This is a genomic window from Rhodococcus sp. USK10 (genome assembly GCF_019378875.1).
Lineage (GTDB): Bacteria > Actinomycetota > Actinomycetes > Mycobacteriales > Mycobacteriaceae > Rhodococcus_F > Rhodococcus_F pseudokoreensis.
This window is the reverse complement of record NZ_CP076048.1, coordinates 6,322,051-6,552,736: the sequence shown is the minus strand read 5'-3', so window position 1 is coordinate 6,552,736 and position 230,686 is coordinate 6,322,051. Positions and strand designations below refer to the sequence as shown.

The 230,686-nt window shown below is 67.6% G+C and carries 210 protein-coding genes, 1 tRNA gene and 3 pseudogenes (2 of these 214 running past the window's edge); 102 read left to right on the top strand and 112 right to left on the bottom strand.

The window, feature by feature from the left end; translation table 11 throughout:
• Positions 1-1,091, top strand: the 3' portion of a protein-coding gene (locus tag I1A62_RS37125) for a wax ester/triacylglycerol synthase family O-acyltransferase (protein WP_219457237.1). It extends 301 nt beyond the left edge of the window; the window shows 1,091 of its 1,392 coding nt (coding positions 302-1,392); its start codon lies beyond the left edge, outside the window; the stop codon is at positions 1,089-1,091.
• Between the two features lie 2 nt (positions 1,092-1,093).
• On the opposite strand, the gene I1A62_RS37120 is transcribed toward I1A62_RS37125, so the two are convergent.
• Positions 1,094-1,390, bottom strand: coding sequence for a SelT/SelW/SelH family protein (locus tag I1A62_RS37120; protein ID WP_072937524.1), 297 nt, complete (start codon positions 1,388-1,390; stop codon positions 1,094-1,096).
• 138 nt (positions 1,391-1,528) lie between these two features.
• On the opposite strand from I1A62_RS37120, the gene I1A62_RS46690 reads away from it, so the two are divergent.
• On the top strand, positions 1,529-1,654 hold the full coding sequence (locus I1A62_RS46690) for a hypothetical protein (protein WP_256974091.1): 126 nt from the start codon (positions 1,529-1,531) through the stop codon (positions 1,652-1,654).
• Between the two features lie 39 nt (positions 1,655-1,693).
• On the opposite strand, the gene I1A62_RS37115 is transcribed toward I1A62_RS46690, so the two are convergent.
• Positions 1,694-2,467 carry a S9 family peptidase gene (locus tag I1A62_RS37115; RefSeq protein ID WP_219457235.1) on the bottom strand — a complete coding sequence of 258 codons (774 nt, stop codon included), beginning with the start codon at positions 2,465-2,467 and terminating at the stop codon, positions 1,694-1,696.
• A gap of 80 nt (positions 2,468-2,547) precedes the next feature.
• Here I1A62_RS37115 and I1A62_RS37110 point away from each other — a divergent pair, with 80 nt between their 5' ends.
• Genes I1A62_RS37110 through I1A62_RS37090 form a run of 5 tightly spaced genes read left to right on the top strand, consistent with a single transcriptional unit; the run spans position 2,548 to position 8,672 of the window.
• On the top strand, positions 2,548-3,525 hold the full coding sequence (locus tag I1A62_RS37110) for an ABC transporter permease (RefSeq protein ID WP_219457233.1): 978 nt from the start codon (positions 2,548-2,550) through the stop codon (positions 3,523-3,525).
• Complete coding sequence (locus I1A62_RS37105) at positions 3,522-4,448, top strand: ABC transporter permease (RefSeq protein ID WP_219457232.1); 927 nt, start codon at positions 3,522-3,524, stop codon at positions 4,446-4,448. Before I1A62_RS37110 ends, I1A62_RS37105 begins: the two co-directional genes overlap by 4 nt.
• On the top strand, positions 4,445-6,301 hold the full coding sequence (locus I1A62_RS37100; RefSeq protein ID WP_219457230.1) for an ABC transporter ATP-binding protein: 1,857 nt from the start codon (positions 4,445-4,447) through the stop codon (positions 6,299-6,301). Before I1A62_RS37105 ends, I1A62_RS37100 begins: the two co-directional genes overlap by 4 nt.
• Before the next feature lie 30 nt (positions 6,302-6,331).
• Positions 6,332-8,017 (top strand): ABC transporter family substrate-binding protein, encoded by a 1,686-nt coding sequence (locus tag I1A62_RS37095; RefSeq protein WP_219457228.1) that lies wholly within the window; start codon positions 6,332-6,334, stop codon positions 8,015-8,017.
• 49 nt (positions 8,018-8,066) lie between these two features.
• Positions 8,067-8,672 carry a hypothetical protein gene (locus I1A62_RS37090; RefSeq protein WP_219461629.1) on the top strand — a complete coding sequence of 202 codons (606 nt, stop codon included), beginning with the start codon at positions 8,067-8,069 and terminating at the stop codon, positions 8,670-8,672.
• A gap of 6 nt (positions 8,673-8,678) precedes the next feature.
• On the opposite strand, the gene I1A62_RS37085 is transcribed toward I1A62_RS37090, so the two are convergent.
• From I1A62_RS37085 to I1A62_RS37055, 7 genes are all read right to left on the bottom strand, one after another.
• Positions 8,679-9,047 carry a hypothetical protein gene (locus I1A62_RS37085; protein ID WP_219457226.1) on the bottom strand — a complete coding sequence of 123 codons (369 nt, stop codon included), beginning with the start codon at positions 9,045-9,047 and terminating at the stop codon, positions 8,679-8,681.
• Between the two features lie 54 nt (positions 9,048-9,101).
• Positions 9,102-10,421: a zinc metalloprotease gene (locus I1A62_RS37080; protein WP_219457224.1), complete on the bottom strand. Its 1,320-nt coding sequence runs from the start codon at positions 10,419-10,421 to the stop codon at positions 9,102-9,104.
• 22 nt (positions 10,422-10,443) lie between these two features.
• Positions 10,444-12,330 (bottom strand): DNA/RNA non-specific endonuclease, encoded by a 1,887-nt coding sequence (locus I1A62_RS37075; protein WP_219457222.1) that lies wholly within the window; start codon positions 12,328-12,330, stop codon positions 10,444-10,446.
• 79 nt (positions 12,331-12,409) lie between these two features.
• On the bottom strand, positions 12,410-15,367 hold the full coding sequence (locus I1A62_RS37070) for a CHAT domain-containing protein (protein ID WP_219457220.1): 2,958 nt from the start codon (positions 15,365-15,367) through the stop codon (positions 12,410-12,412).
• A gap of 12 nt (positions 15,368-15,379) precedes the next feature.
• A complete protein-coding gene (locus I1A62_RS37065; RefSeq protein ID WP_219457219.1) occupies positions 15,380-16,780 on the bottom strand; it encodes a hypothetical protein in 1,401 nt (466 codons plus the stop codon).
• Positions 16,781-16,903: 123 nt separating this feature from the next.
• Positions 16,904-17,473, bottom strand: a complete 570-nt coding sequence (gene dcd, locus I1A62_RS37060; protein WP_072937534.1) for a dCTP deaminase — start codon at positions 17,471-17,473, stop codon at positions 16,904-16,906.
• 9 nt (positions 17,474-17,482) lie between these two features.
• Positions 17,483-18,106 (bottom strand): TetR/AcrR family transcriptional regulator, encoded by a 624-nt coding sequence (locus I1A62_RS37055; RefSeq protein ID WP_124390427.1) that lies wholly within the window; start codon positions 18,104-18,106, stop codon positions 17,483-17,485.
• A 94-nt stretch (positions 18,107-18,200) separates the two neighbouring features.
• Here I1A62_RS37055 and I1A62_RS37050 point away from each other — a divergent pair, with 94 nt between their 5' ends.
• The 4 genes from I1A62_RS37050 to I1A62_RS37035 all read left to right on the top strand — a co-directional run bounded on the left by I1A62_RS37050 (position 18,201) and on the right by I1A62_RS37035 (position 20,825).
• Complete coding sequence (locus tag I1A62_RS37050) at positions 18,201-19,025, top strand: oxygenase MpaB family protein (protein WP_124390426.1); 825 nt, start codon at positions 18,201-18,203, stop codon at positions 19,023-19,025.
• Positions 19,026-19,121: 96 nt separating this feature from the next.
• Positions 19,122-19,195, top strand: a tRNA-Gly gene (locus I1A62_RS37045).
• 203 nt (positions 19,196-19,398) lie between these two features.
• On the top strand, positions 19,399-19,671 hold the full coding sequence (locus I1A62_RS37040; RefSeq protein ID WP_219457218.1) for a hypothetical protein: 273 nt from the start codon (positions 19,399-19,401) through the stop codon (positions 19,669-19,671).
• A complete protein-coding gene (locus I1A62_RS37035) occupies positions 19,668-20,825 on the top strand; it encodes an LPO_1073/Vpar_1526 family protein (RefSeq protein ID WP_219457216.1) in 1,158 nt (385 codons plus the stop codon). Before I1A62_RS37040 ends, I1A62_RS37035 begins: the two co-directional genes overlap by 4 nt.
• A gap of 43 nt (positions 20,826-20,868) precedes the next feature.
• Here I1A62_RS37035 and I1A62_RS37030 read toward each other — a convergent pair whose 3' ends face one another.
• Positions 20,869-21,078 carry a hypothetical protein gene (locus tag I1A62_RS37030; RefSeq protein ID WP_219457214.1) on the bottom strand — a complete coding sequence of 70 codons (210 nt, stop codon included), beginning with the start codon at positions 21,076-21,078 and terminating at the stop codon, positions 20,869-20,871.
• Between the two features lie 528 nt (positions 21,079-21,606).
• Between I1A62_RS37030 and I1A62_RS37025 the strand changes: the two genes are divergently transcribed.
• Together I1A62_RS37025 and I1A62_RS37020 are read left to right on the top strand one after the other, a co-directional pair.
• A complete protein-coding gene (locus I1A62_RS37025; RefSeq protein ID WP_219457212.1) occupies positions 21,607-21,888 on the top strand; it encodes a hypothetical protein in 282 nt (93 codons plus the stop codon).
• A 97-nt stretch (positions 21,889-21,985) separates the two neighbouring features.
• Entirely contained in the window at positions 21,986-22,360 is a 375-nt protein-coding gene (locus I1A62_RS37020; RefSeq protein WP_219457210.1) for a hypothetical protein, read from the top strand.
• Between the two features lie 8 nt (positions 22,361-22,368).
• Here the strand turns inward: I1A62_RS37020 and I1A62_RS37015 are convergent, their stop codons facing one another.
• Both I1A62_RS37015 and I1A62_RS47340 read right to left on the bottom strand, forming a co-directional pair.
• Positions 22,369-23,751, bottom strand: a complete 1,383-nt coding sequence (locus I1A62_RS37015; RefSeq protein ID WP_219457209.1) for a tyrosine-type recombinase/integrase — start codon at positions 23,749-23,751, stop codon at positions 22,369-22,371.
• The gene (locus tag I1A62_RS47340; RefSeq protein ID WP_374710719.1) at positions 23,751-24,062 is read right to left on the bottom strand and encodes a recombinase family protein; all 312 of its coding nucleotides are present in this window, start codon (positions 24,060-24,062) and stop codon (positions 23,751-23,753) included. The genes I1A62_RS37015 and I1A62_RS47340 overlap by 1 nt, the downstream gene beginning before the upstream one ends.
• On the opposite strand from I1A62_RS47340, the gene I1A62_RS37010 reads away from it, so the two are divergent.
• Positions 23,982-25,082 (top strand): IS630 family transposase, encoded by a 1,101-nt coding sequence (locus I1A62_RS37010; RefSeq protein ID WP_219455113.1) that lies wholly within the window; start codon positions 23,982-23,984, stop codon positions 25,080-25,082. The genes I1A62_RS47340 and I1A62_RS37010 overlap by 81 nt on opposite strands.
• Here I1A62_RS37010 and I1A62_RS37005 read toward each other — a convergent pair.
• The 5 genes from I1A62_RS37005 to I1A62_RS36985 form a co-directional block, all read right to left on the bottom strand.
• Positions 25,060-25,557, bottom strand: a complete 498-nt coding sequence (locus tag I1A62_RS37005; RefSeq protein WP_257890626.1) for a recombinase family protein — start codon at positions 25,555-25,557, stop codon at positions 25,060-25,062. The genes I1A62_RS37010 and I1A62_RS37005 overlap by 23 nt on opposite strands.
• 87 nt (positions 25,558-25,644) lie before the next feature.
• Entirely contained in the window at positions 25,645-26,388 is a 744-nt protein-coding gene (locus tag I1A62_RS37000; protein WP_219457207.1) for a hypothetical protein, read from the bottom strand.
• Between the two features lie 406 nt (positions 26,389-26,794).
• Positions 26,795-28,963: an AAA family ATPase gene (locus I1A62_RS36995; protein ID WP_219457205.1), complete on the bottom strand. Its 2,169-nt coding sequence runs from the start codon at positions 28,961-28,963 to the stop codon at positions 26,795-26,797.
• A 157-nt stretch (positions 28,964-29,120) separates the two neighbouring features.
• A complete protein-coding gene (locus I1A62_RS36990; protein ID WP_219457203.1) occupies positions 29,121-29,783 on the bottom strand; it encodes a hypothetical protein in 663 nt (220 codons plus the stop codon).
• Positions 29,780-30,046 carry a hypothetical protein gene (locus I1A62_RS36985; protein ID WP_219457202.1) on the bottom strand — a complete coding sequence of 89 codons (267 nt, stop codon included), beginning with the start codon at positions 30,044-30,046 and terminating at the stop codon, positions 29,780-29,782. Before I1A62_RS36985 ends, I1A62_RS36990 begins: the two co-directional genes overlap by 4 nt.
• Before the next feature lie 329 nt (positions 30,047-30,375).
• Between I1A62_RS36985 and I1A62_RS36980 the strand changes: the two genes are divergently transcribed.
• Positions 30,376-31,524: a hypothetical protein gene (locus tag I1A62_RS36980; RefSeq protein ID WP_219461626.1), complete on the top strand. Its 1,149-nt coding sequence runs from the start codon at positions 30,376-30,378 to the stop codon at positions 31,522-31,524.
• Positions 31,525-31,731: 207 nt separating this feature from the next.
• Positions 31,732-32,043: a hypothetical protein gene (locus I1A62_RS36975; RefSeq protein ID WP_219457200.1), complete on the top strand. Its 312-nt coding sequence runs from the start codon at positions 31,732-31,734 to the stop codon at positions 32,041-32,043.
• Between the two features lie 9 nt (positions 32,044-32,052).
• Here I1A62_RS36975 and I1A62_RS36970 read toward each other — a convergent pair whose 3' ends face one another.
• Complete coding sequence (locus I1A62_RS36970) at positions 32,053-32,523, bottom strand: hypothetical protein (RefSeq protein WP_219457199.1); 471 nt, start codon at positions 32,521-32,523, stop codon at positions 32,053-32,055.
• Positions 32,524-32,738: 215 nt separating this feature from the next.
• On the opposite strand from I1A62_RS36970, the gene I1A62_RS36965 reads away from it, so the two are divergent.
• Entirely contained in the window at positions 32,739-33,017 is a 279-nt protein-coding gene (locus I1A62_RS36965; protein WP_219457197.1) for a hypothetical protein, read from the top strand.
• Between the two features lie 15 nt (positions 33,018-33,032).
• On the opposite strand, the gene I1A62_RS36960 is transcribed toward I1A62_RS36965, so the two are convergent.
• The 8 genes from I1A62_RS36960 to I1A62_RS36925 all read right to left on the bottom strand — a co-directional run bounded on the left by I1A62_RS36960 (position 33,033) and on the right by I1A62_RS36925 (position 39,691).
• Positions 33,033-33,833 (bottom strand): GvpL/GvpF family gas vesicle protein, encoded by an 801-nt coding sequence (locus I1A62_RS36960; protein ID WP_124390425.1) that lies wholly within the window; start codon positions 33,831-33,833, stop codon positions 33,033-33,035.
• The gene (gvpJ, locus tag I1A62_RS36955; protein WP_124390424.1) at positions 33,830-34,192 is read right to left on the bottom strand and encodes a gas vesicle protein GvpJ; all 363 of its coding nucleotides are present in this window, start codon (positions 34,190-34,192) and stop codon (positions 33,830-33,832) included. Before gvpJ (I1A62_RS36955) ends, I1A62_RS36960 begins: the two co-directional genes overlap by 4 nt.
• 260 nt (positions 34,193-34,452) lie before the next feature.
• A complete protein-coding gene (locus tag I1A62_RS36950; protein ID WP_219457195.1) occupies positions 34,453-35,238 on the bottom strand; it encodes a GvpL/GvpF family gas vesicle protein in 786 nt (261 codons plus the stop codon).
• A complete protein-coding gene (gene gvpJ, locus I1A62_RS36945) occupies positions 35,238-35,663 on the bottom strand; it encodes a gas vesicle protein GvpJ (RefSeq protein WP_219457194.1) in 426 nt (141 codons plus the stop codon). The genes I1A62_RS36950 and gvpJ (I1A62_RS36945) overlap by 1 nt, the downstream gene beginning before the upstream one ends.
• 72 nt (positions 35,664-35,735) lie before the next feature.
• Positions 35,736-36,551: an IS5 family transposase gene (locus I1A62_RS36940; protein WP_219461289.1), complete on the bottom strand. Its 816-nt coding sequence runs from the start codon at positions 36,549-36,551 to the stop codon at positions 35,736-35,738.
• 134 nt (positions 36,552-36,685) lie between these two features.
• Complete coding sequence (locus tag I1A62_RS36935; RefSeq protein WP_219457192.1) at positions 36,686-37,816, bottom strand: SRPBCC family protein; 1,131 nt, start codon at positions 37,814-37,816, stop codon at positions 36,686-36,688.
• Positions 37,817-37,822: 6 nt separating this feature from the next.
• A complete protein-coding gene (locus I1A62_RS36930) occupies positions 37,823-38,419 on the bottom strand; it encodes a hypothetical protein (RefSeq protein WP_219457190.1) in 597 nt (198 codons plus the stop codon).
• 912 nt (positions 38,420-39,331) lie between these two features.
• Positions 39,332-39,691, bottom strand: a complete 360-nt coding sequence (locus I1A62_RS36925; RefSeq protein WP_219457189.1) for an Rv2640c family ArsR-like transcriptional regulator — start codon at positions 39,689-39,691, stop codon at positions 39,332-39,334.
• Positions 39,692-39,787: 96 nt separating this feature from the next.
• Between I1A62_RS36925 and I1A62_RS36920 the strand changes: the two genes are divergently transcribed.
• The gene (locus I1A62_RS36920; RefSeq protein WP_219457187.1) at positions 39,788-40,276 is read left to right on the top strand and encodes an ArsI/CadI family heavy metal resistance metalloenzyme; all 489 of its coding nucleotides are present in this window, start codon (positions 39,788-39,790) and stop codon (positions 40,274-40,276) included.
• A 79-nt stretch (positions 40,277-40,355) separates the two neighbouring features.
• On the opposite strand, the gene I1A62_RS36915 is transcribed toward I1A62_RS36920, so the two are convergent.
• From I1A62_RS36915 to I1A62_RS36900, 4 genes are all read right to left on the bottom strand, one after another.
• Positions 40,356-40,769, bottom strand: coding sequence for an arsenate reductase ArsC (locus tag I1A62_RS36915; protein ID WP_219457185.1), 414 nt, complete (start codon positions 40,767-40,769; stop codon positions 40,356-40,358).
• Positions 40,766-41,854, bottom strand: coding sequence for an ACR3 family arsenite efflux transporter (gene arsB, locus I1A62_RS36910; protein ID WP_219457184.1), 1,089 nt, complete (start codon positions 41,852-41,854; stop codon positions 40,766-40,768). The genes I1A62_RS36915 and arsB overlap by 4 nt, the downstream gene beginning before the upstream one ends.
• Positions 41,851-42,246: a helix-turn-helix transcriptional regulator gene (locus tag I1A62_RS36905; protein ID WP_219457182.1), complete on the bottom strand. Its 396-nt coding sequence runs from the start codon at positions 42,244-42,246 to the stop codon at positions 41,851-41,853. Before I1A62_RS36905 ends, arsB begins: the two co-directional genes overlap by 4 nt.
• Before the next feature lie 859 nt (positions 42,247-43,105).
• Positions 43,106-44,659, bottom strand: a complete 1,554-nt coding sequence (locus I1A62_RS36900; RefSeq protein ID WP_219457180.1) for an AMP-binding protein — start codon at positions 44,657-44,659, stop codon at positions 43,106-43,108.
• Between the two features lie 639 nt (positions 44,660-45,298).
• On the opposite strand from I1A62_RS36900, the gene I1A62_RS36895 reads away from it, so the two are divergent.
• The 12 genes and pseudogenes from I1A62_RS36895 (at position 45,299) to I1A62_RS36840 (ending at position 57,494) form a co-directional block, all read left to right on the top strand.
• Positions 45,299-46,729 (top strand): aldehyde dehydrogenase family protein, encoded by a 1,431-nt coding sequence (locus I1A62_RS36895; RefSeq protein ID WP_219457178.1) that lies wholly within the window; start codon positions 45,299-45,301, stop codon positions 46,727-46,729.
• Between the two features lie 46 nt (positions 46,730-46,775).
• The gene (gene iolD, locus I1A62_RS36890) at positions 46,776-48,728 is read left to right on the top strand and encodes a 3D-(3,5/4)-trihydroxycyclohexane-1,2-dione acylhydrolase (decyclizing) (RefSeq protein WP_219457176.1); all 1,953 of its coding nucleotides are present in this window, start codon (positions 46,776-46,778) and stop codon (positions 48,726-48,728) included.
• Positions 48,725-49,528 (top strand): HpcH/HpaI aldolase/citrate lyase family protein, encoded by an 804-nt coding sequence (locus I1A62_RS36885; protein ID WP_219457174.1) that lies wholly within the window; start codon positions 48,725-48,727, stop codon positions 49,526-49,528. Before iolD ends, I1A62_RS36885 begins: the two co-directional genes overlap by 4 nt.
• Positions 49,525-50,736 (top strand): Gfo/Idh/MocA family protein, encoded by a 1,212-nt coding sequence (locus I1A62_RS36880; protein ID WP_219457173.1) that lies wholly within the window; start codon positions 49,525-49,527, stop codon positions 50,734-50,736. The genes I1A62_RS36885 and I1A62_RS36880 overlap by 4 nt, the downstream gene beginning before the upstream one ends.
• A gap of 56 nt (positions 50,737-50,792) precedes the next feature.
• The gene (locus tag I1A62_RS36875) at positions 50,793-51,722 is read left to right on the top strand and encodes an NAD(P)-dependent oxidoreductase (protein WP_219457171.1); all 930 of its coding nucleotides are present in this window, start codon (positions 50,793-50,795) and stop codon (positions 51,720-51,722) included.
• Positions 51,719-52,711 carry a Gfo/Idh/MocA family protein gene (locus I1A62_RS36870; protein WP_219457169.1) on the top strand — a complete coding sequence of 331 codons (993 nt, stop codon included), beginning with the start codon at positions 51,719-51,721 and terminating at the stop codon, positions 52,709-52,711. Before I1A62_RS36875 ends, I1A62_RS36870 begins: the two co-directional genes overlap by 4 nt.
• Before the next feature lie 127 nt (positions 52,712-52,838).
• Complete coding sequence (locus tag I1A62_RS36865; RefSeq protein WP_225858126.1) at positions 52,839-53,678, top strand: sugar phosphate isomerase/epimerase; 840 nt, start codon at positions 52,839-52,841, stop codon at positions 53,676-53,678.
• Positions 53,679-53,881: 203 nt separating this feature from the next.
• On the top strand, positions 53,882-54,661 hold the full coding sequence (locus tag I1A62_RS36860) for an SDR family oxidoreductase (RefSeq protein WP_219457167.1): 780 nt from the start codon (positions 53,882-53,884) through the stop codon (positions 54,659-54,661).
• Positions 54,661-55,668 carry a Gfo/Idh/MocA family oxidoreductase gene (locus I1A62_RS36855; RefSeq protein WP_219457165.1) on the top strand — a complete coding sequence of 336 codons (1,008 nt, stop codon included), beginning with the start codon at positions 54,661-54,663 and terminating at the stop codon, positions 55,666-55,668. Before I1A62_RS36860 ends, I1A62_RS36855 begins: the two co-directional genes overlap by 1 nt.
• Entirely contained in the window at positions 55,665-56,528 is an 864-nt protein-coding gene (locus I1A62_RS36850) for a sugar phosphate isomerase/epimerase (RefSeq protein WP_124392439.1), read from the top strand. The genes I1A62_RS36855 and I1A62_RS36850 overlap by 4 nt, the downstream gene beginning before the upstream one ends.
• Positions 56,525-56,908: pseudogene (locus I1A62_RS36845) on the top strand (Gfo/Idh/MocA family protein); the annotation flags it as partial. The gene I1A62_RS36850 and the pseudogene I1A62_RS36845, both read left to right, overlap by 4 nt.
• 232 nt (positions 56,909-57,140) lie before the next feature.
• On the top strand, positions 57,141-57,494 hold the full coding sequence (locus I1A62_RS36840) for a hypothetical protein (RefSeq protein WP_124392440.1): 354 nt from the start codon (positions 57,141-57,143) through the stop codon (positions 57,492-57,494).
• A gap of 77 nt (positions 57,495-57,571) precedes the next feature.
• Here the strand turns inward: I1A62_RS36840 and I1A62_RS36835 are convergent, their stop codons facing one another.
• Positions 57,572-58,207, bottom strand: a complete 636-nt coding sequence (locus I1A62_RS36835; RefSeq protein ID WP_124392441.1) for a TetR/AcrR family transcriptional regulator — start codon at positions 58,205-58,207, stop codon at positions 57,572-57,574.
• A 640-nt stretch (positions 58,208-58,847) separates the two neighbouring features.
• A complete protein-coding gene (locus I1A62_RS36830) occupies positions 58,848-59,225 on the bottom strand; it encodes an Ig-like domain-containing protein (RefSeq protein WP_225858127.1) in 378 nt (125 codons plus the stop codon).
• A 759-nt stretch (positions 59,226-59,984) separates the two neighbouring features.
• Between I1A62_RS36830 and I1A62_RS36825 the strand changes: the two genes are divergently transcribed.
• On the top strand, positions 59,985-60,887 hold the full coding sequence (locus I1A62_RS36825; RefSeq protein ID WP_219457164.1) for an aldehyde dehydrogenase: 903 nt from the start codon (positions 59,985-59,987) through the stop codon (positions 60,885-60,887).
• A 28-nt stretch (positions 60,888-60,915) separates the two neighbouring features.
• On the opposite strand, the gene I1A62_RS36820 is transcribed toward I1A62_RS36825, so the two are convergent.
• Complete coding sequence (locus tag I1A62_RS36820; protein ID WP_219457162.1) at positions 60,916-61,437, bottom strand: IclR family transcriptional regulator C-terminal domain-containing protein; 522 nt, start codon at positions 61,435-61,437, stop codon at positions 60,916-60,918.
• Positions 61,438-61,744: 307 nt separating this feature from the next.
• Between I1A62_RS36820 and I1A62_RS36815 the strand changes: the two genes are divergently transcribed.
• On the top strand, positions 61,745-63,181 hold the full coding sequence (locus I1A62_RS36815) for an amino acid permease (protein WP_124392445.1): 1,437 nt from the start codon (positions 61,745-61,747) through the stop codon (positions 63,179-63,181).
• 83 nt (positions 63,182-63,264) lie between these two features.
• Here the strand turns inward: I1A62_RS36815 and I1A62_RS36810 are convergent, their stop codons facing one another.
• On the bottom strand, positions 63,265-64,737 hold the full coding sequence (locus I1A62_RS36810) for a PucR family transcriptional regulator (protein WP_219457160.1): 1,473 nt from the start codon (positions 64,735-64,737) through the stop codon (positions 63,265-63,267).
• 131 nt (positions 64,738-64,868) lie between these two features.
• On the opposite strand from I1A62_RS36810, the gene I1A62_RS36805 reads away from it, so the two are divergent.
• The 7 genes from I1A62_RS36805 to I1A62_RS36775 all read left to right on the top strand — a co-directional run bounded on the left by I1A62_RS36805 (position 64,869) and on the right by I1A62_RS36775 (position 70,627).
• On the top strand, positions 64,869-66,278 hold the full coding sequence (locus tag I1A62_RS36805; protein ID WP_219457159.1) for an FAD-binding oxidoreductase: 1,410 nt from the start codon (positions 64,869-64,871) through the stop codon (positions 66,276-66,278).
• Between the two features lie 32 nt (positions 66,279-66,310).
• Positions 66,311-66,658, top strand: coding sequence for a cupin domain-containing protein (locus I1A62_RS36800; protein WP_219457157.1), 348 nt, complete (start codon positions 66,311-66,313; stop codon positions 66,656-66,658).
• 52 nt (positions 66,659-66,710) lie between these two features.
• The gene (locus I1A62_RS36795) at positions 66,711-68,204 is read left to right on the top strand and encodes a CoA-acylating methylmalonate-semialdehyde dehydrogenase (RefSeq protein ID WP_219457155.1); all 1,494 of its coding nucleotides are present in this window, start codon (positions 66,711-66,713) and stop codon (positions 68,202-68,204) included.
• An 85-nt stretch (positions 68,205-68,289) separates the two neighbouring features.
• Complete coding sequence (locus I1A62_RS36790; RefSeq protein ID WP_219457152.1) at positions 68,290-68,682, top strand: tautomerase family protein; 393 nt, start codon at positions 68,290-68,292, stop codon at positions 68,680-68,682.
• A 229-nt stretch (positions 68,683-68,911) separates the two neighbouring features.
• The gene (locus I1A62_RS36785; protein ID WP_219457150.1) at positions 68,912-69,289 is read left to right on the top strand and encodes a hypothetical protein; all 378 of its coding nucleotides are present in this window, start codon (positions 68,912-68,914) and stop codon (positions 69,287-69,289) included.
• Between the two features lie 10 nt (positions 69,290-69,299).
• Positions 69,300-69,884 carry a hypothetical protein gene (locus tag I1A62_RS36780; protein WP_225858128.1) on the top strand — a complete coding sequence of 195 codons (585 nt, stop codon included), beginning with the start codon at positions 69,300-69,302 and terminating at the stop codon, positions 69,882-69,884.
• Between the two features lie 68 nt (positions 69,885-69,952).
• Entirely contained in the window at positions 69,953-70,627 is a 675-nt protein-coding gene (locus I1A62_RS36775; protein ID WP_124392451.1) for a response regulator transcription factor, read from the top strand.
• Here the strand turns inward: I1A62_RS36775 and I1A62_RS36770 are convergent.
• From I1A62_RS36770 to I1A62_RS36755, 4 genes are all read right to left on the bottom strand, one after another.
• The gene (locus tag I1A62_RS36770) at positions 70,603-72,021 is read right to left on the bottom strand and encodes a cell wall metabolism sensor histidine kinase WalK (RefSeq protein WP_124392452.1); all 1,419 of its coding nucleotides are present in this window, start codon (positions 72,019-72,021) and stop codon (positions 70,603-70,605) included. The two genes, I1A62_RS36775 and I1A62_RS36770, sit on opposite strands and share 25 nt — an antisense overlap.
• A gap of 37 nt (positions 72,022-72,058) precedes the next feature.
• On the bottom strand, positions 72,059-76,468 hold the full coding sequence (locus tag I1A62_RS36765; protein ID WP_219457149.1) for a non-ribosomal peptide synthetase: 4,410 nt from the start codon (positions 76,466-76,468) through the stop codon (positions 72,059-72,061).
• A gap of 52 nt (positions 76,469-76,520) precedes the next feature.
• Positions 76,521-77,168, bottom strand: coding sequence for a HemK2/MTQ2 family protein methyltransferase (locus tag I1A62_RS36760; protein WP_124392454.1), 648 nt, complete (start codon positions 77,166-77,168; stop codon positions 76,521-76,523).
• A 266-nt stretch (positions 77,169-77,434) separates the two neighbouring features.
• On the bottom strand, positions 77,435-78,607 hold the full coding sequence (locus I1A62_RS36755; protein ID WP_219457147.1) for an epoxide hydrolase family protein: 1,173 nt from the start codon (positions 78,605-78,607) through the stop codon (positions 77,435-77,437).
• A 102-nt stretch (positions 78,608-78,709) separates the two neighbouring features.
• Here I1A62_RS36755 and I1A62_RS36750 point away from each other — a divergent pair, with 102 nt between their 5' ends.
• The 4 genes from I1A62_RS36750 to I1A62_RS36735 all read left to right on the top strand — a co-directional run bounded on the left by I1A62_RS36750 (position 78,710) and on the right by I1A62_RS36735 (position 81,674).
• Positions 78,710-79,285: an ABATE domain-containing protein gene (locus I1A62_RS36750; protein ID WP_219457146.1), complete on the top strand. Its 576-nt coding sequence runs from the start codon at positions 78,710-78,712 to the stop codon at positions 79,283-79,285.
• A gap of 159 nt (positions 79,286-79,444) precedes the next feature.
• A complete protein-coding gene (locus tag I1A62_RS36745; protein WP_219457144.1) occupies positions 79,445-80,065 on the top strand; it encodes a dihydrofolate reductase family protein in 621 nt (206 codons plus the stop codon).
• Positions 80,066-80,118: 53 nt separating this feature from the next.
• Complete coding sequence (locus I1A62_RS36740; protein WP_124392458.1) at positions 80,119-80,442, top strand: YciI family protein; 324 nt, start codon at positions 80,119-80,121, stop codon at positions 80,440-80,442.
• Positions 80,439-81,674 carry an RNA polymerase sigma factor gene (locus I1A62_RS36735; RefSeq protein ID WP_219457142.1) on the top strand — a complete coding sequence of 412 codons (1,236 nt, stop codon included), beginning with the start codon at positions 80,439-80,441 and terminating at the stop codon, positions 81,672-81,674. Before I1A62_RS36740 ends, I1A62_RS36735 begins: the two co-directional genes overlap by 4 nt.
• Before the next feature lie 25 nt (positions 81,675-81,699).
• On the opposite strand, the gene I1A62_RS36730 is transcribed toward I1A62_RS36735, so the two are convergent.
• Positions 81,700-82,518: an alpha/beta fold hydrolase gene (locus tag I1A62_RS36730; protein WP_219457141.1), complete on the bottom strand. Its 819-nt coding sequence runs from the start codon at positions 82,516-82,518 to the stop codon at positions 81,700-81,702.
• A gap of 63 nt (positions 82,519-82,581) precedes the next feature.
• Between I1A62_RS36730 and I1A62_RS36725 the strand changes: the two genes are divergently transcribed.
• Positions 82,582-83,244, top strand: coding sequence for a TetR/AcrR family transcriptional regulator (locus tag I1A62_RS36725; RefSeq protein ID WP_257890625.1), 663 nt, complete (start codon positions 82,582-82,584; stop codon positions 83,242-83,244).
• A gap of 13 nt (positions 83,245-83,257) precedes the next feature.
• On the opposite strand, the gene I1A62_RS36720 is transcribed toward I1A62_RS36725, so the two are convergent.
• Positions 83,258-84,544 carry a glutamate dehydrogenase gene (locus I1A62_RS36720; RefSeq protein WP_219457137.1) on the bottom strand — a complete coding sequence of 429 codons (1,287 nt, stop codon included), beginning with the start codon at positions 84,542-84,544 and terminating at the stop codon, positions 83,258-83,260.
• Positions 84,545-84,730: 186 nt separating this feature from the next.
• On the opposite strand from I1A62_RS36720, the gene I1A62_RS36715 reads away from it, so the two are divergent.
• Positions 84,731-85,654, top strand: a complete 924-nt coding sequence (locus I1A62_RS36715) for a LysR family transcriptional regulator (protein WP_087555106.1) — start codon at positions 84,731-84,733, stop codon at positions 85,652-85,654.
• 33 nt (positions 85,655-85,687) lie between these two features.
• On the opposite strand, the gene I1A62_RS36710 is transcribed toward I1A62_RS36715, so the two are convergent.
• Positions 85,688-86,161, bottom strand: coding sequence for a GbsR/MarR family transcriptional regulator (locus tag I1A62_RS36710; RefSeq protein WP_241032214.1), 474 nt, complete (start codon positions 86,159-86,161; stop codon positions 85,688-85,690).
• A 131-nt stretch (positions 86,162-86,292) separates the two neighbouring features.
• On the opposite strand from I1A62_RS36710, the gene I1A62_RS36705 reads away from it, so the two are divergent.
• Genes I1A62_RS36705 through I1A62_RS36690 form a run of 4 tightly spaced genes read left to right on the top strand, consistent with a single transcriptional unit; the run spans position 86,293 to position 91,584 of the window.
• A complete protein-coding gene (locus tag I1A62_RS36705) occupies positions 86,293-87,855 on the top strand; it encodes a GMC family oxidoreductase (protein ID WP_219457136.1) in 1,563 nt (520 codons plus the stop codon).
• A gap of 32 nt (positions 87,856-87,887) precedes the next feature.
• Positions 87,888-89,321: an aldehyde dehydrogenase gene (locus tag I1A62_RS36700; RefSeq protein ID WP_219457133.1), complete on the top strand. Its 1,434-nt coding sequence runs from the start codon at positions 87,888-87,890 to the stop codon at positions 89,319-89,321.
• Positions 89,318-90,472, top strand: a complete 1,155-nt coding sequence (locus I1A62_RS36695; protein ID WP_219457132.1) for a M20 family metallopeptidase — start codon at positions 89,318-89,320, stop codon at positions 90,470-90,472. The genes I1A62_RS36700 and I1A62_RS36695 overlap by 4 nt, the downstream gene beginning before the upstream one ends.
• A complete protein-coding gene (locus tag I1A62_RS36690) occupies positions 90,469-91,584 on the top strand; it encodes a Glu/Leu/Phe/Val dehydrogenase family protein (RefSeq protein WP_257890624.1) in 1,116 nt (371 codons plus the stop codon). Before I1A62_RS36695 ends, I1A62_RS36690 begins: the two co-directional genes overlap by 4 nt.
• Here I1A62_RS36690 and I1A62_RS36685 read toward each other — a convergent pair.
• Genes I1A62_RS36685 through I1A62_RS36650 form a run of 8 tightly spaced genes read right to left on the bottom strand, consistent with a single transcriptional unit; the run spans position 91,520 to position 100,120 of the window.
• Positions 91,520-92,890, bottom strand: coding sequence for an MFS transporter (locus I1A62_RS36685; protein ID WP_219457130.1), 1,371 nt, complete (start codon positions 92,888-92,890; stop codon positions 91,520-91,522). The genes I1A62_RS36690 and I1A62_RS36685 overlap by 65 nt on opposite strands.
• 45 nt (positions 92,891-92,935) lie before the next feature.
• Entirely contained in the window at positions 92,936-93,301 is a 366-nt protein-coding gene (locus I1A62_RS36680; protein ID WP_219457128.1) for an HNH endonuclease, read from the bottom strand.
• Between the two features lie 58 nt (positions 93,302-93,359).
• The gene (locus I1A62_RS36675; protein WP_219457126.1) at positions 93,360-95,093 is read right to left on the bottom strand and encodes a CocE/NonD family hydrolase; all 1,734 of its coding nucleotides are present in this window, start codon (positions 95,091-95,093) and stop codon (positions 93,360-93,362) included.
• Positions 95,094-95,116: 23 nt separating this feature from the next.
• Complete coding sequence (locus I1A62_RS36670; RefSeq protein ID WP_219457124.1) at positions 95,117-96,058, bottom strand: MBL fold metallo-hydrolase; 942 nt, start codon at positions 96,056-96,058, stop codon at positions 95,117-95,119.
• A gap of 1 nt (position 96,059) precedes the next feature.
• The gene (locus I1A62_RS36665; RefSeq protein ID WP_219457123.1) at positions 96,060-96,986 is read right to left on the bottom strand and encodes an alpha/beta hydrolase; all 927 of its coding nucleotides are present in this window, start codon (positions 96,984-96,986) and stop codon (positions 96,060-96,062) included.
• A gap of 4 nt (positions 96,987-96,990) precedes the next feature.
• Positions 96,991-98,112: an NAD(P)/FAD-dependent oxidoreductase gene (locus tag I1A62_RS36660; protein ID WP_219457121.1), complete on the bottom strand. Its 1,122-nt coding sequence runs from the start codon at positions 98,110-98,112 to the stop codon at positions 96,991-96,993.
• Positions 98,113-98,126: 14 nt separating this feature from the next.
• Positions 98,127-99,080, bottom strand: a complete 954-nt coding sequence (locus I1A62_RS36655; RefSeq protein ID WP_219457119.1) for a phosphotriesterase — start codon at positions 99,078-99,080, stop codon at positions 98,127-98,129.
• A gap of 53 nt (positions 99,081-99,133) precedes the next feature.
• Entirely contained in the window at positions 99,134-100,120 is a 987-nt protein-coding gene (locus I1A62_RS36650) for a phosphotriesterase (protein ID WP_219457117.1), read from the bottom strand.
• Positions 100,121-100,268: 148 nt separating this feature from the next.
• Between I1A62_RS36650 and I1A62_RS36645 the strand changes: the two genes are divergently transcribed.
• Positions 100,269-100,856: a TetR/AcrR family transcriptional regulator gene (locus tag I1A62_RS36645; RefSeq protein WP_219457115.1), complete on the top strand. Its 588-nt coding sequence runs from the start codon at positions 100,269-100,271 to the stop codon at positions 100,854-100,856.
• Here I1A62_RS36645 and I1A62_RS36640 read toward each other — a convergent pair.
• The 6 genes from I1A62_RS36640 to I1A62_RS36615 form a co-directional block, all read right to left on the bottom strand.
• Positions 100,853-101,779, bottom strand: a complete 927-nt coding sequence (locus I1A62_RS36640; RefSeq protein WP_257890623.1) for a LysR family transcriptional regulator — start codon at positions 101,777-101,779, stop codon at positions 100,853-100,855. The genes I1A62_RS36645 and I1A62_RS36640 overlap by 4 nt on opposite strands.
• A 39-nt stretch (positions 101,780-101,818) precedes the next feature.
• The gene (locus I1A62_RS36635; RefSeq protein ID WP_219457112.1) at positions 101,819-102,949 is read right to left on the bottom strand and encodes an NAD(P)/FAD-dependent oxidoreductase; all 1,131 of its coding nucleotides are present in this window, start codon (positions 102,947-102,949) and stop codon (positions 101,819-101,821) included.
• Complete coding sequence (locus I1A62_RS36630) at positions 102,946-103,143, bottom strand: ferredoxin (protein WP_095863534.1); 198 nt, start codon at positions 103,141-103,143, stop codon at positions 102,946-102,948. Before I1A62_RS36630 ends, I1A62_RS36635 begins: the two co-directional genes overlap by 4 nt.
• Complete coding sequence (locus I1A62_RS36625) at positions 103,140-104,318, bottom strand: cytochrome P450 (protein ID WP_219457110.1); 1,179 nt, start codon at positions 104,316-104,318, stop codon at positions 103,140-103,142. The genes I1A62_RS36630 and I1A62_RS36625 overlap by 4 nt, the downstream gene beginning before the upstream one ends.
• Positions 104,319-104,542: 224 nt before the next feature.
• Positions 104,543-105,328, bottom strand: coding sequence for a CoA ester lyase (locus I1A62_RS36620; protein ID WP_219457109.1), 786 nt, complete (start codon positions 105,326-105,328; stop codon positions 104,543-104,545).
• A complete protein-coding gene (locus I1A62_RS36615) occupies positions 105,328-106,569 on the bottom strand; it encodes a CaiB/BaiF CoA-transferase family protein (RefSeq protein ID WP_124392465.1) in 1,242 nt (413 codons plus the stop codon). The genes I1A62_RS36620 and I1A62_RS36615 overlap by 1 nt, the downstream gene beginning before the upstream one ends.
• Positions 106,570-106,748: 179 nt before the next feature.
• Between I1A62_RS36615 and I1A62_RS36610 the strand changes: the two genes are divergently transcribed.
• On the top strand, positions 106,749-107,669 hold the full coding sequence (locus I1A62_RS36610; protein ID WP_124392466.1) for a LysR family transcriptional regulator: 921 nt from the start codon (positions 106,749-106,751) through the stop codon (positions 107,667-107,669).
• A 91-nt stretch (positions 107,670-107,760) separates the two neighbouring features.
• Here the strand turns inward: I1A62_RS36610 and I1A62_RS36605 are convergent, their stop codons facing one another.
• On the bottom strand, positions 107,761-108,870 hold the full coding sequence (locus I1A62_RS36605) for a PrpF domain-containing protein (RefSeq protein ID WP_219457107.1): 1,110 nt from the start codon (positions 108,868-108,870) through the stop codon (positions 107,761-107,763).
• A gap of 427 nt (positions 108,871-109,297) precedes the next feature.
• Here I1A62_RS36605 and I1A62_RS36600 point away from each other — a divergent pair, with 427 nt between their 5' ends.
• The 5 genes from I1A62_RS36600 to I1A62_RS36580 all read left to right on the top strand — a co-directional run bounded on the left by I1A62_RS36600 (position 109,298) and on the right by I1A62_RS36580 (position 118,831).
• On the top strand, positions 109,298-109,570 hold the full coding sequence (locus I1A62_RS36600) for a hypothetical protein (protein ID WP_219457106.1): 273 nt from the start codon (positions 109,298-109,300) through the stop codon (positions 109,568-109,570).
• Positions 109,567-110,952, top strand: coding sequence for an SLC13 family permease (locus I1A62_RS36595; RefSeq protein WP_219457104.1), 1,386 nt, complete (start codon positions 109,567-109,569; stop codon positions 110,950-110,952). The genes I1A62_RS36600 and I1A62_RS36595 overlap by 4 nt, the downstream gene beginning before the upstream one ends.
• A gap of 315 nt (positions 110,953-111,267) precedes the next feature.
• Positions 111,268-113,868 carry a protein kinase gene (locus tag I1A62_RS46915; protein WP_219457103.1) on the top strand — a complete coding sequence of 867 codons (2,601 nt, stop codon included), beginning with the start codon at positions 111,268-111,270 and terminating at the stop codon, positions 113,866-113,868.
• Between the two features lie 130 nt (positions 113,869-113,998).
• Positions 113,999-117,904, top strand: coding sequence for an Ig-like domain-containing protein (locus I1A62_RS36585; RefSeq protein ID WP_257890622.1), 3,906 nt, complete (start codon positions 113,999-114,001; stop codon positions 117,902-117,904).
• 420 nt (positions 117,905-118,324) lie between these two features.
• Positions 118,325-118,831, top strand: a complete 507-nt coding sequence (locus tag I1A62_RS36580) for a hypothetical protein (protein ID WP_225858130.1) — start codon at positions 118,325-118,327, stop codon at positions 118,829-118,831.
• Between the two features lie 50 nt (positions 118,832-118,881).
• Here I1A62_RS36580 and I1A62_RS36575 read toward each other — a convergent pair whose 3' ends face one another.
• Positions 118,882-119,409 carry an ester cyclase gene (locus I1A62_RS36575; RefSeq protein ID WP_219457100.1) on the bottom strand — a complete coding sequence of 176 codons (528 nt, stop codon included), beginning with the start codon at positions 119,407-119,409 and terminating at the stop codon, positions 118,882-118,884.
• A gap of 320 nt (positions 119,410-119,729) precedes the next feature.
• On the opposite strand from I1A62_RS36575, the pseudogene I1A62_RS36570 reads away from it, so the two are divergent.
• From I1A62_RS36570 to I1A62_RS36555, 4 genes and pseudogenes are all read left to right on the top strand, one after another.
• Positions 119,730-120,544 (top strand): annotated as a pseudogene (locus tag I1A62_RS36570) (IS5 family transposase).
• Positions 120,545-120,780: 236 nt separating this feature from the next.
• On the top strand, positions 120,781-121,128 hold the full coding sequence (locus I1A62_RS36565; RefSeq protein WP_257890621.1) for a hypothetical protein: 348 nt from the start codon (positions 120,781-120,783) through the stop codon (positions 121,126-121,128).
• A gap of 275 nt (positions 121,129-121,403) precedes the next feature.
• Positions 121,404-122,183, top strand: a complete 780-nt coding sequence (locus I1A62_RS36560) for an acetoin reductase (RefSeq protein ID WP_219457098.1) — start codon at positions 121,404-121,406, stop codon at positions 122,181-122,183.
• A 90-nt stretch (positions 122,184-122,273) separates the two neighbouring features.
• A complete protein-coding gene (locus I1A62_RS36555) occupies positions 122,274-122,507 on the top strand; it encodes a hypothetical protein (RefSeq protein WP_124392474.1) in 234 nt (77 codons plus the stop codon).
• Between the two features lie 84 nt (positions 122,508-122,591).
• Here I1A62_RS36555 and katG read toward each other — a convergent pair whose 3' ends face one another.
• The 5 genes from katG to I1A62_RS36530 form a co-directional block, all read right to left on the bottom strand.
• Entirely contained in the window at positions 122,592-124,820 is a 2,229-nt protein-coding gene (katG, locus tag I1A62_RS36550; RefSeq protein WP_219457096.1) for a catalase/peroxidase HPI, read from the bottom strand.
• Positions 124,821-124,857: 37 nt separating this feature from the next.
• Positions 124,858-125,301 carry a Fur family transcriptional regulator gene (locus I1A62_RS36545; RefSeq protein ID WP_087555081.1) on the bottom strand — a complete coding sequence of 148 codons (444 nt, stop codon included), beginning with the start codon at positions 125,299-125,301 and terminating at the stop codon, positions 124,858-124,860.
• Positions 125,302-125,663: 362 nt separating this feature from the next.
• Entirely contained in the window at positions 125,664-125,819 is a 156-nt protein-coding gene (locus I1A62_RS36540) for a hypothetical protein (RefSeq protein ID WP_179220070.1), read from the bottom strand.
• Positions 125,820-125,906: 87 nt separating this feature from the next.
• Positions 125,907-126,569, bottom strand: coding sequence for a response regulator transcription factor (locus I1A62_RS36535; RefSeq protein ID WP_124392568.1), 663 nt, complete (start codon positions 126,567-126,569; stop codon positions 125,907-125,909).
• A gap of 17 nt (positions 126,570-126,586) precedes the next feature.
• On the bottom strand, positions 126,587-127,927 hold the full coding sequence (locus tag I1A62_RS36530) for a sensor histidine kinase (protein WP_219457095.1): 1,341 nt from the start codon (positions 127,925-127,927) through the stop codon (positions 126,587-126,589).
• Between the two features lie 17 nt (positions 127,928-127,944).
• On the opposite strand from I1A62_RS36530, the gene I1A62_RS36525 reads away from it, so the two are divergent.
• A complete protein-coding gene (locus tag I1A62_RS36525) occupies positions 127,945-128,367 on the top strand; it encodes a hypothetical protein (protein ID WP_219457093.1) in 423 nt (140 codons plus the stop codon).
• Here I1A62_RS36525 and I1A62_RS36520 read toward each other — a convergent pair.
• The 6 genes from I1A62_RS36520 to I1A62_RS36495 all read right to left on the bottom strand — a co-directional run bounded on the left by I1A62_RS36520 (position 128,359) and on the right by I1A62_RS36495 (position 135,402).
• Complete coding sequence (locus tag I1A62_RS36520) at positions 128,359-129,864, bottom strand: hypothetical protein (protein WP_219457091.1); 1,506 nt, start codon at positions 129,862-129,864, stop codon at positions 128,359-128,361. The two genes, I1A62_RS36525 and I1A62_RS36520, sit on opposite strands and share 9 nt — an antisense overlap.
• A 1-nt stretch (position 129,865) precedes the next feature.
• Positions 129,866-131,191, bottom strand: a complete 1,326-nt coding sequence (locus I1A62_RS36515) for a TIGR03118 family protein (protein ID WP_219457089.1) — start codon at positions 131,189-131,191, stop codon at positions 129,866-129,868.
• Between the two features lie 32 nt (positions 131,192-131,223).
• The gene (locus tag I1A62_RS36510; RefSeq protein ID WP_124392479.1) at positions 131,224-131,925 is read right to left on the bottom strand and encodes a hypothetical protein; all 702 of its coding nucleotides are present in this window, start codon (positions 131,923-131,925) and stop codon (positions 131,224-131,226) included.
• A 515-nt stretch (positions 131,926-132,440) separates the two neighbouring features.
• Complete coding sequence (locus I1A62_RS36505) at positions 132,441-133,481, bottom strand: YncE family protein (protein ID WP_219457087.1); 1,041 nt, start codon at positions 133,479-133,481, stop codon at positions 132,441-132,443.
• Positions 133,482-133,561: 80 nt separating this feature from the next.
• Positions 133,562-134,341, bottom strand: a complete 780-nt coding sequence (locus tag I1A62_RS36500) for a TIM barrel protein (protein ID WP_219457085.1) — start codon at positions 134,339-134,341, stop codon at positions 133,562-133,564.
• 5 nt (positions 134,342-134,346) lie between these two features.
• Positions 134,347-135,402, bottom strand: coding sequence for a Gfo/Idh/MocA family oxidoreductase (locus tag I1A62_RS36495; protein WP_219457083.1), 1,056 nt, complete (start codon positions 135,400-135,402; stop codon positions 134,347-134,349).
• Positions 135,403-135,534: 132 nt separating this feature from the next.
• Here I1A62_RS36495 and I1A62_RS36490 point away from each other — a divergent pair, with 132 nt between their 5' ends.
• A complete protein-coding gene (locus I1A62_RS36490) occupies positions 135,535-136,560 on the top strand; it encodes a LacI family DNA-binding transcriptional regulator (RefSeq protein WP_124392483.1) in 1,026 nt (341 codons plus the stop codon).
• On the opposite strand, the gene I1A62_RS36485 is transcribed toward I1A62_RS36490, so the two are convergent.
• On the bottom strand, positions 136,557-137,453 hold the full coding sequence (locus I1A62_RS36485; RefSeq protein ID WP_219457081.1) for a LysR family transcriptional regulator: 897 nt from the start codon (positions 137,451-137,453) through the stop codon (positions 136,557-136,559). The genes I1A62_RS36490 and I1A62_RS36485 overlap by 4 nt on opposite strands.
• Positions 137,454-137,607: 154 nt before the next feature.
• On the opposite strand from I1A62_RS36485, the gene I1A62_RS36480 reads away from it, so the two are divergent.
• Genes I1A62_RS36480 through I1A62_RS36470 form a run of 3 tightly spaced genes read left to right on the top strand, consistent with a single transcriptional unit; the run spans position 137,608 to position 140,668 of the window.
• Positions 137,608-138,918, top strand: a complete 1,311-nt coding sequence (locus I1A62_RS36480) for a CitMHS family transporter (RefSeq protein ID WP_219457079.1) — start codon at positions 137,608-137,610, stop codon at positions 138,916-138,918.
• Between the two features lie 50 nt (positions 138,919-138,968).
• Positions 138,969-140,342 carry an acyclic terpene utilization AtuA family protein gene (locus tag I1A62_RS36475; RefSeq protein ID WP_219457078.1) on the top strand — a complete coding sequence of 458 codons (1,374 nt, stop codon included), beginning with the start codon at positions 138,969-138,971 and terminating at the stop codon, positions 140,340-140,342.
• Complete coding sequence (locus tag I1A62_RS36470; RefSeq protein ID WP_124392486.1) at positions 140,339-140,668, top strand: hypothetical protein; 330 nt, start codon at positions 140,339-140,341, stop codon at positions 140,666-140,668. The genes I1A62_RS36475 and I1A62_RS36470 overlap by 4 nt, the downstream gene beginning before the upstream one ends.
• On the opposite strand, the gene I1A62_RS36465 is transcribed toward I1A62_RS36470, so the two are convergent.
• The 7 genes from I1A62_RS36465 to I1A62_RS36435 are packed head-to-tail and all read right to left on the bottom strand — an operon-like array spanning position 140,665 to position 147,074.
• A complete protein-coding gene (locus tag I1A62_RS36465; RefSeq protein ID WP_219457076.1) occupies positions 140,665-142,059 on the bottom strand; it encodes an AMP-binding protein in 1,395 nt (464 codons plus the stop codon). The two genes, I1A62_RS36470 and I1A62_RS36465, sit on opposite strands and share 4 nt — an antisense overlap.
• Positions 142,052-142,654: an energy-coupling factor transporter transmembrane protein EcfT gene (locus I1A62_RS36460; protein WP_124392488.1), complete on the bottom strand. Its 603-nt coding sequence runs from the start codon at positions 142,652-142,654 to the stop codon at positions 142,052-142,054. Before I1A62_RS36460 ends, I1A62_RS36465 begins: the two co-directional genes overlap by 8 nt.
• On the bottom strand, positions 142,651-143,331 hold the full coding sequence (locus tag I1A62_RS36455; RefSeq protein WP_219457074.1) for an energy-coupling factor ABC transporter ATP-binding protein: 681 nt from the start codon (positions 143,329-143,331) through the stop codon (positions 142,651-142,653). The genes I1A62_RS36460 and I1A62_RS36455 overlap by 4 nt, the downstream gene beginning before the upstream one ends.
• Positions 143,328-144,455 carry a thiolase family protein gene (locus tag I1A62_RS36450; protein WP_219457073.1) on the bottom strand — a complete coding sequence of 376 codons (1,128 nt, stop codon included), beginning with the start codon at positions 144,453-144,455 and terminating at the stop codon, positions 143,328-143,330. The genes I1A62_RS36455 and I1A62_RS36450 overlap by 4 nt, the downstream gene beginning before the upstream one ends.
• Entirely contained in the window at positions 144,452-145,561 is a 1,110-nt protein-coding gene (locus I1A62_RS36445; protein ID WP_219457071.1) for an AMP-binding protein, read from the bottom strand. The genes I1A62_RS36450 and I1A62_RS36445 overlap by 4 nt, the downstream gene beginning before the upstream one ends.
• Positions 145,558-146,142 (bottom strand): biotin transporter BioY, encoded by a 585-nt coding sequence (locus tag I1A62_RS36440; RefSeq protein ID WP_083395608.1) that lies wholly within the window; start codon positions 146,140-146,142, stop codon positions 145,558-145,560. The genes I1A62_RS36445 and I1A62_RS36440 overlap by 4 nt, the downstream gene beginning before the upstream one ends.
• Positions 146,139-147,074 carry a DMT family transporter gene (locus tag I1A62_RS36435; RefSeq protein ID WP_219457070.1) on the bottom strand — a complete coding sequence of 312 codons (936 nt, stop codon included), beginning with the start codon at positions 147,072-147,074 and terminating at the stop codon, positions 146,139-146,141. The genes I1A62_RS36440 and I1A62_RS36435 overlap by 4 nt, the downstream gene beginning before the upstream one ends.
• An 84-nt stretch (positions 147,075-147,158) precedes the next feature.
• Here I1A62_RS36435 and I1A62_RS36430 point away from each other — a divergent pair, with 84 nt between their 5' ends.
• A complete protein-coding gene (locus tag I1A62_RS36430; protein ID WP_206006495.1) occupies positions 147,159-148,076 on the top strand; it encodes a LysR family transcriptional regulator in 918 nt (305 codons plus the stop codon).
• On the opposite strand, the gene I1A62_RS36425 is transcribed toward I1A62_RS36430, so the two are convergent.
• The 5 genes from I1A62_RS36425 to I1A62_RS36405 all read right to left on the bottom strand — a co-directional run bounded on the left by I1A62_RS36425 (position 148,073) and on the right by I1A62_RS36405 (position 153,584).
• Positions 148,073-149,074 (bottom strand): sugar phosphate isomerase/epimerase, encoded by a 1,002-nt coding sequence (locus tag I1A62_RS36425; RefSeq protein WP_219457068.1) that lies wholly within the window; start codon positions 149,072-149,074, stop codon positions 148,073-148,075. The genes I1A62_RS36430 and I1A62_RS36425 overlap by 4 nt on opposite strands.
• Before the next feature lie 49 nt (positions 149,075-149,123).
• On the bottom strand, positions 149,124-150,302 hold the full coding sequence (locus tag I1A62_RS36420; protein ID WP_219457066.1) for a Gfo/Idh/MocA family protein: 1,179 nt from the start codon (positions 150,300-150,302) through the stop codon (positions 149,124-149,126).
• A 229-nt stretch (positions 150,303-150,531) separates the two neighbouring features.
• Positions 150,532-151,599: a LacI family DNA-binding transcriptional regulator gene (locus I1A62_RS36415; protein WP_219457065.1), complete on the bottom strand. Its 1,068-nt coding sequence runs from the start codon at positions 151,597-151,599 to the stop codon at positions 150,532-150,534.
• A 141-nt stretch (positions 151,600-151,740) separates the two neighbouring features.
• Positions 151,741-152,922: a DUF2254 family protein gene (locus I1A62_RS36410; RefSeq protein ID WP_219457063.1), complete on the bottom strand. Its 1,182-nt coding sequence runs from the start codon at positions 152,920-152,922 to the stop codon at positions 151,741-151,743.
• A complete protein-coding gene (locus I1A62_RS36405; RefSeq protein ID WP_219457061.1) occupies positions 152,919-153,584 on the bottom strand; it encodes a hypothetical protein in 666 nt (221 codons plus the stop codon). The genes I1A62_RS36410 and I1A62_RS36405 overlap by 4 nt, the downstream gene beginning before the upstream one ends.
• Positions 153,585-153,798: 214 nt before the next feature.
• On the opposite strand from I1A62_RS36405, the gene I1A62_RS36400 reads away from it, so the two are divergent.
• The 6 genes from I1A62_RS36400 to I1A62_RS36375 all read left to right on the top strand — a co-directional run bounded on the left by I1A62_RS36400 (position 153,799) and on the right by I1A62_RS36375 (position 162,469).
• Positions 153,799-156,153, top strand: coding sequence for an arylsulfatase (locus tag I1A62_RS36400; RefSeq protein ID WP_219457059.1), 2,355 nt, complete (start codon positions 153,799-153,801; stop codon positions 156,151-156,153).
• Positions 156,154-156,284: 131 nt separating this feature from the next.
• A complete protein-coding gene (locus tag I1A62_RS36395; RefSeq protein ID WP_219457057.1) occupies positions 156,285-158,189 on the top strand; it encodes a GAF domain-containing protein in 1,905 nt (634 codons plus the stop codon).
• A gap of 147 nt (positions 158,190-158,336) precedes the next feature.
• Positions 158,337-159,611, top strand: coding sequence for a hydroxymethylglutaryl-CoA reductase, degradative (locus tag I1A62_RS36390; protein WP_219457056.1), 1,275 nt, complete (start codon positions 158,337-158,339; stop codon positions 159,609-159,611).
• A gap of 127 nt (positions 159,612-159,738) precedes the next feature.
• On the top strand, positions 159,739-160,581 hold the full coding sequence (locus I1A62_RS36385) for a hydroxymethylglutaryl-CoA lyase (RefSeq protein WP_374710849.1): 843 nt from the start codon (positions 159,739-159,741) through the stop codon (positions 160,579-160,581).
• 32 nt (positions 160,582-160,613) lie between these two features.
• Entirely contained in the window at positions 160,614-161,093 is a 480-nt protein-coding gene (locus tag I1A62_RS36380) for a hypothetical protein (RefSeq protein ID WP_219457054.1), read from the top strand.
• Positions 161,090-162,469, top strand: coding sequence for a tripartite tricarboxylate transporter permease (locus I1A62_RS36375; RefSeq protein WP_219457053.1), 1,380 nt, complete (start codon positions 161,090-161,092; stop codon positions 162,467-162,469). Before I1A62_RS36380 ends, I1A62_RS36375 begins: the two co-directional genes overlap by 4 nt.
• A 9-nt stretch (positions 162,470-162,478) precedes the next feature.
• Here I1A62_RS36375 and I1A62_RS36370 read toward each other — a convergent pair whose 3' ends face one another.
• Positions 162,479-163,177: a GntR family transcriptional regulator gene (locus I1A62_RS36370; protein WP_219457051.1), complete on the bottom strand. Its 699-nt coding sequence runs from the start codon at positions 163,175-163,177 to the stop codon at positions 162,479-162,481.
• 90 nt (positions 163,178-163,267) lie between these two features.
• Here I1A62_RS36370 and I1A62_RS36365 point away from each other — a divergent pair, with 90 nt between their 5' ends.
• Complete coding sequence (locus I1A62_RS36365; protein WP_124392501.1) at positions 163,268-164,386, top strand: AbrB family transcriptional regulator; 1,119 nt, start codon at positions 163,268-163,270, stop codon at positions 164,384-164,386.
• A 201-nt stretch (positions 164,387-164,587) separates the two neighbouring features.
• On the opposite strand, the gene I1A62_RS36360 is transcribed toward I1A62_RS36365, so the two are convergent.
• Positions 164,588-165,076, bottom strand: coding sequence for an FBP domain-containing protein (locus I1A62_RS36360; protein WP_219457049.1), 489 nt, complete (start codon positions 165,074-165,076; stop codon positions 164,588-164,590).
• 142 nt (positions 165,077-165,218) lie between these two features.
• Between I1A62_RS36360 and I1A62_RS36355 the strand changes: the two genes are divergently transcribed.
• The 3 genes from I1A62_RS36355 (at position 165,219) to ligD (ending at position 168,449) form a co-directional block, all read left to right on the top strand.
• On the top strand, positions 165,219-166,835 hold the full coding sequence (locus I1A62_RS36355) for a serine/threonine-protein kinase (protein WP_219457047.1): 1,617 nt from the start codon (positions 165,219-165,221) through the stop codon (positions 166,833-166,835).
• 70 nt (positions 166,836-166,905) lie between these two features.
• The gene (locus I1A62_RS36350; RefSeq protein WP_124392504.1) at positions 166,906-167,340 is read left to right on the top strand and encodes a PAS domain-containing protein; all 435 of its coding nucleotides are present in this window, start codon (positions 166,906-166,908) and stop codon (positions 167,338-167,340) included.
• 137 nt (positions 167,341-167,477) lie between these two features.
• Positions 167,478-168,449 carry a non-homologous end-joining DNA ligase gene (ligD, locus tag I1A62_RS36345; protein WP_219457045.1) on the top strand — a complete coding sequence of 324 codons (972 nt, stop codon included), beginning with the start codon at positions 167,478-167,480 and terminating at the stop codon, positions 168,447-168,449.
• A 23-nt stretch (positions 168,450-168,472) separates the two neighbouring features.
• On the opposite strand, the gene I1A62_RS36340 is transcribed toward ligD, so the two are convergent.
• The 11 genes from I1A62_RS36340 to I1A62_RS36290 all read right to left on the bottom strand — a co-directional run bounded on the left by I1A62_RS36340 (position 168,473) and on the right by I1A62_RS36290 (position 182,249).
• A complete protein-coding gene (locus I1A62_RS36340; RefSeq protein ID WP_219457044.1) occupies positions 168,473-170,233 on the bottom strand; it encodes an MOSC domain-containing protein in 1,761 nt (586 codons plus the stop codon).
• Positions 170,234-170,714: 481 nt separating this feature from the next.
• Positions 170,715-171,932, bottom strand: a complete 1,218-nt coding sequence (locus I1A62_RS36335; RefSeq protein ID WP_219457041.1) for a VWA domain-containing protein — start codon at positions 171,930-171,932, stop codon at positions 170,715-170,717.
• Positions 171,929-172,591: an SRPBCC family protein gene (locus I1A62_RS36330; RefSeq protein ID WP_219457040.1), complete on the bottom strand. Its 663-nt coding sequence runs from the start codon at positions 172,589-172,591 to the stop codon at positions 171,929-171,931. Before I1A62_RS36330 ends, I1A62_RS36335 begins: the two co-directional genes overlap by 4 nt.
• 12 nt (positions 172,592-172,603) lie before the next feature.
• The gene (locus I1A62_RS36325) at positions 172,604-173,491 is read right to left on the bottom strand and encodes a MoxR family ATPase (protein WP_072946900.1); all 888 of its coding nucleotides are present in this window, start codon (positions 173,489-173,491) and stop codon (positions 172,604-172,606) included.
• Complete coding sequence (locus tag I1A62_RS36320) at positions 173,488-174,372, bottom strand: XdhC family protein (protein ID WP_219457037.1); 885 nt, start codon at positions 174,370-174,372, stop codon at positions 173,488-173,490. Before I1A62_RS36320 ends, I1A62_RS36325 begins: the two co-directional genes overlap by 4 nt.
• A 30-nt stretch (positions 174,373-174,402) precedes the next feature.
• Positions 174,403-176,805, bottom strand: a complete 2,403-nt coding sequence (locus I1A62_RS36315) for an aerobic carbon-monoxide dehydrogenase large subunit (protein WP_124392510.1) — start codon at positions 176,803-176,805, stop codon at positions 174,403-174,405.
• Positions 176,802-177,380, bottom strand: coding sequence for a (2Fe-2S)-binding protein (locus I1A62_RS36310; protein WP_095863487.1), 579 nt, complete (start codon positions 177,378-177,380; stop codon positions 176,802-176,804). The genes I1A62_RS36315 and I1A62_RS36310 overlap by 4 nt, the downstream gene beginning before the upstream one ends.
• Before the next feature lie 2 nt (positions 177,381-177,382).
• Positions 177,383-178,288 carry a xanthine dehydrogenase family protein subunit M gene (locus tag I1A62_RS36305; RefSeq protein ID WP_124392512.1) on the bottom strand — a complete coding sequence of 302 codons (906 nt, stop codon included), beginning with the start codon at positions 178,286-178,288 and terminating at the stop codon, positions 177,383-177,385.
• Between the two features lie 75 nt (positions 178,289-178,363).
• Positions 178,364-179,506, bottom strand: coding sequence for an XdhC/CoxI family protein (locus tag I1A62_RS36300; protein WP_219457035.1), 1,143 nt, complete (start codon positions 179,504-179,506; stop codon positions 178,364-178,366).
• A gap of 38 nt (positions 179,507-179,544) precedes the next feature.
• Positions 179,545-181,356 (bottom strand): DUF4873 domain-containing protein, encoded by a 1,812-nt coding sequence (locus I1A62_RS36295; RefSeq protein WP_219457033.1) that lies wholly within the window; start codon positions 181,354-181,356, stop codon positions 179,545-179,547.
• Positions 181,353-182,249 (bottom strand): diiron oxygenase, encoded by an 897-nt coding sequence (locus I1A62_RS36290; RefSeq protein WP_219457032.1) that lies wholly within the window; start codon positions 182,247-182,249, stop codon positions 181,353-181,355. The genes I1A62_RS36295 and I1A62_RS36290 overlap by 4 nt, the downstream gene beginning before the upstream one ends.
• Before the next feature lie 156 nt (positions 182,250-182,405).
• Here I1A62_RS36290 and I1A62_RS36285 point away from each other — a divergent pair, with 156 nt between their 5' ends.
• The 4 genes from I1A62_RS36285 to I1A62_RS36270 are packed head-to-tail and all read left to right on the top strand — an operon-like array spanning position 182,406 to position 184,325.
• Positions 182,406-183,023, top strand: a complete 618-nt coding sequence (locus I1A62_RS36285) for a TetR/AcrR family transcriptional regulator (protein ID WP_219457030.1) — start codon at positions 182,406-182,408, stop codon at positions 183,021-183,023.
• Positions 183,024-183,056: 33 nt separating this feature from the next.
• On the top strand, positions 183,057-183,374 hold the full coding sequence (locus tag I1A62_RS36280) for a helix-turn-helix transcriptional regulator (protein ID WP_124392517.1): 318 nt from the start codon (positions 183,057-183,059) through the stop codon (positions 183,372-183,374).
• Positions 183,371-183,934 carry an SRPBCC family protein gene (locus tag I1A62_RS36275; RefSeq protein ID WP_219457029.1) on the top strand — a complete coding sequence of 188 codons (564 nt, stop codon included), beginning with the start codon at positions 183,371-183,373 and terminating at the stop codon, positions 183,932-183,934. The genes I1A62_RS36280 and I1A62_RS36275 overlap by 4 nt, the downstream gene beginning before the upstream one ends.
• A 40-nt stretch (positions 183,935-183,974) precedes the next feature.
• Entirely contained in the window at positions 183,975-184,325 is a 351-nt protein-coding gene (locus tag I1A62_RS36270; protein WP_124392519.1) for a VOC family protein, read from the top strand.
• A 5-nt stretch (positions 184,326-184,330) separates the two neighbouring features.
• On the opposite strand, the gene I1A62_RS36265 is transcribed toward I1A62_RS36270, so the two are convergent.
• The 3 genes from I1A62_RS36265 to I1A62_RS36255 form a co-directional block, all read right to left on the bottom strand.
• Positions 184,331-184,810, bottom strand: coding sequence for a sigma factor-like helix-turn-helix DNA-binding protein (locus tag I1A62_RS36265; RefSeq protein WP_219457027.1), 480 nt, complete (start codon positions 184,808-184,810; stop codon positions 184,331-184,333).
• Between the two features lie 125 nt (positions 184,811-184,935).
• Positions 184,936-185,397 carry an alternative ribosome rescue aminoacyl-tRNA hydrolase ArfB gene (gene arfB, locus I1A62_RS36260; RefSeq protein ID WP_072947492.1) on the bottom strand — a complete coding sequence of 154 codons (462 nt, stop codon included), beginning with the start codon at positions 185,395-185,397 and terminating at the stop codon, positions 184,936-184,938.
• A complete protein-coding gene (locus tag I1A62_RS36255; protein WP_124392521.1) occupies positions 185,394-186,383 on the bottom strand; it encodes an alpha/beta hydrolase family protein in 990 nt (329 codons plus the stop codon). Before I1A62_RS36255 ends, arfB begins: the two co-directional genes overlap by 4 nt.
• Before the next feature lie 173 nt (positions 186,384-186,556).
• Between I1A62_RS36255 and I1A62_RS36250 the strand changes: the two genes are divergently transcribed.
• Both I1A62_RS36250 and I1A62_RS36245 read left to right on the top strand, forming a co-directional pair.
• On the top strand, positions 186,557-187,633 hold the full coding sequence (locus I1A62_RS36250; protein WP_219457025.1) for a DUF1524 domain-containing protein: 1,077 nt from the start codon (positions 186,557-186,559) through the stop codon (positions 187,631-187,633).
• 108 nt (positions 187,634-187,741) lie between these two features.
• Entirely contained in the window at positions 187,742-188,038 is a 297-nt protein-coding gene (locus I1A62_RS36245; RefSeq protein WP_179220067.1) for a response regulator transcription factor, read from the top strand.
• A gap of 4 nt (positions 188,039-188,042) precedes the next feature.
• Here I1A62_RS36245 and I1A62_RS36240 read toward each other — a convergent pair whose 3' ends face one another.
• Entirely contained in the window at positions 188,043-189,329 is a 1,287-nt protein-coding gene (locus I1A62_RS36240) for a lactate 2-monooxygenase (RefSeq protein ID WP_219457023.1), read from the bottom strand.
• A gap of 117 nt (positions 189,330-189,446) precedes the next feature.
• Here I1A62_RS36240 and I1A62_RS36235 point away from each other — a divergent pair, with 117 nt between their 5' ends.
• Positions 189,447-190,220 (top strand): VOC family protein, encoded by a 774-nt coding sequence (locus I1A62_RS36235; RefSeq protein ID WP_124392524.1) that lies wholly within the window; start codon positions 189,447-189,449, stop codon positions 190,218-190,220.
• Between the two features lie 31 nt (positions 190,221-190,251).
• On the opposite strand, the gene I1A62_RS36230 is transcribed toward I1A62_RS36235, so the two are convergent.
• Positions 190,252-191,181 (bottom strand): alpha/beta fold hydrolase, encoded by a 930-nt coding sequence (locus I1A62_RS36230; protein ID WP_124392525.1) that lies wholly within the window; start codon positions 191,179-191,181, stop codon positions 190,252-190,254.
• A gap of 48 nt (positions 191,182-191,229) precedes the next feature.
• Complete coding sequence (locus I1A62_RS36225) at positions 191,230-191,847, bottom strand: TetR/AcrR family transcriptional regulator (protein ID WP_072947499.1); 618 nt, start codon at positions 191,845-191,847, stop codon at positions 191,230-191,232.
• Positions 191,848-191,934: 87 nt separating this feature from the next.
• On the opposite strand from I1A62_RS36225, the gene I1A62_RS36220 reads away from it, so the two are divergent.
• From I1A62_RS36220 to I1A62_RS36210, 3 genes are all read left to right on the top strand, one after another.
• Positions 191,935-193,281 carry a cytochrome P450 gene (locus I1A62_RS36220; RefSeq protein WP_219457021.1) on the top strand — a complete coding sequence of 449 codons (1,347 nt, stop codon included), beginning with the start codon at positions 191,935-191,937 and terminating at the stop codon, positions 193,279-193,281.
• A 46-nt stretch (positions 193,282-193,327) separates the two neighbouring features.
• Complete coding sequence (locus I1A62_RS36215; RefSeq protein WP_124392527.1) at positions 193,328-194,488, top strand: alkaline phosphatase family protein; 1,161 nt, start codon at positions 193,328-193,330, stop codon at positions 194,486-194,488.
• A gap of 74 nt (positions 194,489-194,562) precedes the next feature.
• The gene (locus I1A62_RS36210; RefSeq protein ID WP_219457020.1) at positions 194,563-195,324 is read left to right on the top strand and encodes an HNH endonuclease family protein; all 762 of its coding nucleotides are present in this window, start codon (positions 194,563-194,565) and stop codon (positions 195,322-195,324) included.
• Here the strand turns inward: I1A62_RS36210 and I1A62_RS36205 are convergent, their stop codons facing one another.
• A complete protein-coding gene (locus tag I1A62_RS36205) occupies positions 195,325-195,948 on the bottom strand; it encodes a DUF3060 domain-containing protein (RefSeq protein ID WP_219457018.1) in 624 nt (207 codons plus the stop codon).
• A 34-nt stretch (positions 195,949-195,982) separates the two neighbouring features.
• Positions 195,983-197,002 (bottom strand): beta-ketoacyl-ACP synthase III, encoded by a 1,020-nt coding sequence (locus I1A62_RS36200; protein ID WP_219457016.1) that lies wholly within the window; start codon positions 197,000-197,002, stop codon positions 195,983-195,985.
• Between the two features lie 285 nt (positions 197,003-197,287).
• On the opposite strand from I1A62_RS36200, the gene I1A62_RS36195 reads away from it, so the two are divergent.
• The 3 genes from I1A62_RS36195 to I1A62_RS36185 all read left to right on the top strand — a co-directional run bounded on the left by I1A62_RS36195 (position 197,288) and on the right by I1A62_RS36185 (position 200,984).
• The gene (locus I1A62_RS36195; protein WP_124392531.1) at positions 197,288-198,403 is read left to right on the top strand and encodes a DUF4185 domain-containing protein; all 1,116 of its coding nucleotides are present in this window, start codon (positions 197,288-197,290) and stop codon (positions 198,401-198,403) included.
• A 39-nt stretch (positions 198,404-198,442) separates the two neighbouring features.
• The gene (locus I1A62_RS36190; protein ID WP_124392532.1) at positions 198,443-199,066 is read left to right on the top strand and encodes a bifunctional 2-polyprenyl-6-hydroxyphenol methylase/3-demethylubiquinol 3-O-methyltransferase UbiG; all 624 of its coding nucleotides are present in this window, start codon (positions 198,443-198,445) and stop codon (positions 199,064-199,066) included.
• Between the two features lie 82 nt (positions 199,067-199,148).
• Positions 199,149-200,984 carry an acyl-CoA dehydrogenase gene (locus tag I1A62_RS36185; protein ID WP_219457015.1) on the top strand — a complete coding sequence of 612 codons (1,836 nt, stop codon included), beginning with the start codon at positions 199,149-199,151 and terminating at the stop codon, positions 200,982-200,984.
• 112 nt (positions 200,985-201,096) lie between these two features.
• Here the strand turns inward: I1A62_RS36185 and I1A62_RS36180 are convergent, their stop codons facing one another.
• The 3 genes from I1A62_RS36180 to I1A62_RS36170 form a co-directional block, all read right to left on the bottom strand.
• The gene (locus I1A62_RS36180; RefSeq protein WP_124392534.1) at positions 201,097-202,092 is read right to left on the bottom strand and encodes a hypothetical protein; all 996 of its coding nucleotides are present in this window, start codon (positions 202,090-202,092) and stop codon (positions 201,097-201,099) included.
• 144 nt (positions 202,093-202,236) lie between these two features.
• Positions 202,237-204,441 (bottom strand): VanW family protein, encoded by a 2,205-nt coding sequence (locus tag I1A62_RS36175; protein WP_219457012.1) that lies wholly within the window; start codon positions 204,439-204,441, stop codon positions 202,237-202,239.
• A 330-nt stretch (positions 204,442-204,771) separates the two neighbouring features.
• Positions 204,772-206,106: an acetyl-CoA C-acetyltransferase gene (locus I1A62_RS36170; protein ID WP_219457010.1), complete on the bottom strand. Its 1,335-nt coding sequence runs from the start codon at positions 206,104-206,106 to the stop codon at positions 204,772-204,774.
• A gap of 130 nt (positions 206,107-206,236) precedes the next feature.
• On the opposite strand from I1A62_RS36170, the gene I1A62_RS36165 reads away from it, so the two are divergent.
• Positions 206,237-207,583, top strand: a complete 1,347-nt coding sequence (locus I1A62_RS36165) for a 3-oxoacyl-ACP reductase (protein WP_219457008.1) — start codon at positions 206,237-206,239, stop codon at positions 207,581-207,583.
• Entirely contained in the window at positions 207,583-208,446 is an 864-nt protein-coding gene (locus I1A62_RS36160; protein WP_219457006.1) for a MaoC/PaaZ C-terminal domain-containing protein, read from the top strand. The genes I1A62_RS36165 and I1A62_RS36160 overlap by 1 nt, the downstream gene beginning before the upstream one ends.
• 48 nt (positions 208,447-208,494) lie before the next feature.
• Here I1A62_RS36160 and I1A62_RS36155 read toward each other — a convergent pair whose 3' ends face one another.
• Complete coding sequence (locus I1A62_RS36155; RefSeq protein WP_219457004.1) at positions 208,495-209,094, bottom strand: TetR/AcrR family transcriptional regulator; 600 nt, start codon at positions 209,092-209,094, stop codon at positions 208,495-208,497.
• Positions 209,095-209,197: 103 nt separating this feature from the next.
• On the bottom strand, positions 209,198-210,373 hold the full coding sequence (locus I1A62_RS36150) for a glycoside hydrolase family 3 N-terminal domain-containing protein (RefSeq protein WP_219457002.1): 1,176 nt from the start codon (positions 210,371-210,373) through the stop codon (positions 209,198-209,200).
• Positions 210,374-210,491: 118 nt separating this feature from the next.
• Here I1A62_RS36150 and I1A62_RS36145 point away from each other — a divergent pair, with 118 nt between their 5' ends.
• The 4 genes from I1A62_RS36145 (at position 210,492) to I1A62_RS46910 (ending at position 216,742) form a co-directional block, all read left to right on the top strand.
• The gene (locus I1A62_RS36145; RefSeq protein WP_072947517.1) at positions 210,492-210,959 is read left to right on the top strand and encodes a universal stress protein; all 468 of its coding nucleotides are present in this window, start codon (positions 210,492-210,494) and stop codon (positions 210,957-210,959) included.
• A 30-nt stretch (positions 210,960-210,989) separates the two neighbouring features.
• The gene (locus I1A62_RS36140; RefSeq protein ID WP_219457000.1) at positions 210,990-212,081 is read left to right on the top strand and encodes an isochorismate synthase MenF; all 1,092 of its coding nucleotides are present in this window, start codon (positions 210,990-210,992) and stop codon (positions 212,079-212,081) included.
• Between the two features lie 127 nt (positions 212,082-212,208).
• Positions 212,209-212,382, top strand: a complete 174-nt coding sequence (locus tag I1A62_RS36135) for a DUF2613 domain-containing protein (RefSeq protein WP_072947516.1) — start codon at positions 212,209-212,211, stop codon at positions 212,380-212,382.
• Between the two features lie 46 nt (positions 212,383-212,428).
• A complete protein-coding gene (locus I1A62_RS46910) occupies positions 212,429-216,742 on the top strand; it encodes an alpha-(1->3)-arabinofuranosyltransferase (protein WP_219456999.1) in 4,314 nt (1,437 codons plus the stop codon).
• Between the two features lie 23 nt (positions 216,743-216,765).
• Here I1A62_RS46910 and I1A62_RS36125 read toward each other — a convergent pair.
• Positions 216,766-217,821 (bottom strand): annotated as a pseudogene (locus I1A62_RS36125) (acyltransferase family protein); the annotation flags it as partial.
• 220 nt (positions 217,822-218,041) lie between these two features.
• Between I1A62_RS36125 and I1A62_RS36120 the strand changes: the two are divergent.
• Positions 218,042-219,205 (top strand): DUF3068 domain-containing protein, encoded by a 1,164-nt coding sequence (locus I1A62_RS36120; RefSeq protein WP_087555017.1) that lies wholly within the window; start codon positions 218,042-218,044, stop codon positions 219,203-219,205.
• 75 nt (positions 219,206-219,280) lie between these two features.
• Here I1A62_RS36120 and I1A62_RS36115 read toward each other — a convergent pair whose 3' ends face one another.
• Entirely contained in the window at positions 219,281-220,477 is a 1,197-nt protein-coding gene (locus I1A62_RS36115) for a polysaccharide biosynthesis protein (RefSeq protein WP_124392542.1), read from the bottom strand.
• A gap of 62 nt (positions 220,478-220,539) precedes the next feature.
• Between I1A62_RS36115 and I1A62_RS36110 the strand changes: the two genes are divergently transcribed.
• On the top strand, positions 220,540-222,261 hold the full coding sequence (locus tag I1A62_RS36110; RefSeq protein ID WP_219456998.1) for a hypothetical protein: 1,722 nt from the start codon (positions 220,540-220,542) through the stop codon (positions 222,259-222,261).
• On the opposite strand, the gene I1A62_RS36105 is transcribed toward I1A62_RS36110, so the two are convergent.
• A complete protein-coding gene (locus tag I1A62_RS36105) occupies positions 222,202-223,422 on the bottom strand; it encodes a glycosyltransferase family 4 protein (RefSeq protein ID WP_219461620.1) in 1,221 nt (406 codons plus the stop codon). The two genes, I1A62_RS36110 and I1A62_RS36105, sit on opposite strands and share 60 nt — an antisense overlap.
• Positions 223,423-223,596: 174 nt before the next feature.
• Between I1A62_RS36105 and I1A62_RS36100 the strand changes: the two genes are divergently transcribed.
• The 5 genes from I1A62_RS36100 to I1A62_RS36080 all read left to right on the top strand — a co-directional run bounded on the left by I1A62_RS36100 (position 223,597) and on the right by I1A62_RS36080 (position 229,113).
• Positions 223,597-224,352 carry a class I SAM-dependent methyltransferase gene (locus I1A62_RS36100; RefSeq protein WP_124392572.1) on the top strand — a complete coding sequence of 252 codons (756 nt, stop codon included), beginning with the start codon at positions 223,597-223,599 and terminating at the stop codon, positions 224,350-224,352.
• Between the two features lie 2 nt (positions 224,353-224,354).
• On the top strand, positions 224,355-225,242 hold the full coding sequence (locus tag I1A62_RS36095) for an ROK family protein (protein ID WP_219456996.1): 888 nt from the start codon (positions 224,355-224,357) through the stop codon (positions 225,240-225,242).
• An 80-nt stretch (positions 225,243-225,322) separates the two neighbouring features.
• Positions 225,323-226,492, top strand: coding sequence for a phosphotransferase family protein (locus tag I1A62_RS36090; protein WP_124392545.1), 1,170 nt, complete (start codon positions 225,323-225,325; stop codon positions 226,490-226,492).
• A complete protein-coding gene (locus I1A62_RS36085) occupies positions 226,489-227,634 on the top strand; it encodes a hypothetical protein (RefSeq protein ID WP_219456994.1) in 1,146 nt (381 codons plus the stop codon). Before I1A62_RS36090 ends, I1A62_RS36085 begins: the two co-directional genes overlap by 4 nt.
• Before the next feature lie 30 nt (positions 227,635-227,664).
• Entirely contained in the window at positions 227,665-229,113 is a 1,449-nt protein-coding gene (locus tag I1A62_RS36080) for an aldehyde dehydrogenase (protein ID WP_124392547.1), read from the top strand.
• Positions 229,114-229,181: 68 nt separating this feature from the next.
• Here the strand turns inward: I1A62_RS36080 and I1A62_RS36075 are convergent, their stop codons facing one another.
• Together I1A62_RS36075 and I1A62_RS36070 are read right to left on the bottom strand one after the other, a co-directional pair.
• The gene (locus tag I1A62_RS36075; RefSeq protein ID WP_225858137.1) at positions 229,182-229,682 is read right to left on the bottom strand and encodes a hypothetical protein; all 501 of its coding nucleotides are present in this window, start codon (positions 229,680-229,682) and stop codon (positions 229,182-229,184) included.
• 151 nt (positions 229,683-229,833) lie between these two features.
• On the bottom strand, positions 229,834-230,686 hold the 3' portion of the coding sequence (locus tag I1A62_RS36070; RefSeq protein ID WP_087555009.1) for a phosphoenolpyruvate carboxykinase (GTP). It continues 977 nt past the right edge of the window; only the last 853 of its 1,830 coding nucleotides appear in the window; its start codon lies off the right edge, out of view; its stop codon occupies positions 229,834-229,836.

Below are 230,686 nucleotides of genomic sequence, written 5' to 3'. Positions count from 1 at the left end.
AGCTGATGGCCCTGTGCTCACGGCTGCACGGATCGCTGCTCGACCGCAGCCGCCCGTTGTGGGAGATGCACCTGATCGAGGGATTGAGCGACGGACGGTTCGCGGTCTACACCAAGATCCACCACGCGGTCGCCGACGGCGTCACCGCCATGAAGATGCTGCGCAACGCGCTCAGCGAGAACTCGGACGACCGGGACGTGCCCGCCCCGTGGCAGCCGCGCGGCCCGCGCCCGCAGCGGACGCCGTCGAAGGGCTTCAGCCTGTCGGGCCTCGCCGGTTCCACCATCCGCACCGCCCGTGAGACGGTCGGTGAGGTCGCCGGCCTCGTGCCCGCGCTCGCCGGCACCGTGTCCCGCGCCTTCCGTGACCAGGGTGGCCCGCTCGCCCTGTCCGCGCCGAAGACCCCGTTCAACGTCCCGATCACCGGCGCCCGCCAGTTCGCGGCGCAGTCGTGGCCGCTCGAACGTCTCCGCCTCGTCGCCAAGCTGTCCGACAGCACCATCAACGACGTCGTGCTCGCGATGTCCTCGGGAGCGCTCCGCAGCTACCTCGAGGATCAGAACGCCCTGCCCGCCGAGCCGTTGATCGCGATGGTGCCGGTGTCGCTGAAGAGTCAGCGCGAGGCGGCGACCGGCAACAACATCGGGGTGCTCATGTGCAACCTCGGCACCCACCTGTGCGAACCGGCGGACCGGCTCGAGACCATCCGGACCTCCATGCGCGAGGGCAAGGAAGCCTACGGCTCGATGACCGCCACGCAGATCCTCGCGATGAGCGCGCTCGGGGCGGCACCGATCGGCGCGAGCATGCTGTTCGGGCACAACTCGCGGGTGCGCCCGCCGTTCAACCTGATCATCTCCAACGTTCCGGGCCCCAGCTCACCGCTGTACTGGAACGGTGCGCGGCTCGACGCCATCTACCCGCTGTCGGTGCCCGTCGACGGCCAGGGCCTGAACATCACGTGCACCAGCAACGACGACATCATCTCGTTCGGTGTCACCGGCTGCCGCAGCGCCGTGCCGGACCTGAAGTCGATCCCGGCCCGGCTCGGACACGAACTGCGCGCACTGGAGCGTGCCGTCGGGATCTGACGTCAGGGGGTCTTCCGGTCGCTGTGCCCGAGATCGCGGTCGGGCGCTACCCGGTCGCGGACCAGCTGCTTGAGTACGGTGATGTCGGGGAAGCCGCCCTGCTCTTTGCGGTCCCAGATCAGGTCGTCGTCGACGGTGATGCGGAAGATCCCTCCGGTGCCGGGGACGAGTGCGACCTCGCCGAGTTCCTGCCCGAACGTGCCGAGTAGTTCCTGCGCCATCCACGCTGCACGCAACAACCATTGGCACTGAGTGCAGTAGGTGATCGCGACCCGGCCGTCTGCGCTGCTCGTCGTCATCGTGCCAGGTTAACCGAACACGCTCCCCCGCTTGCTGTTCGAGTTGCACGCGCGACACCTGTTCGTCATGCGGGCGTCAGCATGGTGGGGCAGACTGTCGATCGCCATGCTGTGCCCCCTCGACGAAAGGAAGCCGCCATGCCCACCGCGCTCGAAGAATCGCGTCGCCACGCCCTCGACCTGACCAACGAGAAGATCCAGGCCGTCAAGGACTTCTTCACCAACATCTTCCGTCTCGACACCACGCACCGCACCGAGGCGTGAACGGCCGGGGAGGCCTTCGCCGCGAAGGCCTCCCCGCGTTCACCGGATCGTCCCGAAGAACTCCACGATCTCCGCGGCCCGGAAGTGGTCTTCCGACACGTGCGGGCCGCTCACCTCGACGAATTCGACGGAGTCCGAGCCGCGGCGGATCATCTCGACCCACGGCCCCGTGACGCCGGCGATGTTCGCGACCTCGTCCTCCCGCGACGCGTACACCCGAATGGGTACTCCCACATAATCTCCCGGCCGGTGCCGGACGGCGTCCCAGTTCTCGGTCTTCGGTTCGAGGTCGTGCCCGTCCGCGGACAGGTCGAACGCGTCCCGCACGGTGTCGCGTCCGTGCTCGCCTCGTTCCCACACCGCGCGCAGCGACAGGGACGGGGCGATGAACACCGCACCGTCCCACGGCACCTCACGCAGGCGCACGGCGTTGGCGGCGGCGTGACCGCCCATCGACTCGCCGATCAGGAACCGCCGCGTCACCGGCCACCGCCGGGACACCCACTCGTCCAGCGCGACCACCGCGTCCTGCGCCGACCGGTTTCCCCACCGGTCGCCGTACAGGTACGGGCTCGCGACCACGTAGCCGGCGTCGAGCAGACCGTCCCGCATCCCGGCGCGGTCGTCGATCGACCTCTCGTCCCCCGTCCGCCCGTGCAGGTAGTACGCGACCGCCGACGGCGTCGCCCCGCGCGGCACCGCGATCAGCGCACGATCGCCGGACCGCGGGACCGTCACCGCGTGCTCGTCGTACCCGGTGTGGTGTGCCGTGCGCCGCGTCACCGGTTCGACGGCGCCGGCACGAATTGTCACACCGCCACGCTAACAAGCGACGACGCGACGCGCGCGCTCCTATACTTCGTAGCGTTGAGCCCTAGTTGTGAGGGGGATCGATGACCGGATTCCTGCTACGACGTGCGCTCAACTACGTGGTGCTGTTGCTGCTGGCGTCGTTCCTGACGTTCAGCCTCACCTCGCTCACCTTCCGCCCACTCGACAGCCTGGAACAGCGCAACCCCCGGCCGCCGCAATCGGTGATCGACGCGAAGGCCGCCGAACTGCACCTGGACGACCCGATCCCAGTGCGGTACGTGAACTGGCTGGGCGGTGTGGTGCACGGCGACTTCGGCACCACCATCACGGGTCAGCCGGTGTCGGACGAGTTGGGCCGCCGGATCCTGGTGAGCATGCGATTGCTGATCCTCGGTTCCGTCATCGGGGCGGTGCTGGGGGTGCTGATCGGCGCTGCGGGTGCGATCCGGCAGTACAAGTTCAGCGACTACTTCAGCACCGTCGTGTCGCTGCTGATTCTCAGTGCGCCCGTGTTCCTCGTGGCGACCCTGCTGAAATACGGTGCTCTCCAGATCAACTCGGCCACCGGCAACCAGATCTTCCTGTACACGGGGGAATCCTCGGCCAGCACGATCACCGGGTTCTGGCCGCAGTTCGTCGACCGGGTGCAGCATCTCGCGCTGCCGACCATCGCGCTGGCGCTGGGCAGCATCGCCGGCTACAGCCGGTATCAACGCAACGCGATGCTCGACGTTCTGGGCAGCGACTTCATCCGGACCGCGCGGGCGAAGGGGCTGACCCGGCGGGCGGCGCTGCTCAAGCACGGACTGCGGACGGCGCTGATCCCAATGGCGACCCTGTTCGCGTACGGGTTCGGGGCGCTGGTCGTCGGGGCCACGTTCACCGAGAAGATCTTCGGCTGGCACGGCATCGGCGAGTGGATCGTGATCGGTATCGACAATCAGGACACCAACATCGTCGTCGCGATCACGTCGTTCACCGGGTTGATCGTGCTGTTGTCGGGGCTGCTCTCGGACGTGGTGTACGCGGCGCTGGACCCGAGGGTGCGTGTCGGGTGACCGAGATCCAGATCGCGTCCACCGACGCGGCGGTGTCGGCAGTCGGTCGCCGGACCCTGCTGTTCCGGCGGTTTCTCCGGAACAAACCCGCCATCGCCGGGGTGTGCGTCCTGCTGTTGCTGTTCGTCGCCAGTTTCGTCGGACCGTACCTGCTCCCCTACGACTATCAGCAACTCGACTACACGGCGCTGCTGCAACCGCCGAGCGCCGAACATCCGTTCGGCACCAACCAGATCGGGCAGGACGTGCTCGCGCAGACGCTGCGCGGGCTGCAGAAGTCGCTGATCATCGGCATCTGCGTCGCGCTGTTCTCCACCGCCATCGCCGCCCTCGTCGGTGCGCTGGCCGGGTATGTCGGCGGCTGGCCGGATCGGGTGATCATGTGGCTGGTCGATCTGCTGCTCGTCGTTCCCAGCTTCATCATCATCGCCGTGTTCACTCCCCGGCTGAAGTCGTCGAGTTCGATCGTCCTGCTGATCCTGCTGCTGGCGGTGTTCGGCTGGATGATCACCGCCCGGATGGTCCGCGGGATGACGCTGAGCCTGCGCGAGCGGGAATTCGTGCAGGCCGCCCGGTACATGGGGGCACCGACGCACAAGATCATCACCAGTCACATCGTCCCGAACATCGCGTCGATCCTGATCATCGACGCGACCCTGAACGTCGGCGCCGCGATCCTCGCCGAGACCGGGCTCAGCTTCCTCGGGTTCGGCGTGCAGAAACCGGACATCTCACTCGGGTCGCTGATCGCCGATGGCACCGAATCCGCCCTCACCTACCCGTGGCTGTTCATGTTCGCGGGCGGACTGCTGGTGATCACCGTGCTGTCGGCGAACCTGGTGGGCGACGGTCTCCGCGACGCGGTCGACCCCACCTCCAAGCGGGCCCGGTCCCGCAAGAAAAGGAAAAAGGCGAAGCGGTGACCGGGCAACCGCTGCTCGACATCGAGAACCTGCGGGTCAGCTTTCCCAGCGAGGAGGGCCGGATCGAGGCGGTCCGCGACATCAGCTATACCGTCTCCGACGGCGAGGTGCTCGCCATCGTCGGTGAGTCGGGTTCGGGCAAGTCAGTGGCGTCCCTCGCGGTGATGGGTCTGCTGCCCGAGCACGCGCGCGTCACCGGATCCATCCGGTTGCAGGGCCGCGAGTTGCTGGGCATGGGTGACAAGGAACTGTCGGCGCTGCGTGGGAAGTCGGTCAGCATGGTGTTCCAGGACCCGCTGTCCGCGTTGACGCCGGTGTACCGGGTCGGCGACCAGATCGCCGAGGCGCTGCTCGTCCACGGCCGGGCGAGCGGCAAGAAGGACGCCGAGCAGCGCGCCGTCGACCTGCTCGATCTGGTCGGGATCCCCGATCCGGCGCTGCGCGCCAAGGCCTTTCCGCACGAGTTCTCCGGCGGCATGCGCCAGCGCGTGGTGATCGCCATCGCGATCGCGAACGATCCCGCGCTGATCATCTGCGACGAACCGACCACCGCCCTCGACGTGACCGTGCAGGCGCAGATCCTGAACCTGCTGCGCAAGGCGCGTGATCTCACCGGCGCCGGTGTCGTGATGATCACCCACGACATGGGCATCGCGGCGACCCTCGCCGACCGCGTGGTGGTGATGTACGCGGGCCGGGTGGTGGAGTCGGCGCCGGTGCGGGAACTGTTCGCCGAACCCCGAATGCCCTACACCGCAGGACTACTCGTGTCCGTCCCGCGGATGGACGCGCCGATCCGGAGCCGCCTGGTCTCGATCGCCGGCGCCCCGCCCGCGCTGCATTCGCTGCCGCCCGGTTGCACGTTCGCGCCGCGCTGCCCGCTCGCCGTGGACGCCTGCCTGCTCGCCGAACCGGAACTCGTCGCGACCGGGCCGGCCCACCGGGCGGCGTGCATCCGCGTCGACGAGAGCGGCACCCGCGACCTCTTCACGGCGTATCGGCGGGATCAGCCGGCCCCCGCCCCCACCACGAGGACACAACCCGAGCACCGGGTGGTGCTGCAGGTGACCGATCTGGTGAAGACGTATCCGATCACCAGCGGTCTGGTGTTCCGCCGCAAGCACGGCGAGATCCGGGCGGTCGACGGCATCACGTTCGACATCCGTGCGGGTCGCACACTGGCGTTGGTGGGCGAATCCGGCTCCGGCAAATCGACGACGTTGACGCAGGTCCTCGACCTGTCCGCGCCGGAATCCGGGTCGATCGAGGTGCTGGGTGCCGACGTCGCGGCGCTGAGCGCCCATCGCAGGCGCGCCCTCCGGCGGAAGATGGCCGTCGTCTTCCAGGATCCGACGGCGTCCCTGGACCCCCGGCTGCCGGTGTTCGACGTGCTCGCCGAGCCGCTGCGACTGGACGGGCGCGGGCGCGAGGAGATCGGCCGCCGGGTACCGGAACTGCTCGACCTGGTGGGGTTGCGACGCGAGCACGCCGACCGGTATCCGGCCGACTTCTCGGGCGGCCAGAAGCAGCGGATCAGCATCGCCCGGGCACTCGCCCTCGATCCGGAACTGCTGTTCCTGGACGAACCGGTGTCTTCGCTCGACGTCTCCATCCAGGCCGGGGTGCTCAACCTGCTGCGCGACCTGCAGGAGCAGCGGGGCATGTCGTACCTGTTCGTCTCCCACGACCTGTCGGTGGTCCGCAACATCGCGCACGACGTCGCGGTGATGTACCGGGGCAGGATCGTCGAGTCGGGGGCCGCGCAGACGATTTTCGAGGATCCGCAGCACGAGTACACCCGGGCACTGCTCGCGGCAATCCCCGTTCCGGATCCGACCGATTTGGCACACTAGGGTCAGCGAACTTCGAGGAAGGGCACATCCATGAGGATTCGTTCGGCGCGCACCCGCCTCGCGGTATCGTTCCTGGCCGTCGGCCTCGTTCTCGCCGGCTGCGGGGGTTCGGACACCGGCGGCTCCGGGACGGGGTCGGGGTCGCTCGGCACCACCAACGACATCAATCCGCACGACCCCAGCGAATTGCGCGACGGCGGAAACCTGCGGCTGGCGTTGTCGGGTTTCCCCCCGAATTTCAACACGCTGTCCAACGACGGCAACGACTCCGAGATCGGCGGCATGCTGAAGCCGATGATGCCCCGCGCGTTCGGCACCGACGCCGCGGGGGCCCTGTCGGTGAATCACGACTACTTCGTCGACGTCGCGCTCACCGGCACCGATCCCCAGCAGGTCACGTACACGATCGACCCGAAGGCGGTGTGGTCCGACGGCACCCCGATCACGTGGGAGGACATCCAGTCTCAGGCCGCGGCGCTCAGCGGGAAGAACAAGGAATTCCTGATCGCGAACACGTCCGGGTTCGAGCGGGTGGACCGGGTCGAGCGCGGCGTCGACGACCGTCAGGCGGTGATCACGTTCGCCGAGCCGTACGCCGAATGGCGGGGCCAGTTCGCGGGCAATTCGATGCTCTACCCGAAATCGGCCACCGCCACCCCCGAGGCGTTCAACACGAGCCTGCGCGACGGGATTACGGTGACGTCGGGACCGTTCCAGATCGCGTCGATCGACCGGGCGCAGAACCGGATCACGTTGGGCCGCAACCCCGCGTGGTGGGGTAACACCCCGAAACTCGACACCATCACGTACAGCGTGCTCGACGACTCCGCGCGCATTCCCGCGCTGCAGAACAACGAGATCGACGCGTCCGGGCTGGCCACGATCGACGAGGTGAAGACGGCGGAGGGATCGGACGGCATCGCGATCCGCCGGGCGCCGGGAACCCAGTTCTCGCACATCACGTTCAACGGCGCGGACGGATCGATCCTCGCCGATCCGGAATTGCGGGTGGCGCTGTCCAAGGGCATCGACCGGCAGGGCATCGCGACCGCGATCCAGAACGGTCTGGTCGACGACCCGAAGCCGCTGAACAACCACGTCTACCTCAGCGGTCAGCAGGGCTACCAGGACAACAGCGCGGCCGTCGCCTACGACCCCGAGGAGGCCGCACGGCGGCTCGACGAACTCGGCTGGAAACTCAACGGCGAGTTCCGGGAGAAGGACGGACGCAGGCTCGAGATCCGCGACGTGATGTACCAGTCGACCACCTGGGTCCAGATCGCGCAGATCGTCCAGCAGAACCTCGCGCAGATCGGCGCCAAACTGAACATCGACACCCGCGGCGGCACCGGGTTCTTCACCGACGTCATCCAGCCCGGCGACTTCGACCTCGCCCAATTCTCCTGGGTAGGTGATCCGTTCCCGCTCAGCGGCCTCCCGCAGATCTACGCGTACAACCCCGACGACCTGCAGGGCAATTACGGCCGGATCGGTTCGCCCGAACTGAACGCGCTGATCGAGCGGACCATCTCGGAACTCGACCCGCAGAAGGCGATCGAACTGGCCAACGAGGTCGACACCGAAGTGTTCGAGGAGGGGTTCTCGCTGCCGCTGATGCAGGCGCCGGGCAACGTCGCGGTGCGCGACAACCTGGCGAACTTCGGCGCCGCCGGTCTCGCGTCCTACGACTACACCAAGATCGGCTTCCTGAATTAGCGGGTTCGCGGCCGTGCGCTACCCGGTGGCCGTCGCCGTGGGTGCACTGCTGGTGTGCGGCGTGTTCGCCATGGTTGCCGACGCCGATCAGCTCAGCGCAGTGGTCGTCGTGGCGGCGGCGGTGCTCGGGGTCACCGGCTACACGTGGTTCGCAGCCACCCGGCCGACGTCGGGTCCGGGACGGCCGGCCACGGTGCACCGGGTTCGCCAGCAGCATCGGCTGACCAGCAGGTCCTGGATCGAGGTCCGCGAGGAACCGGGTTCACTGTGGATTCCGGTGTTCTTCGATCCCGCCCTGATCACCCTGCCGACCCCGACCGCGGCGACCGTGCACGACGCCGGCCGTCGCACCGTGGTGGCGTGGGAGGGCCGTCGCCTGCTCCCGGCCGGGCGGGCGCGTCGTTCGGAGCCGCCCGGCCGGTTGATCGACAACCCGTCGCGCCCGGATCCGGACGGTCCGGTGCGCGCCCGGGGCGCCGTCCGGCCCGCCCGCAGACTCCTTCTCGACGCCCAGTTCGCGGTGGCGGCGCCGTTCGCCGGGGCACTGTGGGTATACGTCGCGGGCGGCGGACTTCCCGCGTTCGCCGGCGCGACGTGCGTGGCCGCGGCCGTCGCCGTGTGGCTGGCGGCCATCCGGGGCTCCGACCCCAGCTGAGGCGGTCTACGACATCGTGACGCCCGAGCTGACGAAGCACGGCAGCAGCCCGGCGACCTCACTCAGCACCGGCCCGAATCCCACCGCTGCCGGTACCGGGTCGTTGACGAACGCGACACCCCGGAACCCGGTGGTGAGGTTCGTGAACTGGACGACGGCGCCGTTCCACTGCGCGAACGGCGCGGCGGTGGTGTACCGGATCCGGTCGGGTCCGACCCGTTCGGCATTGAACGTGAGCCACGCTCCGGGGGCGCACGTCGACATCGAGCCGGGGACGAAGGGCGCGGCGGAGGCGGCACCGGGCACCGCGAACGACAGTGCGCCCGCGACGGCGAGCACTGCCCCCAACCGACCCAGCACTTTTCGAGTAGACATCGGAATTCCTTTCGGGGCGCGCCAATCCGTCTCCCCGAGTACGGCGGAACCGCGTCACTGAGTGTGAATACCAGGTCCGAGAATTATATCTCCGCAGGTACCTCCGGCCGCTACGTCACCGATGTCCAATTCGAGGCGGTCCTCGTCGAACCGGACCACTCGAACAGTGCGCGTGCCGCCCGCCACCGTGGTCACCTCGAGCCGCCCGTCGTCGTCCGCGGGCACCCACGTTCCTTCCCGTGGTTCGTCGGCGTCGCCCCGGCCGATCGCCCAGTCGACGAACGATCCGTCCGGCCGGAATTCGATCCCGCCACGCCCTCTCGCCCGCGGGAAGTCGAATCCTGCGGGCCGGTACACGCGGACTCCGTCGTGATCCTCCTCGAAGGAATGCCGCCAGCGTCCCGCCGCGGCCGGTGCGACCAGCGCGGAGACGGCCGGACTCGCGGCCCGACCGGTCCACAACTGCTTCCGGACGCCGTCCAGGCACGCACCCATCCGGGCGCCCTGCCCCTTGGTGAACATCACCATCCCCGCGTCGTCCGTGTAGTCCATGTAATCCATGAACAAGTCGCCGTGGGGGCCGTTCCCACAACTGACGTGCGGGAATCGCGGCATCCCGACGTTCTGCCCGCCCTGATTGGGGGTGTCGGCGACCTCGTCGGAGCCCCGGCACCCGGTGCCGTCGTCGCCCCAGATGTGGAAGAGGTTGAGGTAGTGCCCGATCTCGTGGGTCGTGGTGCGCCCGAGGTCGAACGGGGCCCGCGCGGTGCCCGTCGTCCCGAACGCGGTGTACGTGATCACGACACCGTCGGTGGAGACGGGGCCGCCGGGGAACTGCGCGTAGCCGAGCAGACCACCGCCGAGCGCGCAGACCCAGATGTTGAGGTACCTCTGCGTCGGCCACGGATCGGCGCCGCCGGTCTCCGCGGACTTCACGCCGTCGTTCTGGTCGAACGAGTCGACTTCGGTTGCGGTGCGGGTGATTCCGTTCGCCGGCCGTCCGTCCGGGTCGGTGTCGGCGAGGAAGAATTCGATGCCGGCGTCGCCGATCAGGTGCTCGAACACGGGCGGAACGGTGTCGATGTCGTCGTTGGTGGCGCGGAAGTCCTTGTTGAGCACCGCGATCTGGCTGTCGATCTGCGCGTCGGAGATGTTCTGCGCCGCGGTCTTCGACACCACGTGCACGACCACCGGAATCCGTACGGGCCCGCGGGCGGCGATCGACTGCAACGGCTCCAGTTCGATGCTCTGGTTCTCGATCTCCGAGCGGGCGATGCGATACGACTCCGACTCGGTCAGCAGCCGGCGGTGCACGTCCATCGCCCCGCACGTGCGGCGGGTCGGCAGTTCGACCGCTGGTTCGTTGGTGCTCATGATGTCGGGTTCCCTTCCGGTTTCAGAGGATCAGGTCCTGGGGACGGATCAGTTCGCGGGGCAGGCTGCTCGCCTCGATCCGTTCGAGCGGGTCGGCCGCGATGTAGGGGTCCAGGCCCAGGCCGGTCAATCGGGCGATCCGCCGGACGGGTACCTGGAACGTTCGGTACGCACCGTAGGAGAACGCCTCCTCCCCCTCGGCGAACTCGTCGAGCAGGGCTGCCTGGCTGAGCAGGTATCCGGTGACCGAGAGGCTGCCGTCCGGCTTCACCATGGCCACCGTCTTCCAGAATTGCCGTGGCAGCGCCACACCGCGATACTTCGGGTCGTCCGGAGCGAGGACGGGCCCGGTCACGACGGTGACGGACAGATCGGCGTTGTCCGCGTTCTTCAGGACATAGTCCTCGAGTCCCAGCCACAACGTCTGCCCCGCATTGAAACTGTGGTGTTGCGGAGTGCAATTGGTGAAGTGGAACGTGTCGTCGTTCGCCGCCTTCGCCAGCGGGCCCCAGGCCGGGTCGAGACGCCGCACGAGGTGCCCCCGGTCGAGCGGATTGTCGCGGTACACGTCCTCCCCCGTCTGCTGATCGGCGGGAAGCCGGGGGTCGAGGATCCATCGGTCGCTGTCGCGCCGGAGGCTCTGCGACTGCCGCCCGTCGATGTTCACGGCGGTGAACAGCGCCAGCGCCCGCTCGCGGTGCATCACGACGCTGAAGTGGTGATACTTCAACTCCGGCGACGCCACCGCAGGCACCTCGGGCCGCGGCAGTGGTAGCGGCACCCGCAGGAAGTTCTCGTCGTACCCACCCCGGGTGCCGTAGTTCGGATCGATCGAGATCGCTTCCGGCGCGGCGGCCGGTGACTCGACGGATCCGAGGCGCACCGTGATCTCGAGGGGAACCCGGACGGTCACTTCCCGTTCGTGGTCGAGCACCGGGCGCACCACCTGTGCCGTCCGCTCGGCGCCGACAACCTCGTCGACGAGGTCCCGCGACTGCGGGGACAGGTTCTGCGCACGCACGTATTCGAGTATGCGGCTGATTCGCACCCCCTCGTTGAGGACTCCGCCGAACTCGGTGTGCTGCGGCGCCCGCACACTCGCGTGGTGCAGGGCGACCACCTCCCACTGGTCGTTGAACACCGGTGATCCCGAGGATCCGGGTTCGGTGTCGGCGGAGTAGTGCAGGAACCGTTCGGGAATGTCGACGATGCGGTTCTCCCGCAGCGCGATCTGTTTCTTCTCGCCGCGGGGATGCTGCACGATGGTCACGAACTCACCGATGACGGCCTTGCCCTCCGCCTGGATCAGCGGGCTGAAACCGAACTGCGCGAGTGTCCCGGGCTCGGCCCCGACCGCGACCAGCGCGAAATCGCGGTCCCGGTCGGCGAGGTAGAACCGTCCCGGATCCAGCGGAAACATCTGCACAGGACGCGGTTTGCCGTCGACGCCGTCCTGGTAGTCGAACTCGATCACGCTGCTGCGGGCGGTGTCGGCGTCCGGCAGCACGTGGTGGTTGGTGAGCAACAGGGCAGGTGAGACGAGGAAGCCGGTGCCGTAGCCCTGCAGGGTTCCCCGTGCGTCGCGGATGTTCACCCGTCCGATGGACCGGGCGGCGGCGACGCCGGCATCGAGGTAGCGGGCGCCGACGAAATCGGCTGTGCCCAGGATCTTCTCGAGAACCCTGGTGTCCGACTCCCCGTCACTCTCGCCGTAGTAGCGACCGAGCCGGTCCACCCGCTTCGCGATCCGTTCGGGCGTATCCGCCACGGCGACACCGCCGGGACCGTTGAGTGCGTCCACGTGCTCGCCACGCTGGGGTGCCCGTTCCCGTGCACGTAGTTCTGCCGCATCGTGTTGTCGTTGCCGTTCCGCCTCGAACGTTCCCGTGGGCGTATCGATGGTGGTCATGGCTCGGTCCTCACGTAGGCGGCGGCTCGGTGTGCTTGCCAGCCTTCTCGCCGCGGCCCGACCGGTCATGCGTAGCCGACTACTCGTTTCTCGGTCCGGCCGCGGCGCCTGCGGGTTCGTATTGTTCGACGCCGTTCCGGACGACCCGCCGAATGCGGGTGCCGTCGGCCACCAGGGCGTCGAGCAACGGAACCGCCAGTTCCGGGCGGATCGGGATTTCCGCGAGCAACTGCCCGAGTTCGAGTGCGTCCGATCCGAGCGCGCCGACGATGACCTCCCGCCGCGCGCTGTCCAGTGCCGCCTCGACGTCGAGTTGCTTCGCGGTGTCACCCCGCGCCGTCGGTATCGGTGTCGCCGTGTCGACCAGCAGCGCCCGGACGTCCCGCGCGGCCAGGTCGCGGTCGGTCGCCCACACCAGCATCGCCGCGACGGCCACATACAGCGCGGCGAAGGTCGTGCCCTCCATCTCCGGTCGGTCGACGAGTCGCTCGCACGTCGTCCCGGTGATCGTCCGCGGCGCGTAGACGTCGGGTTTGCCCGCGTCGGGGAAGTACGGGGTTTCGTGGGTGAGGGTGCCGTCGTCCTCGACGGCACCGACGGCGACCGCGTCCGCACTCCACGCGGGATACGCCGACTCGTCCGAGTGGTCACCCGAGACGATCACGAGTTTTCCGTCGCCGACCAGGCGCGCGATGACGGCGTTCTGCGCGTCCGACGGGACCGCGTTGCCGTAGTCGAACACCAGGATGTCCGCGTCGGCGCGGGCCGCGTCCTCCATCCACCGGCAGACGTCGCGCTCGGACGGGACGCCGTGCGCGAACGCCAGCTCCTGAGGCAGGAGTTCGGCCAGCGCCGATTCGCCCTGCCCCGTCTCGCCGGCCACCACCCGGCCCGGAACGTCGTGCCGGATGGCGCACTGCGTGACGGCCACCGCGATCTCCTCACGGCGCCCGGCGGTGAACGGGCCTGCCACCGCCAACCGCAGTGCGTGCCGCACCGGCGCCGCAGCGGCCGCCTCTGCCTCGGGTGCCCCGGAGCCGGCGCCGAAGAAGTCGGACCCATTCGTCACCGGCGGTGCCGGCTTCGCGGCGCCGACACCGAGTTGCCGGACGAGCAACGGCAGGTCCCGCGGTTCGAACGTGCCGTTCTGGGCGGCGAGATCCGCCAGTTGCTCCCACAGTTCCAGGTGCCGCACGTCGGTGTAGAGCCGGGAGAGGTCCTGCTCCGGGTAGCGCGTCAGCGTGGGCAGGTTGCGCCGGATCCATTGCCACACTTCGGGCCAGGACAGGGCGTCGAGGCGGATCGTGCGCACTTCGGCGGCGCGGAGCGAGTCGGTCAGTCCGGCGAGTTCCCCGGTGGTCGCCACGGCGAGCCGCGCGTCGCCACGACGTTGGGTCAGCAGAACCAGGGCGGCGAGGAGGTCCGGGGCGCCGGGGGCGTCGCCGACAAGCAGGTCTCCGTCGTCGACGACGATCGCCGTGGGGACTTCGGTGAGGTCGTCGAGTAGTCGCTCCCACCAGTCACCGGCGCTGAGCCTGCCCTGCCGGGCGGTGCGCACCCCGGCGTCGTCCAACAGCTCGGCGACGAGCCGGGACAGTTCGTGGAGCGGGTCGGGTTTCGCGAGCAGCCGTTTCGTGCTGACGAACAGGTGCGCGATCTGCGGTTCGAGCTCTTCGAGCACGCGGTCCAGGAGGGCGGTCTTTCCGGTGGAGGGCATCCCGACCACGTGCAGCAATCGGGCGGACGTCCGCCCGGACAGCACGTCCACTCCCTCCCGCAACTCCGCGAGGCGGGAGATGAAGCGGAGTTCGCCCTGGCGGATCCCGATCCGCCGCGAGATCCGGCGGGGCGACGGTTCCGGCCGGGCCTTCGCGTCCGGGTCGATGATCGCGCCGGGCTCGCTCCCACCGACGAACAGGCAGGGCACCGCCCAGTCGAGCAAAGGGTCGCCGCTGTTCTCGTCGCCGTTGATGGCGAGCCGCGCCAGCCGCAACGCCTCGGCGACGGGCTGGCCGGCGGTCAGTGCCTCGTAGAAGAAGCGTGTCAGCAGTCGCTCCGTCCGGAACGGCAGCACCGCCTGCATGCCGATCACCATCGGGCACGCATCACGCACGCAGATGTCGGCCGACGACAGCGGCCCCGGCCACGGGTCGTCGTCGGTGGCCCCGTCCGGCGCGCGGGCGGTCTCGCAGCCCGCGAACACCGCAAGCCGGAGGTCTGGCAGTTGCTGCAACAGCAGCGCGAACTCCTGGCTCGGCAGGAGCATCCCGCGCCCGTTGCGCCGCTCCACCTTCAGACCGTCCGGATTGGCGTGACCGAGATAGTGGAAGAGGTGAAAGCCTCGTCTCTGCATGCCCATTCGACTGCGGAGACGTTCGACGGACGGGCGGTCCTCGACCACCACCCGGAGCAGACCACGATCGACCAGGGGCCGCAGTTCCGCCAGCAGGCTGCGTTTCTCGGCATACAGGTCGAACGGGGCCTCGGAATCCTCGGGGCCCTCCCGCAGCGGACTCGACATCACCAGCAGGAGATTGAGCGGCGGCACGATCGGCGTCTGCCGGATCGGGTACGTGCGCGACCGTCCGGACCGCACCACGTGGACGTCGCGCGCCATGGCAAGGAACTGGTCGGGGCGTTGCGGATCCAGCAGCAACTCCCACGGCCAGGCGCACACTTCCTGTGGCGCAGCGAGGATCCGCACGAGCAGCTGAGTTCCCGCCCGCCCGGCGAGTCCCCGGCTCTGCTGCAGCAGCGTTTCGATCTCGGAGATCCCGAACACCAGATCCGTCAGCACTTTCCCGACGTCGAGCGCGTGGGCCGCGGCGTCGGTGCGCGCGTGCCGGACGGTGTCGGTCAGCCATCCGGACGGCGCGTCGATCGTCTTTCCCGTGACGTCGTTCGGCAGTTTCCATTCCGGGATCTCTCGCCGCACCGCGAACACCGAGCCCATCCAGGACTGTGCCGACAGCCAGACGTGGTCGCCCGCCCGGAGAACGCTGATCTCCAGTTCCTCGAAACCGGTTGCGGGTCTCATGTTTCCGCGCTCCTAGACGTCCACGGACCGGGCGATCTCGTCGAGGTCGACCACACTCGCGACGTCGGTGACCGGGTGCACCCCGGGCGCGCGCACGGTGATCCGGTAATCCTGGGCGGATAATCCGTCGAGGACTGCCTGCTGCCAGCCGTCGACGGCCGGCGACAACGGGTGCTGCCTGCTCGGGCCGCCCGCGACGGGCTCGACTGACGCGACCAGTCGAGCGCCCCCGGCACCGGTTCGTGCGCGGATCACCAGCGGCTCGGCGGTCGTCACGTCGTCGACTTCCAGCGCCACCGATTCGTTCACCGCCGGAAACACGTTCGGGGGCGCGAGAACTGCGGTGGTCAGGATCCCGCCAACATGGTCGAGCACCGGGTCGTCGTTCTGCAGGGACCCGTGCCGCTGGCTGAAGAACGCCGCGTTCTTCCATCCCGTCATGAGTTCGTGCGGGGTGGCCGACAGCTTCGGCACGGTGCCGTCCCCGCCGCTCTCGCCGGGCCCGCGGACGGTCATCGGCTCGACCTTCGTCCCGGCGAGCCGGGCGGCCCACTTGGTGGGCTGGAAGTCGCCGATCACCGGACGGATGTCGTAGCCCTGGGGTTCCGACTTCAGCCGCGCGTCGACGGCGTCGCGCAGGCCCCGGTGCAGGCGCACCGCCGCACCCATCCGGCCGGCGTCGAGTCCCGTGCCCGACCAGTCGAGCGCCGTGTCGTCGAGTGCGCGCCACGACCCGTCGTCACCCGCCATGCACCGATACGACGGCAGCAACTGGTAGGCGGACGTGAACGACCCGATCAGCGCACCGAGGTCCACGGTGAACGGACCCCAGCCCTTGCGGAATCCGTTGACGAGGAAGTCGAGCGCGTTGACCGAACCCGAGTACGGGGTGCCGAACGTGACCAGGGTGCGGGTGTCGCGCCACCCGTCCAGCAGTTCGAGGAACAGTCGGGCGACGATTCCGCCCATGGAGTGGCACACCAGCACGAGCTTGGCGTCCGTGTTGCCCGACTTCTCGCGCCACCGCGCCAGCCAGTCGTGGGATCGCCGGGCCAGCGTGCGGGCCGCCACCCGGTTGTCGCGCCGCCAGTCGTAGGGCAGTTCGAAATAGTTGTCGCCGGGAACGGCCCCGAATCGGCGGACCAGGTCGTCGCGGAACTTCGTATAGCCGTCGATCTTCCAGTCCAGCCCGGGCACGAAGTGGAAGTCCGGTACCAGCCGGGTGGCCACGACGCCGTCGCCGAGGTCGTCGACGTCCGGGTCGTCGCCGTCGAGTTTCAGTGTTTTGATATTTCTGCCCAGCGACAGCACGCTCGCCAGCGCAACGCCCGGTGTCGGTGCCCACACGTCCTTGCCGTCACGCGCGAGGACCGACCCGCCGATGCCGGGCAACAACACGACGACGTCTTTCATGGCGGCCTCCGGGATCGAACGCCCAGGAGAGGGCGGCTTCGAATCCCAGTCTTCTCTTCCTCGCCGCAATACACACGAGTAGCGGACCACTCGGTTTGCAGCTTTTCGGCGGGCCGCCGACGCTCAGCGTTGCGCGAAGTTGAGGTAGGCCTTCGACGGCGTCGGGCCGCGCTGGCCCTGGTACTTGGAGCCGACGGCCGAGCTGCCGTACGGGTGCTCCGCCGCGCTCGACAGCCGCAGCAGGCACAGCTGGCCGATCTTCATCCCCGGCCAGAGGGTGATGGGCAGGTTCGCGACATTGGAGAGTTCCAGCGTGATGTGCCCGTTGAAACCCGGGTCGATGAACCCGGCGGTCGAGTGCGTGAGCAGTCCGAGGCGGCCGAGCGAGGACTTGCCCTCGAGGCGTCCCGCCAGGTCGTCGGGCAGCGAGCACACTTCCAGCGTGGAACCGAGGACGAACTCGCCGGGGTGCAGAACGAACGGCTCCCCCTCCGCCGGCTCGACCAGCGTGGTCAGCTCGTCCTGCCGCTGAGCTGGGTCGATGTGCGTGTAGCGGGTGTTGTTGAACACCCGGAACAGGCTGTCGAGGCGCACATCCACGCTCGAGGGCTGGACCATCGAATCGTCGAACGGGTCGATGCCCAGACGTCCAGTGGAAATTGCGGTACGGAGATCGCGATCGGAGAGGAGCACAGGTAGAGGTTAACGGGTGTGGATGGCCATCGAGAGCAGCAGTTCGGTGCAGGTATCCACCAGCTCCTCCTCGGGGAGGGTCACGGTGCCGTTCAACCACGCCGTCAGGGTCTGTGCCAGGCCCCCGACCATGAAGTGCGCGGCCAGGTCGAGGCGCGGGCTCTCGGCCACCTCGTAGTACCCGACCGTCTGCTTCGTGACCAGGCCCGCGAACAGCCGCGAACTGTCGAGGCGGCGCTGTGCCAGCACCGCGCTCGACTGCGCCACCGAGAACATCAGCCGGCCGTGCCGCGGATCCTCGGCAACCTCCCGCACGATGTTGCGGACCCCGGCGCGGACGATCTCCCGCTCCCCCGGCCCGGCGTGCGTCACGGCATCCAGGGTGCTGGTCGCGATGCGTTCCACGACGTGGTCGTAGACGGCGACGGTCAGCGCGTCGCGGTCGGGGAAGCTCTCGTAGAAGTAACGGGTGGCGAGCCCGGCCTGCTTGCAGACTCCGCGCACGGTCAGGGCGTGGTCGCCGTCCGCGCTGCCGAGCAGGTCGAGTCCGGCCTCGATGAGCTGGCTGCGTCGATCCGATCGACGCTGGTCACCCTCTTGGCCGCCGTACACCCTGTCCGACGCGATTGCCATGGAAACATCTTCGCACTTGCCTCTGGACTCGCCACATATATGTGAGTACGGTCGTATTCAGATAGGTAATTCACCGCTTGCGACAGGAGTGCACATGTCGACATCTCTCGAGGTGCCGGACCGACTCGAACTGGTCATGGACGGCGCCGGCCTGCTCGCAGGCGCAGCAAACGTGATCATGCAGCTCTCCCACCCCGCCGTCGGATACGGCGTCGTGGAAAGCCGCGTCGAAAGCGGACAGATCTTCCGGCACCCGATCAAACGAACGCGGACCACCCTCACCTACCTCGTCGTGGCGGCCCGCGGCACCGACGAGGAGAAAGAAGCGTTTCGCAACGGCGTCAACCGCGTCCACGCCAAGGTGCAGTCGGGGCCAGACAGCCCCGTGCAGTACGACGCGTTCGACCCCGAACTGCAGCTGTGGGTCGCCGCCTGCATCTACCGCGGATTCGAGGACGTCCACCGCTCCATGCACGGCGAACTCACCGCGACCGAGAGCGAATACTTCTACCAGCAGGGAGCCACCTTCGGCACCACCCTGCAGGTGCCGAAGGAGATGTGGCCCGACACCCGGGCCGCGTTCGACGACTACTGGGAGAAAGCGCTCGCCAACGTGTCGATCGACGACACCATCCGCGAATACCTCGTCTCCCTCGCCAAGGTCGAATTCATGCCCGCCGTCGTGTCCCGACTCTTCGGCCGGCTCAACCTGTTCTTCACCACCGGCTTCCTGCCACCACTCTTCCGCGACCAGATGCACCTCACCTGGACGCCCAAGGATCAGCGACGCTTCGACCGGACCATGAGCACCATCGGCGCCATCAGCCGACGCATCCCCGTCACCATCCGCGAACTCCCCTACATCCTGCTCATGCGCGACCTCCGACGCAGAATGCGGACCGGCAAACCCCTCGTATGACACTCCGCGCGTGTGCCCGCGTAGTCCGGATCACCATCTGATAATGTTGCCGCCGCAAGGTGTTGGGCCTGCCTACGGGCGCCCAATATCGTGCGCGCCGATGTAGTTCAATGGCAGAACATCAGCTTCCCAAGCTGAATACGCGGGTTCGATTCCCGTCATCGGCTCCACCATTACCGCAGGTAGAGCGATTTTCCGGTCCGGTCACTGTACCCGCAACTGTAGCCAGTACCTCCTCGGTACCTCCGGCTCGAACCTGCACCCAAACGCCCTTCACGCAAAGTGTCGGCATCGGATGGGATACTCCAAAGACAAAATCTTTGGGAGGTTACGGGTGCGTACTGAGCGGTTCGCGTGGGCGGGGAACTTGATCTTGGCCGCGATTGCCATATATGTGGCAGTCGCACCTATCGCGTCAACGGTTGGCAAGTCGATAATCATCGGGTTAGCGGCGCTCTTCATCCTGGCCGCGGTGCTGCTCTTCCCATACAAATCGGGCAGTGGGGCGGGCGGCGTCGCCGGACGCCTGGCAAACCACTTGCGAGTGAACGGCGACAAGAACCAGGTACAGATTGCCGGTGACGAAGCACAGCTGAACCAGGCTGGCCGCGACATTCGAGACGGCAGGCAGTCAAGCGCACGATGAAGGATCAGAGCCAATCCGGCGGCGATGGCGCAAGCCTGAGCCAAGCTGGCCGCGACATCGTGGACAATTCCTCAACAAGTATCGTTATCTTTGAGGACCGTGGATCCGTCGATCGTCTCGAAGCGTACAAAATCGCAGAGGAACTGTATGAAAAGCGCTTGCCTGCACTAACCGCTTCCGCTCGGGCTCAATTCGAAGAACGAGCAGAAGATTTGACCAGGGATGTAATTGAGCGCGTGTTATCAGTCGACCCAGAAATGCTGGACCGACTGAGAGAAGTCCGGGTGCAAATCGCGCTCGGCACAGCCCAACGCGGGTACGCGGAGACCGGCGACGATGATCTGAAGAAGATTCTTTCAGAATTGGTTGTTGGAGCCATTCGAGAAAAGGCCCGGACCCATCGGGATCTAATACTACGACAGTCCATCGACATAGCCGCGAAGCTCACCACCCAGCAATTGAACGCACTAGCCGCATTGGTACAGTTGTCGAACACACACTTCCCCGACTGCATCGGCGCACGTAACTTGCTTCGCTCCGTTCGAGCGTCATACTCGCACTATATTGACGCTCTACCGACTAGCACGGGAGAATACAGCTACCTCGCTTCGATTGGATGCGGAACTGAAGCGCAGTTGACGCCCGAGCTATTCGGAGGCGTCACCGATACACCTTTGAACATCCTGTACAAGAACCATCGATACCTGTTGCACAACAGCTTTTACTCCGATGAGTTGAGCAATAATGTGTCCATAGGAGAAATAGGCCACCTCGTCAGACCAATTATTTTCACACAGAGCATTTCCGCCGAAATGACAGTGCCCCACCTGCGGTACAGAGCAACCAAAGAATTTGCAGTACGAGCGTTCGAGAATGACGGAAAGGAAGTGACCGCACCGAGCGCCGACGCTAATTTCGCACGTTACCTTCGTGAACACACACTCTCCGAAGAGGGATTTATAACGCTCGCGAAAGATGAGTTTCCAGAAATCGCATCAATGTTTGACCAGATTGCATCCACTCGCGGAATATACTTTCAGCTCAATGCAGTCGGGAGAATACTGGGTTGCCAAACAGCCATTAGCCACGCGCCCCATAAACGAGCCGTTTTCGAATCAATACTTCTCGATGAATCGGAGCAGTACCGCCACTGACGCCGGGATGTCGGCGGCCCCTGGGACACTTCCACCCATGAATCTAGTGGTGTATTCGCTCTACACGTTGGCGCTGCTGTTTCAGCTGTCGGGTGCGTTGTTGGTGGTGATGGACGTCGTACAGGCCCAGCGCAACATGGATGCTTTCAAGGACGAGCTTGACGATGCGCAGGAGGATAAGGAAGAACACCTGCGCGAAATGGAGAGACAGAGCGGGCGCACCTACCCCGGCATCGGTGGCGGCGTGATTCACAGTCCGACGATTCCCATCGAAGCGCGGGAACAGATTGGAGATTGCCGATCAGCTGGGTCCGAGTTCCCGCATGGAGAGACAGGCGCTTATGCATTTTGTGAGTGCGCAGTACTCCATCAGCAAACGGCGTCGGTGGATCGGTGTGGGGCTCCTTTTCCTCGGCGTCGTTGCCGGATACGCCGGGAGCATGCTCTCGGTCGTCTAACCCGTGCGACCTCGGCCTGCAGAACAATGCCGCACGCCCGGTTGGGCAGGCGAAGTTCCTAACCTACGGATGCCGTCGAACGAACCTCACCGGGCAGCTCGCTGGAGGGGCACCACGTTGTCGCTCTGCCAGGCGGTGTCCTCCGCTCGTTCGACAGACATGGGCGCGAATGTCCCCATAGAATCCTGTGACGGCGGCCCCTGAGCGCGGGGCACACTACGCGAGAGGCGAATTGATGGCGAAAGAATGCAACGAGTGCGGCGGCGAGGTCACTGAGGACGGACGCTGCCAGAACGACGACTGCGGTGCGAAGAGCTAACGCGATGACAGAAAACGACAGCCCGGACTTCTCTGCCAAGAAGGTCACCAGCTACTCCCAAGACGAACTCGCTGACCACTACGCCAGGCTAGGTGACCGCGCGGCAAAGCTCATGCGCCTCGAGACGAATTACCGAGACCAAGGAGAAGCCGCCGAGCGGAGCGGAGATATATCGGCAGCACTCGATTTCCGCGGCCTCCGAGCAGAAGCTAGGAGCATGCTCGAGTCCGTCGCAAAGAACCGAGCAGCGGTACAGGTTGAGCACGATCTGCGCAACCTCGACTAGCACAGACAAGCGCCCTAGACGATCACCAATGGCAGGCGGCCTAACCAGCCTGGGGCATTATCGATAAACACCCCCACGACTCCTAAAGGACAAACGTGTGGCAAACATCTACCTGAAAATTCTCAGCGATGCAAAGCAGTTGCCCGCCGCTTATCGGGCGATGGGCACAGGGATGTCAACGCTGATCGACACTCGTCGGGGCACGACGTTCTCCGGATGGGGCATCTGCCAGTTCCTCTACAAGATGAACGAAGATGGCGACGAGTGGTGGTCTAACGACTTCCGATTGCTGGTCGACACTTCTGGCTCACTCTGGGAAGCGGTTCTCGCAGAGCAGTACGAGCCGCATGCGACTCCCTCTAGAACTAGCAGCGTGAGCCTCGACAAAGTGGACGGCGAGAAGCTGCGGATGTGGCACACGAATGGGTGGGATTTCGCAAAGATGAAGCGTTCGATCGAAGCGATGCTCTGAGAGCCCGGCTAGCCCACGTCACCCCGGCGGATCGGCACCACGTTGTCAGTCGGCCGGGGCGGCGTGCCCATCGCCCCCAACGCAACCATCGCGTCGGCGTGGTCGTCCTCGAACAGGTGCGCGTACACGCTGAGCGTGGTGGTGACCTTGGCGTGACCCATGAACCGGGCGAGCTCCAACGGCGGGATGCCCGCCGCCACACACAACGACGCATACGTGTGCCGCAGCGCATGGAACTTGAGCGCGGGAGGCAATGTGGCACCGAGGCGGTTCGCCCGCAGCACCGCAGGGCGGTACACCGCCTTGTAGAACGTAGGGTGCCGCAGCACCGAACCCCAATCCAGTGTCAGCCGCGCCTTGGCCTCTTCTACCGAGAGCGCAGCCAGGGCGTCTTCTGCCTTCGGGACGATGCGCTTGCCGTCGGCGTCTGTCGCCCGCAAGCCCGTGGGCTTAGCGGCGACCAACCGCATCGCCGGGAACAACGGGGCCATCGGTTCGGCGCCGCGCGGGTGCACGACCAGGTAGTCCCGCAGTACCGCCACTGACGCCGGGGTCAGCGGCACTCTCCGCCGGCTCCCCTTGGTCTTGGGGGTGTCGTAGGTGGGCTTGCCGTCTATCGCAATCACGGTCCGCTCCACCCGCAGCGTGCCGGGCTTGGGCCGTGCGTTGGGATTGATCGCCGCAGCGGGCAGCTCTACATCGCCCACCTGCAACCCGGCCAGCTCGGCCGCCCGCAGTCCAGACCACGCCGCCAAATGGACGAGCACGTTGTACGGCCAGGGCGTTGCGTCCACCAGCGCGGTCACTTGCTCGGCCGTGAGGAACATGTCCGGGTCGTCCACTACGCCGGGGGTGCCTCCGGCTGCGCTGCGCTCGCTCGGCAGCTTCACGTAGTCGGCGGGGTTCGTCGTCAGCCGGCCGTCCACCACAGCCTGCGCCAGCACCATCCGCACCACGAAGTAGGCGTGCCGCACCGTGGAGGGCTTCTTCCCCGCAGCGGTGAGCGCCTGCACCCACTCGCTGATCTGCTTCCGCGTGATGGCGTTCAACGGGTACCCTCCGAACGTGGCATCGATGCTCAGCACTCGCGTTGCAAGTTGTCCAGTAGTCTTGGGCCGCAACAGGTTCGCATATTCAGCGTGAGTGCGCGGCTTCAGGTCGTGCCGGGAGGCCAGCCATTCCCCCGCCGCCTGCCGGAACGCGACCCCGCCCGCCTTCGGGTCGAAGGTGGTGCCCCGGGTGGCGTTGTACTCCACGGTCGTGGCGTAGTCCTCGGCGGACTTCTTCGTGGGGAATCCGCCCTTGCTGCGCCCCTTGCCGTCGGGAGTCCGCCACTTGACCACGTACCGCACGGCTCCGCTCTGGGTGGTCCTCTTCTGCACGTGTGCCATCACGCACCTGCCTTGGCCAGCTCGACCGATTTGCAAAACCTGCGCACGGTGGAGGCCTGCCAGGTGGGCCGACCCGCCGGGCTGAGTACTTGCTCGTCCGTGAGAGCGCGGGCGATCGCTCCATACGACTGACCGGACTCCTGCATCGCAACGATGCGGCGTGCAACTGGCGTGGGGATCTGGCTAGTGGTCCGTCTGCGAATTAGTGGAGCGTTTTGTATAGTCGCTGCATGGTTGCAGCGGCGTTGTCTGTCAGTGACGAACAGCGGGCGGAGTTGAGGCGGATGGCGGTCTCGACGACACTGCCGCACCGGAAGGTGGTCCAGGCGCGGGCCTTGCTGTGGGCAGGCGACGGAGTCGCCAATGCCGAGATAGCCAGACGTTGCCAGGTGACTCCGGAGGCGGTGCGGCGCTGGCGCTCTCGCTTCGCAGAAGAGGGAACTTCCGGGGTCGGGACGGTCGCGAAGGGGCGAGGCCGCAAACCGAGCTTGCCGGCGGGCACAGTCGAAGAGGTGCTGCGGTTGACCCATCAGGAGCATCCGGCGGACGGCTCGACACACTGGAGCACCCGGACGATGGCCGCCCGCGTCGGGATCGGTAAGGACTCCGTTGCCAAGATCTGGGCTGATCACAATCTCAAGCCCTGGCGGGTCGCGACGTTCAAGATCAGCAACGATCCGCGATTCGAGGAGAAACTCGTCGATGTCGTTGGGCTGTACCTGAACCCGCCCGCGCGGGCGGTGGTGTTCTCGTTCGACGAGAAGACGCAATGCCAGGCGTTGGACCGCACCCAGCCGTCGCTGCCCATGAAGCCAGGACGCGCCGGGACGATGACCCACGACTACAAGCGCAACGGCACCATCGATCTGTTCGCGGCGATGAACGTCGGCACCGGGGAGGTCCTCACAGACCTCCGCAAGGGCCACGCCGGAGCCGATGTGCTGCGGTTCTTCAAGCAGATCGACGCCAGCGTCCCGCGCTCGCTCGACGTTCACGTCGTGCTCGACAACCTGTCCGCGCACTCGACCCCGGAAATCAAAGCGTGGTTGGCGCACAAGAACCGTCGCCGGTGGCACCTGCATTACACCCCAACGTCGAGTTCCTGGCTGAACCTGATCGAACGCTGGTTCAAAGAACTGACCGACAAGCGGCTGCGCCGCGGCGTCTTCACCAGCGTCAACGACCTTGCCGACGCGATCACCACGTGGGCACAACACTGGAACGAGGACCCCAAACCCTTCGTGTGGAAAGCGACCGCGGAAGACATCATCGCCAAAGTTCAACGCGGCCGCACCGCCCTCCACAAGATCAAATCGCAGACAGACCACTAGGACGCCCGAGCTTCGCGCCTCTGGCCTTCGCTGCGGCTGCGGCTGCACGGGTGCGCTCGCGAATCAGCTCCCGCTCGAACTCGGCGAAGACCGCCATCGTCCCAGCCAGGGCGCGGCCTGCGGGAGTGGTCAGGTCAACGCCCAGGTCCAATACGACCAGCGCCCACCCCTGCGACTTGGCGGTGTCCAGAATCTCGACGGCGTGCAACAGCGACCTGCTAATGCGATCCATCTTCGCCACGACCAGACCATCTGCAAGTCCGGAAGCCAACTGGCCGAGCGCATTCCGCAGACCAGGATTTACCTGCTTCCCACTTGCGCCTTCGTCTCGCAGGATGGTCAGCTCCCAGCCTCGGCGTTCCGCTTCCGCAACGAGCGCGGCCTCCTGCGCCTCCAAACCGAGTCCACTGCGTGCCTGTTCGTCGGTGGAGACTCGTAGGTACCCCAGCATGTGCTTTTTCTCGACCTTGCTCATTCGCTCTGTCCCTCTTGAAGTTTGGGGCGTATTGCTACGCCAACGCCTTACGCCCCAACACTACGCGCACGCCCAGCAGTTCAAAACTCACTTGCGTTGTCGCCGTAACTTTTTCGCCTTCTTACCTCGGTGGAGCTGACCCAATGCCTCTTCCATTGTGACGAGTCCATTACCGCTCAGATCGGCTGTAGGCCATTGACCGTTGCGCTTGGGGTGGCTGCTGCCAACTACCCCCGTACGCCCGCCGTGCGCGCTACTGGCCGGGTTTGATAGGCCTTGCGGCACTGCGCCCACCGGGTAGCTGCGCCCATCTCGGCCAGGGTCGGGCAGGCCGCGCTCCTCTCGACACGGTCGGCATAGTTGCGGGTACGCATCCAGCCAGTCGGGCAGTTCCGCTGGGAACTGTTCCCCGCAGGCTTGACATGCTGGCGGCGTCTCGTTTTCACCCTCGTCGACCACTTCGGCGTCCACAATCTCGGCTGCGGCAATCTCGTCGGTCAGCCACTTGGGCGGCTCGCGGTCCTGGACGCCCCGCTGCGCGCGGCTCTCGGCACGGCTACCACCCAGCATCGACTCGAACAGCACCTCCCAAGGCTTGTCGGTACCGCCGAGTCCTGGGATCGCCAGCACGTGCGCAGCCACGTTTCCACCGCGGTCCAGCAAGTCTGCTGCGGCCATCCGCTGCACTCCTGGCGGCACCTTGGGGTCGTTCATGAGCTCCACGAGCTTCGCAGCGGCCAGATCCTGCGCCAGCAGAATGCGCTCTGCCGCTTTACGTCTCGCCTGCGGAGCAGCCCCACCGTGATTCTTGCAAATGTTCTGCCCTTTCATAGGTCGATTCGAACACTGCGATCCGTTCGTCCGTCGAGCAATGCACGTCACCTTCTCGACAATCCCCGCCGTCCGCTCACTCTTCGTTGTCATTACTAAACCCGTTCTTCTCGAGTACTTTTGGCGGTCAACGTGGCCGCCGGGCAACACGTACCAAAACAACACGTACCTAAAGGGCGGGGTACGGGGTACGGGTTGGCACCCGTACACCCCGTAGACCCCTTCCGGAACCCTGGCCGTACCAACTCGTACCGGGCAGTGGTACGAGTTGGTTTATGCCATTTACCTGCGCTTTTACACCTGCCTGAGAGCAACTCGTACCAACTCGTACCATCACCCCGGTACGTGTTTCCCTCCCGAAAACCAACTCGTACCGGCGCTAACCCGGCCAAAAGCCCAGAAACTCTCATCCCTTCCCCTCGAATTTGTACTTCTGAGGGCCATCAACGAGACCGAGGCGGTCTCGCGGAACCATACGAACGCCCTCCTTCTGCTCCACGCGGCGTTCCTCAATGTGCCCGGACGACAAAAGATTGTCGATGACGCGAAGGGTAGCCCTGCGATTACCGCCGACAGCTTCGGCAAGTTTTGAACGGGTCATCTCAAATGGGCGGCCGCGCAGGGCAGCGAAGACACGGCCTTCAACACGATCCGCGCAGGCTGCCTTTTCGCCGGCGGATTCAGCGCGGCGAACGCTCCAGTCCAGATCCGCTGCTTCCGCTTCAACGGTTGGGATCGTCCAGTCAATATGCCATCGAGAACCACCCCACTGCCGCGAGCCGAACTCAACGTCCAGCTGGAACTCGCCAGTCGCCAGATCGGGCGGCTTACGGTGCCTCTGCAGCATCCAACTGTCCGCCCACTGGGCCATGCCGGACTGCCCGATGGAGTCCAAGTCCAATTCGTGCCCGGACTTCTTGAAGTGGTCCGCCACCACGAGAGCGGCCTCCCCAGCCACCGCCGCAGACAACTCAGCGAGCATGCGCCCGCGCTCATACAGATTCTGCGCTTCAATCCCCGGCGGGTGGTACGCATACAGCGGATCGATGATGACGAGTTCGGGCTGTAGCTCATCAAGGTTGCGGTGCAACGCATCTACGAACTCCTGCTCCGACAACGACCCCAAATCGAACACTGCGTCAATCGGGAGGTCAGCCAGGTCCACCCCGTAAGCGCGGGCTATCGCTTGAAGTCGTCTTTGGAAGGGCTCCAGGCCACCTTCCCCGACGTAGTACAGCACCGGACCCGGCGAGGCCACCTCAAACTCGCCGAACATCGGCTCGCCGCTGGCAACGGCCACGCCCATCGACAGCAGGTTGTACGTTTTAAGGGTCTTCTTCTCGCCGCCAGCAGGCCCGAACGAATTTCGCGGCCACACCCCCTGCACAAGCCACTTCATCGGCGGCACAGGCCGCGCTAACTCCTTGGCGGACACACGACAAAACCGAGGCTTCTGGACGGCGTTGCCCTCCTCGTCGATCAAACCGAGTTCGCGCGCTTGCTTGCGGTTCCGTCCGCGATAGGGCGTGTCCTTGTGCCAGGTGCCGCCGGGCTGGAACGCCCCGTAGATTTCAGCTCCGCAATTGATCGTCGCGGCCATCATGGAGCCGTCCGTCACCGACGCAGTAAACTCACGGTGCGCGGTGGCCTCGCTACCACGCACATTCGCAACCGCACGCACGTACTCGTTACGCAAGATGCGGAGCGCATCAGGCACTCCGGGCCACCCCATCTTTCCCAGCTTCACCAGCTGAACCACGCAAGTGTTCATTGCCTGATGTCGTGAGCCCACCCGCGTAAACTCGTTCCGGCACTTCACGAAGATCTCGCCAACCGAGTCCTCCATTGCACCCAGCGGCAGAGCGTCCAGCACCGCCTGTCCTTGCTCGGGGGTGCCGCGTTCGGCTCGGGTGCGCCCGTCACAGGCAAGTCCGGCAATCCAGGCTGTCGGCAGCATCGGCAATGTGTCAGGCGGGGGTAGCGCATCGCACTCGTTGCCGTCGGGGTCAATCACCCGATATTGCGATCCGGTGTGATGAATGGACGGAGGCAACGCGCCCACACGGTGATGTCGCTGCACGATTTCTGCTCCGCCGCCGGACAGTTCCCCCAACGCGCGCCACTGGGACGAGTCCGCGCACTCCTCGGGGATGCGGAACCACCGGATGCCCGAACCGTCGTCTCTTGCCGTCGTCATCCACGTCTTCGGGAGCGGCCCCCAGCGGTCTTCGGCGTCCGCGAGAGTTTGTCGGCCCGGTTTGCCGTCGTAAAAATCGCCGTCTATACCGATAGTGCCAAGGGGCGCTCGGGTTCCGAGATTGAGGCCGTGCTTGCGATCGCAGAATCGCGTTGCCCACGCTTTAAACTCGTCAGGGTCATCCACATCGATACCGGCGTACCCGGACACCCCTCCGACCAAAGGTTGCTTGCCGCTCGCACCACCGATGGGGACAGGGTGCCAGCCGCTTTCAACGAGCGCCTCCGCTGCGTCGACGAAGTCTTCAGGATGTAATCGCTTATACTGCTTAGGTTTCCGGGTTGCAGACCGTACGTTTGTACTGGTAGGCTTGTTCATGTTCAGGCCCCTCTTCGGCGGTTCTTCGTCTTCCCGCTGGCGGCTACGAACCCGAGTGGCGAGCTCGGTACCTTCCTTGGGGTAATGCGCCCAGCCCAACTATTTTACCCAGTTAGGCTGGGCGAATTACGGTGCAGCCCTGTTGTTCTTACAGATCTCAGATTCCCTGGTACGGGTCGAAGCCGCCGGTCGACGGCTCATTGTCCATGCGAACCGGCCACCAGTGCAGACCTCCGCCGTAGTCACAGTCCATCTTTTCGCGACATCCTGCGCACACCAACAGCAAAACCAGAAACTGCCCTCTGGTGAGAACTAGCAACGATCGCTCCCAGCTGCTCTGATGATCGGGACGGCAACACCCGTTGTGCCAGTTGCATTCGTACGGCGAAGGGACGGTGAACCCGTTCAGGAGGTCCTCAATTGTGTACGGCGAGCGCACTATCCATTCGTGGTCCGGCTCCCACGCCAGGACTATCAGCGGCGTGTTGCGCTGCCCTGGATCGTCCGGATCGTACTCCGGCAGAAAGTCACTGCCGCGCGGCGCTAGATACTTGGCGTTGGGATTGCCGCACGTCGCCGTGCCATCCAACCCCCCGAGCACGCCGTCCACGATCACCGGGCACACCGCCATCCGCGAGCGGTGGTCCTTCAGTATCCACGCAAGTTTTATCCGCAGCCGATCATTCTGGGGGCACAACATTTGCGCCGGACTGGTGAAACGCTGCACGTCACGGAGAGCGGCGTCCAGTTGCTCGGCACGGGCATCCATTGCCGCGATCTCTTCGGAGGTCCAGACCCATCGCTCGTCCCACTCGTTCATGCTGCGTCACCACCGTTGTCGTATGCGGTGCTGTCGGTTTGCATCCAGCGGATCGCTTCGTGCTTACTGAAGAGGTACTTGCGGCCCTTACGCACTCCGTGGAGTTCTTTGCGCGCGATCGCCATTCGCACACTCCGTGGGGTGATATGGCGATTCAGGCTGTGTAGGAACTCGTAGACTTCGGTCTCGGACATGTCTGGAATTGACAGCGGGTCGTACCCCAACTGCCGCGTCCGCTCTTCGCGGTCATCGGTTCGACTCATTCTTCCCTCTCCCGTCTTCGGCGTCGGGAGGTGAACAACGAAAAAAGCCCGTGTCCACCACACGACAAATGTCGTTCATTGGTGGGCCACGAGCCCGTGAAGCCTGCGGCGCTCTGCGCCTTCACGTTGTTGCAATATTAAGCCTTGCACAACGCGGGGGCACCACGCAAGCACCAGCGCAGGACTGCCGCGGAATGCCAGTGATTCGCCTGCAGCACAACGGTATATACTGTTCGGACAAGTGCTGGGCACCGGTACGAAACGTTCGGCCAGAGGCCACCGACACCGCGCAGCGCGCGAAGTTCCCACGGAGTCCCCACGGAGTCCCCATGACCATCCTTGATCCCTACCTCGTCCCACTGTGCGGTTCCGATTCCGGTTACAGCACCGCCGGAGATGTCCTCGTCCATCAGACCGCCGACGACGTCGACCTGAACACTATCTGGGCCGAGGTAGCCCAGATACTCCAGATTTTCAACAATGAACGCTCCCGGCTGACGGCGCTCCTCAGTTACGCCACAACCGCGATTGCTGATGCGGTGCCACAGTCGGTCAGCTCGGACAGCTTCGAGCTCGCTTCCGAATTTGGCGAGCCGCACGCTATCCGCGAGGCACCCGAGGCCCTGCTGATAGGTTACGACTTCAAGGACTTCGATCTGGCGAGCCGCATGACCTGGCAGTTCCTCCGCGACGCCAGCGCCGAGCAGGTGCGCAGCGTCATCACCCGCGCCCTGGAGGCCGACAACAAGAACACCACCACGACCATCCTGGACCGGCTGTTCAATCCGGAGGAGCGCCTGAGCCCCGAGAACCATCGAGTGTTCGGTCTGTGGACGGGGACGGACGGTATCACGCCGCCGCCGTACCTCGGGAAAGAGTTCGCGCCAGAGACCAGCCACTATCTTGCGTCCAACGCCGCCGTGATCGACTCGGGCGACATCGAGGAGCTGATCAATTCGGTCACGTCCAAGGGGTACGGACGGCAAGCCGGAAGCCAGCTCCTCATCCTGGCGAACCCGGTCGAGGGCGAGATGATTCAGGGGTTCCGGAAGGGCGTGGACTCCCGTACCGGCGGACCGGTCGCCAAGTACGACTTCGTCCTCAGCGCCACCGCCCCGGCCTACCTCACCGAGGACAACATCGTCGGGCAGATCGCACCCGGCGAGTTCGGAAGCCTCCCGGTGACCGGCTCGTACGGCGCGGCATGGCTGATTGAGAGCGAGTTCGTCCCGGTCGGTTACGTGGCCGTGGTCGCCACCGGCGGGCCGAACAGCGCGATCAACCCGGTGGCGTTCCGCCAGCACAAGAATCCGGCCTATCAGGGCCTACGCGCGATACCCGGACGCGACCAACGCTACCCACTCCAGGACAGCTTCTTCGCGCGCGGCTTCGGTACAGGAGTCCGCCATCGCGGCGCGGCAGCCGTGCTCCAGGTGACCACCGGCTCCACCTACACCCCGCCGACGCTTAGGTGGTGACAGCGATGCCAAACGAGGATCAGCGAGTCACCAGCCCCTTCGAGCCTGCGGGCCGGTCGGAGTTCTCGTGGGGGCAAGGGCTCACACCACCCGACCGTGCCGACGCGCCACCCAACCAGGGCGGGCGGTATCGGCCGATCTGCCCGCCGACCGACGATGAAGCGACGTAGCTACAAGCGGAACGCTCGCGGGCGTTTTGCTCGCGCGGTGGGGGCTCACCGTCCCCGGTACGTCCGCGGCTCGTTCGAGAAGCACCTGGAAGTAGGGCGCGGAGGCGACTACAAACGCGTCAAGGTCGGTGCCGAGTTCCGCACCCCGGCAGGTCGGGGCGTCCTGGTGAAGGGCGTCGCCGGGTATCACGGCAGGCCCAACCGCCCCTTGGACATCACCCCGACGCTCGACAAGCCGAACCGACGGCTCGTCGTTACCGCCAAACCGAACGCCTCGGCCGGAACCCGCGCAAGCACCGCCCGCAAACACCCATCCAATGCTTCTGCAGGCCGCAAGGTTGCTCGTTAGGGCGGAGCCTTACCGCTCGTTCTGAGTTACTTGCTCCGTGTTGCCCCCGAGGACCGAGAACGCATCCCGCGCACTGTAGTTAGGCCATTCGCGGAGATCATCCTCCGACTGGATTACGGGAGCAAGGTTGCTGAAGAACAACTGATATGCCGTCTCACCCGCCTTTACATCTTCAAAGGCGAAGTTGAAAGTACACACGCCGGACCCATTAGAGTTGGCGCTGATGTGATCCAGAGTCAATTCGGTCTTACCCAGAATGCTGTTGTCAGCGCCCTTGAGAAGGACGGGAAGCCCAGCCCTGAACCAGCCGTCGTAGAATTTGCACGTTCCCGCACTCTGGTTGACGGCCTGCGCGTTAGCACTGAATGTGCCATTAATCGCAAAGGTATCTTCTCCGGTTTCGGCATCACTGCCGCATCCAGCGAGCACCAGCGTGGCACCGAGACCTACCGCAAGAACGAACTTGTTACCGACCGACATTCTGACTCCGAGGACATTGCGGCATCGCCGCTGGTTAAGACTGCGGAATGATGCCACAGCCGCCCGAGCCCAACCAACGTGGTACAGCCGTACGGCTTTCCCTGCTGTACCTCCGTGGTACCTCCACTTGAACCGCGTACGCACCGTTGCAGCCTGCCCCCGAACCGCCTGCGAAGCGTGCACAAACTGTCGAGAAAACGCCCTCACCTGCAGGAATGATCACCGTACCTGAGGCCGCCACCTGGCGCTTCAGCAACGGCTCGAACACGCGTTCTAGCCCCGAAACACTTTCCCAAGCTGAATACGCGGGTTCGATTCCCGTCATCGGCTCCACCATCCATCCATTCCTGCCCGCGGGGCGGGCCTCTTCGAGTTCCTCGAGCGCACGCGGAACCGCCGCCGGATCGTGCATCGCCTGCGCGACCCGGATGCTGGATCAATTCCGCCAGCGAGATCACACCGTTTACCGACTGAGAAGCGTGACAGAGGAATGACAGCACATCCCTCGGTCAGCCCTCCGGCTTCGGTGTCACCACGAAGTCGTAGGGCGCCATCGGGCCGACGAGGCGCATAGTGATCCGGTCGTCCCAGCGTGCGGCCAGGTCTCCGACCGTCTGTTCGAGTTCGTCCTGTCGGTCCACCTCGACCAGCACCGCGATCTGGACCGCGTCCTCGTCGTGGGTGGGTTCGCGCACGGTGACGATGTCGGTCAGCGGTGACAGCGCGTCGAGAGTCGTGCCGGTGTCCGTTTCCCGCTTGGCCTCGAGGGCGTGGCCGATGATCTCCCCCAGGGCGGTTCGGGCATCCCGGGTCAGTTCCTCGGGTTGGTCGCGGATCGACTCCAACAGGGTGGAGGCCTTCGGGTTCTCGTCGACGATCTCCCGGATGATGGTCTCCTCGACGTAGCGGCCCTTCACCAGGTATTGGGCGCAGCCCTCGAGTTCGTTCAGGGCGGAGGTGAACGCGTCGTCGTGATCGGCGAGCAGTTCGTTGATCACCGCGTCGCGGTCGGACAGGACGGCACCGAACCGCAGCGGCAGCACCGGCGCGACGTGCGAGGTGCCGTCCAGGATGTGGGCGTGGGCCTGCAGGTCTGCGGGGGTGCCGAGTCGTTGGTCCGGGTCGATCTCGCTGACCAGTGCCGCGATGTCGCCGTGGGTGACGATCTCGATCGGGGCGTCGTGGATGCCGGTGGCGTCGTCTTCGGGTTGCACGTCGGCGGGCACGATGCCGTACACGTAGATCCCGGATGCTTCCGCCGTGGCCCCGTCGTCGTCGGTGTCTGTCTCGGTGTCCTCTGGGGAGGTCATTTGTGGCTCCGGCGGGGTGCGGGTTCGCGTTCGCTGCTCGATCCGCCGAGCAGATCACCAAGCTTCTCTCCCGCCGATTCGAGTGCACCCTTCGTCTTCGACTTCGCGATCTTCTCCGTCCCGCCCGACACCAGATCGGACAGCCCCTTCGGTTCACTGCCGATCGCGAGCCGGTTCGCCGCTTCCGCGAACCGCAGGTAGGTGTCGACACTGGCGACCACGACGCGGGCGTCGATGGTCAGCAGTTCGATCCCGACCAGCGAGACCCGCACGTACGCATCGATCACCAGGCCCTTGTCCAGGATGGTGTCGATGACGTCGGCGAGGCTGCTCGAACTCGGCCCACCCGCTGTGGTCATCCTCGTGCTCCTCCTTGCCCCGCTAGCGCCTTCTCGCGGGACCGGTCGTTCCTCGGCCCGCTCTGTGCTCTCACCGAGACGTCAGTGCGGACTACCGGACTACCCCGAACGACGATTGTTCAATCGATCAAAGACCGAGAGGGACTGAGTAATTCGGCGGATGCACCCCGCGTGAAACAGTCCGACCGGTCGGCTCCTCGGACGCCGCCCACCCGGGTATTGGGTCGTTCCTCGTCGACTGGTCGTTCAAGCAAGCAGCTTCAGTCCGGCTTCTGTGTCACCACGAAGTCGTAGGCGGCCATCGGCCCGAGCAGACGCATATCGACCCGGCCGTCCCACTCCTCCGCCAGTGCTTCCACCGCCTCCTCGAGTTCCTCCTGCCGGGCGACCTCGACCAGGACGGCTACCTGCGCAGTCTCCTCCTCATGCGTGGGTTCCCGCACGTTGACCGAACCCGCGAGCGGTGTGAGCGTTTCGACCACCTTCGCGGTGTCCTCGTCCCGCTTGGCCACGATGGCGTTGCTCACGATCTCGCCGAGCGCCATCCGCGCATCGCGGGTGGTTTCCTCGGGCTGATCGCGGATGGTGTCTCGCAGTTCGCCTGCCTGTGCGTTCTCGTCGATCACCTCACGCAGGATCGCCTTCTCGACGTAGCGCCCCTTCACGACGTACTGAGCCCGACCCTCCAGTTCCTTCAGCGCCGCAGCGAACTCCTCAGCGTGCGCCGCGAGTAGTTCCGCCTCGACGGCGTCTCCATCGGTCATGACTGCCCCGAAACGAAGCGGGAGGACGGGTGCGACACCCGACGTACCGTCCAGAAGATGCGCGTGGGCCCGGAGGTCCTCGGGTGTGCCGAGCGGCCTGTCCACCGAAATTTCGCTGACGAGTGCCGCGATGTCGCCGCGGGTGACGATGCTGACCGACCCGTCACACACACCGACCGCGTCCTCGTCGGTCTCCACGTCGGCCGGCGCGATGCCGTACACGTAGACACCACTGGTGCGTGGCTCCTCGGGTGCGTCGTTGGCCTGTTCCGACGTAGACATCACTTGTCCTCTCGCGTGGACTTGCGTGAAACCCGTTCGCGCTCAGGTTCTTCCTTCCCGCCACCGAGGATGTCGCCGAGTTTCTCACCGACGGCCCCGAGTGCGCCCTGGGTTTTCGACTCGGCGCCGTCCTCGGCGCCGCCCTCGCTGCCGCCCCCAGCCAGGTCCGTCAGGCCCTTGGGCTCGCTGCCGATCTCGAGCCGGTTCACCGCCTCCGCGAACCGCAGGTAGGTATCCACGCTCGCGACGACGACGCGGGCGTCGATGGTCAGCAGTTCGATGCCGACCAGCGAGACCCGCACGTACGCGTCGATCACAAGGCCCTTGTCGAGGATGGTGTCGATGACGTCGGCGAGGCTACTCGAGCTGGGCCCGCCGCTGACTCCGCCGCCACCGCCACGACCTGCCGGTTGTATTGACGTCATCGCCGCGCTCCTTGCTTCGAGCCGGCAGACTTCGCCGCCGTCTTAGAGCGCGTCTGAAAACTCTGGTTCGTGTCACGCAGTGCGGGCGAGTCGGCGTGACATGGTCGCGATCATGGCGATGTAGACGACGGCTTCGTGGTGGTCGAGTCTGGTCTCGTAGTCGCGGACGCAGCGGCGATGTTTGCAGATCCAGGCGAAGGTCCGCTCGACCACCCACCGCCGGGGCAGAACCTTGAATCCTTTGACATCGTCGGTGCGTTTGACAACCTGAACCGTGAGGGACAGAACATGTTTCGCCCAATCGATTAGCCTGCCCGCATAGCCGCCGTCGGCCCAGACCAAAGAAATCGCCGAGCACTGGGCGCGCATCGCAGCCAGCAGCCGGACCGCGCCGTCCCGGTCCTGGATCCCGGCCATCGTCACCACGACCGCCAACAACAGCCCGCTCGAATCCACAGCGATGTGCCGTTTACGGCCGTTCGTCTTCTTCCCCGCATCGTATCCACGACTCGACCCGGGCACGGTGTCGGAACCCTGCACCGATTGGGAGTCGACGATCGCCGCGGACGGCAGCGGGTGGCGGCCGCCCTGGACCCGCACCCGATCGCGTAGCGCGTCGTGAATCCGCTGCCACACTCCTGCCCGGACCCAGCGGACGAAGATCGCGTACACCGTGGTCGCGGGCGGGAACTCCGTCGGCAACTGCCGCCAGGCGATCCCACCTCGAACGACATAGAAGATCGCATCAAGTACCAGACGGCGGCAGTGCTTTTCGGGACGACCACCACTGCCCGTGGTGTTGCCGGGTGGAGGCAGCAGTGGTTCAAGAATCGCCCATTGAGCGTCGGTCACCGAGGATGACGAGTAGACCGCGCACCGATGCCCGATCCCCGGATCCGGGGTAGGGCATGACGGACACAGTGCGATGAGCGATGATGGCAAGTGAACTCCTGGTCGGGTCGTGGCGTAAGCACCTACTGACCTACCAGGAGTTCACCCATTCCTCACCAGTCACACGCCGATCACCCCGAGTTTTCAGATGCGCTCTTACGCGGGCGGCCACGGCGAGCCGGCGGCTTGTCCTCACTCGCGGCCGCCGTCTTACGCGGGCGGCCACGGCGAGCCGGCGGCTTGTCCTCAGCCTCCTCCTCCGGCTCCTCGTCCTCGTCTGTTTCCTCCGGCTCCGCGGACTCGTCCTCGTCTGTTTCGGCCGAGTCGTCGGTCTCGTCCTCGTCGCCCTCGTCCAGCGGCGCTTCGTCCTGCTCGTCCTCGTCGGGCTGCGCTTCGTTCTCCTCCGGCTCGACCACCTTGCCGTCCCGGATCTCCCCGCGCCAGCCCTCGAGTTCGTCAGGATGGAGAATGGACTGCGTCATGACATGACGCCCAAAATGCTTCAACTCCAGCCGTGCTCGTCGTCCTTGCGCGCGCCACAGGTTTCCCGTCCTCTCGAACAAGCCCTTCGGGTGATACTCCAGTATCAGCAGGATGCGGGTGAGATCGGGAGTCACCTCGTGGAACGTCACCGCACCATCGATGAAACCCTTGGCCCCCTTCGACCGCCACACGATCCGCTCATCGGGAACCTGCTCGAGAATCGACGCTTCCCACGTTCGATGCGAGAGGAAAATCTGGGCCTTCCACTCGAGCTTCTCGTCCGATTCCTGTTCCACCCGCTCGACCTTCTTCATGAAGGAGGGAAAGTCGGCGAATTGAGTCCACTGGTTGTAGGCCACCTGCACCGGGACACCGACATCGATCGTTTCGACGATGTTGGTCAACTTGAGCTTCTTGCCCTTACCGCCACCGCCGCCAGTGACCGCGTCCTTCAGATTCGACGCGGTGTCCTTCACCTTGTCGGTCAGCCCGGAGAACAGTGACTTGCCGTCGCCCTTCCCGTCACCGTCGCCGTTGCCCTGGTGTTCTTTGCCGGTGACTGCGGACAGCAGGCTTCCGCCGCCGCCCTCGGCGTAGTCGGTGAGTCGGTCGGTGGCGCCCGCCACCTTGCCGGAGACGGCGGAAACCGCTTTGTCGGTCACGGTGCCGAGCAGGCCCTGTGCCGCCTTCTGCAGGGGTGAGACCGATGCGGCCTTGCCGGAGGCACCGGAGACGTTCTTACGCAGCTTCTTCGCCGCACTGTCGAGATTCGAGGTCATCGCTGATCACTTCCGGGCGCGTCGTATGGGGATAACATCGGTCGTCGCCTTGGCGCGCGCCTTCCGGGCGCCGGTGGCGGTTTCGTCCTCGTCGTCGGCGTTCTTCGTCGACGACCGGGACCGTGATCGGGGCCTGGAACTACCACTGCTCGAAGTGCGGCGGCGCGGGGCCGGACGCTTGCGGGCGCGGGGCGCCTCGTCTTCGGCTTCGTCGTCCTCGGCGGTCTTATCCTCCGCGTATTCGTCGTCGTAGTCGTCCTCGGGCTCCTCACGACGCCTGCGCTTGGACCCCTTCCCGGCCGAGGCCTCGTCACCGCCCGATTGCAACCGGGAGTTGAGCGAATCGATCCGGTGACTGGCTGCGGTCACTGCGGCCGTCTTCGCCGCGTTCATCAACTCCTTGCGGACCGCCGCTCCGAGCTTGGCGACCTCGGGTGAATCCGCGAGCAGCTTGCCGGCCTGACCGAGCACACCGAGCGATCCGGAGGGAAACCGGCTGGATGCTCCGGCGCCCGCGAGCATCAGCGCCAGCTTCATCTTGTGCGTGCGGCCCAGCATGTATCCCGCGCCCACGGCCAACGCCATCTGACCTTTGCCTGTCATCGCCCAACCCCTTTGTCGAGTAGATGTGGTGCACCTCGGCGCCGGCGTCGGCGAAAAGGGTGGGGGCCGTGGTCGGTGGGTGGTGCGTTCGTTCCCGCCGACTACCCACGGGCGGCGACGCTCAATCCGCCGCGGAACCTTCCCGGACCCGGACAGTCACCGACGAAGCGAGCCAGGACCGAAGCGGCTCGAGAGCCTGTTCCGGCTCCACCACCTGGCCGCGCGTATGCGCCTGCCGGTGAGAACCTGCCGATACCAACGCCATCCGGGCATCCCGGGTCTGATTTCTCGGGTTGGTCGCGGATCGACTCCAGTAGGCGCCGCTATACGGTCCGGACAGGAGGGCACCAACCGACCGCCAGGTCTGAGGTTTTCAGGGAAACCCGCGTAGCGCAGGTGCATGCGGGTACCCGCTGAGTACGCTGCCCCGCGCCGCAAATGCCGGACCGGGCGGCCAGCCCCGCTCCGGCCGCCGAACCCCTCGGCCCGTGGGGTGCCCCGGCCGCGCGCGGACCGAGATCGAGTGCTCGCCCACCCCGCCTCGGCCGCGCGCGCCACCACAATGCCAAAGAAGTGCGTACTCGCTGTTAGAACCAGGAAACCCTTTCCCACCGTCACCGATGCGACCACAATTTCTGCCATGGACGTCACCGAACGGCCGCACATCGACGTGGTGCGCGCACATCTGATTCAGCGATACCAAATTGACGCCATAACCTCCGACGCACCCTGTGAACGGCCACCGGGTCCTGGCTTCTGGGGATTCGGGCCCGCTTCCGCTCGCAGAGCTTCGCGAAGACCACATCGCCTCCCGGCGCGCGCACGTCGAGGACGTCGATGATCCCCTCGGAGTGCGCCCACGATCGGCAGCACGACGCGGTGGGGATCGGAGACCGACCTCATGGGCTAGGGCTAGGTGCAGCAGTTCGGGTCGAGCACCTGCCGCAGCGCATTGAGGGCATCGCCGCGGGCGCGGTAGTAGACGTTCATGCCGCGGCGGGTCGCCTCGACCATGCCCGCCTTCTTCAGCTGGCCGAGGTGGTGGCTGACGGTCGATTCGGACAGCCCGACACCGGTAGCGAGATCGCAGGTGCAGACCTCGCCGTCGTCGGCGGTGAACAGGATCGACATCAGCTTGATCCGCACCGGATCGGCCAGCGCCTTCAGCCGCAACGCGACCTGCAGGGCGGCCTCGTCGTCCATCGGTGCGGCCGACACCGGTGCGCAGCAGATCGGGGCACTGACATCGACCACGGGCAGTGTCTTCGGCATACGGAAAGTCTACCCAGCTTCTTGACTTATGTTGAAAAGGTGGGATTCTGAAGTTGCCCACTAATTCGACATAAGTCACACAGGTTGGAGAGTGTCATGTCCCGCACCCAGCTCGCCCTCAACGTCGACAACCTCGAGGAAGCGGTCACGTTCTACTCGAAGCTGTTCAATGCCCAACCGGCCAAGGTCAAGCCGGGCTACGCGAACTTCGCGATCGCCGAGCCCCCGCTGAAGTTGGTGTTGATCGAGAACCCCGGTTCCGGCGGCACCGTCAATCACCTCGGGGTGGAGGTGGAGTCCTCGGAGAAGGTGCACGCGGAGATCGCCCGCCTGAGCGGCGAGGGTCTGTTCACCGAGGAGGAGATCGGCACCACGTGTTGTTTCGCCACCCAGGACAAGGTGTGGGTGACCGGCCCGGCCGGGGAGAAATGGGAGGTCTACACCGTGCTGGCCGATTCCGAGAGCTTCGGCCGCAGCCCGCGACACGAGGACGGAAATTCGGAGAGCGGCATGTGCTGCGGCACCACCGCGGCCGCCGAGAGCGACGCATCGACCGAGAACGCGGGCACTGCGTCCTGCTGCTGAATGCCGGGCCTGACGAACATGGGACGGCGGGGACGGCCTTGCCGCGGACCCCATCGACCCATGCACGGGTGGTTCAGGTTCAGGAAGGCTCGACAGGCAGGAGTTCGGCGATCAGGTCCTCGACCCTGGTGCGGATCTGGTCGCGGATCGGCCGGACCGCGTCGACGCCTTTGCCGGCCGGGTCGTCGAGGACCCAGTCCCGGTAACTCTTTCCAGGGAACACCGGGCAGGTGTCTCCGCAGCCCATGGTGATCACCACGTCCGAGTCCTGCACCGCGTCCACGGTGAGGATCTTCGGGAACGCGGTGGAAATGTCGATACCCAGTTCGGCCATCGCCGCCTCGGCGGCCGGGTTCACCCGATCTGCCGGGGCGGACCCGGCGGAGCGGACCTCGATCCGATCACCGGCGAGGTGAGTGAGGAAGCCGGCGGCCATCTGGGAACGGCCGGCGTTGTGGATGCAGACGAACAACACACTGGGCTTGCCGATCACGGGGTAGGCACCTTTCCCGCGGTCGGGGCGAATCGGTTGCGCAGGGCGAGGGAAACGTAGACCAGCCCGACCAGGACCGGGACCTCGATCAGTGGTCCGACGACACCGGCCAGGGCTTGGCCGGAGGTGGCGCCGTAGGTGGCGATCGCGACCGCGATGGCGAGTTCGAAGTTGTTGCCCGCGGCGGTGAACGCCAGGGTGGTGGTGCGTTCGTAGCCGAAGCCCATGACGGCGCCGAGGAGGTAGCCGCCGCCCCACATGATCGCGAAGTACGCAAGCAACGGGATTGCGATGCGCACGACGTCGAGCGGTCGGGAGGTGATCTGGTCACCCTGCAGGGCGAAGAGGATCACGATGGTGAACAGCAGCCCGTACAGCGCCCACGGCCCGATCCGCGGGATCAGTTTGGTCTCGTACCAGGTGCGGCCCTTGGCATTTTCGCCGAAGCGGCGGGTGAGGTATCCGGCGAGCAGCGGGATGCCCAGGAAGATCAGCACCGATTTCGCGATCTGGGCCGGGGAGGTGTCGATGGTGGTCTGCTCGAGCCCGAGCCAGCCGGGCAGCACGTCGAGGTAGAACCAGCCCAGGACGGCGAACATCAGCACCTGGAAGATCGAGTTGATCGCGACCAGGACGGCGGCGGCCTCCCGGTCACCGCAGGCGAGGTCGTTCCAGATGATCACCATCGCGATGCAGCGGGCGAGACCGACGATGATCAGGCCGGTGCGGTACTCCGGCAGGTCCGGCAGCAACAGCCAGGCCAGGGCGAACATCAGCGCCGGGCCGAGAACCCAATTCAACACCAGGGAACCGATCAGCAAGCGGCGGTCGCCGGTGACGGTATCGAGGCGGTCGTAGCGGACCTTCGCGAGCACCGGGTACATCATGATCAGCAGGCCGAGTGCAATCGGCAGCGAGATGCCGTCGACCTCCACCGCGGACAGGGCACCGCCGAGGCCCGGAATCATCCGGCCCAGCAGCAACCCGGCGACCATCGCGACGCCGATCCACACCGGCAGGAACCGATCGAGGGTGGAGAGTTTTCCGACGACGGCAGGGTGATGCTCGGTGGTGGCCTCAGTCACGCCGGGACCTCCGTCGCGGTGCAGGCCTCGGACGGCACCGCGGGGGCACTCTCGGTCAGCAGCACCGCCGAAAGCTGTTGCAGCGCCGACGGGATCACCCAGTAATACACCCAGGTGCCCCGGCGCTCGCAGTCCAGCAGTCCGGCCGAGCGCAGCACCTTCAGGTGATGGGAGATCGTCGGCTGCGACAGATCGAACGTCTCGGAGATGTCGCAGACACACGCCTCGCCGCCCGCATGGGAGGCGACCAGGGACAGTAGCCGCAACCGGACCGGGTCCCCCAGCGCCTTGAACATCCGGGCCAGATCGCCGGCCCAGTCCTCGGTCAACGGTTCCCGGACCAGCGGGGAGCAGCACGGCTCGGCATCAGCCACCAACCTCTGTTTCGACATGTGTCAATATTGACAGATGTCGAATCCATTCGCGAATCCATGACGCCCGCGAAAGCCGCCTGCCGGCCACCGGACGGCTGCGAATCGGCGAGATGACTTGGGTTACTTCCCTGGATCACCCGTGTCACTCACGTCGGACACGTGAGCGCTGATGTGGTCGGCAAGCGTGGGTGGTTTTCCGAGAGATGCCCTTCGCGGCAACTCGAAATATCGTCGGTGCCCCGCCTCGTGTTCGGCCGCGACCTGCTCTTGCCAGTACATGCCCGATCGACTGTGCGGAAACCCCGGGATACTCATTGCGACTCGTGGTGCCTCTGCGGCGACGAGCCCTGACCTTCATTCCGTTCGAGCGGATCAGGCCACAGGTGTCACGGACCGACCAGTCCTTGTGAAACTGCGATCCAGCTGATGATCGAGAATCCCGGAACCTCCAGCGGTATCCCAAGCACTGACACCAATCAGACCTCCGATCGGCGAACACGAGCATGAAGGGTAGATAACCCATGGGCACCGGTGCGAGGCTCGCAGTTGGCGCCAGCACGTCCGGGCGTAGACCGGAACGGAAGACACCCGCGCCACACCTGCTCGACCAATAATCCGTCGGATCAACGAAAGACGTTGCACCCTTTGCTTATCGGGTTCGCGGTAGGTCGTCCGGTAGAGGGGCAGGCCCACAGGCTCCGTCAATTTCCGGCCGTGTGTTGGTGTCGACGACGTACGCACAGGTCGGAGCCGACGAATCCGGTGCCGTGCTGGGCGACGTGTTCTGTCGCCCGCCGCAAATTTTGTCCGCGGGTTCTTCGAGGTGTGGGACGTACCGACGTGCACTGTCGGTACGTCCCACACTGAAAACTCGATGTCAGTTGACCTGACGTCCGTGTCCGTCCCAGTACGGGCTACGTAGCTTGAACTTCTGCAGCTTCCCGGTCGCGGTGCGGGCCAACTCATCTCGGAACTCCACCGAGGTCGGTGCCTTGAACCCGGCCAGATGCTGCTTGCACCAGCCGATCAACTCCGCCTCCGTGCCGCTGTCGGACGGTGTGCCCGGGGTCAGGACCACCAGGGCCTTGATCGTCTCTCCCCACTTCTCGCTCGGCACCGCGATCACGGCCACCTCGGACACGGCCGGGTGGGAAAACAGGCAGTCCTCGACCTCGATCGAAGACACGTTCTCACCGCCGGTGATGATCACGTCCTTCTTCCGGTCGGCGATGGTCAGATACCCGTCCTCGCCAACGACGCCACCGTCACCGGTGTGGAACCAGCCACCGGCCAGCGCCTTCTCGGTCTCCTCCGGTTTGTTCCAGTAGCCCTCCATCACCACGTTGGAGCGGGCCAGCACCTCCCCCGCACCCTCCTCGCCCTCCTCGATCTGCAGCCGGACACCGAGCGCCGGGGCGCCGGCCCGGATCAGTTTCGCCGCCCGGGTCTCCGGGTCGAGGTCGTCCCATTCGGCGCGGGCGCGGTTGACGGTCAGCAGCGGGGAGGTCTCGGTGAGACCGTAGATCTGGATGAACTCCCAACCAAGTTCCTCCTCGACCCGCACGACGGTCGTCGTCGGCGGCGGCGCAGCGGCCATGATGATCCGCACCCGGTCCCGGCCGGGAATCTCGCCCTCCCAGGTCTGTGCGGCCTCGAGGACCGCGGACGCGACCGCCGGCGCCCCACAGAGCACCGTGACCCCGTGGTCGCGGACCCGCCTCAGGATCTCGGCGCCGTCGACCTTGCGCAGGACGATGTGCCGGCCGCCGACGCCGGTCAGCGCGAACGGTTGACCCCAGCCGTTGCAATGGAACATCGGCAGCGTGTGCAGGTACACGTCCCGGTCACCGATCCCGGCGTGCAGCCCGAACGTGACCGCGTTGACCCAGATGTTGCGGTGGGTGATCTGCACACCCTTCGGGCGGGCGGTGGTCCCGGAGGTGTAGTTGAGGGTGGCGACGGCCGACTCGTCCGGCTCCCACGGCTGCGACACCGCCCCGGGAGCGGCGTAGAGGTCGGTGTCCGAGCCCAGGACGAACTTGTGCTCGCAGTCGACCTCCTCGAGCGCCTCCTCGAGTTCGGGATCGACGTAGAGGACGCGGGCACCGGAGTCCTCGACGATGTAGCGGACCTCGTCGGGGCGCAGCCGGAAATTGACCGGCACCAGCACCCTCCCCGAACCGCTGACCCCGAAGAACGAGGTCATCAGCCGGCTCGAGTTGTGGCTGACGATCGCGACCCGCTCACCGGCGCCGATGCCGAGTTCGTCGAGCTTGGCGGCTTGGCGGCGGGCCAGGTCGGCGATCTCGGCGTAGCTCAGCGACCCCTGGGACGCGGCGGGTTGGTCAGGTTCGTCGACCACACCGATCCGATCCCCGTACACGGTCTCCGCGCGGTCGAGAAAATCGTTGACACTGAACGGGACAAACACAACTCCTCCTACGTCGACTCGGACTCGGTGAGGGCGCTGCCGCGGGAGTCGGGCACGCCGACCACGCCGCGGCCTTCACGTCTTCTACATGCGTCCTCCTCACATGAGGTCATTACATCTTGGCCTGTGCCGAGGTGTGCGTCGAGATGCGACTGTGTCCGCGGTCGGTTCCGTCGAACGGTGCTCGACGCGTGGAAATGGGCAAGCCTGGTCGTTGTCGTGAATTCGGACCTCTACACGTCTTCGAGAGCAATATGATGTGAATTTGAGGTGATTCCTACCTTGATTGAGGTGCGAGTCACAGCAAGACTAACTGCATGAGCACGAGCAGTCCCCCACCGAGGCGGCACGACCGACCCCGGCCCCCCGGGCCAGGCGATACGGGCCGCGCTTCCGCGCGATCAGTCGACCGCCCCGGCGATCGATAGTCCGACCACGCACGCCCTCCCCGCAGTTATCTCGTCCCGGACGGTCCCACCGTCCCGAGTGCGAGCCCCCTTTCCGATTCGACACAAAGCCGTCGCCGAACGCGACGCATGTATTCGATTCGACACCAAGGTTTTTCACCCGTTTGTTCTGTCGTGTCGTCTTGCCGCTGCGGCGGTGTGACGGCGAACGAGTCCCGATATGGAGTCCGACATGGATATGTTGCTTGCCGGTCAGTGGCGGGGCGCCGCTGACAACGTCACCGAGAACGTCCGGTCCCCGTTCGACGGTCACGCGGTCGATTCGGTACCGGTGGCCACCGTCGCCGACGCCGCCGTCGCCCTCGACCGGGCCGAGGTCGGTGCCCGAATCCAGCGCGCCACCCCGGCGCACGAGCGGGTGGCGATTCTGATGCGCGCCGCCGATCTGGCCGACGAACGCGCGGAAGACATCGCACAGACCATCAGCGCCGAGACCGGGAAGCCGATCAGCGAGGCGCGCGGCGAGGCAAGCCGGTCCGGCAGCATCATCCGGTTGGCAGCGTTCGAGGGCAGCCAGCTGTACGGCTCGACGCTGCCGCTGGACGCAAACCCCGGAACCGGGCTCGAGAAGGTCGGGTTCACGCTGCGCCAGCCGTGCGGGATCGTCGTGGCGATCACCCCGTTCAACTACCCGGCACTGTTGGTGTTGCACAAGATCGCGCCCGCGCTGGCGGCGGGTAATGCGGTGGTACTCAAGCCTGCCCGCGCCACCCCGCTGACCGCGCTGAAGCTGGCCGAGTGCTTCGTCGACGCCGGCCTTGCACCCGAGTCCCTGTCGGTGCTGACCGGACCGGGCTCCGTGCTGGGCGACGTCCTGGTCACCGACCCACGGGTGCGGAAGGTGTCGTTCACCGGCTCCACCCAGACCGGAACGCGGCTGGCGTCCATCGCCGGTATCAAGAAGCTGTCGCTGGAGTTGGGTGCCTCCTGCCCGGTCATCGTCCTCCCCGACGCCGACATCGAACTCGCCGCCTCCGCGGTCGCGGCCGGCGGCTACATCAACGCCGGTCAGGTCTGCATCAGCGTGCAGCGGGTCATCGTGGATCAGTCCGTCGAGGCCGATTTCCTCGACGCCCTGGTCCCGAAGGTCGAGAACATCGTCGTCGGCGACCCCTCCCACAAAGACACCAAGCTCGGCTCGTTGATCTCCGAAGCCGAAGCGAACCGGGTGCATTCGGCGATCGCCGAGGCCGCGCTGGCCGGTGCGAAGGTCCTCACCGGCGGTGACCGGGACGGCGCCGTCGTCACCCCGACCGTCGTCGCCGGCGTCGACCCGACCTCCCCGTTCAGCCGCGACGAACTGTTCGGCCCCGCGGTCGCCGTCTCATCGGCCGCCGACATCGAGTCGGCGATCGCCCTCGCCAACGACAACGACTACGGCCTCGGCGCAGGGCTGTTCACCTCCGACGTCAGCGCCACGACGCGGGCGATGCGGCAGATCGACGCCGGCAACATCCACATCAACTGGACCCCGCTCTGGCGCGCCGACCTCATGCCGTACGGCGGCCTCAAGGGCAGCGGCATCGGCAAGGAGGGCGTCCGGTCCGCGGTCGAGGAAATGACCGAGGAGAAGACCGTCATCCTGCACGGCCGACCCTGGTAACCGACTCCCCCTCAACCACTTTCGTGCCACTCACAGAAACGACGACATGACACCACTGAGCACCCACAAGACAATCCGGCTGACCACCGCCCAGGCGGTCGTGAAGTACCTCGCTGCGCAGTACTCCGTCGCCGACGGCGACCGGCGCCGCCTCATCCCGGCCGCACTGGGCATCTTCGGACACGGCAACGTCGCCGGCCTCGGACAGGCCCTCGACGAACTGTCCGACGACCTGCCGTTCATCCAGGGCCGGCACGAGCAGTACCTTGCGCACATCGCCACCGCGTACGCCAAGGCCAGCCGACGCCGCGCCACCCTCGCTGTGACCGCCTCCATCGGACCGGGCGCACTGAATCTGGTCACCGCCGCCGGGCTGGCGACGATCAACCGGCTCCCGTTGCTGCTGCTGCCCGGTGACACCTACGCCACCCGGCACCAGGGTCCGGTGCTCCAGCAACTCGAGCACGCCAGCGAAGCGGACGCCACGGTCAACGACACGTTCCGTCCGGTGGCGAAATTCTTCGACCGCATCACCCGCCCCGAGCAACTGCTGACCGCGCTCCCGCAGGCGATGCGGGTGCTGACCAGCCCCACCGACACCGGTGCCGTGGTGCTGTCGCTGCCGCAGGACATCCAGTCCCACGCCTTCGACTTCCCCGTCGAGTTCTTCGAACCCCGCGACTGGAAGATCCGCCGCCCGCTCCCCGACCCCACCGAGGTCGACGACGTCGCCACCCAGATCCGGGAGGCGGAGCGTCCGGTGATCATCGCCGGTGGCGGCGTGCACTATTCGGATGCCACCGCCGCCCTCGAGGAGCTCGCCGAGCAGGTCGGGATTCCGGTGGTCGAGTCGTTCGGCGGCAAGGGCGCGGTCGGCCGCGACGAGTGGTGGCAGGTCGGCGGCGTCGGCCTCGAGGGCAACTTCGCCTCGAACAAGCTGGTCAAGCAGGCCGACCTGGTGATCAGTGTCGGCACCCGGCTGACCGACTTCGTCACCGGTTCGCAGTCGATCTTCGAGAACGACACCGTCCGCTTCGCATCGCTGAACGTGGTCGACGCCGACACCCGCAAGCAGGGTGCCACCGGCATCCTCGCCGACGCCCGCCTCGGCCTCGCCGCACTGACCGCCGCGCTGGCCGGACACACCACCAGCACGGCGTGGCAGGAGACGGTGCGGACGGCGAAAGCGGGCTGGGCCCCGATCCGCGCCGCCGCCCTCGACCCCGACACCGCGTTCGACCCCGCCGAGCACCCGGACGCACCGGTCACCGGTGCGGTGCTCACCCAGCCGCAACTGATCGGGCTCCTGCAGGAGCACGCCCGCGGCGGCGACACCATCATCGCTGCGGCCGGCGGCGCGCCCGGCGACCTGCAGAAGGTGTGGGACGCCACCGGGAATCGGCACTGCCACCTCGAATTCGGGTTCTCCTGCATGGGTTACGAGATCCCGGCCGCGATGGGCGTGCGCCTGGCCGAGGGCAACCAGGGCCAGCGGATCGTCACCTTCATCGGCGACGGCACGTTCCTGATGGCCCCGACCGAACTGGTCACCGCCGCCCAGGAGGGCCTCGACGTCACCGTCGTCGTCTCCGAGAACCACGGCTACCAGGTCATCCACCGCCTGCAGATGAACCGCAACGGAAGGGAATTCGGCAACGAGTTCCGCTACCGCACCGACGGCGACATCATCGCCGACAGCGGGGACAAGGCGCGCCTCGAGGGCGACTACCTGAAGGTCGACCTGCGGAAGATCGCCGAAGGCCTCGGCGCCACCGCGATCCGCGCCACCACCACAGCCGAGGTCCGTACCGCACTGGAGCAGACCCGCGAGGAGTCCGGGCCGGTGGTCATCGTGGTTCCGACGGTGCCGCACGTGGATCTGCCCGGCGGCGACGTCTGGTGGGATGTGGCCCCCGCCGAAGTCTCGAACCAGGAATGGGTGCAGAGCCTGCGCGCCGATTACGAGAACGCCATGGGACGGCAGAGGTGGTTCGGATGAGCAACAACAGTCCTCTCGACGCGGGAACCCTGCGTCAGCGTCTGGCGCAGGGTGAGACGACCGTCGGCACGTTCGTCGGCATGGCCTCCTCGACCGCGGCCGAGGTGTGCGCGGCGGCGGGTGCCGACTGGATCCTGCTCGACCTCGAACACGGTGCCGGATCGGAAGACGCCCTGCGCGATTCGATCCTCGCCGCCGGCGCCTACGGGGTGCCGACGGTGGTGCGGGTCGAATCCGGGGAACGCATCCGAATCGGACGGGTCCTCGATCAGGGCGCCGCCGGGGTGATGGTGCCGCGCCTGGACAAGCCCGATCAGGTGGTCGACGCGATCACCCACCTCGCGTATCCGCCGCGCGGCGACCGCGGGGTCGCCACCTACAACCGCTCCTGCCGGTGGGGCATGGATCGCTCCGTGCTGCTCGCCGAAGAACAGGCCTCGCTCGGGGTCATCCAGATCGAAACCCTCGCCGCCCTCGACGCGGTCGACGAGATCGCCGCCCAGGACGGTGTCGACGTGCTGTTCGTCGGCCCGCTGGATCTGTCTTTCGCACTGGGGGTGCCGCTGCAGTTCGACAGCCCGGTGTTCACCACCGCCCTCGGGCGGGTGCTCGAAGCCGCCCACCAGCACGGCAAGACGGCGGGCATTCTCACCGCCAACGCCGCCCTGGCCGCCGGCTCCGTCGAACTCGGATTCCGATTCGTGGCCATCGGCTCCGACTCGACCCTGCTCGCCGCGGCCCTGACCGAGGCCTTCGCCACCGCCCGCCCCGAACAAGACCAGCAAAGGAAGTCATCGTGAACACAACCCGCACCGTCGGAGTCGGACTGATCAGCGTCGGCTGGATGGGCCAGCTTCATGCCCGCGCCTACCGCGACGTCCCGATCGTCTATCCCGAACTCGGGGTCACCCCGAAGCTGGTGATCGCCGCCGACACCGCCGACAGCCGCGTCGAGTTTGCCAAGAATGTCCTCGGTTTCGCCGAGGGGACCACCGACTACCGCGAGGTGCTCGCGCACCCGGACGTCGACGTCGTCTCCATCTGCGCACCCAACTTCCTGCACGCCGAAATCGGCATCGCCGCGGCGAAGGCGGGCAAGCACTTCTGGATCGAAAAGCCCGTCGGACGCAGCTACACCGAGACCGCCGCGATCGAGGCGGCAGCCACCGACGCCGGGGTGATCACCTCGATCGGCTACAACTACCGGCACGCCCCCGCCGTCGAGCACGCCCGGACGCTGATCGCCGAGGGCAGCCTCGGGCGGATCACCAACGTGCGGGCCTCGTTCTTCTCCGGATACGCCAACGAACCCAACGGCGCACTGTCCTGGCGGTTCGACCGCGAACTCGCCGGGTCCGGTGTGCTGGCAGACCTGTTCAGCCACGCCAGCGACCTGTGCCAGTACGTGGTCGGGCCGATCGCCGAGATCAACGCGCTCACCAGCACCGTCTACACCGAACGCCCGAAGCAGGCGATGGGTAGCGGAACCCACTTCGCTGTCATCGAGAACGGTGAGATGGGCCCGGTGGAGAACGAGGACTACGCCGCCGCGCTGGTGCGATTCGGCTCCGAGGGACCGGGATCGGGTGCGGTGGGCACCATCGAGGCCTCCCGGGTCATCGTCGGACCCGAGTGCGGCTACCAGATCGAGATCTACGGCACCGAGGGATCCCTGAAGTGGGACTTCGAGCGGATGAACGAGCTGAAGGTCTGCCTGGGACGCACCAACGCCGAACAGGGCTACCTCACCGTCAACGCCAGCCCGAAGCACGGCGACTACTCCCGCTTCCAGCCCGGCCCCGGCAACGCCCTCGGCTTCGACGACCTCAAGACGATCGAGGCGAAGAAGTTCCTGCTCGCCGTCACCGGTGGGCCGCAGGAGAACTCGAACGTGCACGACGCCGCGTCGGCGGCGGCGATCGTCACCGCCGCCGAGACCTCCGCCGCCACCGGGCAGTGGCAGAAACTCGACGTCGTCGCCGGCACCACCGCCTCCCGCACCGCCTGACGACCCCCGCGCCGTCCATCCCGCCCCGCACCATTTCGACATCTGCAAGGATTCCGATGACTACGACCACCTCGACACAGCTGTTCGTCGGCCTGGGCCCACTCGACCGGGAACTCGTCGACCCGTACCTGGCCTCCCATCACCAACTGGTCCTCGACCCCACCGAGGAACAGCTGGCGGTCGCCGAGGCGGCGATCGTGCGGGCGGCGTTCACCGTCGACGCCGCGATGCTCGACCGGATGCCTGCGCTGAAAGTCCTCGCCCGCACCGGTGTCGGCACCGACCTCGTCGACGTCGCCGAGGCGCGGCGGCGCGGGATCCCGGTGGTCATCACCCCGGGCACCAACACCGTCTCGGTCGCCGAAGGCGTGTACACGCACCTGCTCTCGTTGGTGAAGCAGCTGCCCACCCTGACCGGCCTGGTGCGGGGCGGCCGCTGGGCCGAACGCGGAAAGGTGACCGTCGGGGATCTCGAGGGGGCAACGTTGGGCATCGTCGGGTTCGGGCGGATCGGCCGCAAGGTCGCGCAGATCGCCGAGGCATTCGACCTGAACGTCCGCGCCTACGACCCGTTCGCGGAGATCCCGCAGGCGTACCGGTGCGCCGAGGTCGACGAGGTACTCGCCGCGAGTGACTTCGTCACCCTGCACACGCCGCTGACCGCGGAGAACCACCACCTGATCAACGAAACCCGGCTGGCTGCAATGCGACCGGGAGCGATCCTGGTCAACTGCAGCCGGGGCGCGTTGATCGACCTCGACGCCGCGCACGCGGCGCTGGCATCCGGACAGCTGGCCGGCCTCGGCCTCGACGTCTTCGAGCCCGAACCACCCGCCTACCACCCGGTGTTCGACCACGCCAACACAACGCTCAGCCCGCACCTGATGGGGTTCACGGACCGGGCGACGGCCCTGACGATCCGCGCCGCGGTCGAGGGCGCCGTCGCGGTTCTCGACGGCCGCGAACCGGCCGCGGTGGCGTCATGACCGTCCGGGTGGGTGTGATCGGCGTCGGGGTGATGGGCGCCGATCACGTCCGGACACTGCACGCGGTGGTCTCCGGGGCAACGGTCACCGTGATCACCGACTTCGACGCCTCCCGCGCCGCCACGATCGCAGAAGAGGTCGGCGCCCGCACCGTCGCAACCGCGGCAGAGTTGATCGCCGCCCCCGACGTCGATGCGGTGATCATCGCGTCCCACGACTCCGCCCACGCCGAGCAGGTGAGTCTGTGCCTCGATCACCTCAAGCCGGTGCTGTGCGAGAAGCCCCTGGCCCCGACTGTCGACGAATGCCGAGACCTGGTCGCGAAGGAAGATGCGCTCGCTCTCGCGAAACCACTCGTCTCGGTGGGATTCATGCGCAGATTCCACCACCCCTACGTGGCCCTGGCCGACGAGGTACGATCCGGGTCCATCGGCATCCCATTGCTGGTGCGCAGCTCGCACCGCAATGTCTCCGCGTATCCGGGCGGAGACTCGGCAAGCACGATCACAAACTCCGCCATCCACGAAATCGATATCACCAGTTGGCTTCTGGGATCGCCGATCGTCGAGGTCAGCTGGTATGCACCGCGCTCAACTTCCTATGACACCTCGCGGCAGGACCCGCAGGTTCTGCTACTGAGGACCTCTGACGGCGCATTGACCACCGTCGACGTGTTCGTCAACGCACGGTACGGCTACGACGTGCGCTGCGAGGTGGTCGGCGAAACCGGTGCGGTCAGCCTGGCGCCGAGTCACGTCCTGACGGTCGACTCGTCGCTGCGTTCGGCGGCCACGTACCCGGAGGACTGGCGGCCGCTGTTCGCCGACGCCTACCGACGCCAGTTGCAGGCCTGGGTCGAATCGCTCGCCGCAGACACACCCACCCCCTCGGCGACCGCCCGCGACGGATTGCGGGCCACCGAAGTCGCCGCCGCCTTGATCGACTCGATGAACAACGCGGGCGCCGTCACCCCGGTGAGGAATTCATGACCGTCGCTCTACGACTTACTCGCCATCCGCGTTCTACGATCGAGACGACCACCGAAGGGTACGGGGCATGACCAACTCACCACGTCCGGAGCTATTAGCCGCCTGTTGGACCTCCGCCGGAAATGTGATGCCGGCGCGCGGCTCGGATCTGAGTCCGATCCCGATCCGCGAGCGCATCGAGGCCGTCGCCCGAACCGGCTACACCGGGTTCGGATTGACCCGCCCCGATCTGGTCGCCGCCCGGGAAACGGTAGGGCTCGGTGAGGTCGCGAAGATGCTGGCAGACAACGGCATCACCCATGTGCAGCTCGAATGGATCACCAACTGGTGGACCACCGGCGACGCCCGCGCGGCCTCCGACGAGGTTCGCCGGGACCTGTTCGAGGCGGCCCCCGTCCTCGGTGTCGACAACATAAAGGTCGGCGCGGACGACGACGGTGTCCCGGTCTCCCGCGACCTGCTCTGTGAGCAGTTCGACGCCCTGGCGACCGACGGTGCGGCTGCGGGCGTCAAGATCGCGTTCGAGAACACCCCGTTCTCCCACCACGTCAAGACCACCGAGCAGGCGGCGCAGTTCGTCCAGGACGTCGACAACCCCAACGGCGGACTCATCCTCGACATCTGGCACGCCTTCCGCGGCGGCACCGACTACGACACTCTGCCGCGGCTCGTTCCATCGCGGTTCGTGTTCGGGGTCGAACTCGACGACGGCTGGTCCACTGTCCGGGGAACCGACCTCGAGGACACCTTCGACAACCGAGTTCCCTGCGGTGAGGGCGAATTCGACGTCCCGAAATTCATCCACGCGGTCCGCCGGATCGGCTTCGGCGGACCGTGGGGAGTCGAGCACATGTCGCAGGAGTTCCGGCAGCTGCCCGTCGTCGACGCGCTCACCCGGGCACGCGACGGCGCCCTGCAGTGCTTCGCGCGCGCCGACGGGGTGGCCGCGCATCGGGACAACACCTGATCTCATCGGATCTCCCGTCGCCACCCGCCCGCGACGATGAGGCGAAAATGATGGAAATGCCGTCTTGATTGAGGCCTACGTCACAACAAGACTGACAAGGGCACACAGACAGCAACCGCCGACGCTGTCGATACGCGGACCGGACGTGTGCATGACCGACCCACCGGCACTGATGTCGGTAGGGACAGATCGAAAGGAATCCAGTGGCCACCCTGTTGGACGGGAAAGTAGTTCTGATCAGCGGAGGGACGCAAGGTGTCGGCGCAGGCGTCGTACGAGCCGCGGCCCGCGAAGGCGCGAAGGTCGTGTTCACCGGCCGCCGGGCCGAGGCCGGTAAGACCCTGGCCGCCGAACTCGAATCCGAGGGCGCGCAGGTCCGGTTCGTGCAAGCCGACCTCGCCGACCCGGCCGAGGCCAAAAACTCGGTGACGCGGACCATCGAGGAGTTCGGCCGCATCGACGCACTCTGCAACGCGGCCGGCCTGACCACCCGCGGCACCCTCCTCGACACCACGCCGGAGTTGTTCGACCAGCACATGGCCGTCAACCTGCGGGCCCCGTTCTTCACCATGCAGGCCGCCGTCACGGACATGGTGGCACGGAAGGCGCCGGGAACGATCGTCAACATCATCTCCATCGCGCAGCACGGCGGGCAGTCCTACCTGGCCCCGTACGTGTCGGCGAAGGCCGGGCTGGCGGGGTTGACCCGCAACGCCGCCTACGCGCACCGCTTCGACCGGATCCGGATCAACGGCCTCAACATCGGCTGGACCGAGACCGAGGGCGAGACCGCGATCCAGCAGCGCTTCCACGGCGCCGACGACAACTGGGCCGCCGAGGCCGCGGCGAAGGTGCCGATGGGCAAGCTCGGGCAGGTCGACGAGATCGCCGACATGGTGGTGTTCCTGCTCTCGGATCGCAGCGGCGTCGTCACCGGCTCGGTCATCGACTGGGACCAGACCATTATCGGAGGGCAGGACTGATGGGATCGACACTCGGCGTGATCGGCCTCGGCCGGATCGGCGCATTCCACACCGACACCCTGGCTCAGTTGCCGGGGGTGGACGGCCTCGTCGTCACCGACGAGCGTCCGGACGTCACCGCGGCCGTGGCCGCGAAGTTCGGGGCGCGCGCAGTCGAGGACGCCGCTGCGGTCTTCGCCTCGGGCGTGGACGGGGTCGTGATCGCGGCCGCCACCCCGGCGCATGCGCCGCTGATCCTGGCCGCCGTCGATGCCGGGATTCCGGTGTTCTGCGAGAAGCCGGTCGCGTTCACCGCCGACGAGAGCTACCAGGTCGTCGAGCGACTGAAGTCCTCGGCGGTGCCGGTGCAGATCGGGTACAACCGCCGGTTCGATCCCGCGTTCGTCGCGGCCCGCAACGCCGTCGTCGGCGGGGAACTCGGCTGGTTGCACACGGTGCGCTCGACCACCCTCGACCCGGCGCCGCCGCCGGCGGAGTACGTGGCCGCATCCGGCGGGATCTTCCGCGACTGCAGCGTCCACGACTTCGACATCGTCCGCTGGGTCGTCGGACACGAGGTGACCGAGGTCTATGCCGCCGGCACCAACCAGGGCGACTCGATCTTCGCCGACCACGGCGACGTCGACACCGCCACCACCACCCTGACCTTCGAGAACGGCACCCTCGGGGTCGTCTCCAACACCCGCTACAACGCCCGCGGCTACGACTGCCGCCTCGAGATCCACGGCTCCGAGGACAGCGTCGTCGCCGGCTGGGACGCGAACGCCCCGGTGCGCAACCTCGAACCCGGCATCGCCTTCCCCGACGGCCCGCCGCACCAGTTCTTCATGGACCGCTTCACCTCCGCCTACCGCGCCGAACTCGGCGCGTTCCTCGAGGTGATCGCCGGCACCGCACCCTCGCCGTGCACCGCCGCCGACGCCCTCGAGGTGGCGTGGATCGCCGAGGCGGCCACGCTGTCCCTCTCCCACCACCGACCCGTCCAGATGAGTGAGGTTCGACGATGATTCGTATTGCAGGAGCACCTATTTCGTGGGGTGTCTGTGAAGTTCCCGGCTGGGGGCACCAGCTCGGCCCCGAACGGGTGCTCTCGGAGATGCGCGACGCCGGCCTCGAAGCCGCCGAGATCGGCCCCGACGGATTCCTGCCCGCCGACCCGCAGGAACTGGCCGCCACCCTCGCCTCCTACGACCTGAAGGCGGTCGGCGGTTTCACCCCGGTCCTGCTGCACGACGCCGGCCACGACCCGGTCCCCGACATCACCGGCACCCTGGCCGCGTTCACCGCCGCCGGCGCCGAGGTGCTGGTGCTGGCCGCGATCACCGGCACCGACGGCTACGATTCGCGGCCCGATCTCGACGACGCCGGCTGGAAGACCTTGCTGTCGAACCTGGACCGGCTGCACGACGTCGCCGCCGAGCAGGGCATCCGCGCGGTCCTGCACCCGCACGTGGGCACCATGATCGAGCAGAACATCGAGGTCCAGCGGGTCCTCGACGGCTCCTCGATTCCGCTGTGCCTGGACACCGGGCACCTGCTGATCGGCGGCACCGACCCGCTCGAGCTGGCCCGGGCCGCCGCCGACCGGATCACCCACACGCACCTCAAGGACGTCGACGCCGAGTTCGCCGCCCGCGTGCAGGCCGGTGAGCTGAGCTACACCGAGGCCGTCGCCCAGGGGATGTACACCCCGCTCGGCACCGGTGACGTCGATATCGAAGGCGTGGTCCGGCACCTCGTCGACTCCGGCTTCGACGGCTGGTTCACCCTCGAGCAGGACACCATCCTCGCCGGCGAACCCGAGGGTGAGGGACCGGTCGCGGACGTCAAGACCAGCGCCGCATTCCTGCGGAGCCTGCAGCTGTGACCGAGCTGCGGATCGGCGTCCTCGGCGCCTCCCGGATCGCGGAGCAGGCGATCGTGAAGCCGGCCCAGATTCTGGGTCACCGGCTGGTCGCGGTCGCCGCCCGCGACCGTGGCCGCGCCGAGACGTTCGCGAAGACGCACGGCGTCGAGCGGGTCGTCGACTCGTACGCCGAGCTGATCGCCGACCCCGAAGTCGACGTGATCTACAACCCCCTCGCCAACGCCTTCCACGCCGAATGGAATCTGAAGGCGATCGAGGCCGGCAAGGCGGTGCTGACCGAGAAACCGTTCGCCCGCAACGCCACCGAAGCCGATCAGGTCCGCCGCGCCGCCCGCGAGCGGGGTGTGCCGATCATGGAAGGGTTCCACTACTTCTTCCACTAGCCGCCGACGCCATCTGCGCAACACCCGGACTCGACGAAATCCTGATCGGCGGCGCAGACTCACGCTTTCCATGGCCGGACTGGGTCGTCGCGCCTTCCCTCGGGGTGCACTCCCCGCGACTTGCCGCCGGTGGGGGGCTCATCGGTCACGCCTCACGCGAACTCCGATTCGACTGTGAGGCAGCAAAATTGATACCATTCGCTCGACGTACGGTGTATCATCCATCGTCATGGGAGTCGCAGGCGCAGCACGAGCGATCGGCCGCCTCCACTATCGACTCACGTGTGCACCCTTTCACCTATTCGACGACGTAGTGATGCCGGCGCTCTTCGACGACGGCGCCCCCGCCCGACTGGCATACGAGTGGGTGCTGATCGAGTGCGACACGGCCGCAGCGATTCTGTTCAACGATGACGTGGCGGCCGCACACGCACAGAAGTTGCGACAGCGAAGTGCCGCCCTGCGATACGCCATCGCCCGCGGGCAACGGCAGATCCTTTGCGATACCGAGGCCGTCGCCCTCGAGCGGCACCGCGCTCGTTTCCGCGAGCGGCACCGCCGGCACGCCGGAAACACCGATTAGCCTCTGCGCGCAGCCTATTGCCGCAGGATCCGACGACCAGGAGCGCGCTGGCCGGATCGCGCGCGGACAACTGAGGGTCAGCTGGCTTTGGTGGTGAGGATCTGCACGATGTCGTCGAGGGCGATGAGAGCGGCATCGCTGTCCCGGTCGACGAGCCAGCGCAGCACCACCCCGTTCATGCACGTCAGCGCGAATCGAGCAACCTGATCGACCGGAGTGGTCCAGTTGACGTTCGCTCGCCTCGCGCACAGGGTCAGGAACGCGACGGCCTGGGCGTCCATGGTGCGGTACTGCCGTTCGGCGATCGCCCCGGCCGACACGTTGCCGGCGCTGCGTTGGCGGAGCGCGTGGGCGGTGATCTCATAGGTCAGCAGTTGATGGTTGGGGGTGGATTCGATGATCGGCCACAGTCCCCGCATTCCGGCGCGCAGCAGGTCCTCGAGGGCCGGGGTCCCGGTCAGCCCGGCGGAGTCGGTGTAATGCCCGAATGCCAGCTGCATCGCTTCGTTGACCTGCAGAATTTGGGTCTCGGCAAGCTGAGTGAGGAGTGTGTCCTTGTCGTGGAAGTGATAATGCACAATCCCGAGGGAAGTCCCCGCTGCTGCGGCGAGTGGACGCATGGTCAGCGCGTCGACGCCCTGCTCGGCCGCGATTGCCAGCGCCGCCTCGAGAAGTTGGGCGCGACGCTCATCGGCGGGGAGCTTCTTCGCCATGTGCCGAGCGTAAATGCTCGGACGCTCGGGCCGGGGGCTTATCCCACAATGATCAGCGGCGACCACGACTGACGAGGCGATGCACAGATCGCCGGCGCCCGTATCGCAACCCGGCGCCAACCCGATCGCGACCACCGTATCGCCGAGAGGGCTCACTCTGTTGCGCCAGTCGATCTACGAAATCTTTCAATTCTGATCAGTCGTCCAATTTTTATTTTGATCACACGTCCAACAATAAATGGGCTTGCGTTCAATTGGAGAGAAAAATTGTTCGGCATTCCATGAAACGCTTGGGGCGCCCACGGCCGATATAGGAGTAAGCGGGTTCGGTGCCCGTCGATAACAAAAAGCAAGAGGAGTGAAGGGTTCATGGGTTCTGCAGGTGTTGACATCGCCGTCGCCTTCGGGGCGTTCCTGAAGTGGTTGAGTATCACGTTCGGAGGCGGTATCGGAATTGGCTGACCAGCGATACGGCCTGGACGGCGGTGGCTCGACTCGCCAGGTGGGAGCCGAGCCACTCCGCCTCGGCAGCGAGCGACTCGTTCGTCCCACTCACCGGATCCGACTGCACCAGCGCGGCTTTCGAGGGTTCGAAACTGGCCACGCGGGAAACGAATTCGACGATACGTAACAGGGTCGATCAGCCCACCGGAAGGCAAATCGAGCCCAGATTGAGTCCCGTCGCGACGGTGACGGTCGTGCTGCCCGCCGAGCCTGTGAAGTCTCCCGTCCCCTTGAACTTTGCGTCGATGACGTGCACGCCTGTCGCGTTGAAGGTGTGGTTGGCTGTCGCGGTGCCGTTCGTGACGACAACTGCGGCAGCGATCACGGTACTGCCTTCCTTGAAATCAACTGTGCCAGTGGCATTTACAGGCGTGATCTTCGCGGTCAGCGCGACCGGACAGGTGGTCGCGACGGTACCCTGCACGGACACCGTTGTCGTGGTACCGACCTCAACCGCTGCTGCGGGTGTGGCCATCAGGACCATCGCACTGGCCGCGGCGCCGAGTGCGAACATTGGACTCCTGAGCCGTCGCATCTGCCGACGCCGAACAAGCATGCCCTGGCCTACCGATCCCGAACCGGTAGTTGGACTTGCGAAGGTGATCATGACCGCACTCCTTTGATTCGCGCCTGAGATGAAACGCGAAGCGGACGACCACACGCATCCGATAGTCCCGACGGCCGCCCGGCCGCTGATTATTACGCTACTCGTGGCAGGCATTCGTCATCAATACCCCAACACAGACCGTTCGGGCGCCCGGGAATTTGCACACATTTTGATCAGTCGTCCATTTTCCATTTTGATCACTCGTCCAACAGAATTGGTTTTTCGTTCAGTTGCATAGATGTCGGTTCTCTGGTTTCCGTGAAACGCCACGGGCACCTCCCTGCGAATACTCGCTAGAGGTGAACACCCCTCCAACCATTCGGGAATTCGGGCCCGTTTCCACTTCCTCGGTCGCCGCCGTCTCGATCCGCAGCCAGAAGCGATGGAGATCGGACACGGAACCCGCGAGCCAGGGCTTTGTGCAGCAGTTCGGGGAGCGCCCGCCGCAAAGCATTGAGAGCGTCGCTGCGGGGCGGTGGAAGACGTTCATGCCGCGACGGGTGATCGGATCACGATTCCCGAGCGGCAGCTGTGTCGAGAAGGGCAGACCTGAGTCTGGCCGACAGGCCAAGTTTGCTCGGCGGGGAGAAGGGCAAGACGGTGCTCACCGGACTTCGGACCGGCCGAGGTCCGATCCCCCACCATCCTCGCCGACGTCTGCAACGGATGTCAGCCTACGAGGCCGGGGTTCCCCGGGCGGCGCTCTGCGTCATCACCGGATACGGCAAGGAAGTGGGCGAGCCAGTGGCCGCCTCCACCGACGTGGACATGCTCTCGTTCACCGGATCCACCGCCACCGGCAACCGACTGGCTCAAACACCGCGGCCCTTCCCGCAGCGACTCTCCCTCGAACTGGGCGGAAAGGGCGCCACGATCGTCTTCGCCGACGCCGACCTCGACGACGCCGTCGACGGTGCGCTCGCCGGCTTCTGCATCAACCAGGGACAGGTCTGCACCGCAGGTACGCGGCTGCTGTTGGAGTCCTCCATCGCGGACACCTTCCTGGACAGGCTGGGCACGAAGGTCGCCGCACTGTCCGTCGGCGACCCCCGGTCCGGCGCCGACCTCGGCCCGCTGATCAGCCCGGAACATGCAGACCACGTGCGCAGTTTCATCGACCAGGCACGTCACGCCGGTGCCCGCATCATTCCGGAAGCAGATCCCACCGACGGGCTTCCCAGCGCGTATGTCGCCCCCGCGGTGATCACGGGCCTGGACCACACCCACGCGGTCTTCCAGCAGGAAATCTTCGGCCCCGTGCTGGCGGTGACCACCTTCGACACCGCCGACGAGGCGATTGCCCTCGCCAACGGAACCACCTACGGGCTCGCCAACGGTGTGTGGACCGCCGATATCAAACGTGCCCTCACGGTGTCACGCCGCCTGAAGTCCGGCATCGTCTGGGTCAACTCTGTACTCTCGTCACCATTCCCACTGCCGTTCGGCGGCAGCAGGGCGAGCGGCTTCGGGCGCGAGAAGGGCGCGGAAGGCGTCAGCGAGTTCACTCAACTGAAGATGATCACCGTCGAACTCGCCGACCGAGAGCGGAGCTTCCCGGGACTCGGGTGACCCGGACTCCTGTTGCCGTGACGACGAACTACCCGCTCGTCACGGCAGCAGGAAGGTCCAGCTCGGACAGTTGGGCGGCAACTTCGAGCAACGGCTGAGCCAGCTTCGCACGACGTTCGGCGTCGAGGAGCGCGGTCGGCCCGGCAATACTGACAACACCCACGACGTCACCTCGGCCGTTCTGAATAGCGGAGGCTATCGCCGAGGTACCGATCTCGTACGAGTCCTCGACCTCCGCGTATCCCCGTTCGGTCGTCCGCCTCAACAGCTCCCGCAACGCGTCACCCGAGCGAGGTGCCTCCGGGCCATGCTCGCCCGGGCCGCCGAACCCCTGGGCAAAGACCAGCGACAGCGCCCGGTCGATATCGAGGCGGGACAGCCAGGCGTGGCCGGACGCAGAGGACGCCAGATGCGGGCATCCCCCGTGGTCAGGGTCGTACCTGAGTCCAGTGGTGGCGCCCTGGAATCGACTGACGAACACCAGCTCGTCGCCATCGACCATGGACAGCCGCACCAGCGCGCCGGACTCCGTGGCCAGCGCTTCCAACATCGGTGCTGGTTCGACAGGATCAGTCGCACGGCCGGTACGCGTTGACGCTGAAGTTCGTGTCGGTGGGCCGAGGCCAGAAGAATTCAGTAGTTTTCCCTCCACCTACTCACGAGGCGGAGCCTGGAAAACCTGGTCAGATACATCTTCGGCTCGAGCGTTCATCAGTTTGTATGAACCGGCACCCCCACCGTTAGCGCGTTTGCGCATGGTGAACGGACGCCCCGACAAGCAAAGTGATTGCCATCACACGCTCGATCCCGCCCGCGATTACGACGGACGCGGGCACGCACCTGATGAAGGGAATGCCATGGGTACGACTCCGGACGGAGGCCATCAACTCAAGCCCGGCCTCAAACAGCGTCACCTGACCATGCTCTCGCTCGGTGGAGTCATCGGTGCGGGGTTGTTCGTCGGCTCGAGCGCAATCATCAACCAGGCCGGGCCGCTCGCGTTCATCACGTACGCCATCACGGGACTGATCGTGCTGCTGGTCATGCGCATGCTCGGCGAAATGGCCGCCGCCAAACCGTGTTCCGGTTCGTTCACCGACTACGCACGGATGGCGTGGGGCGAATGGGCGGGGTTCTCGACGGGGTGGCTCTACTGGTACTTCTGGGTCATCGTCGTCGGATTCGAGGCCGTCGTCGGCGGTCAGATGATCAACAAATGGATCCCGTCGATACCGGTGTGGGCCATCGCTCTCACCCTGATGATGGTCATGACCGCCGTGAACTTGCTCTCGGTCGGCGCATTCGGTGAAGCCGAATACTGGTTCGCCAGCATCAAAGTCGTCGCCATCGTCGCCTTCATCACCGTCGCCGCCCTCTTCGTGTTCGGGCTCTGGCCCGGCGCACGCGTCGACTTCGGCAACCTCACCGACCACGGCGGACTCCTCCCCAACGGCCTCGCCACCCTGTTCGTCGGCGTGGTGGTGGTCATCTTCTCGATGACCGGCGTCGAGGTCGTCACGATCGCGGCCGCCGAATCGGCGGAGCCGGCGAAATCGATTCGCAAGGCCGTCAATTCGGTGGTGTTCCGGATCCTCGCCTTCTTCGTCATCTCGACGTTCCTGATCGCCGTGATCGTGCCGTGGGACTCGGTGGTTCCGGGGGAATCGCCATTCGTCGCGGCCCTGGATCGGATCGGCATTCCGGGTACGGCGGACCTGCTCAACCTCGTCATCCTGGTTGCGGTGCTCTCGGTCCTGAACTCCGGCCTCTACACGTCCTCGCGGCTGCTGTTCGTCATGGGCGGACGCGGCGACGCTCCGGCGTGGATGACCTCGACCAACAAGCGGGGTGTCCCAGTGAAGGGGATCCTCTCGTGCACGGTGGTCGGCTACGGATGCGTGGTGCTCGCCGCCCTGTTCCCGGACACGGTGTTCCTGTTTCTGATCAACGCCTCCGGTGCGGTGTTCCTGTTCGTGTACTTCATGATCTGCATCTCCGAGCTCCGGCTGCGTCGCCGGTGGGAGAAGGAAAACCCGGGTGGCCTCGAGTTCCGGATGTGGCTGTACCCGGGCCTGCCGATCCTGGTCACCGTCGCGATCGTTGCGGTGCTGGTCAGCATGGGCCTGCGCGACGCCAACCGGATCGAGCTGATGCAGGGCGTCGCCGTGTGGGTGGTGCTGACGGTCATCTACCTGGTGGAGAAGAGGGCCCGCACCGCCCGCGGATCCCGTGCCCTCGATACCGCCCGCTCAGCCGACGTCGAGACTCCGCCTTCCCCCGTCCATCCCTCCTAGCGAATCACCCGACCGGGAAACACATCGACGGCGCCTTGCCGTCGATGTGTTTCTCGTCGTCCGGCCCACCGGACCGCCCCCGGTTACTCGAGAAGGTCGTCGAGCGAGAGCTTGGCACGTTCGGCCCCGGACAGCGTGAGCCAGAGCATCGCCGACCCTTCGGTGGAGGTGGGTTTGACACCGGTGAGTTGCTCGACGCGACGCAGCCGGTAGACGAGGGTCTGCCGGTGAATGTTCAGTTCGTCGGCGCTCTTCTGCCACGCACCGTCGTTGCGGAGGAACACCCGCACCGACTCCAGCAGGCTTCCTTCGTTGTCCTTGTCGTGGGTGATGAGCGGGCCGAGGACCCGGCGCACGAGGGTACGGGTGTCCTCGATGCTGCGCGGGAGGAAGCTGACGTCGTCCCTGTCGTCCCCGTAGACGTTGACCGTCTGCCCCTGCTCGTGCGCGCGGGCCACTGCGAGCTGAGCCTGGCGTGCCGCTTCGGCGACACTGGAATTCGCGGTCAAGGCGGTGCTGACACCGACGGCGCAGTCCGGGCCGAGTTTGGCACTGATCGTGGCCAGCAACTCGAGGTCGCGCGGCACCAGCCCCATCAGCATCGTCCCGGACGGCAACAGCAGCGGCGCATACTGCTGCAGGCACACCTGCCGATGTATCGACTCATGATGCAGCACAGCGCTTTCTCCAGGACTCCAGCACGCGATCGCCGTGGCATCGGGCATGCCCCGGTGCCGCAGTTCGGGCCACACCGCGGCGAGCGTGATGGTCTCGTCGAGCAGTCCGAGCAGTAGGTCCTGCCCGGAGGCGCGGAGTCGGTCGCGTTCGGCGGCATGGTGCTCGAGTTCGAGGGCGATCAAACCGCCGACATGCTGGAGAAGTGGCCGGTCGTTGACTGGATTACGGCCGGCACGGGCGGTCAGCACGACGTCCCCGGCGCCCGGGATGGGAATGTTGACGCGCTCGGGCAACGAGTCCTGATCGACGGTGCGCTGGTGCAGGGCCAGTCGTCCGCTGACCACGACTTCTCCCCCGGCGTCGTGGTCCCGCACTTCGAGCGCCCACCCGGTGGTGCCTTCGAGCGTGGAGATCCGGTCACCGAAGCTGCCGCGGGCGTGGAGGGACTGCCAGTACACGTCGTAGAGGCGGGTGATGGTTGCCAGACGTTGGCGTTCGGATTCGACGGCGCTTTCGATGACGGTCCGTGCCAACGTGACGAACTGCAGGTCGAAGCTCGCGGACAGCACTGGGAACCTGCGCTCACGCGCGACGTCCAGCAGAGCGGGCGCGACTTCCGGGGTGCCGGGCCCTCGTGCGATCACCAGGGCACTGACCTGGCTGTCGATGAGGTGGGCCATCCACTCGGACTGCTCCGCGGGAGTGTCCGGCAGCCCGCCGCCGGTCGTCATGACCAGGTCGCCGCTTTCGAACCACAGCCACGGATCGGGGAGGTCGCACGCGTGCGCCCAGGTCACCAGGCGGGTACCGCCGCTCTCGCCGGCGAGATACCGCAACCCGAGCGACGGGATCGCGACCAGTTGATCGACGGAGATCACCGCCCTCACCTCCTCATACAAACGTACAGCGCGCCGGGTCGAAGTCTGTGAATCCGGAGTATGTCGGGGCTCACATGCTGACACGACACTGGAGTCCGACGCACGAAACGAATGAGGGCTGGAGGCTCTAGATGGTAGTCAGTAACACCCAACCCGGGCGCGACGTGTCAGGTGCCGCACACGGTACACCCCTGTGGCGCGAGGATCGAGAGTTCACTGTCCGACGGCCGGCGTTGCCGGGGAACGTCACCGCCGATGTCGCCATCGTCGGCGCCGGGTTCACCGGACTGTGGGCGGCCTACTACCTGCTGCAGGCGGACCCGTCGCTGAAAGTCGTTCTGCTCGAACGCGAATTCGCCGGATTCGGGGCCTCCGGGCGCAACGGCGGGTGGGCGTCGTCGATCTTCCCGGTCTCCCTCGCCCGCGTCGAACAGCTGTATTCGCACCGCGCCGCCCTGGATCTGCAGGCCGCGATGAACGACACGGTGTCCGAGATCGGCCGGGTCGTCGACGCCGAGGGCATCGACTGCGAATACGCCCGCGACGGGTTCGTCTCCCTCGCGCGGAGCGAGGCGCAGTGGGCGCGGGCGAAGGCGACCGTGGCCGGTGCCGAGAAGTTCGGCACCCGCGGCCAGTGGCAACTGCTCGATTCCGCTGCGGCGCAGGAGAAGATCAACGCCACCGACGTCCTCGGCGGCATCTACACCGAGCACTGCGCGCTGCTACACCCGGACAAACTCGTGCGCGGACTCGCCGGCTGGGTCGAGGAACACGGCGGTGTCATCTACGAGGACACCGCGGTCGACGAGATCGGCAAGGGCATCGTCTGGACCGAACACGGCTCGGTCACCGCCTCCGTCGTCATCCGCGCCACCGAGGCGTTCACCCCCGAATTTCCGGCGTACCGGCGCAACGTAGCGCCGCTGTACTCACTCGTCGTCGCCACCGCGCCCCTGCCCCACGGGCTTCGCGAGGACCTCGGTCTCGACGGACGCACCGCGTTCAACGACATGCGCAACCTCCGGATCTATGCGCACCCGACCAGCGACGGCCGCCTGCTGTTCGGCGGCCGGGGAGCGCCGTACCACTTCGGATCCAAGGTCGACTCGTCCTTCGACGTCGACGAGAAGATCCACGACAAGATCATCGACACGATGCACGAGTTCTTCCCGGCCCTGCGGGACGTACCGATCACGCACCGATGGGGCGGCCCCCTCGGTGTTCCCCGCGACTGGTTCCCCTCGGTCGGCTACGACCAGAACAACAAGACGGCCTGGGCCGGACCGTACGTCGGTGACGGTGTCGCCACCAGCAACCTCGCCGGACGCATCCTGCGCAACCTCATCCTCGACAAGCGCGACAACCTGAATTCGCTCCCCGTGGTCAACCACCGCTCACCGAAGTGGGAGATCGAGCCGTTCCGATGGATCGGCGTGAACGCGGGCCTGCGCGCCGCCGCGACCGCCGACCTCGAAGAGCGCGTGACCAACAAACCGTCGAAAGTCTCCGCGCTGCTCGAAAAGCTGACCGGCGCCCACTGACCGTCACCCACACACCATTCGGGAGAAACACCATGGCATCACTGATCCACCTGCCCACCAGCGCAGTTCAGGGCGAGCTGACCCCCGCGGGGCAGCGGCCCGGAGCAGACAGCGGCGACCCGCAACTCAGCACGCTGCCCCTCGACGGCGGCACCGACGCCCAGATCGGAATCTGGGAATGCCGGCCGGGCGGCTGGCCCGTCGTCGACCGGCCCAACACGGAAGCCTGCTACATCATCTCCGGTAGGGCGACACTGACCGACGACGAGACCGGCACCAAGACCGAAATCTCGGCAGGCGATTTCGTCGTCCTGCCCCCAGGCTGGTCCGGCCGTTGGGACGTCACCGACACCGTGCGCAAGGCCTACGCCATCTTCTGACGCACTCACCGCAACAAACTTCGCACTCCGCCACTCCTTCGAAAGGATTCACGTGGTCGCCACGATCTCCCACTGGTTCGACAACAAGACCTTCCCCGGCACCAGCGGCAACACCGCCCCCGTCACCAACCCCGCGACCGGTGCCGTCACCGGTCAGGTCGCCCTCGCCAGTGTCGAGGACGCCCGCGCCGTCATCGACGCCGCCGCCGCCGCCTTCCCCGCCTGGCGCGACACCTCCCTCGCCAAGCGCACCCAGATCATCTTCACATTCCGCGAACTGCTCAACCAGCGCAAGGGCGAACTCGCCGAGATCATCACCTCCGAACACGGCAAGGTCGTCTCCGACGCCCTCGGCGAAGTCTCCCGCGGCCAGGAAGTCGTCGAATTCGCCTGCGGCATCGCCCACCTGCTCAAGGGCGGCATGACCGAAAACGCCTCCACCAACGTCGACGTCTCCTCCCTCCGCCAACCCGTCGGCCCCGTCGGCATCATCTCCCCCTTCAACTTCCCCGCCATGGTCCCGATGTGGTTCTTCCCCATCGCCATCGCCACCGGCAACACCGTGGTGCTCAAGCCGTCCGAGAAGGACCCCACCGCCGCCATCTGGATGGCCGAACTCTGGGCCGAAGCCGGACTCCCGGCAGGCGTGTTCAACGTCCTCCAAGGCGACAAGACCTCCGTCGACGAACTCCTCACCAACCCCGCCATCAAGGCCATCAGCTTCGTCGGCTCCACCCCCATCGCCCAGTACGTCTACGCCACCGGCACCGCCCACGGCAAACGCGTCCAAGCCCTCGGCGGCGCGAAGAACCACGCCATCGTCCTGCCCGACGCCGACCTCGACCTCGCCGCCGACGCCATGGTCAACGCCGGCTTCGGATCCGCGGGCGAACGCTGCATGGCCATCAGTGCTTTGGTTGCGGTCGGGGACATCGCCGACGAGTTGGTCGCCAAAATCACCGAACGCACCAACACGTTGAAGATCGGCGACGGCACCAAAGACTCCGACATGGGCCCGCTGGTGACCAAGGTGCACCGCGACAAGGTCGCCTCCTACATCGACGCCGGCGAGGCCGCCGGGGCCACCATCGTCGTCGACGGCCGGCGGGTGCAGGCCAACGGCGGCAAGGACGGATTCTGGCTCGGCCCGACCCTCATCGACCACGTCACCACCGACATGTCCGTCTACACCGACGAAATCTTCGGACCCGTCCTCTCCGTCATCCGCGTCGACTCCTACGACGACGCCCTCGACCTGGTGAACTCCAGCCCGTTCGGCAACGGCACCGCCATCTTCACCAACGACGGCGGCGCCGCCCGCCGATTCCAGAACGAGGTCGAGGTCGGCATGGTCGGCATCAACGTCCCCATCCCCGTCCCCATGGCCTACTACTCCTTCGGCGGCTGGAAGAACTCCCTGTTCGGCGACACCCACGCCCACGGCGCCGAAGGCGTCCACTTCTTCACCCGCGGCAAGGTCGTCACCACCCGCTGGCTCGACCCCAGCCACGGCGGCCTCAACCTCGGATTCCCCCAGAACGACTAGACCCCACCAATCACCTGTGCGGGGCGCGGATCTCGGACCGCGCCCCGCGCAGGCCCCCACTCACCGCACACGCGAGGAACACGTCATGCCACTCGTCCACATCCATGTCATCGAAAACAAGCGCACTCCCGAGCAGCTTCGCCGCCTTGCGGACGTGGTGCAGGATGTGATGCTCGAACACTTCGCCGCACCCGATCGAGACCGCTACCAACTCATCACCGAACACAAGCCAGGCCAGATCATCGCCGAGGACACCGGGCTGGGATTCGAGCGCACCGACGACATCGTCGTCGTGCAGATCGCTCAACAGGGCAGAAGCGTGGACCAGAAGACAGCGATGAACCGGGCGCTGGCCGACCAACTGCACACCGAGACCGGTATGGCGCCAACCGATGTGATCGTCTCGGTCGTCGAGAACACGCGCGATGACTGGTCTTTCGGCAACGGCATCGCGCAGTTCGTCGAAGGCCACCTCTGACATCGACATGATCGGCTACCAGACAGAGATCCTCGCATTCGCCGTGAAATGGGCTCCCTACACCGGCGGCGACGAGCAGGTACAACCCACTCGGTAGAGGGTGTGGACGCCGGCCGCTGACTTTCAGCGCTCTTTCAGCTGCCACCGCGCATGATGGCGGTGCGTTCTGCCAGCTAGTTCCCAGCCGGCAGCCAGGTTGCTGCCGGACAGCGAAAGTAGGTTGACCGCCATGACGAAAAGGATCGTCCAGTTCGGTATTCCGGTCTTGCTCGCCGCCGGCCTGCTCGCGGGGTGCGGCTCCAACGATGGTGACACCGCGCAGTCGGCGAGCCCGACAACGTCGGTGGTCGTGTCCTCCACCGTGGCCCCGGGCGGCAGTGCCGCGGAGGTCGCTCAGGTCGATCCGAACACGGCAAGCCAGAGTCAGATCCAGGCGGCGTTCGAGGCGGCCGGCGTCAGCAACGCGGGAAAGTGGGCGAAAGAGGTCACGGAGTACGGCCCCTACAGTCCCGACACGATCTCCGACACCCTGACGAAGGAATTGGGCAAATACGGCATCGACGAACAGACGCTGAACACCATTCTCAGCGTTTTGGCCCCACAGTAGGAGTGACGAGGTGGCTGTGCACCATGGGATTGCCCCGGACCGCGGCGATGCACGTCACGCGCGGCTCGTCGCGCGATTCCAGGCGGCACTACTCGCGCTGTCCGCGCTGTCATGCGCATTCGTCGCGGTCGAACTGGCCTCGTTGAGGCATTGGAAGAGCACCGAGCAGATCGTGCCGTGGATTGTGCTGGGTGTGCTGTTCTGCTCGGTGTCGATCGTCGTGTTCACCCGCTCGCGGATGTCCATCGCGCAGGCCCGACTGGTTGCGCTGTGCGCCATCCCCGCGGCTGTGTTCGGTGTCTATGAGCATGTGAGCGCGAATCTCGAGACCGGGATCCTCAACCACCGATACAACTGGGCGCAGCTGCCCGGCTGGGAGCATCTCTGGCTGGCGTCGACCGGGGCGGTCGGTGGTACCCCCGCGACCGCTCCGCTGGTGCTCGCGCTGGCCGCGGTGCTGCTGGGTTTGGCCACTGCCGGAATGACACCCTCTGCAGCCCGGACGAAACGCGCAGACGAGACCGGGGACATCAGGCGTAAGTGGCCGCGGTCGACTGACGAGCCCACGGCGCAGTTCGGTGGTCACAGGCGGTAGGGCGGCGACGGCGACGTCCGTCGTACCGTTGGTCCACTGGTTGCGAGCATGGGATGGAGGAGGCTGCGGTGCGGGTGTTGCTGGTCGAGGACGAAACACGACTGGCCGAGACGGTGCGCCGCGGCCTGACGGCCGACGGATTCACCGTGCAGGTCGAACACGATGGCGTCGCCGGATTGGCGGCCGCGGCAGGTGGCGGTTTCGATGTGGTTGTCCTCGACATCATGTTGCCCGGCAAACACGGGTACGACGTGGTCCGGGAGATGCGCCGGCAGCAGGTGTGGACGCCGGTGCTGATGCTGTCGGCCAAGGACGGCGAATACGACCTCGCCGACGCCTTCGACCTCGGTGCCGACGACTATCTGGTCAAACCGTTCTCGTTCGTGGTGCTGGTAGCGCGGTTGCGGGCGCTGGTGCGGCGCGGTGCCCCGCCGCGGCCGGCTGTCTTGAGTGTCGCCGGGCTCGAGTTGGACCCGGCCATGCGGCGGGTCACCCGCGGAGACACCCGCCTTCAGCTCACTCCGCGCGAGTACAGCGTGCTCGAGTTCCTGATGCGCCACTCCGGGGCGGTCGTCACCAAACACGATATTCTGCAATCGGTTTGGGACTCCAATTACGAGGGTGACGACAACATCGTGGAGGTCTACATCGGCTATCTCCGGCGGAAGATCGATGCCCCGTTCGGCACGACGAGCATCGATACGGTGCGAGGTGTCGGTTATTCGATGCGGTCGGAAGCATAGGGTTCGTCGACGATCGGCAGTGTGACCACGAACTGTGCACCGCCACCCTTCCGGTCGCCGATGTCGATCGATCCGTGGTGGGCGACGGCGATTTCCGCGGCGATGGCGAGGCCGAGTCCGGAACCACCGGAAGCGCGGGTGCGGGGGGTGTCGAGGCGGACGAATCGTTCGAAGATCCGGGCCCGGTCCGCCGGGGCGATGCCCGGGCCGTCGTCGGTCACCTCCACGACGGCGTTGCTCTCGCATCGTCGGCACCCGAGGGTGATGCGGGTATGTGCGTGGCGGACGGCGTTGTCGACGAGATTGCGGACCAGTCGCGCCAGCTGCTGCGGATCACCCGACACCCGCACCGGTTCGACGGTGGCGGTGACCACGACGCCGGGAACACCCCGGAGTCGGGCGCGTTCGGCGAGGATCAGATCGTCGATGTCGACATCGACACGGTTCTCGGACAGGGAGTGTTCGTCGGCTCGCGCGAGCAGGAGAAGATCTTCGAGCAGCGCACTCATCCGCCGGGCTTCGGGAAGCAACGACTCGTCGACCAATGCGGTGTCGATCAGGTCTGGGCGGGATTGTGCGAGTTCGAGCGCGGCGGTGATGGTGGCCAGCGGGCTGCGCAGTTCGTGGGAGGCGTCGCTGACGAAGCGCCGCTGGGCGAGGTGCCCGGCCTCGAGCCGCGCGAGCATGCTGTTCATGGTGACGGCGAGATCGGCGATCTCGTCCCGGGCCGCGGGCACGGGCACCCGTTCCGCGAGTTGATCGGGCGAGATCGCCGAAACACGGGCCCGGATCCGCTCCACCGGGCGCAGGGCCGCGCCGATGAGCCGGTAGGTGGCGACCGCGACGAAACCGATCACGATGGGGGCACCGATCGCGAGGAGCACCGCGACGGTGGCCAGGACACCTTCGACCGGTTCGCGGTCGGCGCCGGTGACGACGGTGACGGGACCGTTCGGGAAGGTGGTGCCATGGGCGGCCACCCAGTAGTCGCGGTCGTGCCCGAAGTGGAGGTTTCCGAGGTAGGCGGTGTCGCCGGGTGGGAGCGGGGAGGCGAGGACGGGTGACGACGGGATACCGGCCGAGGTGGCGACCACGTTTCCCCGGTGGTCCAGGATTTGGATGGCCCCGACTTGGCCGTCGGTGGCCAGCAGCGATGAGTCGAGTTCCTGGGGTGTCTGGGTGTGGAGTTGCTCGATGATCTGGCGGGCCCGTGAGTCGGCGGCGTCGCGGGCGGAGTGTTCGAGCGTGCGGTACAGCACGAGGAGGAGTGCCCCGCCGGCGAGGATCAGGCACAGCGTGACGGCGAGGACCGCGGCCGCGGTGGACCGCACCCGCACGTTCCAGCTTCCGGGGTGCAGGCTGCGACGGTCCATGGTGTTCAGTGTGACCGACACCGCCACCGCTGCCCTGGCGTCGGTGCGGTGTCGGACTTCATGCGAGGGCTTCGGCGAGGATCGCGCGCAGCGCGGGGAGGAATCCGGCGACGGTGTCGTGGTCGAACAGATCGGCCGCGTACACCAGTTCGCCGCTGATGCCGGCCGGGTCGCCAGTTGCGTTGTGATGGTCGGTGAAATGGAAATGCAGATCGCATTTGGCGATGTCGAGCGGTTGCGGCGCGATCGCGAATTCGAGTCCGTCGCAGTCGAGTGTGGCGGCGGTGAAGTTGTTCAAGGACAACGCCACCTGGAAGAACGGGTGCAGCGACTCCGACCGGGGCGGGTCGAGCACGTCGACGAGGCGCTCGAATTGGACGTCGGCGTGCGCGAACGCGTTGAGCTCTGTCGTACGCGACTGGTCGAGAAGCTCGGCAAGGGTGGTGGTCGGGTCGATCGTCGAGCGGAGAACGAGAGTGTTGACGAACATGCCGACGACTTCGTCGAGGTCGGGGTGGCTGCGGCCGGCGGTCGGTGTGCCGATCACGATCGTGGGTTGGGAGGACAGGCGCGCAAGGAGCAGGGCCAGCGCGGAGTGCAGCACCGTGAACAGGGTCGCGTGCCGGGCGTGGGCGATGGTCAGCAGTGCCCGGTGCGTGTGTTCGTCGACCTCGAAGTCGATGCGGCCGGCCGCATACGTCCAGCGCCCCGGGCGGGGTCGGTCCGCCGGCAGCGTCAGTTCCCCGGGTAGCCCTGCCAGTTCTGCTGTCCAGAAGTCGATTTGACGGGCCGCGAGGCTGTCGGGGTCGGCGTCGTCGCCGAGACGGTCGTGCCGCCAGAGGCTGTAGTGCGCGTAGTGCACCGGCAGCGGGGCCCAGTTCGGTGCCGTGCCGGCCGCGCGGGCCGCGTACGCCGCCAGCAGGTCCCGGGCGAGAATCGCCAGCGACCATCCGTCGGCGGAGATGTGGTGGATCACGCAGGCGAGCAGGTGCTCCTCGGGCCCGGTGGTGAACAGTGCGGCCCGCAGCGGTGGTTCGGTGCGGACGTCGAAGCCACTGTGCAGCAGAGGACGGATGTGGGTCGAGGCGGCGGATGCGCTCACGCGTATCGGCGTGAGGTCCGGGACGGTGTCGGTGGCGTCGAGGAGCTGCTGGGAGGGGCCGTCGGCCGAATCGGGGTAGATCGTGCGCAGCGGGTGGTGTCGGTCGAGCACGTCGGTGGTGGCGCGTCGCAGCGCCTCGGTGTCGAGGGTGCCGCGGATCGTGACGGTGAAGGGCAGGTTGTACAGGGCAGGGCGGGTGGCGGTGCGGTCGAGGAACTGCTGGGCCGGGGCCAGCGGGATCCGCGCGGGCAGCGCCTGTGTTGCGAACTCGTCCAGCGACGAGAGATCACTCGACTCCGCGGGTCCGTCGGCGAGACGCTGGGCAAGGGCGGCGACGGTGGGGACCTCGAACAGGTCGCGCACACCGAGCCGGGCGCCGAAATCGGTGTTGAGCGCCGCGACCGCCCGGGTGGCGGACAGTGAATCGCCACCGAGGTCGAAGAAGGACGCCTCCGCGTCCACCACGTCGGTGGACAAAACGCGGGCGAGCACCCGGGCCACCGCCTTTTCCTCCGGTGTGCGCAGGGGTCTCGTCGAGTCGGTGGCGGAGCCGAAATCTGGAGCCGGCAACGCCGCCCGGTCCAGTTTCTTCGTCGGTGTCAGCGGCACATCGTCCAGGACGGTGATCACGGCGGGCACCATGTAGTCCGGCAGGAGCTGGGCCACCGCCGTCCGCAGACTCGCCGGGGTCACCGTCGAGGACGCCCGCAGCAGCACATACGAGGCCAGCAGGGCGTCCCCCGACCTGTCGTGGACCACGGTCGTCGCGAACTCCACATCGGGATGGTCGCGTAGCGCGGTGTCGATCTCGCCGAGTTCGATCCGGAACCCGCGGACCTTCACCTGGTCGTCGCTGCGGCCGAGATACTCGAGGGTCATCTCCGGTGTCCATCGGACCAGATCGCCGGTGCGGAACAGGCGCGAGCCGGGTTTCCCGAACGGATTCGCGACGAACCGGCCGGTGGTCATACCGGCTCGGCGCACGTACCCGCGGGCCAATCCTGGGGTGTCGAGGTACAACTCGCCGACCGTCCCGGGTGGAACCGGCCGCAGGCGCCGGTCCAGCACCACCGCGTCGACGCCGCGCATCAACGCCCCGATCGTCACCGGCCGATCCGGTGCCATCGGCGAACTGAGTGTGACACTGCACGTGGTTTCGGTCGGCCCGTAGGCATTGCGCATCGTCCGCCCGCTCGCCCAGCGCGTCACCAACTCCGGAGGGCACGCCTCGCCGCCGACCAGGACCAATTCCACGTCGTCGAGACCTGTGGGGTCCAGCGTCGCCAGGGCCGACGGCGTCGACAGCACGTGGGTGACGCGTTCGGTGCGCAGGAGGTCGGCCAGTTCGTGACCGCCGACGACATCCGGTGGGGTCACCACCAGGGTGGCGCCGGCCAGGGCCGCGGCGAGGACTTCGACCACAGCGGTGTCGAAGCTCGGCGAGGCGAAATGCAGGACGCGGGAGGCGGCGGACAGGGCGTAGCTGTCGCGGATCTCCTGCGCGAGATTGGCCAGTCCCTGGTGGGTGACGGCCACGCCCTTGGGCGCACCGGTCGACCCGGACGTGTAGATCACGTACGCCGGGTTTTCCGTGTACACGGGGCGCACCGGGCTCGGGGGCGGCACGTCGAGGGTGTCCAGGTCGACGGTGAGCCATCGCAGGGTGTCCGGGAGACCGTCGGTGCCCGCAGCGGTCAGGCCGACCGCCGGCGCGCAGTCGTCGAGCATGTACTGAATGCGTGCGCGTGGATGCGTCGGATCGATGGGCACAGAAGCAGCGCCGGTGGCCGCGACCGCCCACACGGCGACCACCGACTCGTACGAGCGTGGGACGGCGACCGCGACGAGATCTTCCGGACCGATGCCGGCGCCGAACAGCCTGCCCGCCAACGCGGTCGCATGACGGTCGAGATCCCGGTACGAGAAGGATCGCTGACCGTCACGGACCGCGACGTGGTCACCGCAGTCACCGAGAGTGATGGTGAGCAATTGTGCGAGGGTCGCCGGTTCGACATCGACCGGGCCACACGCCGGTACCAGGACCTCGCGTTCACCGGGCAGGAACATCTCGAGGTCCGCCACCGCGCAGCCCTGGCCGATCTCGGCCAGGAACATCTGCAGAAACTGGGTGAACCGGCGGTGATGGGTGCTCAGTTCCCTCTCGCTGTAAAGGGCGGGATTGCCCTCGAAGTCGATGCGCGGCATCAGCTCCGTGCTGCCCGGGTAGATGTTCACCGCCAGATCCGCGGTCGGACCGGTCGTGAGAACGTGTACGCGACCGGTGACCGAACCGAGGCGGATGTCCGGTTCGAACAGCATCAGATTCAGCACCGGCCCGAACGAGGTCAGCTCGCCGGTCACCGTGCCGCCGTCGCGGCCGATGTCCTCACGCCGATACCGTTGGCGGCGTAGTGCCGCGATCACCGCCGACCGGGCGACGTCGATGCCCGCGTCGACCGTGCCGGCCCCGATCCCCGGCAGTGCCACGGGCACCACATTCGAGACCGAGCCCGCCGCAGCACGCAACAGTCCGGTGGTGCGCGCCGTCACCGGAAGAGACACCACGACGTCGTCGACATCTCGCATCCGCGCCAGATACGCGGCGAACGCCGCCACGAGGACTGCGGTGCGGTCGAGCACCGACCGACCCGTGAGTATCGGTGCGCAGGGAACCCGCATCGGCGGACCGGTGACCCGGACACCCGGACCTGGCAGGGCGGCCCGGCCGGCGAGGCTGAGCGCGGGTGGCAGATCGTGCGCGACGCGGGTCCAGTGCTCCCGATCGGTATCGAACCGACGAGACGATCGATAGTCCCGATCCTCGCGTTCGACCTGCTCCGGCCCCACCTCGCGGTGCGGGTCCGCCTCCCCGCCGCCGAGTGCTGCGGTGTACCACTGGGCGGTCCGCTGCATCAGCAGCATCGCCGCGTATCCGTCCAATGCGATGTGGTGCGCACGGGAATACCAGAACACACGATCGTCATCGACCCGCAGCACGCACGAGAAGATCAGCGACTGCCCGTCCATCTCGAGCGGGACCGTGCAGTCCCGGCGCATCCACGCGCGGGCGGACTCGGCGGGGTCGTGTTCGGCGCGGAAGTCCAGAACACGGACCCGGCCGGCCGGTGGAGGTTCCGCGAGTTGATGCGGTAGTCCGTCGACGTCGACCAGGACGACCTCCGCGGCGAGTTCGTCTCTCGCCCGCCCATGCGCCTGCACCAGTGCCTCCACCTGGACGGGCCCACTCAGGTCCACGTATTGGGCGATGACGTAGGGCACGTCGGGAGTCAGCTTCTGGGCGAACCAGATCGCCCGCTGCGCCGCGGTCAGGGGAACCACGCGGTCGGGCGGACCTGGGCGTGTCATCGGACGCCTCGGTCTCGCTCGGCGAGCACGCCCGACCACATCTGCCGGGTGCTCATTTGACCGCCCGGAACACCACGAGCTCCTCGGTGCTCTGCTGTGGCGAGATCACACCGCGTGCAACGAGAAGGCTTCGGCGCTGCTGCAGTACCGGCCCGAACGGGACACGCATGCGGCGTGCTATCTCGACGCGTAAGCCGCGTTCCCCCAGCATTGCTCGCGTCTTTTCCAGCCCGCTCAGCGTCGATTGCACGACCACCAGCCGCCCCCCGTTCTCGAGGAGGTCCGGGGCATCAGCGCAAATCCGGTCCAACAACGCCCGCCCCTCATGTCCGGCGTCCCAGCACCGCGCACGACCCCTTGCCGGCAGCTCGTCGTGCTCGGCAGGAACATACGGTGGGTTCGCTACGATCAAGTCGAATCGCCGATGACGTACTCGGGACACCAGATCGCCGCGAACAACGCGCACACGGTGCCCACGAACTGCCGTGTTGAGCCAGGTACTGGCCAACGCTCGGCGCGAGATATCGACCGCGGTCACACGGCGAACACCGGACTGCGTTGCCCACACACTGACGACCCCGGAACCCGCGCACAGATCCAGAACCCGCGTACCCGGATGCACCCGCTCGACGGCGAGTGATTCCACGAGAATCTGCGAATCATGCTGGGGTCGATAGACGCCCGGAAAACGAATGATCACCCACGCCCCCTTCTTCTCAGCCTCTCGTCGGCGCGGCGACCGAACCCTGATCACACAGACGAATTCTGCTGTCACAGTTCTGATCGCCATGCCGGACGGGAGCAGTGCATGGCGCGCGAGACGATCCCGCAGTCGCTGTTCGGTTGTCGATGGTCACTTTGCCAGATCGTCACACACGCAAGCTGAAAGAACACTGAAAGCCCAGGTGACTGGCCCTCCCCGCCACCACGGATCCGATCAGCACCGAGACCGGCCGGAGCCCGCGTTCACCGACCAACGGCCAGCACTGCCGCGAGGCCTTCCTGCAGGTCCTTGACGAAATACTCGGGAACCTCCAGCGACGGGAAGTGTCCCCCGGTTTCGGGCGACCGCCATCGGACGATGTGCCGGTACCGTTCCTGCGCCCAGGGGCGCGGACACTTCTCGATGTCGCGGGGATACATGGTGATTGCCGACGGGACGTCGACCCGGAGGTCGGGATCGAGCGAGTTGTGGCTTTCGTAGTAGATGCGGGCCGCCGACGCGCCGGTCCGCGTCAGCCAGTACAGGGTGACGTCGTCGAGAATTCTGTCTCGGGACATCGTCTCGAACGGGCTGTCTTCGGTGTCCGACCACTCGGCGAATTTGTCGAGGATCCAGGCGAGAAGCCCGACCGGTGAGTCGACGAGCGAGTAGCCGATGGTCTGAGGTCGGGTCGCCTGCTGCTTCGCGTACGCCGCGCGGTGGTGCCAGAAATCGCGGGTCTCCTCGGTCGACCTGCGCTCGACCTCCGTCAGACCGTCCGTCGTCAACCCGGGTGGTGCCTCCGCGAACAATGTGTGGATGCCGAGAACGTGCGCGGGGAACCGGCCGCCGAGGACCGTGGTGATGTTGCCTCCCCAGTCGCCGCCGTGGGCTACGAACGTGCCGTAGCCGAGCCGTCCCATCAGTTCCACCCATGCGGCCGCGACCTTTTCGGTCCCCCACCCGGTGGTGGCCGGCTTGTCGCTGTAACCGAAGCCCGGTAGCGACGGGACCACGACGTGGAACGCCGGCGCCTCTGCGTCTGTCGGATCTGCCAGTTCGTCCACCACATCCACGAACTCGGCAATGCTGCCCGGCCAGCCGTGCGTCAGGATCAGCGGAGTGGCATCGGCGCGCGCGGATCGGCGGTGCAGGAAGTGGATTCCCAGATCGTCGATGGTCGTGCGGAACTGGCCGATCCGGTTGAGGCGCTCCTCGAACGACCGCCAGTTGTATCCGGTGCGCCAGTAGTCCACGACCTCGACGAGGTCGGCGAGAGGAACTCCCTGTTCCCATCGGTGAGGGCCGGGCGCGGCGCGATAGACCGTCTCGGCCTCCGGTAGCCGCGCCGCGGCTAATCGCGCGCGCAGATCGTCGAGGTCGGCGTCAGGTGCGTGGGCTTCGAATGCGTGCACGTCGCTGGTCAGGCGGGGCATGAGACCTCCTGGTCACCGTGAACCGGCTAGGAACTAGTGCGAACCGTCTAAGACGGTTCTAACATGCCTTCCTGCCGGCATGCAACCAGCTAAGGTGGTTCCATGCGTGCCGAGTTCCCCGACTTCCGCCTCGGTAGCGTGCTGGCGACCAGCTTCACGGCGACTCTGACGGAGCGTCGCGGCGACGCTGTGGAGCGCATTCCCACGCCGCAGCGACTCGTCGACTGGCTGGCAGTGAACGGCCTCGCGGTCGACTCCTGCACCACTGCCCAGCTCGACCTCGCCCGGGAACTACGGGAGTCGATTCACGCCACCGCGACAGCGGCCGCGATCGGGGACGCCCTCCCCGCGTCTGCTGTCCACGTCATCAACGACCGCAGCGCTCGGGGTCGGGCGGCGGCGATCCTGACGCCCGAGGGCAAGCGTCAATGGCGGCTCAGCTCGGCTTCCCGCGTGGAAGATGCCCTCGGCGTGATCGCCGCCGACGCGATCAGCATCATCGCAGGCGAACGAGACGGAAAATTGGCGCTGTGCGCATCGCCGACCTGCCAGGCCGCCTTCTTCGACACCAGCCAGAGTCGCACCCGCAAATGGTGTGACATGAACACGTGCGGGAATCGTCAGAAGAAGGCGCGCTTCACTGCCAACCAGCGCAAAAACCCCAGATCAGCGGGGTGATCGCCACCTGGTCTGAGCGGCCCGGCCGCACCGCGTGGCAGAGGAACGGAAAAGTTCTTCGAAGAAACTTGGGAGGCGGTGTCCGATCGGGGCGGTGGCGTTCGTAGAAGGGGTGAGGCCGCCCACGAGGGGCGGCGCCGAGGCAAAGGAACCGCGACCATGAAGCTCACCACCATCACCCAGGTAACCCTCGACGGAGTGATACAGGGAAACGGCGGCGCGTCGGCCGAGGACCGCAGAAACGGATTCGACCGCGGCGGATGGGCCCGGGGCAAGGGCGACAACGACACCCATGCGTTCATCAACCAGACCTACCAACGCGCCGACGCGTTCCTGCTCGGCCGCCGGACCTACGAGCTGTTCGCCGGCTCCTGGGGGTCCTTGACGGAGCAGGACGTCCCCGGCTGGGAGCCCGTCCTGCGGGCACTGAACACACAGCCCAAGTACGTGGCATCGACCACGCTCGCCGATCCCGAATGGTCGGGCACCACCGTCCTGTCCGACGACCTCGCCACCGCCATCGCGGACCTGGAGGCCACACCGGGAGGTGAGCTGCAGGTACACGGCAGCGGCGCCCTGACCCGGTGGTTGCTGCAGAACGATCTGGTCGACGAGATGACCCTGATCGTCGTCCCCGTGGTCCTCGGCCAGGGCGCTCGGTTGTTCCCCGGCGCCGGACCGGACCTTGCGCTCGACCTGATCGAGTCGCGAGTCGACTCGAAGGGCGTGACGATTCAGGTCTACCGGCCGGCCGGGCGCCCGCAGTACGCACCAGCGTGAAATCTCCAACCGATACACCCCACAGTCCGAAGCCACAGGAGAGGATCTTCAAGATGCAGTATCTGGTTTCCGTGATCGATGACAAGAGCAATCCCGGCAGCACCGACCGGCAGCCCGACATCAGCGCGTTCAACGAACGACTGATCGCCGACGGCTACTGGGTTTTCGCGGGCGGACTCGCAGACACCACCACGGCCACGGTCATCGACAACCGGGGCGAGCAACCGGTGTTCAGCGACGGGCCGTTCGTGGAGTCGAAGGAGTACCTTGCCGGCGTCTGGGTGTGGGAGGCCCCCGACCTGGATGTCGCGCTCGAACTCGCCACCGAGGCGTCGAGGATCTGCGACCGCAAGATCGAGGTGCGGCCATTCCAGTGAGCGAGGTCCGCGAGGCGATCACCCGGGCCCACCACGACGAGTGGGCCCGGGTCGTCGCCGCCCTGACCCGACGGTTCGGCGACCTCGGCATCGCCGAAGATTCGGCCGCCGAGGCGTTCGCGACCGCCGTGGAGCGGTGGCCGGCCGACGGCATACCCCCCAACCCCGGCGCCTGGCTCACCACCACCGCCAACCACAAGGCCATCGACCGGATCCGGCGCGAGAACAAGCGCGACGACAAACACAGGGAGGCTCGGATGGTGCACGACGACGACCCGCCCGAGCCCCTCGGCGCCATCGACGACGACCGGCTACGGCTGATCTTCACCTGCTGTCACCCGGCGCTGGCGATGGAAACCCGCGCGGCACTGACGCTACGGATGGTCGGCGGTCTGACCGTGCCCGAAATCGCCCGCGCGTTCCTGGTCACCGAGAGTGCCATGGGGCGGCGGATCACCCGCGCGAAGGACAAGATCAAGGCGGCACGTATCCCCTATCGAGTGCCGTCCGCCGACGATCTCCCCGCACGGGTGTCCGGCGTCCTCGCCGTCCTGTTCCTCGTGTTCAACGAGGGCTACCTGGCCACCGGCCCCGACACCGATCCGGTACGTCACGACCTCACCGCCGAGGCCATCCGGCTCACCCGCCTGATCCGGGACCTGCTCCCCGACGATGGGGAGGTGGCCGGGCTGCTGGCGCTGATGCTGCTCACCGAATCCCGCCGCACCGCCCGGGTTTCGGCCGGCGGCGAACTGGTCGCCCTCGACGAGCAGGACCGTGGGTCCTGGGACGCGGCACTGATCGCCGAGGGCCATCGACTGGTCCGCGAGCGCCTCGCCGCTGCCGCCGCCGGGATCGCGCCGGGTCGCTACCAGATCCTCGCCGCGATCAACGCCGTCCACACCTCCGCCCGCGACATGCGCGACACCGACTGGTCGCAGATCCTCGCCCTCTACGACCAACTCGTCCGCATCGACCCCTCGCCGATCATCGCCCTCAACCGGGCCGTCGCGGTCGCCGAACTCGACGGCCCCGAGGTGGCACTGGCAACCGTCGACCGTCTCGAACCCACGTTGTCCGGCTATCACGCCTACCACGCCACCCGCGCCGACCTGCTCCGCCGACTGGGCCGCAGTCAGCAGTCGCGCGCCGCCTACGACAAAGCAATCGACCTGGCGGGCAACACCGCCGAGACCGCCTACCTCACACACCGCCGCGACCAACTGCGGTAGCGCTCTCGACACGACGCGCGCGTGTTCAGCGTTGACCGTGCGCCGTAGGTCCGAAGAAGTCCGCGAACGTCCGGATCAGCTGGGCCGAGGCGCGGTTGATGCCGTCATGGCCCCCGCGGACCGCTGCCACACGGCCGTGGGGCAGTGCGGCAGCAAGGGCATCGCTCAGTTGTTCGTAGTAGGGCGGTCCGTCCGCGCCCCTCACCAACAGAACCTCCGCAGTCACCCCCGCCCAGCGACTCGCCGGACCGTCGGCGCGTGCGATTGCCTGCGACTCGTCCAACGTCATGGGCAACAAGGCACCCATGGTGCGCCCGACGGGAGTGCGCATCAACAGTCGGCTCATGGCGATCTGCACACCCAGTGGCAGGGTGCTCGCCCGCGACTGGGTGTTGATGCCGGCCCCGGTGATCGCCATCGCGCGTGCAACGTCGCCGTCCCGGGCCGCTGCTCTGGCGCCTTCCAGCCACTGCGCGGGGAAGAGACCGTTCACGGACACTGCTGCGTCGTAGAGAGCGAGACGCGCGATGGGCAGTTGCAGGGCAGCCGTCAGGGCTATGAACCCACCGCTGCTGTGGCCGATAACGTCAGTTGCGCCGGTGTTTTCGAGCACCGTCCGCAGGTCGTCGACGTCCTGCTGAACGTCGTAGGGCTCCGAACGGGGTGGCGCATCTCCGCGCCCGCGTCGGTTGTAGAGATGCACGGTGAACCTGTCCGACAGTTTGCGCGCCAGTCGGCGATAGGAATCGATCGTCACCCCGCCGCCGTGAACGACCACCAGAGCGGGGCCGTCACCAACTGTGTGCAGGACGACGTCGCCCGCTCGTTCAACCCGCTCTCGCATCGCATGCCTCCCTGAGTGCACGCACAACAATAGCAAACAGTGTTCGCAGTTTAGGATTGTGAGGTGAGCGACGACCCACATCGACCCCACGAACACAGAGCCTCTGCCAAAGCGGCACCGCGCCGACGAGGCCCGGTCCCCGCGCACAGTCGAGACGACATCGCTGCCGCCGCAATAACACTCACGGATCGAGAAGGCTTGGCCGGCCTGTCCATGCGGGCCGTGGCCGCGGCGCTGGGCACCGGTGCAGCGTCGCTGTACCGGTACGTGGCGTCACGGGACGAACTACTCGCGCTCATGACCGATCACGTCATGCGCGAACTCCGCCCGTACCCAGCTGGCCATGATCAATGGCTGGACGCCATGGTCGAGATGTCCCGCCGACAGTTGCAGCTGTATCGGCGTCACTCCTGGCTCGTCGACGTCACCCAGCAATCGCCCGCCTTCGGCCCCGAAGCCCTGGCGTGGCTGGACCACTGCCTGCAGGTACTCGAACCGGTCACGGCCTCCGGTCGGGCAAAATTCGAAGCGATCGCGATGGCAACGGGAGTCACGACGCTGTTCGCTCGCAGCGAGCTCGCTTCACAGCCCGCACTTCCCCCGATCGACAGCCATGCGTACCCACACGTGGCCAGGGCGATCTCCGCGGACGCGACTCCTGCGCCCACGGATCGGGACCTCTTCGAGGATGCCTTGCACAGCCTCCTACGCGGTCTGCTGTCCTGAGAACGGAGTCCGTTTACGGAATGGTGAGCGGCGCTGCCAGAGGATCGCCCGGTGCCGGTGTGCGGCGGTTGGCCGCGACGAGGTCCAACGCGGTGTGCCGCGGCGTCACGCCGTCCAGCATCCATTGCCCGAGCAGCAACGCGATCTTGGCCAGCATTTCGGTCCGCAACCGCTGGAACGAGTCCTCCGGGTCGGCGCCGACGTGACCGAGCAGTACCCACCAGGCCCAGGCGACTGCTCCGGCATTGGCGACGAAGTCCGGGACCACCGGAATGCCCCGGCCGGTGAGCACCGCCTCGGCCTGCGGGGTCGTCGCGGCATTTGCCGCCTCGATCACGACCTTCGCGGCGACGTGGTCGACGTTGTCCGTCGTGATCGCATAGGAGATCGCGGCCGGGACGAGGATGTCTGCCGCAGTGGCGATCACAGCCGCGCGCGGCAACCGCTGAACATCCGAGGGGACGCGGGAGCGGTCGATCTCGCCGTAGCCGTTCCGCAGGTCGAGCAGCGCGGGAACATCCAGGCCGTCGGGACAGTACAGCGTGCCGACGGCGTCGGCGACGGCAACCACGCGCATTCCGGCCTCGTGCAGGTACCAGGCCGCGCCGCCCCCCATGGTGCCGATGCCCTGGATTGCCACCGTGGTGTCGGCCGGAACCCATCCACAGGCATTGACCGTACCGATGCAGGCCTGCGCGACTCCGTAGCCGCCGATCACGTCGCCCAGCAGAAAACCACCGGGCACCGGGGCGTTCAACGCGGCGTGCACCCGGCGCAGAGTCCTCTGCGGATCTTCCGCCCGCCTGATCGCCGCATGGTAGGACTGCTGAAGGCCCAGCCGCGCGAAGACGTCGTCGATCAGATGCTGCGGCACCCCCAGATCCTCCGCCGTCACCCAGTGCGCGTCCAGCCACGGGCGCATCGCCTGACAGAACCGCTCCAGCACACCGACGGCGCGGGGGTCCTTCGGGTCGAAGTCGATGCCGCCTTTCGCACCGCCGACGGGCAGGTCGAAAACCGCGGTCTTGGCGGCCATGCCGGTGGCCAGGTCCTCCACCTCCGACATCGTGCAGCCTGCCCGCATGCGCGTGCCCCCGGTGGCCAGGCCGGACACCAACGTGTGCACGACGAGGTAGCCCCGAGCACCGGTGACCGGATCGTTCCACGTCATACGTAGCAGGGGCTCACCGCTGTGCGCGGTCGCCACGTCGATCCGACGCTGCGTCGCTGTGTTCTCACAGTGGTCGTACTCACGGTGCTCGGGAATGCGCCCGAACTCGGATTCCGTCGTCGTCGTCACCTCGAGTTACCCCAATCGCCCTCGGAAAAACTTCGCCGTTTTCGACCATTCAGCCGATGACGTCAGAGTGCGCGCCCCGGTAACCAGGCGTCCAGTTAAGAATCTTGAATGATTGCGTTCACGCTTTCTACACAGCGCACCGCGTGGTCCGATTGACGGTTCGGACCGGATGCATAGGGTGGGGGCATGGAGCTGTCTCTGCGCCGGTTGCGGATGCTTCGGGAGTTGCATCGCCGAGGCACCGTGACAGCCGCCGCGCAGGCCCTGCACTACACCACGTCCGCGGTATCCCAACAGCTCACCCAGCTCGAACGTGACGTAGGCGCAAAGCTATTCGAGCGGCGTGGTCGACGGGTACAGCTCACCGAGATCGGCCTGCTCCTCGCCGAGCACGCCGAGGAGATCATGCGGTCGGTGGACCGCGCGACCTCCGCCCTCGAACAGACGCAGGAGGGCGTCACCGCCCGATTGACCGTCGGCGTGTGGGCGTCCGTCGCGTCGGGCCTGCTGCCGAGTGCGCTGTCGTTGCTGGCCGCCGAACATCCCGGCATCGAGGTGCGGACGAAGGAACTCGCGCCGGAGGACACCGCAGTCGCAGTGCGGGACGGCTCGCTGGACTTCTCGTTCGTGATCAACTACTCCGACTATCCGATGCCGTGGGATCCGGAGTTGACCCGCGTGGTGATCGCGGTGGAGCGACTGCACGCAGCGCTGCCTCCGGGAACCGTGTCCGCCAGAACCATGGCGCTGGCGGACCTCGCCGAGCATCCCTGGATCCTCGCCGGACCCACTTCGCATTTCGGCCGCGCGGTGCGCTCAGCCTGTCAGCGTTGCGGATTCGAACCGAAGATCAACCACGAGGTCGGCGAGCAGGCGACGGCACTCGCGATGGTGTCCGCGGGTCTGGGCGTCACCCTCGTCTCCGATCTCGGACTGACACTGCGCCCGCCCGGCATGGACGTCGTCGCGCTCACCGAACCGGTCATGCGGACGATCTCCATCGCCCATCGGGGGACGGAAGCGCACCGGCAGCCGCTGCAACTGGTGATCGACGCCGTGCGTGCCGCGGCGGCTGCGCAGGGGCTCGCCGCGGGGTCGCCGTACCCGTAGCCGAGAACGCCCCGTCGACGCCTGCCCGCCAGGTCAGGGTTGCGCAGCCTCGAACGCGGCCGTGTACTCCTCGAGGAGCGACTCGAGTCGGCTGACCATGAAGCTGTAGTACTCGTGCATCGCGTGGAAGCGGGCGCGCTGTTCGGGCGGGAGGTCCTGTCCCCGGGTTCGGGCACTCTCCGCCAGCGCCAGCAGTTCGGTGGTCTGCTCGAGCTGGTGCTGCAAGCACCCGATCCAGGCGTCGTCGCGCCAACGGTAGACGAACTGGCGACTTCCCGGCTCCTTGAATCGTTCGACGGTGCCGGTGGTCATGAGCAACCGGGTCGTCTCCGACACCGATCCTTTGCTCGCATCGAGCGCATCCTGCAGTTGCGCCATGGTCATCGGCGCTTCGCTGAGGATCAGCACTCCCGCGGCTCGACCCGCCATGGGAGGCCAGCCCATCGCACCGCCGATATGCACACCGAAGTCCTCGATGAGGGAAGCCCTCTTGTCGCTGTCGGACACCGCCACCTCCATTCGATCAATTTAGAATGAACATTCACTCTTGACTGAACTCTCCTTCTACGGAATCCTACTCGGCAGGACCCGGGCGCTTCCGGAGACCTCATTCGCGCAACTCGTTACGGAGGTTTGCTGTGACCGAAACAGGCTGGGACGTCATCGTGGTGGGTGCAGGTTCGGCGGGGGCCGCGCTCGCGGTCCGATCCGCCGAGAAAGGCAAGCGGGTTCTGCTCCTGGAGGCAGGACCGGACTACCGCTCGGCGAACATGCACGAGGCGTGGCGGTCACCCAACCCGATCAGGGCACTGCTCGACCCGACGGCAACCGCAGATCTGGTCTGGCCGGGGCTCGACGCGGCGCGGACCGAGAAGCAGGCGCCTGCACCCTACTGGCGAGGTAGAGGGGTCGGCGGCAGCTCGTCGATCAACGGACAGATCGCGATTCGACCCCCGATGGAGGACTTCGACGATTGGGTCGGCTGGGGTTGCGCGGGCTGGGGCCCCGAGGACGTTCTCCCGTACTTCGTCAAACTCGAGGACGACGAGAACTACGGCGACGAGGCCTATCACGGCCGGGGCGGTCCGACTCCTATTTTCCGTACGCCACAGGAGAACTGGGGATCTGTCGATACCGCACTGAGCGCGGCCGCCCTCGCCGCCGGTCATGCGTGGGCCGCGGACGTCAATGCACCCCACGCGATCGGAGTCTCGCCGTATCCGATCAACTCACGATCCGGGCACCGAGTGTCCGTCAATGATGCCTACCTCGAGGCCGCCCGCGAATCCTCGACCCTGACGATCCGTGGTAACGCCCTGGTCGACCAGGTGCTCTTCTCCGGAAGCCGCGCGATCGGCGTCCGGATCATCGTCGACGGCGCGGTGGTGACCGAGCACGCCGACGACGTGGTGCTCAGCGCCGGCGCGGTCCACTCCCCGGCGATTCTCATGCGCTCCGGAATCGGTCCGTCCGGACATCTGCGCTCGCTGGGAATCGAGGTGCGCCAAGATCTTCCGGTCGGGCGAGGCCTGCAGGACCATCCGATGGCGGTGGTGTCGATTCCTCTGATCGACGAGGCAGGGATCCAAAGCCCGGACGACCGACACACCAACGTCTGCGTCCGCTACACGAGCGAGCCCGGCGCTCCCACCGGCGACATGATGTTCGTGTCGCAGAATCAGAATGTCGTTGCCATGGCCAATCCCGATATGCGAGCGCTGGCAGGCGCGTTCGGTGTCTGGGTGAACCAGGCGTATTCCCGCGGTGTGTTGACGTTGACGTCGGCCGACCCGGCGGATCAACCCCAGATTCACACCCGGATGCTCTCCGACGAGCGGGATCTGGTCCGTTTGCGCGACGGGATTCGCGACCTGGTCGAACTCGCCCGTGACCCGGCGGTCGCCGCTATCACGCACGGCCCGCTCGTGACCGAGAACAGGGCCCTGTTCTCGGTGCTCGACAGTGACAGCGAACTCGACGACTACCTGCTCGCGACCGTGAGCGATGTTCAGCACGCCACCAGTACGTGCCGGATGGGTGCAACCGGAAGCACGGACACCGTGGTCGACCCGTCCTGCCGCGTCCTCGGAACCGACGGGCTGCGGGTGGTCGACGCCTCGATTTTCCCGTCCGTCCCGCGAGCAAACACCAACCTGACGGCGATCATGGTCGGCGAGCTCATGGCCGACCGCATCCGCTAACTCCTAATCGCAGGGAAGGCAGTACCTTTCACATGAAGACCTTGCAGAACTTGATCGGTGGAAAATGGGTGGACTCCCACAGCGTGTCGCTCCACGATCTGGTGAACCCCGCCACCGAAGACGTGATCGCACGCTACCCCGGAGGATCGGCCGACGACGTCGACCGCGCCGTCGATGCGGCAGTCGAGGCGCAGCCCGGGTGGGCGGAGTTGCCGGTCGCCGAACGTGTGGAATATCTGACCCGGTGGGCCGCGGAGATCGCCGACCACGCGGAGGAACTGGCGGAGCTCGAATGTCGGGAAATGGGGAAGCCGGTCGCCCTCGGCAGAACCTTCATCGAAGGTGGTGTCCACGGGTTTCGCGCCGCGGCCGAAGAGGCCCTGACCTATCCGTTCGTCGAAACCCTCCCCGGCGCAGACGGCAGCGGAACGACGATCCTGCGTCACCCACTCGGCGCCACCGCCGTCATCACCCCGTGGAACTTCCCCGTGCCGATGGTGCTGGGTGCGCTCGGGCCGCTGCTCGCCTCGGGCAACACCGTCGTGGTCAAGCCGTCCGAACGGTCACCACTGTCCACCGCCCGGCTGTTCGAGTTGTCGACGTTGCCTCCCGGCGTGGTCAACCTCGTCCTCGGCGACGCCCGGGCCGGGGCACCGCTCGTCGAGCACGGACAGATCCGGCTGGTCCACTTCACGGGTTCCGTCGAGGCCGGACGCCGGATCGGCGCCGGAACCGGTGGGCGACTGTGCCGATCGATCCTCGAACTCGGCGGCAAGGACCCGGTCATCGTCGACTCCGGGGTCGATCCTGTCGCAACCGCCGCCGCGGTCGCCTTCGGCGCGTTCGTCAACACCGGACAGATCTGCACATCCATGGAACGCATCTACGTCCACCAGGACATCGCCGAGGCATTCGTCGACGCCCTGGTCCACATTGCGTCCACCTACACCCTCGGCGACGGCCACGACGCCGACACCGTGCTGGGGCCGTTGGTCGATGCACGCCAACGCGACATCGTCCACGGGCACGTCACCGATGCCGTCGAGCGTGGCGCGCGAGTCCACACCGGCGGCGCGATCCCGCAGCGGAAGGGGTTCTTCTACCCGGCCACGGTGCTCACAGACGTCGACGACTCCATGCTGGTGATGACCGAGGAAACGTTCGGCCCGATCGCCCCGATCGTTGTCGTCTCCTCGTTCGAGGAGGCGCTCGAGCGCGCCGGTTCGTCGCGCTTTGCGCTCGGGGCCACCGTCTACACGCACAACCCCGACCACGCCGCCGCAGCCGCCCGGATCCCTGCCGGGGTGACCTGGATCAACCAGTGGCAGGGCGGTGGCCCGGAGAGGCTCTACGAACCCGCAGGCGACAGCGGCATGGGCGCAACCGGCGCCCGGGCTGCATACGACGCCGCGACCCGGCCCGCAACGATTCACACCGCCCCCGCAACTGCGTCCACGCTCTCATGACACCGGCTGCCGTCGGAGCGAAGGCTGCTGTCGAGGACAGAATTCGACGGTACGAACGGACGCTCCTGAAGCTGTCTCACCGCATCCACGCGAACCCCGAATCGGGATTCGACGAGTACCGAGCCAGCGAGTGGGTCGCCGACGAACTCCGCAGCGGGGGATTCGAGGTGCAGCGTGGCTGCTACGACCTACCGACGGCGGTGCGCGCCACCATCGGATCGGGTCCGGTGCATGTCGGAATCTGCGCCGAGTACGACGCCCTCCCCGAGATCGGGCACGCATGCGGCCACAACATCATCGCCGCAGCGGGCGTCGGTGCCGCCCTGGGCCTGGCCGAATTCGTCGACGACTTGGGGTTGACCGTCACCCTCCTCGGCACCCCCGCCGAAGAGGGCGGCGGCGGGAAGATCCTCATGCTCGAACGCGGTGCCTTCGACGGTCTGCACGCGGCGATGATGGTCCACCCCGCCGCCGTCGAAATGGCGGCGATGCCCGGCACCGCCATTTCCCAGTTCGACGTTGCGTACAAGGGAAAGCCCGCCCATGCCGGGGCGTATCCCGAACTGGGGGTCAATGCCGCCGACGCGATGCTCATCGCGCAGGTGGCGATAGGTCAACTGCGCCAACAAACTCGGGGAACCGACCGCATTCAGGGCATCGTCACCGATGCCGGCACCGCCGTCAACGTGATCCCTGACAGTGCGGCCGGACGCTGGATCGTCCGTTCCGATACCGCGGAGGAACTCGCCACGCTCACTTCGCGCGTGAAGCGCTGCTTCGAGGCCGGGGCGCTGGCCACCGGATGTGCACTGTCGATCACTCCCAGCGGACCCGACTACGCGGACCTGCGGCCGAACGCCAGGCTGCTTGCCCTGTACCGCGCGAATGCAGAAGCCCTCGGTCGCACCTTTCCCGATCTGCCGGACGGAGTGTCGGGTGCAGCGACCGACATGGGTAACGTCTCTCACGCCGTGCCCACCATTCACCCCATGCTCGGCCTGGACTGTCACCCCGCGGTCAACCACCAGCCTGAATTCACCGCCGCCTGCGTCGGCCCGGCAGCCGACAGAGCCGTTCTCGAGGGGGCCATCGCAATGGCCTGGACAGCAGTGGATTTCGCGAAGCAGCCTTCGAAGGGCGTGACACCATGAGACTCGACGAGACATTGTGCTGGGACGGCGAACTGACGGTGACGCGGCACGACCGGGAAACCGGGGCGTCCTTCGTCATCCGCCTGGACTCGACCCGACTCGGACCCGCCGCCGGTGGCACCCGTGCGGCGCAGTACGCCTCCTTCGGTGAGGCGCTCGACGATGCCGGCAGACTCGCGGGTGCAATGACGTTGAAGATGGCCGTCAGCAACCTCCCGATGGGCGGTGGCAAGTCGGTCATTGCTCTCCCGGCTCCACGCAATGAGATCGACCCGGGCACATGGAAACGAATCCTGACCGTGCACGCCGAGAACGTCGACAAACTCGGGGGCAATTACTGGACAGGGCCCGACGTCAATACCAACTCCTCGGACATGGACATTCTCAACGACACCACCGAGTTCGTCTTCGGCCGCTCCACCGCGCGGGGCGGTGCCGGTTCCAGTGCACTCAACACGTCGTCGGGCGTCTTCGAGGCAATGAAGGCGACTGCCGTGCACCGAGGACTCGGGACGCTCGACGGTCTCACCGTGCTTGTTCAGGGCCTCGGCGCGGTCGGCAGCGGACTCGCCGTCCTCGCGTCGCAGGCCGGGGCGCGCCTCCTCGTCTCCGATACCGACTCCGAGCGCGTGGCCTGGGCGCGGCAAGCCGGTCACACCGTGGTCGGGATCGATGCCGTCCTGTCCACGCCGTGCGACATCTTCGCGCCCTGCGCGATGGGCGGGGTAATCGACAGCGCGGTCGCCGGTGAACTGCCCGCGTCCGCAGTGGTCGGCGCCGCGAACAATGTCCTTGCCGACGTCGAGGCGGGAACGATCCTCCACCAGCGCGGTGTCTTGTACGCGCCCGACTTCGTCGCCAACGCCGGCGGCGCGTTTCACTTGGTCGGCCGAGAAGTCCTCGGCTGGAGCGAGGAGACAGTCGGAGCACGCACCCGACGCATCGGAGACACGCTTGCCGAGGTCTACTCGCTCGCCGAGAGCGAGGGCATCGACACCGATCGTGCGGCGCGAATCCTGGCTCGTCACCGGATCGAGACAGCCGGGATCAGCGTGGACTCGAAGATGCGGGCACGCCCCACGCGCTCCCTTGTTCGCGATCGAGCACGGTGACCGCCTTGTTCTTCAGCCCGAAGATGTAGACCAGCAGGCTGATCCCGATCACGACCGTCACGTAGACGATGAACCAGGTGACGTGGCCGGCCGACTTGGACGCCTGGTACAGGAGCGGCGCCGTACCGCCGAAGACGGAGTTCGCGAGCGCGTAGCCCAGCCCCACACCCAGGGCACGGATGTCGGCGGGGAACAGCTCCGCCTTCACGATCGCGTTGATCGAGGTGTACCCGGTGAGGATGATGTAGCCGACCGCGACCAGCGCGAACGCCGACAGCGGCGAGGTGGTCTTCGGAAGGTAGGTGAGCAGGACATACGTGTAGAGGACGCCACCCACACCGAAGAAGATCAACAGCGGCTTGCGCCCGACGTGGTCGCTGATGATGCCGCCGACCGGCTGCAGCAACAACAGCAAGATCAGTCCGATCAGGTTGATCCACGTTGCCGTCAGCGCCCGATCGTCGCCGAAGGTGGACTTGACGATCGCCGGCGCGTTGACACTGTAGGTGTAGAACGCGACCGTGCCACCCGCGGTAATGAGGAACACCAGCAGCAGCGGACGCCAGTGTTGGGTGAACAACGCCTTCAACGAACCCGCCGTCCGGTCCTCACCGGCACGGATGGCCTTCAGATGCGACTCGCTGAGCGACTCGTCCATCGAACGCCGAATCCACAGCACGACCAGGGCGGCGACGCCGCCGATGAAGAAGCCGATCCGCCATCCCCAATCGTGCAACGCGTCGACGTCGAGAACGCTGAGCGCGATCAGGAGCGTGAACTGCGCGAGGACGTGACCGCCCACGAGGGTCACGTACTGGAACGACGACAGGAAGCCACGCCGATTCGCGGTCGCCGCTTCGGACATGTACGTCGCCGAGGTGCCGTACTCGCCACCCGTGGCGAATCCCTGCACAAGCCGGGCAACAACCAAAATGACTGCCGCCCAATACCCGATGGTTTCGCGAGTCGGCATGACCGCCACCAGGAAGGAACACGAAGACATGATGGTGATGCTGAGCATCAGGGCAGCCTTGCGGCCACGACGGTCGGCGAACCGGCCGAAGAACCAGGACCCCACTGGTCGCATGACGAAGGTGACCGCGAAGATCGCATAGATGTACACCGTGGAGTTGGAGTCGTTCTCGTCGAAGAATTGCGCCTCGAAGTACGTCGCGAAGACCGTGTAGATGTACACGTCGTACCACTCGACGAGGTTTCCTGCCGAACCCTTCATCGTGTTGAGCACCGCCCGCCGGGTGCTCGTCGGAGCGCGGGTTGGACCGGACGGAGTCGCGTCATCGATCATCCGTCGACGATAACGGATCCACCGACCACACTCGGGCGAGTCACATCAGTGACTGCTCCGGCAGCGTCGTAATTGGCTGGACAGGTACCGCCTGGCACGGCGATGACCACCCACGTTCCCGAGTTCGATGTCCAACGCGTTCAGCAGCGTCGCGAGCAAGGTTGCCTGTGGAGCCCATCCATGGCGGCGCCGGCACTGCGCGAGCCAGTCGACCGGACCGGTGTGGCCACGGTCCGCGTTGCACCGCCGGCACGCGGCGGCCTCATTGGCCACGATGCTGGGCCCGCCTTTGAGCCGCGGCACGAGATGATCGGTGGTCGGCGGAATCAACGGTCCGAAAAGCCGCCCACACCACAGGCATCGCCCACCCTGCCGGTCGACGGCGAGGGCGAGTCTGGCGGTGCGGTCCACCAGTCGATCGTGACCGAATGACTCGGCGAGCGCCAGTGCTCCGCCGACACCGCTGTTGCTACACCTTCTCCTCCGGCGTGCGCGTCGTGAACGGCAACACGAGGCGAGACGGGTGGGCGGCGTCGCGGTAGATCTTGTGGATCACGGGGCGGCCGACCGGCAGATGGAACGCATCGGGCGGCAGCAGCGCGTTGTGTTCGTCCGCCAGCGGCTCGGTGTTCGACAGCTCCACCACCACGCGATGCCCCGGCTGGAACGTCGCGGCGAAGGGGTAGAGGCGCAGCACGTACTCCTCGATCGTCCCCGGCTCAACCGGCACCGCGCGGGTGTGTGGGTGGTGCGGGTTGCCTTCGGTAGTGCGCTCGTCGAGTTCGCGGTGCGAGGCCTTGAGGTACCCGGAGGTGATCAGCTGGCGGCTGCCGTTCGGAGCGTAATCCCAGAGGCGCAGAATGAAATTGGAGTCAGTCTGGTCGATCTCCGCGAAGAGGTGCGCGGCACCCGTGCCGATCAGCTCCGTGGGTTCCTCGAACGGCGCTGTCTCCCATTTCAGGATCTCGACCTTGTCGGTGACGGTCAGCGGCGCCTGGTAGAAGCCGTCCGGGGCGGCGTACCGGGCGGCCATCGGTTCGGGGTCGGTGGACAGCTTGCCGCGCGGTCGCAGGTACAGCGACCGGTACTCCACGTCCTTCGGCGGCCACTGGTCACCGGTGACCCATTCGCGTGCGCCCTCGACGTGGACGGTGACCGCCGGCTCGTCCATCACACCGTTGTCGATGCCCTTGATCCAGTAGTCGTACCAGCGGAACATCTTGTCGTGTTCCTCGACGAACGGCCGCGACTGCATGGGTGGATACGGGCCGATATCGAGTTTCTTCGGTCCCTGCAGGGCGTCGAACAGCTCGATCGTGCCGTCCATCGTCCAGCCGCGACCTTGATCGATCTGCAGGTAGACGGGGATGTCGATGTTCGGGGCCAGTGTGATGGGGTTGCGTTCCTCGTACCACTCGCCGTCCAGGTCGTTCATCACGATGTCGAACCAGGCCTCGTGGTGCTTCGGGTAGTTCAGCACGTGGACCAGGTTCGGCCAGGCGGCCACATCCGGATCCTCGAGGCGCGCGGCGACGCGCTTCGCGAGTTCCTCCGGGGAGTACGTCGCGAGCATGCGGGACTTGACGTTGTCGGTGAAGGCCCAGCCGGAGTCGCCGCCGCGGCCCTCGCGGGCGGCACGCGGCATGAACCACATGATGCCGCCGTGATAGGTGGTTTCGTAGAAGTCGAAGTGACCGCCGCTGACGAAGATCGCCTTCAGATGTGGTGGCCGCTCCGCGGCGGCGAGCACCTGCATCGACCCGAAGTAGGAGATGCCGATCATGCCGACGTTGCCGTCGCACCACGGCTGTTCGGCGACCCACTCGATGAAGTCGTACGCGTCCTGGCCCAGGGAGACGCCGCCGGCGTTGTAGTTGCCGATGTGCTCGCCCTCGGAGGCGCCGGAGCCGCGCAGATCGCCGATGACGTGGACGTAGTCCTCTTCGACGACGCGGGCGATGTCGCCGGCTTCGATGCAGCCGTCCCACATCGGACTGGGGCGACGCTGCGGCGGTGTGGTGAGGGCGAGGGCCTGCAACTCCTTGCCGTACGGGCTCAGGGCCACCAGCGCCGGTCGTGGTTTGTCGTCTACGCCGTGGTAAGTGTCTGCCGCCAACTCGATGCCGTCTCGCATCGGGACGCGGAGATCCTTGCGGATGTGGATGGTCTGTCCACCCGCGTCGAATGTCTGGAACTCGGCCATGGGGGCGCGACTCCTTCTCTCTGTCAGGGTGTCTCGGTGTACTGCGTGCGGTATCCGTGCAGCGTTGTGAAGAACGGGGACGGTTCGAGGGTGGGGTCGCCGTCGTAGCCGAGGTCCGCAGCCACCGGGGTGAACGGCGAATACGGCGAGTCGATGTCCCGCAGGCCCCCGCACAGGCACCGATGGGCTGCGCCGCGGACGTCGCCTTCGATGTCGAGGCTTTCGCGAAGCGCTTCGGCGGCCTGGCCCCGGTCGAGTTCGACGCCGTAGGCGACCCCGTCCGCCCGCCGGTAGGGATGCCCGAGGTACAGGTGGTTCGGGCGGATCTCGTCCCGCAGGTACTCCAGGCTCGACCGGTAGGCATCCGAATTCTCGTAGCCGGGGAATCCGTTGGCCGCTCCGTGGACCTGGACGGCGTCGCCGACGAACACGGAGTTCCGACCGTCCACGACGTAGGCCACCGATCCCGGTGTGTGGCCGGGGACGGAATGCACCGAGACGGTGACACCTCCTCCGAGCGACAGGGTCTCGCCGCCGCGGACCAGCATCGTCGGTTCCATCTCACCGGAGATCACCGCTTGCGTCGCCGCGATCTGTTTCGCCTCACCGTAGGGATCGTGCAGGTACTGCCCGCGCACCGACAGGTACTCGTCGACGTGCGCCTGCCGTGAGCGCAGCAGGTGCGCGTCGGCCTCGTGGATGACGACCTGGGTACGCCTTCCGGTGAGTTCCCACAGTGCGTGCGCCCCGCCGATGTGGTCGATGTGGCCGTGGGTCAACAGGATCCATCGGACGTCCTCGATCCGGCGCCCGAGGGCCTCGAGGGCAGGCGCCATGCCCTCGGTGGGCGACGTCGCGATGCCGGTGTCGACGATCGCCGGCTCCGGAGCGTCGATGTAGAAGCTGTACAGCCCGAACCGGCCCCAGGGTGAAACGAGCGGGTGGATGGTCCCGTCCTTCGCCACGTCACTCCCCCGGCCGCGTCAGGAACTCGGCCGTCTCCTCGAACGCCCGGTGGAACTCGGAGATCCACGAGAAGTTCTGGACGAAGCCGTGATTGGCGCCGGCGTAGCGACTGACCGTGGCCTTCACCCCGGCCTCGTTCAGACGCGCGCCGTAGAGCTCGCCCTCGTCGCGCATCGGGTCGAACTCGGCGGTGACGATCAGGGCCGGCGGCAGACCGGTGAAGTCGTCGCGTTTGATGGGCGAGACGCGCGGGTCGGCTGGGTCGGCGCCGCTGTCGAAATAGAATGCGTTGAATGGTCTCAGCCCGGCCGTCTCCACGCCGTAGCCTTCGGCATTCTCCCGCAGCGAGTCGTAGCGGTCGACGTCGAAGTCCAGGTCCAAGGACGGATAGAACAGCACCTGATGTGTGATGCGGTCGAACCCCTCGTCGTGGGCCGTTGCGGCGACGGCCGCGACGAACGTGCCGCCGGAGCTGTCGCCCGCGATCGCAAGGGTGTCGCCGTCCCAGCCGAGGCGCTCGCCCTGCTCCACGACCCAGCGGACCACCCCGTCGCAGTCGTCCAGTCCGGCCGGGAATTTCGCCTCGGGTGCGCGCCGGTAGCCGACGGAGATGACCTTCAGTCCGGTTTCGCCGGCCAGGTTCCGGGCGATGTGGTCGTGGGTGTCGAGGCTTCCGAGGAAGAATGCGCCGCCGTGGAAGTAGACGAGCAACCCGAACGAGTCGGCCTCGACCGGGGTGTAGATGCGGATCGGCACCTCACCCACGCGCGTGTGCGCAGTCGTGTCCTCGACGGTGTGGAGGGGCAGGCGCTCGTCGATCGGAGCGACCTGTGACTCTTCGATCGCGCGCAGGACGGCCGGGTCGAGCAAGTCCGGCGGAGCCGGCAGTGCGCCGAGGACCTTGGCGATTTCGGGGTGAACGGTCATGGTGTCACGCCTCTGCCCGAGCGGTGGGCTTCTGCCCCGGGAAGACGTCGTCGACCTCGTCCTCGGTCCAGCCCTGACGGGAGATGCGCTGCAGTTCGTCGGTGACCGGTTTGCGGGTGGCCTGGTAGAGCGCCAACGCCCCGGCGACGGTGTCGGCGTCCCGCAGGGCGTCGGCGAGTGCGCCGGCGTCGAGGATCGCCGAGTTCGCACCCTGACCCTGGTGGTGCAGCATCGAGTGGGCGGCGTCGCCGACGAGGACCGCCGAATCGGAATGCCACGTGTCGACCGGGTCGATGTCGTACACGCCGCGGGTGTTGACGATGCTCATGTCGAGGTCGCGAGTGATGTCGACGATCCTCGGGTCGAAGCCGTCGACGGTGGCGAGCATGTCGTCCCTGGATACCTGTGGCGCCCAATTGCTGTCGGGGCACAGGGCGGTGATGTCGAAGGAGACCTGGCTGCGGTGGCGCAGGGGCAGCAGATACACCTTGGTGCCCTTGCCGATGTACATGCGTAGGTTGTCGTCGACGACCATGCCGTGGGCGTCGGCGATGTCGATGACGGCGCGGTAGGCCCGCTCGCCGGAGAACACCGGTTCGTTGTCGCCGAAGAGTTGTCGGCGCACGACGGATTTGATGCCGTCGGCACCGACTACCAGATCTGCTTCGGCGGTCGTGCCGTTCGTGAAGGTGAGCAGGGAACGCTCGCCGCGGTCATCGACGGTGGCGAGTTTGTGGCCGAGTTCGACCATGCCGTCGGGCAGGACACTCACGAGGGCCTCGATGAAGTCACCGCGGTGGATCAGGTGAGTGTGGGTTTCGACGGTGTACTCGTCCATACCCGGCCAGGATTCCTTCATGATCGGTTCGCCCGTGGCGGTGAGGATCTCGAAGTAGTCGCTCGGTGAGCTGACCTTCGCAATCGCGTCGAAGATGCCCCACTGACGGAAGCGGTCCATGGTGGAGGGGCGCAGGCCGATGCCGGCGCCGACCTCACGGATTTCGGTGGCCTGCTCGTACACGGTGACGTCGGCGCCGAGCAGGCTGAGGGCCTTGGCGGATGCGGCGCCGGCGTACCCGGCGCCGATGACGGCGACGGTCAGATTCTTCAGGTCCGAAGATTGCATGATTCTCGTCCTAGTCAGTTCTGGATGGTCAGGAAGTCGGCCGGGTTCTCGACGAAGAGCGTGGTGATGGTCGCTTCGTCCAGGCCTGCTTCGCGCAGATCCGGGATGAGGTCCTCGAACAGGTAGTTGCAGGTGTGACCCTTGACTCCGGGCCAACCGAGTGGGCTGCAGTTGGCGTCGACGCCGGCGAGCGCCTGATCGAGGTGACCGGCGGCGAGGAACCCGAGGAAGTGGTCGAGGCGTTCCTTGCGCGGGCGGGCCCAGAACGGTGGGTCCTCGAGTTCGGTTTCGTAGCCGAAGGTGTCGAAGCCGACGCGGCCGCCCTGTTCGGCGATCCACCGGTCGCGTGTCTTCGACGCGTTGACTCCGTCGTCGGCATGCCCGAACAGCACGCGGTGCAGCGGGAGTCCTTCGTCGGTGAAGATCGCGATAGCATTCTCGGCGTCGATCGCGAGGTGGGTCAGGATCGGTACGCCGGTCTCGAGCGCGGCGCGAGCCGCGGCCCGGTAGATGCGCTTGTCGAGGTCGGTCATCTTGCCGCCGCGGCTGACGCCGACCTTGATGACTCCGGCGCGGCTGCCGGTGGTGCCGATGCCGACGGTGATCTCGTGGAGGAACTGCTTGGTCAGGTAGTCGACGCTCGCGCGTTCGAAGAACGGTAGGGCGGTGTCGCCGCCGACGAAGCCGGTGCAGGCCACGATGTGGACGCCCGTCTTGGCGGACAGCGATTTGTAGTAGTCGATGTCACGGCCGTTGCAGATTCCGGTGACGTCGACGAAGGTTCCGCCGCCGTACTCGTGGAACTTGCGCAGTTTCGGCACGGTCTCCTGGTACCGCTCCTCGGGGGTCTTCCACCACCTCGTGTCCAGCTCGGAGCCGGGCATGCCGTATCCGATGTGCTCGTGGACGGCCACGATGCCCAACTCTTCGGTCGGGATCGACCCTAGGACGGTGTTCACTCTTGACACAGGCAGCTCCCCTTCGGGAATGACGAATCTTCGATGATGTGGGGTCGGGGTGCTCAGCGCACCGACAGCAGGTCGCGCGGGTTGTCGGCGAGGATGCGCCGGATGTCGGTGACGCCGAGTCCCTGCACGGTGAGGAGGGGCACGAAAGTCGACAGGATGTAGCTGAACGGTAGGTCGCGACCCGGCTCCCCCACCGACACGCCGGTGGCGTTGCTCGACAGGAGGATTCGGTCGCCGTGACCGGCGTCGACCAGTTCGCGGACCAGGGTGGCGCGCTCGTCGTCGGTGGCGTGTACGCCGTCGTCCGCACCCACGTGGTCGAGGGCGACGTAGGCTCCGCGGCGGGCGATCTCTAGCGGCGCACCTGTGGCGATCGCATCCCTGCGGTCGAGCCCGCCGACGACGACGCGGTCTGCCGGCAGGTCCTCGTCCGCGACGATCTCGAGGTCGTGCACCGCGTCCTTCCCGTAGCGGAGGGAGAGCGGGACACCGGTGTCGCGGGCGGTTCGGGCCGCGCCGCGGACGAGGCTCTCCTCGGTGGCGGTCATGCCGTCGGGATTCGCGGCGGTGGCCACCAGGCCTGCGGCACCCCGTCGTTCCACCCGGGGAACCACCATGCCCTCGGTGATCTCCTGGGTGAAGAGGTCGGCGAATTTGTCCGCCGGCCACGGCGTCGGCGGATTGGTTTGCGGCGTCAGGAAGTATCCTCCGAGCACCTCCTCGGGTCCCATGCCGGTCGACGCGACGATGTGTACGCCGGTCGTGCGTGAAAGTGCCTCGTAGAGTGTGACATCGCGGCCGTGGAACATGCCGGTGCTGTCGACGATCGTCCGCCCGCCGTGGTCCCGGAACTCCGTCAGCTTCCCCACCAGCGCCTCGAAGATCTCGGCGCGGTCCAGGGTGATGTCGAATGCGTGCTCCGCACCCGGGACCACGGACAGCAGCGCCTCGTGAACCGAGACGACCCCCAACTCGTCAGCGGGAACTGGGCCGAGAACGGTGTGGACGGTGTTGCTCTCGGCGGTCTGGGAGCCCTTCATCGGCACTTCCTTTCGTCAACGTCATGTCAGCACGACGTGGTGCACACCACCGTAGCCACTCACATTACAAAGCGTCAAGTGAGTTGCTTAATAGTTTGGTTAATGGTCTATCTGATTCGTGGGTGGACTGCGGCTACAATCTGAGGTCATGTCGCTCCGCGCCGCACAGAAGCAAATGACCTACGACCTTTTCCTCGCCAAAGGGCTCGAGCTGTTCGGCACCAAGGGCTATGCCGCAACCACGATCGATGACATAGCCAGCGCCGCGGGATCGACCCGGACGACCTTCTACCTGCACTTCTCGTCCAAGGCCGACGTGATGAGCGCGCTGCTGACGAAGGTCGACGCAATACTCACCGCTGCCGACGACCCCACGCTCACCGCAGTGGTGGCCTCGGGCTCGCGTGACCAGATCCAGGAGTGGCTGGACCGCAAGTTCTCACAGTGGGACGAGATCAAGCCCTATCTCACCGCGTCCTACCAGGCAGCCCAGGAGCCGGACGTCGCAGCCAAGACCGAGCAGTGGTTCGAGTCCGCCGTCGGCGACATGACGGCGGGTCTGGACCAGGCCAAGCGGTTCCCTCCCGATCGGCGCCGGATTCGCTGCGTGCTCGCATTCGGTCAGCTCGAGTACCTCTCGCGCCGCTACTTCGCGGTCGGCTGGCAGACTCCCCGCGAGGCGTGCCTCGACGAACTCACCGACTCCTGGTGCCACCTACTTGCGTCGGACGACTAGAACTCGAAAGCCGTCGCCTCGACGAGGATCTCCCGCAACCAGGCGATGAACGCCGCATCCCCGAGACGCGGATTCCACACCATGTCGATCCCCAACGGCGAGACCGGCAGCGGGAACTCCTCGATACGGAGGTCCACCCGTTCCCGCATCGCGACAGCAACCCGGAATGTGTGCACCGCCACGCCGCCTGCCGACGCGACCAAGTGCGGGATGAGCAGGTGGTCGGAGATCAATTGCCCGATCCGGTAGTGCACGCCGTGCGCGTCCATCGCGGCGTACGGCGCCACCCGGTGCCGGGAGTCGTAGGTGACATGGGGCAGAGACGTCAGCAGATCCAGTGCAGATGCCTCGGGATCGCTGTCCGGGTGGGCGATCACCACCCAGCGATTCTCGTAAAGGCGTTCGCGTGGGTACGGCGATGTGAACGCCTCGGACAGGAGTACGACGTCCACGCCGTCGTCGGTGAAGTCGCTCGGTTGAGGCTGAACAAAATTGCGCACCCGCAGAGTCGCATTCGGTGCCCGCTCGGCGACCAGCCGCGCCAAACCCGGCCCGACCACGAATGCGGTACTGGTGGTCATCGCAACAGTGATGGTGCGACTGTCTCGAGCGGGGTCGAAGCCCGGGAAATTCACAACCTGTGCGGTCTGCCGGAGCACTTCACGCAGTGGTGCGATGAGTTCCAGGGCACGCGGGGTGAGCACCAGGCCGCTCCCCTGCCGCGTCACCAGATCGTCACCGATCAGTCGGCGCATCCGCCCCAGGGCATGACTCATCGCGGGTTGGGACATGCCGACCCGGGCCGCGGCGCGGGTGACCGATCCTTCCTCGAGTAGGGCCAGCAACGGCACCAGCAAGTTGAGGTTGACCGAGGCAAGCCGCTCCAGGCCGAGATCACTCGAGTGATCACCGGGTTGGTTCATCCACACGAAGTTACGCGTCCTCCTCCCGAGGGGGCGACGTCATCGGGCCGCAGCGGCCATGCGGCGCAGTTTCGGGATCGGGATCCGGTGGTTGACGGCGACCGCGACACCGTCACCGCCGACGTGGGTCCAGCGCATCACCGACGGTCCGTGCGGGCTGTCGCCGAGCAGGAACTCGGGTTCACCGGCGGCCGGTAGGTGGCCGGTGGCCTTGAGGTTCAGCCCGAACTGCTCGGTCCAGAAGTAGGGTTCGAGGTCGAGTTCCGGCGCATCGTCGCCCGCCAGGAGCGCGTGGGCAGCGACCTTGGCCTGCTCGATAGCGCTGCTCCACAGCGGAATTCGACGTATTCCCGTAGGCGTGGGAACGGCGGCGGCGTCCCCGGCCGCGACGATGTCGGGCCGGACCCGGCCGCGCGAGTCCACCTCGAGACGGCCGCCGCTCAACAGTCCGCTCGTGGCCAGCCAGTCCGTGTCGGGTATGTCGCCGATCGCACTGACGATCAGGTCGGCGTCGATTCGTGATCCATCACGCAGGACCACCCCACGCGCATCGTCGATCCCGGCGGCCGAGCCGACGACGACCGTGAGCCCTCGGGCTACCGCGGCCGCGGTGAACGCCTCGGACAGGCAGTGCCCCAGATGCGACAACATCGGCGGGCCGTCGGCTACCAGCGTGGCCCGGCATCCCGCCGACAGGGCCGCGGATGCGATCTCCATGCCCAGCGGACCGGCGCCGACAACCACGACCGTGGGCCGGGCCGCCAGCCGTTCCCGGAGGACCAGGGCGTCGTCCACGGTGCGCAAGGACAGCTCAACGCTGCGGTCGCCGCCCAGGCGCCGTGCTCTGGAACCGGTGGCGATCACGAGTCCGTCGTAGGTCAGGTCCGAACCGTCGTCGAGACGCACCCGGCGAGACTCGACCTCGAGGTCGACGGCCGCCACCCCGAGCACCTCGGTCGCCTCGTGCGTGGGCGGTGCCAGTTCGTGGGAACCTCCGTCGACGAGGAGCGCCTTGGAGAGCGCGGGCCGCGAGTACGCCGCCCGGGGTTCGGCCCCCACAATGGTCAGATCGCCGTCGAAACCCGCGGCTCGGAGGCTGTCACACGCGGTCTGGCCGGCGATCCCGTTGCCGATGACCAGGATTCGTTCGGGAACTTCGATGAGTGTCATGCGAGCCTGAGTGCGGCCACCGGGCAGACCCGGACCGCGGCACCGGCGTCCGTGAGTTCCGGGCTTCCCTCGGGGATGTCCTCGACGTCGAGGATCAGTTCGCCCGCGTCATCGAGGTGCATCAGGTCGGGAGCGATCTCTTCGCACAGTCCGTGGCCTTCACAGCGAGGCCGGTCGATCACGATTTTCTTCATGCCGGGACCACCTTCAGGATCTCGAGTGCGTCGATGGAGCGGGTGATGTTGCTGGGCAACCGAACCGGCTCGGCGGCCACCAGCCGCTGCGCGTGGACGGCGAGTGCCCCGATGACGGCGTGGGCTTCCAAACGGGCCAGGCCCTGGCCGGCGCAGCCGTGCGGTCCGTACCCGAAGGAGAGGTGGTCAACGGGGTTTCGCTGGACCAGGAAGGCGTCCGGGTTCTCGTAGTGCCTCGGGTCGCGGTTGCCTGCGCCGAACAGGATCGCCACCTGGGATCCGGCCGGCACGAGGGTGCCGTCGATGTTCACGTCCCGGGTCACCGAGCGGCCCCAGGCATGGACCGGCGCCCAGAATCGGAGAATCTCGTTGAAGGCAGCCGGCACCAGCGCGGAATCTCCGCGGACCAGGTCGAACTGATCGGGGAAAGCCGAGAAGAGCGCGACGATGTTGCCGAGCGCGGCGATAGTGGTGTCGACACCCGCGCCCAGGTACTGGTGGATGATATGGCCGGCGGTGCCGGGAGGAATGGCGCCGCGGTCCTCGGCGTCGAAGATGCCGCGACCGACCGACCCCGGCGCCAGATCACCGGCCCGGACCCCGGTGCACCAACCGTAGAGTTCGCCGGCGATCGGGAAGTTCTCCGCGGTCCGCTGATTCATCGGACCGATGACTTCCATCGCGGCCTGCCCCCAGCGCAACATGTTGTCGCGCACCTCACCGGTGAAACCGATCAGGTCCGCGACGACCTCGAGCGGGAAGGCGCGCGCCAACGCATCGATGGCCTCGAACGATCCTCTGGCGACCAGGTCCACGACCAGCGCATCGGCCTTGGTGTGGATCTGATCCCGGAGTCCCCGCAGCGCCCGTGGAGAGAGGTTCTCGGAAAGAGTCGCGCGCAATTCTGTGTGGATCGGCGGGTCCGAGGCCAGCGATGTGCCCTGAAGCGCCTCGTTGACCACGGAATTGAAGCCGATCGTCCGGGACGAGAAGGTGCCCGGGTCGGCCAACGCGTCGCGGATGACGTCGTAGCGGGTCAGGGCATAGACGTCGTTGGCGGGCAGATGTACCACCGCGCCGAGATCGCGGAGTTCGGCGTACGTCGGATAGGGGTCGATCACGACCTCGTCGGCGAATAGGTCCGTATCGCTACTCGCCGGAGTGCTTCTGTTCATGCCTCCAGTGAAGTGACTCCACTCACATAAATCCAACTCATATTAAGCATGTACAGACATGAACAAGATTGATGCCGTCCGCCCTGTGGTGCTCTCATCCGTGGTCGCGGCACACCGCGGACGCGGGATCCGGTTCGCACATTTGCTGCCACGTGTAGAAGCCGGGATGCCTTCGCCGTCGACTCACTCTGGCTCGACCACCGGCACGCGCTGACGAACCATGGCTACTGGAACTGGAGGATTCTGCGAGCCCGCTCAGCGACGGGCAGGTCCACGAACTCGCCGTCCGGCAGCTGAACGGCGGCCCCGCCGGACTCCTCGAAGACGTCCACAACCCTTCGTGCCCAGGCGAGTTCGTCCTCGCTCGGGCTGAAGGCGGTGTGAATGATCGGCAGTTGGGAGGGGTGTATCGCAGATTTGCCGCCGAAGCCGAGAGAGCGGGCGTGTGCGGCTTCCCTGGCGAGTCCGTCGGTGTCCCGCAGGTGGGGGTAGACGCTGTCGATCGGGGGTGCGATTCCCGCGGCCCGGGAGGCGATGACCAGGTGCGATCGCACGTACTGGAGCGGGGTGTCCCCGTCGCCGATGTCGAGGTCTTTCCGGAGGTCGATGCCGCCGAGGGCGAGATGTTCGACGCCGGGTTCGGCGGCGATCGCCAGGGCGTTGGTGACGCCCCTCCCGGTTTCGATCGCGCAGATCAGCGGCGTCCCCGGCGCCCGATCCCGCACCCACCGCACGTCGTCGACCGAGTCGACCTTCGGGATCCGGATGCCGTGAGCACGGTCGGCGACCGCGGCCAGGTCGTCGGCGGCCGGCGCGGTGCCGACGGCGTTGATGCGCACCCACGCGGGGTGGGTGGTCAGAGCGTCGGCGACGCAAACGCGGGCGGCGTCCTTGGACTCCGGCGGGACCGCATCCTCGAGGTCGAGGATCACCGCGTCCGCGCCGGCATCGAAGACCTTGCCGAGGAGTTTCTCTTTGTGCCCGGGCACGAAGAGGTAGCTGCGGGCCATCAGATGACTCCCCTGTCCTGCAGAGCCTCGATGTTCAATCCGAGTGCGTCGCGGTATATCTGCGTGTTGTCCTGTCCGAGTCGCCGTCCGGGAAACCGGATGGCACCGGGGGTGCCGAGCATGCGCACCATGAGGTTCTGCATGGCGATGGGCCCGAGGTCCTCGTCGTCGACAGTGGTGATCACGTCGCGGGCGCGGACGTGCGGGTCGTTCATCAGTTGCTCGACGTCGTAGATGGGTGCGAGAGCGGCGCCGACGCGCTCGAACTCGGTGACGACCTCGTCGAACGGGCGGGCGGCGATCCATTTCCCGACCGATTCGTCGAGGAGGTCGCCGTTGCGGCTGCGCTCCCCGGCGGAGGCGAACCACGGCTGTTCGACGAGGTCAGCTCGTCCGACCAGACGCATGACCCGTTCCGCGACGGAGGTGGCGCTGGCCGAGATCGCTACCCATCGGTCGTCCTTGGTGAGGTACGTGTTGCGGGGAGCGTTGTTGGGCGAGCGGTTGCCTTGACGGCCGGCGATCGCGCCGAGCTGGTCGAAGGCGGTGGGGCCCGGGCCGAGGATACCGACCAGGGGTTCGAGCAGCGAGAGGTCGATGACCTGCCCTTGCCCGTTTCCTTCGGGGCTGTTGCGGTGCAGCAGTGCCGTGACCACGCCGAAGGCGCCGGTGATGCCGGCGACACCGTCGGCGAGACCGAACGGGGGCAGCGTCGGCGGTCCGTCCTCCTCACCGGTCTGGTGTGCGAATCCGCTCATCGCCTCGGCGAGGGTACCGAAGGCGCGACGTTGGGCGTAGGGCCCGTCCTGTCCGAAGCCGGTGACCCGCAACGTGATCAATCCTGGATTGAGCACCATCAGCCGGTCGGGTCCGAGCCCCCACTTCTCCAGCACTCCGGGTCGGAAGTTCTCCACGAGCACATCGACGTCGACGACCAGATCCCGCAGGATCTGCTGGCCCTCGGGGGTGCCGAGGTCGAGGGTGATGCACTTCTTGTTGCGCGCAATGACTTTCCACCACAGTCCGTGGCCGTCCTTGTTCGCCCCATGAGATCGCGCGGGGTCGCCCGTCGGGTGCTCGACCTTGATCACCTCGGCGCCGAAGTCGCCGAGCAGCATCGCGGTAATTGGTGCGGCGTACACGGTGCTGATGTCGAGAACTCGAACTCCGTGCAGCGGGCCGCGGTTCGCTTCCCCCGACGAGCTCGAGGTCGGGGTGTCATCGTGTGGGTTCACGCTCATGGGCAGTCCTCGGCGTTGTCGAGAGGGCGATTGAGGCGGGAGGGTGGTAATGGCGCCTGCGTGGAGGTCGGGCGGCACGTTTCCCGCGTGTGCGGACTCCAATCTGTCACCCACACGAGTGAAGTACAATCGCAAGTATCTTGACTCCCTTTAAATTTTTCTAAAGGCAGGTGGCCGACGTGCTCGACACGACACGGATGTTCACGCTGTGCGAGGTCGCGAAGCACGGCTCCATCACCGCGGCTGCCGCGGCGCTCGGATACACCACGTCCGCGGTCTCGCAGCAGATCGCCAAGCTCGAGAAGGAGGCCGGGCAACCGCTGCTGGAACGGCACGCCCGCGGCATCATGCTCACCGACGCCGGCCGCTCCATCGTCAAACACACCGAACGGATCCTCATCGAACTCGAGGCCGCGGACGCCGAACTCGCGGAGATCCACGGACTACGTGCGGGAGAACTGGCGATCGGAACCTTCCCCACGGCCGGATCCTCGCTGCTGCCACTGGTGATCAAGGAATTCAAGACCCACCACCCCGGCATCGACCTGCGCGTCCTCAGTGGACGATTCGCCCAGCTCGTCGATTCGCTTCGCCGCCGGGAGACGGAGCTGTCCCTGTTGTGGGACTACGAGTGGAACCGGATCGACGACCCACTGCTGACGTACCACCACCTGATGAACGATCCGACCCTGCTCCTGGTGTCGGAAAAGCACCGCCTCGCCGACCGGGAGTCGATCAGGATCACCGAACTCCGCGACGAGTCGTGGGTGGTGCGCGCCGACGATCACCCGGTTGCCCACACCCTCGAACGGCTCTGTCAGCAAGGCGGATTCAGCCCTCGGACAAGTTTCCTCGCCCACGACTACGGGGAGGTGCAGGCCATGGTGGGCGTCGAGTTGGGGGTGTCGATCGCGCCGCGGCTGGCCGTCCTCAATCCCCGCCCCGACGTCCGGTCCATCCCGCTCGCCACCCGATCGCCGCAGCGCCGGATCCTCGTCGCACACCTGACCGAGCGTCGGCTGAGTCCGGCGGCTCAAGCGGCCATCACACTGTGCATGGCGGCAGCGCGGCGCCTCGAGGAAGGTTTCGCCGACACGTAGGCGCAGGGCGGCACGGTGATCGTCGGCTACGAGGTGCAGATGGCGACGGCGTCGGCGAGTTGTGCGATCCCCGCGACGTGCTGTGGCCGGGTCACCGTGCGGTTCCCGCCAGGACGGCAGCCGGGGACGCGACGAACAGTTCGGCGGCCGCGATCCGCCGTGCGGCGCGGTGCAGGGCGACCGCCTCGATCACCCCGTCGGGGGAGGTGGTGAAGTCGATGTCGAGGACGCCCGCGGCCGTTCCCAGTCGCAGCGATCCGGGCCACCGCACCCGGGCGTTGTCGGCCACCACTCCGCCTCTCACCGTGGCGGCCGCGGCGACGGCGACGGCCGACGTCAAACCGATCGCCGGATGCGGGGCGAGCATGGACAGCATGCGGACCGAGACGTCGTAGTCCTCACCGGCGATGTCGATGCCCGCGCTGGTGCGATAGTCCCGCGGTGGGCCGATCACACCGACCTTCGGAATGGCATGCGAGATGGGATCACCAGGATTGCTCAGTCCCATCCGCAGCGACGATTCGCGCCGCAGGGCCACGAGAACGGAGAGGTGGTCGGCGATCACCGAATTGTCCTCCGCCCCGCTCAAGCCCAGATCGGCGGCGTCGAACAACGCAGCCGGCGCACCGGCAGCCACCATCGTGCCCCGGTAGCTGCAATCACCGAGCGTGATCGAATCGGACGCCGAGCCGGTGGGCAGCATCGCCGTGCCGGAGGCCAGGCCGGTGAAGGTCAGGGCGACCGGAACGCCGAGCGCACTGGTCCCCGGCACGGCGGCATCTCCCTCGGCGGGGATCACCCCGCCCGGGGTGGCGATCTCGGCGGTGAGGATCGCACCGGTGTTGGTGTTGCGCATCCGCACGATCGTCATCGCACTGTCGACCGCGACGAGTCCGGACTGCAGCGCATACAACCCGATCCCGGTGGCGCAGTTTCCGCAGTTGCTGCCCCACTCGACCCGGCGATCACCGATCGCGACCTGTGCGAACAGGTACTCGACGTCGATGCCCGGCTCGGCGGATCGGCGCACGATCGCGGCCTTGGACGTTGTCGAGCTGCCACCGCCCACGCCGTCGAGCTGACGGGGATCACCCGACCCGAAGGCCGAGGTGAGTATGGCGTCGAGCCCGCCCGCCTGCTCGACCAGAGGGTCGACATCGACCGCGTTGAAGAGCCAGCACTTGCTGGTGCCCCCTCGCATCCAGGTTCCACGGAGTGTGAACACCGCCCGGCCGCCTTTCATTCGTGACGAAGTCTGAGGCACCGCCGAAGGCTCCGATCGGGGTAAGGGAACTGAATCTCCAGCGGTGACACCATCAACCCTGCGCCCAACCTGGGTGGAGCACAATTTCGAATATGAGGACGACCCTTAAGAGTGGCTTACATCGTCGGGTCGAGCGCCTGCGGAGGACCGCGCACACGGCGGCCGGCGGCCGGGCGCGACCTGGGACGTCGCCGTTCGTCGAGGTCGACGGCCCATAGCGGCGCCATCAGCACGACGATCACCTGGGCACGAAGCCGCCGGAATGACTTAAGCAGAACTGAACCCCCGGGTAGAAACGTGACATTGTTCTGAACATCTGTCGTCTCTAACGTGATGTAGGACATGATCGACGAGAGGATGTGACATGCGAACCACGAGCCCGCTACCCCCAAGCGAAGACGTTCCCGCCGACCGGGACCGGGCCGAGGAGCTGTCCACCGAACTGGTCGATTCCACCGCGCCCGTTCCGACCCCGCACCGTGACCCCGTCACAAGTCGGGAGACGCCGCGCACGCGCACCCTGGCACCGCCATTCAGTGCCCTCGGACGCGTCGAGGCCCCCTCTGTTCACGCAACCGGAACAGCCGACGACCGGGCAGGCGACCCTGCCGGACAGCAAGCGAAAGAACGACCATGACCTCCATCGAAATACTCCCCCTGATCGCCTTGGTCGCGATGTTCGTGCTCGCCACCATCTTCCCCATCAACATCGGCATCCTGGGCTTCATCGGGGCCTTCCTCGTCGGAGCCTTCGCCCTCGGATACGACGACAAGGAAATCCTCGCCGCATTCCCGAGTTCGATCGTCCTGACGATCATCGGCGTCACCTACTTCTTCGGCATGGCCAAGAGGAACGGCACCATCGACCTCCTCGTCAACGCCTGCATCCGCGCAGTCGGCGGCCGGACGGTGATCGTTCCCTGGGTGTTCTTCTTCTCCGCCTCCGTGCTGACGGCACTGGGCACCTTCAGCCCCGCAGCGGTCGCGCTGATCTCGCCCGCGGCGATGTCCTTCGCCGCGCGTACCCGGATGAGTCCGCTCGTGATGGGCATCATGACGATCAACGGCGCCCACGCCGGCGCGTTCTCGCCGATCTCGGTCTCCGGTGTCCTCGTCACCGACATCGTCAACTCCAGCGGCCTGACCATCGCGCCCTGGACGCTGTTCTTCGCCAGCTATGGCATCAACCTCCTGCTGTCGGTGCTGACCGTGGTCGGCTACTCGGTCCTCGCCCGAGTCCGCAACCTCGAGTACACCGCCACCGGGACAAGCGACGAAACCGGCAGCGGTACAACGCGTCCCACCACCGTTGCGGCACCGGATCGGACGCCGACCACCGGCGGTGCAGGCTCGTCGGGCGGGACGCAGGTACTCACCCGCAGGCCCACGGCGACCAGCATCGTGCCCGACGCGCACCCCGTGACCCGGGTCCAGAAGCTCACCCTGTTCCTCATCGCGACCGTGCTCGTACTCGTGCTCGTGCTGCATCTGCCGATCAGCTTCGTCGCCATCGCCGCAGGCGCGGTCCTCGCCTTCACCGATCTGTCGAAGCAGAACGAAGCCATCGCCGGCATCAGCTGGTCCACCGTCCTACTCGTCGCCGGCATGGTCACCTACATCTCGATCATGGAGGAAATGGGCACCATCGACCACCTCGCCGAAATGGCCATCACCGTCGGCGCACCACTGCTCGTCGCGTTCGTCCTCTGCTACGTCATCGGCGTCACGTCAGCGTTCGCATCCTCGACCGCACTGCTCACCGCGATCATCCCGCTCGCCCTGCCCCTGCTGCAGACCGGCGCACTCCCCGTCGTCGGAGTCGTAGCGGCCCTGGCCATCTCGGCGACCGTCGTCGACGTGTCCCCGTTCTCCACGAACGGCGCCCTCGTCCTCGCCAACGCCCAGAACATCGAGCGCCCCGCGTTCTACCGCCAGCTTCTCCTCAACGCAGGCATCGTCGTCGCAGTCGCACCGGCGCTGTGCTGGTTCATCCTGGTAGCCGTTCCCGCAATGGCCTGAGCACCACGGACAACAGCCGCGACCGCCACCTCACCCGAGGTGGCGGTCGTGTTCGCATGGGAAATGGCGGGCAGACGGTCGACCAGGCCGCGGCGGTATCCACAGATTGGACCTGCGCCAATGTATATCTGGGCCTACCTGCCAATGGGACCGGGAATTAGGGTTGAAATGAAACAACCATGCGGTCTGTAAATCCGAGGAGGGCGCGGTGACCTGTCGTGGTGCTGCTCGTATGACTTGTTGCGGTGACCGGCACAGGCCGAAGAGACTCCTCCGTCACTGTTGATGCCACACGTCGAGAAATTGAGACAGCCCATGTCCGAGGACGACCCGCCGGAAATCCGGCGTGATCCCGTTTCGGCGGTCACGGCGGAGTTGGCTGCGGACGGTTTCGACGATGCAATCGAGATCGGACGGGGTGGCTTCGGCATCGTGTATCGCTGCCTGCAGCCTTCCCTGGACCGCATGGTCGCGATCAAGGTGTTCACCGCCGACGTGGATCAGGACGAGCGCGAAAGGTTTATCCGCGAGCAGCAGGCGATGGGCAGACTGTCGGGGCATCCGAACATCGTCGACGTCCATCAAGTCGGGGTCACCCGGAGTGGCCGACCCTACATCGTGATGCAGTACCACCCTGGCGGTTCGGTGGAGGAAAAGATCCGCCGGGTCGGCCCGTTCGACTTGGGTGATGCGATGGGTCTCGGGGTCAAACTGGCTGGTGCGCTCGAGGCTGCGCATCGGAACGGAATACTGCACCGCGACGTCAAGCCCGCAAACATCCTGATCACCAACTACGACGAGCCGCAGTTGACCGATTTCGGTATCGCGCGCATCGCCGGAGGCGTCGAGACATCCGCCCGCACGGTGACGGGTTCGTCGGCCTTCACCGCTCCCGAGGTGCTCGAGGGTGAGCCGTCCACTCCGGCGACGGACGTCTACGGCCTGGGCGCGACGTTGTTCTGCGCAATCACAGGTCACGCCGTCTTCGAACGCAGGAGCGACGAGCAGTTGATCGCCCAGTTCCTGCGAATCACCACGCAGCCGATTCCCGACATACGTGGGGCGGGTCTTCCGCCGAAGGCGTGTGCTGCCATCGAACGGGCCGTGGCCACCAGTCCCGCCGATCGTCCTGCCACTGCCGCTGAGTTCGGGTCCGAACTCCAAGAGATCCAGCGTGGGTGCGGGATCATTGTGGACAAGATGATCGTGCCCGACGCTGCTGTTACCGCTTTGCCCCGAGGTGAACGCCGACGGGCGACGCCCTCACGCGACACGCGGTGCCGTCGCGCGGTCGACGATCTCGAGCGCGGTCGGGCAGCCTACCGAGCACAGGTGTGGGACGAGGCGTATACCCGGCTCAGCCGCGCAGACGAATCGGCAGCCCTCGATCCGGACGATCTCGAGGCCCTCGCCGAGTCCGCCCACCTCACCGGCCGGCCCGAGCGCAGCGTCGAGGTACGCAGCCGGATCTACACCTACCGCGTGGACAACGGTGACAACCCCGACGCCGCCATGTGCGCGATCAGAATCCACCTGGTATCGATGATGCACGGCGACATCTCCCCGGCCATGGGATGGCTCTCGCGTGCACAACGCCGTCTGCAGCAGGAGCCGGAGTGCGCGGTGCACGGCTACCTGTTCCTAGCTCAGGCCGAGGGCGCGTTCCATACGGGCAGCCCGGACGGTTCACTCGAACTGGCACGCCGCGCAACGAGCATAGGCACACAGTTCACCGATCCCGATCTGGTCAACGTCGGCCTGCACCAGGCAGGCCGCGCCCTTGTCGCGCTTGGTGACATCTCCGGCGGCACTGCATTACTCGACGAGGCCATGATCGCCGTGGCCGCCCGCGAGGTGAAGCCGGTGAGCTCCTGGTGGATCTACTGCAGCTCGATCAACACCTGCGAATACATGTCGGACTTCGGTCGCGCCGGCACCTGGACATCCGCATTCGAGAAATGGCTGGGCACCCAGCACGGCGCCACGGCCGTCTCCGGCTCGTGCCGGATGCACCGATCCCGAATCCTGCGCCTGCACGGATCCTGGGCCGACGCCGAACACGAAGCACGGCAAGCCTGCGCGGAGCAGAACGGAACCATCGCCATGGACGCCGGCCAGGCCTGGTACCAGATCGGGGAGATCCGGCGGCTGGTCGGCGACCTCGCCGCAGCGGAGGAAGCGTTCGGGCACGCCGGCACCTATGCCTGGGACGTGCAGCCCGGCATGGCACTGCTGCGGACGGCGCAAGGCCGCACCGACGCAGCCACCGCCGGTCTCGCCCGTGCGTTGGTCGAACATCCCTCGGACCGACTCGCGAGGGCGAAACTTCTCCCCGCACAGGCAGAGATCGCGCTAGCTGTGGGGAACCTGGAACTTGCACGGGCGGCCGCCAAGGAACTTACCGCCATGGTCGGCGCCCCGCTGGCCGTTCGAGCCGCGGCAGTACAGGTTGACGGTGCGGTGCGGCTCGCGGACGGCGACCCCGCGGGTGCGCTGCCGGGTCTGCGAGCCGCCGCACAGATCTGGACGGACCTCGAGGTGCCGTACGAGGCCGCACGCAGCCACCGGCTGATCGGACTGGCCTGCTGTGCGATTGGCGACGAGGACACCGCGCGATTCGAATGGGACACCTGTCGTGCGGTGTTCAGTCGACTCGGCGCGATGCCGGATCTGCAGCGTACCGACGAACTCCTCGGGTCGGCGCCGCCACCGGCACAACTCCCCGACGGTCTCAGCACGCGGGAGGTCGAGGTGCTACGACTCGTCGCGTCCGGAATGACCAATCAGGATGTGGCAGAACACCTGTCGCTGAGCAAGAAGACCGTCGCGCGGCACTTGAGCAACATCTTCGCCAAGATCGGCGTCACCTCACGCGCCGCCGCGACCGCGTACGCTTACCAACACGGCCTGAACTAACCAGTCGCGATTCATGGGTCGAAATACCCATTGGGCCTGATTGTCACGACGCCGAATACAGCGAACGTCCGATGCGGTAGTGGCGACGCACGAACTAGCCTCAAACCAGTTGCCTGACAGGGAGGCAACGGTGACGGACAAGGGCACCGCCATGGCCGAACTCGGCCTCGCGCCGCGAGACATTTCCATCACGAGCCGCGTCTCCGGATGGTGCGTCCGGACTGCAGGTCGAAGCGTCCTCGTGGAGGAGGAACTCATGTATAACGACAAGCACCTCAAGCACCTCACCGAGCTGGCGGTGGCAGTGGGCATCGGGCTTGCGGTCGGGGCGCCGGCCGGCACGGCGGTGGCAGCACCGTCTGTCGGCGACTCGTCCACGTCGTCGAGTTCCGACTCGTCCGGCCAGACATCGTCCGACCGGGGATCCACGGACCGATCCACCGACAGGACTTCGACGGACCGGACGTCCTCCGACGCATCGGGTACCGACTCGGACTCGTCGAGTGACAGCTCCGGGTCGACGAGCGGCGACTCGAACACGGATTCGCCATCAACGTCCGGCACGGATTCGGAATCCACCTCCGGCACCGACACCCGATCCACTACAGGCACCGAATCCACGCCCTCGGACGACGACGTGAACGGGTCCGACGCGACGACTCCCGACACCGCCGCGGCACCCGACCCCACGGCACCCGACAGTTCGTCGACTGCGAGCGGCGGTGGCATGCCGGATTCGGGCACGACAGCAGACGAGACCGGTGCCGCGAGCGCGCCGGCCGATCGGCCTCCGGAAAGAACTGTCACCGAGCGATCGGATTCGGCCGCCGCGACATCCTCGCAGGGTGACGACAGCGCACCTGTCGGCGACGCCAATGTGCCGAACCTGTCGACCACCCCGGTGACGGACGGATCCGGCGCGGCTCTGGATCCTGCCGTCGTGGCCGAGGCCCCGGCAGTGCGCGGACTCGTCCCCGTCGAGCCGGCAGCAGTTCCGGAAGCAGTACCGGCGACGGTTCCCGCGATCCCTGCGATCGACGCGACGACAGCGCTGACGCGCGCAGGATCGGACACCCGTGCCGATGCGCAGCAGGTCGGGACGCTGGCATTGGGACCGTCCCTCCCCGCCCCGGCGGTGGAAGTTGCATCCAGCGTCGTGTCGAAGGTGCTCGGCGCCCTCGGGCTACGTCCATTCCTGTCGAATGACCCACAGGTACCGATCGAGTCGCCGACGTTCTGGGCGCTGGCCGCGGCATGGTGCCGTCGACAGGAGAAGACGGTCATCTCCGACGCGAGCCGATCGCTGGCTGCCGCGCCCGTCACGACCAGCGAGCCGATCGAATCGTTCGCCGGAACACGAACATCCTCCGTCGGGACCGGCGAGTCGATCGCATCGTTCGCCGTCGCGAGCACCGCATCCGCCGACACGAGCTCTGCCTCCACTGCCGGGCCGATCGTCGGTGTGCCCGACCGCCGCACCGGTGCGGTACTCGGCTCGATCAATGCGTCCGGAAATCAACTTCGTTACGAGGTCACCCAGCCGAGCGGCGGAACGGTCACCGTCGACGCGACCGGCGGCTTCATCTACACCCCCACCCAGGCAGCGCGCCAGGCGGCCTCTGCGGACGCGCTGAACCCGGCCGCGCTGGACCCGAGCGCCAATTACGACTCGTTCACGGTCACCGTCACAGACGTCCAGTCCGGCAACCGGGTGGACGTGCAGGTGCGGGTGCCGATCTCCGCGGCACAGATGAAGGTCGTGCAGTCCACCACCGTCGGGTCCAACCCGTCCGGTGTGGTGTTCGCCGGCACCAAAACCTATGTGGCAAACCAGGGTTCGAAGAGCGTCTCCGTGCTCGACGCAACCAACGTCGTCGTCGGCTCGGTGACCGTCGGCACCTCGCCGACCGGCGTCGCGGCCAACCCGACCGGCACCCGGGTGTACGTCACCAACAGCGGCAGCGGCAATGTGTCGGTGATCGACACCGCCACCAACAAGGTCGTCGCCACCATCACGACCGGCACCACACCCAACGCCGTCGCCGTCAACCCCACCGGCACCCGCGCGTACGTCACCAACGGCGGCAGCAACACCGTCTCGGTCATCGACACCACCACCAACAAGGTCGTCGCCACCATCACGACCGGCACCACACCCAACGCCGTCACCGTCGCCAACACCCCTACCGGCACCCGCGCGTACGTCACGAACGCGGGCAGCCTCTTCTCCCCGGGCACGGTCTCCGTCATCGACACCGCCACGAACAAGGTCGTCGCAACCGTCGGGGTCGGCACCACACCCAACGCCGTCGCCGTCAACCCCACTGGCACCCGGGTCTACGTGACCAACCGCGGCAGCAACACCGTCTCGGTCATCGACACCACCACAAACAAGGTCGTGGGCACCGTCGCCGTCGGGTCGCGGCCGACCGCCGTGCGCGTCACCCCCGACGGCAGCGCAGCCTATGTCGTGACCGACTCGGATCGGTTGTGGGTGATCGACACCGCGACCGCCAAGGTGGTGTCGATTGTCGGTATCGACGAGACGTCCCCCGAGGCCGGCGCGCACAGCATCGCCATGAGCGCCGACGGTTCCCGGATGCTCGTCACCGACGCCGTCGACGGGCGGGTGCGGGTGCTCTCGCTCACCTTCGTAAACTCCGCGCCATCCGCGGCATCGACGGTCGGCGCTCCCAGCACGTCCGACGGCGCGGTCACGATCACGCTCCCGCCCGACCCCGACGGCGACCCCGTGACCTTCACCTACACCACACCACCGTCCGGTTCCGTCGTCGCCGACGGGGACGGGGCGTTCGTCTTCACCCCGACCGCCGCTGCCCGCGACCTCGCCCGACAGTCGGAGGGACCGGACACCGACACGGTCACCTTCACAGTCAGAGACGGCCAGTACGTGACCAACGTCGACGTCACCGTGCCCGTCTCGCCGGCGCCTCCCCCCGCCGTCCTCGACGTCGAGTCGACGGAGATCACGGTTGGGCACCCGACCGACGCGGCCCTCGTCGACGACCGGCTCTACGTCCTCAGCGAGGACGGCTACGTACGGGTCATCGACGCAGACGGGACAGTCGGGACACCGATCGCGGTCGACTGGGGTTCGTCGACGATCGCGGCCGCCCCGGACGGCAGCCGGGTGTATGTCAGCAACCCGGGACAGTTCACCATCTCGGTGATCGACACCAGCACTGACACCGTCGTCGCGACCATCTGGCCGTATTACTCCGAGGAGTACCAGGGGTGGACCCTGAACGAAGAGATGATCGTCAGCCCCGACGGCACCCGGCTCTACACCTCCGGCGAGGACGGCACGGTGTCGGTGATCGACACCGCCACCAACACCGTCGTGGCAGCGCAACCGCTCGGCGCGTTCACCGCTCTCGGCATCGGCGCGGACGGCCGCCACCTGTACGGCGCGAATCGGTCGACGGTCAGCGTGATCGACACCGCCTCCCTGACCGAGACGGCGGAGTTCGCCATCGGTCCCGAGTGGGACCTCAACAGCATGAGCGGCGCATTCACTGACGTCCCGCACAGCGTCACCGTCGTGGACGGGAACCGGCTGTACGTCACCCAGCACGTCACCACCGTGGAGCGTGCCTTCGGCGGCTACTCCAACGGAGAGTTCATCACCGACCAAACAGGACAGACCTGGCGCGTGACGGGCGGATACGGACTTGTCACCGTGATCGACATCGATCCGGCGAGTGCCACATACGGCAGCGAGATCGCGACCGTGCGACTGACCGGCGACGCACAGGATCTCGCGCTGAGCGCCGACGGCAACCGGGCCTTCGTCACCGTCGGGGACGGACGCACCGTCGCGGTGATCGACACCACCACCAACACCGTCGTCGGAACGTTCGTGACCGACGAGGACGGCTCGATCACTTCGCGCTACGGTCCGCTGCGGCACGTGCTGATCGCGGACGACACGCTGTACGTCACCGATTACCACGACGGCGCGGTGTACGCGGTCCCCGGCCTGCCGATCGGCGCGCCCGCGGCCCTGACCGTCTGAATACCCGGCGGCTTAACGCCTGGACCGAAGTCTCCCGTTCCATTCTCCACGCATGATCGCGCACGAAACTCACACGAGCGGTGCCGATTTGGAACAGATGACCTCGCCCAATACTCCCTCGGGCCCGTGCACGGTGAGCACCCGCAGCGGCGATACTCCCAATAGAAACTCAAGCCCTGCAGAAAATAGCGATTCAATGTCGGGCGCTGGGCGCGTAATCTACTACATGAGGCTTCTTGGCGCTTCCTAGCGCTTCTTGGTGCTACCTGTCGCCCGGTGCCGCGCCATACAAACCCGAAGATTGGAGCAGAGATGCGTATCTTGCGTGCGTTTGTAGGAGGGATTGCTGGGGCGATCATTCTGGTTCTGGGACTGTCTCTTCACGCGCCCGTGCCGACTGCTCAGGCCGAGTGTCTGAGAATGCCGTACTTCACGCCGTTCGGATATGCCAACTTCGATTTTCCCCCGCGAATGGTTGCGCTGGTGAACGACAACGAGATCGCGGTCGAAGGCATCACGCCGTTCGAGGCCAAGCCCGGGAAGACCGGCCTCTATCTGCCAATCGGCTCGCACACCAACTATATCGACGCATGCCAGGGCGTGTACTATCCCGGCGGCCCGAGATTGATCAGCAAGACCGGGAATTCTGTTGCAGTCGAGAACATCTGGCTGCGAATGGACGGCGCCTACGGGCTTGTGACGATCAACGGGGTTCCACAAGGCGAGAGGATGGTCGCCACCTACAACGTGGGCGAAATGATGCCGACGCTCATGACGCCCCACGGTGGCGGGATCGGCCCCACATATTGGCCGTTCCGCTTCACCCCCTACTTCGCGCAGGTTTTCAACGACACCGCCGGCGCCAACCTCGTCCAGCCTGGCGAGGTGTTCGCGAACCTCGACGCCGTCGGGAAGTTTGCACCCTGATCTGACACGAATCAGGTTCGAGTTCGACTTCGAGATCCCGTGTTCGCGAGCTAACGCCGACGAGCCATACCCACGACACGGGTCTTGGCGTTGAAGGCCGCCTTCAACGCACGATCCGCAATCGAACCGTCGGGCGGCAACAGCTTGATCTGGCGGTCGAACTCCATCTGGTCGTAGCGCACGGTGTTGGCGACGACCTTTCCGCCGGCGATGACGAAGTGGTCGAATCCCTCGAATTCGATTCGCCGACCGGTGGCGGCGACGCCGACGAACGCGCCGACGTGCCGCCCGGTCACGCGCCAGTGGGCGAGGACGTCGTTGCCGGCCTCGGCCATCGAGACGATCTCGAAGACGAGGTCGGAGACGGCGGCGAAGACCTGCTCGAAGTAGACGGCGATCTCGTCGCTCCCGCGACATGTCCCGGTCGGGAAGTGCACGGTGGAGTCGGAGGTCCAGAAATTTCGCAGGCTGGCGACGTCCTTGGCGTTGATCCGCTCGAAAGCCCATCGGACGAGTAGCGCATTGGAGACGTCGTTCGGCGGAGGGGTTGTTGTCGAGGTCGGGCTGTGTTCAGACATCTCAACTCCATGCTGATTGACGCGAGGCACGCTGGCATGCAGCCTCGGACCGTGCGGAACGAGACTCTGACACAACACGACCGCGGCCGACTCCAGTGCCGGGGCCGGTCCGTTTCTAATTGTCCTCCGCGCCGCGAGCGATATCGCCGATGATTCGCTTAGAGCGCATCTGAAAACTCGGGGTGATCGGCGTGTGACTGGTGAGGAATGGGTGAACTCCTGGTAGGTCAGTAGGTGCTTACGCCACGACCCGACCAGGAGTTCACTTGCCATCATCGCTCATCGCACTGTGTCCGTCATGCCCTACCCCGGATCCGGGGATCGGGCATCGGTGCGCGGTCTACTCGTCATCCTCGGTGACCGACGCTCAATGGGCGATTCTTGAACCACTGCTGCCTCCACCCGGCAACACCACGGGCAGTGGTGGTCGTCCCGAAAAGCACTGCCGCCGTCTGGTACTTGATGCGATCTTCTATGTCGTTCGAGGTGGGATCGCCTGGCGGCAGTTGCCGACGGAGTTCCCGCCCGCGACCACGGTGTACGCGATCTTCGTCCGCTGGGTCCGGGCAGGAGTGTGGCAGCGGATTCACGACGCTACGCGATCGGGTGCGGGTCCAGGGCGGCCGCCACCCGCTGCCGTCCGCGGCAGATCGTCGACTCCCAATCGGTGCAGGGTTCCGACACCGTGCCCGGGTCGAGTCGTGGATACGATGCGGGGAAGAAGACGAACGGCCGTAAACGGCACATCGCTGTGGATTCGAGCGGGCTGTTGTTGGCGGTCGTGGTGACGATGGCCGGGATCCAGGACCGGGACGGCGCGGTCCGGCTGCTGGCTGCGATGCGCGCCCAGTGCTCGGCGATTTCTTTGGTCTGGGCCGACGGCGGCTATGCGGGCAGGCTAATCGATTGGGCGAAACATGTTCTGTCCCTCACGGTTCAGGTTGTCAAACGCACCGACGATGTCAAAGGATTCAAGGTTCTGCCCCGGCGGTGGGTGGTCGAGCGGACCTTCGCCTGGATCTGCAAACATCGCCGCTGCGTCCGCGACTACGAGACCAGACTCGACCACCACGAAGCCGTCGTCTACATCGCCATGATCGCGACCATGTCACGCCGACTCGCCCGCACTGCGTGACACGAACCAGAGTTTTCAGACGCGCTCTTAGGGAAAGAGGCGCTCCGGCCTCCGGGGAATCGAAAGCTCGTTCCGCGCCCAGGGTGCAGCAGAGGTGCCAAGAAATCGACGAATATGCGCCACTCACATTGGAATAGCTGGATGCGGCGTAACGCAATCAGACCGCGCGCGATAGTCGAGTGAGAGCATCGACTCGGCCATGGACGGCATTCGTCCCGAAAGCGAATGGAGTGCAAGTGAAGCGGGTTATCGCGGCAACCATCCTGTCATTGATCCCCTTCGGCATCAATGTGTCGGTGGCATCCGCCGATCCAGTCGACCCCGACCCATTTGGGTACAAGGATCAGACCTCCTATTTCGTCACGCCCCTCGACCCAGGAGCATTCGGCGTGAATGCCGACAAGTCGATCATCCTGAGCCCGTACGGCACGAACCGAACGATCGAGTGTGCGTCCTTCCATGGGCAGGGTTGGTGTCGCCAGTTCGATCACCTCGGGAACGAGCACAACCTCTATCAAATGAAGATTCCGACCGGGTCGAGCGAGTGGGACTACCGCGGGGTGTGGATCTACAACCCCTTCTGACACCGACCACGTGTGGAGCGAGGAATGGGCCCATGTCCCCACTCCCCCGCCTACGCGTCGTCTTGTGATCAAAAATGTTGTCTCTGAATATCTTTCGTCGAACATCGATCGTGCGGTCGGGTCACATCCACCGATCGAACCATTCCGCAGGGTGGGAGGACGACGTCCGGCCCATTCGTGTGGGCGCGCATGCAATCGACTGCAACCCTCGCACCGCCTCGGCCGGCGATGCTTGGCTCTCATATGAGCACGATCACATGGGAGAGGAGCTAGGGATGAGCATCGAGGGCAAGGTCGCGTTGATCACCGGCGCGGGCCAGGGCATCGGACGAGCGATCGCGTTGCGGCTGGCGTCGGACGGCGCCGACATCTCGCTCGTCGACGTCAACGCCGACCGGGTCGGTGCGGTGGCCGACGAGGTCAGGGCGGCGGGTTCGAAGGCGATCTCTTTGATCGCCGACGTGACGGACCGCGATCAGGTCCGGTCCGCCGTCGACCGGACGGAGCGCGAACTGGGCGGCTTCGACATCATCGTCAACAATGCGGGCATCGCGCAGGTCGACCCGATCGCCGACGCGACACCCGAGGACGTGTCACGGATCCTGGCCGTGAACGTCGAAGGTGTGCTGTGGGGAATCCAGGCCGCGGCCGACAAGTTCCGGGCGCGGGGGCACGGCGGGAAGATAATCAACGCGTCGTCGATCGCCGGTCACGAGGGGTTCGCGATGCTCGGTGTGTACTCGGCGACCAAGTTCGCGGTGCGCGCACTCACCCAGGCCGCGGCGAAGGAGTACGCATCCGAGGGCATCACGGTCAACGCCTACTGCCCCGGCGTCGTCGGCACCGACATGTGGGTCACCATCGACGAGCGTTTCGCGGACCTCACCGGGGCGCCGAAGGGTGCCACGTTCGAGAAGTTCGTCGGCGGCATCGCCCTCGGCCGCGCACAGACACCCGAGGACGTCGCCGCGTACGTGTCGTATCTCGCCGGACCGGACTCCGACTACATGACCGGGCAGGCCGGACTGATCGACGGCGGCCTCGTGTACCGGTAGGTCTCGCCCTCAGGTAGTGGTTTCGCGGCCGCAACCGCGGGTAGACGAGGTGGTGACGCGTCAGTGAGTTCGGGATGAAAGGGGGCAGCCATGGACGCCGGCGACCTCGTCGAACGCACCGCCCGGTTGCGGGCCGATCTGCAGGAACTCGAACACCGCATCAAGGAGTTGACCGACGCGTTCGACCTTCTCCACAGCACAGCCGACGGCGCTTCGCGGGAAGGGGTGATCGACAGCCTCAGCGACGCCCGGCTGGATCTGAGCACCGCGGACAGGCACCTCGAGACCGCGGTACGCAACGCCGAGAAACTGTCGATGGCCTGAACACCGGCATCCCGCGAGCAGATGCTCGCGGGGCGCCGGGTCCGGTGACGGTCGACCGGCCCGAGGGCCGGCCGACCACCGTGATCAGTCGAGGTCGAACCGGTCGAGGTTCATCACCTTGTCCCACGCGGAAACGAAGTCCTGCACGAACTTCTGCTGCGCGTCGTCGGTCGCGTAGACCTCGGCGAGGGAACGCAGTTGCGAGTTGGAACCGAACACGAGATCGACGGCCGTGGCGGTCCACTTGGCGTCGCCCGTGACACGGTCACTGCCCTCGTAGACGTTCTCGGCGGAGGCGGCCCCCTTCCACACCGTCCCCATGTCGAGGAGGTTGACGAAGAAGTCGTTCGTCAGCACCCCGGGCCGGTCGGTGAACACGCCGTGCGCCGTCTGCCCGAAGTTGGCGTTCAGCGCACGCAGGCCGCCGATCAGGACCGTCAACTCGGGGGCGGTGAGGTTCAGCATGTAGGCCCGCTCGACCAGAAGCGCCTCGGCAGGCAACTTCTCTCCCGGCCGCAGGTAGTTGCGGAACCCGTCGGCCCGCGGTTCGAGGACGGCGAACGACTCGACGTCGGTCTGCTCCTGCGAGGCGTCGGTGCGCCCCGGTGTGAACGGAACCGTGATGTCCTGGCCGGCGTCCTTCGCCGCCTTCTCGACGGCCGCGGCACCAGCCAGAACGATCAGATCCGCGAGCGAGACCTTCACACCACCGGACTGCGACGAGTTGAAGTCCTGCTGGATCTGCTCGAGGGTCTGCAGAACCTTGGACAGCTCGGCCGGGCTGTTGACCTCCCAATCCTTTTGCGGCGCTAGCCGGATTCGCGCTCCGTTGGCGCCGCCCCGCATGTCGGTGCCGCGGAACGTGGCGGCCGACGCCCAGGCGGTGGACACCAGCTGGGGGACGGACAGCCCCGAGTCGAGGATCTTGCCCTTCAGGGCGGCAATCTCGCTGTCACCGATCAGCTGGTGATCGACGGCGGGGACCGGATCCTGCCACAGCTGCGCCTCCGGCACCCACGGGCCGAGGTAGCGCGTGACGGGTCCCATATCGCGGTGCAGCAGCTTGTACCACGCCTTCGCGAACGCGTCGGCGAACTCCTGCGGGTTGTCGAGCCAACGGCGGGTGATCTTCTCGTAGGCCGGGTCGATGCGCAGCGAGAGGTCCGTGGTCAGCATCGTGGGGGCGCGTCCCGCCGACGAATCGAACGGGTCGGGAATCGTGCCGGCGCCCGCGCCGTCCTTCGCGGTCCACTGCCAGGCACCGGCGGGGCTCTTGGTCAGCTCCCACTCGTAGCCGTACAGAACCTCGAGGAAGCTGTTGTCCCACTTCGTCGGCGTGGGGGTCCACACGACCTCGAGGCCGCTGGTGATCGCATCCTTGCCGACGCCGGTGCCGTAGGCACTCTTCCACCCCAGGCCCTGCTGCTCGATCGGGGCGGCTTCCGGCTCCGGACCGACCAGGTCGGCGTCGCCTGCACCGTGGGTCTTACCGAACGTGTGGCCGCCGGCGATCAGCGCCGCAGTCTCCTCGTCGTTCATCGCCATGCGGCCGAACGTCTCCCGGATGTCGCGGGCGGCGGCGAGAGGATCCGGCTGGCCATTGGGACCCTCCGGGTTCACGTAGATGAGACCCATCTGCACGGCCCCGAGCGGACCCGAGAGGTCACGATCACCGCTGTAGCGTTCGTCGCCCAGCCAGGTGTCCTCCGGACCCCAGTAGATCTCCTCGGGCTCCCAGATGTCCTCGCGTCCAAACCCGAATCCGAAGGTCTTGAACCCCATCGACTCCAGTGCAACGTTGCCGGCGAAGACGAGGAGGTCGGACCACGAGATCTGCTTGCCGTACTTCTGCTTCACGGGCCAGAGCAGGCGGCGCGCCTTGTCGAGGCTCGCGTTGTCGGGCCAGCTGTTGAGGGGCGCGAAACGCTGGGCGCCCTGACCGCCGCCGCCGCGGCCGTCGGCGATGCGGTAGGTACCTGCGGCGTGCCAGCTCATCCGGATGAAGAGGCCGCCGTAGTGGCCGAAGTCGGCAGGCCACCAGTCCTGCGAATCCGTCATCAGATCGGTGAGGTCGCGCTTGAGTGCCTCGACGTCGAGCTTCGCGAACTCCGCTGCGTAGTCGAAGTTCTCGCCCATCGGGTTGGACTTGGACGAATGCGCGTGCAGGACCGACAGCTCGGGCTGGTTCGGCCACCAGTCGCGGTTCGTCCTCGGGCGGTGCGCCGTCGGAGTGGGGGACGGGATTGCGGGGTTTTCACTTTCACTGGTGCTCTGAGTGTTTCCCTCGTGAGCGACCGGGCAGCTATCGGACACAACATTCCTTCCGGGAGAGACCAATTTGGGCTGTTGGTCAGGGTTTCGATCGAGAAGTCTGTGTTGTCGAGCAGTCGGGGCACAGACCCCAGTAGATGACCTCGGCCTCCTCGACGAGGAAACCGTTGTCGTCGGACGCGGTCAGGCAGGGCGCCTCGCCGACGGCGCAGTCGACGTCCGCAATTGCCCCACACGACCGGCAGATCACGTGGTGGTGATTGTCTCCGACCCGCGACTCGTAACGAGCCACGGAGCCGGCCGGCTGTATCCGGCGCACCAATCCCACCGCGGTCACTGCGTGCAGCACGTCGTACACGGCCTGCCTGGACACCCCGTCCAGAACCGTGCGCACCGCGCCGAAAATCGTCTCCGTATCGGCGTGTGGACGTGCGTGCACCGCCTCCAACACCGCGACCCGCGGGCGGGTCACGCGAAGCTCAGCCCCGCGCAGTAACGCTGCGTAATCCGGCATCGACGGCACCCACCCACTATGGACTACTTTTCTGGACTCAGTAAAGAGTTTGCGGAAACAATTTTCCGTGACTTCCACTTACATACAAATGGTGGCCGATCACCGGCGAGTGCTCCGACAACCCGTCAGGGAAGCTCGAAGGTGACCACGACCGACGGGACCGAATCCGGCGAGGACAATCCGACGGCACGAGGAACAGTCCACCGCCACCGCTGCCACCGTTGAGGTTCGGCGGGTGGTGTTGTGCCGCCAATCGGTGGTGCCGCCGCTGCCCCCACTACCCTCCCCTGTGACCGATTCCCCGTGCGCCGGCCGTAGCCGCGCGACGCTTCGATTCGACACGGCCACAACGTGACTGGCGGGGCGGGCCCTCAGTACCAGTACTTGCGTCCGCCCACCTTGCGGCCCATCAGCCCGAGGAGCAGGAGGAGAAGGCCGACTGCGCCGACTATGAGGCCTGCGATCCACAATGACGAGATCTTGACGACCAAGCCGACGACGATGAGCACCACACCGATTGCGATCATGGCCAATTCCTCTGTGAGAGTGGCTCGGGCTTTTATGCGAATCCTAGGCGCAGGAAGCTGTCGGTGTCAGGGAACCGCGGCACCTGATCACACGGCCGAACCGGTGTCGCCCGGGGAGACGATACCGTGATCGAACGCGTACACGATGGCGGCCGCGCGATCGCGCAGATCGAGTTTGAGGAAGATGTGCCCGACATGACTCTTCACGGTCACACCCGAGATGCCCAGCTCACGACCGATCTCGCCGTTGCTGTGGCCGCGCCCGATCAGCGCGAGCACGTCGAGTTCCCGCGCGGTCAACTCGGTGAGGCGGTTGCCGTCCCCGTCGGACGAGGGCGCGACGGTGCGGTACGTGGCGAGAACCCGTCCGGTCACGGCCGGGTCGAGGCAGGCGCCGCCCTCGGCGACGGTGCGCACGGCGCGAATCAGATCCTCGGCCGGCGAATCCTTGAGGATGAACCCTGCGGCACCGGCGCGGAGCGATCCGGACAGCAGATCGTCGTCGTCGAACGTGGTGAGCACCAGCACCGGCGGCGGCTGCGCGGCCGACCGGAGGTCGCGGGTGGCACGGATGCCGTCGACCTTCTTCATCCGCAGGTCCATGAGCACGACATCCGGGGTGTGCTCCGCGACCGCGCCCGGCACCTCCGAGCCGTCGGCGCATTCGCCGACGATGACGAAACCGTCCTTGCGCCGCAGGATCCGGCGCAGCCCCGACCGCACCAGTTCCTGGTCGTCGACCAGCAGCACCCTGATCTCCGGGCCGGTCACGACAGTCCCGGAATGTGCCGGAGAATCGCCGGCCGGCACGAGTCTCGGGGCAGTGGCACCGCGGCGTGCACCGACCACCGCCTGCCGTCCGGGCCGGCGCGGAGCGAGCCACCGAGCAACTTGGCGCGCTCGCGCATGCCCCGCAGACCGGAACCGCGCGAGCTGTCCGGTACCGAACCCCGGCCCCGGATCGGGTTGCGGATCGCGAGGATCGCCCGCTCCGGCTCGATCGTGAGCCGCACGTCGGCGCCCGCGCCGGGCGCATGTTTGGCGACGTTCGCCAGCGACTCCTGCGTGATCCGGTACAGGCCGAGACCGACTGTCCCGGTCACCGCGGACAGGTCGCCCTGCAGGTCGAAGTCCACCGGGAGACCCGCGCGGCGGAAGTCGTCGATCAGCTCGGGAAGGTCGGCAACCCCCGGTTCGGGGCGGGTACCCGCCGGGCCCGCGTCGAGCAACCCGACGGTGCGGCGGATGTCGGCCATCGCCTGCCGCCCGAGCCGCTCGGCGTCGGAGAGCGCATCCACGGCATCGTCGACGTCGCGGTCCTGCTCGAGCGCGCGGCGGGCCGCGGTCAGATGCAGCAGCGTGATGCTCAGCGAGTGCGCGATGACGTCGTGCACCTCGCGGGCGATCCGCTGGCGCTCACGGGTGGCGGCCTGCTCCGACTGAATCGCCTTCGAGGCCCGTTCCTGATGCAGGAGGCGCAACTGCGTGAGCATCAGATACCCGAATGCCCAGCCCAGTACGACTCCGGCGAGGGCGTAGGGCGCGCCGTCGAGTCGCCCCGCCACGCCGAACGCCGACAGGACCGCCATCGAGCTGAACAGGGTGGCGAGGCTGACCCCCAGCGACGCCGTCGCCGCGACCTCGCCGGTGAGGATCACCAGGATGAGCGGGGCGAAGTCGAACGCGGTGTCGGGTTGCTGCAGGAGCAACAGTGCGGCCGCCACGGTCACGACGACGGCCAGGAACGGCCGCGGAAGCACCACGCCCAGTCTGATCATGTCTTCCGCAACAGGGGTCACCGCGGCGACCAGACCGCACAGCAGCACCCACCCCGGCGGCACGAAGCCGTCGCGTTGTGCGACAGCGGCACCGGCGATGGCGACGACCGCGATGTGCGCGAACACCGGCACGGCGAGCGGGTAGTCGTACTCGCTCTCCGCCACGCGTCGACGAAAAAATGTCGTCACCTGCACACGACCAGCGTAGGCGAAGACCCACCCCGGCCGCGTCGTCTCCGGAGCGGAGGCCGCCTCCGCCCACGGTAGGAGACGAAACCGCGACCGTGGCACGGCGAAACCGTCTCCGCGGATCCGTAGCGTTGCGGGCATTCAACGGAACTACGGAGGTGGCCGAGATGTCGTGGAACGATTTCCGTGCACGCCGGGCGGTACTGGAAGAGGTCCTGGCGCGGGCGTACGTCGACCCCGCACTGGCGTTGCGGTTCGACGAACTGCCCGGCGCGATCCAGCTTTTCGGTTCGGCCGACAACATCCTGCTGGCCCTTCAGCACCGGTGGAGCAATCATCTCGCCGCCCGTCTCGATCAAGCCGTCGAGTACGGCACACCCGTGAACGCGGCGTGGCGCGAACTGGCGACCGAGCAGCCGGCGTTGCGCGCTCTCCTCGACGCCGCGGCCGCCTCGTCCCTGCCGTTGCGCGGTTCCCAGCGCGACGAGCAACAGATGATCGAAGCCCACACCACGGGACGCGTGTCCGGCCACCGGACCTACCGGCGGACGGCCGTGCTGAGCGGCGGGTCGTCACGGTGACGAGGTGGGCTGCTCCGACTCGGAGGGCGAAGATGAGGGCAACGTCGGGTCGCCGGGGTCCGGAGCCGGTTCGCTCGGCGCGTCCGTGAGGGGCGGCTCGACAGGCGACGTCGTCGGATCGGGTGCGTCGGTCGGCGCCGGCGTGGACTCGGTGGGCGCCGGCGTGGACTCGGTGGGATCCGGCGGAGTCGAGGTCGCCACCGGAGCACTCGTGGGCACGAACACTGGCGGTGTCACCGCGGAGATGAGTGGCGCAGACGCGGATGCCGTTGGGAGAGAATCGGCTTCGACGGTGAGTTCGACGCTCGGTTCGATCAGCGGAGGATGCGCGTGAATCGATACCAGACGGGGAACCCACGATATCGACTCGGCCGAGGCAACTGCCACCGCCGGCACAGCCTGGGGAACTGCCACCGCGGACAGGGCCGGGCTCGAGGCTGTGGTTCTCGCGGCCGGGATTCGCGGCGGCCCTGGTTGTTCGATCAACTCGAACGCGTGTGCGGTGACTGACGAACCCGCCCCCGGCTCCCGTATCGAGATCATGTCGCAGGCAAGCCACAGGACGGCGATCATCGCCGCGGCGGCGGTCGCAGCTGCGGTAACGCGCAGGGCCCGTCGTCCAACCGATGCCGGATGCGCGGATGCTGTTGCTGCAGTACCGGACCTGGTTGCCGCCGCGAGAATGGCTGCCCCACAAGCCGATGCGTGGCCGGGCGTCGTCTCGCACACCACCGGCGCGCCCAGCGCCCCGGATAGCACTTCCTCGACGACGGGATCGGTCGCCGCGGCACCGGTCACGATGACTACGTCGAGATCGGTGACGTTCACGCGAGCGACACGAAGACAGTCCGCGACCAGTTCGAGACTCCCCGAGACCGTGTCGTCGATCGAGTCCTCCCCCACCCCGGCGAGGTGACGCCCGCGGAACTCCGTCGAACGGAGTGGCCGCCCCACTATCGGATCGGAACCGCTCGCGGCACCGAACGCCACGACAGTGAGGTCGAGACTGTCGGCGCCGAACTCGCAGACGAGCGCGAGTCCCTCGCCGAGCGGACCGTGTTCGGACTCGAGCCAGGCGACGGCGGCGACGGGCGAGGCGACCAGACCCACCCTGCCGAGACCCGCACGATCGAGCGCTTCCCGTTGTGCGTTCACGACCCGGGGCAGGTGAACGGCCGGGTGGGCGAGCACGATCGGCGGGTCGTCCGGCTGGTCGGCTTCCGCGATCAGGCAGTGCGCGGCGGCGGCGACCAGATCCTGTCCGGAGTAGCGGAGGCCGTCGCCCGCGACGACGGCCTCCCCGATCCGATCCGCGAAGCCCGCCACCACACCTGTGTCGCCCGGTTGGTCGCCCAACCGCACGATCGACGACGGGCCGAACGTCAGCGTGGAACGGCGGGCCAGCACGGCGTCGACGCCGACCGCACCGGCGACCGCTGCGACGGCAAACGCGGTTCCGACGCTCAGCCCGAGACCGTGAGTGTTGGTGTCGTCCACGTCAGTTGACCGCGCGCAGGCGGCCGAAGACGCCGTCCGTCTCGTCCGCGGGACCGGCCGTGAAGTAGAGCGAGTTGCAGTCGCCAAGGCTCTCCCCGTTGCCGAACAACAGTCCCCACAGGCCCTCCACTGCGAGGACGGCACCGGACTCGTCACGTACGTAGTCGATGAAGGCGCCGGTCTCGTCGTCGAATGCGGCGATCCGACCCGCACCCCCGAAGTTGCCGACGAGGATCGCTCCGGCGAGCGCACCGAAATCGGCGGGTGCGACAGCGACACCCCACGGGGCGTTGAGGCGGCCCTGGTCGTCGAGGACACGGACCAGATTGCCCGAGGCGTCGAACTCGGCGACCTTGCCGCGGTCGGGACGGTCGCCGCTCGCGGTCTCCTGTTCGGCGTCGAGTGAGTCCTCCTCGCCCGCGTCGAATCCCGTGCCGTTCTCGGCGGCCTTGGTCGTCGCGTACGTGACGAAGACCCGGTCACCGGCCGTGACGATGTTGAACGGGGCCGGATCGCCGGGGCGGGCGTGCTTGCCACCGTTCGGGTCGGCGGAGTCGAGCGGGTCTCCGGTCGCGAACGGATTGGCGAAACCGTGCGTGGCGACGGGCTGCCAGGCCTTGTCGAACTGCCGGATCTGCGGCTCCGCACCGAAATCGGCGGCCCACAATGTGTCGTCGCGGCCGGGTGCGAGTGCCAGCCCGAAGAAGCTCATCCCCGCGGATTCACCGTTGAACATCTCCTTCGCGGGTCCGTCGTGCCGGACGATGCGTCCGTCGGCCCCCCGCTCGGTCCAACCGGAGATGCGGCCGGAATCGGTGGCGAAGAGGAATCGGGACGACCCGCCGAGCAACTCCTGTCGCCCGTCCACCATCACGGGTTGCCCGGTGACGGCGAAGCTGTCGGAGTTGAGGGGTGCGGGGTTGAACACGACACCGGTGGTCTTTCCGAGGCCGGCCTCGGAGGTGTCCGCATCCGCGCCGGGCACACTGACCTCGTGCAGCGCGTCCTGGTGCAGAGTCCGCAGTGCGGGGTCGGGCGACGCCGTCACGTCGCCGACGAACTCGAAGGAGTTTCCGCCCGCTCCGACCCAGAAGTGGCCGCCTTCGCCCTGCGGGCGGATAGCCACTCCCCATGCGTTCACCATTGTGGGAACGGTGGTCGCGGCGGCGGCATCGGCACTGCTCGCGACGAGAGCGGCTCGAGCGTAACGGTTGCCGGGAAGATCCTGGAGTGCGTGCGATGACGCGGCCGGTGCACATGCGGTCGCCGACGCCGCCGCCGTGACGAGCAGCGCGGCCCACGACAGCGTCGTGCGGGTGTTCTTCATCGATCTATGCCTCTCTCAGGGGTACGGGAAGATCAGTGCTCGGCGTTCCAGAAGCCGATCCACACGGCACCCCACCAGCACAGCTGGGAGATGAGTGCGGTCGCCGCGCCCCACAGCGTCAGCCGGGTCGGAAGATGCGTCGCATCGCTGTGCGCGATCCGCCTGCCCAGTATCAGCGCCTGTAGTCCGTTGACGGTCAGGAGTAACACGAGGACCAGCTTGGTCCGGGTGAGTGTGGAGACCAGATTGGGTTCGAGGAGTGCGCCGCTGGCCACGAGGCCGGCGAGGCCGGCCCAGATGGGCAGGTGTAGGCGTTCCGCGCCGCGGATGGCCTCGGCGAGGGTCGACCGGCCGGAGATCCACAGCAGCACCAGGTAGTCCGCGATGAGGACACCCCCGAAGCCGAGCACCAGCGACGCGAGGTGCACGAAGAGGGCCGCGGTGTGCAGCACGGGATCCACCCGGACGTGCACGGAGATCCACAGGACCCCGGCGAGCGCCAGTGCGGCCAGGAGCGCGGCGGCGAGCACGATGAACCAAGAATCATGAAGTGCAAGTGGGCGTTCCGGCTCTCCCGGCGGAACGGGCAGCACACGCTTCCGGCCGTTGCGTGGCGGCCTGCCTGCGTGGACCGGACCCCACGACACGGCGTCGGCACGAACCTGTCGTGGCGCGAGGGGCGTGACGGGGGAGATCAGAGTAGGTGGCCCGACCTCGGGTTCGTGGCGCGTCACGGGACGCTCCGGACGACGACGGGCGCGTGCTCGGGCGTACGGGTACAGCAGGGATGCATGGGCGAACCGGTCCTGAGTGAGAAGTGCGCGAACGGAGTCCACACAAGTCGACGGGGGCGGTTGTCGGCGCGCGCTGTCCCGGACGCCGGTCTGCGGAGCCTGTCAGCTCCTGAAGCCGGTGCCGTCCGAGAGGAGGCGGCATGCTTGTGTGGTCACGAACGGTCCCCTCTCGAATCTGCTCACAGCTTACTCACAGGATATAGCTAAGCCTGCCCTTTGTTTGCGGGCCGCTCAAGTAAAAATGTTTGGCGCCCCTAAGTCAATCTATGTGTCGGCAATCACACACCGGTGAAATCCTCACAATCTGCGTGATCCGAGTGTGCGCACGGAGTTGCCGCCGTCGACTGGGGATCGAGAGCGGGCTCCGGGTCGGCGCAGCCTTCGCCTTCTCCGGAATGGTTGCCCGACTATTCGTTTCGTTTCACGTGCGCGATAGCACGCCGCACGTGCGGCCGCTAGGGGGCCGGCCCTTGCTCGAGGAGCGCAGGCCGCCCGTCGGCTCCGGAGGGGACCGGGTAGTAGCTGCGGTGAGTGCCCGGGTCGACCATGACGACGTGCGCATTGTCGGCGAGATGACCGGACCCGATCTCGGCGAGGTGGCGGTCCTGTTGGTCGAATACGGTGAGTGTGCCGGATTCGGCCGCGACATAGAGACGGTGGGCGCCTTGGTCGTAGGCGAGCACGTCGGGCCCAGCGCCAACGGATGCCGCGCCGGTCGGCTGCCAGCCGTTCAGGTCGACGGTGATCAGGGTGGCGTTGTTCTCGCAGGCGACAAACGCAAGCCGGGCGACAGGGTCCAGGGCGAGGCCGTGGGCCCCGCGGCAGCCGGGCATCGGAAGCCGGCGGGTGATCGTCAGGATCTGCGGGTCAATGGCGGCGAGGTCGTCGCGGCCCTGCACGGCGACCAGCATCTGATCGGCGACGGGGTCGTAGGCGACGTTGCCGACATCACCGCCGAGGTCGACTGTTCCCCGAACCGCGGCGGTCGCGGCGTCGAGCACGGATTCCGATCCGCCGGATTCGTTGGTGGTCCACACCGCACCGCGTTTCGGGTCGTACGCGATCCCGTCCGGATAGCTACCGGTCGGGCCGCGGGCGAGGTCGGCGCCGGTGTCCTCGTCGAGCACGACCAGCTGATTGTCGCCGGTGGCGGTGGCGTAGACCCGCCGCAGCTCCGGGACGACGAGGACACCGTGCACCTGGGCGATGTTCGGGATGGTCCGCACCACCTGCCGGGTGTGAATGTCGAGCTCGATGACCTCGCTCGCTCCCAGGTGTGCAATGAACAGAAGCCCCCGCTCGGGGTCCAGGCTCTCGTAGTCGAACCGGGACCCGTTGCCGGGCAAAGCGATTTCCCCTACCGGTTGCAGCGGCAACGGCCCGGTGCCGGGCGGGACGGGCTTCGAGCACCCGACGGCCAGGACGGCGACCGACACAAGGGCGGGCAGTGCCCACCGCACTTTCAGGTTCTGGCGCCGGGTGCGATGTAGTGACATCGCCTGCCTCCTGCCGCGTGTGCCGCTCGGCCAAGACGGCTATTTCACGGTAACCACGGTGTCAGCGGAGTGTCCAGACGCTAGCCGTGTGCGAAGGCTGCCTCGAACGCGTCGAGCGCGTCGTCCGGATCGTTCTTCGCCCAGCCCTCGAGCCCGACGACGCCGGTGTAGCCGATGTCTCGAAGGGCGGCGGCGATCGCCGGATAGTGGATTTCGCCGGTCCCGGGTTCACAGCGCCCGGGGACGTCGGCGACCTGGATCTCACCGATGTAGGGCAGCGCTTTCCGGATGAGCTCGATGAGGTTCCCCTCGCCGATCTGGGCGTGATACAGGTCGAGATTCATCCGCAGATGGGGGCTGTCGACCGCCTGGACGAGAGCGAGGGTGTCGGCGGCGGTCGCGAACGGCGTACCCGGATGGTCGACGGCGAGGTTGAGGTTTTCGAGCGTGAACACCCGGCCCGCCTGTTCACCGAGTTCGGCGACCTTCCGCAGGGTGTCGGCGGCGGTGAGCCACATTGCGGGCGTGACTGTTTCGACGGGACGAACGGGCAGTCCCCGGTTGTCGAGTCCGGTGCCGTGCAGGTTCAGCCTCGGGCAGTCGAGCCGTTTCGCGACGTCGAGGGAGTGGCGTGCGGTGGTGAGCAGCGCCTCGATGCCGTCGGGCTCGGTGAGGTTGCCCTCCAGATAGCCCGTCATCGAGGAGAATTCGGCGCCGGTCGCGGCGAGCGCGTCGACGTCCTTGGTGGACCAGTCCCAGATCTCCACCTGGAGTCCGCGTTCGGCGATGCGCTGGACACGGTCCGCGAACGGCAGGTCGAGGTAGAGCATTTCGGCGCTGGCGGCGAGCGTGTACGTCATCGGGGTCACCGGTCCAGATCGACGGCGGCGCCGGTCTCGACGCTGCGGATCGCGGCGAGTGCGATCGACAGCGCGGTGCGGGCATCCTCGCCCGTGACCACGGCCGGTGTGTGGGCTCGGATCGCGTCGACGAACGCGGTCAGTTCGCCCACGTAGGCGGTATGGAGGAGGTCGGTGTCGCGGCGCGCGGTGTCGGCGTGCTGCCCGTCGGGGCCGTAGTAGGTCATGTCGGTGCTGAGCCCGCTGCCCGCGGTGACCATGCCGCCGGAGCCGAACACCTCGGCGCGCACGTCGTACCCGTACAGCGCGCTGAAACTCGCCTCCGCCGTCGCGATGGCACCGTTGTCGAATTGCACTGTGACGACCGCGGTGTCGAGGTGGCCCGTGCTCTTGGCGTCCGGTCGCACCAGGGCGTCGGCGATCGCGTGCACCCGCACCGGTCGCGCACCCGGGTTGAGGAAGCACAGGGTGTCGAAGTCGTGAATGAGCGTTTCGAGGAAGATGGTCCACTGCGGGATGCGCGCCGGATCGGCGGTGAACGGGCCGGGGTCGCGCGTCAGCGAACGCAGCAGGTGTGGGGTGCCGACCTTCTGCGCGTCGATCGCCGCGCGGGCGGCGGCGAACCCGGGAGCGAACCGGCGATTGAACCCGACCTGCAGGACGATGCCCGCGTCGGCGGCCGCCGCGATGGCGCGGTCGGCGTCCTCGAGGGTCACGGCCATCGGCTTCTCGACGAACACGTGCTTGCCGGCCGCCGCGGCCGCGACCACCAGGTCCGTGTGACTCCGCGCGGGGGCGGTGATCAGCACCGCATCGACCTCGTCGCTGGTGAGGACGTCGTCCACGGCCGTGGTGGCGAGCGGTGCGCCCAGCGCCGCGGCGAGCCGTTGCGCGGACTCGCCGACCGGGTCGCTGACCGCGACGAGCGAAGCCCCGGGGACCAGGCGGGCCACGATCTCCGCGTGATTCGAGCCGATGCGTCCGGCGCCGATCGTCGCGATGCGGACCGGATGGGAGGCGGGCGTCGTCGAGCGGACGGGTGCGGCTTCGGTGAGTGACATGAATGCGCTCCAGTGCGGTGAAGGGTGGAGGTAGAGGCGAACTAGTACGTTCTAGTTCTAGACCGTAGAACTCGTGAGATCATTGGTCAAGAGCGGCCCCGAGCGCGGGCCCCGGAGACAGGAGTCGTGCACGTGGCCGAACCGGTGGCGGGATCGACCGGTGGCGCCCGTCCGACGATGGGCGACGTCGCGCGAGCGGCCGGAGTCTCCACCGCGCTCGTCTCGATCGTGATGCGCGGGGTCCCCGGCGCCAGCGAGGCAACCCGTCAGCGGGTGCTCGAGATCGCCGACGGGATGGGCTACGTGCCGGACCGTCGCGCACAGAAACTGCGCCAGGCCAGTTCCCGACTCCTCGGCGTCGTGTTCGAACTGCAGCAACCGTTCCACGGCGACCTCGTCGAACAGATCTACGCGGCGGCCACCCGCCGGGGTTACGACGTGATGCTCAGCGCGGTCGCCCCGAGTCGCGCCGAGCAGGTCGCGGTCCAGGCGCTGATGCGGGAACGCTGCGAGGCCGCGATCCTCCTCGGCTCCCGGTTCGGCACCGACGAACTCGGCGCGCTGGCCGACCGCCTGCCCGCCCTCGTCGTGGCGCGCGCCAGCGGACTGCCCGGCGTCGGCGCCGTGCGGGGCGACGACGTCGCAGGCATCACCCTGGCCGTCGACCACCTCACCGAACTCGGGCACCGGAACATCGCCCACATCGACGGCGCCGACGCCCCCGGCGGCGCCGACCGGCGGGCCGGCTTCCTGGCCGCGATGGACCGGCACGGACTGTCGGATTCGGCCACGGTCGTGGCCGGCGGTCCGACGGAAACCGAAGGCGCACAGGGCATGCACGAGCTTCTCGCGTTGCCCACTCCCCCGACCGCGGTCGTCGCGTTCAACGACCGGTGCGCCACCGGCGTACTCGACCTACTGGTCCGCCGCGGCCGGGACGTGCCCGCGGACATCTCCGTCGTCGGCTACGACGACTCCCGCCTGGCGAGGATTCCGCACGTGCAGATGACGACGATCTCGCAGGACGCCACACACATGGCCGACGCCGCGGTCGACGCGGCGCTGGCTCAGATCGCCGGGGGCGAGGCCGTCGACCTCGTGCTCGCCCCGCACCTGGTCCGCCGCGCGACCACCGGCCCTGTCGCACAACACGACTAGCTCCGGCCGGCGAGGAGGGCGTGCACGAAACCGCGGGTGCTTGCCGTCTGCGGCCGGCCGGCGACCTGGACGAGGGAGATGGTGCGTTCGACTCTCGGTTGCAGGGGTATGTGGACGAGCCCGGCGAACGAGATCATGGGGAGCACCAGTTCGGGAACCGCGGTGACGCCGAGCCCGGCGGCCGCCAAACCCGCTACCGCGCCGATGTTCTGCGCCTGCATGACCGGCCCGAGTTCGATGCGGGCGTCCTCGACGGCCCGGCGGACGGGCGCCGCGATGCTGCTCTCGGGACCGAACGCGATGAACGGCTGCCCGGCGAGATCGGACCACTGCAGCACCGGCCGTTCGGCGAACGGATGTGTCGGCGGGACCGCGCAGTAGAAGGAGTCGCTCGTCAGGACGTCCTGTTGCAGGCCGGGCAGAATCCCCGACGTGGTGACCAGGGCGAGGTCGACCGTCCCCGAGTACACGGCGTCGAGAACCTCCTGCCGCAGTCCGTCGCGGATCTGGAGCCGCACGTGCGGGTGCTGCTCGCGGAAGTTGACCACGTACGGGGGAAGGAACGTCGCCGCGAGCGAGGGCAGGCACGCCACCGTCACGATTCCGCGGTCGCCGGTGACGAATCGTTCGATCTGGGTGAGCCCGTCGTCGAAGTCGTGGAGCATCCGCCGGGCGTGTTCGATGATCTCCTGCCCGTGCGTGGTCAGTTCGACGCGGCGGGTGGTGCGCTCGAACAGCGTGACGTCGAGTCTGCGCTCAGCCTCGGCCACCGAGCGGCTCAGGGAGGACTGGGACACGTCGAGGGCGTGAGCTGCCGAGGTGAAGCTCTCGTAGTCGGCGATCGCGACGATGCTCCTCAAGTGCGAGATCCCGAGATTGATGCTCATGTGCATCAGTATGGCCGCTATTCATGCGCCGAGCCGCCACGTTGCCCGCCTCATCTGCGCGAGTAATTCATGAGTCAAACTCATGAATCGATCATGCATTGATATTTGACCCGCAATTGTGAGGCGCGCGACACTGGGACTCCGTTTCGAAGGAGGTCACATGGTTGCCGCACTCGGGTTCGCCACGATCGCGTGTTTCCTGGCGCTGGCGTTCAGCCGCCGGGTCTCGGTGCTCGTCGCGCTGATCCTCGTTCCCATCGCGTTCGCGATCGTGGGAGGGTGGGCACCCGACCTCGGGGAGATGGTGGGCGACGGCCTCCTGAAGGTCGCGCCCGTCGCCATCATGATCGCCTTCGCGGTCCTGTACTTCAGTCTGATGGTCGACGTGGGACTGTTCGACCCGGCGATCCGCCGGATCGTCCGGTGGGCGGGGGGCAATCCCACCAAGATCGCCGTCGGCACCGCGGTGCTGACCCTGCTCGTCGCACTCGACGGCGACGGAACCTCGACCTTCCTGATTACCATCTCGGCGCTGCTGCCCATCTACCAGAGACTCGGGATGCGCCCGGTCGTCCTGACCGGCATCGTCTGCCTGGCCGCCGGTCTGATGAACATGATTCCGTGGGGCGGCCCGACCGTCCGCGCCATGGCCGCGCTCGACCTGACCAGCGCCGACATCTTCACGCCCGTCCTGCCCGCGATGGGCGCCGGCGTCCTGTGGGTCCTGTTCGCCGCCTACATGATCGGCCGCACGGAACGGAAGCGGCTCGGCGTCACCGAACTCGTCTCTCCCGGCGAGGGCGGTCCCGGCACCCCGCACGTCTCCGACCCACCGATGCGTACCGGCCGCCACCGGGCGGTGATGGCGTTCAACACGGTGCTCACCCTCGTCCTGATCGTGATCCTGCTGTTCCAACTCGTCCCGCTGGAGGTGGCGTTCGCCATCGCCTTCGCGCTCGCGCTCGCCGTCAATCGCCCGAAGTGGGCCGATCAGCAGGCCCTGTTCGCGAAGCACGGCGGCAACGTCACCATGGTTGTGGTGATGATCCTCGCGGCAGGCGTGCTCACCGGAATCCTCAACGGCACCGGGATGATCACCGCGATGGCGCAGACGTTCGTCTCCTGGATTCCGCAGTCCGCCGGCTCCCTGATCCCCGTCATCACCGCGGTCACGTCGATGCCGCTCAGCCTGGTCTTCACCCCGGACGCCTACTACTTCGGCGTCGTTCCGGTGCTCGCGGAGACCACCGCGTCGTTCGGCGGCGACCCCGCCGAGATCGGTCGCGCCGCCATCCTCGGCCAGATGACCACCGGATTCCCGCTCAGCCCGCTGACCGCCGCGACGTTCATCCTGATCGGACTGAGCAAGGTGGACCTCGGCAAGCACCAGCGGTTCATCTTCGGCTGGGCCTTCGGGACCACGATCGTGATGACCGTCGTGGCCCTGTTCACCGGTGCCATCTCGCTGTGACCGTCCGCAACACCACCGCACCCGCCGAACCAGCAAAGGACTTCGAACCCGTGACACCATCGAGCCCCCGTGGCAGCGCCCCGCGGAGCGTGCGACTCGGCGCAGGATCCGGGTTCTCCGGCGATCGCATCGACCCCGCCGAGAAACTCGCCCGGCACGCCGGCCTCGACTACCTGATCTTCGAATGCCTCGGCGAACGCACCGTCGCCGCCGGAAACGCTCGCCGGCTGGAGAACCCGGACGCAGGCTACGATCCGCTGCTCGCCGCACGGATGCGCGCCGTGCTCCCGCACACCCTCGCGTCCGGAACCACGGTGATCACCAACGCCGGCGCCGCCAACCCACTCGCCGCCGCGGAACTGGTCTCCGGCATCGCATCCCGGTCCGCCGACCGTCCGGTGCGCATCGCCGCGGTCACGGGCGACGCGGTGCTCGAGCAGGTGCGGCGCCACGACCCCGTCGTGTGGGAAACCGGGAAACGCCTGTCGGAGCACGACGACGTGCTCGTCTCGGCGAACGCGTACATCGGCGCCGAGGCCGTGCTCCCCGCGCTCGAACTGGACGCCGATGTCGTCGTCACCGGCCGCCTGGCCGACCCGTCCCTCTACGTCGCCCCGCTCGCCCACCACTTCGGATGGGACCTGGCCGATCACGAAACCATCGGCGCTGCAACCGCGGTCGGGCATCTGCTCGAATGCGCCGGGCAACTCACCGGCGGGTACTACGCGGACCCCGTCACCAAACCGGTGAAGGGCATGGCCGATCTCGGCTTCCCGTTCGCCGACGTCCGCGCCGACGGATCGGCGACGTTCGGCAAGCTCGACGGTTCGGGCGGCATCCTCACCGAACGAACCTGCGCCGAGCAACTCCTGTACGAGGTGGGTGATCCCACTTCGTACCTGACCCCGGACGTCACCGCGGACTTCGGCAACGTGTCGTTCGGCAGCGTCGGACCCGACCGCGTCGCCATCACCGGTGCTATCGGACGTCCCCGCCCGCAGGAACTGAAGGTGACCCTCGGCTTCCGCGGCGGCTGGCTCGGCGAGGGGCAGATCAGCTACGCGGGACCGCGCGCCTACCCCCGCGCCCGGCTCGCCGCCGAGATCGTCACCGAACGACTCGTCGACGTGCACGGCTTCACCGAGGATGCCGTCTCCGTCGAATACATCGGCGCCGGTGCGGCTTTCCGCGGACTCGACACAGACGAGGATGCCCACGAGGTCCGCGTGCGAGTGACCGCCCGGGCACGGACCCGCGACGAAGCCGACCTCGTCGGCTGGGAGGTGGAAAGCCTGTACACCAACGGACCGGCAGGTGGCGGCGGTGCCCGGCGCTCGTCGATCGAGGTGCTCGCGATCCGCTCGTGCACCCTCCCCCGCGAACTCGTGCCCACCCGCGTGCATCTCACGGAGGTGTCGAAATGACCACGCCCGCCACCGTTCAGCGCATCGACGCACTCGCGGACGTCCGCGCCGGCGACAAGGGTGACACGCTCATCGTCGCCGTGCTGGCCCGGGACCGCGCCGCCTACGACCTTCTCGAGCGGAGACTGACCGAGGACGTCGTCGCCGCCCACTACGGTGAACTGATCACCGGACCGGCCCGGCGCACCCGCCAGCCCAACCTGCTGGCGATGGTGTTCGAACTGCCCGGCGTCCTCGGCGGCGGCGTCACGGGTTCACCCGCACTCGACGGGCACGGCAAGACGCTGGGCTACCACCTGCTCAGTCTCGAAATCCGGGGCGCCTAACCGGGGTTCGGGTTCCGCGAGCCGGCCAGGGTGGCGGCGAGCGCGGGACGATCGAGCTTGCCGCGTGGCGTGCGCGGCAGGCTGTCCACCACGAGGACCTGGACCGGCATGCTCGGGCTGGGGAGGGTCGCGCGCAGATGCCGCCAGATCTCGGCGGTGCTCGGGGCGTCGCCGTGCACGACGATCGCGGCGGCGGGCGCCTCCCCCATCCGCGCGTCGGGAACCCCGATGCACGCGGCCTCCGAGATCCCGGGGAGCGCGGTCAGTGCCGCTTCGACGGCCGCGGGTTCGACATTGAGTCCCGCCCGGATCACCGTGTCGCTGTCGCGGCCGAACAAGTGCAGGCTGTTGCCCACCACCCGGCCGCGGTCGCCCACCGTCATCCACCCGTCGTCGGGGCCGTTCACCACACCGTCCTCGGTGAGGTACCCGTCGAACAGCATGTCGCTGCGCACGTGCACCAGGCCCTCGCGGATCTCGGCGTCGACGCCGTCGAACAGTTCGCCCGCCGAATGCTCGTCGGCGGCGCCGAGACCCCGGTCGTAGGAGACGAAACTCAGTTCGGAGGCTCCGTAGAAATGCACGAGCGACGCATTCGGCAGGACGTCCTGCAACGCCTCACGCCCCGTCCGCGGCCACCGCGCCGCCGAGGACAGCACCTCGCGGACGCTGTCGACGGGGCCGATCCCCGACCGCACGACGTCCCAGGCGATGGTCGGCACCGAGTACAGGTGGGTGGCCGCGTCGCCCAGAGACTGCGTGACCGGCCGCAGATCCACCGTCGCGCCGCGGCTGAGGCCGTGGATCGCGCCGTACAGGAAATGGGTGTGGTCGAGGACCCCGGGCACCGACACGCGGTCGCCGCCGCAGATGTCGAACGTCGTGTCGGAACGGTCGAGGGTCGTGGCCCACGATCGCTGGTTTCGCACGAACAGCTTCGGCTCGCCGGTGGTCCCGGAGGTGATGCCGACCAGCAGTTCGGAGCCGGGGTGAGCCCGGGCCGAGGTGCCGTCGGATTCCAGGGTGGCGGCCGTCTCGACGGTCCCCTCGAAACCCAGTCTCCGCAGCCGGCGGTGCTGGTGCGGCGCGGCGACGACCGCACCGGGTTTCGCGAGTTCGAGCACCCGCGTCAACTGCGCGGGCAGCAGGTGCCGGTGCAGCAGGACCACGCTGACGCCCGCGTGCATCGCGGCCGTCACGACGACCAGCGACCCGACATCCGACGTCGGCAGCACGGCGACCCGGTCCATGCCGTCGAGCCCGGCCGCGGTCCGGGCCACGCGCGACCAGAACCGGCCGTAGTCGACGGTCTCACGGGCGGAGACGATCGCCACTGCCCCCGGGTTCTCGGCGGCGCGTCGGGCGATGCGCTCGGCGGGCAGCTCAGTCATCGTCCACTCCCCGTGCGACGAGGGCGTCGCCCATCGCGTCCGCGGTCCGGAGGGCACGGACCAGAACCGGTGTGGCCAGCGCCGTCATCGACCATTGCAGTCCTCGCGCCTTCCGCGCCTGCGCCACCTCCTGCACGATCCCGGTGAGCAGCGGGATACACCGGATCGCGAGCGCGAGGAGGAGCCCGATCCGATCCGGGTCGACCCCGACCTTCCGCAGCGGACCGAGCGCGCGCGACACCGTGTCGAGCATGTCGGTGACCCGGGTGGTGAGCGTGACCAACGCGGCGAGCGCCACCGAGATCAGCAGCACCCCGCACACGACGACCGCCCGCGACGGCGACGTGATCAGCACCTGGAACACCGCGATGATCAACAACATCCACACGACGGGGCGCAGTTGCGCCACCGCCACCCGCCACGGGATGGCGGCCACCACGAACAGCAGTCCGACCAGAACGACGACGACGCCGACCTCGAGTGGGGTGCGCACGAACACGGTGGCCGCGACGATCGACAGGATCAACAGCAGCAGTTTCAGGCCGGCCGGCATCCGGTGCAGCAGCGAGTCGCCCGGCCGGTACAGCCCGATCATTCGACCAGCTGCCGGTACGCGGGGACGGCGTCGTCCGGGCTGCCGTCGAACGCGACGAGACCGTCGTCGATGACGATGACCCGTTCGAAACTCTCCAGCAACGCCAGTTGGTGGGTCACGACGATCACCTGCTGGTCCATCGAATCGAGCGCCTCGGAGACGACGCGCGCGTTCCGCAGATCCAGCAGCGTTGTCGGCTCGTCGGCGATGACCACCTCGGGCCTGCGGATGAGGACGGCGCCGATGGCGAGCAACTGCTTCTGGCCCCCGGACAGCAGGTGCGCGGGATGCTCGGCGTGCTTGTCGAGCCGGAACCGCACCAGCATCTCCTCGACGCGGGCCGCGATCTCCTCTTTGCTCAGACCGGACCGGCGCAGCGAGAACGCCAGATCCTCGGACACCGTGGGCATGACGATCTGGGTGTCGGGGTCGGTGAACACGAACCCGACCTTGCGCCGCACCTGCGCGCCCTTCCTGGCGGCGTCGACGCCGTCGACCGTGACGGTGCCGGACGTGGGTTTCAGCAACCCGTTGATCATGCGCGCCAGCGTCGACTTGCCGGAACCGTTGGATCCGATGATGCCGACGCGACGCTCGGCGAAACGCAGGTCGACGCCGCGCAGCACCTGGCGGTCGCCGAACGCGTGACTCACCGAGTCGAAGACGATCTCACTCACGACACACGCTCCACGAGCACGGCGATGCCCTGCCCGCCGCCGATGGCGCACGCGGCGAGTCCGAGTGCGGGTCCGTCCTCGCGCAGCATCTGACTTGCCAAGCGCACCAGCAGGATCGCGCCCGACGCTCCCCACGGGTGTCCCATGGCGATGGCACCACCCTGCGGGCAGATCACGGATTCGTCCAGTCCGAGTTCGTCCGACACCGCCAGCACCACCGACGCGAACGCCTCGGTGATCTCGACGATGCCCAGATCCGCCACGTCGTGTCCGGTTCGCTTCAGGAGTTTGCGGATCGCGGGAACCGGGCCGAGCCCGGGCAACGCGGGGTCCGATCCCGCGACCGCGGAGCCGAGCACTCGCAGCGCAGGCAGTCCGGCGGCCAGCGTCTCGGTGGTCACGGCCAGCACCGCGGCGCCGTCGGAGATGCCGCACGAGTTCCCGGCGGTGGCCGTTCCGCCGGCACCGAAACTCGGGCGCAGTCGCGCGAGCCGGGCCTCCGTCAAGCCGGCGCGAATGCGCTGGTCCTTCGCGATGTCGCCGATCGGCACGATCTCCGGCGAGAAATCGGCGGCCGCCGCGAGGGTGTGCGACCGCGCCGCGTACGCGTCCTGCCGCTCACGGCTGATGCCGCGAACCCGGGCGAGATCGTCGGCGGCCACGCCCATGTCGGGGTCGGGAAAGCCGTGCGGCGCAAAGGGAGCGCGGGTGTAACGCACCGGATCAGCGCCCGAGACCGGCGGCCAGAACCGCCACGGCGCGGTGCTCGCCGATTCGACGCCACCCGCGAGGATCAGCTCGTCGGCGCCGCTGCGGACGCGCAGCGCGGCCTGCATCACCGCGTCGAGACCGGAACCGCACTGACGGTCGACGGTGACCCCGGGAACCTCCACCCCCATCCCCGCGCGCAGGGCTGCGACCCGCGCCGGGTCGCCGCCCGGGCCGAGGCAGTTGCCGAGCACGACGTCGTCGACCTCGGCGTCGAGGCCCGACCCGCGCAGCGAGTCCAGGACCTCGCGCAATACCGGGGCGGCCAGATCGGTGGTGGTCAGATCGGCGAACCCGTGCCCGGCATTGCCGATCGGCGTCCGGCGCGGCGCCACCAGTACAGGGACAGAGCTCATGCCAGCCAGTCTCTCACTCGGCCTCGGGCGACCTTGCCACTGGCGGTCCGCGGCAACGCCTCGATCGGCACCCAGCGGCGGGGCATGGCTTCCTTCGACAACACCCGGCGGGCGCGCGAACGGATGTCCGCGATCTCCGCGGTGCCGTCGAGCTCCACCACGGCGGTGACGGTCGCCCCGAGCACCGCGTGCGGCGATCCGACGACGGCGACCGCGTCGATGCCGTCGAAGGTCTCCAGGATGCGTTCGACGTCTTCGGCGACCACCGTGGTGCCGCCGACGTTGATCGCGGATTCGCCCCTGCCTCGGACGGTCAGCTCGCCGTTGTCGCCGAGTTCGGCCAGGTCACCGACGCCGAACCAGTCCGGTGCCCCGATCACGCTGTACGGCGAGCGGACGTACAGCAGTCCGTCGCGGATGTCGGCGTCGACACCGTCGAGCAGCCGCAGTGGTTCGGGGACCCGCCGCGCTGCGACGAGGGACAGTTCCGCGGCGCCGTAGTACTCGACGATCTCGATCCCGTCCGCCACCGCGCGGGCGCCGTCGTCCAGTGCGGTGCCTGCGACGATCGCGGTGCGCAGCTTGGGGGCCTTCCCCACCACGTCACGGAGAACGGCGGGCACGGCGTGCACCACCGTCGCCCGCGACGGATCGTCGGTGACGCACGCTCCACGCCACAGTGCGTGCACCGCGCCGAACAGATGCATCGTGGCGTGTAGCGGCCCGGTGATCAGCACGTGGTCCGTGGCGTCGATCCCGGTGATCGCGGTGAAGGCGGGGAAGCTGTCGAACCAGGACGCCGCGGTACGCGCGAGCGGGCGGGGCCTGCCGGTGGAACCGGACGTGGCCACCAGCAGGAACGCCGACGACGGAATCTCGGGCCGGTCGGGACGGGCGTCGGGGTTCTCGACGATCACCGCGGTCCCCCGCCGCGCGGCGGCGCAGACGCAGATCAACGCGTCTGCAAGCGGCAACTCCGACGCGTCGTGGACGGCCGCGTCAGAGCAGTGCTCGTCGATCGCCCGGTCGAGTTGGGCGTAGGTGTACGTGCGGCCGTCGACGTCGAGAGCAGGCTGATCGCCGGCGCCGCCGAGTACGGCAATCACGTACGGATGAGGCCGGGGTACGCGCGGTGCACACTCTTGGCGACGACGGTGGCGACGACGACCTTCAGCGCGTCGCCGGGGATGAACGCGAAGTTGGTGGTGATGGCGGCGCCGACACCGAGGTCGGTGCGCAGCAGCAGACCGATGGTGCCGAACAGGTAGATGATCACGATCCCGCCGAGGGCGTTGATCAGCAGACCGAGCGCGATCGGGTACTTCGGCAGGATCCTGGCGGTGAGGAGGCCGATGACCAACGTCGCGGGAAGCCAACCGATGAGGTATCCGGCGCTGGGACCGGCGAGCGCCGTCAGTCCGGTGCGTCCGCCGGACAGCAGTGGGAGTCCGATCAGGGTCAGTGCGAGGAAGACCGCGACGGCGGCGGTGCCCTTGCGCGCACCGAGCACGGCGCCCGCGAGGATGACCCCGAGCGTCTGCAACGTGATCGGCACGCCGCTGAAGCCGACCGTGATGGCGCCGGGCAGACCCAGTGCCGCGATCAGTGCGGCGAACACCGCGATCTGCGCCATGTCCCGCGCTGAAATACCGAGCCTCGACACCCGAGCACTCCCGACTTCTGTCATGACGACTCCTCTTGCTTCAAACTTGAACGACGTTCAAGGTAGCAGGTCGGCGCCGCCAACGGTGCGGCAGACTCCTGCCCCTCGCCCACATCGGGCGGCGTGCGCGCCCCGGCCCGCGCTGCGCCGATCCCCGCCGCGACGACGAAACAGATCCCGGCAACCGCCGCGTGGTCCGGCACCTGGTGCAACACGACGAGCCCGATGATCAACGCGAACGCCGGTTCGAGACTCATCAGCGTCCCGAACGCCGCCGTGTTCAGCCGGCGCAGGGCGAGCATCTCCAGCGTGAACGGCACTACCGGCAGCAGTATCGCCAATCCCAGCCCGATGATCAACAGGTCGGGCGTCATCTTCGCGAGCATCGACGGCCCGCCCACGACGGTCGCGACCAGTCCGGCGACCGGCATGGACACCGCGAGACCGTTGATACCCGCCACCTCGTCCCCGACGCGCTGGGTGAGCAGGATGTAGAACGCCCAGCACGCGGCCGCGCCCAGAGCGAACAGGATTCCGACCGGGTCGACGCCGCCCACCCACGGTTGCGTCAGCAGCAGCACCCCGACGGCCGCCAGCGCCGGCCACCGGAGGCGGCCCCGCCCGTGCACGACCGCGACACCAAGGGGTCCCAGAAACTCCAGTGCACTCGCGGTCCCCAGCGGGATCCGGTCCACCGCGGCCATGAACAGCAGCGTGACCGCCGCCGTGACCACCCCGAGCAGGATGCACGCGACGAGGGAGGAACGCGTGAATGCCTTCGGCCGGGGCCGCACGATCACGGCGAGCAGCACCCCGGCCCAGGCCAGACGCAACCAGGCGGCGCCCTCGGCGCCGACGCGTTCGGAGACGCCGACGGAGATCGCGAGTCCGGTCTGTACGCACAGCATCGAGGTCAGCGCCATCGTCGCGCCGACGCGGGTCGGGTTCGTGGTCATGCCCTGCATTGAATGACAACCCGACCGTTCACATCCACGTGACTTTCATGGACAAACCGTTCGGGTATCGCGAACAATACGTGGGTGGACACCCGACGCCTGCATCTCCTGCTCGAGCTCTCGCGCCTCGGCTCGATGCGTGAGGTCGCCGAGACGCATCGGCTGACCACCTCGACCGTCTCCCAGCAGATCGCCGCGCTGGCGAAGGAGACGGGTGCGCCGCTCGTCGAACCGATCGGCCGACGGGTGCGGCTCACCCCGGCCGGTCGCCGGCTCGCTGATCACGCCGTCACGATCCTGGCGGCCGTCGACGCCGCCCGGCTCGACCTCGACCCCCACGCCGAACCGGTCGGCACCCTGCGCGTCGGGGGGTTCGCGACGGGGATCCGGGTGTCGCTGCTGCCCGTCGTCGCCGAACTGGCGCTCACCCACGCACAGGTGGACGTGGTGATCAGCGAATACGAGCCGGTCGAGGCGTTCGCTCTGCTCGCCGACGACGAACTCGACCTCGCCCTGACCTACGATTACAACCTGGCGCCGGCGTCACCCGGCGCGGCGCTCGAAGCCGTCCCGCTGTGGTCGACGGCCTGGGGACTCGGCGTCCCCGCACCCGCCGCCGATGAACCCGCCGACGTCGCGTCGTACGCCGATTCGCCGTGGATCGTGAACTCCCGCAACACCGCCGACGAGGACGCCGTCCGCACGCTGGCCTCGCTCGCGGGTTTCACGCCGCGGATCGCCCACCAGATCGACAGCCTCGACCTCGTCGAGGACCTCATCACCGCCGGCTACGGCGTGGGTCTGCTGCCCGCCGACCGTCCCACCCGCGAAGAGGTCACCGTCCTGCCGCTCGCCGACCCAGAGGTGGTGCTGACGGCGTACGCCGTGACCCGCCGCGGCCGGTCCACCTGGCCGCCGCTGCGACTGGTCCTCGACCGCCTCGCCGCACAGCGGACAAACTCCCCACCCGCTCAGCGGCGGGTGGGGAGTCCGGGGTCCTAGCGTGACGCGACGGCGGATGCGGCGTCCTTCAGGGTGCGGGCTGCGACCTGCAGCCCTTCGAGCTGTCCGAGTTCGACATCCTCGTGCTCGATGTTGACGGCCATGTCCGGGTCGACCTTCTGCAGCGCCGCGAGGAACCGTGACCAGAAGTCGACGTCGTGTCCGCGGCCGACGGCGACGAAGTCCCACGCCGAGTCCTCGGGCCACTTGTTGACCACGTGCTTGCCGCCGAGCCCGGTGGGGTTCTGGTCGGCGGGGATCCGGGTGAACCGGTCGTCGAGGACGCCGTAGATCTTGCAGTTCTCGTTGATCCGGGTGTCCTTCGCGGCCGCGTGGAAGACGAGGTCGCCGAGCCAGTCGACGGCGGCGACCGGGTCGATGCCCTGCCAGAACAGGTGCGACGGGTCCATCTCGGCACCGACGTTCGTCGCACCGGTCTTCTCGACCAGCCGCTTCAGCGTCGGCGGGTTGAACACCAGGTTCTGCGGATGCATCTCGATCGCGACCTTGACCCCGTTCTCACGGGCGAGCGCGTCGATCTCCTTCCAGAACGGCACCGCGACCTGATCCCACTGGTAGTCGAGAGAGTCGAGATAGCCGCTGTCCCAGGTGTTCACGTGCCAGGCCGGCCACTGACCGCCCGGGTGCGCGGCGGGCAGCCCGGACATGGTGACCACCCGGTCGACACCGAGCAGGCCGGCGACGCGGATGGCGTTGCGCAGGTCCTCGGCGTCCTCGACGCCGACCTCGGGGTCGGCGTGCAGGGGGTTGCCGTTGCAGTTCAGGCCGGCGATGGCGACGCCGGTCTCGTCGAACACCTTCAGGTACTCCTGCGGCGACACCTCGCCCGAGAGGAGTTCCTTGACGGGCAGGTGCGGGGTGGGCAGGAATCCGCCCGCGTTGATCTCCGCGCCGTCGAGTCCGAGGGACGCGATGGTCTCCAGGGCCTCGCGCAGGCTGCGGTCGTGCAGGATGGCGGTGTAGACACCGAGCTTCATGAGTGGTCCTTGGTGGTGAGAAGTGTGTGGGTCGGGCGAGGGGGCCGGGTCAGCCGATCTTGACGGCTGCCCCGTGGGAGCGGGCGGACTCGGCGACGGCGGTGACGATCTGCATGCCGCGCAGGGCGTGGGCGAACGTCGGCAGCGGTCCCAGGTTGTCGATGCCGGCGATCTGGTCGAGGAAGGCGCGGGCCTGGTAGGCGAAGAACTCGGCCTTGCCGTGTCCGACACCGCCCGCGTCCATCGGCAGGCCACCCTGGATGTACGGGTGCTGCGGTCCGACGATCACCCGTCGCTGACCGTTGACGGTGGGGTCGATGCCCTCGCTGGACACCGAGAATTCCGCGGCGCGAGCCAGATCGAAGGCGGCGGAACCGGACGTCCCGAACAACTCGAATCCGAGCCCGTCCGGAAGCTGGTGCGCGACACGGGAAGCGGAGAACGTGCCGACCGCGCCGTTCTGGAAGCGCGCGGTGAACGTCGCGAGGTCCTCGTTCTCGACGGGCGCCATCTCCCCGGTGGTCTCGGCCTTGGTGTGGCCGTAGGTGACTCCGGCAGGCACGGGACGCTCGGTGATCACCGTGGTGAAGGTCGCGCCGCTGATCTCGACGATGGGACCGCACACGAACTCGGCCATGTCGAGCAGGTGGCTGCCGACGTCCGCGAGCGCGCCGGTGCCGGGACCGCCACGGTGCCGCCAGGTGATCGGCGAGGCCGGGTCGAGGCCGTAGTCGCACCAGTAGTGCCCGTTGAAGTGGATGATCTCGCCGAGACGCCCGGTCGCGAGTTCGTCCCGGATCGCCTGGATCGCGGGTGAGCGGCGGTAGGTGTATCCGACGGTGGCGATCGTGTCGGCGTCCGCCGCCGCGGCGACCATCGACTCGGCGTCCGCAATCGACCCGGCCAGCGGCTTCTCGCAGAGCACGTGCTTCCCGGCGGCGAGGAGTCCTTCGACGATCTCCCGGTGCAGCTGGTTGGCGACGACGACGCTCACCGCGTCGATGTCCGGGGATTCGGCGATCGCCTGCCAGCTGTACTCGGCCCGCTCGTAGCCGTACCGCTTCGCGGTGTCGTCGGCGACGGCCTCGTTGGTGTCGGCGATCGCGACGAGACGCACGTCCGGCCGGTCGGTCCCGAACAGGGTCGACGCCATGCGGTATCCGGCGGCGTGCGCTCGTCCGGCCATGCCGCCGCCGATGACGGCGACACCGATCGAGTTGGAGGTCATGAGTGAAGCCTTTCGAGAGGGTGGAGAAACCGGCGGATGTCCTATCCAACTAGTTCGGTCTATTTGACCGGTCTAGTACGACTACTATGAGCTGAGTCACGCCACGGTGTCAAGCCCGGTGCCGAGCGACATGCGCCTACGCGTCGGAGCAGACAGGAACACCCGCCGGGCGGCCTGCGGCCTCGGCGAGTGGGATTATGAAAATTATTGCGTCAGTGCACGTTCCCGATCAGGACACGTCGGACCGGGACCCTTCCACCGGCGCGGGCGCCGGTCCGGTGGTCCGGCGCGGGACGAGCCGGGGCCGGAGAACGGTCGCGATCGATTCGGTCCTGCCGCGGTCCAGCCGCTCGATGACCGCGTCGACCGCCGTGGCGGCCTGCTCCCGCGGTTGCTGATTGACCGACGTCAGATCGATGTGCGCGAGCTGAGCCAGGAAGCTGTCGTCGTATCCGGCGACGGAGACGTCCTCGGGGATCCTCACGCCCCGGCTCCGCAGTTCGCTGATCAGCCCGATGGCACTGCGGTCGTTCGCCGCGATCACCGCTGTGGGCAGCTGGGACCGCTCGAGCAGAGTGTGCGCCGCGACCGTCCCGGCGTTGTCGGTGAAATCGCCCTCGACGACGTCGACGTCGAGGCCGTGACGGCGCATGGCGCGGCTGTAACCCGATCTCCGGTCGGCCGCGATCGTGCCCGCACCGCCACTGAGGTGCGTGATCTGCCGATGACCCAGTTCCACCAGATGATCGACGACGGTCCCGATCCCCTTGCCGTCCGCAGTGCGCACGACGTCCACCGAGCTGTCGCCGACGCGTCGACCGACCACGACCACCGGCAGCCGCTCCCCCAGCGCGTCGAGGACGTCGGTGTCGAGTTCGGTGCCGAGCAGGATCAGCGCCTCGCAGCGGAAATCGAGCAGTGTGTCGACCACCTTCTGTTCGGCGTGGGTGGGAGTGAGCGCACCGAGCACCACCTCGTACCCGTTCCTGTCGGCGGCGGCGACGAGGTACTCGACCATCTCGGCGTGGAAGCTGTTCCGGATGTCGGCCATCACGCCGACGAGGTGGGTGCGCCGAAGCGACATCAGTGCGGCGGTCCGGTTCGGCCGGTAGCCGAGCTCGTCCGCGACCTCGAGGACGCGTTTCCGCGTCTCGGCGCTCGGTCCGGCGACGCGTCGAAACACCATGGAGACCAATGCCTTCGACACACCCACTCGATCGGCGATGTCCTGCATCGTGACGGCCTGCCGGGGCATCTGAACGGAACCGCCGCTCCGGGAATCGTCGTCGCTTCGCATGTGCGGACCCTTTCGCTCGCCGGGCACGAGGCACACCCAGGGTATCCGACACGGACCGAAGTACTAGACCGGGCTACCTCCCCGAACAGTCCGGGTGCCACGACGAGAAGCATCGCGCCGGGCGCGGGATCGTCGGCCCGTTCACGCGGGAGGGGGAAGGAGTGCGGCGAGGTGTTCGTTCACCCGGGTCAGCCGCTGGGTGAGGACGTCGCGGTGGTCCGGGTGGGCCCGGTTCCGCACGCGTTCGAGCAGTGTCCGGATGCGGATGAGGACACTGGGTGTGGTCGCCGCCGCGGGGATGAGGTCGTCGAGGCTGGTCCGGACGAAGTCGTCCCAGCCCGGTCGTGCGATCACCAGGCGCAGAGCGTTGTTGCGGTCGGTGACGCGCCGGGATTCGATCGGTGCCGCGGCGGCCCGGGCGAGCAGGTCCTCGAGGTAGTCGAGGGCCTGCACCGCCGTCGCGGGGTCGTTGGGCCGCAGCGCGCGTAGCGCGATGTCGGTCAGGAGCCGGAAGGCCAACAGAGGGTCTTGTTCGAACGTCCGCTCGCTGCCGACGACCAGCCCGCCGAGGACGATCGACGGCGCCAGTTCCCCGTGGATGTCGGCGACCGGGGTGTCGCACTGCAGGGTGGTGCCTGGGGCTGCGCGCAGGACGATGACTGCGTTCGCGGTCTGGGCGGCGCCGACGAGGCGGTCGACCAGAATTCTTTGCAGCACGGCAGGAGATGTCGGCCAGGTGACCATGGCGCGAGGCTCGGGCAGGGGGGCTGCGGGTGACCCAACGGCGCTCGCGGCTGTGGGGCTCGCGGCGTCGAGGACGTCGCGGCCGCGGGCAGCGATGGAGTTCAGGACGGGCGAGAGTTGGATGGAGGTTGCCGCTGTCACCTGGAGGGTCCGCAGCAGCACGGCCATCACGGCCAGCAAGACGATGGCGATGATCAGGACGGCCATCGAGACCCGGGCGCGGGGGCCGGTGGCGAAGGCCGCGGAGATACAGAAGACGGCCACGCCGAGGGCGAACGCGAAGGTCTGCCGCAGAATCGGGGTGTCACGGAATTGGGTCAGGCGCGGGCTGTAGTTCGAGGCCACCCACCGCACGACCAGGATCCCCAGTGAGTAGATGACGGCGACCAGGCCGAGCACACCGAGTCCGATCGTGGTCAGGACGCCGATCACTTGCTGAGCCGGTAGTTCGGGTCCGCGCCGGATCCTCGGGACGGTCAGCCCCAGGCCCAGCCCGACGAGGATGTACAGCACCATTGTGAGTTCGGCGTACAGGATGCGCCGACGACGGTAGGCATCGCCGGCGGGCGCTGTGCTCATCCCCCTCCCTCCCGCGGCCGGACCGATTGTCGGTGATCGGTGGCGAGGATGTACACGCTGACTACCAGCACCCACGCCGGGAAGACCAGCGCCACCCAGAGACTGAAGCTGACGACCACCAGCAGCACCACCGCGAACAGGTAGGTGGCGATCACCAACGGCCCGGGCATCAGCCGGGTCCGCCACCACATCGTGGCCAGGGAGATCATGAACACGGCGGCCATCCGCACGGCGTAGACGTTGGTGACGTGCAGCATCACCTCCCGCCCGAAGTACACGATGTCGTTCTCCGGGACGTTGGCGTTCCGGGAGACGGCGAGCAGTGCGCCCGCGAGCGCCATCGACACGAACGTCATGGCGAGGAACAGCAGCCCGCTGCCCACGAAGACGGTCGAGAAGAAGCGGTCCTCGAGGTCGCCGAACCGGTCGCGGAGGACCCCGATGAACCACAGGAACGCGATGCCCGCGATCGGGGCGAGGAACAAGGCGGTGGTGATGTGCGAGCCACCCCGCGCCCAGGGCGCGCTTGCGCTGGCCGGCATCGCCGCGGCCAGCAGGGCAATGCTGGTGGCGAAGAGCACACCGAAGACGATGCCCGCGATCGCCGCGGAACGGGGCGTCCGAAGCCGTCGGTACCGGGCCCCGCCGCGTGGATCGGCCATGGGATCAATCATCGCCGAAATCGGGTGTGGGAACCAGCAGACAATGGACCCGTCGCGGCCGCGCGCGGCGCTGCTGCACAGCGGGTGAACAAACCCCGCGAGGCTTGCGCGTGGCGGGGGTAGACGCTCGGTCGCCGCACCGGGAACGATGAAAAGGTGGGGTTCCCGCATGCCGAGAAGTGCGCAGCGGACCGTCGACCGGAGGAGCGACGCCATGGCCACGAACCGTAAGGGCAAGATCGCCGTCGATATTCGAGATTCGGTTGCGGACTGGTCACCGTACCTGCCTGCCGCGGCCCCCGAGGGCGCCCCGAACGTGTTGATCATCGCGTGGGACGACGTGGGCTACGGCAGCATGGACGTCTTCGGCGGTCCCATCGAGACCCCCACCATGCGGCGTATCGCCGACGCAGGTGTGCGGTACTCGAACTTCCACACCACCGCGCTGTGCTCGCCCACTCGCGCCTCGCTGCTGACCGGCCGCAACGCCACCTCCAACGGAATGGCCACGGTCGCCGAACTCAGCTCCGGGTTCCCCGGCATCTCGACGCACATCCCCTTCGAGAACGGATTCATCTCCGAGGTGCTGGCCGAACGCGGCTGGAACACCTACTGCGTCGGCAAGTGGCACCTGACCCCGAGCGAGGAATGCAACCTGTCGGCGGTCAAGAGCCGGTGGCCGCTCGGTCGCGGGTTCGAGCGCTTCTACGGCTTCCTCGGCGGCGAGTCGAACAGCTGGTACCCGGACCTCGTATACGACAACCACCCGATCGAGGCTCCCGGAACACCCGAAGACGGCTACCACCTGTCGAAGGACCTGTCCGACAAGGCGATCGAGTTCATCCGCGACGCCAAAGCCGTCGACCCGGACAAACCGTTCTTCATGTACCTGGCGCCGCAGGCCGGGCATGCCCCGCACCACGTCCCCCCGGAATGGGCCGACAGATACAAGGGCACGTTCGACCAGGGTTACGAGGCCATCCGCACCGAAATCCTGGCCCGGCAGAAGGAACTGGGCCTGTTGCCGAGGGGCACCGAGCTGTCGCCGATCAACCCGCACGGGGAGCCGAACACGACCGGCCCGGACGGTCAACTCTGGCCGATCCTCGACACCGTCCGCCCGTGGGACTCGCTCACCGCCGACGAGCAACGCCTGTTCATCCGGATGGCCGAGGTATTCGCCGGATTCATCTCCTACGCCGACGATCAGCTCGGCCGGGTGATCGACTTCCTCACCGAATCAGGGCAACTCGACAACACCCTGCTCATCGTGATCTCCGACAACGGCGCCAGCGGCGAGGGCGGACCGAACGGTTCCTTCAACGAATGGCGGTTCTTCAACGGCGTCGCCGACACCACCGAGGTGACACTTCCGCACCTCGACGAACTCGGCGGCCCCGCCTCGTACAACCACTACAACACCGGATGGGCCTGGGCGTTCGACACCCCGTTCCCGTACTGGAAGAGGTGGGCCGGATACGAGGGCGGCATCGCCGACATGTGCATGGTCTCCTGGCCCGCCAGGCTGCAACCCCGCACCGAACCGCTGCACCAGTACATTCACGCGGTCGACGTCGTGCCCACCATCTACGAACTCCTCGACATCGAACCGCCCGCGGTGCTCAAGGGCTACACACAGAGCCCGATCGAGGGCGAGAGCTTCGCAGCGACGCTGACCGACCCCACCGCCCCGGGGAAACAGACCCAGTTCTACGCAATGCTCGGGCAACGTTCCCTGTACCACGAGGGATGGCTCGCGTGTTCGCTGCACCCGCCGATCTCCGGGTGGGGCAACTTCGGCCACGACGTCTGGGAGCTCTACCACCTCGACGAGGACCGGGCCCAACTCCACAACCTCGCCGACACCGAACCGCAACGCCTCGCCGAGATGAAGGAACTCTGGTTCTACTACGCCGGCATCTTCAACGGCCTCCCACTCGACGACCGCAACGCCCTCGAACAGGTCCTCGCCGACCGCCCCCACCCCGGCAAACCCCGCGACCGCTACGTCTACTACCCGAACTGCGCGGACGTCCCCGAAAGCGCCGGTGCCCCGATCACCGGCCGCTCGTACACCATCGCGGCCGGCGTCCACGTGGACACTTCCGACGCCGAGGGTGTCCTCTTCGCGCATGGCGGCGTCGCGGGCGGGCACAGCATGTACGTCAAAGACCACCGACTCCACTACACGTTCAACTGGCTCGGCACCCGAATCGAAGACGTGGCCGCCGACCGCGACATCACCCCCGGCGGGCACGTGTGCACCGCCGAATTCACCGTTAAAGGCAAGAACGAGGACCCGGCCATGCCCGGGTTCGCCGGCACCCTCGACCTCTACCTCGACGAGCAGCAGGTGGCCAGCAGCGAAATCGTCACCCAGCCCGGCGTGTTCTGCCTCGTCGGAGACGGAATCTGCGTCGGACGCGACAGTGCCTCCCCGGTCACCGCCGACTACACCGCACCGTTCGCGTTCACCGGCGGCACCATCGACAAGGTTGTCGTCGACGTCTCCGGGGAGCACTACGTCGACCACGAGGCACAGGTGAGGGGCTGGTTCATGATCGACTAGCGCCGCTCACCGGAGCAGCCGCACCAGCCTCGATTTTCCGTCCGCGGCAACTGCCCGCCGTGCCGGGATTCGTGCGGGGCGCTGATCTCGATCAGTAGGGACTTCTCCGCCGGTCAGGGCAGAGTGTGGGCATGGATTCACGGGAGGCCGGCGACGCGCTGGGGATTCTCGCCGACGCGATGGTCGGCGAACTGACCGCGGACTCGGCCGCGGTCCGTGAGGCGCTCGACCGGATTGCTGCCGGTCCGGCCGACAGGGCGGCGTTCGCGGAGAAGGTGCGCAGGCACCAGGTCGAGCTGACCCGTTTGCGGCGGCGGGAACGCGAACTCGGGGTGTTGTTCTCGAGTGCCCGCGAACTCGCCGAACTCCGCGACATCGACGCCCTCCTCGGACGGTTGGTGAGCCGCGCCCACGAGATGATGGGCACCGACGTCACCTACCTGTCCGAGTTCGATCCGGCGACCCGGGAGCTGAACGTCCGCAAGACCGCCGGCTCGGTGACACCGCAGTTCCAGCACCTCCGCGTTCCCCCGGGGATGGGACTGGCCAGCCAGATCGCCGATTCCCGCGCCGCACAATGGGTTCTGCGTTACCAGGACTACGCGGAGGGACCGCACGAGGAGCTGATCGACGACGCGGTCTCCGCGGAGGGGATCGTGTCGATTCTCGGGGTGCCCATGCTGTCGGACGGTCACGTGCTCGGCGTCCTGTTCGCCGCCACACGCCAGGAACACACATTCACCCCGGACGAGATCGCGGTACTGTCCGCGCTCGCCGATCACGCATCGGTGGTGCTCCAGACCGCGAGCACCCTCGAGCAGGTCCGGAGGTCCGAGGACGAGGCCCGCACCGCGCTCGACCGCCTGACCGACCATCTGCAGGACCGGGACCGCTCCACCGTGGTGCACCAGGAACTGATCGAGGCGGTTCTGGTCGGTGGCGGATTCGAGCAGGTGGCCGGCACACTCTCCACCGCACTCGGACGTACGGTCACGATCGTCGACCGGGAACTGCATCCCGTCGCCTCCCACCCGACGCCCGCCGGGCAGGTGTCCGTCCGGTTGCCGCAGGTGGTGCGCGATGCCATCGCGTCGAGCCGCACCACCGGCCACTGCGTCCGCGTCGACGACCCCGTCACTTCGATCGTGGCAGCGGTGATCGCGGGCGAGCTCTATTTCGGCGCGGTACTGGTCGGCGCCGGCTACCCCGAACCGGGACCGGTCGACGAGCGCACCATCGAACGTGCGGCACAGGTCGGCGCACTGCTGGTTCTGCAACAGAACGCGATGGCCGACGCGGACCTCCGCGCCCGGGTCGAGTTGGTCGCCGACCTGCTCGACCCGGCACCGGAACGGCGCCGTGACCTGGACCGTCGGGCGCGCGCCCAGCACGTCGCCCTCGCAGCCCTCGAGACCGTGGTGCTGATCGCCGTCCCGGCCGAGGACCGCGCCACCGCTGCTCGTGCCGCGACCGCATTCGTCGGCGGCCACGGCCTCGTCGGGGAACACGCGGGCGTCGTCGTTGCCGTTCTCACCGCGACCGCCCCACCCGAGCTGACCTCGGACCTACGCAACCACCTGCGCGAGACGTTGCACGGCCCCGTGCTGGCGATCACGACGCCCCGGGCCGGTTCGCCGGACGCGCTCCCCGCGCGATTCGAGTCCGGGCTGCGCACCTCCCGACTCCTCGCCGCGCTCGGCACCACCGACGCCGCGGTCAGCACCGACGCGTATCTGCCCTACGCGCTGCTGTTCGACACCGATGCGCGGACGTTGAACGCATTCATCGACGAGACGATCGGGCCGGTGCGCGCCTACGACGACGGCAAGGGAACGGACCTCCTCGCCACGTTGCGTGCATTCGTCCGCAACGAGGGAAGCCCGACGAAGACGGCGCGGGCCCTGAACTACCACACCAACACGATTCTGCAGCGACTCCACAGGCTGGAGATGCTGCTGGGGCCCGAGTGGCGCGCCGACGAACACCTGTTCCGGATCTCGGCAGCGGTGCGTCTCGACGAACTCAGGAGACAGTGACGGTCACACATTCCTGACCGACAAGCATGTGCGATGAGTACATGTCGAGGTCGTCGGTGCGGTCCTACTGTGTGAACCGAAGCACAGAACAGGGTTGCCGTCGGGGCTCACCACACGCCCCCGCCCGTGAGTACGTGGAGGAACACAGTGCCCGTCAACAGCCGCATCCCCGGTCTCAAGGATTCCAGCGCGCAGCAGCGCCGCACAGTGATCGCCGAGAGGACCGGCCTGTCCGAACTCGACGTCGCCGTCTTCGATCCCGGGCAGGGTCTCGGCATCGATCAGGCCGATCACATGATCGAGAACGTCGTCGGGGTCATGGCGATCCCGGTGGGTGTCGCAACCAACTTCACCGTCAACGGGCGCGACTACCTCGTCCCGATGGCCACCGAGGAGCCGTCCGTGGTGGCCGCGGCCAGCAACGCCGCCCGGATGGCGCGGATGCACGGGGGCTTCCACACCTCCAGCACCGATCCGGTGATGCAGGCCCAGATCCAGATCCTCGACTGCCCCGATCCCGAGGCGTCCCGGTTGCGGGTGCTCGAGGCACGCACGGAGATCATCGAACTGGCCAATGCCCAGGATCCGATGCTGGTCCGATTCGGCGGCGGCGCCCGCGACCTCACCGTGCGACTCGTCCCGACGCGCACCGGCGTGCACGTGGTGGTGCACATCCACGTCGACGTGCGAGATGCCATGGGCGCCAATGCCGTCAACACCATGGCCGAGGCGATCGCTCCCCGGCTCGCCGAAATCTCCGGCGGGCGTTCGTTGCTGCGGATTTTGACGAACAAGGCGGACCTCCGCATCACCCGGGCTCGGGCCGTGTTCGACAAGGATCTGCTCGGCGGCGCAGAGGTGGTCGACAACATCGTGCATGCGTCCGCGCTCGCCGAATCCGACCCCTACCGCGCCGCGACCCACAACAAGGGCATCATGAACGGCATCACCGCCGCCGTCCTGGCCACCGGCAACGACACCCGCGCCGTCGAGGCCGGTTGCCACTCGCATGCGGTCGCCGCGGACGGCCGGTACACGGCGCTGTCGCACTTCGAGAAGACCGCGGACGGTCACCTCTCCGGCACCCTCGAGGTTCCGATGGCCGTCGGGCTGGTGGGCGGCGCCACCAAGGTGCACCCCGTCGCGCAAGCGGCGGTGAAGATGCTCGGCGTCTCCACCGCCTCGGAGCTGGCGGACGTGATCGTCGCGGTGGGGCTCGCGCAGAACCTGGGAGCGTGCCGCGCCCTGGCCGCCGAGGGAATCCAGCGCGGTCACATGAGTCTGCACGCCCGCACCATCGCCGCCTCGGCCGGCGCCACCGGCGACGAACTCGAAATCGTGGTCACGCGGCTCATCGACGACCAGCGCATCCGGGTCGAGCACGCGGAAAAGGTGCTCGCCGACCTCCGTTCCGGACACTGACATGACCACCCCCGCGAATCCCGAACCCGTGTGGCGTCCGGCGCCCCACGCGTTCGCCGACCCCGCGCTTCCCTCCGCGGTCCGCATCTAGGAGGTCGGACCGCGCGACGGGCTCCAGGCCGAGTCAATCCTCGTCCCCACCGCGGTCAAGGCGGAGTTCTGCCGCCGGCTCGTGGCCGCCGGGGTCCGTTCACTCGAGGTGACAAGTTTCGTTTCCGCGAAATGGATTCCGCAACTCGCCGACGCAGAGTCGCTAATGGCCGAACTCGACCTGCCCGACACCGTCCGCCAGGTCGTGCTGGCCCCCAACCAGCGGGGGCTGGAGCGGGCACTTGCCGCGGGCGCCCGGGAGATCGCCGTCTTCGTCAGCGCCACCAAGACGTTCGCCCGGAAAAACCTGAACACCACCGTCGCCGGCGCTCTCGGCAACGCACGGCCGGTCGTCGAGGGAGCGCGCGCCGAAGGAATCGGCACCCGTGGCTACATTTCGATGTGCTTCGGTGACCCGTGGGAGGGACGTGTCGATCCCGGCCGTGTCGCCGACATCGCCGCCGAACTGATGGGCATGGGATGCACGTCGATCTCACTGGGTGACACCATCGGCGTCGCCACCCCCGGCCACGTCCGCGCCGTGCTCGACGCCGTCGTGGCCGCCGGTGTGCCGGTCGGCTCCATCGCCGGACACTTCCACGACACGTACGGCCAGGCACTCGCCAACGTCCACGCCGCACTGATCGCGGGAGTCACCGAATTCGACACCGCGGCAGGAGGCCTCGGCAGATGCCCGTACGCGAAGGGCGCCACCGGGAATCTCGCCACCGAGGACCTGGTGTGGATGCTGCACGGCCTCGGCATCCACACGGGCATCGACCTCGATACCCTGACCGACACCTCCCGCTGGATGGCCGGGCACATCGGCCATCCCAGCCCGTCGCGGGTGGCGACGGCCCTCACCGCCGCCCGCGCCTAGTGCACGACACCCCTCACACGGAAGAACAGACGATGTCCATCGAAAGCCAGCCCGCCTCGCAGGCGCCCCCGCCCACCGACGATCAGACGCCCCGGCCTCGTTACCTCGAGGTGTGGGGCGACACGGTGGCCGGACGAGATCTCGCCGTCTCCGTCGTCATCGGTATCGTCGTGAGCGTCTGCGCGCTCCTCGGCGCCACCGCGCTCTTCAACTCCTTCGTCACGGATTCGTCCCTGGCGGACGCGTACGCGCTTCTGGTCGGCATCGCCGCATGCCTCGTCGCGGGCATTGTCAGCGGGAAGCTGTTCCGACCCAAGCGGAACATCGCCGTCGACTCGTCCGAAGGCGACAAGGTCGGCGACGTGATCCGGGTGCTGCAGGAGGAACGTCAGGGGCTGGGGTCGGTCAGCGACCTGCCTGCCCAGACGGTCCAGGAATTGAAGGATCTCGACCTCTACGACCGGTTCGTCGGGGCGGAGACGCACGGACCCGAGACGGGCGGACGATCATGAGCGTGCTGCTCACCAACGACGTCCTCGTCGCGATCGCGCTCGGCGTCATCGGCGCCGTCGTGTTCTCCCTGATCGGGCTGGTGTCCGGAACCGACGAGACGGCCACCATCGCACCGCTGACCCTGCTGGTCATCCTGCTCGGCGCCCCGCCCGCGGCGGTATTCACGTTCTTCCTCGCCGGCGCCGTCGCCAAGCACATGACCCACGCGGTGCCCACCACACTGCTCGGCATCCCCGGCGACACGATGGCCGTGCCGCTGATGCGCGAGGCGCGGTTGCTGCGCAGCCTCGGTGTGCCGCACATCGCCCTGCGCAAGGCGATCTCGGGTGCGATCATCTCCGCATTCATCGCCGTCCCCGTCGCGGTGCTGTTCGCAACCCTGCTCGCACCGGTCGCCGACACCGTCCAGTCGATCGCGCCCTGGTTGTTCCTCGTGGCCGCCGTCGCGATCGCCTACACGTCCCCGGGCAAATGGTCCGGGGTGGCCGCGCTCGTGCCGTTCGTCGTTCTCGTCCTTGCCCTGAAGTCGCTGACCAAGAGCTACGACGTCTCCCTGAACATCAGCTACTTCCTCGGCATCGCGGTCGGCCCCCTCATCGCGGATCTGTTCCTCGTGCTCGGCGCGTCCGGACGCAAGGACATGGCCAGGAAGGACCCGGCGACGGTGTGGCTCGCCCCCGAGATCAAGGGGTGGAACGGGTACTTCCCGAATCCGTTCCGGATGCTCGACAGTAAGCAGACGGCGCACGTCGCGGCGACCGCGACGGTATCCAGCGCAACGTTCGTCTTCAGCCCGGTCGCCATGACCGTGCTCATGGGCGAGGTCGTCGGATCCCGGGTCAAGCAGGGCTACCACCGGTTGACGTCGGTCATCGCCGCCCGCAACGGCACCACCGAATCGACGTACATCGCCGAAGCGCTCATTCCGCTCATCGCGTTCGGCCTGCCACTGAGTCCGGTCGCCGCAGGGCCTGCCGCTCCCCTGTTCAACGCCCCGCCGGTCTTCACCACCGACGACGGCACCGGGCAGATCCGCAACCTGTCCACGGCACTGACGAACTGGGAGTTCCTTCTCTACGGTCTCGGCGCGGTGCTGATCGCCGCGATCATCGCGTACCCGTTCGCGATGAACTTCGCCCACCGCGCGGCCACCCTCGTCGTCCGGCACGTCAGCCACGAGGCGATCATCGCCACCTTCACCGGCCTGGTCGTCGTCATCAGCGTGTGGGAGGGCGGCATCCTCGGACTCGCCGTCACCCTCACGGTCGGACTCGTCGGCGGTCTCCTGTCACGGGCGTTCAAGATCCACGCAGGCGTCCTGTTCATGGGGTACTACGTGGCGGTCCTCAGCGTCCCCGCGATCCTCGCGCTCTGACCGCGCCGGCTACGCGGTGACCAAATCGATGGCGACGGCCGATCCGTGCGGGTCGACGACGGCGTCGAGGATGGTCTTCTGCGTCTGCGTGAGGTGCTCGGCGCACGCCGCAGCGGCTGCCGGTCCGTCGCCCGCGAGGATCGCACGGCACATCGTCAGGTGCTCCGACAACGAGACGTCGAGGCGGTCGGGGCGGGAGTGGGCGATGTTGCGCAGTCGCTCGGTGTGCGGCCGGAGTTCGGCGATCGATCGGGCCAGTTGCGCGTTCCGGGTGTGCGCGATGACGGCCTGGTCGTAGGTTTCCGTGAGTGCGTAGAAACGATCATGCCGGGATTCGGACGGCGCCTCCTCGGCGATTGCCCCGAGCGCTTCCGCCACCTCTTCGAACTGCTGCCGCGCCGCACGATCGCGCGTGACGGCCTCGGCGACCATCCGCGCCGCGGCCGCCTCGAGCAGGATGCGCAGTTCGAAGAGGTCGCGAACGCTCTTGATCGAGATGGGAGCGACCCGTGCGCCCTGCCGGTCGACGAGCGAGACCAGGCCTTCCGCCTCGAGCCGAAGGAAGGCCTGCCGGACGGGGGTACGGGACGCCGAGTATCGCGCGCCGACGTCGAGAGCGCTCAGCGACTGCCCCGGCGACAGAACCCCGTTCAGGATGTTCGCCCTGAGCTGCCCGTATACCTGCTCACTCTTACTCTCGCCCGCCATGCATACATCCTAACGTTCGCAGTGGTATGAGCTAAGGTATACATTGATGCACACCATTGAAGAAAACTATCCCGAAGCAGGCGTCCGATCGTGAACGACGTGCACACCCCCGAACGAACCGTGCCGACGCGCGCATCCCGACTGCGTCGGCACGGACTCCGATGGGCTGCACTGATCGCACTCTCGGCCGGAGGCTGGGCGCTCGGCGAGAGCATCGGACTCACGGCAGCGGGTCTCTTCGCGGCCCTGATCGTCGCGGCAGCCCTGGCCGTCACCGGATGGGGTCCGTCCCGCGTGCCGAGCCCGCTGGGCAAGCTTGCGCAGGGCGTGCTGGCCAGCGCGGTCGGGCTGATGGTGCACCGGGAGACGATCGCCGCCCTGGGCTCGCTGTGGGTGCCGGTGGTCTCGATCGCGGCCGCGACCCTGGTGATCAGCGTGGCGGCCGGCGCCCTCCTCGCGCTGCATCGCGACGTGGACGCGGTGACCGGATCCCTTTCCATGACGGCGGGCGGCGCCACCGGACTCGTCGCGATGGCCCGCGAACTCGGCGGCGACGACCGCATCGTCGCGGTGGTGCAATATCTGAGGGTGGCGCTCGTCGTCGTGTCGATGCCGATGATCGTCACGTTCGGCTTCCGCGCGGATACCGGTACGGGGACGGCGACGGCCACCGACGGCGGCGGAGCCGAATGGTATGTGGCACTGCCGTTCCTGGCACTGTTCATCGTGGGCGGCACCGCCCTGGCGTCCCTTCTGCGACTGCCCGCACCCGCGACGCTGGGGCCGCTGGCGGTGAGCGCCGGATTCGAACTCGGCGGCTGGAGCGACGCGGTCTCGGTCCCGCCGATGCTGATGACCGCCGCGTTGATCCTCATCGGCTGGCAGGCCGGGCTCGCATTCGACCGGGCGAGCCTGCGGGCGATCGGACGGATCCTGCCGTACGCCGCGCTGCTCACTCTCCTGGTCGGGGCGGCCTGCGCGGGCCTGGGCGTCCTCCTCGCCCACCTCACCGGAGCGAGCCTCCTCGAGGCCTATCTCGCCACCACCCCCGGCGGTCTGGCGGCGGTGCTGGCCGTGTCGGCCTCCACCTCCTCCAACGTCACGTTCGTCGCGGCCGCTCAGGTGCTACGCCTGGTCATCATGCTCGTCACCACCCCGATCATGGCGAAGGCGTTCGCCCACTTCAGTTCTCGGCGCCGGCGAGCGTAGCGGGATCCCCTCCGGACGAGGCGGTCCGGTCACGTCCGGGCCGTCTCGACCGGAGAGGAATCCCCCACACCCCGAGTTCGGTTGCAGTGTCTCCGAACTCGGGGTGTGCCGGACAGTGGTTTCTCGAATGTCGGCGCATGGCATCTACCTCTCATTCTCGTCGGCAGCCACCGGGCTGCAGGTTGGTGTGTCGGGGTTCGATCAGCCGTAGACGCGCGCGATGAAGGCGTCGAGGTTGTCGCGAACCCGCGCGATCCTCTCCTCGGGTTCGAGATCCTCGCGGTACTGCCTGCCGAGCGCGGGCGACTTCTTCCGGCGCGCGTACAGCGAGCACGCGAGATCGGCGCACATATACGTGCCGATCGAGTTGCCCCGGCGTCCGGACTCCCCCGACTTACGCGCGGTCATCAGCGAGACGCCGCCACTGGCATGGGTGGTCATACATACCGTGCACATCTGCGCGCGGCGGTAACCGCCCGTCTCGTAGCGCAGCGCGACGCCGACCAGACGACCCTCCCGCGGTACGACGACGTAACAGCGGCCGGGAAACGACGGGTCGCTCCAGCCGAGGAAGTCGAGATCTTCCCACGGCCGATCGTCCAGGTCACGAGGGACCGGTAGGCGCTTGGCGTCGCCTTTGGAGCAATTGATGAACGACGACCTGATGTCGTGTTCGGTGACGGGTTCCATGACGAAAAGAACTCCTTCTGTCGACGGGTGGACAAAGCCTCGTGACACTACGGACCGCGGCAGCGACGGGCAACGGATTTTCGGCGATCCACGTGTCCGACGCTGCGTGTATCGTGCTGATTCCGGCTTCGAGGGGATGGGAATGGCGGCAGGTACACGGGTCGGCTCGCAGTTCGGGCACTACCATCTCCGGGCTCTGCTCGGACGAGGCGGAATGGGTGAGGTGTACGAGGCGTACGACACCACCAAGGATCGCACCGTCGCACTCAAGATCCTCGACGTCGACCTTGCGAAAGACCCCACGTACCAGCAGCGGTTCCGCCGCGAATCGCATGCCGCGGCCCGGCTGCAGGAGCCGCACGTCATCCCCATCCACGACTGGGGCGAGATCGACGGTGTGCTCTACATCGACATGCGCCTGGTCGTCGGGCAGGATCTGCGGGCGCTGCTCCGCTCGCGTGGCCCGATGGGCCCCGCACACGCGGTGGCGGTCGTCGACCAGATCGCGGCGGCGCTCGACGCCGCGCACGCCGACGGTCTCATCCACCGCGACGTCAAGCCGGAGAACATCCTCGTCACGGCCGGTGAATTCGCGTACCTCGTCGACTTCGGTATCGCGCACTCGAGTTCCGATCTCCGTTTGACCACCCTCGGCAGCGCTGTCGGCTCCTACGCGTACATGGCGCCCGAGCGGTTCGACAACGCACCGGTCGATGCCCGCGCGGACGTCTACTCGCTGGCGTGCGTCCTCTACGAATGCCTCACGGGATCCATTCCGTTCCCGTCCAACAGCATCAGCAGCGCGATCCGGGCGCACCTCACGACGCCCGTGCCCAGCCCCAGCTCGATCCGGCCCGACGTGCCCGCCACGTTCGACGAGGTGATCGCCCGGGGTCTGGCCAAGGACCCCCACGATCGCTACCGGTCGGCAGGCGACTTCGCGGCGGCAGCCCGCTCCGCGTTGACCGCTCGCGAGCAGAAGACCGAAACCGACATCGCGACCCGCCCGGAACCGTCGCAGGTCCCGTGGTCCGAGCCGACGCGGGTCGACGACCGCGGGCGTCCACCCGTCTACCCTCCGACCGCGTTCCACAGCGGTCCGCCCGCCCCGCCTCCGCAAGCTCCCTATTACCCGCCTACTCCCTACTCCGCCCCGCCTGCGCGGCGCTCGGTAGCCGTCCCGGTGACGGTGACCGTGCTGGTGATCGCGTTGCTGGCACTCGCCGGGGTGGTCGGATGGCTCGTGCTGGACCGGAACAACCCCGACGACCCCGCGGTCGCCGCGGCCGGCAGCAGTCAGGTGCGCACTCCTGTCACGGAGGACGTCCCCGTCGCGACCACGAGGGCAGCTCCGGCGACGGTCCCGCCCGCCGTGACTCCGCCGCGAACGACGGCAAGAACTACGACAGCTCCCCCGCCGCCGATCGTCGGCGAGGTGTCGGGCGCCGATCGGCAGGGCTTCCTGCCCCCGTCCGATGCACGATGCAACTACACCAATCCGGCCGTGTTCATCGGTCGCACCACGAAGTCTCTGGTCGTGGTCTGCGAGACGGGAGTCGGACGCTACTACTACCAGGGCGTACGCATCAGCGACGGCGCCGCGATCTCCGTCGACGACCCCAGCCCCAGCGGTTCCGGCTTCGTCGCCACCGGCGACGGCGGCACCGAGTACCGGCTCACCCCGACCGCCCTGACCATCGTCGGCGGCGACGGCAAGGTCCTCGCGACAGAACCGATGATCGAGTCCGCATACCGGTGAATTGCGCCGATGAATCGCCGTCTGCGGCGACAACGGGACGGGCGGTCGGAATCGGTGAGAGTATAGGGCTGTGAGCGCAGAGGCAGATCATGAGGAGAGACGTCGCCCGATCCCGGAAACCCCATTGGGCTACCTCGAGCAGCTACCCGCCCTCGTCCTGCTCGAGCGCCTACCGGTTCCCGTCCTGGCGGTCGAGGACGACGGCACGGTGGTCCACGCGAACAGTGCTTTCGAGAGGATGCTGGGGCACCCCGTCGCGTCACTGCGCGGGCGTCCGGTGTCCGAACTCCTCGACCTGGACGAAGCGTCGAGTGGCGCCGCCGCGGTCGAACACCTCCGTGAGTCGGCGACCACCCCCGTCGACCTCGCCCATCAGGACGGATCGCGGGTCCGCGCACTCGTCAGCAGGCCCATCCTCCGCCGGCAGGACGACCCGGTGACCCTCGTCTGCTTCCACGACGTCACCGAACAACTGTGGAACGGCGGCCGGGCGCCGGGGTTCTGACCCGCGCCACAGTTGCGTAGACATTTGCCGGATTCCAAACAATTGCGCCCGCATCCGGCAAATCGCTGTGCACACAGCGCGACGAGGATGGCCGCGAAACCGCGCGGACCCGATCTGCCGCGGGTTAGGTTGGCTGCATGGCGACCGGTAAGGACAAGTCACCCGCTGTCGAACTGGAGGTCGGCGACCGGACCGTGCGGATCTCGCACCCGGAGCGCGTCTATTTCCCCGCCATCGGCGCCACGAAACTGGACCTCGCGAACTACTACCTGAGCGTCGGCGACGGGATCGTGCGCGCATTGCGCGAACGCCCCTGCATGATGCACCGCTTCCCGGACGGTCTGAGTGGCGAGAAGGTGCACCAGAAGCGGTTGCCGCACGGTGCGCCGGACTGGGTGCAGACGGTCCGCGTGACGTTTCCGCGGTACAACCGCCACGCCGACGAACTATGCGTGACGCATCCGGCGGACGTGGTCTGGGCGGTGCAGATGTCGACGGTCGAGTTCCATCCCTGGAACTCGCGCCGCGCGAACGTCGAACGTCCCGACGAGTGGCGGATCGATCTCGACCCGATGCCCGAGTGCGGGTTCGACACGGTGCGGCGCGTCGCCGGGGTGGTGCACGAGGTGCTCGACGAACTGGGTGCGACGGGGTGGCCGAAGACGTCCGGCGGCAGCGGCATGCACGTCTACGTCCGGATCCGGCCAGACTGGGGATTCGGCGACGTCCGGCGGGCCGCGCTGGCCTTCGCCCGCGAGGTGGAGCGCAGAACACCGAAGGACGTGACCACCACCTGGTGGCGGAAGGACCGGGATCCGCGCAAGTTGTTCGTCGACTACAACCAGAACGCCCGCGACCACACCATCGCCAGTGCGTATTCGGTGCGGGGTGTGCCCGACGCGACGGTGTCCACCCCGGTGACGTGGGACGAGATCGACGACGTGGACCCACACGAGTTCACGATCGCCACCGTCCCCGAGCGGTTCGCGACACTCGGTGATCTGCACGCGGGAATCGACGACGCCGTGTTCTCGCTCGAGCCGCTGCTCGAGTGGGCGGACCGCGACGAGGCGGAGGGCGAGTCGGATCCCGGTGGCGCGGAGGACTAGTCGGCGCTACAGGTCCAGAACCGCTACAGGTCCAGCACCACGTCGTCCGCGGGACTGGTGCAGCAGATGAGGGCGTTCCCGGCCGCCGGCGGTTCGATGGGTTCCGGGTCGTAGTCGACGGCCCCCGACAGCAGCACCGTTTCACAGGTGTGGCAGACGCCGGTGCGACAGGACCAGCGCGTCGGCACGTCACACGCCTCGGCGAATTCGAGGAGGGTTCCCCGCCCGGCGTCCCACGGCACGGTAAGCCCGCTGCGCGCGAACGAGACGGAGGGGCCTGCGCCCTGCGGCCCGGACGGCGGATGGGGCGCCCGTGAAGAATCCTGAACCACACCGGGATTGAGAGCTCCTTCCGCACCGAACGTTTCGACGTGGATCCGCGCGGGGTCGAGCCCGTCGGCGGCGAGCGCGGATCCGAGATCGGCCATGAACGACGCGGGCCCGCACAGATAGGCATCCGCGTCGGCGGGCAGACCGAGACTCGCAATCAGTTCCCCCGTGATCCGGCCCGCCGTGGTGTAGTCGGCGCCCCTGCTGTCGGTGTCGGCAGGCCTGCTGTAGGCGATGTGCGAATGACTGCCCGGCAACCGGTCCAGGAGATCGCGGCACTCCTCGGCGAAGGGATGCTCGGATCCGTCACGGGCACCGTGGACCCACCACACCTGCCGCGACGAACCCGCTTCCACGAGTGCGTACAACATCGACAGCAGGGGTGTGACGCCCACACCCGCGGAGACGAGCACCACCGGCCTCGCCTCGCCGTCCAGGACGAACGTTCCTCGCGGGGCCGCCACCTCGAGGGTGTCACCGAGGCGCACACGGGAATGGACGTATCTGCCTGCGACGCCGTGCGGTTCCCGTTTCACACTGATTCGGTAGTCGGTGGCGCCGGGTCGGTTGGACAGCGAATAGCTGCGGATCACCGGGCCCTGCACGTCGTCGGGGTGCAGGCGCAGTGTGATCGACTGCCCCGCCTGCCAGGACGGCAACGCCGAACCGTCGGGTGCGGCCAACGACAACGACAGGACGCGGCGGCTCTCCTCGTGAATCCCGGTCACCGTGAGCGTGCGGAAGCCGGGCCACGCCGGCGGCGGGCTGCCTGCGGTCTTCGTCAGCCCGACGTTTCCGCCGACGCCCGAACCTGCTCGGTCCAGAATGCTCTGCAGCGACTCCTTCCACCCGGGGCTCAGCGCCGGGATCCGCAACGCCCGTTCGAGTGCGTCCCGGGGGTGGCCGGGCAGGTACAGGAGCGCGTCGATCTCCGCGACGGACACCGCTTCCGGGCCCGCGGCGACCTTCACGATGCCCTGCCCGGCCTCGACCTCCCCTTCCTCGATCACCCGGAGGTAGAAGCCGGGCCTGCGGTGGGACACGAGCAACGCCGCCATCTGCGGTTCGTTCATGCGCATGCCCACCCGGTAGCACGTCACGCGGGGCTGGGTGACCTCGAAGACCGCGGTTCCGATACGGTAGCGATCACCGATGCAGACCTCGTCGTCGGGCAGACCGTCGACGGTGAAGTTCTCCCCGAAATGTCCGGGTTCGAGATCGTCACGGCGGAGGTATTCGCGCCAGTGGCGGTAGGACTCGTTCTGATAGACGAGCACGGCGCGGATCTCACCACCGTGGCCGCCGAGGTCGCCCTGGCCGTCACCGTCGATGTTGAGTCTCCGGACCGTCCGCGGGCCGTCGACGGGCCGCTTCCAGACGCCGGTGTGGACCGTCCGTCCTCGCCAGGACACGTCCCGGGGCATCCCGACATTCAGTGAACTGAGCCTGGCCACGGCATTCGCCTCTTCTGGTCGGTACGACACTCGATCGGCCCCCGATCGATCATCTGTCATCCCGTCCCGCGGATCAACGACCCGGCATGTGACCGCAACGCGACACGCGCCCCGACCGTGCGGCCGAGGCGCGTGTCTCGCATACCGAGCCCTTCCCTACCGGGGCGGCGGGGGCGGTGGCGGCGGAGGCGGTGGCGGGTTGGGATTGCAGAGTTGGCAGCCGTCGACCGGAGGTTTGGGAACGGGTGCGTGACAATCGTTCTGACAGGGTCTGGCGCCGGCGATCTCGGCGGTTCCCACCAACGAGATCGACAGGGCCGCGAGGATCGCCCCGATGGCCGCCACGATCCTGGCGGAAGTTCTGGTGTTCGACATTTGTTCCTCCTGTGAGCTGAAGCGCGGTGTCCAGCACCGTCGTTCGAGCATCCGGGAAGGACACCACCCTTGCCAGGCACCCTGGGGGTGGAGTCGGGCCACCCGCTCAGCCCAGCCGGCCGATCACGTCCAGCACGTCGCGCAGCGCGGACAGCGAGTGCGCGGGGAGGAAGGCGTCGCAGAACGGCAGCGCGGCTGCCATCGAACCGGCGAGCGGCCGGAAGCCGGGGTCACCGGCGCGGGGGTTGAGCCACACCAGGCGATGGGCGCGACGACGCACCCGGGTGAGGGCGTGTGCCAGGCGCTCCGGGTCGTCGCTGTCCCAGCCGTCGGACGCGATGACCACGAGTGCGCCGCGCAGCGCGTTGCCGTGCGGGGACGCGAGCAGTTCACTGACGCTGCCCGCGATGTGGGTGCCCCCGAATCTGTCGACCACCTTCTCGTTCGCCCTGCGGACGGCGGTCTCGGCGCTGCGGTGGGCGAGCACGGGGGTCAGCCTCGTCAGCGACGTGGAGAACGCGAACACCTCCGGCCTGCCTGCGGTCTGCCGTTGCACCGCCGCCCGCATCAGGTGGAGGTAGATCGCGGCGTACGGCTGCATCGACCGGCTCACGTCGCACAGCATGACGATGCGGCGCGGACGGTTCCGGGCGCGGCTCCGCGCGAGCACCACCGGCTCCCAACCCGTGGCCCTCGACCGGTTCATGGTGGCCCGCAGGTCGATACGCCTGCCGCGGCGATGCACTTCGCGACGCCGGGTGCGGCGGGACGGCCACGCCGCGGTGGCCTGTTCCAGCCAGGCTCCGAGGGCCCGGAGGTCGCCGGGGTCGAATCGGGCGAAGGGTTCGTCGGCGCGGGCCACGAGCCTGCTGGGCAGTGTGTCCGGCACCGCGGTGAGCGTGTCGTGCAGGCCGTCCTCGGTGTTGTCGTCGCCGCCGGTCATCAGCGGTCGGGTCATCCACGGCACGCCCTCGACGCCCTGCGCGTCGCCGGGCCGGTCGCGGCCGTCGCGGACGGCGGCGAGGGCCGACTCCCGCCCGGCCGCGGTGCGCCGCGCATGCGGGTCGACCGACAGCAACGCGTCCTCGAAGACCGCGGAGAACACCGCGTCGAACGACACGAGGTCGTCGACGCGGTTGACGAGCGTCAGACGCGCCGACCAGTACAGCCGCGAACGTGAATTGGGCGGCGACAGGTGAAGCGCCTGCACGAACACCGCGGGACCGCTCGCCGAGACGACGACGCCGCGGGCCCGCAACCGGGCGACGAGTGCCACGGCGAACGCGGCGAGATCGACACCCCGCAGGATGCCCGACGCGGTCATCGCCTGCGGCGGCCCACCACGAGGACGACCACGATTCCCGCGAGGACGGCAGCGAGGATCGGGGCGTACCGTTTCCACGCACCCGCACCGGACAGCGCCAGCAGGTCCAGCGGCGCCGGTTCGGCGGCGGGCCGTGCCACGGACAGCGTCGTGGTGTCGGCGGCGTCGGTGGCGGTACCGACTGATTCGGGTTCGGCCGCGGGCTGGTCGGCAGGCCCTCCGGAGAGTTTCGCTTCCAGCGATTCCGCGAACTGCCCCATGAGTTTCTCCGACACCTGCTGGATCATTCCGCTGCCGAACTGCGCGAGTTTGCCGACGATCTTCATGTCGGTGTCCACGGTGACGCGGGTGCCGTCGCCCGCCTCGTGCAACTGGGCGGTGATCGTCGCCGACGCGTTGCCGGAACCACGCGAGTCCCGGCCGCGGGCGTCGATCACGGCGCGGTGCTCCTTCTCGTCGCGCTCGACAAAGGTGGCCTTGCCCTTGAACTCACTCGTCACCGGGCCGACCTTGACCTTCACCTTCCCCAGGTAGTCGTCGCCCTCCCGCCCGGTCATCTGCGCGCCGGGCAGCAGGGGGGCAACCTCCTCGAGGTCGCTGAGCACCTCCCACGCCTGCTCGATCGGGGCGCTGACGGTGAACTCGTTGGCGATCTTCATGGCGGAACCCTCTCATCCGGTGGCCAGGCCGCGCGCGTAGTCGACGAATGCGTCCTGAACCATTGTGCGATCGTCCGGGGTCTTCGCGAGCGCACTCAGGCTCGAGATCGCGTCTTCGCGCACCAGATCGGCCACACCCAGCGCCGCGAGCGCGGACACCCAGTCGATCGTCTCCGCGATTCCGGGGGGCTTGTCGAGATCCAGGTCGCGGGCACGGCCGACGAATCGGGTGGCGTGCTCGATGAGGAGTTCCGATGCCACGGACACCGTGCGACGCACGATCGCGGCCGCCCGCGCCGGCTCCGGGTAGTCGATCCAGTGGTACAGGCACCGCCTGCGCAGCGCGTCGTGGAGGTCGCGGCTGCGGTTGGACGTCAGCACGACGACGGGATGATGTTCGGCCGTGAACGTCCCCAGTTCCGGAACGGTCACCGACGCCTCCCCCAGGAATTCGAGGAGCAGGGCCTCGAATTCGTCGTCGGCCCGGTCGATCTCGTCGATCAGCAGCACGGGCGGGGTCGGTCCCCGATATCTCACACAGTGCAGGATCGGACGTTCCAGCAGGAATTCCTCGGTGAACAGGTCGTCCTCGGTCAGGCCGTCGCCCCGCGATTCGGCCAGCCGGATGGTGAGCAGCTGTCGCTGGTAGTTCCAGTCGTAGAGCGCCTCGTTCGCGGTGAGGCCTTCGTAGCACTGCAACCGGATCAGGGGCGCACCGAGAACGGTCGCGAGCGCCTTCGCCGCGGTGGTCTTGCCGACTCCGGGTTCGCCTTCGAGCAGCAGCGGACGGCGCAGGACCGCCCCGAGGTACAGCGCCGACGCGGTTCCGAGGTCCAGGAGATAGTCCTCGGCGTCGAACCGCCGGACCACGTCCGCCACATCCTCGAACCCCTCCGTCATACCGCTCCCGTCTCCTGCGCGAACGACGCCCGGCACCCCGGCCCGCAGAACCAGAAGTCGTGGCCGTCGCGCCGGAGGTGGACGGTGTCCTGTCCCACGACGACGCGCATCCCGCACACCGGATCGACCGCCTCCACCGCCGCCCGCGAGGCCGAACCGTCCTCCGGCGCCCGCAGTCCCGCTCTCCGCAACTGCTGCACCAACTCGGCCGCGATCGACACCGCGATCTCCGCCGACGTCCGCGCCCCGATGTCGAGGCCGACCGGGGTGTGCACCCGCGCCCGCTCGGACTCGGTGAGCCCCAGGGTGTCGAGGATGGCTCCCCCGCGGGTCCGACTGGCGACGAGCCCGACGTACCCGACGCCCGCGTCGAGCGCCGCACGGATGACCTCCGCTTCGGGTCCGCCGTGGCCGGCGAGCACCACGGCCGTGGTGCCGGCGAACTGCCCGGCGTCGTCGTGCTCGACGGTGAACCCCAGCAATTCCGCTATGCCCGCCAGACACTGCGCGATCGGCGTGGTGCCGCAGATCCGGACGAGCGGCGGCGGCACCTGCGGCTCCAGGAAGATCTCCATGGCACCGCCGGACAGGCACGGATTCACCACGACGGCCGCGCCCGGGGTCTCCGGGAACTGCACGGCCCCGTCGGGAAGGACCCGCAGCAGCACGCTCTCGTTGCGCTCCAGCACGCCCAGCGCGGCCGTGCGCACCGAGTTCTGCGCGCACTGCCCGCCGACGAAACCCTCGATCGTCCCGTCCTGCAGGAGGATCGCCTCGTCGCCGGTGTGACTGGACGTCGGCGGCTGCGCCCGCACCACGGTCGCGTGAACGAACGGCCTGCGGTCGCGCACCAGTTGCGCCGCACGCTCTTTCAGATCCATCGGGCCTCCTCGCAGCCGACGGGGCGACACTCAGATCGGGGGTGTCGCGCGGCCCTGCATGGCCTCCCACACCCGGGACGGGGTGAGCGGCATGTCGGCGTGCCGAACCCCGAACGGCGCGAGCGCGTCCACGACCGCGTTCACCACGGCCGCGGGCGATCCGACCGTCGCCGATTCGCCGATGCCCTTGGCGCCGATCGGGTGATGCGGCGACGGGGTGACGGTGAAGCCGGTCTCGAGTTTCGGCACCTCGAGCGCGGTGGGGATCAGGTAGTCCATCAGCGACCCGCCGAGGCAGTTGCCGTCCTCGTCGAATTCGATGATCTCCATCAACGCCATGCCGATGCCGTCGACGATGCCGCCGTGGACCTGCCCCTCGATGATCATCGGGTTGATGCGGGTGCCGCAGTCGTCGACGGCGAGGAACCGCCGCACCTTCACCACGGCGGTGCCGGGATCGACGTCGACGACGCAGAAGTACGCGCCGTACGGGTACGTCAGATTCTCGGGGTTGTAGCAGATCTGCGCTTCTAGTCCGCCTTCGATGCCCTCCGGCAGGTCGCCTGCGCCGTGTGCCCGCATCGCGATGTCCTGGATGGTCACCTTCGCCGACGGGTCGCCCTTCACATGGAATTCGCCCTTCTCCCACTCCAGATCCGCGACCGACGCCTCGAGCATCCCGGACGCGATGATCTTCGCCTTGTCCCGCACCTTCCGGGCGACCAGCGCGGCCGCCGCCCCGGACACCGGCGTCGACCTGCTGCCGTACGTGCCGAGCCCGAATGGCGTGTTGTCGGTGTCGCCGTGGACGACGTCGATGTCGTCCGGCGGGATGCCGAGTTCCTCCGCCACGATCTGCGCGAACGTCGTCTCGTGACCCTGCCCCTGGGTCTGCACCGACAACCGGACGACGGCCTTCCCGGTGGGATGGACCCTCAGTTCGCATCCGTCGGCCATGCCCAGACCCAGGATGTCCATGTCTTTCCGGGGCCCGGCACCGACAGCTTCGGTGAAGAACGCCATGCCGATTCCCATCAGCTCACCGTGCTCGCGGCGTTCCTTCTGCTCCTCCCGCAGGTGGTCGTAGCCGATCATGTCCATGGCCTTGCGCATGGTGGTCTCGTAGTCACCCGAGTCGTACACCCATCCCGTCTTGCTGGTGTACGGGAACTGTTCCGGCCTCAGCAGATTCTTCAGCCGCAGTTCCGCCGGATCCATCTTCAGGTCGAATGCCAGGCAGTCGACGAGCCGTTCGACGAGATACACGGCCTCGGTGATCCGGAACGAGCAGGCGTACGCCACCCCGCCGGGCGCCTTGTTCGTGTAGACCGCCGTCATCGCGCAGTGCGCCGCCTCGATGTCGTAGCTGCCGGTGAACACGCCGAAGAAGCCCGCCGGATACTTCACCGGGGCCGCGGTGCCGTTGAACGCCCCGTGATCGGCCAGCACCTTCGTGCGGATCGCGAGCATCTTGCCCTCCGCGGTGGCCGCGATCTCGCCGACCATGATGTAGTCGCGGGCGAACCCGGTGCTCATCAGGTTCTCGCTGCGATCCTCCATCCACTTCACCGGTTTGCCCGTCACGAGCGACGCGACGATCGCGCACACGTATCCCGGGTAGATCGGCACCTTGTTGCCGAATCCGCCGCCGATGTCCGGCGACACCACCCGGATCTTGTGCTCCGGGATACCGGAGACCAGGGCGTACACCGTCCGGTGTGCATGCGGGGCCTGGGAGGTGGTGTACAGGGTGAGCTTGCCGGATACCCGGTCGATGTCGGCGATGGCACCGCACGTCTCCATCGGCGCCGGATGCACCCGGGGATAGACGATCTCCTGCTTCACCACCACGTCCGCCTTCGCGAACACGGCCTCGGTCGCGGCGGCATCGCCTGTCTCCCAGTCGAAGCAGTGATTGTCTGTCTTGCCGTCGAGATCGTCCCTGATGACCGGCGCATCGGGTGCCAGCGCCGCGCGGGCGTCGACGACGGGGTCGAGCATGTCGTATTCGACGTCGATCAGTTCCAACGCGTCGCGGGCCGAATAGCGGTCCTCGGCGATGACGAACGCGACCTCCTGGCCCTGGAAGCGCACCTTGTCGGTGGCCAGCACGGCCTGCACGTCGTTGGACAGCGTCGGCATCCACGCGAGGTTCTTCGCGGCGAGATCGGCACCCGTCACCACCGCCGTTACCTTCGGAAGTTCCTGCGCCGCAGTGGTATCGATGCTCACGATCCGCGCGTGCGCAACCGGCGACCGCAGGATCGCCAGGTGCAGCATGCCGGGGAGGGTGATGTCGTCGACGTAGTTTCCGAGCCCCCGGATGAAGCGGGGATCCTCCTTGCGGAGCATGCGACCGTGGCCGCACGGTTTCTTGTCGTTGTCTACTACGTCGGCGTCGCCCGAGGGCGGACGCGATTCGACGGTGGTCATGACGCACTTCCCACATGTTCTTCGACTGTCTTCGGCGTGCCCTCGGCGCCCCGCGTCGTGTCCTCCTGGACGTCCGCGTCGAAGTCGCCTGCCGGTTCGGGCTCGGCGGCTTCACCGGCCCGGTGGTCGGCGGCCCACTGAATCGAGCGCACGATCGTGGTGTACCCCGTGCAGCGGCAGATCTGCCCGGAAATCGCTTCCCGGATGGTGGCCTCGTCCGGGCTCTCCTCGCGGTCGAGCAGGGCCCGCGCCGTCATCATCATGCCGGGCGTGCAGAACCCGCACTGCAGTCCGTGACACTGCATGAACCCCTGCTGGACGGGATCGAGTTCGCCGTCGTGCTCGAGGCCCTCGACCGTGCGGACGTCGTGCCCGCCGGCCATCGCGGCGAGCATCGTGCACGACTTCACCGGATCGCCGTCCACGGTGACGACGCACGTGCCGCAGTTGCTGGTGTCGCAGCCCCAGTGGGTCCCGGTCAGACCCAGCTGGTCGCGGAGGAAGTGGACGAGCAGCATGCGCGGTTCCACCTCGGCGGTCACTGCTTCACCGTTGACGGTCATGTTCACCTGCATGGCTATGCCTCTTCTCCGGTCGGCTCGTGCTCCACGTCGCTGCGGAGCACCCGGTCGACCGCTGTACGGAGTGTGCGGATCGTGAGTTCGGATGCGAGATGACGTTTGTAGTCGACGGTGCCGCGGGCGTCGCCGACCGGCGAGCAGACCTGCGCAGCCATCCGTCCGGCCTGGGCGAACGCCTCCTCGGACGGGGGGCGTCCGGTCAGGTAGTCGGCGATGTCCGAGAGCCCGGACGGGTCCGGGTCGACCGCGGTCAGGCCGACAGCGGCCCGGGCGATCTCGCCGCCCTCCACCGTGACGGCCGCTCCGGCCGCGGTGACCGCCCAATCCCCGGTTCGCCGTTCGACCTTGGCGTAGGCGCTGGAGCTGTGGCCGTGGACGGGTATCACGATCTCGATGAGCATCTCGTTGTGCGCGAGCGCCGTCTCGTACGGTCCGACCATGAACTCGGACATGGGGATCTCGCGGCGTCCGCCGGGTCCCTGCACCACACACGTGGCGCCGAGGACACCGCAGACCGTCGTGAGGTCCTCGGCCGGGTCCGCCTGGCACAGCGATCCGCCGATGGTTCCGCGGTTGCGGACCACCGGGTCTGCGATCACCTTCTCCGCGTCGCGGAACAGTGGGAACGCCGCCGCGAGTTCGTCGGATTCGAGGAGCCGGCGGTGCCGGGTCATCGCACCGATCCGCACCCTCGACCGCTCGGTCGTGATGTATCCGAGTTCGCCCTCGAGGTCGTTGATGTCGATGAGGTACTCGGGATTGGCGAGACGAAGTTTCATCATGGGGAGCAGGCTGTGGCCGCCTGCCACGAGGCGGGCTTCGTCGCCCAGCCGGTCGAGCAGGGCGATCGCGTCGTCGACACCCGTTGCACGCTCGTATTCGAAGGATCCTGGTACTTGCATTGTGACCTACCTCACAAATGTGGATCCTTTCAGCCTCCGCAAGAACCGGTGGCCCGTCAACCCCGGTGAACCGCCCTATTCGACGAGGGAATCGACGGGTTCCTCGTGGTGGATGCGACCGCTCGACTCCGCCAGCGGGCGCCCCGTGCCACCCCACCGGCGGGCGATGATCTCGGCGGCGATCGACACCGCCGTCTCCTCGGGCGTCCGGGCGCCGATATCCAGGCCGATGGGGCTCGACAGCCGGTCGAGTTCGGTGTCGGTCAGACCGGCCTCGCGCAGGCGTTCGCGCCGGTCCAGGTCTGTTCGGCGTGATCCCATGGCACCGATGAACGCGACGTCCGGGAGGCGTAGCGCCGCCTCGAGGAGAGGGACGTCGAACTTGGGGTCGTGGGTGAGGACGCAGATCACGGTCCGGCCGTCGATGGCACCGGCCTCGGCCTGGCCGGCCAGGTACCGGTGCGGCCAGTCCACCACCACCTCGTCCGCGGTCGGGAACCGCGCGTGCGTCGCGAACACCGGCCGGGCGTCGCAGACCGTCACCCGGTATCCCATGAAGGCACCCTGCCGGGCCACCGCGGCCGCGAAGTCGATGGCCCCGAACACGAGCATGCGCGGCCGCGGCGCATAGCTGGCAACGAACACCTCCATCCCCTCGCCGCGGCGCTGACCGTCGGTGCCGTATGTCAGCACCGTGCTGCCGCCGGCCGCGAGGAGACCCCGGGCGTCGTCGGTGACGGCGGAATCGGCGCGGTCCGAACCGAGGGCACCGCTCACGTCCTCGGGCCGGACGATCAGCCGGCGACCCACCCGGGCGGAATCGGGATGCGCCACGACGGTGGCGACCGCGACCGGCCGGTGGTTCTCGATGTCCCGGACGATCTCACCGAGTTCCGGAAAATTGTCCCGCGAGACGGGCTCGACGAAGATGTCGATGATTCCACCGCAGGTGAGACCCACCTCGAACGCGTTCTCGTCGCTGATCCCGTACCGCTGCAGCACCGGCGTCCCCGTCGCCGCGACGTCGGTGGCGAGCTCGTAGACCGCCCCCTCGACGCACCCGCCCGACACCGAACCGGACGCGCTGCCGTCGGGTGCCACGACCATGGACGCCCCCGCCGGCCGCGGCGCGGAGCGGAACGTGCGGACCACCGTCCCGACGCCCGCCGTTCCGCCCGCCGTCCACACCGCCATCAGGTCTGCCAGCACGTCGCGCATCAGCACCCTTCCCGCTCGAGTCCGACTCGCCTCCAAGCTTATTCCGCGGACGCGAGTTTGGCCCGGGAGACGGGAACCTCGACGTCGACCGGTGCCAGCGGAAACGGTGGCGTACCGACCCCGGCGATCCGGAAGTGGCCCCACGGGTCGCGCTCGGCGAGGGCGGCGGGCACCTCGGGACCGTCGCCGATCGTGAGGAACAGCGGGGTGCGGTTGCGCTGCTTCGCCGCGTCGACGCCGTCGCCGACGACGCGGCCGTACCAGTGGTAGAGCCCGTCCAGCGGTTCGAGGTGACCGTTCAGGAAGACCTCGACGGCCACGGTCAGGTCGCCGGACGTGAGCACTCCCGGCCCCCGGTACTCGGTGTCGTCCTCGCGTTCGGCGAGCGAACTCAGCTCGAAGTGCCGGTCGTCGGGGGTGCGCAGACGCCGCCAGTACGACGCGCTCGAACCCGGCCACGCCGCCCGGTTGTGGCCGGTGGAATCGAGGTACCAGCTGTCGCAACCACCCGAATTCCACACCGAGCCCGCGAGTTTGCGGTGGATCACCCGGTTGAATTCACGCTGTGCGCCCGCCCGCACCTCGATCCGCGTCGCGTCGCGCTTCTTCATCAGCGCCAGGCATCGGGTGATGTAGTGCGCCTGGGCCTCGATGACGAAGACGATCGACTGATTGCCGCCTCCGGAGTTCGGTCCCATCATGAGGAAGAAGTTCGGGAACCCCGTGACCGCGACACCGAGATATGCCTCCATGCCGTCGCGCCAGGCCCGCTGGATCGTCAGCCCGCGACGACCCACGATGTGCTCGTTCTCGAATCTGTCGCCGACCGCGAACCCCGTGCCGTAGACGATGACGTCCGCGTCGTGCATGCGCCCGTCCTCGGTGCGGATCCCGTGCTCGGCGATTTCCGAGATACCCGAGGTGACGAGGTCGACGTTCTCCCGCTGCAGGGCCGGATAGTAGTTGCTGGACACTAGAATTCGCTTACACCCGATGGTGTAGTCGGGGGTCAGAGTGGCACGCAGGGCGGGGTCGCGCACCTGCCTCCGCAACAGTCCGCGGGCGGCCGACTCCAGCACCGTCATCAGTCGTGGATGCAGGAAACCGGCGATCAGCGATTCATGGCTCCAGTAGATCGCGTGGCGGTAGGCCTTCTGCACGCCGGGAACAGCCTTGAACACCGCTTTCTCGCCTGCGGTGATCGGGCGGTCCAGCTTCGGCAGGATCCAGTGCGGCGTCCGCTGGAAGACGTCGACGTGTGCGGCCGCCTTCGTGACCTCGGGCACGAACTGCACGGCACTCGCTCCCGTGCCGACGACCGCGACCCGCTTGCCGGTCAGGTCGACCGAGTGATCCCATTCGGCGGAATGGAATGCCGTTCCCCGAAACGACTCTCGCCCGGAGAATGCGGGAACGCTGGGCTTGTGCAGCGGCCCCGGGCCCGCGACGACGATCCGCGGGTGGAACACGGAACCCGCCCGGGTCTCGACCCGCCACCGGTCCGTGGTCTCGTCGAAGTCGTAGGAGATCACCTCGGCGCCGAACCGGATGTGGGGTGCGAGGTCGTAGTCGCGGACCACGCGTTCGATGTAGTCGAGGATCTCGGGCTGCCGCGCGTACATCCGGGTCCATTTCCGGTTGGGTGCGAAGGAGAACGAGTACATCAGCGACATCACGTCGCACCCGCATCCCGGGTACGTGTTCTCCCGCCACGTTCCGCCCACGCGATCGGCCTTCTCGAGGACGACGAAGTTCTCCTGCCCCGCCTCCTTCAGCTTGATCGCCATGCACAATCCGGCGAATCCGGTACCGACGACGAGGACGTCCGGTTCAGCGGTTCCGGGTTTCACAGGAAGCCCCCGCGCCGCCACAGCGCGCGGGAGGTCGCTCGCATCAGGCCGTTCTCCTCGAGGAACGCGGCCAGCGATTCGAACCCGCGGCGTTGATTCTCGCGAAAGTTCGGATTTGCCAGCGCCTGTCGACGCGCCTCCTTCGGATCCAATCCGGCCCGCTCGTACATGGCCGGGTTGGTGAACAGCCGCTGGAACAGCGGACCGCCGATCCCCTGCAGCGTGCCGACCCACAGCCGGTCGATCCGGTGGCCTTCCGCGACGCGGCGACGCACCCCCTCGCGCGCGAACCGGATGTGCCGGGACTCCTCGGTGACGTGGATCCGCATCAGCCGGGAGATCATCGGCTGCAACTGCGGGTCTTCGACGACGCGCCTCTGTGTGGCGTCGAAGATCTCCTCGCCGATCAGCGCGGCCACCCAGAGCATGGTTCCGCGAAATGTCTTGGGCAGCACGTTGACCACGACTGCCTGGTACCACCGGAGCTGGAAAGGCTTGGCACCCATCTGCTCGATGGCGCGCCCGAACATCGTCATGTGCCTGCACTCGTCGCCCATCTCGGTGAGCATGTACCGGGTGTGCAGCGAACTCGGATCGTTGTGCAGCAACGCGCGCAGCAGCGCCTGGTTGAGGATGTTCTCGAACCAGATTCCGACGCTGAGGATGTTCGCCGATTCCTGCCGGGACAGTTCGATGCGCTGCGCCTCGCTCATCCGGTCCCACATCTCGGTCCCCCACAGGGACAGGACCTGCGGCGGCAGGAAGTACTTGCCGTCCTCGAGCGGCGCGTCCCAGTCGATGTCGACGACGGGAGCGTACGAACGCTTGACGGAGCCTGCGAGGAGCCTGCCGGCGACTTCCTCCCGGTCGATCGTGTGTGAACGCTGAGACATCGCTGATCCCTTCGTCGAGAGCGATTCCTTCTCGTTGCCGTTTATAGGTAAAACGTAAACCCGGGTGTGATCCAGGTCAATGGTTGTCTGTAACTCGAGTTCACATTTGCGCCTTCCGGTTTGCGCCCACCCCACCCGACCAGCACAATCAGGGCCGTGAGGACGCGGCCGACGACACCGACCCCGAGCGAACTTCGGGAGGTAATCCTCGACGCGGCCGAACAGTGCCTGATCGAACTCGGGTACAGCACCCGACTGCACGCGGTCATCGCCGAGCGAGCGGGACTGTCGCGGCCCACGCTCTACAAGCACGTCGGCGACCAGTCCGCCATCCTCGAGGCCCTCTTCCAGCGGGAGATCTCCCGCTTCTTCGTCGTGCTCGACCCGATACTGCGGGGACGGCAGAGCCAACTCCAGGTGCGATTCGTCGACGCCGTCGTGTTCGCTGTCCAGTACGCACGCGGGCACCGGTTGCTGCAGAAGGGATTGCGCGACGACCCCGAGGTGGTGCTCCCCTGGTTCACGGTGAAGGCGAAGCCGATGATCGAGCTCGGCGCACAACTTCTGACTCCCCACTTCGAGCGCCTGTTCACTCCCGAGCAACTATCGGGGGTGAGTCCCACCGCCATCTCCGAGTGGGCGTTCCGGATCATCGGTTCCCTCGTCATCACGGAGGGAATCGTGGACACGTCCGACGAGCAGGCGTTGCGCGAGTTCGTCCGGTCACTGCTGTCGATCGCGTTCATGCCGCAACCGGACGTGCATATTCCTTGACGGGTATATACGCGTAGGGGCATACTCGGGGTCATGGCACCGGACGTGTTCACGGTGGTCGCCGAACCGCAGAGGCGCAGGATCCTCGAACGGCTGAGGGACGGCCACGCCAGCGTCGGCGAACTCGTCGACCAGCTCGCACTGCCCCAGCCCACCGTGTCCAAACACCTGCGGGTGCTGCGACAGGCCGGATTCGTCACCTGCCGCACCGCTGCCCAGCAGCGAATCTACAGCCTGCACCGCGAACCGTTCGACGAGTTCGAGCAGTGGTTGCAACCCTACCGCCGCCTGTGGACACACCACCTCGACGCCCTGGGGCGGCACCTCGATTCGAAGGAGACCTCGTCATGACCGAGTCGGACGCACGACGCGACTACCGTCCCAGCCCACTCCGGCACGCCGAAGCAAAACCCGACGGCGACCGATGGGCATTGACCTTCGTCCGCGACTTCACGCACTCACCGTCGACGCTGTGGACCGCGCTCACCGACCCCGGCGAGCTGCCGCAGTGGGCGCCGTACACCGCGGACCGGGACCTCGGCACGGTCGGTCCCGCCACTCTGACCATGGTCGACGGGCCGGACCGCACCGAACTCGACGGCACCGTGATCCGCGCCGAGGCACCGCACGTCCTCGAACACGCCTGGGGTGACGACGTTCTGCTGTGGACGATCGAGGAAACCGACGCGGGAGCCCGACTGACCCTGCGCCACACGCTCGACGACCAGCGCACCGCGGCGATGACGGCCGCCGGGTGGCACATGTGCCTGGACGTCGCGGAGGCCCTGCTCGACGGCCACCCGATCGGGCCGATCGTCGGCGCCGACGCGATGAACTACGGCTGGCGCGCACTCAACGAGCAGTACTCCGAACGCCTCGGCGTCGAACCGATCGACCCGACGCTGCCCTGATCCGCGACGGCCGTCCGCCGCTCCCCGGTACCGTTGACACATGGGCCTGGAATGGGAAGCCGTGGTGGTCAACGCCGTCGATCCGACAGCCCTGGGACGCTGGTGGGCCGAGGCCCTGGGCTGGGGCGCCGTGACCGACTCCGACGGCGACGTCCACATCCGGCCCCGGGCCGACAGCCACCCGGAGATTTTGTTCGTCGCCGTTCCGGACCGGAAGCAGATCCCGAACCGGCTCCACCTCGACTTCCGGCCCGACGATCAGCAGGCCGAGGTCGAACGGCTACTCGCACTCGGCGCCCGGCACGCGGATGTCGGTCAGGGCGAGCAGAGTTGGGTGGTGCTCGCCGATCCGGAGGGCAACGAGTTCTGCGTACTCTCCGGCCGGCCCTGACGCGATCAGGCCACCTTCGCCCGCAGGGCTCGCAGCGCCTCGTGCTGCACGACCAGAACCCGGCCCACCGGGAGACCGAGGACACCCGCGGTGTCGTGCGCGGACAGTCCGTCGATGACCCGCAGCAGCACGATCTCCCGTGCGGTGGGATCGAGTCCGTGCAGTAATCGGGCCACTTCCGCCGGAAGGTCGGGGCTTCCGGAACCACCCTGCGCGTCCGCGACGGTCCGGCTCACCACGCGGTACACCTCACGGACCGGATGGTCACTGCAGGCGAGGGACGGAAGCTGCCGCGCCACCGCGAGCAGCGCCTGCTGCGCCACCTCGTCCGCGGGCCGCGTGACCTGCGTGGAATTCCCCACGCGGGTACGGCAATACCGCACCACCTGCGGCCACAGCGTCGCCGTCATCCGCCGCACGGCCTCGCGATCCCCCGCCGCGGCGGCCGTCGCCGCCGAATGTAATTCCTCGTCAAGCACACTCATGCTGCCCTCGATCCCCCGACCTCGCCGTCTCCGGTCATCCGTGACGGCGCTTCCGTACTCATCTTCCGACACACGAGGGGGCAACACATCCGGGAAGTTCCCCATTTCCCGGTGCGTGAAACCACCTACATGTCCGGCTTCCTCCGCAAGTTCTTGGTCTGGCCGCGTTGCTTCTTGGCGTCGAGTCTTCGCCGGTGTGAACCCTTGGTCGCCTTGGTCGGACGCCGGGTGCGGGTTTCGGCCAGGACGGCCGCGCGCAGCAGCGCCGCCATCCGGGCCCGCGCCGCGCGCCGATTGCGCAGTTGCGAACGGGTTTCGGACGCCGTCACGCTGACCACACCGTCAACGAGCCTGTGTCCCAGCTGAACCTGCATGCGTTCGAGCTGGGCGGGCGACAGGGTCGACAACGTCCACAGGTTCACCCGGAGTTCCACCCGCGAGTCCGTGGTGTTCACTCCCTGGCCGCCGGGACCACCGGCGCGCGAGAACCGCCATTGCAACTCGGCGGCCGGGACGACGAGCGACCGGGTGATCTCCAGGTCGTCAGTGACCTCGCCGCCGGGAAACACCGGAGGAACTTCGCTCACACTCCCAGCGCCCGAGCCAGCACCGGCCAGGAATCGTGCAGATCATCCTGCCAGTATCCCCACGAGTGTGTACCCGAGTTACGGAAACTCGCGGTTGCAGGTATCCCCAGTTCTCCCAAGCGATCCGTGAATCGATGTGTGCAGTAATTGGTCACCGCTTCGATCGGACCACCCGCGTAGATCTGCCGCGCGAGCACCCCGACGTTCCCCTCGATCCCGGGGCCGCCCAAGGTCTCGTAGCGCCCCGGCAGACCGTTGCCGTTGGAGAGGAACAGTTCCGTGCCGCGCAGTTCGGCGGCGTGCACGTACGGGTCGTTCGCCGACCACGCCGGATCGTCCGGCTCGCCGTACATGTTGGCCGGATTGCCGTAACCGTAGTTGTTCATGGTGATCTTGATGAGCAGCTGGCCGAGCGGATCACTGGTCAGAGCGCAACCGCTGTAGGCGGCGACGCCACGGAACAGGCCGGGGGCGGCGATCGCCAACTGCAGCGCCGCGGTGCCGACCCTGGACATGCCTGCGAGCGCGTTAACTCCGTTCGTACCGAGAGCCGCGTCGACGACCGGCGGAAGTTCCTGAGTCATAAAGGTCTTCCACTTGTTCACCCCCATGACCGGGTCGGGGCTCTTCCAGTCCGTCCAATACGCGTTCTCGCCGCCGGACGGGCTGACGACGTTCACGTTCTGGTCGGCCAGGAACTCTTCGACATCGGTCTTCTCCCGGCGGATCTGGCCGTCGAGAAAGTACAGCGTCGGCCTCGGCACGCTCGTGTCGGCGGGCCGCTGTACGTACACCGGCACGACGCGTTGCATCGACGCCGAGAAGACGTGCAGCGTCAGATGTCTCGGATCGATAACGGTGACGTGGTCGAGCTTCGAACCGTTCGGCGCCGCCGCCGAACCGAGCGCCCGACCGGTGTCGACGACCGGATCGGCGGCCGCAACGGCGCCGCCGAGAACGAGGGACGTCACGGTCACGGCCGTCACGGCCGCTGTGCGCAATTTCCCCCGTAAAACATGTCGTGTCACGACCGCGTACCGCCCTCCACCCGCACGAATTCCGGTCCCGGGCATGCTAACAGTTCCCGCGATGTGCCGAGTAACGGAAGAGGCCTTCCGTGCGATGAACATTCGACCCCCACGTTCATTGAAGGACCGGCATGACGTCTCCCCTGCCCACATCATCTGCCGCTCGCAAGAAGTGGCCCTGGATCACCGGCGGGATCGTCGTAGCCGTGGCCGTGGTCTCGTGCGCCAGTCCCGGACAGGGCGACCAATCGGCCCGGGCCTTATCCGTGTCGGCGACGCCCGCGGCTTCGACGATAGCGGCTGCCACGTCGATTTCTTCGACACCGGTGCCGGTTTCGTCTGCGCTGGCGCTCTCACCGGTCGCACCCGCGGTGCTCGGCGGCGCCGACGCGACCGCCGCGCTGCAGCAGCTCGCCGGTCTCGAGATCAAGGGTCGCGCACCGAAGACCGGGTACGACCGGGATCTGTTCGGCCAGGCGTGGACCGACGACGTCACGGTCGAGGGCGGCCACAACGGGTGCGACACCCGCAACGACATCCTCGGGCGCGACCTCGTCCAGATCGTGTTCAAGCCGGGCACCCGCGACTGCGCGGTGCAGACCGGAACCCTGCACGACCCCTACACCGGCACCACCGTCTCCTTCGTCCGCGGAGAGGGCACGTCGAGCGCCGTGCAGATCGATCACGTCGTCGCGCTGTCCGACGCCTGGCAGAAGGGCGCGCAGCAACTCGACACCGCGACCCGGGTGAACTTCGCGAACGATCCGCGGAACCTCAAGGCCGTGGACGGCCCGGCCAACCAGCAGAAGTCGGACGGCGACGCCGCAACCTGGCTGCCCCCGAACAAGAGCTACCGGTGCACGTACGTGGCGGATCAGGTGGCGGTGAAGGCCGCGTACGGGCTGTGGGTGACGCAGGCCGAGCACGATGCGATCGCCCGGGTCCTCCAGGACTGCGGGGCGGCAACGCCCGCCGCGGCGCCCGCCCCGACCACCGACCCGGTCCCGGCCGTTGTGCCTGCACCGGCACCCGTTCCCGCCCCAGCGCCCGCACCCGTCCCGTTCGTGGACACGGCGGGGCCGAGCGACGTCTATTACAAGAACTGTTCGGCGGCCAGGGCGGCCGGTGCCGCACCGGTCCACCTCGGCGAACCGGGCTACGGCACGCACCTGGACCGCGACGGCGACGGTGTCGGCTGTGAGAGCTGATCCGGGGCTGCCGAGACACGCACCGCCACCACCAGTTAACCTGAACTGCCTGCAGGGACGTCGGGTACCTGTAGTCATTTCTGTACATGTCAGAAAGATGAGACCGGCATGACCACTGCACCCGACGCACTCGGGCACCCCCCACACACGGACGAACCGCCAGTCGCCCGCGTCTATCAGAAGCCGGCGTTGTCGGCGCGCGAGATCGAGGTTCTCCGCCACTGGCTGCGCGGCGACTCCAAGCTCGCCGTCGCCGCCGACCTCCACATCGCCCTCGGCACGGTCAACACCCACCTGACCCGCATCCGCGAGAAGTACGCCCTGGTGGGGCGTGACGCGTCCACCAAGACGACACTGCTGGTGCGGGCCCTGCAGGACGGCATCATCACCATCGCCGAACTCTGAGGGCCTATGCCCTGCGCAGGGCGTCCCGGTCGATCTCGGCCACCGACGTCAGACCACTGAGACCCATCGTGAGGTCGAATTCGGCGATCACGTTGGCGGTGGCGTCCCGCGCACCGGCCTGACCCGCGAGGGCCAGGCCGTACAGGTGGGGCCTGCCCAATGTCACGGCGTCGGCACCGAGCGCGAGCGCCTTGAAGACGTCTGCTCCGGTGCGGATTCCGCTGTCGAGGAGCAGCGTCAGCCTGCCGTCGACGACCGGCGCGATGTCCACGAGAGCGTCCAGCGACGACACACTGCCGTCCACCTGCCGTCCACCGTGATTCGACACGACGATCCCGTCCACCCCGGCATCGAGCGCACGCCGGGCGTCGTCCGGGTGGAGCACACCCTTGAGGAGGATCGGCAGCGACGTCCTGCTGCGGAGGGTCTCGATGTCGGCCCAGCTCAGCGACGGCCGGGAGTAGATGTCGAGGAATGTCTCCACGGCGGCCCGCGGTTCCGGCGACCGCAGGTTGTCGAGGAAGCGGCCCGGGAAGCGCCGGGTCATCGACACCAGTGACCGGACGGCGCCGAGCGTCACCTCGACGTCCGGCTTCTTCGCCGCCGCCTTGATCCGGTCGTGCACGATCCGGCGGAACACCGGATCGGACGTGTACTGCGCGATCCCCTGCCCTTGCGCGAACGGCAGCGAACCGAGGTTGAGGTCTTCCGGCCGCCAGCCGAGCATCGTCGTGTCGAGGGTGACGACGACGGCGTCCGCCCGGATGTTCGCCGCCCGCTGCAGCAGGCTGTCGACGAGGTCGTCGTCGGTGCTCCAGTAGAGCTGGAACCATCGGGGCGCGTCGCCCATCGCCGCCGCGCTCTCCTCCATCGGCGCGCAGCCCTGGTTGGAGAAGATGTACGGAACACCCAGTTCGGCGGCGGCAGCGGCGATGGCCACGTCGGCCTCCGGCCTGGCAAGTTCGGCGGCGCCGACCGGTGCGAGCAGCACCGGCGCCGGGATGCGGCGGCCGAACAGTTCGACCCCGATGTCGCGCTTCGAGACGTCGCGCAGCACCCGGGGAACGATCTGCCACTTGTCGAACGCGTCGCGGTTGGCCTGCATCGTGCGGCCCAGCCCGGCGCCGCCGTGAACGTACGCCCACCCCTTCGCGCTCATCTTCCGCCGCGCGCGCCGCTCGAGGGTGTCGAAGTCGGTGGGAACGGTGGGTGTGCGGCCGAGGACGCCGTCGCGGTAGATCAGATTCTGGCGGGCCCGGCCCGGGCTGTCCTGGTTCTCGCTCGCAGACATGCGCAGAGTCTTCCACAGCACATCGCGAACCGGCGCCGGGTCGCGCGGACGCGTAGGTTTGTGACCGGCACCACACCGTGCGCTGCCCCGACCCCCCTGACGTCCTAGGAGACCGCGATGCCCGACCGTCCGTCCCTCACCGGCGCTCCCTGCTGGATCGATCTCACCAGTTCCGACCCGCAACAGGTCATTCCGTTCTACACCGGACTGTTCGGGTGGAGGTCCGACACCAGCGAGGATCCGCAGTACGGCGGCTACTCGATCTTCAGCATGAACGGCAAACCCATTGCGGGCCTTGGCCCGCAACAGCAGGGCAACCCGTACGGCAACGTGTGGACCACGTACCTCGCGTCCGAGGACGCAGCGGCCACGGCGGCGAAGGCCGCCGAGGCGGGCGGCCAGGTGATGATGCCCGCAATGGCCGTGGGCGACCAGGGCACGATCGCCATCCTCGGCGATCCCGCCGGCGCCGTCATCGGCGTGTGGCAGGCCGATCAGCACACCGGCTTCGGTCTCGTCGACGAGCCCGGCGCGCCCGTCTGGCACGAGACGCTGTCACGCAACTATGCGGCCGCGCTCCCCTTTTACGCGGACGTGTTCGGCTGGACGTATCAGACCCTCGGCGACACAGACGAATTCCGGTACTCCCAGGCCAACCTCGGCGACCGCACCGTGGCAGGCGTCATGGACGCCGACTCGTTCCTGCCCGACGGCGTCCCCTCGTTCTGGCAGTTCTACATCGGCGTCGGCGACACCGACGCGGCGGTCGCGAAGGTGACCGAACTCGGCGGCAGCGTCCGGCGCGAACCGGAGGACACCCCGTTCGGGCGGCTCGCCTCCGTCGCCGACCCCCTCGGTGCCACGTTCCAGATCACCACCCTGCAGTCCTGACCCGGCGACGGTGGCGCGCGCCGCGCCACCGTCAGACAGGGCCGAACGGCGCCTGCGCCTCCCTGGCGTCCCAGATGTCGAGGAGCGAGCGGAGAATTTCCTCCGACATGCCCAGGCCGCCGAGATGGCTTTCCCCGTGCATCGTGTGGAACTCGGCGTCGGGCAGCAGCGACACCATGTGCTGGCCGTGCCGGAACGGGATGATGTGGTCGCAGTCGCCGTGCCACCACCGCACCGGGGTCTTCACCGCGTTCACCCGGAATCCCCAGTCCCGCGCGAACAGGACGAGGTCGGCGAACGGGGCGCTGAGTTGCTTGCTGCCGCCGTTGAGCAGATCGTCGAGGAACATCGCCTTGAACTCCGGCCGCGCGAGAAGACGACGGTCGCCCTCCGGGGACATCCGCCCGTACAGGTCGATGATCGGCGACGCGAACGGCCTCGCAAGCCTGATGACGGAACTCGCCGCCAGCCCGACCGGGACGCCGCCCGCCGACAGCACCGGAGCCGCCAGCACCGCGAGATCCATCAACCCGCTGCGGATCGCGTCGGGACCCTTCGTGGGTGCGACACCCCCGAGGATGCCGGTCGCGACCACACGGTCGGGCATCGCGTACGCCGCGGCGAGTGTGTAGGGGCCGCCGCCGGACAGGCCGATCACGGCCATCTGGTCGATGCCGAGCGTGTCGGCGACCGTGCGCAGGTCCTCGGCGAAGTCGATCACTGCGCCGTAGCGGTGCGGGGTCGACGACCCGACCCCCGGCCGATCGATCCCGATCAGCCGGACGTGCTCTCGTTCGGCGAACGCCCGGGCCTCCATCGGCACCTGACGCCGCGCCCCGGGTGTGCCGTGCAGCCAGAACACCGCCCTGCCCTGTGCCGAACCGAACTCCGCGAAGCCGAGCCGACGCCCCTCGCCTACCGCGACCGTGCCCTCCAACTGTGGGCGTGCGATATCCACCATTCCCACAGCTTCGCACGTGACGGTCGTCACGTTTCCGTTTGGGACCTCTCAGCGGTGTGCGGTCGACGTGAACTGGTACGTCGCGGCGTCGACGATCTGCTCGGGAGACACCTCGATCTCACCGTTCAGCCACGCCGTCATGAGTTCGGCGAGCCCGCCCACGAACAGCAGTGCGGTGATCTCGTCCTGCGGCGACGACCACGCCCGGTCGCCGTAGAGTTCCCTCGCCTGCTCCGCCACCAGCAGCGCGAACGCCCGCAGCAGTTCACGTCTTCGTGTCCGCAGCGGTTCGGCGCCCGCCGATTCGATGATCGACACCCGCCCCTTCCTCGGGTCGGCGGTCAGGATGTCGACGAACGCCGCGATCGCCGCCCGCACCCGCACCTCGGGGTCGCCCGTCACGGTCCGGAGCGTGACGCGCGCGGCCTCGCCGATCTCCGCGGCGATCCCCTCGATCACCTGCACCAGCAGGTCGTCCCGGCCGCGGAAGCTCTCGTAGAAATAGCGTTCCGTCAGTTTCGCCTCGGCGCAGATGGCGGTCATGGTCGCCTTGTCGCCGCCGACGGTCCCGAAGACCTGCAGTCCCGCTTCGAGAAGTCGCGCACGGCGTTCGGCGGCGCGCTCCTCCGAACTTCTCCCGCGGTACTGCCGCGCCGGCTGGCTCATGACTCGATGTTGACAGACCCGCTGGTGTGACGCACACTACAGACATCTGACATGGCGTCCTGTCACATACCCGACGAGGGAGTGCCCGTGCCCAAAGTTCTCGCTGCTCCGCCGCAGGAAAGCACGCTCAGCCCCATCTCCGGGAATGCCGGATTCCCCGTCATCGGACACTCCCTGGAGTACTTCCGCGACCCGATGGGACTGCTCCAGAGCCGCTGGGACCGCTACGGCCCCGTGTCCTGGCTGAGCATGGCCGGCAAGAGATGGGTCACCGTGCTCGGCCCCGACGGCTGCCAGGCCGTGCTGCAGAACAAGGACCGCGCCTTCGTCAACAGCGACGGGTGGAGCGTGCTGATCGGACCGTTCTTCCACCGGGGGCTCATGCTCCTCGACGGCGACGAACACCTCGTCCACCGGCGAATCATGCAGCAGGCCTTCACCCGGGACCGACTGGCGCGCTACACCGAGGCACTGCATCCGGCCGTCGAGAAGGGGCTCGACGCGTGGCGGCCCACCCCGGGTTTCACCGTGTACCCGGCGCTGAAGGAACTGACGCTCGATCTCGCCACGAGCATCTTCATGGGCGGCGCCGAGGGGTCGACGCCACGGGAGATGGCCGAGGTCAACAAGGCCTTCATCGACTGCGTGCAGGCCGCCACGTCGGTGGTGCGGTACCCACTGCCCGGAACACGGTGGAAGCGTGGCATCGACGGACGCCGCCGACTCGAGGAGTTCTTCCGCCGGTACCTGCCGGCCCGTCGCGCAGGTGCGGGCGAAGATCTGTTCTCCGCCCTGTGCCACATCGAATCCGAAGACGGCCAACGGTTCAGCGACGACGACGTCATCAACCACATGATCTTCCTGCTGATGGCGGCGCACGACACGTCCACCATCACGCTGTCGACGATGATGCAGTACCTGGGTCAGCACCCGCAGTGGCAGGAACGCTGCAGGCGGCAGTCCGCGGCGCTCGGCACGTCCACCCCGGGCTACGCGGAACTCGAAGAACTGACCGACCTCGACCTCGTCATGAAGGAATGCATGCGCCTCGTTCCACCGGTCCCGGTGGTCGCGCGGCGAGCGGTCCGGGACACCGAGGTGCTCGGCCACTACATCCCGAAAGGCACGTACATGTCGGTGGTCGTGCACTTCACCCACCACATGCCCGAGTACTGGCCCGACCCGGAGCGGTTCGACCCCGAGCGGTTCGCACCCGAACGCCGCGAGGACAAGGTCCACCGGTTCGCGTGGGAGCCGTTCGGCGGCGGCGTGCACAAATGCCTGGGGATGCACTTCGCGGGCGCCGAGATCAAGACGGTCATGCACCACCTGCTGCAGCGATTCGACTGGCAGGTGAGCCCCGGCTACGTCGCCCCGCTGAACTACACCTCGTTGCCGTTCCCCTCCGACGGCCAGCCGGTGGACCTGTACTGAGCCGACTCCGTAGTGCAGCCTCGGCCGATCCACCATAGTGGGAGTCATGACCGTTACGGCGCCCCCGCTCGACGTGTATTCACAGCCCACGCTGTCCAACCTCATGCCGTCCGTCCTCGCTTCGCTGGGTGTCGCCGGCGAGCCGAACCGGCTGCACCTGCCCGACAGCAGGCACACCGTCGTGATCCTGATCGACGGCCTCGGCTGGAGCCTGCTGCGTCGTCATCGCGAGCGCGCCCCGTTTCTCGACAGCCTGACGGGACGGCCGATCCGGGCGGGATTCCCCACGACGACGGCCACCAGCATCGCGTCGTTCGGCACGGGACTGCCGTCCGGCGGTCACGGCATCACCGGCTACCAGTCATACGTTCGTGAGGTTCGCGGCACGATCAACTGGTTGTCGTGGCGCGCGGGCCACAAGGGCGACGAACTCACCCGGCTGGTCCCCGAGGTCCTGCAGCCCGCACCGACGGTGTTCGAGCGCGCCGCGGCAGCCGGTATCGCGTGCACCACCGTGGTTCCGGCGAAGTTCGACGGGTCCGGGCTCACCCGCGCCGTCCTCCGCGGCGGCACCTTCGCGGGAATACACGCGTACGGCGACCTGATCGCGCACGTCGTCACCGCGGCGCGATCCGGCGAGCGGACGCTCACCTACTGCTATCTCAGCGAAATCGACACCCTCGGGCACATCTACGGTCCGGGATCCGCACCGTGGCTGCACCAACTCGACCTCGTCGACCGGCTCGTCGAGAGACTCGCCGCGGAACTCGCGGTCGCGCAACCGGGCGCCGCGCTCCACGTCACCGCCGACCACGGCATGGTCACCGTCGACGACGCCGACAAGATCGACTTCGACGACACACCCGCGCTGTCCGACGGCGTGGTTGCGCTCGCGGGCGAACCGCGGTGCAGGCACGTCCACGCGCGTGCCGGGGCCGCGCACGACGTCGCCGCCCGGTGGAGGAGCGAACTGGGACACCGCATGTGGATCGGCACCAGAGACGAGGCCGTCACCGCGGGACTGTTCGGCCCCGCCGTGCGATCCGAGGTGCAGGGCCGCATCGGCGACGTCGTCGCCATCGCGCAGGGCGGTGTCGCGGTGGTCCGGCGCAAGGCGGAGTCGCGGCTGTCGGCCCTCCCCGGGCAGCACGGCGCGCTCACCGACGACGAGTTGCTGATTCCGCTGCTGCACACCGCCGCGACGTAAACCCGGGTCGTTCACCGGTTCGCCGGGTCACTCCTGATAGAAATGACGAACAGCGTTGATTTCAGGAGAGATTCATGCCCCGCTCTGCGGTACCGAACACCGGCTCCATCATCACGACCATCAGAACCAAGTGGCCCTGGATCCTCGCCGGCCTGCTCGTCGTCGTGCTCGTCACGATGCTCTCACCGGACCCCGACGACACCCTCGCCTCCGGAACCGGACCGGCCGCACCGGCGGAAGACACTGACGCACAACAGATCCAGACGGCCTTCACCCAGCTGTCCACCCTCGAGGTGAAGGGGAGGGCACCGAAGACGGGGTACGACCGGGAGCTGTTCGGCCCCAGCTGGACCGACAATGTGTCGGTCGCGCTCGGACGCAACGGCTGCGACACCCGCAACGACATCCTGCGCCGCGACCTCGTCGACATCACGTCGCGGGACCGCACCCGCGACTGCGTGGTGCAGTCGGGTACGTTGCGAGATCTCTACACGGGCAACATCATTGCGTTCACCCGCGGCACGAAGACGTCGGACGCCGTGCAGATCGATCACGTGGTGGCACTGTCGGACGCGTGGCAGAAGGGCGCTCAGCTCCTCGACGCGCAGACGCGGGCCGACCTCGCGAACGATCCCCGCAATCTGCAAGCGGTGGACGGGCCCACCAATCAGCGCAAGAGCGATGCCGACGCGTCGACGTGGCTGCCCCCGCTGGCGGCTTACCGCTGCACCTACGTGGCACGGCAGGTGGAAGTGAAAGTGGCGTACCGACTCTGGGTGACGGCACCCGAACGCGATGCGATGGCCGCGGTACTCACCGGCTGCGGCGCACGATAATCACGCTCCGGGTGGGGTGAGCCGGTTCTCGGAACCGGTGTCGATCGCGGGGGCCGTCACACCGGAATCCCAGTCGACGGAGTTGTTGGACCCGGTCACTTCGAGGGAGTCGAGGGACACCGCGCGCACGAAGTTGTCGTTGCCGCTCACCGTCATCGCACCGGAGTCGTCGACGTTCAGGGAGTTCCCGCTTCCGGTGACCGAGATCCGCTCCGCCTGCTTGCCGACCACGGTCACGGCGTTGCCCTGCAGTTCGATCGATTCGACGACGTCGATGGTGGAACTGTTGCTGCGCCCAGAGATGGTGAGCGTTCCGGTCTGCCCGCCGACGACGTTGGTGTCCTGACCGCGCACGACGACCGCGTTCGAGGTGGCGACGGTCGCCGAGACGCCGTTGGCCTCGATGGTGACGGTGCCGCACTCGCCCTCGAGGACGACCCCGGCACCGTCCCGGTTGACGATCACGTCGCGGCCCGCGCAGTCACCGCCCGAGTTCAGTTCCACCGCAGAGCCGGAGACCGTCGAGGTGCCGCCGCCGCCGGTGTTCCCGCCGCCGCAGCCCGCGAGGGTCACGGCGGCGGACATCAGCACCGCGACGGCGACCGACTGCCGGGTGGCACCCATCGCTCCCTGCTTTCCTGCCCCCGACGGGACCGGGTCAGTTCTTCGCGAGCACCGGCATCGTCACGACCTGGGCCGCGTAGGACAGCCCCGCACCGAAGGCGAGCAGCAGGGCGGTGTCGCCGGGCTTGGTGGCGCCGGACTGCAGCAGCTCCTCCATGGCGAGCGGCACCGATGCCGCCGACGTGTTGCCGCTCTCGGCGATGTCGTCGGACACGGGCACGCCCTCGGGAAGCTTCATGCTGCGCGCGATCACCTCGGTGATCCGCGAGTTGGCCTGGTGCGGGACGAACGCGTCGAGGTCGTCGACCGACATGCCGGCCTTCTCGACCGCCCGCAGCGCGACCTTGCCCATCTCGAAGGCGGCCCAGCGGAACACGGCGGTGCCTGCCATCTTGATGTACGGACGCGTGGCACCCGGCGTCGTGATGTATTCGTACCAGTCCAGGTCCTGCACGATGGCGTCGGCCTGGGAGCCGTCCGAACCCCACTCCACCGGCCCGATGCCTGCGACGTCGCTCTTGCCGACGACCACAGCCCCGGCGCCGTCACCGAAGATGAAGCGCGTCGAGCGGTCGGTCGGGTCGGTGGTGATGCTCATCTTCTCGACACCCACCACGAGGGCGTAGTCGACGGATCCGCCGCGAACCAGATCGGACGCCACCGTCAGCGCGGTGCAGAAGCCCGCACATCCACCGCCGAGGTCGAACGCTCCGGGCCCGTTGGTGCCCAGGGCGTCGGCCACCAGCGCGGCAGCGGGCGGCGTCAGCAGGAGGTACGTCGACGTGGCGACGATGACGACCCCGATCTGCTCGGGGTCGATCCCGCTCGCCTCGATCGCCTTGCGCCCCGCCTCGATGGACATCGTGACGACGTTCTCGTCCTCCGCCGCGAACCGCCGGTTGCGGATGCCCGAGCGCGACTGGATCCACTCGTCGTTCGAGTCGATCAGTTCACAGATCTCGTCGTTGGTGACGACCCGTTCGGGCCGGTACACGCCGAGCCCGAGAAGGGCGGACTGCCGACCTCCAGCCACGGTGGCAATCTGCTTTCCCATCGATCGATCTCCTCATCAGGTCCCGCGTGGTTACGCGCAGTGTGGACTTGTCGCCAGCACACGTTACGTCGGCGGCCGCCCCGCGGGTAGCACCGGTTCCTGTTACTCACGAGTAATATCGGATCCGTGGAGGCGTCGGCGAAACGAACAGGGCGGTCAAATCGACACTTTCACAAGAACAGACTTGTTAGACTTCTCGCGATTTCCAGCAGTTGATCACCGGTAGGGGGAGTGGTCTCGTCAGGCCACGCAGTGCCGCCTGCTGCTAGAGATGGAGTGTCCTTCGTGAAGCGAACCAGAGCTCTTGCAGCAGCCTCGCTCATCGGCGCGGCAGTGACGTTGATCGCATTCGCGGGCCCGGCTGCCGCGAACCCCAACGCCATCAATCCGATCCCCGGACTCAACGGCACCAACGGGATTCCGCACCTCACCGGTCGCACCCAGGCGGTCGCGCAGCAGACCGGCATGCTCAGTCCCAACCGCACCCAGGACGCCAACGTCCTCGGCACCGACCTCGGCATCATGTGGGACAACGGCCAGGGCCAGGTCCTCACGGCGTTCGGCGACTCCGCCGGGCTCGGACTGCCCAACCTGCTGTCGGGCAGCCTGTGGGCCTGGCGCAGCAGCACCCTCTTCCGCAGCTCGGACGGCATCCTGTCCGACGGGATGAATTTCGACAGTTCGCCCCGCGACATCTTCGGCCAGTCCAAGGAGCTCGTCCCCAGCCCCAAGATCCCGTTCGTCGAGATCAGCCGCATCCCCACCGCAGGCGTCGCCGTCGGCAACACCCAGGTGCTGAGCATGATGTCGGTGAAGAACTGGGGACCGGCGGGCACATGGGACACCAACTACTCCGGCCTCGTCTACTCGCAGGACAACGGCGAGAACTGGACCGTCGCCCCCGAGACGCAGCGCCCGAACGTCGGGGGCAACGCCAACTTCCAGATGAGCGCGTTCGTCAAGGCCGACGGCTTCGTCTACCAATACGGCACGCCCGCCGGGCGCGGCGGACTCGTCCACATCGCGCGCGTCCCGGAACCCCAGATCATGGACCTCGGCGCGTACGAGTACTTCGACGGCGCCAAGTGGATCAAGGGCAATCCCGACGTCGCCAAGCCGATCATGCCGGGCGGCGTCGGCGAATTGTCCGTCGCGTACAACGAATACCTCGGGCAATACATCATGCTGACCACCGATCAGTTCAACTCGGTGGTCATGCGCCGCTCCCCGTCGGTGACCGGACCATGGGGCCCACCCGAGGTGCTCGTCGACACCCGGGAACTGCCCACCGCGTACGGCGCCTACATCCACCCGTGGTCGTCGGGGCGCGACCTCTACTTCCTCACGACGGTGCACAACAACTACAACGTTCTCCTGATGCGCACCACGCTCACTCCGTAGCGGTCGTACGAGCGTCAGCGGTCGTACTAGCGTCGGGGCATGGATGCAGCTGCCTGGGACGAACGGTATTCACAGAGCGAACTGGTGTGGGGCGCGCCACCCAACGCCGTCGTGGTCGAGCAGGTCACCGCGCTCCCCCGCGGTCGCGCACTCGACCTCGCGTGCGGGGAGGGCCGCAACGCGCACTGGCTCGCCACCCGCGGTTGGGAGGTGACGGGGCTCGACTACTCGGCCGTCGCCCTCGACAAGGCCCGCCGAGTAGCCGCCGAAGCGCCCCGCTCGGTCCGGGAACGGCTCGACTACCGCGTCGCCGACGTCACCGAGTCGGACCTCGGCGGCGAGTACGACCTGGTGCTCATGATCTACCTCCATCTCGCCCCGGAGGAGCGTCTGCAGGTTGTGAACCGCGCCATATCTGCGCTGAAACCTGATGGAATCCTCATGATTTTGGGGCATGACGCCGTTAACTTGTCGCAGGGAGTCGGGGGTCCCCAGGACATCGAAATCCTCTACACACCAGACGATTTGGTGACCATGCTCGACGGTCGCCTGAACGTGGACGTCGCCGAACGGCGATTCCGCGAGACGGACTCCGGAACGGCGATCGACGCCCTCCTCGTCGCACACCGCCCGAGTCTTGGCAGTCCGGTAAATGGCGCGTAATATCGCTGATGTTACCGACGAGTAATAACTTGGGCGGTACTAACGGATAGACCGCACCATCTCACTGGGAGAGACAGAAGACATGGGCCATTACAAGAGCAACGTCCGCGACCTGGAGTTCAACCTCTTCGAGGTACTCGGTCTCGAGCAGCCGCTGAGTGACGGCGTGTGGGGCGATCTCGACGCCGACACCGTCCGCAACATGCTCAGTGAAGTTGCCCGCCTCGCCGAGGGACCGCTGGGCGAGTCCTTCGCCGACGCCGACCGCAACCCTCCGGTCTTCGACCCCGAGAACCACACCGTCACCCTGCCGGAATCCTTCAAGAAGTCGTTCCGCGCACTGTGGGACGCCGAGTGGTACCGCATGGGACTCTCCGAGGAGATCGGCGGCGTACCCGTCCCCCGGTCCGTCGTGTGGGCCATCGGTGAGCTGATCCTCGGCGCCCAGCCGGCCGCGCACATGTACCAGGCCGGACCCGCATTCGCGGACGTGCTGTTCCACAACGGCACCGAAGAGCAGAAGAAGTGGGCCGCCACCTGCGTCGAGCGCGGCTGGGGTGCCACCATGGTCCTCACCGAACCCGACGCCGGTTCCGACGTCGGCGCAGGCCGCACCAAGGCCATCAAGCAGGACGACGGCTCCTGGCACATCGAGGGCGTCAAGCGGTTCATCACGTCCGCCGACTCCGACGACCTGTTCGAGAACATCTTCCACCTGGTCCTCGCCCGCCCCGAGGGCGCAGGCCCCGGCACCAAGGGACTGTCGCTGTTCTTCGTCCCGAAGACGCACTTCAACTTCGAGACCAACGAATTGGGCGAGCGCAACGGCGTCTTCGTCACCAACGTCGAGCACAAGATGGGCCTGAAGGTCTCCGCCACGTGTGAGGTCACCTTCGGCGGCCACGGCATTCCCGCCCAGGGCTGGCTCGTCGGCGAGGTCCACAACGGCATCGCGCAGATGTTCGACGTCATCGAGCACGCCCGCATGATGGTCGGCACCAAGGCCATCGCCACCCTCTCCACCGGCTACCTCAACGCCCTCGACTACGCGAAGGAACGCGTCCAGGGCGCCGACCTCACGCAGATGACGGACAAGGCCGCCCCGCGCGTCACCATCACGCACCACCCCGACGTCCGTCGCGCCCTCGCCATGCAGAAGGCATACGCCGAAGGCCTGCGCGCCGTGTACCTGTACACCGCGGCGCATCAGGACGAGGCCACCGCCAAGCTGGTGTCCGGCGCCGACAAGGACCTTGCGTTCCGCGTCAACGACCTGCTGCTCCCGATCGTCAAGGGCGTCGGCTCCGAGCGGGCCTACCAGTACCTGACCGACAGCCTGCAGACCTTCGGCGGATCCGGCTTCCTGCAGGACTACCCGATCGAGCAGTACATCCGCGACGCCAAGATCGACTCGCTGTACGAGGGCACCACCGCCATCCAGGCGCAGGACTTCTTCTTCCGCAAGATCGCCCGCGACCGCGGCGTGGCACTCGCCCACGTCGCAGGCGAGGTCAAGAAGTTCATCGACACCGAGGCCGGCAACGGTCGTCTCAAGGCCGAGCGCGCCCTGCTCGCCACCGCCCTCGAGGACGTCCAGACCATGGCCGCCACCCTCACCGGGTACCTCATGGGCGCACAGGAGCAGCCGTCCGAGCTGTACAAGGTCGGTCTCGGCTCCGTCCGGTTCCTGATGTCCGTCGGCGACCTGCTCATCGGCTGGCAGCTCCTGCGCCAGTCCGAGATCGCGATCAAGGCCCTCGACGAAGGCGCCTCCGGCAAGGACAAGGCGTTCTACGAAGGCAAGGTCGCCATCGCGTCCTTCTTCGCGAAGAACGTGCTGCCCGAGCTGACCGCCACCCGTGGCATCGTCGCCAACCTCGACAACGACATCATGGAGCTCGACGAAGCAGCGTTCTGATCGGCTTCACACCGCTTCTGATCTCCGCAGACGCACCCCATTTCGGCAGACGCACCCTTTTTCGGACACGATTCCGGGTGCGTCTGCAGAGGAGGGGTGCGTCTGTCGTCGGCTACAGAGTTCGCAGCGTCAGTAGCCGCGGCGGTGGCAGCACCGAATGCTGAACCGTTCCCATCGGCGGCAGCGATGTTCGTCCTCGTGTGAGCGCCCGCCGGATGCGAGCAGCGAGCCGGACGGGGTCACCCAGCTCGTCCCACGTCCATCGCACCATCTGGAAGCCGAGTTCCCGCATGGCATCCTCGCGCCGCTTCTCGGCGAACACCGCGTCACCCGGTTCCTGACCGGGTTTCAGCATCCGCTCGTACTTCACCCGTCCGTCGAATTCGCCCAAGAAGGACGAACTTTCGATGAAGAAGTCGACGCGGCCGAGGATTCTGTCGTCGCATCCGCGGACCACACCCTGCTGGGACGGCACCGGTAAGCCCGTGGTCGAGAACATGACTCGACTCCGCGATTCCCCGACGCTCTCGCTGTACCCGGTGAGGAATCGCACGACACGCCGGGCAGCACCCACACCCTTCCGGCCCTGAGCGGAGACGAGTTCGCTTTCCAGGTCCTCGGGCGAGATCCCGAACGTCCGGACGGCCGCGTCTCCAGTGACCACGGCCTGCTCGAACGGCAGCGTGCGGCCGAGGTCCACGACCATCCGCGACGGTCTCGTGACGAGGTAACGATCCACTTCCGCGACGTGTCCGTCCAGCGAGGAGCAATGCACCGTCACACGGTTCTTGATCCGCCCGCCACCCCGGCGGTCCCTGGTGACATGCACTCGATCGAGTGGCGTCCTCCATACCGGCAAGCCGTACACGACGGCTGCCGACTGGTGACTCAGTACCGCGTCCCCCGACATTCGCGGAACCGTCGCGTCGATCAACAGCCGATGTTGCGCTTCGGGGGTCGCATGCTCGAAAGCCGATTCTCCGAGGTAGGCGCCATGCCCGAGCCGTCGCCATCCTCCCCGCGTATAGAGGCGGCGTATCTCGTCGTCGGTGAAGCCGGCCGCCAACGCGTCCTGCCTTCGGAACAATTCCCCCGGGTCACGGTCCATGACGTCGATACTCGCGCGGAGGAAGTCCCCGCGGTACGCCCGAATGTCGATCTGTGGACAACTTCGCCACAAACGCACCCCTTCTCGGCATCCGCACGCGAATTGGTGCCCGAAAAGGGGTGCTGCTGCAGAGAACGGGTGCGGCTACCCGCCGCCGTTCGGCTTCGGGGTGGTGGTCGGGTTCTCCGCCGGAGCGGACGGGGCAGGCGAGGCGGCGGGGGTGCGCTCGTCGGGCTTGGGCGCGCCGGGTTCCTCGCACTTCACGATCGGGACGGGGTCGTAGCGGACGGTCCGGGTGTCCCGGGAGATCTCCTGGCCGCTGGCGTGATCGGAGATCACCCGCGTGTCGCTGGCGGTGAATCCCGGTGCGCCGCTGGAGGCGATGCAGTGGTCACCGGCGGGCAAGGTGACCGTGTCGGGCTGCGTCGGCTTGGTGCGGTTGCCGGTGATCGACTCGACGTCGACCGACTTGGTGCCCCAGAACCGGATGGTCAGGTCCGAGGCGCCGCCGATGGCCTGGATCATCACACCCGTCTTTCCGGTGTTCCGGAACTGCAGGTCGATGGCGCCCTCGAAGACGGTGGCCTCCCGCGCCTCGGGGTACCGCGAGATGTAGTACGAGTGCTCGGTGTGCGCGACGTCCTCCATGCCGGCGAAATACGCGGCGTTGTAGAGAGTCGTCGCCACCTGGCTCACCCCGCCGCCGACGGCGGTGTCCGGGCGTCCGTTGTTGATGATGCCCGACTCCACGTAGCCCTGCGCGGTACCGCGAGGACCCGTGTACCCGTTGAGCGAGAACGTGTCGCCCGGCTTGATCAGTGCCCCATTGATCTCGCTGGCAGCGAGCCGGATGTTCGTCCCCGACGCCGCCGAGAAACCGCCGGTCGTGAACTCGCCGATCACTTCCTTCACACCGAGCGCCTGCGCGGCCTCCGTCGTGAGGGCGGGCGGGATCGGTCCGTACACCGCGGCGGTGGTGTGAGAACCGTTGCCGTGCAACACCTCGGGCAGCGTCTCCAGCGTCTTGGGCCACTGCACCAGATCGCCGACGACCGCGGGGACGACGGTGGGCGATCCCCCGTCGAGCGTGATCTTCGCGTCCTTCGGAACGATCTCCGTCGACACGAGTTGCGGGGCGAGGATGCCCGTCGCGGCCTCGATGTTGTACGTCGGTTTCAGCCCGCCGTTGCCGTCCGGTTCGAAGCCGACGATGGCACCGATCTGCTGACGCGGCGCGGTCGCGACCTTGCCGTCACGACCGGTGACCACCAGATCGGCGGACGCCGCCGGCACCGCCACGTCGTCGAGCGCTCGCTGGACGCCCTCCTGCGTCACCGTCACGGGCACGACGTCGACGGGCAGATCCACGGTTTCGCCGAACGCCCACCTCTCGATCAACGCCGCCTCGGCACCCTCACCGTTCAGGTTCTGCCCGGTCGACGGATCCACCGGCACAGGCGTCGCGCCCTCGAACACGACGGTCCCCTCGCGGGACGCACGATCGGTCTCACTGCGAAGGCCGTCGACGGCGGACGCCAGCGCCGCCTCGTCGCGGGTCGACACCACCCCGATTTCGTCGGTGGTGAAGAACGACGCCAGCCTGGTGAACGGGTTGAGCGGCTGCGAATGGGCCCGGTCGAGGGTGGCCTCCCAGTCGACGCCGAGCCCGGCGGCGGACGGAACGAGTTCCGTCGACACGTCGCCGGCCTGCACCGTCAGCGGCTGACCGACGCGCGGGCCGACCTGCGCCTGCAGTGTGGACTCCGCCTCCGCGCGGGTCGAGCCACCCACGTCGACGCCCGCCACGGTCACCCCGCGCGGGACCTTCCCGGAGGACACCGCGAGGTCCGCGGCGTATGCGATGCCGATCACGGCGACCACACCGCCGGTGATCGCGGCGACCTTCACCCACGAGGCACGGGCCGGAGTCTTCTCGGCGGGCTCCTCTGCGGGCTGCGGTTCTGCGGGCTGCGGTTCCGATTGCGGCGGGACCGGCGACGCGGCCGCCGGGGCCACGACCGTCGGGTCCTCGGCCGGCGTCGTGTACGCCTGCGTCGGCCCGGGAACGGGACCCGGCGGAATCGCGGGAATCACCTGCGTGACGTCCTCGTTCGCCGGCGGCTCCACCCACAACGGGGCCTGCTCCTCGGAACGTTCCCCCAGGTCACCGAGGTGCAACTGCGTGGTCGGAGCCTCGTCGGCACTCGGCTGTGTGGTCGGGGCCTCGTCCGCTTCCGATGCAGGCTCGTCGGCCGTGTTCTCGGGTTCGACGCTGTCGGGCGTCGTGGAAGGGTCCGGCGTCGACCGTTCGGGTGCAGTGCTCCCGTTGTCGCCGTCTTCGTGGTTCACCGTGGCCCTCTCGCCGAGTTGTCCGTCGTGCGGGCCTCAGCTTGCCGTCGGTGCTCGTTGCATTTCAAGCGCGATCCGATCCGAGCGAGGCCCGGTCGAGACCCCCACGTCAGCCTACCGGCCGCCGGAAATGCAAGAGCCCCGCGCTGCTGCCAGGTCGGGGGTCAGGCAGCAACACGGGGCTGACAGGGATATCGCCAGCTAATCTCCAGCGTTACACCTGTCGGAAAAGTTTTCGGGGATCCGGCCACCCCTCGTTGCCGGATCCCCGTTCGCACCGCGCACACGCTGGCCTTTCCGGTCTCCCAGCTACCGGAAAGGCCAGTCGGTTCACGCCTCTATGATTGCCGTCACACCCTGGCCGCCTGCGGCGCAAATGGAGATCAGGCCGCGGCCCGAACCCTTCTCCGCGAGCATCTTGGCGAGCGAGGCGACGATGCGTCCGCCGGTCGCAGCGAACGGGTGGCCGGCCGCCAGCGAAGAGCCGTTGACGTTGAGCTTGCTGCGGTCGATGGAGCCGAGTGCGCCGTCGAGGCCGAGGCGTTCCTTGCAGTACTCGTCGGATTCGAATGCCTGCAGCGTCGCGAGCACGACGGACGCGAACGCCTCGTGGATCTCGTAGAAGTCGAAGTCCTGCAGGGTGAGGCCGTTGCGGGCGAGCAGGCGCGGGATGGCGTACGTGGGCGCCATGAGGAGCCCGTCCTTGCCGTGGATGTAGTCGACGGCCGCGGTCTCGGAATCGACGAGGTGCGCGAGGACCGGGAGCTTGCGCTCGGCGGCCCATTCGTCCGTGGAGAGCAGGACCGCGGACGCACCGTCGGTGAGCGGGGTGGAGTTGCCGGCCGTCATGGTGGCGTCGCCCGCCTTCACCCCGAAGACCGGCTTCAGCTTGGCCAGCTTCTCGGCGGAGGAATCGGGACGCAGGTTGTCGTCGCGGGTGAGGCCGAGGAACGGGGTGACCAGGTCGTCGAAGAATCCGCGGTCGTAGGCGGCGGCCATGTTCTGGTGGCTGGCGGCGGCCAGTGCGTCCTGGTCCTCGCGACGAACACCGAATTCCTTGGCCGTGACGGCGGCGTGCTCGCCCATGGACATGCCGGTGCGGGGCTCGCCGTTGCGGGGGATCTCGATGCCGAGCATGGACGGGCGGACGTTGCCGAGCAGCTTGATGCGGTCGCCGGTGCTCTTCGCGCGGTTCAGCGACAGAAGGAATTCGCGGAGTTCGTCGTTGACGCCGATCGGGGCGTCCGAAGTGGTGTCGACGCCGCCGCCGACACCGGCGTCGATCCGGCCGGCCGCGATGGCGTCACCGACCGCGACGATCGACTGCAGCCCGGTGCCGCAGGCCTGCTGCAGGTCGAAGGCCGGGGTGTAGGGGCTGAGGGCGCTGCCGAGGACGCATTCGCGCATCAGGTTGAAGTCGCGGCTGTGCTTGAGGACGGCGCCGCCTGCGACGAGGCCCAGCTTCTCGCCCTGGAGGTTGAAGCGGCTCACCAGTCCGTCGAGGGTGGCGGTGAACATGTCCTGGTTGGACGCCTGCGCGTACTTGCGGTCGGAGCGGGCGAACGGGATACGGTTTCCGCCGACGATCGCGACGGGACGCTGCTGCTTTCCGCCCGGCTTCGGGGCCGCAGCGGAGTTCGAGTTGGTGCGAGCTTTGCTGGTCACTGACGTCTCCAAGGATCTGGTGCGATTACCTGTTGGCTACTATTCTTACTCAGGAGTAAGTTACTTGTCGACACCGCACTCCACTCGGTGCTCGGTGACTGACCGCCAAACGACGACAGAAGGTAGGACCGTGGCAGCCAGCAAGGGAGCTCCCGACCTCTATTCCCAGTTCCTCTCATCCGCACCCGGCGCGTTCATCGCCGCGAAGGCGGGACTGCCGCGGCCCGAGAACCTGCGGCGATACAAGCACGGCGAACCGGCGCTCGCCGGCCCGGTCCTGATCGGCGGCAAGGGCCGCCTCGTCGAGCCGCTGCGCGAACTCCTGTCCGACTACCCCGCCGCGGGCGCGGGCGACGACCGGTACGGCGCCCTGGTGTTCGACGCCACAGGCATCGGCTCGGTCACCGAACTCGAGCAGCTGTTCGAGTTCTTCCAGCCGGTGATCCGCAACCTCGCACCGTCCGCGCGCGTCGTCGTCATCGGAACGACGCCCGAGGAGACGTCCGGCGTCGACGAGCACATCGCCCAGCGCGCGCTCGAGGGCTTCACCCGCAGCGTCGGCAAGGAGGTCAAGCGCGGCGCCACCGCTCAGCTCGTCTACGTCTCGCCGAAGGCCCCCACCGGACTGTCGGGTCTCGAATCCACACTGCGCTTCCTGCTGTCGGCCAAGTCCGCGTTCGTCAGCGGCCAGGTCATCCGCGTCGGGTCCGAGGATTCCGTCGCGCCCGCCGATTGGGACAAGCCGCTCGACGGGAAGGTCGCCATCGTCACCGGCGCGGCCCGCGGCATCGGCGCGACCATCGCCGAGGTCCTCTCCCGGGACGGCGCGCACGTCATCTGCGCAGACATCCCGGCCGCCGGCGAGGCACTGTCCGAGACCGCCAACAAGGTCGGCGGCACCTCCCTCGCCCTGGACGTGACCGCGGACGACGCCGCCGACAAGCTCGCCGAGTTCGTCCTCGAACGGCACGGCGGCGCCGACATCATCGTCCACAACGCCGGCATCACCCGCGACAAGACGCTCGCCAACATGGACGAGGGCCGCTGGAACATGGTGATCGGCGTCAACCTCCTTGCACCGCAGCGCATCACCGACGTCCTCGTCGCCAAGGGTGCACTGAAGGAAGGCGGCCGCGTGATCGACGTCTCGTCCATCGCCGGCATCGCGGGCAACCGGGGCCAGACCAACTACGGCACGTCCAAGGCCGGCGTCATCGGACTGGTGCAGGCTTCCGCGCCGGTGCTCGCGAAGAAGAAGATCACCATCAACGCCGTCGCCCCCGGTTTCATCGAGACGGCGATGACGGCGGCGATCCCCTTCGCCACGCGAGAGGCCGGACGTCGCATGAGTTCGCTGCTGCAGGGCGGCGAGACCGTCGACGTCGCCGAGACGGTCGCGTACTTCGCGAGCCCCGCGTCGAACGCCGTCACCGGTCAGATCGTCCGCGTCTGCGGCCAGAGCCTGCTGGGGGCCTGATGTCGGGCAAGGTCGTGCAACTCACGGAGAAGCCGGGCACGCTCGACATCTACGCCCGCGCCGTGCGCAGCGCGCTGCCGGTCATCGGTGCGAGCGGGCACAGCGCCCCGGACACGACGCTCGTCCTGAACGGCGTGCACGTGGATCCCGACAACCTGGCGGCGTACGACCGGGTGACGGGACTGCGGTTCGGCGACACGCTGCCGCTCACGTACCCGTTCACGCTGGTGTTCCCGGTGGTGATGAAGCTGATGGTGTCGGAGGGTTTCCCCTTCCCCGCCATCGGGTCCGTGCACGCGGAGAACGTCATCGAGCAGTTCCGCCCGATCTCGGTGGTCGAACCCCTGGACGTGTCGGTGCACGCGGAGAATCTGCGTGAGCACCGCAAGGGGCTGCTCATCGACGTGATCAGCGAGATCAGGGTCGGACGCGAACTGGCGTGGAAGCAGACGTCGACGTTCCTGCGTCAGCAGAAGACGTCGCTGTCCGGTCAGCCCGGTCCCGAGCCGAAGGCCGAGGAGGTGCCGCCGCGTCCGCTGCGGACACTGCGGGTCGATCAGAAGACTATCGGCAAGTACGCGGCAGTGTCCGGTGACCGGAATCCGATTCACGTGTCGACTTTGGGCGCCAAGGCTTTCGGGTTCCCGAAGACCATCGCGCACGGCATGTGGAGTGCGGCCGCCGTACTGGGGTCGGCGGAGGGCCGGATCCCGGACGCGGTCACCTACAGCGTGCGCTTCGGCAAGCCGATCCTGCTGCCGTCCACGCTGAACGTGTACGCCGACCGGACCGCCGACGGCTGGGATCTGTCGATCAAGCACCCGAAGAAGGGCTACCCGCACCTCACCGCGACGCTGCGCTGACGGCGGCGATCGGGACGCTCGTTCGATCCGACCGAACGAGCGTCCCGTTCACTCCGGCTTCTTCTTACCCGCGAGGCCGCGCCACGCCAGCGCCTCCAGCAGGTCGGCGGCGGCGTCGACCTCGATCTCGCCACCGGCGACCCGGTCGGCCACGGCTTCACCCGCCCCGACCAGGGCGATGGCGATCAGTTCGAAATCCTGACCCGGCTCCGGGTCCTTGGTGCTGGACTCGAGCAGGTGTGCTGTCAGTTCGATCAGCCGGTCGCGGCTCGACTGCACCGAACCGACGAACGCCTGCTGCCCCATCGCCTGGCGGTACAGCACCATCCACGACTTGCGGTGTTTGCCGACGAACCCGAGAAACCCCTCGAGCGCACGGCGCAGTTGCTCGCGCGGGCTCAGCCCGGGATCGCCCGCCGGTGCGAGCGCCTCGACGAAGCGCAGCCCCTCCCGCTGGATGCAGGCCGCGAACAGTTCGTCCTTGGAGCCGTAGTAGAGGTACAGCATCGGCTTCGAGATTTCCGCCTTGGCCGCGATCGCGTCCATCGACGTCTCGTGAAAACCTCTGTCGGAGAAGACGTCGACGGCAGCGTCGAGCATCTGCTGCTCGCGCACTGCGCGCGGCAGTCGCTTGGTGCCGCCGGCCATACGTCCTCCATCATCGTCGAACCCGCTATCTTACTCTACGGTAATAAAGCAGGCTCGACCGGCGGACGAGAAGAATACCAGCACCCCGTCGCCACACCACGCACTAGCAGGTCAGAGCGCCCTTCGCCCGCGCGACCGTCAGCACCGCCTCGTCGACCCGTTGCTGCGGCAGCTTGCCCGAGGCCACAACGCCTTCGAGGTGGTCGAGGACCCGCGGGACGTCGTCGGTGGTGAGCCACAGCGCGACGTCGACACCGGATTCGAGTGCCGTCTCGACGGCCTCGGTGATGTCGTAGCGGTCGGTGATGGCCTGCATGCCGCTGAGGTCGTCGGTGAAGATCGGGCCGGTGAACGGCGGTGCACCGTAGCCGGCGCCGCCGCGCAGCAACGCCACCGCATCGGGGCTGATGCTGGCGGGGATTCCGGGCGCCGTCAGGCCGGGCACCTCGAGGTGGCCGAGCATGACGCCGACCCCGGTGGACACCAGGTTCCGGAACGGGACGAGGTCCTTTGTCTGCAACTGCTCGAGCGGCGGGGTGGTGACGGCGCCGGTGTGGGAGTCGCCGGACGCGGACCCGTGACCGGGGAAATGCTTGATCACCGGCAGAATTCCCGCGTCCCGCATGCCGCGCGCGTAGGCGTCGGCGTAGCGGGTGACCACGGCGGGATCGTCGGAGTAGGAGCGATCGCCGATGACACTGTCGTCGGGCTGACTGCTGACGTCGACGTCGGGCGCGAAGTTGACGGTGACCCCGAGGTCCTTCAATCCGCGCCCCCGCTCGAGCGCCATCTGATACGTCTGCTCCTCCGTCATCGTGGCCGCGGTCTGCCGGGCGGAGGGGTCGGCCCCGAGCAGGTTCTCGACGCGCGACACCCGCCCGCCCTCCTCGTCGATCGTCACCATCAGCGGCAGCGACGACGCCGAGGCCACCTGAGGAACCTCGTGGTTCGCGAGCATGGTCTCGTCGGTCCAGCTGCCGATGAAGATGCCACCGACCTGCTCGTTCCGGACCACCTGGGCGGCATCCGCGGTGCCAGTCACACCCACGTTCAGCAGCTGAGCGAGCTTGCGCCGCAACGGCAACGACTGCAGAAATTGCGTCTCGCACGACACCGGCGCGGCGGCGGGCGTTGCGGTGCCGGTGTGCGACGCGGGCTCGACGGAGGACGGGGACGGCGTCGCCGAGGACGACTCCGCGACCGTCTCGCCACCACCCGACGAACATCCGGCGACGAGGCCGGTACAGGCTGCGAGCGCGAGGGCATACTTGATCCGCATGGGTTCGACGGTAGCCCAGTTCGCCACCGATACTCCCGTGGCAGGCCCCGAATCGGCGACCGCTGCCGCCGGTCTTGGTAATCTGGACACAGAGGAAACCCGTACTCAGGAGGTCGTGGTGCCCGGTGGTTTGATGTTGATCGCCTACGACGGATCCGACAACGCGAAGCGTGCCGTGGAGTGCGCAGGACGGTTCCTCGCCTCCAATCGCGCTGTGCTGGTGACGGTGTGGGAGCCGATGGTCCGTCAGGCCGCGCGCATGTCGGGACTGTCCGGTGTGATGCAACCCGAGTGGGTGCCCGACGAGGAGACCGAGGACGTCGCGTTCTCCGACGCCAAAGTCACCAACGAGGAGGGCATCCTGCTCGCCGAGGCCGCCGGGCTCACCACCGAGGGTCGGTGCATCGAGTGCACCAGCACGATCTGGACCGCGATCGTCGAGACTTCGGACGAACTGGCCGTCGACATCATCGTCACCGGCACCCGGGGCACCACCGGTCTGCGGTCGCTGCTGCAGAGCAGCGTCGCCGACCACGTGTTGCGGCACAGCCACCGCCCGGTGCTGATCGTGCCTCCCGGGAAGTAGTCGCGGCGCCCGACTACTGTCGGGTGCACCATGGACGGCTTTCTTCTCTCACGCGCCGATCGAACGCTGCGCACATCCGGAGTGCGGCACGGATACGACACCGCGGCCGCCGCTGTCGACGCGCTCGCGACCGGTGACACCGGGCTGATCGTCGGGGCGCTGCCGTTCGATCCCGCACGGCCCGCCGCGCTGACCGACCCGGAATCGTGGGAGTTCACGGACGGCCCGTGGCGGCCCGGCGCCGTCGCCGCACTCCCCTCCGTCCGCGTCGTTCAGCAGATTCCCGAACCCGCCGAGCACGTGGCCCGCGTCCGGTCCCTCGTCGACCGACTGCGCGCAGGCACCCTCGGCAAGGTGGTGGCCGCACGCGGCGTCACCCTCCGCTCCGATGCCCCCATCTCCGCAGAAGCGTTGGCCGCACGGATGATTCACCAGAATCCGACCGCCAACGGGTTCGCCGTCGACCTGTCCGCGGCCGGCGACGACTTCCGCGGCCGCAGCCTCGTCGGAGCCAGCCCCGAAGTCCTGCTCAGCAGGCGCGGCCGGCGCGTCACCTGCCGCCCCCTCGCGGGAACCGCCCCCCGGCGCGCCGACCCGGAGGCCGACGAGAAGGAAGGCCGGGGCCTGCTGGAGTCCACGAAGAACCTGGCCGAGCACGCCTTCGTGACGGCGTGGATCCGCGACGTCCTGGCGCCGCTCTGCACCGAGTTGACGGTCCCGGAGTCCCCGGTGCTGACGAGCACGCACGAGGTGTGGCATCTGGCGACACCCATCGAAGGCGTGCTGCGCGAGGAGTCGACGAGCGCCCTGAGCCTGGCGGTACTGCTGCACCCGACGCCCGCGGTGTGCGGCACCCCCACCGACGCCGCCCTGGCGACCATCCGGGACGTCGAGGAGGATCGGCGGTTCTACGGCGGCGCCGTCGGGTGGTGCGACGGCGACGGCGACGGCGACTGGGTCGTGGCCATCCGCTGCGCCGAAATCTCCGCCGACGGACTCGAGGCCCTGGCGACCGCGGGCGGGGGCATCGTCGCCGAATCCGACCCGGAATCCGAACTCGACGAGACGACCACCAAACTGCGCACGCTGCTCCGGGCGCTGGGTGTACAGCCGAGCCCGTGAACTGCGGAAACGGCCGCCCGCGAGCACCAATCAGCAGTTCGGCGGCTTGCGGGTGATACCTTGACCCGAGCAATTCGTACGCGGGAGTAGCCGTGTGCGTCGATGGCACGACGGTGGGAGATGTCAGATGGGGAAGTTCCTTGTGCCCGGTGTGGTCAGCGCCGTGGTCGGTGTCGCTCTCGGCACCGTGGCGACGCTCGGCATCACCGCAGCCGCACAGGACAACACGCGTCCCGAGGTCGACCGGAGCGGCAACGCGGATTCCTCACTTCTGAACCAGGTTGAGTACGGCAGCCGCTGAGAGCGCCGGCTCAACAAGTTCCCGCACTTCCCCCGAGTCGGCGGCCATGTCGTCCATGGCGCCCTCGGCGGAGCCTCTGTCGCGGCGGTGGCTGTTCGGCGCCTCTGTCGTAGCGTTCCTTCTCGCATTTCTCCAAACCCCCGGCCGACTCGCTGCCGACACCAAGTACGACCTGTCCCAGAATCCGATCGGATTCCTGGAACGGGCGTCCCATCAGTGGAGCAGCCAGGCTCCTATGGGCCAGGTGCAGAACCAGGCCTACGGGTACTTCTTCCCGCACGGCGCGTTCTTCGCGCTCGGCGACATCCTGAGCGTCCCGCCGTGGATCACGCAGCGGGTGTGGTGGGCACTGCTGCTCGTCGCCGGATTCTGGGGCATCGTCCGGCTCGCCGAGGCGCTCGGCGCCGGTAGCCGCTCGTCCCGCGTCATCGCCGGTGTCGCGTTCGCGTTCTCCCCCCGCGTCCTCACCACCCTGGGTTCGATCTCGTCGGAAACCCTCCCGATGATGCTGGCGCCGTGGGTTCTTCTCCCCGTCGTTCTCGCCCTCTCCCACGTGAGTGGCAAAGCGTCCCCGGACACGCATTGGCGCTCACCTGCACGGCTGGCGGCCCAATCGGCGCTGGCCGTCGCGCTGATGGGTGCGGTCAACGCCGTCGCGACCGTGGCGGCGTGCCTCGTCGCAGGCCTGTGGTGGATCTCCCACCGCCCCAACCGCCGGTGGTGGACGTTCACCGCGTGGTGGTTCCCGTTCCTCACGCTGGCCACGCTGTGGTGGATCGTGCCGCTGCTGCTGCTCGGCAAGGTGAGCCCGCCGTTCCTCGACTACATCGAATCGTCCGGGGTGACGACGCAGTGGACGTCCCTCGCCGAAATCCTCCGCGGCACCGACAGCTGGACACCGTTCGTGTCCCCCGAGCGCATCGCGGGCGCGGTCCTCGTCACCCAGCCCGCCGCGGTCGCCGCGACCGGGCTCATCGCCGCCGCCGGGCTCGCCGGTCTGTGCATGCGGTCGATGCCTGCCCGCGGTCGTCTCACGCTGATCCTGTTCGTCGGGGTCGCCGGACTCGCCGCCGGATACATCGGCGAACTGGGTTCCCCGTTCGCCGAGCAGGTGCGACTGTTCCTCGACTCCACCGGGGCGCCCCTGCGGAACGTGCACAAACTCGAACCGCTCGTCCGGCTCCCCCTCGTGCTCGGGCTGGCGCATCTCCTCGCGAAGGTGCCGCTGCCCGGGTCCGTGCCGTTCGCGCGGTGGCGCAGCGCGCTGGCGCATCCCGAGCGTGAACCGATGGTCGCGGTGACCAGCCTGGTGCTGGTCGCCCTCACCCTCGCGACGTCGCTGGCGTGGACGGGCAAGCTCGCACCGCGCGGCACGTACACCGACGTGCCCGACTACTGGCAGCAGGCCGCGTCGTGGCTGGAGGACAACGCCGGGGGCACCAGCCCCGACGGTTCGGACGCGGAGCGCGCACTCGTGGTGCCCGGCGCACCGTTCGGCAGCCAGCTGTGGGGTCTCACCCGCGACGAGCCGATGCAGGCGCTGGCGTCCACGCCGTGGGCGTCCCGCGACGCCGTCCCGCTCACCCCGCCCGGCACCATCCGGGCGATGGACTCGATCCAGCGGTTGATCGCCGACGGCCGACCCTCGGACGGCATGGCGCAGACCCTGCTCGGCCAGGGCATCCACTACCTCGTCCTCCGCAACGACCTCGACCCGGAGACGTCGCGGTCGACGCGCCCGCTGCTCGCGCACCAGGCCGTCACCGAGTCTCCCGGATTCACCCGGGTCGCGGACTTCGGCGAGGACATCGGGCCCGGCGACGTCGAGGGCCTCGTCATCGACAGCGACCTGCGGCCCCGATATCCGGCGATCGAGATCTTCGAGGTGTCGACGCCGGACGGATCGCCCACGACGAGCGGTCCCTACACGGCGAACGTCGACGGTATTCCTCGCGTGCAGGGCGGTCCGGAATCGCTACAGCGCCTGCGGGAGAACGGCGCCCTGCCCGGAACCGGACCCGTCCTGCTGGCCGCGGACGCGAAGCGCGCCGGACTGCCCGTCGGCGACGTCACGGTCACGGACACGCCCCGGGACCGCGAAACCGACTACGGCCAGGTCGACAATCACAGTTCGGCGCTGCGAACCCCGGACGATGCGCGCCGCACGTTCAATCTCGTCCCCGACTATCCGGTGGCGGACACCCCGCTGGTCGAGGGCCGGTGGGAGGGCGCGACGCTGAGCGTGTCGAGTGCGGCGTCCGACGCCACCCAACTCGGTGGCTCCTCCCCCGCCAGCAGTGCCGCCGCGACCGTCGACGGCGACCCCGCGACGGGCTGGTTCAGCAACGGCATCGAGCGGGCGCTGGGCCAGTGGCTCCAGATCGACTTCGACACCCCGCTCACCAGTTCCCTGCTGCACATCACGACGAGCCCGGCCGCGATCGGCGCCCCCGTCCGCTGGATGGAGGTGTCGACGCCCAACGGCAGCACGGCCGTGAAGGTGGACGCCCCGGGCAAACCGATCGCCGTGTCCGTTCCCGGCGGCGTCACCCCGTGGGTGCGAATCACCGCGACCCGCACCGAGAACGGTTCCCCGGGAACACAGTTCGGCATCAGTGAGGTGTCGGTCGAGGACTTCTCCCAGCGAGACGCCCCGGTCACCGTGCCGATCCGGTACCGAACGGTGCTGCCACCCACCCCCGAGGGCGCGTCGGTCTCGGGTTGGGACCTCAGTCAGGAACTCCCCGGCCGCAACGCGTGCGCGGACGCCCCGGACCGGGTGCGGTGCAGCAACGCCCTCGTCCTGCCGCCCGAGGAAGTCGGCACGTTCGAGAGGACGCTGTCGGTCCCCGAACCGACCGCGGTGACGCCGCAGCTCACCCTGCGGGCCCGGCAGGGCGCACCGCTGGAGGACGTTCTCACGCAACGGGATCGGCCGTCCGCCGACGGAACCAGCAACATCACCGACCTTCGCGGATCGGCGTTCGCCGCCACCGACAACGATCCGCGCACCAGCTGGTCGGCGAAACAGGACACCACCAGTGGCAAGGGCGCGAAACCGACCCTCACGATCGATCTTCCCGAACCCACACTCGTCACCGGCCTGCAGCTCACGCCCAGCCTGGGTGCCGTGCCCGCCGCCCCCGACCGGGTCGCCGTCGACCTCGGGAGCGGACCCCAGGTGCGCGACGTGGACGAGGACGACGGGACCGTCACCGTCGAACCCCGGGTGACCGACCGGATCGTGCTCAGCCTCGTGTCCTGGAAGAGCACCCTCGACCAGAACGCTCTCGGGTTCGCCCAGTTGCAGCCCGCCGGACTCGCCGAGGTCGGGGTGCTGGGCGCAGGCGGCGTCCTGCTGCCCGGCTCGGGTCCGGTCGACGACGCCGGCGACCGCCCGGTCACGGTGCCCTGCGAGGAGGGGCCGGTCGTGTCGATCGGCGGGCAGCCGGTTCGCACGAGCGTCACCGCAACCGCCGGGCAATTGCTTTCGGGCGACCCGGTTCCCGCGACCCTCTGCGACGGTCCCGGCCCCGTTCCGCTGGCGGCGGGAGCGCAGGACGTGACCGTCGACCCGGGGGCGGCGTTCTTCGTCGACAGTCTGCGCCTCGACGCCGGACCGCAGGCGCAGGCCGTTCCGACCGAGCAGGTGTCGACCACCGCGTGGACCGAGAACCACCGGGAACTCACGGTGCCCCGCTCGGACACCGAGCGCCTCGTCGTCGTCCCCGAGAGCACCAACGTCGGCTGGGTGGCCACCGCCCCGGACGGCGGCGAACTGACGCCGGTCGTCGTCGGCGGCTGGCAGCAGGGATGGATCCTGCCCGCGGGAACCGAGGGGACGGTGACCCTCGACTTCCCCACCGACCACTGGTACCGGTTGGGGATCTTCGGCGGCCTGCTGCTGCTGATCCCGTTGCTCGCCGCCGCGCTGTGGCCGCGTCGCGCCCGTGAGCGCGATCCCGGTCCGGCACCCCGGACCTGGGGCAGCGCAACGGCCGGGTGGCTGGGAATCCTCGCCGCCGCCACCGTGATCGGTGGTCCCGTGGGCGCGGTGACGACGGTCGTGGCGACGCTGCTGGCCGTGGTCCTGATCCGGCTACGCGGAACCGCCACCACCGCGCGCGTGCTGGTCGGGGTCGCCGGAGCGTCGACGATGCTCGGCATGGCGATGCTGTCGACCGGGCCGTGGCGCGCGCCCGGCGGATACGTCGGGCACTCGTTTCTCGTTCAGTTCCCGCTGTTGCTCGCGCTCGTCGCGACCGGACTGGCCGTGCTGCCGCTCGGACGTTCGGCGTTGCTCGCGCGCGCCTCCCAGCGTTTGACGGCGCGGCGCGCCGGTTCCTCCACCAACGCGTAACTCGCCGACGCGACCGCGACACTCAGCACCGTCGTCAGGAACAGAATGTAGACGAAGTGGCCGGAGAACGGGACGAGCCCGAACACCGGGAAGACGATGGACAGCACCGCGAGGTGCCAGATGAAGATGCCGTACGACCAGCGGCCCACCGCGAGAGCGAGCGGGCTCGCAAGGTAACGGTGGGTGGACCTGTCGGACAGCACCAGCGGAGCCATCAACGCGAAACTGATGACGGCGCCGAGCGCCATCTTGACGGCGTACTGCCAGGGTTCGGGACGCACCAGCCCCTCCGGCCCGGCGAGGTCGGTCGCCGTGAGCGCGAATGCCACTGCGGCGACGAGGAACATCCGGACGCGGTGATGCGCCCAGCGGTGCATCCGCCCGGGCGGGCTCACCGCCAGTTCGGCCAGCAACATCCCGGCGCCGAACCAGGGCAGGTACCCGGGCAGCCAGTTGTCGTGGTGGATGCCGCCCGGCGTCGACACCGGCACGAACGCCCACGTCAGGCTCACCGCGATCAACGCGAGGATCGCCGGAACACGCAGCCGCGCAGCCGGACCCCGCAACCGGACCAGCGCGAAGGCCAGCAGCGGAAGCACCAGGTAGAAGGCCACTTCCACCGACAGACTCCACATCTGGGTCAGACCGTCGGTGAGGGTGAGGGGCACGAACACCTGCACGAGACCGAGATTCGCCCACCACGTGCGGTAACTCGCGTTGGCGGTGGGCAGGAACGTCAACACCACCGCCACGGCGACCCAGTACGCCGGCAGGATGCGCGTCGCCCGCGAAATCCAGTACCGCACGACACTCGGGGCGGACCCCAACCCCCGCGCCGCCCCGGCATGGCTGCGCCACAGCAGGAATCCCGACAGCGCGAAGAAGACCGCCACCGCCAGATCGAATCGTCCCCAGATACGGCCGAGGACCGGCACGTGCGTCGCGCCCGTCTGGAACGCGACGTGCGTCACGAGCACCCCCAGCGCCGCGAGACCGCGCATCCCCTCCAGTGCGGGAATGAAACTGCGCGGAGCGGCGGGCGCTGCGGGCGCGGGCGAGATCGTGGCCGAGGTGCTCATCACCAACAGTGTGCCTGGTCCGGGCGCTGTGACGGAAAACTCCGTCCCCGTCACTTCGCTGCGGAACGGCTGGTGCGTTTACTATCCGATGGGGCAAATGCGCATTCGAGACTGTTAGTGTTTTGCCTCACGTGGTGTCGATGTGGGCTCCATGCGATCCGTGCAGCCGTGCTGCCGGTGGGGGAATCTCAATCGACAGAATTGGGTTAGGAGAGAAAGCATGGCGGAGCGCTCAGGGCCGAGCCGGATACTTGCTTGCATTCTGGTGGGCCTCGGTGCCTTCCTCTTGGCCGTCGCCATTCTCATTCCCACCTACACGGTGGGCAAATTGGCGAAGACGCCGTTGGACCTCGAAGTGACCACGATCGCCGAAGGTTCCGGCAGCGTGCTCAACTCGCAGTCTCTTCTCGCAGGCAAGGCCGAAGTCAACACGAACGTTCCACTGGTGTCACAGCGTTACGTCACCACCGAGGACCCCGCGAACGCGGACGTCGTCACTCTCCAGGCAGGGCAGACGCTGCGGCGCACCGACAAGCAGGGCGACACCGGACTGCTGTCCGCGATCGTCGACCGCAACACCGTCGACCGCAAGACGTCGATGCCGACCAACGACCCGGTGGGCACCATCCAGACGCAGCCCAACCAGCCTGCCGAGGAAGTTCCGCGCGACGGACTGCAGTACAAGTTCCCGTTCGATTCGAAGAAGCAGAGCTACCCCTACTTCGACCTGAACGCGCGCGCCACCCAGGACATCGACTTCGTCGAGGAGACGGAGATCAACGGCCTGAAGGTGTACCACTACAGCCAGACGATCGCCCCCGTCGACCTGTCGAAGGTCGTCAACTCGCCCACCAACAAGCTGACGCTGCCCGCCGAAGCCTGGGGCGTCCCCGGTGGCACCCTCCCCGTCACGATGACCCGCTGGTACACCAACGTGCGTGACCTGTGGGTGGAGCCCGAGACCGGTGTCGTCGTCAAGGGCCAGGAGCAGCTGCACCAGTACTACGCCCGCAACAAGGACAAGCCGGAGATCGACGTCCTGAAGGTGGAACTGCCGTTCAACGAGCAGACCATCGAGTACCAGGTCCAGCAGGCCAAGGACGGCATGGACAAGCTCAGCACGTTCGGTCGCACCGTGCCGATCATCGCCGGCATCCTCGGTCTCATCGCCCTGATCGCAGGACTGTTCCTCGGTCTGCGCGGCGGCAAGGGCAACCAGCCCGCACCGGCCGACGGTGGTGACTACCCCCAGAGCGGTGGTGGACGCCACGTCGACCTCGGCAAGTCGGATGCCTCGGAGGCTCCCACGGAGCAGCACGACTGGACCACGGACAAGACGGAAGAAATTCCCGTCGCAGATCCGCGCCGGTACGACGAGCGGTAGAGCATTACAGCCGGACGCCACGTAGTCCGGTGCGAAAGGGGACCTCGGTACTGCACCGAGGTCCCCTTCGTCGTGTCAGATCGCAGGTGCGTCACGTCGCGCGCTGCGCACGGCGAAGAGACTCGCGATCAGGGCGGTGCTCGACGCGACCGTCACGGCGACGGCGATGAACTGCCCGATCGTGGACGCGAGGGTCAGCATGGCGGTCATCTCGACGGCGAGGCCGATCCAGGCGATGACGGCGAGGTGCGTCCGCTCCCCCGCGATGGCGGACAGCAGGGCGCCCTGCAGGACGGCCAGGCAGGCGCCGTGGAGCGCGAACAGCCACAGCAGCGACTGCACGGGCCGGTACGCGTCGCCGACGAGGAGCGGAACGACGGGGGCGGCCACGGCGACACCCGCGACGAGCACCGCGCCGAGTCCGACGAGGACGGCGAGCGCCGAGCGGATCGCCTGCGCGGAGTGCGCGGGATTCGCCATCCGTGGATAGAGCACCACCCCGACGGCCTGCGGCAGCCAGAACGCGGCCTTGGTGGCGACGGCACCGAGCGCGTACAGGCCTGCGTCGTCGTTGCTGAGCACGATGCGGGCGATCACGAGGTCCATGGACGACAGCGCGATCAGCGCCAGTTGCACCTGCGACGCCTTCAGCACGGCCACGACGCCGATTCGGGTGCTCGACTCCCCGATGATCCCGGAATCGGCGAACAGTCGCGCGCACAGGGCCACCAGGCCGGTGCCGACCGCGCTGGCGGCGAGGGCGAGTCCGGGCCCGGCGCCGACGGCGAGCACCACGACCGCGGGAACGACCTTCGCGATTCCGGCTCCGGCGAGGACGACGCTGAGCGGACCGAACCGGGCCGCGCCCTGCAGCAGTCCCTGTTCGGTGGCGAGCAGGACGAGGACGGGTGCCGTGATCAGCGCCGAGAACGTGGCGAGCATGCCGGTGTCGAGGGCCCACGACACGAGGGGTGCGAGCAGCATCGCCGCGACCGCGACGATCAGCGCGCAGCGGTACCCCAGCAGCCGGACCGCGTGCGCGCCCTTGCCCCGGACCACCTCGCGGGCGACGACGGTCTGCAGTGCGAGCGCGGGGACGGCGAGGACGAGTTGGGCGGCCAGCAGACTCGCGAACTCCCCGTAGCCGGCCGGACCGAGCCAGCGACTGGCCGCCCAGGCAAGCAGGTAGGACGCGATATTCGCGGTCATCGAGCCCGCCGTCACCATCGTCACCCCGGCGACCGCCGAGCTGGTGAGGGTCTGGCGTGGCATTCGCCCATGATGCACTACGCGCCGTGCGGGCCGGGTCGATGCACCACGTATCGTGACGGCCCATGACCGTCCGGCGCCGAGCACCGTTCGCGGCGGCGGTCTACAGCCTCGTCCTGGCGTTACTCGTCCTCGGTCCGCTGCTCGGCCCCGGCTATCTGCTGCTGCGTGACGCGGTGAGCACTCCCCGCTCGTATCTCACGGACTCGGCGCTCGGTCTCACCGATGCCGCCGCGCGGGCGGTCCCGCAGGACGCTCTCCTGGCTGCGCTGAGCACGTTCGTCGACGGCGGCCTGGTGGTGAAGGCGATCCTGCTGCTCGCGCTGTGGGCGGCGGGCTGGGGCGCGGCCCACATGGTCCGGACCGTCCTGCCGACCGCAGGGCTCGGACCGCAACTCGTGGCCGCCACGGTGACGGTGTGGAACCCGTACGTCGCCGAGCGACTGTTGCAGGGTCACTGGAGTCTGCTGACGGGGTACGCGGCGCTGCCGTGGACGGTGTGCGCCGCCGTCGCGATCCGGCGGGGCCGGGGCCGGGGGTGGTTCGCCCTCGCGGCCTGCCTCGCCGCGGCCGGGCTGACCCCGACCGGGGTGTTGCTCGCGGCGGTGACGGCGCTGGCCGTCCTCGCCTGCCCGGGTGGACGCTCCGCCCGGTGGCTGCGTCTGACGGGTGTGCTGGGCCTGTTCTTCGCCGCGAGCGCGCCGTGGCTGGTGGCGACGGCGCTGTCCGGCGGCGGTGGGGATGGTTCCGATCCTGCCGGGGTCGCGGCGTTCGCGGCCCGCGCCGAGCCGGGTCTGGCGACGCTCGGCAGTCTCGCCGGGCTCGGCGGCGTGTGGAACGAGACCGCCGTCCCGCAGACCCGGACCACCCTGTTCGCCCTGATCGGAACGGTCCTGCTGCTCGGCGTCGTGCTGTGTGGCCTGCCTGCGCTGTGGCGGCGTCGACGGCATCCCGCGGTGGCCGCGCTGACCGTGCTGGCACTGCTGGCGGTGCTGCTGCCGACGCTGGGCGCGACGGCGTGGGGTCTCGACGCCGGCCGCTGGTCGGTGCAGCACGTCCCGGGCGCCGGGTTGCTCCGGGACGCGCAGAAGTGGGTGGCGCTCGCGGCGCCGCTGTATGCGCTCGCCGCCGCGGCCGCGGTGCTGCGACGCCCGGTCACCTGGTCGGTCTCGGCCGTCCTGATCGTGCTGCTCGCCCTCCCCGACCTCGCGTGGGGCGTCGGCGGCGCCCTGCGCCCGGTCCACTATCCGCCGTCGTGGCAGCAGGTGGCCGCAGAGTTGGACAGCGACCCGACCAGCGGGGACGTCGCCGTCCTGCCCACCGGCATGTTCCGCAAGTTCCCCTACAGCGGTTCCGCGCCCGTCCTGGATCCCGCCCCGAGAATGCTGCCGAAGGACGTCCTGCAGACCGGCGAACTGGTGGTGGCCGGTGGCAGCGTCGAGGGCGAGGGGTCCCGGGCGCAGCAGGTCGAACGGGTGCTGCTCACCGGCGGTTCCGCCGCCGATCTCGCGTCGCTGGGCGTCCGATGGGTTCTGGTCGAGCGCGACACGCCCGGACCGCGCGGCGAATCCGCGACCACCCTGTCCGGGTTGGAGCGACGGTTCGCGGACGAGCATCTGGAGCTGTACCGCGTCGACGGCGACGTCGCGACGCACGAGGCGTCCGCATGGGCGCGCGCGACGGTGGTCGCGGCGCACGTGCTGTGGGCGATGCTGCTGGCCGGTGGTCTACTCGGCGCGGGCGTGCTCGAGGCCCGGTCGCGCCAGCGCCGGCGACACCAGCCCTGACGTGCGCAGGCCCGCGGCCGTGCCCGCCAGCACCTCGTGGACGCCGTTTCCGGTGTGCTTCCAGGAGAACTCACCGGCCCGGACGCGGGCCTTCTCGCCGAGCACCGTGCGGGTCTCGGGCTCGAGCAGGAGCGTCTTGACCGCCGCGGTCAGGTCGGCGACGTCGGCCGTCGCCGCTTCCGCGCTGCCGACCAGAACGCCGGTCACGCCGTCGACGATCGAATCCGTCAGGCCCTTGGAGCTGCGGTAGCCGACGGTCGGGACGCCGTGCTGCGCGGCCTCGATGACGGCAAGACCCCAGCCCTCCTTGCGGGACGGCATCACGTGCACCCAGGACTGCGACAGCAGTTGGTGTTTGCGGGTCTCGTCGACGTGCCCGTGGAACGTGACGGCGTCGCCGATGCCCAGCTCGTGCGCGCGGTCGCGGAGGTTCTGCTCCCACCAGCCGCCGCCGATGACGTCGAGGTGCACGTCGGCGATCGTGGGGCGCAGCACAGCGACGGCCTCGAGGGCGTCCTCGATCTGCTTGTGCGGCACGAGCCGTGACAGTACGCACACACTGGGGTGCGCGGTCCTCGTGTCGGCTCCGCCTATCTCCACGTCGAGGGGGATGTCGTCGGCGCCGTTGCGCACCACCGCGATCCGCTCGCGCTCCACTCCCAGTTCGACGAGTTCGTCGGCGGACGGCAGCGACACGGTGAGGTACTGGTCGTCCCGGTGCGTGCGCGGCGACAGCCGGGATTCCACCCACCAGCCGATCTTGCCCATCAACCGGCCCGCCACCGGCCACTGCTCGCGGTGGCAGTGATGGACGAGCAGCGTCACCGGTGCGCCGGCGACGACGCGGGAGAAGAAGGGGATGCCGTTCTGGGTGTCGATCACGGCGTCGGGCCGGATGCCGCGGAGCGGCCCGAAACCGAGCCGGCCGGCAGCGATCGCGGCGAGTGCGCGGGGATAGACGCTGTACCGCCCGCCCGCCCGGCTGATCTCGATGCCGTCGACGGTCTCCTTCCTGGCGGCGCCGCGGTAACCGGCGGTGCGGAGGGTGACCTTGATTCCCCGCGCCGCGAGCTGCGCGCCGACCTCCTCGAGGTACCGCTCACTGCCGCCACCCTGCGGGTGACCGGTGTCGCGCCAGCAGAGCAGCAGAACCTCTCGCACGTTCATGAACTCCTGTGGTCGGTGCGGTACTCGTGGTCTCGGGGCGGGACGTTCCGCGCGGTAGTCCCCGAACACCCTATCGGTCGCATTCCGCCGGATGTTGCAGCCACCGCGCACGGATTGCCGTCCCGGGGGCTGCACTCGCTAAGGTTCAGTCTCGTGACGACGCCTCCCGTGACCCGGCGATTCGGTCGACGGGCAACCCTGAAGAGGTCGTTCGGCCTGCTCAGCGACTTCCGGCACGAACAGACCGCGCCCGACCTGTTCTACGGCGCCCTCGCCCGCGACTCCGTCGAACTGATCGGCGACCTGTGGGGCGGTCTGACCGACACGGATCTCACCGGTACGACGGTCCTCGACGTCGGCGGCGGCCCCGGCTACTTCGCGGACGTGTTCCAGCAGGCCGGTGCCCGGTACGTCCCGGTGGAACCGGATCCGTCCGAGATGCACGCCGCGGGGCTCGCGGTGGGCGGCGCCGTGCGTGGGTCGGGGCTGGCGCTGCCGTTCCGCACGTCGTCGGTGGACGTCTGCTTCTCCTCCAACGTCGCCGAGCACGTCAGCGAACCGTGGGCAATGGCGGAGGAGATGATCCGCGTGACGAAACCCGGTGGCCTGATGGTGCTGTCGTACACGTTGTGGTGGGGCCCGTTCGGCGGTCACGAGACCGGGCCGTGGCATGCACTGGGCGGCGAGTACGCCGCCCGGCGTTACCTGCGCAAAAATGGCCGCGATCCCAAGAACCGCTACGGTGTGTCCCTGTTCAAAGTGGGTGCGGCCGACGGGCTTCGGTGGGCCCGGCGCACCCCGGACGCGGACCTGCTGGCCGCCTTCCCCCGCTATCACCCGCGCTGGGCGTGGTGGATGGTGCGGGTTCCCGGACTGCGCGAGTTCCTGGTGAGCAACCTCGTTCTCGTGATGCGGAAGCGCTGACCGTGGTCGCACTGGCACTCGACGTCGGCGGCACCAAGATCGCCGCCGGGACCGTCGACGCGGACGGCACGGTGCCGCACCCGGTGACCACTCCCACGCCGGCAACCGGAGTCGCGGACGCGTGCACCGCCCTGCTGCGCGAGGTCGCGGGAGACGCGACGATCACGTCGGTCGGCATCGCGTGCGCCGGACCGGTCGACACGGTCGCCGGCACCGTGTCGCCCATCAACATCGGCGAGTGGGCCGGCGGATTCGGCCTGGTCGGCGCCGTGCAGGACCTGTTCCCCGGCGTTCCCGCGCGACTGGCGATGGACGGCGCCGCGGCCGCGCTCGGCGAGCATCGCCACGGCGCCGGTCGCGGCGCCCCGGACCTGCTGAGTCTCGTCGTGTCCACGGGCATCGGCGGCGGGGTGATCCTCGGCGGCCGCATCGCCACCGGCCGGACCGGCAACGCGGGACATATCGGTCACATGGTGGTTCCGGGCGGAACCGACCCGTGCACGTGCGGCGGGGTCGGGTGCCTGGAGACGGTCGCCAGCGGACCGTCGTCCGTGCGCTGGGCCCGCTCCCGCGGATGGCGCGGGACGACGGGCGTCGAACTGGCGCGGGCCGCCGCGGACGGTGACGAGGTCGCAGTGGCCGCACTCGACCGCGCGGGGACCGCACTGGGGCAGGCCATCGCGTCGGCCGCGGCCCTTCTCGACGTCGATCTCGCGGTGATCGGCGGCGGATTCGCGCAGGCCGGGCCCCCGTTGTGGGATCCGATGCGCCGGGCCGCGGCCCGTCACGCCCGGTTGTCCTTCGTCGCCGATCTGCGGGTGGTACCCGCGGAACTCGGCGCCTCCGGCACGCTCGTCGGGGCGGCAGTCCTTGCCGCCGGCGAGGGCTGACGCAGCGGAATCCACTCACCTGTTCCGAAATTCTGTAACGTGTTCTAGTGTTCAGGGTCACACCACGTTCAGGAGAGGAGGTGACCGTGAGCACGAGCGCAACCCGATCTGCCGACGACTCCGATCACCAATCCGAGGTCGCCAGGCCCAGTGACTCCCGTCGCGATCCGGAGGTGCTGCGGGCGGCCCTGCAACGCTGGCTCGCCACGCAACTGCCGGCCGACACCGCACCCGAAGTCACGCACGTCCATCTCCCCGACGCCAACGGCATGTCGAGCGAGACCATCCTGTTCGACGCCACCTGGTCGGGCGAGGTGCACCCGCTGGTCGCACGCGTCGCGCCCGCCGACACGACGATGCCCGTCTTCCCCGACTACGACCTCGACGGACAGTTCCAGGCGATGACGCAGGTCCGGGAGCACTCCGCCGTCCCGGTCCCGGTCGTCTATTGGTCCGAGCCCGATCCCGGGCCGCTGGGCGCCCCGTTCTTCGTCATGGCCCGCGTGTCCGGGCAGGTGCCGCCGGACGTGATGCCCTACAACTTCGGGTCGTGGGTGACGGAGGCGACCGAGGAGCAGCGCGCGGTGCTGCAGCACAGCGCCGTGAATGTGCTTGCGCAACTGCACGACATCGACCGGCCGTGGGAACGGTTCGCGTTCCTGCGACTGCCCGGCGCCGGCCCCACTGTCACCGAGGCGCTCGCCGCGCACATCCGGCAGCAACGCGACTACTACGAATGGACGACACAGTCGGGTCCCCGGTCCCCGCTGATCGAACGCGGCTTCGCGTGGATGGAGGAGAACCTCCCGGACGACTCCTCCCCCGCCGTCTTCTGCTGGGGCGACGCCCGCATCGGCAACATGATGTTCGAGGACTTCCGGCCCGTGGCCGTACTCGACTGGGAGATGGCCACGCTCGGGCCCCGCGAACTCGACCTGGGCTGGATGACGTACCTGCACCGGTTCTTCGAGGACATCGCCGCGGCCGCCGGACTCGACGGGATGCCCGACTTCCTGCGCCTCGACGACCTCGCCGCCCTGTACGAGGAACTGACGGGCCACACACCCCGCGATCTCGAGTACTACACCGCCTACGCCGCCCTGCGGCAGGCCACGATCATGCTGCGAATCCAGGAGCGCGCCATCCACTTCGGTCAGGCCGCCGCCCCCGAGGATCCGGACGACCTGATCATGCACCGGGCCTCGCTCGAGGCGATGCTCGACGGCACGTACTGGGAGAAGATCCGATGACCGCCGACTACGCCGGAAATCCGCTGTCCCCCATGGACGACTACCCCATCCATCAGGTGGCCGAACCCATCCGGCGCGTCGCGACGTCCGACCGCAACTTCTACGACCGCTACTACTTCAACTGCTATCCCTCCGACGAGTCCGACCTGTTCCTCATCATCGGTCTCGGCCAGTATCCGAACCTCGGGGTCACGGACGCGTTCGCGGTGCTCCGCCGCGGCGACGACCACATCGTGGTCCGCGGGTCGGCGGCGCTGGGCCACGACCGCTCCGAGAGCACCGTCGGACCGTTCCGCGTCGAGGTCCTCGAGGGGCTGCAGCGCCTGCGCGTGGTGCTCGCACCGGGCGACTACGACCTCTCCTTCGACCTCACCTTCGACGGCGCGATCCCCGCGACGCTCGAGCCCCGCCACTTCCGCAGGCAACTCGAGCGCGTCACGTTCGACACGAGCCGCTTCGTCCAGACCGGCACCTGGGCAGGCGAACTCACGATCGATGGTGAGTCTCGCCCCGTCACCCCCGACACCTGGCGCGGCAACCGCGACCGGTCGTGGGGAGTGCGTCCCGTCGGCGAGTCCGAGCCTCCCGGACGGCGGGCGGTCGACGGGATCCAGAACTTCTTCTGGATCTACTCGGTGATGCAGTTCGACGACTATGCCGTCTCCGTCGTCCTGCAGGAGGACGAACTCGGCAGGCGCATCGTCGAGGAGGCCGTCCGCATCTGGCCGGACGCCGACCGCGAGCCCGAATGGCTGGGCCGGCCCGAACACGAGCTGAAATTCGAGCCCGGGACGCGGGATGTCACGTCGGCGTCGCTGAGTTTCCACCGGCCGACCGGCGAGGTCGTCACCGTCACCTGCGACCTGCTGGTTCCCAACTACATCGGCATCGGCACCGGGTACGGACTCGAAGCCGACTGGCGTCACGGCATGTGGCAGGGCGAACTCGTGGTGCAGGGACTGCGCAAACGGGCGTCCGAGATCGAGCCGGGACTGCGGATGTTCTGCCCCGTCGACAATCTCACCCGATTCCGGCTCGAGGACGCCGGCGAGACCGTCGTCGGGACCGGGCTGTTCGAGGTCGCGGCGATCGGGCCACACGCACGATACGGATTCGACAGTTTCACCGACACCGCCTCCTGACCGGGGGGGACCGACACGAGGAATGGACTCATGACCGACTACGACAAGCTCTACATCGGCGGCAAGTGGGTGGCCCCGGCCACCGACCAGGTGCTCGAAGTGTTCTCCCCGGCCACCGAGGAACGCGTCGGCAGCTGTCCCGTCGCGTCGCCTGCCGACATCGACGACGCCGTCGCCGTCGCCAGGCGGGCGTTCGACGAAGGTCCGTGGCCGCAGACCACTCCCGCGGAGCGCGGGGAGATCCTCGCGAAGGCGGCGAAGCTCATCGAGGAGCGCGGCGAGACCCTCGATGCGCTGATCTCGTCAGAGATGGGTCAGCCGCCCGCGATGGTCGGGATGATGCAGCAGACGCCGTCGCTCGCGACCCTGAACTTCTATGCCGGTCTCGCGAACGAATTCGAGTGGGAGCAGACCCGCACCGGCGTGTTCGGCCAGACGAAGGTGCTGCGGGAGCCGGTCGGTGTGGTGGCCGCGGTCCTCGCCTGGAACGTCCCGCTGTTCCTGGCCGTCAACAAACTGTCCCCGGCGCTGCTCGCCGGCTGCACCGTGCTGCTGAAGCCGGCACCCGAATCCCCGCTCTCCACACACGTTCTCGCCGAGATCTTCGCCGAGGCGGGGGTCCCCGAGGGAGTCATCTCCGTTCTGCCCGGCGGCGCCGAGACCGGTGAATACCTGGTGTCGCATCCCGGCATCGACAAGATCACGTTCACCGGCAGCAGTCCCGTCGGCCGCAAGATCGGGGCCATCGCCGCGCAGAACCTCAAGCGCTGCTCCCTCGAGCTGGGTGGCAAGTCGGCGGCCATCATCCTCGAGGACGCCGACCTCGCGTCCACGATGCCGATGCTGGTGATGTCCGGGCTGATGAACACCGGGCAGGCGTGCGTCGCGCAGACCCGGATCCTCGCCCCGCGGTCCCGCTACGACGAGGTGCTGGACGCCCTCGTCGCGGGTGCCGGCTTCATGGCCGTCGGCGATCCGTCCGATCCGGCCGCGCAACTCGGGCCGCTGATCTCCGAGAAGCAGCGCGACCGCGTCGAGGGTTACATCGCCAAGGGCAAGGAACAGGGCGCCCGCGTGGTGCTCGGCGGCGGCCGTCCGGAGGGCCTCGACAAGGGCTGGTACGTGGAGCCGACCATCTTCGCGGACGTCGACAACTCGATGACGATCGCCCGCGAGGAGATCTTCGGGCCCGTCCTCTCCGTGATTCCCTACGATTCCGAGGACGAGGCGATCAAGATCGCCAACGATTCCGACTACGGCCTCGCCGGTTCGGTGTACACCACCGACATCGACCACGGTCTCGTCGTCGCGAAGCAGATCCGCACCGGCACGTACGCCATCAACTGGTACGCGTTCGATCCGGGATCACCGTTCGGCGGTTACAAGGCCTCCGGCATCGGCCGCGAGAACGGACCGGAGGGGCTCGAGGCGTTCTGCGAGACCAAGTCCGTGCTCATGCCGCCCGGCTACACGGGGTAGGCGGCTTCGCCGCCCGTGAGTGGTTGAGGAGTCTCTGGACTCGTCAACCACTCACGGGCGCGTAGCGCCTAACTGCCGAACTGCATCCCACCCAGCGGACCGCCGACGAGGACGATCTGCGGCATCGTGGTCTGGGGGTTGGCGACGGTGGTCAGCGACAGGCATTCGCCGAGGACCGCGTAGGCGCCGTCCGGAAGTTCCGGAGTGGTGAACGTCTTGACCGCGTCGCCCGTGCCGTTCGCGAGGACGCGTTCGATCGGGTTGGTGGCCCACGCGACGAATCCCGGCTCGAGAACGACGGTCGGGTCCGCCAGTACCGCGGGCAGTTTGGTGGCGTCGAATGCGACGGCACCGCAGGACTGGGCGTCCAGCAGATTCAGGACGTTGGGGTTGGTGACGGTGATGTCGAGGGTGCTTCCGTCGACCGCGGTCACGACGGTGGGAGGCTGCACTTCCGTCGCTGCGGAAGCGGTCGCCGGCATGGTCATGGCTACGGTGGCGGCGGCTGCGGCAGCGAGTGCGGCCCCTCCGGCGAGTCGTTTCATGCCCCTGCTGGTCCCTGTCTGCATCTGCAATCCTTTCGTCGCGTGCGAGCTTCGAGAATCGAGGCTTTTACAAACCGAATGGTATGCGTTTACTCCTGGAACACCCCCGAAACGACGAATGTCACAGTGGTTCAGTCGAACTGAACCACTGTGACATTCGGTCACCGGGGAGGGACTAGCCCAGGCGCTGCTTCAGGGCCTCGAACTCGTCACGGATACCGGAGGGCACCTTCTCGCCGAGGAATTCGAACCATTCCTCGATGAGCGGCAGCTCCTGCTTCCACTCGTCGACGTCGACCTTGAGCGCCTCGTCGACGTCGTCGGCGTTGACGTCCAGCCCGCCGAGCTCCAGATCGGCTGCGGTCGGAACGAATCCGATCGGGGTGGACTCGGCGCCGGCCTTGTGCTCGATGCGGTCGACGATCCACTTCAGCACGCGGGAGTTCTCGCCGAAACCGGGCCACAGGAAGCGGCCGTCTTCGCCGCGACGGAACCAGTTGACGTAGAAGATCTTCGGCAGCTTCTCGGAATCCGCGTGCTTGCCGAGGTTGATCCAGTGGTTCAGGTAGTCGCCGGCGTTGTAGCCGATGAACGGGATCATGGCCATCGGGTCGCGGCGGACGGTGCCCACGGCGCCTTCGGCGGCAGCGGTCTGCTCGGACGACAGCGTCGCGCCGAGGAACGTGCCGTGCTGCCAGTCGAAGGACTCGCTGACCAGCGGAACCGTGGTCTTGCGGCGTCCACCGAACAGGATCGCGGAGATCGGCACACCCTGCGGGTCGTCCCACTCCGGGGCGAGGATCGGGCACTGCGACATCGGGGTGCAGTAACGCGAGTTCGGGTGCGCGGCCTTACCGTCCGACTCGGGCGTCCACTCATTGCCCTTCCAGTCGACGAGGTGCTGCGGGTCTCCCTCGAGGCCCTCCCACCAGACGTCGCCGTCGTCGGTCTGCGCGACGTTCGTGTACAGCGAGTTGCCGGCCTCGAGCGTCTTCATCGCGTTCGGGTTCGACCCGTAGTTGGTGCCC

Bases quoted from the DNA above. Each gene is read 5' to 3' on its own strand.
- I1A62_RS37120 (WP_072937524.1), bottom strand. From the start codon at position 1,390: ATGACGACGAGCAGCGCAGACGGCCGGGTCGCGATCACCTACTGCACT.
- I1A62_RS46690 (WP_256974091.1), top strand. From the start codon at position 1,529: ATGCCCACCGCGCTCGAAGAATCGCGTCGCCACGCCCTCGACCTGACC.
- I1A62_RS37110 (WP_219457233.1), top strand. From the start codon at position 2,548: ATGACCGGATTCCTGCTACGACGTGCGCTCAACTACGTGGTGCTGTTG.
- I1A62_RS37095 (WP_219457228.1), top strand. From the start codon at position 6,332: ATGAGGATTCGTTCGGCGCGCACCCGCCTCGCGGTATCGTTCCTGGCC.
- I1A62_RS37085 (WP_219457226.1), bottom strand. From the start codon at position 9,047: ATGTCTACTCGAAAAGTGCTGGGTCGGTTGGGGGCAGTGCTCGCCGTC.
- I1A62_RS37080 (WP_219457224.1), bottom strand. From the start codon at position 10,421: ATGAGCACCAACGAACCAGCGGTCGAACTGCCGACCCGCCGCACGTGC.
- I1A62_RS37075 (WP_219457222.1), bottom strand. From the start codon at position 12,330: ATGACCACCATCGATACGCCCACGGGAACGTTCGAGGCGGAACGGCAA.
- I1A62_RS37070 (WP_219457220.1), bottom strand. From the start codon at position 15,367: ATGAGACCCGCAACCGGTTTCGAGGAACTGGAGATCAGCGTTCTCCGG.
- I1A62_RS37065 (WP_219457219.1), bottom strand. From the start codon at position 16,780: ATGAAAGACGTCGTCGTGTTGTTGCCCGGCATCGGCGGGTCGGTCCTC.
- I1A62_RS37055 (WP_124390427.1), bottom strand. From the start codon at position 18,106: ATGGCAATCGCGTCGGACAGGGTGTACGGCGGCCAAGAGGGTGACCAG.
- I1A62_RS37050 (WP_124390426.1), top strand. From the start codon at position 18,201: ATGTCGACATCTCTCGAGGTGCCGGACCGACTCGAACTGGTCATGGAC.
- I1A62_RS37035 (WP_219457216.1), top strand. From the start codon at position 19,668: ATGAAGGATCAGAGCCAATCCGGCGGCGATGGCGCAAGCCTGAGCCAA.
- I1A62_RS37025 (WP_219457212.1), top strand. From the start codon at position 21,607: ATGACAGAAAACGACAGCCCGGACTTCTCTGCCAAGAAGGTCACCAGC.
- I1A62_RS37015 (WP_219457209.1), bottom strand. From the start codon at position 23,751: ATGGCACACGTGCAGAAGAGGACCACCCAGAGCGGAGCCGTGCGGTAC.
- I1A62_RS37010 (WP_219455113.1), top strand. From the start codon at position 23,982: ATGGTTGCAGCGGCGTTGTCTGTCAGTGACGAACAGCGGGCGGAGTTG.
- I1A62_RS37005 (WP_257890626.1), bottom strand. From the start codon at position 25,557: ATGAGCAAGGTCGAGAAAAAGCACATGCTGGGGTACCTACGAGTCTCC.
- I1A62_RS37000 (WP_219457207.1), bottom strand. From the start codon at position 26,388: ATGAAAGGGCAGAACATTTGCAAGAATCACGGTGGGGCTGCTCCGCAG.
- I1A62_RS36995 (WP_219457205.1), bottom strand. From the start codon at position 28,963: ATGAACAAGCCTACCAGTACAAACGTACGGTCTGCAACCCGGAAACCT.
- I1A62_RS36990 (WP_219457203.1), bottom strand. From the start codon at position 29,783: ATGAACGAGTGGGACGAGCGATGGGTCTGGACCTCCGAAGAGATCGCG.
- I1A62_RS36985 (WP_219457202.1), bottom strand. From the start codon at position 30,046: ATGAGTCGAACCGATGACCGCGAAGAGCGGACGCGGCAGTTGGGGTAC.
- I1A62_RS36980 (WP_219461626.1), top strand. From the start codon at position 30,376: ATGACCATCCTTGATCCCTACCTCGTCCCACTGTGCGGTTCCGATTCC.
- I1A62_RS36970 (WP_219457199.1), bottom strand. From the start codon at position 32,523: ATGTCGGTCGGTAACAAGTTCGTTCTTGCGGTAGGTCTCGGTGCCACG.
- I1A62_RS36965 (WP_219457197.1), top strand. From the start codon at position 32,739: ATGATCACCGTACCTGAGGCCGCCACCTGGCGCTTCAGCAACGGCTCG.
- I1A62_RS36960 (WP_124390425.1), bottom strand. From the start codon at position 33,833: ATGACCTCCCCAGAGGACACCGAGACAGACACCGACGACGACGGGGCC.
- gvpJ (WP_124390424.1), bottom strand. From the start codon at position 34,192: ATGACCACAGCGGGTGGGCCGAGTTCGAGCAGCCTCGCCGACGTCATC.
- I1A62_RS36950 (WP_219457195.1), bottom strand. From the start codon at position 35,238: ATGTCTACGTCGGAACAGGCCAACGACGCACCCGAGGAGCCACGCACC.
- gvpJ (WP_219457194.1), bottom strand. From the start codon at position 35,663: ATGACGTCAATACAACCGGCAGGTCGTGGCGGTGGCGGCGGAGTCAGC.
- I1A62_RS36935 (WP_219457192.1), bottom strand. From the start codon at position 37,816: ATGACCTCGAATCTCGACAGTGCGGCGAAGAAGCTGCGTAAGAACGTC.
- I1A62_RS36930 (WP_219457190.1), bottom strand. From the start codon at position 38,419: ATGACAGGCAAAGGTCAGATGGCGTTGGCCGTGGGCGCGGGATACATG.
- I1A62_RS36925 (WP_219457189.1), bottom strand. From the start codon at position 39,691: ATGCCGAAGACACTGCCCGTGGTCGATGTCAGTGCCCCGATCTGCTGC.
- I1A62_RS36920 (WP_219457187.1), top strand. From the start codon at position 39,788: ATGTCCCGCACCCAGCTCGCCCTCAACGTCGACAACCTCGAGGAAGCG.
- I1A62_RS36905 (WP_219457182.1), bottom strand. From the start codon at position 42,246: ATGTCGAAACAGAGGTTGGTGGCTGATGCCGAGCCGTGCTGCTCCCCG.
- I1A62_RS36895 (WP_219457178.1), top strand. From the start codon at position 45,299: ATGGATATGTTGCTTGCCGGTCAGTGGCGGGGCGCCGCTGACAACGTC.
- iolD (WP_219457176.1), top strand. From the start codon at position 46,776: ATGACACCACTGAGCACCCACAAGACAATCCGGCTGACCACCGCCCAG.
- I1A62_RS36885 (WP_219457174.1), top strand. From the start codon at position 48,725: ATGAGCAACAACAGTCCTCTCGACGCGGGAACCCTGCGTCAGCGTCTG.
- I1A62_RS36875 (WP_219457171.1), top strand. From the start codon at position 50,793: ATGACTACGACCACCTCGACACAGCTGTTCGTCGGCCTGGGCCCACTC.
- I1A62_RS36870 (WP_219457169.1), top strand. From the start codon at position 51,719: ATGACCGTCCGGGTGGGTGTGATCGGCGTCGGGGTGATGGGCGCCGAT.
- I1A62_RS36865 (WP_225858126.1), top strand. From the start codon at position 52,839: ATGCCGGCGCGCGGCTCGGATCTGAGTCCGATCCCGATCCGCGAGCGC.
- I1A62_RS36855 (WP_219457165.1), top strand. From the start codon at position 54,661: ATGGGATCGACACTCGGCGTGATCGGCCTCGGCCGGATCGGCGCATTC.
- I1A62_RS36850 (WP_124392439.1), top strand. From the start codon at position 55,665: ATGATTCGTATTGCAGGAGCACCTATTTCGTGGGGTGTCTGTGAAGTT.
- I1A62_RS36840 (WP_124392440.1), top strand. From the start codon at position 57,141: ATGGGAGTCGCAGGCGCAGCACGAGCGATCGGCCGCCTCCACTATCGA.
- I1A62_RS36835 (WP_124392441.1), bottom strand. From the start codon at position 58,207: ATGGCGAAGAAGCTCCCCGCCGATGAGCGTCGCGCCCAACTTCTCGAG.
- I1A62_RS36830 (WP_225858127.1), bottom strand. From the start codon at position 59,225: ATGTTCGCACTCGGCGCCGCGGCCAGTGCGATGGTCCTGATGGCCACA.
- I1A62_RS36825 (WP_219457164.1), top strand. From the start codon at position 59,985: ATGTCAGCCTACGAGGCCGGGGTTCCCCGGGCGGCGCTCTGCGTCATC.
- I1A62_RS36820 (WP_219457162.1), bottom strand. From the start codon at position 61,437: ATGTTGGAAGCGCTGGCCACGGAGTCCGGCGCGCTGGTGCGGCTGTCC.
- I1A62_RS36815 (WP_124392445.1), top strand. From the start codon at position 61,745: ATGGGTACGACTCCGGACGGAGGCCATCAACTCAAGCCCGGCCTCAAA.
- I1A62_RS36805 (WP_219457159.1), top strand. From the start codon at position 64,869: ATGGTAGTCAGTAACACCCAACCCGGGCGCGACGTGTCAGGTGCCGCA.
- I1A62_RS36800 (WP_219457157.1), top strand. From the start codon at position 66,311: ATGGCATCACTGATCCACCTGCCCACCAGCGCAGTTCAGGGCGAGCTG.
- I1A62_RS36790 (WP_219457152.1), top strand. From the start codon at position 68,290: ATGCCACTCGTCCACATCCATGTCATCGAAAACAAGCGCACTCCCGAG.
- I1A62_RS36785 (WP_219457150.1), top strand. From the start codon at position 68,912: ATGACGAAAAGGATCGTCCAGTTCGGTATTCCGGTCTTGCTCGCCGCC.
- I1A62_RS36765 (WP_219457149.1), bottom strand. From the start codon at position 76,468: ATGACACGCCCAGGTCCGCCCGACCGCGTGGTTCCCCTGACCGCGGCG.
- I1A62_RS36755 (WP_219457147.1), bottom strand. From the start codon at position 78,607: ATGCCCCGCCTGACCAGCGACGTGCACGCATTCGAAGCCCACGCACCT.
- I1A62_RS36750 (WP_219457146.1), top strand. From the start codon at position 78,710: ATGCGTGCCGAGTTCCCCGACTTCCGCCTCGGTAGCGTGCTGGCGACC.
- I1A62_RS36745 (WP_219457144.1), top strand. From the start codon at position 79,445: ATGAAGCTCACCACCATCACCCAGGTAACCCTCGACGGAGTGATACAG.
- I1A62_RS36740 (WP_124392458.1), top strand. From the start codon at position 80,119: ATGCAGTATCTGGTTTCCGTGATCGATGACAAGAGCAATCCCGGCAGC.
- I1A62_RS36730 (WP_219457141.1), bottom strand. From the start codon at position 82,518: ATGCGAGAGCGGGTTGAACGAGCGGGCGACGTCGTCCTGCACACAGTT.
- I1A62_RS36715 (WP_087555106.1), top strand. From the start codon at position 84,731: ATGGAGCTGTCTCTGCGCCGGTTGCGGATGCTTCGGGAGTTGCATCGC.
- I1A62_RS36700 (WP_219457133.1), top strand. From the start codon at position 87,888: ATGAAGACCTTGCAGAACTTGATCGGTGGAAAATGGGTGGACTCCCAC.
- I1A62_RS36695 (WP_219457132.1), top strand. From the start codon at position 89,318: ATGACACCGGCTGCCGTCGGAGCGAAGGCTGCTGTCGAGGACAGAATT.
- I1A62_RS36690 (WP_257890624.1), top strand. From the start codon at position 90,469: ATGAGACTCGACGAGACATTGTGCTGGGACGGCGAACTGACGGTGACG.
- I1A62_RS36685 (WP_219457130.1), bottom strand. From the start codon at position 92,890: ATGATCGATGACGCGACTCCGTCCGGTCCAACCCGCGCTCCGACGAGC.
- I1A62_RS36675 (WP_219457126.1), bottom strand. From the start codon at position 95,093: ATGGCCGAGTTCCAGACATTCGACGCGGGTGGACAGACCATCCACATC.
- I1A62_RS36665 (WP_219457123.1), bottom strand. From the start codon at position 96,986: ATGACCGTTCACCCCGAAATCGCCAAGGTCCTCGGCGCACTGCCGGCT.
- I1A62_RS36660 (WP_219457121.1), bottom strand. From the start codon at position 98,112: ATGCAATCTTCGGACCTGAAGAATCTGACCGTCGCCGTCATCGGCGCC.
- I1A62_RS36650 (WP_219457117.1), bottom strand. From the start codon at position 100,120: ATGAAGGGCTCCCAGACCGCCGAGAGCAACACCGTCCACACCGTTCTC.
- I1A62_RS36645 (WP_219457115.1), top strand. From the start codon at position 100,269: ATGTCGCTCCGCGCCGCACAGAAGCAAATGACCTACGACCTTTTCCTC.
- I1A62_RS36640 (WP_257890623.1), bottom strand. From the start codon at position 101,779: ATGAACCAACCCGGTGATCACTCGAGTGATCTCGGCCTGGAGCGGCTT.
- I1A62_RS36635 (WP_219457112.1), bottom strand. From the start codon at position 102,949: ATGACACTCATCGAAGTTCCCGAACGAATCCTGGTCATCGGCAACGGG.
- I1A62_RS36630 (WP_095863534.1), bottom strand. From the start codon at position 103,143: ATGAAGAAAATCGTGATCGACCGGCCTCGCTGTGAAGGCCACGGACTG.
- I1A62_RS36625 (WP_219457110.1), bottom strand. From the start codon at position 104,318: ATGAACAGAAGCACTCCGGCGAGTAGCGATACGGACCTATTCGCCGAC.
- I1A62_RS36620 (WP_219457109.1), bottom strand. From the start codon at position 105,328: ATGGCCCGCAGCTACCTCTTCGTGCCCGGGCACAAAGAGAAACTCCTC.
- I1A62_RS36615 (WP_124392465.1), bottom strand. From the start codon at position 106,569: ATGAGCGTGAACCCACACGATGACACCCCGACCTCGAGCTCGTCGGGG.
- I1A62_RS36605 (WP_219457107.1), bottom strand. From the start codon at position 108,870: ATGCGAGGGGGCACCAGCAAGTGCTGGCTCTTCAACGCGGTCGATGTC.
- I1A62_RS36600 (WP_219457106.1), top strand. From the start codon at position 109,298: ATGCGAACCACGAGCCCGCTACCCCCAAGCGAAGACGTTCCCGCCGAC.
- I1A62_RS36595 (WP_219457104.1), top strand. From the start codon at position 109,567: ATGACCTCCATCGAAATACTCCCCCTGATCGCCTTGGTCGCGATGTTC.
- I1A62_RS46915 (WP_219457103.1), top strand. From the start codon at position 111,268: ATGTCCGAGGACGACCCGCCGGAAATCCGGCGTGATCCCGTTTCGGCG.
- I1A62_RS36580 (WP_225858130.1), top strand. From the start codon at position 118,325: ATGCCGTACTTCACGCCGTTCGGATATGCCAACTTCGATTTTCCCCCG.
- I1A62_RS36575 (WP_219457100.1), bottom strand. From the start codon at position 119,409: ATGTCTGAACACAGCCCGACCTCGACAACAACCCCTCCGCCGAACGAC.
- I1A62_RS36560 (WP_219457098.1), top strand. From the start codon at position 121,404: ATGAGCATCGAGGGCAAGGTCGCGTTGATCACCGGCGCGGGCCAGGGC.
- I1A62_RS36555 (WP_124392474.1), top strand. From the start codon at position 122,274: ATGGACGCCGGCGACCTCGTCGAACGCACCGCCCGGTTGCGGGCCGAT.
- I1A62_RS36540 (WP_179220070.1), bottom strand. From the start codon at position 125,819: ATGATCGCAATCGGTGTGGTGCTCATCGTCGTCGGCTTGGTCGTCAAG.
- I1A62_RS36530 (WP_219457095.1), bottom strand. From the start codon at position 127,927: ATGCCCGCAACGCTACGGATCCGCGGAGACGGTTTCGCCGTGCCACGG.
- I1A62_RS36515 (WP_219457089.1), bottom strand. From the start codon at position 131,191: ATGAAGAACACCCGCACGACGCTGTCGTGGGCCGCGCTGCTCGTCACG.
- I1A62_RS36505 (WP_219457087.1), bottom strand. From the start codon at position 133,481: ATGTCACTACATCGCACCCGGCGCCAGAACCTGAAAGTGCGGTGGGCA.
- I1A62_RS36500 (WP_219457085.1), bottom strand. From the start codon at position 134,341: ATGACGTACACGCTCGCCGCCAGCGCCGAAATGCTCTACCTCGACCTG.
- I1A62_RS36495 (WP_219457083.1), bottom strand. From the start codon at position 135,402: ATGTCACTCACCGAAGCCGCACCCGTCCGCTCGACGACGCCCGCCTCC.
- I1A62_RS36485 (WP_219457081.1), bottom strand. From the start codon at position 137,453: ATGCACATGAGCATCAATCTCGGGATCTCGCACTTGAGGAGCATCGTC.
- I1A62_RS36480 (WP_219457079.1), top strand. From the start codon at position 137,608: ATGGTTGCCGCACTCGGGTTCGCCACGATCGCGTGTTTCCTGGCGCTG.
- I1A62_RS36470 (WP_124392486.1), top strand. From the start codon at position 140,339: ATGACCACGCCCGCCACCGTTCAGCGCATCGACGCACTCGCGGACGTC.
- I1A62_RS36465 (WP_219457076.1), bottom strand. From the start codon at position 142,059: ATGACTGAGCTGCCCGCCGAGCGCATCGCCCGACGCGCCGCCGAGAAC.
- I1A62_RS36460 (WP_124392488.1), bottom strand. From the start codon at position 142,654: ATGATCGGGCTGTACCGGCCGGGCGACTCGCTGCTGCACCGGATGCCG.
- I1A62_RS36450 (WP_219457073.1), bottom strand. From the start codon at position 144,455: ATGAGCTCTGTCCCTGTACTGGTGGCGCCGCGCCGGACGCCGATCGGC.
- I1A62_RS36440 (WP_083395608.1), bottom strand. From the start codon at position 146,142: ATGACAGAAGTCGGGAGTGCTCGGGTGTCGAGGCTCGGTATTTCAGCG.
- I1A62_RS36435 (WP_219457070.1), bottom strand. From the start codon at position 147,074: ATGACCACGAACCCGACCCGCGTCGGCGCGACGATGGCGCTGACCTCG.
- I1A62_RS36425 (WP_219457068.1), bottom strand. From the start codon at position 149,074: ATGAAGCTCGGTGTCTACACCGCCATCCTGCACGACCGCAGCCTGCGC.
- I1A62_RS36420 (WP_219457066.1), bottom strand. From the start codon at position 150,302: ATGACCTCCAACTCGATCGGTGTCGCCGTCATCGGCGGCGGCATGGCC.
- I1A62_RS36415 (WP_219457065.1), bottom strand. From the start codon at position 151,599: ATGCGAAGCGACGACGATTCCCGGAGCGGCGGTTCCGTTCAGATGCCC.
- I1A62_RS36410 (WP_219457063.1), bottom strand. From the start codon at position 152,922: ATGAGCACAGCGCCCGCCGGCGATGCCTACCGTCGTCGGCGCATCCTG.
- I1A62_RS36405 (WP_219457061.1), bottom strand. From the start codon at position 153,584: ATGGCCGATCCACGCGGCGGGGCCCGGTACCGACGGCTTCGGACGCCC.
- I1A62_RS36400 (WP_219457059.1), top strand. From the start codon at position 153,799: ATGGCCACGAACCGTAAGGGCAAGATCGCCGTCGATATTCGAGATTCG.
- I1A62_RS36395 (WP_219457057.1), top strand. From the start codon at position 156,285: ATGGATTCACGGGAGGCCGGCGACGCGCTGGGGATTCTCGCCGACGCG.
- I1A62_RS36380 (WP_219457054.1), top strand. From the start codon at position 160,614: ATGTCCATCGAAAGCCAGCCCGCCTCGCAGGCGCCCCCGCCCACCGAC.
- I1A62_RS36375 (WP_219457053.1), top strand. From the start codon at position 161,090: ATGAGCGTGCTGCTCACCAACGACGTCCTCGTCGCGATCGCGCTCGGC.
- I1A62_RS36370 (WP_219457051.1), bottom strand. From the start codon at position 163,177: ATGGCGGGCGAGAGTAAGAGTGAGCAGGTATACGGGCAGCTCAGGGCG.
- I1A62_RS36360 (WP_219457049.1), bottom strand. From the start codon at position 165,076: ATGGAACCCGTCACCGAACACGACATCAGGTCGTCGTTCATCAATTGC.
- I1A62_RS36355 (WP_219457047.1), top strand. From the start codon at position 165,219: ATGGCGGCAGGTACACGGGTCGGCTCGCAGTTCGGGCACTACCATCTC.
- ligD (WP_219457045.1), top strand. From the start codon at position 167,478: ATGGCGACCGGTAAGGACAAGTCACCCGCTGTCGAACTGGAGGTCGGC.
- I1A62_RS36335 (WP_219457041.1), bottom strand. From the start codon at position 171,932: ATGACCGCGTCGGGCATCCTGCGGGGTGTCGATCTCGCCGCGTTCGCC.
- I1A62_RS36330 (WP_219457040.1), bottom strand. From the start codon at position 172,591: ATGAAGATCGCCAACGAGTTCACCGTCAGCGCCCCGATCGAGCAGGCG.
- I1A62_RS36325 (WP_072946900.1), bottom strand. From the start codon at position 173,491: ATGACGGAGGGGTTCGAGGATGTGGCGGACGTGGTCCGGCGGTTCGAC.
- I1A62_RS36320 (WP_219457037.1), bottom strand. From the start codon at position 174,372: ATGGATCTGAAAGAGCGTGCGGCGCAACTGGTGCGCGACCGCAGGCCG.
- I1A62_RS36315 (WP_124392510.1), bottom strand. From the start codon at position 176,805: ATGACCACCGTCGAATCGCGTCCGCCCTCGGGCGACGCCGACGTAGTA.
- I1A62_RS36310 (WP_095863487.1), bottom strand. From the start codon at position 177,380: ATGCAGGTGAACATGACCGTCAACGGTGAAGCAGTGACCGCCGAGGTG.
- I1A62_RS36305 (WP_124392512.1), bottom strand. From the start codon at position 178,288: ATGCAAGTACCAGGATCCTTCGAATACGAGCGTGCAACGGGTGTCGAC.
- I1A62_RS36300 (WP_219457035.1), bottom strand. From the start codon at position 179,506: ATGCGCGACGTGCTGGCAGACCTGATGGCGGTGTGGACGGCGGGCGGA.
- I1A62_RS36290 (WP_219457032.1), bottom strand. From the start codon at position 182,249: ATGTCTCAGCGTTCACACACGATCGACCGGGAGGAAGTCGCCGGCAGG.
- I1A62_RS36280 (WP_124392517.1), top strand. From the start codon at position 183,057: ATGGCACCGGACGTGTTCACGGTGGTCGCCGAACCGCAGAGGCGCAGG.
- I1A62_RS36275 (WP_219457029.1), top strand. From the start codon at position 183,371: ATGACCGAGTCGGACGCACGACGCGACTACCGTCCCAGCCCACTCCGG.
- I1A62_RS36270 (WP_124392519.1), top strand. From the start codon at position 183,975: ATGGGCCTGGAATGGGAAGCCGTGGTGGTCAACGCCGTCGATCCGACA.
- I1A62_RS36265 (WP_219457027.1), bottom strand. From the start codon at position 184,810: ATGAGTGTGCTTGACGAGGAATTACATTCGGCGGCGACGGCCGCCGCG.
- I1A62_RS36250 (WP_219457025.1), top strand. From the start codon at position 186,557: ATGACGTCTCCCCTGCCCACATCATCTGCCGCTCGCAAGAAGTGGCCC.
- I1A62_RS36245 (WP_179220067.1), top strand. From the start codon at position 187,742: ATGACCACTGCACCCGACGCACTCGGGCACCCCCCACACACGGACGAA.
- I1A62_RS36240 (WP_219457023.1), bottom strand. From the start codon at position 189,329: ATGTCTGCGAGCGAGAACCAGGACAGCCCGGGCCGGGCCCGCCAGAAT.
- I1A62_RS36235 (WP_124392524.1), top strand. From the start codon at position 189,447: ATGCCCGACCGTCCGTCCCTCACCGGCGCTCCCTGCTGGATCGATCTC.
- I1A62_RS36230 (WP_124392525.1), bottom strand. From the start codon at position 191,181: ATGGTGGATATCGCACGCCCACAGTTGGAGGGCACGGTCGCGGTAGGC.
- I1A62_RS36225 (WP_072947499.1), bottom strand. From the start codon at position 191,847: ATGAGCCAGCCGGCGCGGCAGTACCGCGGGAGAAGTTCGGAGGAGCGC.
- I1A62_RS36215 (WP_124392527.1), top strand. From the start codon at position 193,328: ATGACCGTTACGGCGCCCCCGCTCGACGTGTATTCACAGCCCACGCTG.
- I1A62_RS36210 (WP_219457020.1), top strand. From the start codon at position 194,563: ATGCCCCGCTCTGCGGTACCGAACACCGGCTCCATCATCACGACCATC.
- I1A62_RS36205 (WP_219457018.1), bottom strand. From the start codon at position 195,948: ATGGGTGCCACCCGGCAGTCGGTCGCCGTCGCGGTGCTGATGTCCGCC.
- I1A62_RS36200 (WP_219457016.1), bottom strand. From the start codon at position 197,002: ATGGGAAAGCAGATTGCCACCGTGGCTGGAGGTCGGCAGTCCGCCCTT.
- I1A62_RS36190 (WP_124392532.1), top strand. From the start codon at position 198,443: ATGGATGCAGCTGCCTGGGACGAACGGTATTCACAGAGCGAACTGGTG.
- I1A62_RS36185 (WP_219457015.1), top strand. From the start codon at position 199,149: ATGGGCCATTACAAGAGCAACGTCCGCGACCTGGAGTTCAACCTCTTC.
- I1A62_RS36180 (WP_124392534.1), bottom strand. From the start codon at position 202,092: ATGGACCGTGACCCGGGGGAATTGTTCCGAAGGCAGGACGCGTTGGCG.
- I1A62_RS36160 (WP_219457006.1), top strand. From the start codon at position 207,583: ATGTCGGGCAAGGTCGTGCAACTCACGGAGAAGCCGGGCACGCTCGAC.
- I1A62_RS36155 (WP_219457004.1), bottom strand. From the start codon at position 209,094: ATGGCCGGCGGCACCAAGCGACTGCCGCGCGCAGTGCGCGAGCAGCAG.
- I1A62_RS36150 (WP_219457002.1), bottom strand. From the start codon at position 210,373: ATGCGGATCAAGTATGCCCTCGCGCTCGCAGCCTGTACCGGCCTCGTC.
- I1A62_RS36140 (WP_219457000.1), top strand. From the start codon at position 210,990: ATGGACGGCTTTCTTCTCTCACGCGCCGATCGAACGCTGCGCACATCC.
- I1A62_RS36135 (WP_072947516.1), top strand. From the start codon at position 212,209: ATGGGGAAGTTCCTTGTGCCCGGTGTGGTCAGCGCCGTGGTCGGTGTC.
- I1A62_RS46910 (WP_219456999.1), top strand. From the start codon at position 212,429: ATGTCGTCCATGGCGCCCTCGGCGGAGCCTCTGTCGCGGCGGTGGCTG.
- I1A62_RS36120 (WP_087555017.1), top strand. From the start codon at position 218,042: ATGGCGGAGCGCTCAGGGCCGAGCCGGATACTTGCTTGCATTCTGGTG.
- I1A62_RS36115 (WP_124392542.1), bottom strand. From the start codon at position 220,477: ATGCCACGCCAGACCCTCACCAGCTCGGCGGTCGCCGGGGTGACGATG.
- I1A62_RS36110 (WP_219456998.1), top strand. From the start codon at position 220,540: ATGACCGTCCGGCGCCGAGCACCGTTCGCGGCGGCGGTCTACAGCCTC.
- I1A62_RS36085 (WP_219456994.1), top strand. From the start codon at position 226,489: ATGACCGCCGACTACGCCGGAAATCCGCTGTCCCCCATGGACGACTAC.
- I1A62_RS36080 (WP_124392547.1), top strand. From the start codon at position 227,665: ATGACCGACTACGACAAGCTCTACATCGGCGGCAAGTGGGTGGCCCCG.
- I1A62_RS36075 (WP_225858137.1), bottom strand. From the start codon at position 229,682: ATGCAGACAGGGACCAGCAGGGGCATGAAACGACTCGCCGGAGGGGCC.